We start from the raw sequence: 230,686 nt of genomic DNA, 5'->3' as shown, positions 1-230,686 counted from the left end.
TGCAAATTCAAAAGCTGTTCCTTGTTTTGCACTATGTTGTAAGTAGTCAATCCACTTATTTACAAGTGCTTTTGGGTACGGATGTGGAATGGTAATCATTGTGTCCGCAATTTCCGCCTGTGACACTACTGAATAGATAGCATCTGCAAATTCATGTTCATATGGTTTTAAGAGTAATCGCTTTGTTTCTAATATCATTTGCCTACCTCCGTTTTAGCTAATTGAACATTAATTTATTTAAAAAACGGCTTCCCCTGCTCTATAACTATTTCTACATTAGTTATTAGACTCCTTCTTGCTATCACCCTTTAGTTATCAATTTGCCTATACTTCTCCGACTATCCACTATAGTTTGATTCTAGGATAATACGTGGATATCACGGTGCATAAGATAATGTGAATAACTTCAAGAAACCATTTAGATGTATGGTAAAATTAATTAAAAATTGAAAATAATACGGAGGAGGCGTTTGAAGATGGAGCATGATGAAATTTATTTACGGGCTAAAAAGCGGGTTGAAAACTTAAAATCGTTTTACATTCATTTAACGGTCTATATTCTAGTTAATCTTATGCTTTTCTTTATAAACATCATCACTGATTCAAGTCATTTATGGTTTTTATATCCGTTAGGAGGTTGGGGTATTGGGGTTGCTATACACGGCATAACAACTTTTTCATCAGGAAGGTTTGGTGCGGAGTGGGAAGAACGTAAAATTAAAGATTATATGGAGAAAGATAAGTAAAATTAATTTATAATAATTGCATCACCTTAAGTCCATAGGTACTTAACATAAGCTATAATTTGAAAAAGCCCTCAAAGAAGAGGGCCTTTTCTATTTAACACCATATAATTAAGCTCTACCTTTTAATTTTTTCACCCTCTGGATGAAAACTAACGATACCACTATCAATTGTCTTAAAGATTCTGGAATAGACATTCTTGATTTCCATTTCTTTATTTGCTCCTTCTGTCATAGCATATCTCCAGGTTTCATCTGAATATTCTTTAGGAGATCCTGTAAATAAATAACCTGTAGCATAGTCATTTGGCCCACCTATTGTACTTGTAGGAGCGCTATCATAAGTGACATCTTTGTTTACAAACGGCACATGGGCTTTTGTAGACTGGATGAAAAAAGTTGGAATCGTTAAACGTTTATAGGATTCTACGTATTGATCATTTGCAGCATCTGATAAAAATTTAGGCATGATAAAAATGGCATCAAATTTTTTTGATAAAGAGTTTGTTCGGTTTTTTAAAGCTTTAAGTGAAATCGTTTCAAACTCTATATTTTTTTCAAAAACTTCTGGTATATCACCGATTACACCTATATGTAACTCTTTCCCACTAAACATGTCAGTTTTACTGTTTTCTATGTTACACCCTCCAAGTAAAACAACCATTAAAGAATAAAATAATATCTTATACATGCATTCATCCCCCTTCCTTTTAAGAACAATTTAAGGAACTCCAGTTACCAATAGTCCTCATCCATATTTCAAATCCTGGAACTATGTTATAGTAACCATACACAAGTTTAAAGGAGAAGAATAGTATGGCAAAAAGCTTAGTATTAGCAGAAAAGCCTTCTGTCGCAAGAGATATTGCGAATGTATTGAAGTGCAATAAAAAAGGAAATGGCTTTTTGGAAGGCGACCGATATATTGTCACATGGGCATTAGGGCATCTTGTGACATTAGCCGATCCAGAAACTTACGATAAAAAATATAAAACGTGGAATTTAGAAGATTTACCAATGCTGCCCGACCGACTAAAATTGACTGTCATCAAACAATCCGGTAAGCAATTCAACACGGTCAAAACACAATTAAACCGCAATGATGTTAATGAAATTATCATCGCAACAGATGCCGGACGCGAAGGCGAATTGGTCGCACGTTGGATTATTGAAAAAGCACATGTGCGTAAACCGATCAAACGATTATGGATTTCTTCTGTTACAGATAAAGCAATCAAAGATGGCTTCCAAAATTTAAAACCGGGTAAAGCCTACGAACATTTATATCATGCGGCAGTTGCCCGATCTGAGGCCGATTGGTATATTGGCCTGAACGCAAGTCGTGCCTTGACGACCCGATTTAATGCGCAGCTTAATTGCGGTCGTGTACAAACACCAGTAGTAGCCATGGTTGCAGCTCGTGAAGATGAAATCAAAAACTTCAAGCCGAAAACGTACTTCGGTATTGAAGCACGCACAGCCAATAACTTAAAGCTGACTTGGCAAGACGAAAAAGGCAATTCACGCAGCTTTAATAAAGAAAAAGTAGATGCCATTGTGAATAAACTGGGCAGCCAAAGTGCAACGGTTGTAGAGGTAGAGAAAAAAGCGAAAAAGACATTCTCCCCTGGGTTATACGATTTAACAGAGCTTCAACGTGATGCCAATAAAATGTTTGGCTATTCCGCAAAAGAAACATTAAATATCATGCAAAAACTATACGAACAGCACAAAGTGTTAACATACCCTCGTACAGATTCACGCTATATTTCAACAGACATTGTTGCTACTTTGCCTGAACGTCTAAAGGCTTGTGGCATTGGTGAGTATCGTACAATTGCCAATAGGATTTTAACCAAACCAATTAAGGCAACGAAAGCATTTGTTGATAATCAAAAAGTGTCGGACCACCATGCAATCATTCCGACTGAAGCTTACGTTAATCGTTCTGCGATGAATGACAAAGAACGCAAAATCTATGATTTGGTCATCAAACGATTCCTAGCAGTTCTATCTCCAGCCCATGAATATGAACAACTAACATTGCGCGCGAAAATTAAGGACGAAAACTTTATTGCCAAAGGGAAAACTATACTTTCAAATGGTTGGAAAGAAGTATACGAAAACCGTTTTGATGAAGATGAGACTCATGAGGATATTAAAGAGCAACTCCTGCCACGCATTGAAAAAGGCGAAATGCTGCAAGTGAAATTGATCTCACAAACGTCTGGCCAAACAAAACCACCCGCACGTTTTACTGAGGCGACATTACTTTCAGCTATGGAAAATCCTACGAAATATCTAAACACACATGACAAAAAGCTCGCAGATACGCTTAAAACAACTGGCGGACTTGGTACAGTAGCTACACGTGCAGATATTATCGATAAATTATTCAATTCTTTCTTAATCGAAAAACGCGGAAAAGATATCCACATCACAGGTAAAGGCCGCCAGCTTCTTGATTTAGTACCCGAAGAATTGAAATCACCTGAAACAACTGCGGAATGGGAGCAAAAACTAGAGCTCATCGCAAAAGGCAAACTGAAAAAAGATGTATTTATCAATGAAATGAAGCAACATACAAAAGAAATCGTTTCAGAAATTAAAAGCAGCAACAAAAAATTCAAGCATGATAATATATCCACAAAGTCTTGTCCAGACTGTGGAAAGCCAATGCTTGAAGTGAACGGTAAAAAAGGTAAAATGCTCGTATGCCAAGACCGCGAATGTGGACATCGTAAAAATGTAGCGCGCGTAACTAACGCACGTTGTCCACAATGTCATAAGAAGTTAGAATTACGTGGTGAAGGTGAAGGGCAGATATTCACATGTAAATGTGGATATCGTGAGAAACTATCCACTTTTAAACAAAGACGTGAAAAAGAATCAAAAGGAAAAGTGGATAAACGGACAGTCCAAAAGTATTTGAAAAACCAAAAAGAGGATGAACCTGTGAATAATGCATTAGCAGAAGCATTAAAAGGGTTAAAACTCGATTAAAATAAAAATCCTTGGCCCTAGTGGCCAAGGATTTTTTTATTAATGCTGGTCAATTGTTTCTTTCGGTAAATCTTTGCTTAGCTCGCAGTATTTGACGAAAACACGCGCCATTTCGCGAAGACGTTCGTGTACATTCTCATCGATAATTTTGTTATCTGAGTCAAAATGATCTCCGTGTGTATAAACGTAATTCGGTGTCACTAACGCACGGAAATAATCAAGAATAGGCTTTAGTTGGTTTTCCACAACTAAGTGATGTTGATAAGTCCCACCGTTTGCCACGATAGAAACTGGTTTATAGCGCAATGCTTTTGGATGTAAGAAATCAAATGTATTCTTTAAAACACCTGGGATAGACCCTTGGAAAATAGGCGTAGCCAGAATATAGCCATCTGCTTCCTCAATGGTTTTTACGAGTTTTTTCATATCATCATTATATTGATCAAATGGACGTCCATCCACAAATTGATGTTCAAAGTCTGCCAGATGTAGCTGAGATACTTCTAACCCTTCATCCAATTCTTTGATATATTGTTCCACTTGCTCTAAAATGGCACCTGTTTTGCGGCCAAGAAGCGTGCCGTCGACAAGCAAAATCTTCATTTGTTGTTACCTCCAATTCGAAATTCCTATAGGTATTGTAACAAATACGACAGCCTAGTATAAGGTAGTATGCCTATAAAGCGAACAATTCAGTCTTTTGGCTGAATAAGTCGCTCTTTGGCATTTTTTATTTAGAAGTGGATATGATCAACATTTAAACAAATAAATTCGTAAGCTAGCACTCTTCAAAAAGTTCATCAATTACTAGAAATCTATACATATTACCTCTCCCTGTCCCATAAGTTGAATAGAGCGCTGAAAGGATGGGGATATAATGAACTACCAAAATAATGAAGAATCAATGAAAAAGACTGTTTTTGTTGGAGCTGTAACTTCGTGTATGAACCTATACCCAATTGAACGAATTGCAACGCTTGCTGCAATGTTTGATAAATCAAATACCAACTTGCTGATCAAACACGATCAACAAACAATCGAATACTTAATCAATAAAGGCTTTAAACCCATTAGCTATCAAACTGAGAAAGAGTTAGTAGCAGAGCTGAAAAAACTCTCTCCTCAATTAGTGATATATGATGGTGGAAATACAGAGGTTCCATTTGTAGAAGAATTGAAAGCATTCATACCAACTATCATTCATTTCGATGATTTTGGAGAGGGTGGTACTGCCGCGGATTGCGTCTTCCAAACACTTTACCAGGAAAAGCGTGAAAAGCTTCTCCCCCATTATTTAGTTGGACCTTCTTCTTATGTAGTGCCGAAGTCGTTGCAGGCCGTTCAGAAAAAAGCAAAAGAACCAGCGGACAAGCCGCATATAGTTGTCTCTATTGAAGGAAAAGATCCAGACAATACAAGCTATCGCGTGCTACGGCATTTGCTCCAACTACAAATCCCGATTAGAATATCGGTCGTTGTCCAATCCAACTACAGCCATGCTGTGGATGAATTAAAACTAATGGCCTTAAGTCGTAAAAACATAAAAGTTATCCACAAGGATCATGCACTATACGAATTATTAGGTGAGGCGGACATTGTGATTTGTGGAGCAAAGTACACGCCATATAAAGTAGCGACAGTGGGCATCCCCTGCATTGTGGTATGCTATGACGAGCTAGAGATGCAGCATATTTTCCCGACAGAAGCCAATGGATTTATTAACTTGGGGCTTGGAAAGAAAATTAAGCAATCCCTCCTGCAAAATGCAGTAATGGAGTTTCTTTTACATGAAGGCAGACGTGAACATGCTATCCGCAAACAATTGAGCCATGATGTAGGTCGCAACAACCAATATATCCAATCCTTTATTAAAAGCTTTGGAAACGATCCATCAAATTCCCCTGGCTTTTTATCAGAAGAACAAGCCAAAAAAACAAGCGATATGATACAATAAAAAGAAGAACTACTTTATGCAAAAGGGGCTTTCATATGGCGACAAAAGAAGAACTATTATATACAATAGCCGAACTGAAAAGCGACTATATCCGCCAACAAGGTGACATTGAAAAGCTTGAAGCTACAGGATATCCACAAATGGTTGAAAAAGCTGAACAACGTCTCGCAGATATGGAGCAGCAGCTTGCAGAACTAAACAAAAAATTGGAATCTTATGAAGCATAAAGCGCCTGCATTGGGCGTTTTTTGCTGTGCTGATTCCACATTTCAATAGATATACAACATAAACGGAGGAAATTATAAACCATGATCTTAACAGTAGATAAACTAGGACATACATTTGGCGACCGCACCCTTTTCAAGGATGTTTCTTTCCGCCTTGTAGAAGGTGAACACGTAGGCCTTGTCGGTGCGAATGGTGTCGGCAAATCCACATTAATGAGCATACTAACAGGTGAGCTTATTCACGATACAGGACGTGTCGAATGGCTGCCAAACACACATTACGGATATTTAGACCAACACGCAGTATTAACACCCGGCAAAACAATGCGTGACACATTGCGCGATGCATTCCTTCCACTATACAAAAAGGAAGAAGAAATGAATGAGATTGCCGCTAAAATGGCTGAAGCAACACCAGAAGAGCTAGAAGAACTTTTAGAACAAATGGCCACTATTCAAGATGCATTGGATGCAGGGGATTTTTATACATTAGATATGAAGATTGAAGAAGTAGCTCGTGGTCTTGGTCTTGATGCAATTGGCTTAGAACGTGACGTTACTGCCCTTTCAGGTGGTCAACGTACTAAATTATTGCTTGCAAAGCTGTTGCTTGAAAAACCAAAGGTATTGCTTCTAGATGAGCCTACCAACTATTTGGATGAAGAACATATTACGTGGCTAAGCAATTACTTGAAAAACTATCCACATGCATTCTTATTAATTTCGCATGATACAGAATTTATGAACGGCATTGTGGATGTTATCTTCCATTTGGAATTCTCTAAACTGACACGCTATACTGCCACTTATGAAAAATTCCTAGAACTTGCGGAAATCAATAAACGCCAACATATTGATGCATATGAAAAACAACAGGAATTCATAAAAAAACAAGAAACTTTTATCGCAAAAAACAAAGCGCGTTTTTCTACAACTGGCCGTGCGAAATCACGCCAAAAGCAATTGGATCGCATGGAGAGAATCGATCGTCCTGAAACTGCATCAAAACCTGAGTTCTTCTTTAAGGAATCACGCAGCTCTAGCCGCTATGTAGTAGAGGCTGAAAACTTATTGATCGGTTATGATAAGGACAAGCCCCTACTTCCACCTCTTACTTTCCAGGTAGAGCGTGGCGAAAAAATTGCGTTAGTAGGTATGAATGGTATCGGTAAATCTACATTATTAAAAACCATGCTAGGAAAAATACCAGCACTTGGGGGTAAAGTGGAACTTGGCGATTTCATCTTCCCTTCTTATTTTGAACAAGAAGTAAAAGCTGGGTCTCTTACACCGATTGATGATGTTTGGAATGCTTTCCCTTCATTAGAACAGGCAACAGTACGTGCATTGCTTGCAAAAACAGGACTAAAAAGCGAGCACATCTCTCGTCCGCTCAACCAACTAAGCGGTGGAGAACAAGCGAAAGTCCGTTTATGTAAACTCATGATGGAAGAAAGTAACTGGATGCTGTTTGACGAACCAACTAACCACTTAGACGTAGTTGCAAAAGAAGAATTGAAACGTGCTATGAAAGAATACAAAGGTACTATCGTGCTTGTCAGCCATGAACCTGAATTCTATGAGGGCTTAGTAACAAAAGTGTGGAACGTAGCCGAATGGTTTGCGCAAGGACATCAATAATAGTATGAGCATACTAATTTGAATAAATAAGAAAAAGACCACCTCTTAATATAGGGGGTCTTTTTGTTTTAGTTCGCTTAGTTTCCATCCTCATTGGTTGTTATTAATTATATAACTGTGCGGTAATATATATGTGTTATACTGTTTTTATCTTGAATATCATTAATGTTATACTAATATCTGTTTAATATTAATATTGTTATACTATTTTAGGTCGAAAAATTTGCAAATGGGGATGATCATATGGAAAGAAGTGAAGTATGGAATAAGGTAGATGAATACTTTGGCAATAAATTACTGCCATTAGATTCAACTCTTGAACAAGTGTTATTAAAAAATAAAGAAGCAGATATTCCAGAAATTGATGTGTCACCTGCACAGGGGAAATTTCTATATTTATTAACTAAAATAAAAGCGGTTAAAAATGTATTAGAGATTGGTACTCTCGGTGGTTATAGCAGTATCTGTTTCGCACGCGCGCTTCCTGAGCACGGTAAAGTGTATACCCTTGAAATTAGTCCTGACTTTGCAAAAGTAGCAAAAGAAAATATTCGCAATGCACAATGTGAACAAAAAGTAGAAGTGATGGTAGGAGAAGCTCTCGATACATTACCAAAATTAAAAGCAGATGGCCTTTCGTTTGATTTATTTTTTATTGATGCCGATAAACAAAACAATCCACAATATTTGAAGTGGGCTTTGGAATTAGCAAATCCAGGGGCGCTTATTATTGCAGATAATGTCGTACGCGATGGCTTAGTTGTTGATGGAGAAAGCTGTGATGAACGGGTTCAAGGAGTACGAGAATTCGTTGATTTGTTGGAAAATAATCCTCGCTTAGAGTCTACTGCTATACAAACGGTTGGTAGTAAAGGTTATGACGGTTTTATTATGAGTGTTGTCAAATAAGTCACTTACAAAATATATACATAACCCCGTTCATTTAGAACGGGGTTTTAGTGTTAATTTTTGTTATAATTACATGATAACAGCAATACAGGAGTCTTCATAAAATGTCTAAAAAAACAAAAAAGGAAAATAAATTACTGACAGGGATAGTAGTCATTATTTGTATGATAATAATAATTGCATTTGCACTTACAATCCCACTTTTAATTCTAGTAAGCTTTTATTATATCTTGTTATATACTCCCGGTGTTACCATTCTGAAAGATAACATATATTCTAATATATTATTGGTAGTGAAATTCATTTTATTAGCCTTAATTGTACTTGGAATAGCTCAAATAATCTCTGAAAAATTTTTAATGAAAGCTAATATATATAACAAAACCACCAAAAATATCGTAGTTTTTGTATTGGATTTATTATACGTGGCAGTTTTCACAACTGTTTCGCATAATATCCAAGTTAACTTATTGGGGATAATATTAATAACAATATTTATAACCTTAAGTGATATTTTATTTACTTATGTACTTTATATTGTCAAAAAGTTAGAGGCTATTCAAAGGAAGAGGAGAAAAGAGAAGAGGAGGCGAGAAATTGACAACAAATAATATATTTAAAGGTGCAATGGAAGGTTTTAATATACGTGAAACCTCATGAAACTTTCGGCGAATAAAAGAAATTTTGAAAAAATTTGCGCTTGAAGGACATTTTAAATTCCTTTGTTTTGCCTTTGATATGATTTTCAATTCCATAGCGGCTATCTGTGTATCCATCGTCATGAATAAACCAATTTCTCACAAATTTCCTGTTACTCTTGCCTTTTTAATTGGTTGAGCCTAATTTAAAGCACCTTCTCAACAAACTAAAGAGGTGCTTTAATAGTTACTTCAATATCTTTCTAAAAACCCTTTTCGAGCCTGTGTGTTGATTTTACCTTCACATTCGTCGCACCAAAATTTTTTATCTCGATCTTTCTTACGTTCTTTATATTTCTTTGTGCCTTCGATTAACTCAAAATCCTGTTTGCAAATAATACATGTGGTTGTATATGAAATCATGATTTTTTGTCTCCTCCAAAGAAATTAGTTAGAATTATCATACATTATTTATTTCAAAAATAATATACAAATATATCCTATTTTGTTTCTGAAAGACCCATTAGTATGTTGAATAAAACAGAAACCATCCAGTACTCATCTTACTTATCCTTCTCTAACTCCCCTTTCATTGGTTACCTATACAATTTATGAACACTTTATGAATTTGCTCATTTTTTCGCAATTTTTCCTATTCTTTCGCCAAATCTCATTGACTTATATATATCTTACTGATAAGATATATATATAATAAAAAATGAGAAAGCGGGAAATGCTATGACTGTGACAATTTATACGCAAACTAGCTGTACATCATCGAAAAAGGCACTCAAATGGTTGAAGGAAAATGAAATTCCTTATACAGAAAAACGTATCACATCTGAGACACTAACACTTCCTGAGTTCAAACGGATTTTAAGCATGACTGAAGATGGAACTGATGAAATCATCTCAAAAAATTCAAAGGATTTTAAAAATCTGCGATGCGATGTAGAACAATTGTCGATTCAAGAGCTATATGATATTGTAAAAGACCATCCCAAAATGTTGCGCAGCCCTATACTGATAGATGAAAAAAGGCTTCAAGTCGGCTATAACGAAATGGACATCCGTCGCTTTATCCCACGTAAAGTGCGTGCATACGAGCTATATGAAATGCAACGCTTATCATATGAAATTTAATGCTATATGTCGGAGATGAAAATAATGAATGAAAAAAGAAGAGAGAGCATTACTTCCCTTTTTGAAATTGTATCTTCTTTAGAAAGAAAATGGGCGAATGAATGGAATAGCCAAAATTCAATAGGCTTGTCTAAGAGCCATATTTTTATATTAGACTTGCTGGACGCAGAGGGTCCTCTGCGTCCATCTACCCTTGCTGAAAAACTTCACGTTACTTCAGGCGGTGTGACTGTCCTCACTACAAAGCTGATCAAAGCAGGCTATATTATTAAAACGCAAAATACTACAGACCGCCGTGCGTCTCAGCTTGAGATTACTGAAACAGGACACCAGCTTTTAGAAACAGCCCATAATCATATTACTGCGATTGTTGATCGCATGTTTGGTATGCTCACAGAAGAAGAAATTCATTCTTTACGCAAAATCTTCGCCAAATGCTTATTAGGATAATAAAACACCCGATCAACTTTTGTTTGATCGGGTGTTTTTTAAGCTTTATGCTGGCAAGATGGCTTCAGCTGATGATTCATCTGACATTAAGATTTCTTTTAGACGTTGTTTAGCACGGAAAAGACGTGATTTCACTGTACCAATGGATACTTTCATTAATCCTGCGATTTCAACCAATGAGTACTGGTTAACATAAAAATATAAAAGTGTGTTGCGGTAAATCGTATCCAATTGATCAATCTTTTCTTGGACAATTTGAGAGATAACACCTTGCTCCACAACTTTTTCAGTAGAAGGCTCATTATTGGGAACCAAATCTAAAACAGGTACGTCTAATGTTTCAGGTTGACTCATCATATATTTGCTACGACGTACATTCTTGCGATAGCGGTCGCGGAATGTATTCATGGCGATGGTTGTAAGCCAAGCTTTTACATGTTCCACTTCAGCCATATATGATTCATAACGTACTACTTTCACCCAAACTTCTTGCATCAAGTCTTCTGCTTCTGCTTTATTGCGAGTTAGTTTTAAACATAAATGATATATATAACGATTATATTCTTCATAGACATTTTCTAAAGTGTTCATTTTTATTTCCTCCGTTGGTGTTGCTTTGTTATTTATATTTTCTCAAATACAAAGCTTTCACTCTATCGGATTAACTTTCACTTACATTACAAACGTGTAAGGTTTGGGCAAATTTTTTGTAATACAGGATCTAGTGTGCAATTGAGACCCGTTTTTACTATTCCTCCTGCTTTTTCGTAATCGTGAGTTTTGTAATCCGATTATCTTCCACTTCATTGACCACAATATGCAGGTCCTGATAGTTAAAGGCTTCGCCTGGTCCTGGAATATGCAAGCTTAATTCCAAAACAAACCCACCTACTGTCTCATGGTCTTGCGGGATATCCACATCAAAAAGTAGATTAGCTTCTTCAATTTCCAACCGGCCATTACATATGAGCACATCTTCGGTCATTTTATAAACGAGAGATTCTTCTTCCTGGTCAGATTCATCCTCTATTTCTAATCCAATCATTTCTTCTATTAAATCCTCATTCGTAATAATTCCTAATGTGCCTCCATATTCATCCAATACTATTGCCATATGTTTCTTTTTAGTAAGCATGAGCGTAAAAACCTTCTCAATACTTACAGTTGACACTACATATAATGGATCGGAGTCGATAAAATCCATGAGTTTTCGCTTAGGGTCTAAAGACCACTCCACAAATTTCTGAGCATAAAACAATCCGACAATCTGATCCATGCTATCTTCATACACGGGATAGCGCGTAAAGGAATACTCTAATAAGATGTCCCTTACTTCTTCAAACTTCGCTTCAACTGGCAAGCCGATAACATCAGTCCGGTGTGTACCTAATACATCTGATACCGCTTTATCTGGAAAATCCAGTACTTCTTTTAAACGCACTGATTCAATCTCGTCAAATGCGCCTTCAGTAGAGGCAAAATCGACCATTCCACGGAATTCTTCCTTCGTCAATGTAGCCTCTGTTACAGCACCATTAGAGAGAATACGTATGAACATATTGGTAAAGCCTTGCACAATCCAAGTGATCGGTCTAAGGATTTTCACACACAGCGCAATAAAAGGCGCTACCACATATGCTAGACGATCCGCAAAAGTGACTGCAATCGTTTTCGGCAAGACCTCGCCGAAAATGATAATGATGATAGTTAGGACAGTCGTCGCAACAGATATTTGCCATCCATGCCTTAGAGCAATGATTGTCAGCAATGTCGGCATTAAAATATTTACTGTATTATTAATAATTAAAATGGTCGTAATCATTCGATCAGGTTGTGAAATTAAAAGGTTTAATTTTTGTGACATGCGATCCCCTTGATTCGCACGCAACTGGACTTTTATTTTATTGATCGCTGTTAAAGCCGTTTCACTTCCTGAAAAGAAAAAGGAAATAAGCAAACAAATAATTAAGCCTAAAAAATCCAATACAATTCCTCCCATTATATATCCTCGTACATTTATATTACCCAATATACCATTATTTAGTTGCAATCATTTTCTGATTCATTAGATAAAAGCAGTTATATGCTATAATTGCCATGGTATTGAATATTCAGAAAAGGGTGATCCATGTGAAAAAAGAAAATGTGCTAGATAGTTATTTTGCAGAGCATCGTGAACAACACCTTGAGGAGTTAAAGCAATTTTTGTCAATCCCTAGCATTAGTTCTCTATCAGAACACAAAAAGGATATGAAAGATTGTGCTAGTTATCTAGGAAACTTAATGAAAGAAGCTGGGCTAGAGCATATTACTATTAATGAAACAGCCGGCCACCCTGCTGTAACTGGTGATTGGCTACATGCGGAAGGAAAACCAACGATTCTTGTTTATGGCCATTACGATGTACAGCCAGTTGATCCTTTAGAATTATGGGAAAGCGATCCATTCAAAGCTGAAGTCCGCGAGAATAAACTATATGCCCGCGGTTCAAGCGATGACAAAGGCCAAGTATTCATGCATGTAAAAGTGATCGAAGCCTTTATCAAGGAACAAGGCGAGCTTCCTGTAAATGTGAAATTCCTGATAGAAGGAGAAGAAGAAATCGGAAGCGTTCATCTCCCAGACTTTGTAGAATCGAATAAAGAGAAGCTGGCCGCTGATTTAGTCTTAATCTCAGATACTGCCCTTTATGCGCCTGGCCGTCCAGCGGTTTGTTATGCACTTCGTGGATTGACAGGTGTCCAAATTGATGTGCGCTCAGCAAGTGGTGACCTGCATTCCGGCATCTACGGTGGTGGCATACAAAATTCCATTCATGCATTGGTGGAACTTCTTGCATCATTCCATGACAAACATGGGACTATTCAAGTCGATGGATTTTATGATAAGGTGCGTCCGATTACAGATGATGAAAAAGCCGCTTACGCTGCGTTAGACTTTGATGCAGAAGGCGCGAAGAAGGAAGCTGGCGTGAAAGAATTGTTTGGTGAAACGGACTTCACTTACCTAGAACGGACATGGGCACGCCCAACATTAGAAATAAACGGTGTATATGGTGGATTCTCTGGCGAAGGTATTAAAACAGTCATCCCTGCAACAGCAGGTGCGAAGATTACATGCCGTTTAGTACCAGACCAAGATCCATATGAAATAGTTAAACAGCTACGTGCACATATTGAAAAACACAAGCCTGCTGGTGTTGACATTACTATTACAGAATTTGATAAAGGTAAACCATTTATTACACCGCTCGAACATCCATATATTCAAGCAGCTGGTCGTTCATATGAAACACAGTATGATGCCAAAACTGCGTATATACGTGCAGGTGGTTCGATTCCGATTGTTGCGGCATTCGACGAAATATTAAATACACCCGTCATTATGATGGGATTCGGCTTGTCTACGGAAAACTTCCATGCACCAAATGAACATTTCCATTTGGATAACTTTGATAAAGGTCTTCGTGTAGTAAGTGACTATTTTGAAGAGATAGCGAATATAGAAAAGTAATTCAAAATAAAAACCAACATCTCTGTAGGGAGACGTTGGTTTTTTCTATTTAAAAAATGTGACAATTTCTTCAGCCGATTTGCGCGGCTTTTCTTTTGGAATATCATCAAAATAACCAAATTGGAGCATGCTGATGATCCGTTCTTCCGGTTTAACACCTAATGCTTCTCGGAATTTTGGATTGTCTAACCAATTAGGCGTCTTCCAACAAGCGCCGATACCTAAATCCCAAGCAAGCAATTGCATATTTTGAATAAAGCCGCTTGCTGCTGCAAAATCTTCATAGCGTTCTTTTTGGCGTACATCTTGTGGAACAATCACAAAAGCATATGCGCCTGGAGTTGTAAACTTAAGCATCTTCTTATTGATTTCTTCTTCCGTCAGTTCCTTCCAATTCGGCACTGCAAAGTCACGAATCACACTCATCAATGAATCCATAGCTGTACCAATTGAAACTACCAAACGCCATGGTTGGCGATTGCCATGGTTAGGGGCCCAAACAGCTGTATCAATAATATTCATTAAATCTTCTTGATCTACCGGCTGGCCATTGAATAGTTTTATGGAACGACGATTGCGGATTGCTTCCTTAACCGATAAAGACTGTTCTGTCATCATAATCACTCCTCTATTGCAATTAAGTATATTGTTCTAATTTAATATACTTGTATGTATATTATTCCTTTTTAACTTACCACAAACTAGCATATATTGAAACGGCACAACTACTAGATTATTCGACTGAAATTTGATAAAAATAATATTTAATGTTTGGTGTGTATGCGCTGGAATCCTCATAAGTCCAGAGACGATGATAGCTGTCTGATGAATGAGCATTTACATAAGGGACGCCATTAACAATACTTGTTACAATCAATGAGTGGTTGATAACACCATCGCCTTCAAAATCGATGAAAATGAGATCCCCTAGCTTCAAATCACTGGCACTATCTACCCTTTTGCCTCGAAGTCCTTTTTTTGAGGAAGCCACATAAGAACGAAGCGCATTGGCTGTACTCCAGCTATAGCTCCAATTGCCTTTCTTTACCCACCAGCCCTTTGCTCGATTAGGAGCACCTGTCATAGGGGCACCTCCTGCAAACAAACATTGAGAAATAAAATTGGAACAATCATCATTAAATTGTGGGAATGCAGGATTCCGACGATTCCACCAAGTATTTGCATAATCAACAGCTGCTTGCCTGTTATACATATAATATACCTCCTATTTAACTTTATGAATCAAAACTCTCTATGATTTCTTGAGAGGCGACGATACTCACACTTTTTTGGTATACTGGAAACAACTTGTTTTTATTGTCCTTTACTACTTGAGAACTCTCGTAAGCTTTCTATTACTCTTGATTTTACGTTTGAAAGGATGTTTGAATTGACTCAGCATGCAGAAAAAGAAATTGTGGATGCAACACTCCTATGCGATCAAAAAGGCAACCTCAACCCTGCGGCGATTGGTTATGCCAAAAAACCTATTATTCTAGGCAATCTGAAGGGTCATTTTATGCGTAAGAAGAAGTGGAATAATTGGTACATATTTGGTGATGACATCTTATTCGCTACCTCCATTATTCACTTGGATTACGCTGTGATTTGTTCTGTTCGTTTTTTAGAATATGAAACACAGCGTTTTTGCGAAAAGATTGTGACCATTCCGCTTGGAAAAAAACTGAAAATGCCTGAGCGCGTGCTAGAAACAGTACATTTGAATAATGAAGAATTAAAACTTCAATTATTGTTTTCGAATGGCGAAACGCATATGACGGTAACGATTCCCAATTTTGAAGGTGACCTTTTGCATGCAGATTTAGTTATAAAACATCAGGTAGAGGATGAATCATTAAACGTCGTAGTGCCATGGAATCGCCAAACATTCCATCTAACAGCTAAACACCTCTCACTTCCTGTCAATGGCTATGTAAAGTTAGACAGCAAGAGTTATACGTTTAATGAAGAAGATTGTTTCGCTGTCTTAGATTTTGGGCGTGGGGTATGGCCTCGAAATACAGCATGGAACCGTGCAATGGCCTCCCAAAAATGCAGAGGACATCGTATCGGATTAAATCTCGGCGGCTTGTGGACAGATGGCACAGGTATGACGGAAAACGCATTTTTCCTTGATGGCAAATTGCATAAAATACATGAGGATGTCATCTTCCATTACAATAAATCGGATTACATGGAGCCATGGCAAATTCATACGCGTTTTACTGATGATGTACAGCTTTCATTTACACCTTTTTTTGAAAGAGAAGATAGCAAGGACTTGAAGTTAGTGACATCTTCACTCCACCACATGGTCGGTTATTATAACGGTCAAATTCGGCTTGAAAATGGTCGTTGCATGAAGATCCAGCAGATGCTTGGAACAGTAGAAGAACATATTGCCAAATGGTAATCGGAAAGAGTGGGCTCTTACTCGTAAGAACTCTCTTTTTTCGTTTGGTATTTTTTTTCGTAGGCATGGCGATACATTTTCTCAGGCTCATCAGTAAAAATAGCATCAACACCTAGATCCTCTAATAAATCATAATCAGCTGTTCGGTTGACTGTATAAACTCTAACGCGATTGCCTAGTTCAATCGCCTTTTTCACTGCATTGCGTTTGGCTGCTATCAAAGAAACATGTAGAGTACTACTCCCTGCCATCTGTCCATATTCACTTAAGTTGATTAAAACCTTTGAAAATAGAAGGCCTACCTCATTAGGTATTGCTTTTTCAAGCAATCTTTCAAGAATTTCATGATCAAATGATGAATAAATGATTCTCTCCGCCATGTCGTGTTCTAACACGGTTTGAAGGACATCTTCTTCTAAAACGGGGTAGCTATAAACATCTGTTTTCAACTCAATATTTATCATATGATGAGTTACACGAAAAATGTCTAATACTTCATGGAGAGTGGGTATTTGTTGGCCTGCGAACTGTTCCCCTTTCCATGAACCAAAGTCATAGCTACGAAGCTCTGCAAAATCCATTTCATGAATAAATCCCTTCCCATTGGAAGTTCGATTAATCTTTTCATCGTGATGTACGACTAGCACGCCATCTTTTGTCCGATGAACATCTAATTCAACACCATATATTGGGATCTTCGCTGCTTCTTTAAAAGCTAGAAGGGTATTTTCCGGGAAATAGCGCGAAGCGCCACGATGCGCAAAAATATCCAATTGTTTTACCTCCGTATATCATTATTTTTCTCGCAAAGTTATTTTCTTATATAATAATCAGTACCTATTTAAGCAAAAGGGGGTCCTTATTTTGGCAAAACATCCGGATTTCAACGAAGAAGAACAACATCTTTCTTATACGAAATATTATATGCAGAAGCTACTAAATGAATCAGAAAGTGAGCTTGAAGCTGCCCAAGCAAATCTTCGCTCTGCAATGTCCGATTTGGAATATCTCGATTCCAGTCTTAGCTACCAAAATATATTAACCAACACGAGGTTCTTTGATATGGCAAAGAACCAAAAAGAAGGACTCGAAGCGATAAAACAAAAACCCTATTTTGCGCGAATTCATTTTCAAAAGGAAAATGAGCCGGCAGAGAAGCTATATATAGGTAAGACCTCTCTCTTTGACCGAGATTCACAAGAACCGATTATTGTAGATTGGAGATCACCTGTTGCCAATGTTTATTATGATGGACGTTTAGGTGACCTTACCTATATGGTAAATGATGAAGAATTGAAGGGCCATCTCTTTTCAAAGCGCCAGTACAAAATTGAAAATGGCAAGCTGCTGGATGTCCGCGATATTGATCTGACAACAAACGATGAACTGTTACAGGATGCGCTTGCTGGAAAAGCAGATGTACGCTTAACAGAAATCGTGTCGACCATCCAAGCGGAGCAGAATGAAATCATTCGGGCACATTTAAAGCAGCCTATTCTTGTCCAAGGCGCAGCGGGTAGTGGAAAAACTACGATAGCCCTTCACCGTATTTCTTATTTCTTATATACAATGGGCGAACATTTTAAACCACAGAATTTAATGATTTTGGCGCCAAACCGTCTATTTATAGACTATATAGCGGATGTACTGCCAGAGCTTGGTGTAGGACAAATTTGTCAAACGACCTTTGCAGAGTATGTTCAAAAGGCCACAAACATCAAGGTTAAAATTCAAAACGCTAATGAACAGTTGGAGAATGCCATCCATAGTGTAGAGGAATACAGCTGGATTACAAGAATGAAAGGCACGATGCAATATCTTGAAATAATGGATCGTTATATTAAGAAACTTGAATGGCAAATAGCAGACCAATTTGAGGACATTTATATTGAAAAATTCCGCATGATGAAAGCATCACACCTACGCAGACTTTTTTTAGAAGACTATCAATATATGCCCATAGAAAAAAGACTCGCAAAAATTCGTTCTGTTTTACAAAACCATATTCGACAAAAGAAAAAACAGCTGATTTACACATTAAAAAAACGCTACGATGATATATTAGATCGCTCCATCTTTGGCATCCGGGATGATGCGAAACGAAAAGAAGTTGTCACCAAATGGATCGATGAGCGTGATGAGCGACTACCGCAAGTCGAGAAAGAAGCAAAGACTGTTGTTTCCCGTTATATGAAACGCTTTGATAAATACAAGATTAAAGTGCTTTACCGTACATTTTTAACAGACCCAGTACTTCTGCAGGAATTAGCTCCAAGCTTTACGAAGGAAATGCAGGAGCAGTTCTTAAAAGCGCATGAAAAGGAAACTTGGACATTGGAAGACCTTGCTGCGCTGTACTATTTACACGCCCGTATTAAAGGCGTTAAAGATGAATGGAAAATGAAAGTTGTCTTCATTGACGAAGTACAGGATTATAGCTTGTTCCAGCTAGCTGCTTTAAAAGAAGGCTTAGAGACTGACATGTTTACAATGGTCGGTGATCTTGCACAAGGAATTCACAGTTACCGATCTCTCACTGAATGGGACCCTGTACGTGAACTTTTTCCTCGCGCAAGCTATAAGACATTGCAAAAGAGTTATCGAACAACTATTGAAATTATGAATGTTGCCAACGAAGTGCTTCAGCAAATGGACGAGGACCTTCCCCTCGTTGAACCTGTTGTGCGGCATGGAGAAGAGCCCGCTTTCCATCCAATGGAGAAATGGGAGCCTAAACAACTAGCGGAATTGTATGAAGAAATCAGAGGTAATGGTCATCGCTCCATTGCATTGATTTGCAAAACGGCGGAGGATGCCAAGAAAGCAGCGAAGGTACTTTCAAAAGAAGGCCTACATATTCAGACACTAGAGGAGTCATCAGCCATCGACCCAGATGCGCTACTTATTGTCCCAAGTTATTTATCAAAGGGACTAGAGTTCGATGCCGTTATCATTGCTGCGATTGACGAAGCCTTTTATGATACAGCACTTGATCGTAAGCTTTTATATGTGGCACTTACACGCGCCATGCATGAGTTACATTTGGTTGCTCCTAAAAAGAAAGATCTACTATTAGAAGACTAATCTATAGATTACTTTTAATAAGTTGCCTAATTTAGTTAAATGAGCGTTCCTTAAGTTAAAAATAAGGCTACATCTGAGTATACAGATGTAGCCTTAATTCATTCACAAGCTTTCTTTTTGCAGGTTTACTTTCGATTAGGAATAGGATAATAGCTCTTTTTTAAGCGAGTTTTAACTGGTCTAAAATGCAATACTTTGCCAAGTACATGGCTTAATAAATTTTTGTGTCCGCCTTCCGCTTTACGCAATGCAGGTAGCCTCATACCAAAAACCCCCTAAAAGCATGTGATAGTCCATCTTATGAAGACTGTTACCCAAAGTATATCCCATTTAACCCTTTTTAGTGTTAATTTTAACCTAAAATTTACAGAACATTTATAATATATTTTATCTTACTTATTGTTTTTCACAAAATAATCAATCTGTTGGATGATAGTAAAATCATTGTTCTGATAAATGCGTAGTGCGTTTTGATTTTCTACTTCTACATCTAAAAGGACAGATTCCATCCCTTTTTCAGAAGCTTTATGTCTTACCCATTGCAAGACTTCAGAGCCTATCCCTCTTTTTTGATGTTCTTCTCCGACTACAAATGCAGTAATCCAAAGACTTTCTCTTTCTTCTGCCAGCGTCACAGTCGCAACGCTCTCATCCAACTCAACTACCATGTATAGCATTCGGCCTTCTGTATTTGTATTATAGTAGATCAGCTCTTCCGTCTCTTCAGGTAAATCTGAAAAGCCCTCTTGCATAAGTGCTATGACCTTATTCTTGTCATCTTCTTTATATGGTCGGATGGTTCTATTCCAATTTTCTGGATGATGTTGGGGCAATGCCTGTAGCGTTGCTTCTGCCGAACTAAAGTCATAACCCAGTTTTTCTAAAAATAAAGCACTCGCTTCTTCATGATAAGCAACTGCCATATCGCCCATCGCACCTCTTTCAAGAAGGGCATTAGCGAATGCTTGGAAAATGGCTGTTCCAATTCCGATTCGCCGGAATTGCGGATGAACTGCTATTGACCATTCATATGTGTTGAAGCCAAACATATCGCTTGCGCATAAGACGCCGAGCAATTGGTCCTGTTCATTATATGCCAGTATCATAAACCCTTTGCATTCAGCATTCTTCCAAAGATCCTCTTTCATTAATAATGATAGATCTTTATTTAATTCCTGAGATGCTTCTAGTAAATCTTTGACCTCTTGAATTGTCTCATCATCTACGGGATAAGTTGCCCTCATTACGTATATATCCATAAGTTTCCTTGTCCCCTATTCATTGTTGTTTTGCAGCATCTGATAAAATATGCCTTTTTTCTGAATTAATTCTTGCCTGCTGCCTGACTCTACTAATTGTCCTTGCTCCATTACAAATATAACATCGGCTTTCTTCACCGTATTTAATCGATGGGCAATGACGAAACTTGTGCGTCCTTCCATCAACCGTTCAAGCGCTTCTTGTATTTCTAATTCTGTAACCGTATCAATGCTGCTTGTTGCCTCATCTAGCAATAGTATAGACGGTCCTGCTACAAGGGCTCTAGCAATTGAAAGCAATTGTTTTTGACCTTGGCTGATTTCACCGCCATCCATTGCTAATTCCGTGTTATATCCATCTGGTAAAGACATGATAAAATGATGGGCATTTGCTCTTTTGGCCGCTTCTATTACCTCTTCATCTGTTGCATCCAAATTTCCATACCGAATGTTTTCCATAATGGTTGCTTGGAATAAGAATGGCTCCTGCAGGACAAATGCCATCTGGCTTCGTATCGTTTCTCTTGCATAGGAAGAGATAGGGGCTCCATCTATCAGAATGCTGCCTTCTTGAGTTTCATAAAAGCGGGCAAGAAGCTGCATAATCGTTGTCTTCCCTGCCCCGGTAGCACCAACAAGCGCCGCTGTCTGACCCTCTTTCACATGAAAATTGATATGCGATAATGTGTACGCTGCTTCTTCTGCATTATATTTAAAAGAGACATCTTTAAAACGAACATCTCCCTGAATCTTTTTATACGGCTGATGTTTTGCTTCATCTTGCTCATCTTCTTCATCCAAAATGACGAAAACTCGCTCTGCTCCGGCAATCGCAGATAAAATATTGTTAAATTGGTTGGCTAAATCATTTAACGGCCTTGTAAATTGGCGTGCATATTCCGCAAAAACGACAATGGTACCAATCGAAACATATCCATTATAAGCAAGAATACCACCGGCGCCAGCCACGATCGCAAAGCTTGCGTTATTCAGGAAATTCATCACTTTTGGAATCGCTCCAGAATACACATTTGCCCAGTAGCCAATGCGCCGCAATTCACTGGATTTTTCTGCAAAATCTTCAATCACACGCTCCTCCTGAGAGAAGGCTTTTACGATACGTTGACCTGAAATCGTTTCTTCAATCATTCCATTCAGCATACCGAGCGCCTCTTGCTGCCTTTTAAAGAGTCTTCCCGTCCGCCGTGTAATGAAGCGGGTGGAAACAAACATGATGGGAATAATCACCATCGTAAGGAGCGTTAGGAGGGGGCTCATCGAAACCATGACAACCACAGTACCTATCAATATCAATGTACTCGAGAATACTTGAATAAAGGTGCTGTTAAGCGTTGAACTAATATTATCTATGTCATTGGTCATCCGGCTCATTAAATCTCCATGCTGCCGTTGGTCGAAAAACGAAATGGGCAGTCTTTGGAGTTTTGAAAAAAGACCTGTACGCATGCGATACACTGTTTGTTGAGCGATGCCAATCATCCAATAATTTTGTAAAAACAGAGACAGAGACAAGCCAACGTATACAGCGACAAGAATGCCAATGATAGATTTGAGTCCGCCGTATCTCTTTTCTACAAGATAATCATCTATGATTTTTCCAATCAAGTAGGGGCCGAGCAAGGATAGAATCGAGCTAACGATGACCATGAGTAGCACGAAGATCAGCAACCCGCGCTGTTCATCCACTAGCTTCCAAATGCCGCCTAGTGTCCTACGCCAATTGGCCGCTTTTGAACCTTTTTTCTTTTTGGAGGATTGAATTTCTTCTTTTGTTAAAACAGGCTCATACATATAGGACCGAAACCAATTTTTAATCATTATATTTCTCCCCCTCTGCTTGAGACCTGACGATTTTGCTATAGAGCTTTGAGCTGCCCAGCAATTCTTGATGTGTACCGAAGGCAGCTACCGCCCCATTGTCTAGCAGTAGAATACAATTCGCACCTTTCGCTGTTTGGATTTTTTGAGTAATGACAAGCATCGTAGCAGATATGGTGTCGAGTTCTTCCCATAATGCTGCTTCCGTCTTTACATCGAGAGCACTTGTACTATCATCGAATAAAAGAATAGGAGACTTCCGTAAAATGGCTCTAGCGATGGATAAACGCTGTTTCTGTCCACCCGAAAGATTGACGCCTTTTTGTCCCACTCTTGTTTGATATTTGTTTGGGAAACGTGTGACGGACGTATGGATTTGGGCTTGAACAGCAGCTTTCTCTATATCTTCCTGCGTAGCCGTTGTTGCGCCCCACCTCATATTTTCAGCAATTGTTCCTGTGAACAACAAAGATTGCTGTGGTACGTATCCTAGGTATTGACGTAGCTCTTCTGCCTTCCAATCAGTAATATTACGACCATTCACAAAGATTTCACCTTCTGAACAATCATAGAATTTTAGAAGCAATTGAAAAATAGTCGATTTTCCAGAACCTGTTGCACCCATGATGGCAATTTTTTCGCCCTTTCTGCATGTGAAAGAAATATTTTGTAAGGCATATGTTGTTGTGCCTGGGTAATGGAAAGATACATTTTTGAATTCAATAACGTCGTCCTTATCTTCTTTTAATACATCGTTATATGGTATTTTTTCTTTTGGCATGTCTTCAGCCAAGAGGATTTCTTCCATGCGATCAGCAGATGCCTTTGCTCTTGAAAAGAGCATAATAATGAACGAAAACATCGAAAAGGAACCTGTTAGGCGCATGGTATAATTGACAATTGCCGCCAAGTCACCAATCTTTGCATGTCCAGTACTCACTTTCCCTGCTCCAAACCATAAAACCGCCAGTAATGCGATATTCATAACGATTAATAAAATGGGTTGGATATACTCCATCAAACGCAAAGCCTTTGATGTATCATGTTTTAAAAGGAATGCTGCTTTTTCAAAACGTGACCCTTCATATTTCCCTCTAAAATAGGCTTTAATTAAACGAATCGCCTGAAGGTTTTCTTGAATCATTGTATTAATCCTGTCTACACGCTTTTGTACCGCTGAGAATTGCTTGATGCTTTTTTTCACCATAAGATACATGAATATCAGCAAAAAAGGTACACCTACAACAAGATACAGAGCAAGCGATGGATTGATATAAAAAGCCATAATTAAACTACCAATAACGACCAAAGGAGTCCGCAACATAACACGTAAGCTCATAAAAAATACTTGCTGTACTTGTGTGACATCATTCGTCATCCGAGTGATAAGGCTAGCAGTCGGAAACCGCAAAAACGTTGTCATGCTAAAGGATTGTACTTTACGAAACAAAGCTGTACGCAAATCAAATGCAAGATTCTGTGCAGCATACCCTGAGAAAAAGGAATTAATAATCCCAGCAAAAAAGGCAAGTAACGCAAGCAATAGCATAATGGTGCCCCAAAACCAAATGGTATGTATATCGCTCTCAACAATTCCTTCATCAATAATTTTCCGAATAAGCAGTGGCTGTGCCAACTCAACCATTAATTCAATGAGCATTAATAAAAGCGCGATGCTAGCCGGCACTTTATAAGCTTTAATGAAGCCAATAATAGTTTTCACTATTAATCTCCTCCCTTCTTTTCTAGAGTTTTTATTTATTATCACATAACTGTTCGATTTACGAAATAAAATTGATTTTACATTTTAAAGCGACACAATAAGCAATTTATTAATAATATATGTATAATGAGTAAGTTAAATATACCTATTCATAACTCTTCTTTATACCCCCTTATAACCAACCACTTACCTTTAAGTAAAACCAAATGTCTTACATTTCGGGATATATATTTTAATTCTCCTATGCGAAGGCACAAAAAAAATACTTTTCTCTAAATACCCTGTTACTAATGACTTATACCTTTCAATTTACTATAATAGAAAATATAGAAATTCCAAGGAGAAATATAATTTATGAGAGAAACCCAGCATGTAAACCCTACTGTACATCCACTTACTCGTCAGACGCCCTGCCCTATGATGATCTTAAATTCAAAAGGAAATATCGTCTCTTGGAATCGTGGAGCTGAGATAGCATTTGGCTATACAGAAATAGAGCTGGAAGGCAATCCACCTCCATTTATAGTAAAAGATTATACCAATACATTTAAAGACCGATGGCTAAATATCCTTCAGTCAGAAGTCCCTATACAACTAAATAACATATTATTGCAAAAGAAAAAGGGAGACCCTATCCAAATCTCTCTTATTCTTAATACATTATCAATTAACGACGAAAGCTTTGTGCATTGCCAATTCTTATTAGTCGAAGAAGAAGCTGTTGATTTTGTGCTCAATGAAATATCTAACATACATGAGTATTTAGATTCGACCTTTATGTTGGCTGCACTTGATCAAGAAGGGTTGATTACTTATGCGAACCCTTTATTTTTAAAGCAAAGCAAATGGACACCAAAAAGAATTCTCGGTAAATCATTTTGGCAGCTTTTCCCTTCTGATTCAAAAACAACAGAATTCGCCAATAATATTTGGAAGACACTAGAAACGGGAAATCAGTGGCATGGAGAGGCAGAAAAAATTACAAAGGATGGACAGCATTATTGGGTCGACTTAACCGCAATCCCACTAAAAAATGCAAAAGGCCCATCACATTATATTTTGTTAGAAAATAATATTTCAGACAAAAAACAATTACAGGAACGTTTAGAGAAATTTGCTTATATTGATCAAGAGACTGGATTAATGAACCGCAATCGTCTTGAGCAAGTAGTTGAGTCGATGATAGAAGAAAGAAATCATTTTAGTCTCGTTTATTTTAGCATCGACAAATTCTACTCTTTGAAAGAAATTTATAATGACCAAGCAGACCGTATTGCCCTGCAGGAATTTACTCAACGTTTAAAAAAATATTTTCAAGACAGTGTCATTGCACGTGTCAGTATGGATGAGTTTGTCGTCCTAACACCGCTTGGTGAATGGTTCATTCAAGGGTTCCTGTCTTATTTAGAACAGCATCCGATTTATATCAATCATGGCGCATTCCCTATTTCAATTAGCGGCGGTATTTCAAAGTATCCAAATGACCAAATTTCATTTTCTCATTTGATGAAAGCATCCTATACTGCATTAAAGAAAATACAAGCGGAAGGGGGCGCACAGATTGGCAGCCTTTCAACAGCAGATCATAAGGCTTTATATACGAAGTCCATTATCGAGAAAAGGCTGCTCGTTGCGCTTAACCAACAAGATTTAAAAGTTTCTTATCAACCGCAGCTGGATTTAAATACAGGAGAAATCATAGCCGTGGAAGCTTTTGTGCGCTGGGATGATAAAGAAATAGGCACAGTAGCGCCAGATGTTCTAATCCCTATCGCGGAAGAGACAGGGTTGATTAATAATATTGGCACCTTTATGTTGGAGCAAGTGTGTATGCAAGCTGCACAATGGAAAGAATCTGGTCTAAACATTAAGGCCAGCATTAATTTATCTGTGCGCGAATTTCGAGATAAAAATATGGCCAAACAGATCAGTAGCATATTAGAACGCACAAATTGCCCTGCAGAATTGTTGCAAATAGAGATTACCGAAAAGTTTGCATTGGAAGCGGAAGCAGAAAAATCTATTATTAAACAAATGAAGCAGCTGCATAATGATGGTGTCCGTTTTGTTCTTGATGACTTTGGCACAGGTTATGCCTCGTTCCGCTACATGCAGATGTTGCCGCTCTCTCAATTCAAGATAGACCAAACCTTTATATCATCCATGCCTTATCAGCCAAAAACGCAAAAGCTTGTTAACGGCATGATACAATTCGGCAAATCCATTCATATGGGTGTCTTAGCCGAAGGTGTTGAGACAGAAGAACAAAAAGAGCTTCTTGCAGAATATGGTTGTGATGCGATTCAAGGCTACTTGGTCGGTTATCCAATGGATGCAGATGACATTGAAAAGTTGTTTTAAAAAAATAACAGCAATTGGACCATTTCAAATGGGCTCAATTGCTGTTTTATTATATGTGAAATATGAGTGATAGCTAAAGAACAAACAGATATGCGGAATTAACCTGCTTTGATCATCCTAGCCTTCCTTTTCCGAATGGCTCTGAAAACTAGCTGCATTAATACTTCTGCGAATACGAGCCCCATAACAATAGCGCCAGCAATAATAAACACTTTCGCTCCATATTGCGTGCTCTCGACGTAATCATTTTCAACAATCGAGCGCATTGCATTATAAGCAAGACCCCCTGGCACAAGAGGAATAATTCCCGCAACACTAAATACAATCATAGGTGTTTTAAATCGACGTGACAACAAATGGGCAGCAATCGCGATTAAGAAAGCACCCGCAAAAGAAGCAAACACAGCATCGACACCCTTTTGCATAAATGCAAAATAAATTAACCACCCGCACATGCCGACAAGCCCACAGTGAAACAGCGTTTTCTTAGGCGCATTAAAAATAACGCCAAAGCTAGCTGTCCCTATAAAACTTAGCACTCCTTGATATACCCAATCCATTCAAAACATCTCCTAAAATGACAATGTGAGCGCTATGCCGGCTCCGATTGCAAAGGCGGTCAAAAGAGCTTCCATCCCTTTTGCTACACCAGAAACAAAATGACCTGCCATTAGATCACGCACCGCATTGGTAATTGCTAACCCTGGAACTAGCGGCATGACCGAGCCGATAATAATCTTATCAAGCTGTGCTCCTAACCCTGCTTTTAACACAAGCATGGCTGCTACGCCGATAAACAAGGATGCTGTAAACTCTGCAAAGAACTTCACTCTTGTTAAAGAATGCATAGCCAAATAAATTAAATAGCCAAATGCACCGATTGCCATAGCTGATGGCACATCAACCCACTTACCATTGAATAAAATTAAAAAACATCCGCTAGATGTTGCTGCTGCTATCAGCTGCACCCAAACAGGGAAGAATAAATTCGTCCTCTCTAAACGTAAAAGTTCTTCATACGCGTCCCCAACAGTAATGGCACCGGAGGTCAATCTCCTTGAGATGGCATTGACTACTGCAATTTTCTCTAAGTCCGTTGTACGGCTTGCAATCTGTGCAATTCGAGTGGGTCTTTTGTGACCCGCTGAAAAAATGATACCCGTTGGTGTGACAAAGCTTTGAGCGTCTGTGAATCCTTGGGAACTGGCCATTCTTAGCATCGTATCTTCTGCTCGATACGTTTCAGCCCCGCTTTGGATTAACAAACGTCCAGCTAGCAAAAAACAATCAATAGCTAATTCTTCCTGTGCTATTTCGATCAATACCTTTCACCTCATACTTCAATTATCTTTTTTAAACAAAAATGTTAGATTTAACATTTTTCTGCTCACTTTTCCTGTCGAATAGGGTAGAATAAAACTATCACACCTAAGGAGGAAGTACGGGAGTGACTACTAATGATCACCCAAAAAAGTATTACCTTTCTATACTTATTTTGATGGGTATTGCAATCTTGGCACTTATATTTTTTGTATCTAAAACACTGATTAACCAGAAGCATGGAGCTCCTGCTAGCAATCCTAAAGATAAACTAAACATAGTATCCAACACAACGCAAAAACAAACAAAACATGAAGGCATTTATTTGGTGACTGAAAAAGCAAAAGCAGCCGATAAAGATGTTGCCTACACGATTCAGTTTCCTAAAACGCCTAATAAAGCATTTAATCAAAATGTTACCGACTCTGTTGATAAAATGCGAGACGATTATTTAATAAACCAGATGACAACAGATACTAAAGGGAAAAAGAGCAAATTAACGATATCTACTAAAATGATTATCTATAAAAAGAACTATTATTCATTTGTTTTAACACAAACTCTCAACAAGAAGAGGAAGTGTGTAAAAACATTTATGTATGATTATAAAAACAAAAAAGTCATCTTATTGCAAGATATTATTCAAACAAAGCAAAATCTTGGCGTTTTATCTAGGACTGTTAAAGGCGAAATCATGTCCGATTGCCTGATAAAACCGCATCGCGATGCTGCTTCTGTAACAAATATCACACGGCCAATATGGGGTAATTATCAAGAATTTGCTCTAACAAAAAACGCATTTATTATTTATTATAATCCAGGCGAGCTCTCTAAGAATATAACGGGCATAAAAAAATATGTTATCCCTTTAACATCTACCACCAACGCTATTCTCGCTCCACCTTTTAAGAAGAAACAACCAGCAAAGAAAATTGCTTTGACATTTGATGACGGGCCTAGCAATACGGTAACACCTAAAGTATTGCGCATATTAAGAAAGCATCACGCTAAGGCCACATTCTTTATGCTAGGACAACAAGTCCATAAGTATCCGAATGTAGCCAAAAAAGTGTACGCAGATGGCCACGAAATTGGCAGCCATTCTTATTCTCACCCTGATCTTAGAACATTGCCGATTAAAAAAGTTAAACGACAAATCAATCAAACGAATGCAGAGATAAAAAAAGCTACTGGTTGTATGCCTTTTGCTTTAAGACCGCCTTATGGAGCTTATAATAAACGAATTCAAGCCCAATCATCCCAACCTATTGTTTTATGGACAGTAGACACGCTGGATTGGAAATACCTTAATTCAAAGAAACTTTTATCTCAAGTGAAAAAGGATGTCTACCCTGGTGCCATCGTGTTGATGCACGATATACATCTATCCACTGCACAGGGACTAGATGCTGTCTTAACGTACCTTGAGAAAAGAGGCTATACATTTGTGACGGTACCCGAATTGCATTCTTAGAATGGTAGATAACTAGTTAAATAAGCAGAGCGTAGAAGCTAATAAAAAAACCGAACACTATGTGAAATTTACACTTTTTCACATTTGTTCGGTCTTTATTATTTTACTCATCCGTTCATTTGCATTTCGCTTTAGGCTTCCCTCAGGATTAGACCCATTCGTACTAGCCCTTTACAATACTTGTTGAGCGGTGCTTGATTTCAGTAATCTTTACCCCTCGATGCTCCATTTCTTTAATATACGCTTCACCTGGTACCACTTTTTCTGGCGGGTAGACTCCTCTTTTATCAATTGTGCCATCGCCAACTAGTTGGGCAACTACCGCAATAGTATTCGCGGTTGCTTGAGCCATAGCCGTTTCGTTATTCACCTGGTCTCTGTATGTTACCATTTCATATTCATAGGAAACAGCTTCTTCATTGCTTTCACCGCTAACAATTACACGCAATAGTACAGCATCTTGCTTATCGCCAAGACCAATCTTACTTTCCAGTACCTCGCGTAAAACATCCCTTGCCTTGACCTTCTGCCCATTCACTGTTACTTCTGTTTCTTTGTTTGTAAGGCCTAGATCAACGAGTAACTTGAATTTTTCGGCATGGCCTGTATAACGCACCGTCTTATATTCTAATGTTTGGATATCTGGATATGACTCCGGCAATGTTGATAAGCCGCCAGAAGTATGGAATGCCTCTAAGCCATTGAATCCTTTAAAATAGAAAGGCTCCACTTCGGATAGAGATGGAATCTCTTGTAAAACGCCATTACGCACAACATGAGATGGATCTGTATAGTGATCAAACACGCCTTCTAGTGAAAATACCACATTATACTCTAATGGTGGTTCCTTCTCTACAGGTATGCCGCCAACATAGATTTTTATAGATTTCACGTGATCTAGTTTAGAGGCACCAAAACCGGACAGGATATTAATCATGCCAGGTGCTACACCCAAATCGGGAATTAGCGTAACACCCTTCGCTTGGGCTTCACTGTTTAATTTTAAAATTTGGTCTGTCGCTCCGCCAATATGGCCGCCAAGATCTACACAATGGACCCCTACTTCAATGGCAGTCTTTGCAACACGCTCATTAAACGTGTAGAAAAGTGCATTAATGACTACATTCGCTTTTGACATAACCAACTTCAATTGCTCATCATTCGTTGCATCAAGCTGTAATACTTCTACTTTCTCTGACTGCAATGTATCAGCAAATTGCTTCGCTTGTTCTTTGTTTAAATCCGCTAAAAAGACTTTTTCTATATTTGGATTTCTCACTAAATCACGAGCTACTTCTTTCCCCATTAAACCAGCACCCAAAACGGCAATTTTCATCCTGTTTCCTCCTATCTATTCTGTATCAATTTGTGCACGTTGCAGCTTACCACTGTAATCAATGTAGACACTCTTCCATTCGGTATACACATCTAATGCAGCTACACCAGAATCTCTATGGCCATTGCCCGTTCCCTTCGTGCCACCGAAAGGCAGATGGATTTCAGCCCCTGTCGTCCCTGCATTGACATAGACAATACCAGTATCCAAGTCGCGCTGAGCTTTGAATGCACTGTTGATGTCTTGTGTGAAGATCGAGCTAGACAATCCATACTGAACGCTATTATTTACTTGGATTGCTTCTTCTAAATCAGCTACGGCAATTAGCGAAACAACAGGACCAAAAATTTCTTCCTGTGCAATGCGAGCATCCGGTGCAACATCAGTGAAAAGAGTCGGAGCATAAAAATGACCTTGGCTATAAGGTTGTTCTGTTAAAATATGTCCTCCGGCAAGCAACCTCGCTCCTTCTTTCTGTCCTTCTTCCACATAATAATGAATTTTTTCCAGAGCTTTTTGATTGATGACAGGGCCAACTTTGACCGATTCATCTAATCCATCCCCGATTGACAGCTGTTTCATCGCCTCAAGCAAACGCTGCTCTAATTCTTCCTTTACATCTTTATGCACAATAACACGGCTACATGCGGTGCAACGTTGCCCTGCTGTTCCAAATGCACTCCACAAAATCCCATCTACCGCTAGATCTAAATCAGCATCAGCCATGACAATGACCGCATTTTTCCCACCCATTTCAAGGGATACCTTTTTTAGATGCTGTCCGCCAAGACTAGCGACTTTCCTGCCTGTTTCGGTGGACCCTGTGAACGAGATGACTTTGACATCTGGATGTTCAATCAGCGCCGTTCCTACTTCGCCGCCAGAACCGAAAACAATATTGGCGACACCTTTTGGTAGGCCTACCTCATCAAAGATTTTGGCCATTTCATAGGCCATCATTGGTGTTTCAGTTGCTGGCTTCCATACAAATGTATTGCCTGCCACGATTGCAGGGAAGCTCTTCCACGTCGCAATGGCTACAGGGAAATTCCAAGGTGTGATTAAGCCGACAACACCAATTGGTGCTCGAACGCTCATGGCGAATTTATTCGAAAGTTCAGATGGGGTAGTTTCACCGAATAATCTTCTGCCTTCTCCAGCCATATAGAAAGCCATATCAATGCCTTCTTGTACTTCGCCTCGTCCCTCTTCAATCACTTTTCCCATTTCTTTGGTGAGGACAGTCGCGAGGTGTTCTTTCTTTTCCTGCATTTTCATGCCGATTGCATATAAATATTGCGCTCGTTTCGGTGCAGGCACTAAAGCCCATTCTTGCTGCGCCTGCTTTGCTTGCGCCACTGCTTCATTGACGATTGCTTCTGTGGCGAGTGGTACCTCAGCCAATACTTCTCCATTAGCTGGGTTTAACACACTTGTCCATTTTTCTTCCTCTGTTGCTAGAAATCTTCCTCCGATATAATGCTCTAATTGAATACTCATCATTATTCCCCCTTGTTGTATGATCGATCTGCAACCCTCTTGCTCTACTATTCTACATAAGAAGAGGAAATCCTTTGTATAATATTTTTATTATTCAAAATATTATATTGCGGAACTTTTTTATTCTCTCATACGTAACTTGTTATAGATTATACGATTCGGAGGGTTTGATTATGAATAACCATGAAATTGATTACAAATTATATGGCGATGATATGCAATTTGTTGAAGTGGAATTAGATCCAAATGAAACAGTGGTGGCTGAAGCAGGCGCACTTATGATGATGGAAGACGGCATTCGGATGGAAACTGTTTTTGGTGATGGTTCAAGTAGAGGTGGCGGCGGCTTAATGGGCAAATTGATGGGTGCCGGCAAACGCTTGATTACTGGAGAAAGCTTATTTATCACGACCTTCACAAATGAAGATATGGGAAAACGCCATGTTTCATTTGCTGCTCCTTATCCCGGCAAAATTATACCAATGGATTTAAGCATTTACGATGGCAAAATCATCTGCCAAAAAGATGCATTCTTAGCTGCTGCAAAAGGTGTGTCCATTGGCGTAGAATTTCAACGAAAACTAGGCACAGGCTTCTTTGGGGGCGAGGGTTTTATCATGCAAAAGCTAGAAGGCGACGGAATGGCATTTGTCCATGCCGGCGGAACGATTATCCGCAAAGATCTTCAAGCTGGTGAAAGACTACGAGTAGATACAGGATGCTTGGTTGCGATGACAAGCAACGTTGATTATAGCATTGAAGCTGTAGGCGGCGTTAAAACAGCTCTGTTTGGCGGAGAAGGCTTATTCTTTGCAACACTGCAAGGACCTGGCACTGTTTGGATTCAATCATTACCATTTAGCCGCTTAGCAAGTCGTGTATTTGCTGCTGCTCCTCAAACAGTTGGGGGTTCACAGGTTGGTGAACGCGGCATCGGCGGCGTATTTAACTTGTTTAGTGATGACTAGCTCTGTTTTTCGCCGGTTAAGTTATAAACGAACCATAACTCTTTTTATTCCATCTTTTTTAGAGGGAATAAAAAGAGTTTTTTCTTGTCCTCCCGCTCGATATTTTCTCATCTCTATGAATGCATTAATGCCTAAATGGGCACTCTGACAATAGAGAAAATCGGCCAGAGAGGAAGATCGCAATGAATGATAAAAAAGAGTCAGAAACAAGCCTTATTGGAACTTTCTTTTTTGTATTAGCCGTTGGATCTTTTATTGTGGCAGGATGGACTTTTTGCCTGAACTTTTACTTAGATCAATTTTGATATTTTCTATATATAAAAAGGATAGATGAACAGCATGGTTATAGCTGATTCATCTATCCTTTTTGTTGCCTTAAAAGTTGGACAACTGTAGTTATTTTATTTAATCACTCTCTACAACATAACGTTTCCCATTCTTTCCAGGGCATAATCTCTAATTCAGGTTTTGGCTGATCATCTAGCATAGCAATAAATTCAATTGAGTGACCATCTGGGTCTTCAAAGTAGATAGATACAGCTGGCATAAAAGGAAATACTAATAAATTATCAGCACTCTCTCCAAAAAAGTTTGTTGTCTCAATGTTCAAAGAGGTCAAATAATCTTTCGCTGAAGAAATATCATTTAAATCTACTCTGAAAGCAAAATGCTGTCTTTGAACTAAGGAACTTGGATAGTTCTCTCGTATACCTAGCATAGCCTCTCCAGGTTGTCCCACCCAATAAAACTTTAGTTTTCGTTCCGCATCTTCATATAATGGAATAATATTTAGCAGCTTCTCGTAAAACTCCGCAGATTTTTTATAATCACTGACATTTATATGTGTTTCAAAAATACCTTTTATCATGAATATGCTCCCCTTATTCCCTTGTGTGAAATTTTTGATAATTAATTACAAAGTTAATTTTAGTTTTCACTTTTATACTAATCAACTAATCTGTCCTATTTAGCATTAATTCCCCCATCACTTTTTTCTTACTAGGCTTTCAGCTCATGCAATCCAGCAAGGGTTTACTAAAAAGCAAAGGATATTTATCAATTTTCAGTAAAAACTGCAAACAAAAAGTACATCACTTTTGTAAGTGATGTACTCGTTTGGTATTTATAAAGTTATTTATTAAAGTTCATCAAAGCCATTGTCTTGGACATTAACTTTTGTATATTGACGTGAACGTTGTTCAAAGAAATCTGTCTTGCCAAGATCTACATCCTCATAAGCTTTAATCCATTTCATTGGGTTTTTGCGGTAACCTTCAAATGGACGTTCATAGCCTAATTGGTTGCAGCGGACATTAGTATAGAAGTACACGTAATCTTCCACATCTTCTACCTCTAGCCCTTCGATCTTGTCACCGATAATTTCGTGTGCCCATTCAATTTCTAACTGTGCTGCTTCTTTAAAGATCGCTTGCACATGTTTTTCACGCTCTGGTGTGTTGTACTCAGGGTATTCTTCCAACAATTCTTTATAAATCTTTACAAAGAGATCGACATGAAGCTGTTCATCACGATTAATATAATTAATCATCGTACTTGTTGCTACCATTTTTTGGTTGCGCGCAAGATGATAGAAGAACGAGAATCCTGAATAGAAGAACAGGCCTTCTAAAATCACATCATAAACAACGGAATCAAGCATATTTTCGATAGTTGGCTCCTCAGAAAATTGGCGATAGCCTTTAATCACGAAGTCATTACGTTTCTCTAGGATTGGCTCAGTGCGCCAAAAGTCGAAAATGCGATCTTGTTCATCTTTTGATACAAGGCTAGAAAGAATATAAGAGTATGAATGATTATGGATGACTTCTTGCTGTGCCAGAATAATCATCAAGGCATTAAGGCTTGAATCTGTTAAATAGTCAGCTACTTTGCCGGCATAATCTGTTTGGATACTATCTAGTAATGCTAGCAAACCGATAATTTTTTTGAATGATTCTTGTTCATCTGCTGTTAGTTGAGAAAATTGTTTGATGTCATTGCTCATATTAATTTCAAAAGGCGTCCAGAAATTACCGAGCATTTTTTTGTATTTAGGATAAGCCCAGCTAAAGCGTACATCATCCCAATTCAAAATGTTAGATGAACGGCCGTTGACAATTTTTGTCGAACGATTGGGTGCTTCTTTGTCCATAAGTACTCGTTTATTGACTGTTGTCATATTAAATCCCTCTCCTTTTTAGCTTTCACAAGACTCACATTCTAATAATTCAACTGAAGTAGAACGTACATAATAAGTTGTTTTAATGCCGCTATTCCATGCATTTAAATGAAGAGCCAGCAATTCTTTCGCTTTGACGGTATTTTGTACATATAAATTTAAGGATATACCTTGGTCAATATGACGAGAGCGCGCTGCATTTTGTTTAATCGTCCAATTTTGATCGATAAAGTAAGCAGATTTATAGTACCAAGTTGTTTTTTCATTCAAATCTGGTACTGTAACTGGGATTTTATAATCTTTTTTCTCTTCAGAATAGCTCTTCTGGAACACTGGGTCGATACTTGCTGTACTACCGGCAATAATAGAAGTCGTTGAGTTAGGAGCGACTGCCATTACATAGCCATTCCGCATTCCTTGCTCTGCAACTTGTTGACGCAATAGTTCCCATTTTTCTTTGCCGTCATAGCCATGGTTTGTGAAGTATTCACCTGTGTGCCAATCTGAGCCTTCAAATAGTGGGTATGATCCTTTTTCTTTCGCTAGCTCGGAAGATGCTTTAATAGTTAAGTAAGCGATTTGATCATATAGCTCGTCCGCGTAAGTAACTGCTTCATCTGATTCCCATGTGATGCCTTTTAATGCAAGCAAGTGGTGCCATCCGAATGTACCAAGGCCAATACCGCGATAGCGTGAATTTGTGATTTCAGCTTGTTTAACAGGGATATTATTCAACTCAATTACATTATCAAGCATACGCACTTGAATACCGATTAAACGTTCTAGCACATTCGCCGGTACTGCTCTACCAAGATTGATAGATGATAAATTACACACAACAAAATCACCAGGTTTACGGCGAGTGACAATTAAGTCATCTTCCACTGTAATAGTTTCAAACTCAGTTGCACTCATGTTTTGTGCAATTTCAGTACATAGGTTACTTGAGTAAATCATACCTGCATGTTTGTTTGCATTCATGCGGTTTACTTCATCTCTGTAGAACATGAATGGGACGCCTGTTTCAAGCTGTGAACGCATAATCCGTTTCATGATATCAATAGCAGGTACAACTTCAGAAGATAATTCAGGGTTTTCTACACAAGCTAAATATTTATCTCTGAAAGAACCTTGTCCTCTTGTTTCATCATAGTAGTCCTCTAAGTTGAAGCCCATAACTGTACGTACTTCATGCGGATCAAATAAATGCCATTCTTCACGATTTTCTACTGCTTCCATGAAAATATCTGGGAGACAAACACCTGTAAAGATATCATGTGCGCGCATACGCTCATCACCATTGTTCAATTTCAAATCAAGGAATGGGAAAATATCTTTATGCCAAACATCTAAGTAAACTGCAATTGCCCCTTGGCGTTGACCCAACTGATCAACTGATACAGCTGTGTTGTTTAGTTGTTTAATCCATGGAATCACACCGCTTGATGCGCCTTTAAATCCACGAATAGATGAACCACGGCTACGCACTTTACCCATATAAACGCCGATGCCGCCGCCAAATTTAGATAATGTCGCAACATCTGTGTTGGAATCGTAAATGCCCTGTAAACTGTCATCTACTGTGTCAATAAAGCAGCTAGAAAGCTGACCATGCGTTTTCCCAGCATTCGCAAGGGTCGGAGTAGCTGTTGTCATATAAAGATTGCTCATTGCCCAATAAGCTTCTTTTACTTTATCTAGTCGATTATCACTTTCGTTTTGCATCAATGTCATCGCAATGACCATCCAACGCTCTTGTGGTAATTCGATTGGCGTATTGTCGTGTTCACGAGTCACATAGCGGTCCATCAATGTTTTGAGGCCGATATATGTAAATAACTTATCGCGCTTCGGTTCCATCGCTGCCGCTAGCTGTTGTAATTCTTCAGGTGTATATGCTTCAGCTAGTGCCGGATCATATAACCCTTTTTCTACTAATTCTTGGACCTGTTTTGGAAAAGCTTGATAGACCTCTGTAGGTTGAACATGGCGAAGTGCTGCATATTCTTCGTAAATTTCCGCTAGCAACAATCGTGCTGCGACAAATGTCCAATAAGGTTCTAATTCATCTAACAGGCTTAATGCTTCAAGCGCTAAAGCACGTGTCCATTCAACAAGCGTATATTCCGGATGCTTATCTTCTAAACGTTCATGCTTCCGTCTAAGCAGCTCTAAATCCTCTTTTCCAAACTCTTCTTCTAGTTGCTGCATTACTTTTTCTTTTTCATCCAAACGAATTAGCATATTTTTGTCTCCTTTTTACAAAATCTATCCCAAAAGATAATCGTTTTGGCTCTTTCGTTAAAAAAGCGATTGTTTTAACCCAATGGCTGAACAATCGCAAGGCTTATAAAGGAATAAATTTATTGATTCCGAAGCCTACGAAATGAGACACAAAACGACATAATCTAGGTTGTATAATTAGTGCTGAAAAGCTACATCTTGTGTCTACAGAAAGAAAATTCACCTGTTGTTTATGTGCAATTTCCCCATTGCGGCTAGCTTTAACCGTCTAACTGCAGAAAAGATAAAAATGTGGCTTTCATACTATATATTGTGTTATATCACCAACACAATAAAGATATATTGTGTTTTTACTGTTTTTTATTATAGCACAAGACAAGTTTATTTGGCACTCTTTCACTTAAATAATATATTTCACACAATTAAAAAAAGATGTCGAAAACCGACATCTCTTTTTCTACATATATACGATAATTGCAAGTATAATCGCTAGAATAATACGATAGATGGCAAACGGAACTAATTTCACTTTCGAAATAAGCTTCAAGAAAAACTTAATAGAAATAAGAGCGAACACAAATGCGCTGATAAATCCAACGATATAGAAATTCATGTCGCCGAAATTAATTTCATTCCAATGTTTCAGCAGGGATACAAGACTGGCGCCCGCCATAATAGGAACCGCCATAATAAACGTAAAGTCGGATGCCGTACGATGGTCTAGCCCTAGCATAACACCGCCGGAAATCGTTGCTCCTGACCGAGAAAAACCTGGCCATAGGGATAAACATTGAATAAGCCCCACTTTAAATGCTTGCCCATATGATAAATCATCAAGTGAGTGCACTTTTGGTCTTTTTGGTCCCCATTTATCCGCGGCAATCATAAATAACGCTCCGAAAAACAGACTGAAAATAACAGTTTTAATACCAAATAAGTGCTTGTCAATAAAGTCTTCGAATAGAACACCTAATATACCAGCAGGGATAATACCCACGATGACATGCAACAAATTGAAATGATGATGAGGTCTTTGTCCCTTGATATGATATAAACCAACAAGGCTTAACATCCGCTTCCACATCACCACAACGACTGCTAGGATAGAACCCAGCTGAATCACAATTTTGAATGTATTGGCCGATGACTCGCCAAGAAACTCTTGCGTTTTCAACCACATATCATCGACGATAATCATATGGCCAGTAGAAGATACAGGGGCGAATTCAGTCATGCCTTCCACAAAACCTAAAATGATGGATTTTATTAATTCAATTATTTCCATAATAACTCCTTATCTTTTATTTGATGCTTCATTTGGCTATTGCCAGCAAAATTAATCATAACACATCGGGAATGGTAGCTATTTTATAATTCCATTACATTAATCCGTCAACTTCACGTCTACAATCCACATTTCACTCCGGCTATTAGTTCGAATCGGTGGCCCCCAAAATCCAAAACCAGATGATACGAGATAGTGCGTTGTATTTTTTAATAAATAACCATAGTCCAACTCAAATGTTTTTTTCGTTATCCACTGATTGGGCCACATCTGCCCGAGATGAGTATGGCCTGAGAGATGGATATCGACACCAAGTTCTGTAGGTGTGCTCAAATCTGATGGCGTATGGTCCATGACTATCCACGGATATTGCTGATCAACATGCTCAGCTAATTCTTTTAAAGACTTGCGAGTAGTATTCGTCTTATCTTCCCTTCCTGTTAAATAAAACGCATCGGCTATACATATTGTTTCATCTTGTAAGATGGTTACAGAAGATTTTTTCATTTCTTCTACAAATATAGGAATTTGGCGACCGTAATATTCGTGATTACCTAAAACTCCATATACACCATATGTAGAAGTTAACTTTTTCATGACCTCATCCATGTGATATGCCTTAAACCAATACGGGTGATCGTCTACAATATCACCCACTAATAATACGACGTCAGGCTTTGTCTCATTCGACATATTCACAAATTTTTGTAAAAGCTTTTTGTTAGACAAGATGCCTAGATGAAAATCTGACGCAATGACCATACGAAAATCTTTACCTTCAGGATGATTTTTTTTAACAGCTATCTCTTTTCTCCTAATGACCGGTGAATACGCCATATATGAGCCAATTCCTATGATCAATGCGAATATGCCAATAACAGCTACTCCTACCCATAAGACTGTTAGTGAGGGAATGAGCCATAGGGCTAAATCAGCGAGCGGGAACAAGAGAAGCCCATATTCGACCAACACCATCCAGTAGGCGCTCACCACTTTAGTTAGACGAAACTTTTCATTGAAATTGCTGATGACAATACTATATGCGATATAAAGCCAAACAATGGCAAATATAAGGCTAAAATGAGAGTGAAAAACGGTTGATAAAAAGTGGTACACATTCCATCCAAGGTAATAGACAATCAAATTATAAATGACAAGCAATAAAAGACCTTTGACTATTTTGCTAACTCCCATAGAACGCTCCTTTCCTCACCTTTTTAAACTGTATGTAAATATATTTCCATCAAATAACGAAGTAGAACAAGCCCAATTTCTTACTTTACTAAGGAAATCAGGCTTTTACTTATTTTAATATGGCGCAATCCAAATAAAGTAATGCATAAAAATAATGCAAGAATATACAGTTAGTACAGTAGTTAACAAAGCGCTTCTTTTTAAAATTACTTTATAGAAAATAGGCGCGTATCTCCTAACAACAACCATTAAAATACTAGTCAACAGGATCCCTATAAATAATTCTGGTAAAGCTAAATAAACAGTAATATCTCCTATCGCTAGCAATGCATCTAGCAAGACCGCATAGCCTAGTAATCTAAACTTACCCGCGTGTAATTGCAAGTTGAACAGAAGCCGGCTAATCATAAATTTTATATTATCCAAACTCTCCTCCCCCTTACCAGTAATTATATATATTTTTGGTTAATTACGGCAAATTAGAGGCGATTATCCATAGTATCTTTATAAGCAATTGGGTTACTTAACAGAAACTTAAATCCATTCAGCAAACCAAGCTACATAATATGCCGCAGGGACAAACAGTAGCTGAGCTAAAAGCGTGCCTAAAAATTTTGAACTAATCATGGTTAATGAATAACTTTTCAAATATACATAATCTACTTGTTTTTTTATCACTCGATCGGCTAATACAGACACTTTTGGATCGATGAATAGTGTTAATAGCAATGTCGCAATTCCATTGATAATTCCAGAAGACATCAATGCTGTCTGCGCATAATCGCTCGGTACTAGCATCGAGGCATAAATAGATGAGAGTACCCCTGTTGTAAATACAGCTGTGATGAGGATATTAATCATAAATAGACGCTTAGGGATGGTCTTGAATGTGATATCGTGCAAATAATGCCATTTTGGCAGTCTAAAACAACGCAAAATATTTTTCATACCCTTTAGATTGAACTGCTTCTTAAATAAGGTAAATAAAGAACCCTTTTCATTTGATAAGCCAATAATAGCTCTTGAAAAAATGTTAATAAAAGCAGGAAAAAGAAATATTCCGAGCAAAACCCCTAATGATGTCACAGCAATTAATATTCGATACTGATCCTCTATATAACTTAATTTGTCCATCTTTGGGGCTTCCACAATAAGCTTAGCTGTTAATGGCTGTTGAATCATTGTAGAGAATCTAGAAACAATCACAAGCGTACTAAACAAAGAAATTGCCGTAGCGATTAATTTCACTCTAACCCCCGATATTCTCGTAGAATAAGCCAATGTATCAATCATTGTGACAATCACTAGAAATAGCGAGATGATGATAAGTTTGGACGTAATAATCTGTATAACCTCCCATGATAGAAATCTCTATCATAAATATTCTCTAATCATTATGTAAATTTCATAAAGCATTTTGCTATTTCATCATGAGCAGCCTTCCACCGGACTTGCAAGCATCCGAGACATGAACCATTACAGTATAAGCAAGCAATTTAGTTAGAAACAGTCTTATAAAGGGTAAAGAATAGTTATCTAACTAGCAAGACGCTATTTTTTAAGCAAGGTTCAAAAATAAGCAGCATTTGTTGGATACATTCTAAAGAATGACCAGGGGTGGGTGAGTATAATGCAGATTAAAGATTCAAAAGGCACTATCTTCAAAAAGAAAATTTTAAACAGCAAATTTGTTATCTATACACTTATTGTCTTCATCTTGAGTATAACTCTTCTAGCGCTATCTAAAATCGGATTTGTTTTAATCCCTTTCGCTATCTTTATTAGAACTATCTTTTTGCCGATCATACTGGCAGGAATTTGCTTCTATTTATTCAATCCGTTGATTGATTTCTCCGAGCGAGCTGGGGTAAAGCGGACTATATCCATTTTATTATTATACGTATTGATTATCGGCATACTTACGGTCATTATTTCCTCTGTTCTGCCAATTTTAAAAGAACAGATTCAAAGTCTCATCATGAATATTCCAACTCTCACAAAAGAGGTGCAACATACGGTTTTACAATTGGCACATAATGATTTTGTTGAAAAATGGATGCAACCTCTAAATGCTGATATTGATCGAATATCGCAAAGTGTGTCAGGCTATCTCAGCAATAATGCAGCAGATTTTTCACATGGTATATTTTCAGTTGTAGGAACCATTACAGAAGTGATTTTGGCTGTGGCAGTGCTTCCTTTTATTCTTTTCTATTTATTGAAGGACGGTGATAATCTGCCAACATATATTCTACAGTTTTTGCCAGATCAATCACGTTCAGAAACCAAGCGAATCTTAAGCGAAATGAACCATGCGTTAAGTTCATATATACGTGGTCAAATCTTCGTATCCTTATGTATCGGCACATTGCTTTTAATTGGCTATTTTATTATCGGCTTAGATTACGCCTTAACGCTAGCAATCATTGCGATGGTAACGAATGTAGTGCCGTATCTAGGGCCTATTATTGCTATCACGCCAGCCATTATTCTTGCGCTGATTCATTCGCCATCTATGCTGTTGAAATTAGCCATCGTTTGGGTCATCGTTCAATTGCTTGAAGGAAAACTAATATCTCCACAAATCATGGGCAAATCCCTGCGAGTCCATCCGATAACGGTTATTTTCGTTATTTTGACTGCTGGAAATCTATTTGGTTTGCCAGGTATTATCTTGGCGGTACCAGGCTATGCCGTACTAAAAGTAATCGTCACACATATTTATCAATTTATTCGATTGCAGTCTAACATGTTTGCGGATAAAAAGATTATTACAGAAGAAGAAGAGGTTCCTACCGAGACCTCACCAATTATTGTAGGTCCAGAATCTCAAGATAAATAGTTGAATGTATAAAAGAGCTAGAGTTCAGTGTGTTCTGTACTCTAGCTCTTTCATTTTTTCGTTTAAGATGAGTGCTTCTTGCGAAGATCATTCATATGTTTCTCTTTCACTTGTACTTCTACATTTGTATAAGGCAACAATTTATTGTAGATAAGATTAACTGGTATTGCATCAGGCCTATGAAGAGCGTTAATCTTCTTCACCACATGCAACCTATTACGATTGATAACTTCTATACACTCTGATTCAATATCAATTGATTTCAGAGTGCAACGGTTGCTAAAAACAATCAGAGAATAAAAAAACTTCTCATCTACACTTGAAAGTAAACGCTGCAAATGTTGTATATGTGATCGATTTTGCTTGATAGGATTGTAAAATTTATACTTCTTTTTATTTTGAAAAACCTGAGTCCATTTATAATCGCGTTCTCTACCATAAATCCATCCGCTATAATTTTTAGATTCAATCACATAAATCATACTTTCATGTATGAATATAACGTCGATTTCCGTTGTATCTCCATTTGGCTTAGGAATATAAAGATTGACTAGCGTTTTATGCTTGCCCGGCAACTTTTGCAACTCTTTTACAATTAAATATTCCCCATATAGCCCCTTGTTAAAAAAGGTTTTCCCGAATGATGTGCCTGTCAGTTGTTTATATTCACTTTTTTCATAACCAATATATCGAACATATTGGATAGAAAGCAAAAAACAAATAAAGATGATTCCTATTATAATCAATGTATATCACCCACTTCTACCTTTTTATATTTTTACCAGTAAATAGATTATTATTAATATCATTTTCCTATATTATATTGTTTTTAGCTACTAGTTTATTGATGGAATTAAAAAAAGCCCAGAATTCAATATAGAATTCTGGAACCTATTTATATTTTTTCAATATAAACGCTCTAATGGCACAGAAACAACCACTTTAAATAAATCGCCATCAATTGTGATTTCCATGCTGCCTTGGTGGAGATCGACGATAGATTGAGCAATAGCAAGGCCAAGGCCTGACCCTTCTGTATGGCGAGCGGTATCAGCTCTTTTAAAACGTTCATAGAGCTCCTCAACATTTTGGTCGCCAAACTCATATTTCGTAATATTTTTGATAACAAACTGCGCTTTATCATTCACTCTCTCTAATGTGATATAGACACGTGTTCCTTCCATTGTATACTTTAATGCATTGATCAACAGGTTATCTAACACGCGCCACCACTTTTGCCCATCTACATATGCAAATAATGGCTCCTCTGACAATTGCACACGGAACGACATATTTGCTTTTTCAATTTCTTCCTCATGTTCGCCCACTGCTTGCTTGACTAGTTGATTTAAATCAACTCGCTGTTTGTGCAGTTCGATATTACCGGTCGCCATCTTGGACACCTCGAATAGATCCTCAATCAATGTTTTTAAGCGTTGTGATTTTTTATCTAATATCGCTATATAGCTATTACGCTCATCCTCTGTCAATGCAGGATTTTTCAATAAATCGGTGTACGTAATAATAGATGTTAATGGTGTTCTTAAATCATGGCTGACATTGGTAATTAGTTCCGTTTTTAACCTCTCACTTTTCGCTTGTTCGGTAATAGAAGAACGGACACCTTCACGTAAGGCGTTCAAATTTGCTGCATGCTGGGCAAAAGGTGATTTGCCTCGAACGGGAATATCACCGCTTAATCGCCCCTTAGCCATATCCTCTGTCTGTTTCATCATTCGATTTAAATAACCCATGCGACGCAGAAATACTAATGCTGCTGGAGTTGCTACAAACATAAATAAAAACATGTAAAGTAAAAATGCCCCTCCACTACCATCCGATACAATGACTATGCCTACGCCTGCTAAAAAAACAGTAATTAGCAATGCGATAGATTGTAGACCAATGCTTCTAGATAAAAATAAATGTTGAATATCCTTTATTACATGAAGAAGGATAGATCCTTTAATAGCTTTCGCACGCTTCTCCCCTGTATCCAAGTCTTTCATCAACATCATCGATTGCCTGATGATTAAATGTACTAAAACAAACAATAGAGCAAATTCGAATATAAAAGTGAAAACAAACATCGCTTTATTAAAGAAAGTTCCATATATACGAGTGAATACAAAGTGTTCTGATAATAAAATAACGGCAAAGAGAGTCGCAAATAAATTTAAGGCAATAAATATCCCTCTTATATCAATAGGCCATTTGCGTATCCACTGGTAAAGTGCGCGGCCCTTCTGTATCTCTAATTGAAACGGACGTAATAAAAATAAGGCAATTATAGAAAATATACTAACTAACCAAATAAAATAAAGAAGTCGTTTGTGGAATTGAAAATTTTTATATTCCTCATAGTAGCTTGATTGTGTAAATAATTTTTCTGAAATAGATATACTTCCTGTATATCGATGAGTCTTCTGCTCCAATAAATTTGACACATCATAAGAGATTCCATCACTTCCTTCATAGACAATATCATCAGAAGATAATGATAAATCTAGGGTATCATCGGTACGGTTATACCGCTTTGTATAGGCTGTATCTCCCTGCACATTGCCCTTCACAAATGATTGGCCTGTCTCTAGATCAGTGAGGTTATATGAGTAATAAGAGAAATATTTGAAAAAGTCCTCTTTGTTATTCTCTCTGTCGCTTATATACTGATCAATATCTTTTTCTTTAATTTTTATAATCTTGTCGCGTACATATTGATCGTCTTCAAAGTTCTTTGTGATATCTTTTATTTTTTTCTCTCGCTCTTTGATTAGTGCCTCTTCTACGGTAGTAGCCTTGGCATCTTTTGCTTCTTGGATCCTATCTCTATACTGGTCTTTAATATTGGCTATTTGCTCTCCTAAGCTTCCATAATAATTTCGATAATCCTCTATTTCACTAGAAGAAACCTTGATTTTTTTCTTCGCTTCATCTCCATCGGCTGGATTTAATACAAGCGAGCCTAATTGGTGTGTAAAATCGTCATAATCTGATTGGAAAGTATCAGATTCAAAAAAGTTTTTCAGAAAGTATTGGTGGCCATATTCTAAAAATGAATATAGCCCAACCAATACAATAGATATTAGAGACAACTGGGCAATATATTTATTTCGTTTCATGCGTTTCCTCCAATTGTACGTGTTAGCTGAGCTAGGGCTTTGGCAAAACTAAAATCAATAAAGTGCAAAATAAATGATAAGCAATATAAAAGACTAGCGAATGCAAGCAACAAAGCGATGATTGACCAAATCAATGCGCTATGCTCTTTCCATTTTGTAGCCAATTCCCCACACCACCTTTAAGTACTTTGGATTTTTTGGATCTACTTCTATTTTTTCACGTATTTTTCTTATATGAACTGCAACAATATTATCCGCATTGTAAGCCGCTTCTTTCCAAACACGCTCGTAAATTTCTTCTATTGAAAATACACGACCTGCATTGGTGATTAAGAGTTCTACGATGTTATATTCAATCTTTGTCAGTTTTATAGGCTCGCCGTCCAGCGACAATTCCTTTGCTTCTGCATCTAATGCTAACCCGCCTAATACTACTTTCCCTTGCTGTTCTTGATAGGTCCCTAGTTTCACGTAGCGACGCAATTGAGATTTAACGCGAGCCATTAGTTCTAATGGGTGGAAGGGCTTTGTCACATAATCATCGGCACCAACTGATAATCCGTGAATTTTATCTCCATCCTCCGCTTTTGCGCTCAGCATAATAATCGGGATATTTTGTTCTTCTCGAATTTTAAAAGTTGCTTGTATGCCGTCCATTTCTGGCATCATAATATCCAATATGATTAAATGAACTTCATTTTCCATTAATCTTTCCAATGCCTCTAACCCATTCGCTGCTTTTAATACATGGTAACCTTCGTTTTTCAAGTAGATTTCAATGCCATCACGAATATCTTGGTCATCATCTGTGACTAATATCGTATAGGATGCCACTTCATGCACCTCATTTCACTGTTTTCTATATAGTTCATTTTACAGGTTAAATCTTAAAAAGAAGTGAGCCTAAAAATGAAGAAATTCTTAAGATTTAATCCTATTTTACAGGATTTCACAACCCTATCGAAGAGAACTTTCTAACACCAACAATAATAAACAACAAAAAACAAACTAAGATCACTTCATTCCTAAGTGATAATAGTTTGTTTTTGTAACTTGCCCACTCTACTTGATTCTAAAATGGAGTATGATACAGCTCTGGAAATAGAGTTACTACTTTAAAGGAATGTCAAAGTTCTTTCCTGATCTTATCAATTCGTGCGTAACACCATTACGTACATTGTCTGTAGAGAACTGAATGTCACCCATTTGTTTAGGACGTTGTTTCAGCAATAGGCCTATTCTTCCCTCTCTTTTTTCACCTTTACGATAGTCGACTCTTGAAGCGCTACTTTCGCCAACAAAGGTATCATCACTAAAGATAAAATTTCTTCTTGGAACGAAAAAACTTTCTCCATCAAATTGAACATCTAGGAAGCTAAAGAACTGTACTTCCTCAGGATATTGATTAGTCACTTTATAGATAATTTCTATGTAATATGCATGGTCTTTAATCTTCCATCCGGATTTTTGAACAGCCTCATTTAATTCATTCCAATCTGCATCTTTGTATTTGTTTTTTTCTTTAAGTAAATCCTCTATCGACTTATTATTATAATTATTTAAATACTGTTTCTCTTCATCAACTATATCTGTCATTTTTATCAGTTTAACTTCCTTAACAAAGATATGCATTTCGCCAACATTATACTCTTTCCTTATATTGTAATGTTGAATTAACTCAAGTGTCGCTCTATCTTTTTCCCTCACTTTTTGCCCTTGCGTCTTTAAGAAATCGCCTCCACCACTTTCTACTATTTTCAAAGTCTTTGGTTTTTCATTTCTTAGGGTCGTTTCTTTCGTCTCTTTTTTTGGAGCTAATTCATAAAATGCAATTAATAAAACACCAATCATCGCTAATATCACTAAAGTTGCCCATAGAAGCCTTTTATTATTCTTCAAAAAATAAACCTCATTTTATAAAATATGCTTCATCTTTGCTAGAATACTTCTTAGCAAAAAGTTAGCGAGAAACCAGTGGGTTCTCGCTCTTATATTGTAGCTAACAACCCAGCAGTTGAGCAACCCCACATCTACTAGTATAATGAAGCAAAAAGGGGGTTCTTTTGATGTACAAAAGTGTGGCAGATACAGCACAGGATCTCTCTATGCCCGAACATCAAGTGATGCGCTATGTCTTAGAAGGAAGGATACGCGCTGTACATGATGGCCAGCAATTCCTCGTTAATAGCGACCAATTTGAACGTTATTTTGAACAGTTGGAGAGAATAAAAGAAGAAATTGAAATATGGAAAAACACACCCATTCCAGAGGATATTGATATTAAGGATGAGGATTAAATAGTAAAAGCACCTATCTAAATGATGAGTGCTTTTTTTGATTAAAGTATTTTTATACATAAGATTTTAATTGTGCAGAAAGAACAGGAATGGTATATAAAAAAGACGTTAGATGTCTACGTCTTTTCTCTTTAAACTATATTAAAACTACTTTTAGTCATTATTTACTTGAAGTAAGTCATTTTTGATTTTACTTGTAGAGATTCCGTCAGTTCTTGGGAGGTAAACTACTTCGCAGTACTCCTTAAGGTCATCAAATTTCCCTTCCCAATCATCCCCCATAACGAAAATATCAATATTTTCTCGGATGATATCTTCTTTTTTTTGCTCCCAGGTATTTTCTGGAATAACCTTATCAACATATTTGATTGATTCTAATATCGCCTTGCGATTTTCGAAGCTATGATAGGCCTTTTTGTCTTTAAGGGCGTTGAACTCATCAGTAGAAATTGCTACAACTAGGTAATCTCCAAGCGCTTTAGCTCTTTTTAGTAAATTAATATGTCCCCAATGAAGTAAATCAAAGGTTCCATAAGTAATAATTTTTTTCATTTTTTTGCCTCCTACAAGATATAAGGTACCAAAAATATCAAAAAAAGTATATAATTATTTTGCTGTTAATGATAAAATTAATTACTTAACTTTTGTACACTAGCGCCGAGATAATACTTGCAATACTGGTGTTACAAAACTCAATTTTTTAATCATTTAACTTTTAAAATAATTATACTTGAATCAATTTTCAATTTAAATAAACATTTTTCTATGAATGTTGAATATATCTTTCGAATAAACACTATAATCGTATGAAGTACTTGGTATATGGTAGATTTATAATACTATGGTTAGTAAAATTTATAAAATAAAAAGTTCGATTATCCTATATAGTTGGGTATAAAATAGAAGACTAATAGAAAGTCATTCCCTAAGGAGAAGAAGTGTAAGTGAGCCAGAAAAACAACATACAATCATATGTTTCTACTTTAAAGAAGAAAAGCAAATCCTTATTAACAAGAATCTACAAAAAAATCTTTACTTTTTCCAGCCACTTGCCGGGAGATGAAAAGCTAATCATTTTTGAAAGCTTTTTAGGAAAGCAGTATAGCTGTAATCCAAGGGCTATATATGAATATTTGAGGGATACACAGTCAGATTATAAGATGTACTGGAGTGTAGATAAAAACTATACTGCTTATTTTCAAGAAGAGGGTATTCCTTATTTGCGTCGTTTCTCTGTGAAATGGCTCATAAAGATGGCGAGAGCGGGCTATTGGGTTTCAAACAGCCGTTTGCCTCTTTGGATTCCAAAACCAAAACATACGACTTATTTGCAAACTTGGCATGGAACGCCGTTAAAGAAATTAGCAGCTGATATGAAAGAAGTCCATATGCCTGGAACAACAACGGAAAAATACAAAAAAAATTTTCACAGCGAAACGAGCAAGTGGGATTATCTAATCTCACCTAATACGTATTCGACCGAAATATTTTCAAGAGCCTTCAACGTTCCTAAAGAAAAAATTATTGAAAGCGGTTACCCAAGAAATGATATTCTTTATACCAGCCATAGCCATGAAAACATTCAACGACTGAAGGAAAGTTTAGAATTACCACATGATAAGAAGATTATTTTGTATGCGCCTACTTGGAGAGATGATGAATTTTATTCTGTTGGTAAATACAAATTTAATTTACAACTTGATTTGCATATGCTTCAAGCCGCTCTAGGTGAAGACTATGTCATATTATTAAGGCTGCATTACTTAATAGCTGAGAATTTGGACCTTAAGGATTTTGAAGGGTTTGCCTATAATTTTTCAGATTTCGTCGACATTAGTCAGCTATATTTAGTTTCTGATATCCTAATAACCGACTATTCCTCTGTTTTCTTTGATTACGCAAATTTAAAGCGCCCAATGATTTTCTTTGCATATGACATCGATACTTATCGTGACAAACTCAGGGGTTTTTACTTCGATTTTGAAAACCTAGCACCTGGTCCGCTTGTGAAAACTACAGAGGCGGTAATTGAAGAGGTTAAGAAATTTGAGCAGACGAATGGATTAATGGATTCATCTTTTATGTCATTCTATGAAAAATTCTGTGGGCTTGAAGATGGGCATGCCTCATCCCAAGTAGTAGAAAAAGTATTCCGGAAAAAATGAAAAAAGTCCGAGCCTTAATACGGCTGGGACTTTTTTGTATTTCTGATGCTCAACTCTTTCTTGTATCTTCGTTAAATACTTTATCTACAACACGTTCTGTAGCTTTTCCATCATCAAGGGAACAAAATGTTTCATAAAATTGATTATATCTTGTTTCGTAAATATTTTTAACCCTTTGGATATTTTTAATACTATCGATAACTTCTTCAGAATTATAAAGAAGTGGGCCAGGCAGCTCTTTTTCCATATCAATATAAAATCCTCTTAATACATCTTTATATTTTTTTATATCATATGTGTAAAACAGTATTGGTTTACGTAAATTAGCATAATCAAAAAATACAGACGAATAGTCAGTTATGAGAAGATCACTTATTATATATAAATCATTTACATCATTATACCTGGATACATCATATGCAAAATTCTCAAAGCCCTCTAAATTAAGATTATCAGAGATAAAATAGTGCATTCTTAATATGATGACATATTTATCTCCCAATTCTTCCTTAAGACGATTTAAATCTAATTGGAGGTTAAATTTATAATTCCCAGCTGAATGGTATTCATCATCTCTCCAAGTTGGTGCGTAAAGTATTACTTCTTTGTCTAACGGAATACCTAATTTATTTTTTATCATTGTTTTGTAGTCTGCTGTATAATTATATAAAATATCGTTTCTTGGATATCCATAAGTTAGCATGCGCTCTTTAGGATACATAAATGCACTCGCAAAAATATTTTCGCTATATTTATTCGCTGCTATCAAGTAGTCCCACTTTCTGGATTGATTATAGAAGTCATTTTTATAATTTTTATTCGCAGAAGTCACATTTTCCATATCGAATACCAAACGTTTAAGCGGCGTCCCATGCCAAGTTGATAAAATAATTTGATCTTCTTTTTTAGCAAGCCATTTTGGTTGTCTCATATTTAGCACGAAGTATTTAGAAACTGTCGCGTAATAAAAATATTTCCATCCGAAGCGCTTAATCACTTTTACATTAGGATTTGTAAATTCTGTTTCATCTTTAATTATCTCTTCATTATTTAGTACCCAGATATGCTTCCAGTTATTTGGTTCTTTCTCTAATAAATATTTAAATATCGATTTAGGGCTATCTGAATAATTTCTGCCAAGGAAACTTTCATAAATAATCGTATTACTTTTAATCGGCAACCTTGCAAAAACATTTTCTTGGATTTTTCTCTGTCTAAATCTTTTGTTTTTTGGTTTTAAAAATTGATAAGCTTTATATCCAAAAATCCGTGCCTTGCTAATTTTGTAAGCGGTTTTATAATTGCTTGATTTAATTGGCAGGATTTCTGGTTTATGCCTTTTTCTTAATTTGATAGGGTTAGAAGTTTTATTCAATAAGTGATTTAAAGTTGAATAAACTGGTAACATTTCATCGAACGATTCCCTAAACGATTTATTTGTATCAATTTGATACAAATAATAGTTAATAGCGGCTAATTTAATTTTCCGTGCCATTTCAAGGTCTTTACAATAATCAAGAGCTTCATCGAAAGCTTGACACTTTTTTAATAATCTATCATCTCTAATTTCTTGCGTTAATGATGGATAGTTTATAGAGTCATTATGAATATATTTAAAATACAATTTTGTCGTTGTTTGTTTAATTACATCGACATGGTTGTACAAGTCAACTAAAAATGGGATATCTCCATACAAGTCATTGGATGAATGGAAGTTTAACCCGCTTTCCTCTAGAAATGACTTTTTGAGGATGAAACTATGTGATCTAAAATGATAGTCAAGTTTCTTGAAATACTTTTTAGACTCTACACTAGTATACGTATGTTGGATTAGGTTACTTTCGTACATTCCGTTTATTACTTTAGCTATTTTTTCTTTGTCTGCATCTATATCACTAGCCTTTAAAACGGCTTGAAGGGTACCAAAAGAATCGTTATTGTATAAAGATTGTCCTCTTTCTCTGAAAGTCGTTTTCTTGTCCAACATAGTTTTTGTAATTCCAAACTTTAAAACATTTGTTTGATCAGGATCTTCATCTATTATTTGTTTTGCATAAATTAAAGCATTAGGGTGTAAGTAATCATCCGAATCTAGGAAAATGATATACTTTCCATTTGCATGCTTGATGCCCATATTTTTATATTCTTGTAAGTGGTTATTCCCAGACATGTTAATGTCGTTAACGTCCAATTTTGATTCCTTCAGCTTAGAAATCACTTTAGAATTGTTATGTAAAAAAACTATTTCAAAGTCCTTAAATGTTTGGTTTTCTAAACTTTCTTTATAATTATAGAGAAATGTTTCGCTGCTTTCTTTATAAGATGTAACTATTGAAAAAAACACGGTAAGTCCCCTCTCTCCAACTATTTGAAGTTATAAACAATTATACATTATTTTCCCTAATAATATAGTTAGAAACATCAAATTTTTGACATAGGAAGCCTTTAGTCTCCATATTTACTACTTTTTTGGATTAGGTCGAATTAGATGGTCTGTGGTGATTAAGAACTTTTTGAAAGGCTAACTAACGCGACAAATAGATTAATAAGCATCGATACCCTGATGCTACAATTGGATCATTACTGTCAGGAGCTGATACAATGACTAATTTATATTTTGTTAGGCATGCACATTCTACCTATACACCTGATGAATTAAATAGACCTTTATCAGAAAAGGGATTTTCTGATGTCACTCTGGTTACAAGATTATTAAAAACAGAGGGAATTGATGTTGTTCTTTCAAGTCCTTATAAAAGAGCGGTTCAAACCGTAGAGGGCATAGCAGAATACATACATACAGATGTAGGAATTATAGAAGGTTTTAAAGAACGGACTTTAACTACAGTCCCTTCAAATGATTTTGCTTTTGCAATAGCAAAAGTATGGGAAGACTACAACTTTTCATGGGAAGGTGGAGAGTCTAACGTTGTGGCTCAAAAAAGGGGTATTGAAGCTACATTTAAAATATTAGACAACTATAAAGATAAAAATGTAGTGATAGGAACACATGGAAATATCATGGTGCTAATCATGAATTTCTTTGACAGACAGTATAATTTTTCTTTTTGGCAGAATCTTGATATGCCAGATATATATAAATTGAATTTTGACGGAAAAGTATTAAGAAACGTAGAAAGAATTTGGGATAGATATTAATTCTTTTTTATTTAATTGGCGTTATTGTTATTAACACAATTGCTCCTGAACTCTATATCAATTTATTCTGGAATTTTTTTCATTTCATGAAAGATACGTTATGGATTGCGACAATACCAGTTTATTCATGGAAAGATATGCCGATTAAGTAGACGATAAAAGTATGAAGTGTAAAGCCATGAAAAACTACTCTTCAACCTAAAAGACTAAGAAGAAAAGTTATATAATGCAAAAGGATAGATGTATACAGGCCCACACTCCTGTTCATCTATCCTTTCTTTTTAAACCAATATTATGATAAATATCTTTTAATTGAGTTAAATTGAAATAACAGTTTTAGTTTTTGTCAGCATATCGCCATAATCTTCCACCATCGCGCTCGCAGTCGGAAGCATTCCCGCTCCTGGGCCTACAAGTGTTACGGTGCCTAGCAGATCCGCCTCAATGGCAACAGCGTTGTTTACTTCCTCAATTGAATAGAGAGGGTGACTCTGATCTATGAGCTCAGGTCTAACTGTCGCATGCACCTCGCCTGTTTTATAATTTTTTTGGACTAGTGCAATATGTCGGTAGCGCATGCCTTTTTCAGTTGCTTCTTTTACTTGTTGGGATGTGATTTCATTAATACCTTGTACTTTTACATCCTTCCAATCTGGCTGCTCTTTAAATGCTAGTTCACTGAGGATCATTAGTTTTCGAAAAGCATCTTGGCCTGATATATCGTTATAAGGATCTGCTTCAGCGTAGCCTAATTTCTGTGCATCTTCTAAAGCATCCTCAAATGCCATTCCTCTTGCACGCATTTGGGTCAATATGTAATTGGATGTTCCATTTAATATACCTTGAATGCGCTGTACCTCATTGACACGAAGCAGATTTTGCATCGTTTTTATAACAGGAACGCCGCCTGCAACTGTTGCCTCAAAACCTACCTGCACTCCATGTTTCGCTGCTTTTTCCTGAAGTGATTTGCCATGCTTAGAAAACATCACTTTATTAGCGGTGATAACGTTGCATCCCTTTTCAATAAGGCGGTCAAGGTATTGATATGCAGGTTCCTCTCCTACAATTGCTTCGAAAACAACATCAAGATTCGAAATATCCAGGATTTCCTCTATTTGATTTGTCAGCATCTCTTTAGCAGCATGAGGACGTGGCTTATTCGGATTGCTGACGAGGACTTTTGCTACTTCTAGGTCGACATCTAGCATCTGTTTCAATTGACTGCGCTTTTCTGTTAATATGCGATAGACCCCCTGGCCAACTGTACCAAAACCTAATATAGCAACCTTTACCTTTTTCAAAAAACCGCCTCCATTGTCTTATACTGAATTAATCTACATACTGATGATTTTAGCTTACACAGAGTATGTTTACAAGATAAATCCTCCTACAAAAGACATGTGTGTACCTGGAGTGTTCATTTAAATCAAAATGAAAAGAGTGAAAAGACAATCCATCACTCTTTTCTTTATTTATTTAAAAAATTTTTTAGGAAATGCTGCTACTTCCCTGAGGCGAAGCGAAACTCATTAACAAATTATTTTGCTGCAACTTTTGGGCTTACCTTTGTGAATGCTTCTTCTAGTGCAGAGATGATATCATCGATTGCTTCTAACCCAATAGATAAGCGAATTAATTCCTCTTGCACGCCTGATTTTTTCAACTCTTCACTGTTTAATTGTTGATGAGTTGTTGAGGCCGGATGAATAATCAATGAGCGGGCATCTCCTACATTTGCCACGTGACAGAACAATTCGACATTGTCGATAAATTCGCGTCCAGCATCTCTGCCTCCTTTAATTCCAAATGTAAGAACAGAGCCATAGCCATTCTTTAGATACTTTTTAGCAAGAGGAGCGAATTCACTATCAGAGAAGCCATTGTATCCTACCCATTCCACCTGAGGATGCTGACGTAAGTATTCAGCTACCTTTCTAGCATTTTCATTATGATAAGGCACACGAAGATGCAGTGTTTCAAGACCTTGCAATAGTTGGAAGGCAGCATCTGGGCTAAGCGTTGGCCCAAAGTCGCGCAGCAATTGTACGCGCAGGCGTGTAGCGAAAGCTGCATTACTCACATCAATGCCATAGCGGATGCCATGATAGGATTCATCTCTTTCTGTATAGTCAGGGAATTTGCCTCGTGTCCAATCAAACTTGCCTGCATCCACCACCACGCCAGCGATTGTTGTACCGTGCCCGCCAATCCACTTAGTCGCAGAGTGAATCACAATATCAGCGCCATATTCAATAGGACTACATCCAATCGGTGAGGCAAATGTATTGTCGATGATTAGAGGGATTTCGTGTCGATGGGCAATATCCGCAATACTTTCGATATCTGCTACTGAAAGACTAGGATTACCAATCGTTTCAACATAAATCGCTTTTGTATTTTTTTGGATTGCCCCTTCAAAATCTTCAAGCTTCCGTTCATCTACAAATGTAGTATTGATTCCGTATCGCGGCAAAGTATTAGCAAATAAATTGTACGTTCCTCCATACACACTCGCAGCTGAAACTATATGATCACCAGCACGCGCTATATTTAAAATAGAAAATGAAATGGCCGCCATGCCTGATGATAGAGCAACCGCTGCTGTTCCACCTTCAAGCAAGGCTACTCGTTTTTCAAAGACATCAACAGTTGGATTCATGATTCGAGAATAAATATTGCCTGGCTCTTCCAAGGCGAATAATTTCCGTGCATGCTCTGTATCATTAAATCTATAGGCTGTTGTTCGGTATATTGGCACCCCAATTGCACCAGTTGTAGGATCAGGCGTTTGGCCACCACGTACTGCTAAAGTCTCTTTACGAAATTCTGTCATTCTAATTCCCCCTAATATAGTTTGAGATGGAAAGCTGAGGTGTGGCAAGGATTTTTCCAAAAGAAAAACCCTTCTTCACATAAGAAGAGGGTCATTAGCATTTTCCTCCCCTTATCTGTCAGATTCGCAATAAAGAATCTGTAGGAATTAGCACCATGTAAGATAACTTACTGGTTGCCGGGCATCGCAGGGCCTTTCCCTCCGCCACTCTTGATAAAGGTAATTTATTCTGTTCCATCTTGTTGTTGTAAGTATAGGTATTGCATTTTAAAAAGTCAATACTATTTTTTGATATTTCTAAATATTACATACAAGCGGATTCGTTTCGCTAGTCATTTCCTACAATTTCTCCTATAGTTAATTAGAGAAATCCACAAAATAGGAGTTGTTCTACAGATGGTTAAAGATTTATTGCGTAGCCATTCATCAGTTCGAAAATATACAGGTGAAGAGATACCAAGAGAGGTTGTACGAGATTTAATTGAAACAGCACAAATGGCTGCTACCTCACATTTCATCCAAGCATACAGTGTCATCTGGGTAACTGATGCCGACAAAAAGAAAAAATTAGGCGAGCTCTCTAACAATGAGTTCCAATTCAAAACAGCGGGTGCTTCTTTCTTATTCTGCGTTGACTTCAAGCGTTTGGAGGCTGCCGGCAAAAAGCAAGGTGTAGAAATTGTGGCTGATTCTGCTGAAAACCTTCTTGCAGGCGTAGCCGACGTAGCACTATTTGCACAAAACTTTGTTATTGCTGCTGAATCAGAAGGATACGGCATTTGTTATATTGGCGGTGCACGCAATAACCCAGCTGATATCAGTGAATTATTCAATCTGCCTGAACACGTTTTTCCTATGTTCGCCATGACGATCGGAAAACCGACGAAAAGAAATGAAACAAAACCAAGACTTCCACTGGATGCCGTGCTACATGAAAATAGTTATGATGAAGAAAAATACGATACATTACTTGATGAATATGATGCGACATTAGAAGAATACTACCAACATCGTTCATCGAATCAAAAAATGTCGAATTGGACAAAACAAATGGCTGATTTCTTAGTGGAACAGCGTCGTCCATTTATCAAAGACTTCCTTGCATCCAAAGGATTTACTTGGAAATAGAAAAACGCTCTATAAGGTTTTTGGCTTTTGCCTGCCTTATAGAGCTTTTTTAATTATTTTTCTTCGATTCCCTCTATAACCATTTCTTTTACTGGTAAAAAGACTTCGCTTGAATTCACATATTTCAGCTTCACCGTGTCGCCTTCTTTCAGATAGACTGCGAGAGGAGCCACTTCTGAACTCACAATATAATTTTCTTTATTATCTAGCAAGAAGGAAACAGTTGTGAAATCCCCATTCTTTTCTTTATAAACGCGGACTACTTTTCCTTGAGTTTCTTTTTCTTCTGCTGCAGATGTTCCTTTTAGCGAACTGTTGCCAATTCGGGAGATAATTGTTTTATATTGCCGTAGTGCTTCATTTGGAGTTGCAGCAGATACTGAAAGTTCAGGCCTTGCTGCAGACACAATCGAGTAATTTTGTAGGAAGCCATTGGAATCTAATACTGGCACAAGCCAGCTAGCTTCACCGTAAAAATTGTAGATAATCGGCATAGAAGCACGCCATTTTTTCTCGATGAATTTTTTTTCAATGATTTGAATAGCACCCTGCGAATCCATATAGGATTCTTCTTTATTGCCTGTATAGTACGTTGCATGACCTGTACGCGCGTCTGTTAAAGAGTAGCCAAGCATAGAATCTACGCCTTTTTTCGGACTTCTAAAATCAGTGAAGTAAAACATTGTTCCATTCTCATCAAAGACAGGGCTGACATTCGCTTCTGTCCCTTCATCTGATGGCAATTTCACATCTTTCTTGCCGACTAGACTATTCCAAAAACCATGCACATATTTGCCGAAATATTCATTTTGTCGGCTTACTGCTTCGGGAGAGATCGCTCCGTCAATAAAGGCAGGTATTTTATCTAATGTATACGTTTTAGAAGCGCCTGTTTTTACATCTACCATAACAATGCCCTTTGGATCAAAGCCATTACGCGCAGAAATGAATTTTCCATACGTTCTGATATAATATGGCTTGCCGTCATCGTCTACTTCCAATTGTGGATCGCCATAAAAAATTTCTTTTGGATTAGCAAGTCTCATATGGCGTTCGACATTATTGTTAAAATAGCCAGAAGCTGTATAAACCATTTCTGATTTAACGAACTTTGGATTGTTAGATGAATCGGTTGCACTCATGATGAGATACCCTGGCGAAACTTTCCCCTTCATCCATTTGAAAAAGTCAGAAAACTCAACGGGTGCAATATAAACATATTCGCCCGCTACTTTTTGGATCTGCAAATCTCCTAATTCATAATAGCTAGGATTTGGCACTTGGCTGAAGGCCTTCTTCATCTTATTTCGTGCGAATTTTGGTGGAACACTTGCAGGTGTTTTCGTGTCATCAAACGCTTTCATTTCCACTTTGTGATCCATATCCGCCGACTCAAATTTTTGATTGGCGTTAAAAACGGGAGCAGCTAAAAGATAACCAAAATAAATTAAACTAGCAAAAGCGATTAAACCTTTTATTTTACGTTCCATGCCTGTAGATAATAAAAGACCAATGATAGCAAGAACTAAAATAACAGGCCAAATTATAGACCAATTTTGATCTATTTTAGTTACATAGAAGACAATGCTCGAGATTAATGTTCCTACAATAAAAATAAATAAGCCAAATTTTAATTTAAACGATGTTTTACGATCGCCCTCTGCTGTCTTACTTGCAAGCGGCGTTACCAAAACCATTGCGATCAAACCGATCAACGCTGACATCGTAAGAGTTAGTGTCATGTATTACTCATCCTTTCTTATCCTATAAATACGGTTGGGATGAATGAAAGTTTCAAAGAATTTATATGCTTGAGGATATGGAGTTCCAGCATCATTAAATAGTTCAACTAGATTGGTATAATTATCCTCCAATTCGGGAATTATTTTAAAAAAGGTAATTGGAGGATAAATAATGCCAGAAAAATATGGAAAGCTTCCAGAAAACACTCAATCTTATTGGATAGACTCTGTAAAGTTGCCCACATTTCCGCGTTTAGAAGAAGACATTAATGTTGATGTCGTTATAGTAGGTGGTGGTATCGCCGGGCTTACTTCTGCTTTTCTATTAGTTAACGAAGGTTTAAAGGTTGCTATAATCGAGGCAGACCATGTGCTCAATGGAACCACAGGGAATACAACTGCAAAAATCTCAGCTCAGCATGGTTTAATTTATGATGAATTTATCAGGAATATCGGTGAGAGTAAGGCAAAGCTTTATTATGAAGCAAATGCAGAAGCACTGCATTTCATCGAAAATACAATTAGTGAGCATCGCATTGATTGTGATTTCTCTAAACAGGATGCCTACGTTTATGCGGTCACGGAAGAATATGCAATGAAAGTAAAGAAAGAAGCTGAGGCTTATGAAAAGCTTGGCATCAATGGCGAATTGGTGAATAGCATTCCTTTTAATATCGATATACAGAACGGGATTGTAATGAAAGACCAGGCACAATTTCATCCATTAAAGTACTTGGCACATCTTCTACAACACATTACAGAAAAAGGCGGCCAAATCTTTGAAAATACAACAGCTGTCAACATAGAGACAAAGGAACAGCCAAAGGTTTTAACCCGCGAGAATCATAGCATTACAGCTAAACATGTGCTTATTTGCACCCACTTCCCTTTTTATGAGGGCATGGGACTCTACTCAGCAAGAATGCATGCAAGTAGCTCGTATGTACTTGCTACAAAAGTAAAGAACAAATATCCGGGCGGTATGTATATTAGCGCTGAGATGCCATCACGTTCTCTGCGCTCAGCAACCATTAACGACGAGGAATACGTGCTTGTTCTTGGTGAGGACCATAAAACCGGTCAAGGCGGGGACATACTAGAACGCTACAAAGCATTAGAAGACTTTACGGAACATGCTCTTGGGCTTGAAAGTATCGTCTACCGATGGACTGCTCAGGACTTAATAACACTAGATAAGTTGCCTTATATCGGTAATCTCACAAGCAATGATCCTAATATATTAATTGCCACAGGTTTTAGAAAGTGGGGAATGACGAACGGAACAGCTGCTGCCCTTCTATTCCGTGATGTCATTGTAAATAAAGGAAGTAAGTATCAGGACTTATATTCTCCATCACGATTTTATGCAAATCCAAGCTTAAAAAATCTCTTAGCTCAAAATGTAAATGTTGCTGGGCAGTTTATGAAAGGGAAATTTGGCATAACTACTAAATCGTTAGAAGATATAAAGAAAGATGAAGGCGGCGTTATCACGATCAACGGCCAACGAAAAGGCGCTTATAGGGATACAGAAGGAAAATTGCATATTGTAGATACAACCTGTACTCACTTAGGATGCGAGGTTGAATGGAACAATGGCCAACGATCATGGGATTGCCCTTGCCATGGTTCCAGATTCACTTATACCGGCGAAGTAATTGAAGGGCCAGCTGAAAAACCATTGTCACGTGATGACCATACTTTATTTGATAACTTCACCTCGAAGAATTCAGGTTACTAAAAGAAAAAATCGCAAACTACGAGTTTTATCTCCATACGAAATTTGTTAATTAAAAATCAAGGGATAGCTGTTTGCTATCCCTTTTCTGTTTCATTATCGATATCCCTCAACACATTCTTTTGCCATGTATAAAATGAAATTGAAAAGGTGCTAACAAACAAAATCAAAAAAGTAATTCCTAAAGCTGTGGGAACAAAATTAAAAGCTTTGATAGCATTATTAGAAATTGACCATTCCATCGCACCAGGTGGCCTAGAAAAAAAACTCGCCAACCCTTCTCCATTAGCCCCTATTATGAGAAATAAAAAACCTAATAATAAAAATCCAACTGGTATACCATATAATGCAATAATCTTATCTTTCACTTTACACCCTCTCCTTATGTTCATGAATCTATTTGTTAATTATTGTAACCTTCTATTATGCTTATATAAAGTTAGTATAGCTAACTATTTCAATTATTTTCTCTCTCCTCTTTTCTGAAAATATTTCGCACAACTAAAGAAAGTGTTAGAATTATAGCAATGCTTAAAATTTAAGGAGGATTCACACAATGAAAGAAACAGTTATTGAGCGATTGATTCGCTATGCCAAAATTGATACACAATCAAACGAAGAAAGCCCAACTACACCATCTACTGAAAAACAGTGGGATTTACTTCGTGTATTAGAAAGCGAATTAAAGGAAATCGGTATGGAAGAAGTATCAGTGGATGAGTTTGGCTACTTGTTTGCTACATTGCCTGCCAACACAGAAAAAGAAATTCCCACCATCGGATTTTTAGCACATGTGGACACAGCGACAGATTATACAGGTACGAATGTGAATCCGCAACGTCATGACAACTATGATGGCGGCGATATTCAATTAAATGAAAAGGTTGTCCTTTCACCAAAAAATTCACCTGAGCTATCAAACTATGTTGGCCAAACATTAATTACAACAGACGGCACTACATTACTTGGTGCTGATGACAAAGCTGGTATTGTCGAAATCATGACAGCTATGGAATATCTCATTCAACATCCGGAAATCAAACATGGCAAGATCCGTGTCGGCTTTACACCTGACGAGGAAATTGGCCGTGGCCCGCATAAGTTTGACGTAGAACGCTTCAATGCGACTTACGCTTATACAATGGACGGCGGCCCATTAGGCGAGCTTCAATATGAAAGCTTCAATGCAGCAGGCGTTAAAGTTAAAACACGCGGTACAAGTGTACACCCAGGTTCAGCTAAAGATAAAATGGTCAACGCGATTACTATGGCGATTAAATTCCAAGAATTGATGCCAAAAGAGGCTGTTCCTGAAAAAACAGAGGATCGTGAAGGCTTTATTCATTTAATGCGTTTTGATGGAGATGTAGAAAATACTACTCTTTCATATATTATTCGAGACCATGACCGCGAAGCATTTGAAATGAAGAAAGCTTCTATGAAAGACGCGGAGAAGAAAATCCAAGCAGAATACGGCGAAGAAGCTATTACCGTAGAAATGAATGATCAATACTACAATATGGCAGAAAAAATCTTGCCTGTAAAAGAGATTGTAGATATCGCAGAGAAAGCAATGAAAAACTTGGACATCAAGCCATTAATCTCCCCTGTCCGTGGTGGTACTGATGGTTCTCAGTTATCATACATGGGACTCCCAACACCTAATATCTTTGCAGGTGGAGAAAATATGCACGGTAAATTTGAATATGTATCTGCAGAAACTATGGTCAAAGCAACAAATGTCATTATCGAGATTGTCCAATTATTTGAACAAAAAGCATAATTGAAAAGAGGTGGAGAGATGAAAGAAATAGCACTTGGTATTTTGGCTTCTTTATTTTTTGCCGTGACCTTTATATTAAATCATTCGATGGAATTAGAAGGCGGGAGTTTTCTGTGGAGTTCGTCTTTGCGCTATTTCTTCATGCTCCCTTTTCTCTTGATCATCGTGTCTGCTCGCAAAGGCATGCCCGTTCTTACGAAAGAAATGAAAGCAAAGCCCTTACCATGGTTAGGCTGGAGCTTTGTCGGCTTTGTTCTTTTTTATGCTCCGCTTACATTCGCCGCTGCATATGGGCCAGGGTGGCTTGTGTCCGGTACATGGCAGTTTACAATCATAGCAGGGGTGCTGCTTGCGCCATTCTTAGTGAATTATATTGACGGGCGTCCCATACGTCAAAAGGTCCCCGTCACTTCACTTCTTATCTCAAGCATTATCGTGATAGGCATTATTTTAATTCAAATACCTAGTAGTCAAAATATCTCTACATCACAGTTATTGTTGAGCATACTCCCGGTTATCGTTGCGGCATTTGCCTATCCACTTGGCAACCGTAAGATGATGGATCTTTGCCAGGGAAGACTAGATACGTTCCAACGTGTGCTGGGAATGACGATCGCTTCTATGCCCGCTTGGATTGTAATGGCCGTCTATGCACTATTTACAGTTGGCCTTCCATCTATGAGCCAGTTGATTCAGTCATTGATTGTCGGCATCAGCTCAGGGGTCATTGCGACTGTGCTATTTTTTATTGCGACTGACCGCGTTCATCATGACCAAGGCAAGCTAGCGGCTGTCGAAGCAACTCAATCAACAGAGATTATATTCGTCATCATTGGAGAAATTTTGCTCTTAGGTATTCCGCTCCCCACCCCACTTGCGCTGTTTGGGATAATCGCCATTATCATTGGTATGTCACTGCATAGCTACTATACGATGCTATTAAAGAAAAAAGAAAATATTCTAGTACAGGCGGCAAATGCTAAACATGAGCAAAAACCAAAATTAAGAGCGTAATAGACTCAAGCCCAAAGGAAACAGGATTCCTTTGGGCTTTTTTATTGGTAAACATGACAATGTTTATAATAATCAACAAGTGGCAATTGAATATTGTTTAGTGACCATTCAAAAAAATTCTATGAATCCAGGTAAATGCCTACACAGATTAAATGGAATCTTTCTAAAATAGAAAAGAATCCAGGCTTTACTTTTCATTAAATGTAAGGTACACTTTACACTATAAAATTTGCCTTAGGGAAACTTTATTTCTACAACAACAATTTTAAGTGAAGGGGAAAAATATGAGAAACAGAAAAACAAAAATGGCTTTCCCGACCGCCGATGATGTATTAAATGGCAAATCCCATGGCATCAGAAATATTTTGCCTTTTCTAGGGCCTGCTTTTATAGCGGCTGTCGCCTATATTGACCCAGGCAACTTCGCTACGAATATTACCGCAGGATCTGAATATGGCTATCTTCTTTTATGGGTCATTGCTTTTTCAAATCTAATGGCTGTCTTAATTCAATCTCTCTCAGCTAAATTAGGAATTGCTACAGGGAAAAACTTGCCGGAAATTGCACGGGAAAAATTTAAAAAATCTACTTCTATACTGTTATGGATTCAAGCTGAGCTTGTTATTATGGCTACTGACTTAGCAGAATTTATCGGGGCTGCGCTTGGCTTATATTTATTATTTGATATACCTATGTTGCCAGCTGCACTTATTACAGCAGTAGGTTCATTCGCCATCCTTGAATTACAACGACGCGGCGTAAGAGCTTTTGAAGCAGGTGTTTCAGCGATGGTCATGATGGTTGTATTAGCATTTGCCTTTCAAACATTCCTTGCCCATCCAAGTGGAGGAGCGTTAGCAGCAGGATTCATTCCTAAGTTTGACGGAGTTAATTCGATTCTTCTGGCTACCGGCATACTAGGCGCTACTGTTATGCCACATGCTATTTATTTACATTCGTCTCTAACACAGCATCGCGTGGTTGGAAAAGATGATGAACAAAAACGAAAGATCTTTAAATTTGAATTCATTGATATTGTGATTGCTATGATTATTGCCGGGGCAATTAATATGAGTATGCTTATCATTGCAGCAGCCGTATTCCATACTAAAGGAATGAATGTTGAAGACTTGGATGTAGCCTTCAACTCGCTCCATGACATGCTTGGGCCAACAGCTGCCATTTCATTCGGCTTAGGTTTATTAATCGCAGGGCTCGCTAGCTCCTCCGTCGGTACACTCTCTGGAGACGTGGTAATGCAAGGCTTTATTAAGAAGCATATACCAATTTATCTAAGACGCTTTATTACGATGTTGCCGCCATTATTAATTATTGGGTTCGGCGCAAACGCCACCAAGGCTTTAGTATGGAGCCAGGTTATCTTGTCCTTTGGTATTGCATTCGCACTTATACCACTCATTAAGTTCACAAGTGATAAAAAAATAATGGGTGGCCTTGTAAATCATAAAATCACTACTTTTATCGGTTGGATCGTTGCAGCCATTGTCGTATTATTAAACCTTTATCTACTCTATGAAACATTCATGGGTGCATAATAATATGCAACGCACACACACTAACCTACAAAAGGTAGGTGTGTGCAATGAAAAAGGATTCGTTACCTGAAAACAAAAAAATATTTGTTGATCTTCCCTATAAAGATCGGCCAGACATGCTGGATTCCGAGAACATTAGTATCTATGATTTGCATGAAGATATGCAGACAGTAGATCCTATTCCAGCAGAATCACAAGCACTTGAGTTAAAAGAAGAAGAGCTTGATGACAAATACAATGGATCCTGGACATCCTGAGAATAGAAGAGCAAGCAGAGAATAGTTCTCCGCTTGCTTTTTTTACTTTCTATAGACAACAATCCACTGACCGTCTCTTTGAAGCATATGTGTTCCAATAAATCCTGCCTTAATTAACCGCTGTTGTCCTAAAGTATCTGTCATCGCCGTTTCCTGTTCTTGAGTAAAGCTCGGAACATTTTCTTTTAGGTTTTTTAAAAAAATGTAGCGCAGTTTGCCACCGTACTTTTCCTTCAATCCAGCCACATGGAATCCCTGCGAGAATTTATCTTTTAAGCTAGGGATATTGAGAGGTTTGACTGTTGCACATACATAATCGTAAAGGCTTAAATCAATTTGATCCATAATAATAGACGCCATTTTCTTTTGTAGACCTAATCCACGATAACGAGGTGAGACATTAGAAATTTCCTGATAAAGCACACGTGAAAGCTGTTCTTGTGGAATACCACAGTCTAGTCCTAAATGTTCCTCATCAACCTCCGGCAAAAGCACAGCACGAAAAGCGATTAATTCATCAGCAATAAAAATACCGATCATGAGGCCATTTCCGTTAAAAATGTGGATAATCTCTTCTTCGCTTAGTGGTTGCAGAGAATCACGATCTGTTAACGCTCCAATTACTTCTTCTTGCAAAACCATGATTGCCGGCAAATGGTCAGCAGTTAAAATGCTTGCATGATACACATTCCCGCCAATCGTTCCTTTTGCAATATCATTCATTGCCCTCTTCCTTTCCATCGACACTACATGAAAATTGGCAGAGCTCTTTGATGATGCTTTCATCTACATCTACACCTAAACCGCTTTTTTCATTTAAGGAAATGAATGGCACGTCATAGTGCAGGTTACCGATATCCTTTGAAAACTTAAGCGGACCTGTCAATTCCACGCTTTTAAAGACTTTCTTCGAAAAAGCAACATGGAAGCCAGCCGCAGAACCGACCGAAGATTCAACCATGGAGCCAATTTGGCACTCAATCCCCGCCATTTCTGCCATATGGGCAAGCTTCATAGCTGGATAAATGCCTCCACATTTCATCAACTTGATATTCACTTTGTCTGCTGCGCGTTTAGCTATAATTTCACGCATTTCTTTCATTCCATGCAAACCTTCATCAATCATCAAGGGAACATCGCTTTTTGCTTTTACCTCGACCATGGCATCTATATCATCTGCATCGACCGGTTGTTCAAGCCAATCTAAATTCATCTTGCGAAGCGCTCGTAATCCTTTAAGTGTTGTGGCCGCATTATGCCAGCCTTGGTTGACATCGACACGGATATCAATAGCATCGCCTACTCGCTCGCGAACCGCTTTAATGCGCTCTACATCCTTCATCACTTCCGTACCGACCTTCATTTTGAAGGAATGATAGCCCATTTCTACGCGTTCTGCTGCTTCTTGTGCCATTTTCTCAGGCGAGCCGATACTTAAAACGTGAGTGATAGGAAACTTCTCATGATAGCGCCCACCAATAAGTTGATAAACAGGCACTTGCAGTTTTTTTCCTGCAATATCAAAGCAAGCAATATCAATGGCAGCTTTAGCAGCAGGTGCAAGATATACCGTCTTGTCCATAAGATCATGGATCTTTTCAAAGCAAAGCGGATCTTGGCCAATGACAGCTGGTGCTAATTGATGTTTCAACATCATATAGGCACCTTCCCATGTTTCACCTGTTACATGCTCATCTGGCACTGCTTCTCCGTAACCGACAATCCCTTCATCAGTTGTGATTTTAGTGATAATGGATGGCATTGTATCGTATGTATCATAGCTGATAACAAATGGCTCGATTAACGGTAAATGTATAGCATAAATATCTATTTTCGTGATTTTCATTTTTTTCTCCCTTTCCCTTTACATTTATTTGACTCCTTGATATATTGTCGTTAAACTGTCGCTAAATAGGCAAAAAGAAAGGAACCGGTACAATGCCCATTAAAATTGCTGTGATTTGTTCCTCTGCCTTTCGTGAAAGGTTAGAATCGATTGCTCAAGAAGTATCTAATATCCAATTAGAATTTTACATCTATCAGGCGCCAAATGAAACACCCAATCTAATGAAACAAGTTAAACCTTGTGATGCCTTATTGTTATCAGGCACTCTTCCTTACTTATATGCTAAACCATTGCTGCATGACTGGCCTATTCCCTGGACGTATTTAAAACAGGATGAAGCAGCTATTTCAACATCTCTTCTCTCTGTTCTGTCTAACTATAGAGTACCCATTTCTGAAATTTCTATTGATGTCATGAATGCAAAAGATGTCCGCCATGTGTTAAATGATATTCATTATTCTGGCGAACCGCCTTTTATACAGGAAATTGAGCTGGAATCATCATTTGAACAAATTAAAGAAGCACATCAACAATTATGGCATAAAGGAAAAGCAAAATTCATTATTACAAGTATACATCAAATATATGATGATCTAGTTTCAGCAGGTATACCAGCCATCCGTATGCAGGATCCGAACAGTACAATCATCCAACATTTGAAACAAACCAAGTCACTTTCCAAAATGCTGAAATCTGAATCAGCAAAAGCTGTAGTGGGCATTATAGCATTCAAAGAGCAAGAAAAGGAAAAGCAATTGCTCTTACAGCAAATCACATCTACTATTCATGCTACATACCAAAAGATTGATGACTATCATTTCGAAGTATTTACAACGTATGGACATCTTTACAACGCTCTTCAGTACAGCTTGCTTGAACAGGCATTCCATTCAAGCTCAACTACAGCAAAGCTTACCTTTGGCTATGGAACATCTATTCGAGAAGCAAAGCAAAATGCTAGGCAAGCACTACAATTTGCAGAGCATAATACCATACTAATCATGAATGAGGAAAAGGAACTTATTCAATATCCTCATCCTGAAATGATAAAGCTATCACTCAAGACAAAGGATCCTTATGTGCTCCAAATGGCGAAAGAAACAAAGCTAAGTCCGCAAAACATTTCAAAAATCATGGCCTTCAGTACATCTAGGAAGTCCCTTCAGTTCACAGCACAGGATTTGACGGATTACCTGCAGGTCACACGAAGAACAACGGAAAGGATTTTAAAAAAGCTAGTGGACCATGGCTATGCTGTCGTGGTAGGTGAAGAAATGCTATATCAGCAAGGGAGACCGCGTGCTGTTTATGAACTTAATTTTTCTACGTATTCCTAATAAGATTAGACCGGTTTGGCATAATGTCAAACCGGTCTTTTTTATAAGTTAATGCTCTGAGTTTTTTTCTCTAATACAGTTGCGAGCACCTTCGCCCCGTCGAATAGAGCTTTATGATTAAACGACATGTGTGGATGGTGTAAACCTGGTGCAAGGTCAGCACCAATACCAATCATGGTTGCCTTTAATTCTGGTTTTTTAATCGTATAAAAGTGGAAATCATCACTGCCAGGTGTAATGACATGTGGTGCCAAATGTTCTGTACCCAATGCTTCGACAATTGCTGCTTCCGCCATATCTGCAGCTTCGTTAGACACTTCTGCGCCTGGCGTGAAGTCAATCCATTTCCAATTCAACGAAATGTTGAATTGCTTAGCTAAGCTAGCCAATCCATGCTCTACTTTTTCTTGGATTTCTTCCAGCACCGTATTCTTTTGTGCTCGAATATCCATTGAAAAACTTGCTGAACCAGGAATGATATTTATACTTCCGCCATCTGCTATCATTTTCGTCAGCTTTACAGAATGAGGTTCAAATGGCGATATGTAAATATTTTTTGCCATTTGATGAATCGCCATAATTACATCAATTGCATTATTTCCTTGATGTGGGCGAGCACCATGTGCATCAACCCCTCTTATTTCGCCTTCTAAAAAGATTGCAGAGCCATGGTGAATTGCAGGTGATGCCATACCTAATGCTAATTCTTCGATTGGGCGCAAATGTACGCCGAAGAGATGTGACACATCATCTACTGCGCCATGTTCATAAGCAGCAACCGCTCCGTTTCCCTGTTCTTCAGCAGGCTGGAAGATAAAACGTACTTTGTGCTGTAACGGGGCATCTTTTAAATGCAACAATGCACCGAGCACCATTGAGATATTGGCATCATGGCCGCAAGAGTGGTTTGCTCTCCATTCACCATCTACCTCTTGCCACAGTGCATCAATATCTGCACGTACTGCCACTACTTCGTCTCCTTCGCCTATCTCAGCTACAAGCCCAGGAATATCCTTAAATTCCCGGTAAGGGATATGTAATTCATCTAAAATACTACTAATTTTTCGGGTAGTTCCATGTTCCTTCCAACTCACCTCTGGATGTTCATGAAAGTAATGAAACCATTCTAAAATTTGTTCATCAATTGCCATTTATCCATCACCTCGTTTTTTCATCATACTGCATTAGCCAATGTTTTCAAAGCCATTATCCTTTTCGGATTAGATTACAAATAAAAAAACAGCCATAGATTTGGCTGCGTAGGCATGTTGTATTGATTATAATTCGCTGAAAAAACCTGCAGGAAACTGTGTTAGTTCTTCAAGAGGAATCATTTCTTCGTTTGTAGTACTTTCCATTGTCTCTTCCTTTTCTTCGTCTAATAAATACGTTTCAAATCTAGATGGATTCATCTGTACACTCCTTATTTTAGTTGAATTTTCTGATTTTTTATATCTTACAATAGATACAATTTATAATCAAGTATTTAAAATAAGAAAATAAGAAAAAAGAGAACATAGCGCAAAATGCTATGTTCTCTTTCTTGATTGCTTCACTTCGGTTACTTGCATTCTCATATTTGAAAAATTATTATCACCTATTAACATCATGATTTGCAGAATAGTAAAAGGCAATGATGTCTTTTTGCGATAGGCAACATATTTAGTTTCCCACTCGTTAATATATGTCTCTTTAATACGCTGGATGGCTGGAGAACTATAATAGCCCTCACCTTCAACAACAATGCGCGTTGCGATTTTTTCGCTTATACCGGCAAATCGTGAAATTCCTACATGCGAAAGAGGTGTCATCCCCACATTTATACGCTTAAATTCTTGTTGTTCACTTGCCAGAAAGATATTTAAAAATAAGTAGTCTAAAATATGCTCAGGCAAAAAGTCTTTTTTAAAACGTATTAAGTCGATTGTAACTGTCTGCTCTTGGTCATAAAGCGGAATTAAATTTGCGAAGGCTACAATTTCATGTTGATTTCTTTTTACAACAGCAACCGGCGTATATTGGAGATACGATTCATTGAAATAGCCTAGCGAAAAGCCTTTTTCTTTACGATTATTTAACCATTCATCTGATATTTGGCGAAGCTGCTTCAGTTCATCCTCTGAATGAGGTGGAGGCCATATTTCAAAATGGCACCCCTTCTTCTTAAATGTGTCTTCTATCTTCCGCAACCCATTTGAGTCGGGTAATGGCGTTTTTAAATCAATATACCCTTCATCCCCGAACTTAAAGAAAAGATAGCCAAAACCATGCAAGTAAGGGACGAATGAATCACTTACTTCATAGAAAATGGGCGTATAACCATACCGGTCAGCAAACGTGATAAATTCTTCAATGGCTTCTCTGAAATCTGTTTTCTCTCCAACTAAATCGCCCAGCACAACTAGTTTATTTGCGACTACCTGATAAGGAAAGAGGACCGTCTTTTTCGAATTCCAATAGACATACTTATCATGCAAGAAAATGAGATGCGATAACTCTTTTCCTCCATATTTATTCAGGTGGATAAAGATTTCTTCTTCATATTCGCGCGAAGATATTTTTTTAAACTGCGTTAATTTGCGCAGTGACACTTCGCAGACTACTACAATAAGTACAACAATCAAACCCATAAAAGCACTTTTCCATAAATCGCTAGAATCTGTGATAAAAAATGGTTGTAGCTTTTGCGGCATTGAATATTTTATCGTTGGATATGCGAATAATCCAATAACAATATAAAGCAGTAAAATAGCCAAAATAATGAAAGTATTTAATATGCTTCTACCCCACGTTACAATGTAGCTCTCTCGATAGAAGCGGCCCCGTGACAAAAACAAAAGCCCAGCTACAAACAACATAAATAAGGCCTGCTTATACTGGATACCTTTCACAATAAAAAGTGCTGAAGCGAATAACAATACAAACACTGTCATGCGATATGAATTTTTGTCTTTATACGATATGCCGTTTGATAATGCCAGCAGCACAAAGCCTGTCGCCACCGCCAATTGGTGAGAAATATTGACTATTGGAAAAGACATTAGCTCCTTTGCATAGCGAATGCTTTCTATAGCTCTCGGCGCTACAGAAGATACCAGCAAAATAAGTCCAGCTAGGAATACAAACGCTGTGGCAAGTATATGGCTGGTTTTTTCAAGGAAAAACCTTGGAATGGCATTAAAGCTTACATTGAACTTTCCCCACAACTCTCGTACAAAGAGTAGCAGCCCTGCCAAAAAAGGAATAACATAATAGCCTACTCGATAAAAGAGCAATAAGATTAGAATCGATTCTTCCGGTATTTGAAAAGCTTGGGCTCCCCATATAAAAACCAAATCAAATGAACCTAGCCCTCCAGGAATCATACTGACAATGCCGGCACATGACGCAACAACAAAGATAGGAATAACAGATTCTATACTGATTGGTATTTTTAAAAGATGGATAAGCACGACAATAAAAGTAAAAGCACCGAGCCACTCTAAGGTTGAAACGCAAACCAGTAATACATCAGATAGTACGTGCTTTTTGGTTGTCTTCTTTGAAAGTAACTGTATGATAGCTTTAATAATGAGAAAAGGTAAATATAAACCAATTAAACCTGCTGCAAAAACAACGATTTTATGCTCTTTGAAAAGAGGAAAATCCCAGTAGAATAAAGGCAATATCCAAGTAAACAGGGAAAGGCCCGCCAAATAAAAGAGCGTGACCGAGGCAATCGTTTTAAAGAAAGAGGTGTTGTCAACTTCTTTCTTCTTGAAATAGTGCGTACGCAGCAAAACGCCGACTAACCCACCAAATCCTATTAAATTCGAGAATGAATTAATAATTAGTGACTCTTTCATTAATTTTCGTAATGGTCTATTCAATTTTAGCTTTTTAACAATAAAGTAATCATAAAAGAACATAGGAAAAACGAGCACTAGAGATAACAAGGCAGTAAAAGCAACTGTTCGAATATCTAAATTTTCTATTTGAACAGCTATTTCATGGCGATCTACATTCCCTATAATTTTAGCGATCTCATGAATGGCAAAAACCATTAATAATATTGGCAAAACCACTTTAACCCATTGGAGAAGTTTAGTCTTATTAATTTTGATCTACACCCATCCGTTTTTTGATACCCCTATTGTAAACCATCTAAAAAAAAAACGCTCATAATGCGGGTTGCATTACGAACGTTTTCTTTGATTACCTATTGTTGAATTTGAATACTAATTCAATACTTTTATTGTTACTGTACGTACGCCCCAGCTATTCGCTTGGCTATTGTTTGGCATTAATAGGTCAATTTTGTGTCCCTTAATTGCGCCACCTGTATCGGCTGCAATAGCTGTACCATATCCTTCAACCCACACTTTTGAACCAAGCGGAATGACACTTGGGTCAACTGCGATTAGTTTCATATGTGGATTTGCTTTTACATTAACGCCTGTGGCAGTTACACCAGAACAACCAGCACAATTAGGTGTATATGCTGTTGCTGTCACAGTCATTGTTTTACCTGATGATGGTTGTGTAGCTGGTTGTTGTTGGGCAGCAGGTTTTGCTGGAGCTGCTGCAACAGTGTTAGCTGCTTTTGGTTCTACTTGTTGTGTAGAGGCAGCTTCTACTTTTGCTTTTTCTCCAGTTAATGCAAGAGTTTGTCCCACATAAATAGTATCTCCGGCAAGTCCATTAATTGCTTTTAAATCTCCAACAGAAACACCTTTTTCAGTTGCGATTTTATATAATGTGTCGCCTTTTTTTATTTTATATGACTTTTCTTCATTCTTACCAGTATTTAATTTTTGTTTTGGAACAATAATATCAGAAGATAGATTGTTCAACTTTTTTAGATCCTTTACGGATACGTCTTCATCTTGTGAGATGCTCCAAAGTGTATCTCCTTTTTCCACTTTGTAACTAGCAGCTGACGCTTGAGTAGTTAAAGCTGCAGTTCCTAATGCGAATACACCTGCTAGTGCAATTAAATATTTTTTCATCGTTCAAAAACGACCTCCTTTGTACTAACACGAATAACTTTACCACGCCCATATGTCATAACTATTGCTAAAAGATGTTGGCGCTGTAACAATCGTGTTACATTCTTTCCCAATTATCTGACTATTTATACATGAACAATTTAATTTTTTTAAAATTATACGTCGAATAGTTGGCATGTATAGGATGAAAGATCATGGAAAAAAGAGGGTTAAAATACTGTTAATTCAACTTATAAAAATGAAGGAACAGATAAAAACATAGAAAAAATATAAAATATTATTTGAAATTGGGTTAAAATGAGGCAAAATTGATGAAAAACGAAGCATTTTACGCTGAAATATTACAAAGAAAGTTGAAGAATACATCCTTTTATATTTAAGGTGAAGTATTAATTTCTATAAATATCCAATAAACTACCCTTTTTCTTTTAAAATACAAAAGAAAAAGGAGTGGTAACTGCCACCCCTTCTTTACTCCCGCTCTTTTAAAATACTCGTCAGCTATCTTTCTATAGAGCTATTAATGATGAAATGTCTAATGCTTCACACTCTATCACGATAGCCGTTAATCCTGTTTCGGTTTTGGTTTCGTGCCATTCTCCCTTATTCCAAAAGACAGCATCTCCACTATTAACCCTTATCTCTTCCTCTGAATTCCCCCGAACAACACCTTCACCGTTTACAACTAAAAATAACTGAGGTACAACAGCTTGATGATATCCAATCTTACCATTCTCCTCAAGATACATACACACAATTTGAGATAAGCTCTGGGTTTGTGCAACACGTGACAGAATAAAATCTGAGTCGAATTTTGTGTTTTTTTTACCAACATCTTTTCTGAACTGGTATATTTCCATTCAAGCCCTCCAGAAATAGTTATATAAGAAGAAAGTTCTTTAATAGAAGATTCACAGGGACATAACTTAAACACAGCATTTTTAGAGTAAGATCAAGTTATAGTGTTACTTCTTTTTGCATAGCCTTTAACTCAGCTAGTGTATAGAGTTCCCACAGATCTTTTTTATCTAGCTCATGCAGCAATATATTCAAATCATTTAAAATGACGTTCCTCTTTTTAGGAAATGGCTTATCTGCTTTAGGTGCATGTTCCTCAAGCATATTTAACAACAATTCATCTGCTGATACTTGCAATATATTGCTCAGCTTCACAATCCAGCTTGCGGAAGGTACACTTTCGCCCATCTCCCAGCTTTTAATACGGCTTGCAGATGTGCCGATTGCTTTTCCTAACGACAGCATGGAGTACCCATTATGAATACGCAATTCTTTTAATTTTTCTCCGAAGTCTTGTGGATTAAACATTTTTCTCTTCCCCTCTATTATGAAGTTTTCTTTTTATATTAATCTTTATCTTTTATAAAAGTATCTGGCATTACGACTGCTACTACTTCTCCGTTCGCCACATGTTGGTCGCCTGCGTGAATTTGGGTTTTCACCCTGAATTTTTTCGGATGGATTTCTTCCACTTGTGAAGTTGCCTTTAAGGTAATACCTTGAGGTGTGGGTTTTAAATAATCAACATGCAAAGAAGCTGTGACAAAACGAGGCGCTTCGACACCGTCGCCCGGTTGATGGCCTTTTTTTCGATGCAACGCTAATGATGCCGAACCAGTGCCATGGCAGTCCACAAATGAAGCTAAAAAACCCCCGTACACAAAGCCTGGTAAAGCTGTATACTTTTTATCCGGAAGAACAGAAGAAACCGTTTGGTCACCCTCCCAATATGTCTTTACATGAATTCCTTCATTATTATTACGTCCGCATCCATAGCACCAAGCAAAGTCATCTGGGTAATCATCTTGTATCGCTCTTTGATCTTCTTGATTCATTTCCACCCAACCCCTTTATATTTTTTAATTTTCTCACTATTTACAATTCGACATTAAAACAATATATCCTTTTCTTTTTCATGAATTTTATCTTTAAAAAGAAAATTTTTAATGTTTTTGACTAGTTGAATAAATAAAACTCACATTTCAGTCATATGTATGTTAAATAGCTCAAGTATCTCATGTGATACTTGAGCTATTCTGTTGGCGGCCTAACAATAGGCACAGTGATTTTTATAAATGTACCATCATTATCTTTGACCTCTAACTCGCCATTCACAAACTCCACACGTTCCTTTAAACCGTTTAACCCATTACCTGTATTTCTCTTTACACCTTTTTTAATGCCAATTCCATTATCTTTTACAACCAACTCAATCATATCTGAAGTTTGACTAATAGCGACTGAGCATTCTGTTGCTTGACTATGTCGTACAATATTATTTACTGCTTCCTTCAGACACATGCTTAACGAATTGCTTAACATCGTTGGTATAGCATCAAACTGAGGATTACCTTCCACTTTTAGTCTAATATCCGCAGCTTTTAAGATTTGCTGGACGTGTTGCATTTCCTCCTGCAGTTTTACATTTTTCATGTTGGAGACCATTTCACGAACCTCTTTCAATGCAATAGAGGATGTTTGACGTATATCATTCAATTCCTGAATCGCCGCATTGGGATCCTTTTGCACTAAACGTACAGCCAAATCGCTTTTCAAACCAATCATAGATAGTTTTTGTCCTAATGTATCATGCAGGTCTCTTGCAATCCGCTGCCTCTCTTCATATATACTCAACTCAGAAATCCTAGCATTAGCCGTCTGTAGCGCACCTTGGAGCCTCTTGCTTTTACTTTCGCTATATAAATAGAAGGGACCCATTATTGCACTAAACAAGATAACGACAATAAGAGGAAGTTCTTGAATGAATACATCTGTTTCTATAAAGAAGCCGCCAATAACAGAGCCTACCGTCAACGCAATATGCAAACCATACATGATATAAAATCCTACCGTATGATGAATTTTGCCGATTGAAAACGCCGTGAAGAATGCAAAATAGATATATCCAAATAAAACGGTCATTACCGCATTAATGGCCATGCCAAAAGCTATCCACAAATAAAGAAGTCCATTCGTCGCAGTATAGGCAAACCGAAAACAGATAAGATATAAAAGTAGAATAGCAATTGCAATAGAGCTTTCTAGCTTTTGTGATGTATCAAAAATCATATAGAATGGAATAAAACAAAGGCAGAGCCACGCCAATCCGCTAAGAATTGGATTTTTAGGGAAAACACTATACCACTTTGTCACAGGAACACTCCTTGTCTTAAACTCCTTCTATTATAACATTTACTCATATGGATTATTTCTTGGGCAATTATTTATCTTACAATGCATCTACTAAGCATTTACTTTTTCTGAATACGTTCAAGCAATTTTTGTGTATTAGACGATTGCTCGAATACTTTTTGCTGTTCTGCCCAATAAATAATATATTCTTCATCATTCGCATGGAATACAAAAGAATTCATTTCTTTGCTAACTTTATTATTATCTAAAAGATGAAGGATCTCCACCTTGTATAGTTCTTTGCCTTTTGCTTTATAAATAATAGTATAATCCGGTTTTTCAGCAAATTGATTTCGATCTTCTTTTTTGAGGTTTTCAATATGGCTTAAAGGGTATTGCTCTTTGAATTGGTTTGCTTCAGACTTTGTGGTCCAAATGATTTTACCTTTGTTAGGATCTTTTACTTCTATTTCATTAACATATTGCTGTTTATTAATAATTTCATTGATGCGCTCCTTCTGTCCTTTTTCTTTATATGCTGTCCATCCGAAGAAGATCAGAATAACAGCAAGCAGGATCAGAGCGATTCTCATTAATCTCATATTTTCCACCTATTTTCATTAATCTCACATTATAGAAGTAGGATTATTAGTAATTCTTCTATTGATTCATCGAGCCATCGATGAATCACCATAAAACAGGTTTTGTCACCATGAACCATAGCATTAAGGTTAATAGAATTACGTAGATCCATGTAGCTCTTTTTAGCTTACCAACAAATTGTTGTTGGTCATATTCTGGAGTATTAAACGTGCGCATTGTCGGTTTGAATGCTTTCGCTAGAAAAAAGAGCGATACAACCAAAAGTCCAATTGTAGCGGCTATAAATGGCGTTGCAATCGAATAACCACTACGCCAGAGCAAGTATATTCCTGATATGATTAAAACATGGCCCGCATGCTTCACGACACGAATGGCTATCTGGAACGTTGCTACATAGGCAACCATTTCTTCATGTATTAGAGCAGTCTTCATTTTCTTAAGCATAGGTAAAAGGACAAAGAATGGGCCGATTGATAATATTGCACTTAATACATGGATAAAAACGCCAGTTGAATACAGCATATCTTCTGCTTCCTTTTCTATCTATTTATTACTTTTACCTTAATAGAAATTGACTAGACATGCAATCAACAAAAAGGTGAAACTTCTTTATTGTAATAGTTTTCAAATAGATAAATATGAGTTCATTCATAATGAAATATACGAATAACAGCGAATATGTAAATACAAAATAAAGATCTGTTTACGTTTCCGTAAATAACCGGATAACTTTTATTTTTCCGACTATAATAAGGGTGAAACTACAAAATTTTTCTCTGATGTGCTTTATTGCACTGATTGTAGTAAACCCTAATACGCATTTTTATGTTCACAATTTTTTAGCAAGGCATATACTATTTTCAAGGAAGTGATTAATATAGGCATTCATAGATTTTTTACAAGTTTAACGGATTTAGAAAGAATTATTCGTTGTCCAGGACGTTTTAAGTTTGAAGAGCATAACGTGGCAGCACATTCCTGGAAAGTATCCCAATACGCCATGTTTTTCGGTACCCTAGAGGAAATGGAGGGGGCTACAGTTGATTGGAAGTCACTTTATGAAAAAACGATTAACCATGACTTTGCGGAAGTCTTCATTGGTGATATTAAGACCCCTGTCAAACACGCATCACCAGAATTAAAACAGATGATTTCACATGTAGAAGAAAAAATGATGGAAAAATTCATCCTTCACGAAATCCCTGAGGAATTCCAAGAAATATTCTTTGATCGCATGAAAGAAGGAAAAGATTCAACGCTTGAAGGACTATTGCTAGAATTTGCGGATAAGCTCGATCTCTTCTATGAAGCTTTCTCTGAGTTGAAAAGAGGAAACACCGATAAGGAATTTGTAAGCATGTATGAGGAAGCATTAACAAAGTTATTGAAAATTCCTCTTCCTACATGTGTAAAGTACTTTAAAAATGTCATCTTGGCAGACGTAGTTTCTGAGAAGACGCCAATCGATATTACTACGCTTACCCAACACGTTCTTTCTGAAGCTTAGGCCTGAATCATAGGCATATGCTTTTTTATTTTCTTCTATACAATGAAGAAAAAGTAAGATTTATTTTCCCAATAATTTCATAGGTGTTCTCTCTTGCGGATTGCCTTCAAGGGGAGTATTATATGAATACAAGCTGCGTTGTACGTAATAATATGAAGTTTTAACCTTTAAGCTGTAATAGGGAGTTTTAATTGAGTACGGACTGGTATGCCGCATCCACCTTGATGCGGACGAACATGAAATGCTCTGCGAACACCCACTTTGAGGAGTGGTGGTTTAAAACTTTCGATATTTAAAATTACGGCAAAGGCGGCTTATTAATTACTCAAGCTTTCTTTCTTGAATTCAAATTTAATTAGTAGTAATATATCAATACAAGCTACATTGTACGTAATAATATGAAGTTTTAACCTTTAAGCTGTAATAGGGAGTTTTAATTGAGTACGGACTGGTATGCCGCATCCATCTTGATGCGGACGAACATGAAATGCTCTGCGAACACCCACTTTGAGGAGTGGTGGTTTAAAACTTTCGATATTTAAAATTACGGCAAAAGTGGCTTACCTATTGAATTTCCAGCATCCCTTTTATAAGGGATGCTTTTTCATTGGTTCTTTAATTATTATTACCTTTTTCTACAAAGAAATATATATCAAAGGAATTAGTCTAATGGTATAATTACACTTAATTCTTTTTAAAATAGGAAAAAGGAAATACATATAATGAGAGGAAAAAGAACATTAAAACTAACCTTATAACAGGCAGCTCTCAAATATTAAATGAGGAATTTGTATTGTTGGCGCTTGAAAAAAATTTAGCAATGGTGGAATTTAACCTGAATCGGGAAGTCATCTGGGCAAATGAAAACTTTGCAAACACACTGAATTATACAGCTAATGAAATGTTAAACATGAAACACGAACAATTCTGTACACATGAATTTTCAAGCAGCAAAGAATACATTGCATTATGGGAAAATTTAAAGCAAGGTGTTCGATTTCAAGAGAAAATTGAACGTATTAATAAATATGGAAAAACTGTATGGCTTGAAGCTACCTATATTCCTGTCCTAAACAAGGCAGGTGAAATAGAAGGTATCTTAAAGATTGCAACTGATATTACAGAACGGGAAAATAAAACTATCTCTACCACCCGCCAATTAAAAGAGATTCCTACTAACTTAGTAAAAGCTGTTACGGAAAACACTGAATCCAAGATGGATGCTTTGCAATCACTAACTAAACAGACTCAATTAATAAGTGAAGTATCTCAATTAATGAGAAGCATAGCCACGAAAACAAACATATTAGCATTAAATGCAGCCATTGAAGCTGCACGTGCAGGAGACCAAGGAAAGGGTTTTAGTATTGTGGCAGAAGAGGTACGCAAGCTAGCGAATAATGTAGCAGAATTTATAAATCAAGTTAATATGAATGTGGATCATATTAGAATTGAAACAAAACAGGTAAACAATATCACAAAAGATTTGCAACATATCATTCTAGATGCAGAGCTTCAATTTAAAAAAGTTTTAATAGAATTGGAAGCACTAAACAAGTAAATGAGCACTTCACTATAGAACTACGAGAACACGTATATAAAGTCCGCCTAGGATTAAGGAATACCTTATGCTTAAAAAGTGCAAAATAAAAACTCTTGGAAATTTTCCAAGAGTTTTTTTATTATGACCCCTACGGGATTCGAACCCGTGTTACCGCCGTGAAAGGGCGGTGTCTTAACCGCTTGACCAAGGGGCCTTCTATGGCTCCGAAGGCAGGACTCGAACCTGCGACCCTCTGATTAACAGTCAGATGCTGCTACCAACTGAGCTACTTCGGAATCACATAATGTAATGGTGGGCCTAAATGGACTCGAACCATCGACCTCACGCTTATCAGGCGTGCGCTCTAACCAGCTGAGCTATAGGCCCATATATGGTGGAGGGGGGCAGATTCGAACTGCCGAACCCGAAGGAGCGGATTTACAGTCCGCCGCGTTTAGCCTCTTCGCTACCCCTCCAAAAAATGCCGGCGAAAGGAGTCGAACCCTCGACCTACTGATTACAAGTCAGTTGCTCTACCAACTGAGCTACACCGGCGTATTGTTATGGTGGGTCGGGACAGAATCGAACTGCCGACACTTAGAGCTTCAATCTAATGCTCTACCAACTGAGCTACCGACCCATAACAAATAATTATTCATTTAAAAAGTGGCGGTCCGGACGGGACTCGAACCCGCGACCTCCTGCGTGACAGGCAGGCATTCTAACCAGCTGAACTACCGGACCATATAATTTTTTATTTTCTATGTATCAATGAAAATTTAAATGGAGGAGGAAGAGGGATTCGAACCCCCGCGCGGTTTGACCCGCCTGTCGGTTTTCAAGACCGATCCCTTCAGCCAGACTTGGGTATTCCTCCGTTATTATTGAAAATTGGTGGAGCCTAGCGGGATCGAACCGCTGACCTCCTGCGTGCAAGGCAGGCGCTCTCCCAGCTGAGCTAAGGCCCCAATGTATATATAGTATAAATGGTCGGGAAGACAGGATTCGAACCTGCGACCCCTTGGTCCCAAACCAAGTGCTCTACCAAGCTGAGCTACTTCCCGGAAATGGTGCGCCCAGCAGAAGTCGAATCCACAACCTTCTGATCCGTAGTCAGACGCTCTATCCAGTTGAGCTATGGGCGCAAATCTATAATAAAAAAGTTTCAATAATTTTATAAGTGGAGCGGAAGACGGGGTTCGAACCCGCGACCCCCACCTTGGCAAGGTGATGTTCTACCACTGAACTACTTCCGCGCAAAAAAACTAATGCGGGTGAAGGGAGTCGAACCCCCACGCCTTGCGGCGCTAGATCCTAAGTCTAGTGCGTCTGCCAATTCCGCCACACCCGCGTAATTTAAATGATGAGTCATGTAGGATTCGAACCTACGACCCTCTGATTAAAAGTCAGATGCTCTACCAACTGAGCTAATGACTCATTTAAAAATGGTGGAGGATGACGGGATCGAACCGCCGACCCTCTGCTTGTAAGGCAGATGCTCTCCCAGCTGAGCTAATCCTCCATATTTATGCCTAGCAACGTCCTACTCTCACAGGGGGAAGCCCCCAACTACCATCGGCGCTAAAGAGCTTAACTTCCGTGTTCGGCATGGGAACGGGTGTGACCTCTTTGCCATCATTACTAGACTATTCGGCTTCCAATACACATCGCACTACTGCTCGTGTCTTGAAATCCTTCTTATTGAAAGAAAGTTGTTCTTTCAAAACTGGATAAACGTGAATTGAAGGTTCTTAAGAATTTGGTTAAGTCCTCGATCGATTAGTATTCGTCAGCTCCATGTGTCGCCACACTTCCACCTCGAACCTATCTACCTCATCGTCTTTGAGGGATCTTACTTACTTGCGTAATGGGAAATCTCATCTTGAGGGGGGCTTCATGCTTAGATGCTTTCAGCACTTATCCCGTCCACACATAGCTACCCAGCGATGCTCTTGGCAGAACAACTGGTACACCAGCGGTGTGTCCATCCCGGTCCTCTCGTACTAAGGACAGCTCCTCTCAAATTTCCTACGCCCACGACGGATAGGGACCGAACTGTCTCACGACGTTCTGAACCCAGCTCGCGTACCGCTTTAATGGGCGAACAGCCCAACCCTTGGGACCGACTACAGCCCCAGGATGCGATGAGCCGACATCGAGGTGCCAAACCTCCCCGTCGATGTGGACTCTTGGGGGAGATAAGCCTGTTATCCCCGGGGTAGCTTTTATCCGTTGAGCGATGGCCCTTCCATGCGGAACCACCGGATCACTAAGCCCGTCTTTCGACCCTGCTCGACTTGTAGGTCTCGCAGTCAAGCTCCCTTGTGCCTTTACACTCTACGAATGATTTCCAACCATTCTGAGGGAACCTTTGGGCGCCTCCGTTACTCTTTAGGAGGCGACCGCCCCAGTCAAACTGTCCGCCTGACACTGTCTCCTACCCCGATCAGGGGTACGGGTTAGAATTTCAATACAGCTGGGGTAGTATCCCAAGGACGCCTCCACCGAAGCTGGCGCTCCGGTTTCAATGGCTCCTACCTATCCTGTACAAGCTGTACCAAAATTCAATATCAGGCTACAGTAAAGCTCCACGGGGTCTTTCCGTCCTGTCGCGGGTAACCTGCATCTTCACAGGTACTATAATTTCACCGAGTCTCTCGTTGAGACAGTGCCCAGATCGTTACGCCTTTCGTGCGGGTCGGAACTTACCCGACAAGGAATTTCGCTACCTTAGGACCGTTATAGTTACGGCCGCCGTTTACTGGGGCTTCGGTTCTCACCTTCGCTTGCGCTAAGCAATCCCCTTAACCTTCCAGCACCGGGCAGGCGTCAGCCCCTATACGTCACCTTACGGTTTTGCAGAGACCTGTGTTTTTGCTAAACAGTCGCCTGGGCCTATTCACTGCGGCTCTCTCGGGCTTGCACCCTACTAGAGCACCCCTTCTCCCGAAGTTACGGGGTCATTTTGCCGAGTTCCTTAACGAGAGTTCTCTCGCTCACCTTAGGATTCTCTCCTCGACTACCTGTGTCGGTTTGCGGTACGGGCACCTCCTGCCTCGCTAGAGGCTTTTCTTGGCAGTGTGAAATCAGGAACTTCGCTCTAAAGAGCTCGCCATCACAGCTCAACGTTATAGAGAGCGGATTTGCCTACTCTCACGCCTTACTGCTTGGACGCACATAACCAACAGTGCGCTTACCCTATCCTACTGCGTCCCCCCATTACTCAAATGGCAGGGAGGTGGTACAGGAATATCAACCTGTTATCCATCGCCTACGCCTGTCGGCCTCGGCTTAGGTCCCGACTAACCCTGAGAGGACGAGCCTTCCTCAGGAAACCTTAGTCATTCGGTGGATGGGATTCTCACCCATCTTTCGCTACTCATACCGGCATTCTCACTTCTAAGCGCTCCACCAGTCCTTCCGGTCTGACTTCACAGCACTTAGAACGCTCTCCTACCACAGACATCGTAGATGTCTATCCACAGCTTCGGTGAATTGTTTAGCCCCGATACATTTTCGGCGCAGCGTCACTCGACCAGTGAGCTATTACGCACTCTTTAAATGGTGGCTGCTTCTGAGCCAACATCCTGGTTGTCTAAGCAACGTCACATCCTTTTCCACTTAACAATTACTTTGGGACCTTAGCTGGTGGTCTGGGCTGTTTCCCTTTTGACTACGGATCTTATCACTCGCAGTCTGACTCCCGTGTATAAATCACTGGCATTCGGAGTTTGTCTGAATTCGGTAATCCGGGATGGACCCCTAGTCCAAACAGTGCTCTACCTCCAGGATTCTTCATCACGAGGCTAGCCCTAAAGCTATTTCGGAGAGAACCAGCTATCTCCAGGTTCGATTGGAATTTCTCCGCTACCCACACCTCATCCCCGCACTTTTCAACGTGCGTGGGTTCGGGCCTCCAGTAAGTGTTACCTTACCTTCACCCTGGACATGGGTAGATCACCTGGTTTCGGGTCTACGACCACATACTTATTCGCCCTATTCAGACTCGCTTTCGCTGCGGCTCCGTCTCTTCAACTTAACCTTGCATGTAATCGTAACTCGCCGGTTCATTCTACAAAAGGCACGCTATCACCCATTAACGGGCTCTAACTACTTGTAGGCACATGGTTTCAGGATCTCTTTCACTCCCCTTCCGGGGTGCTTTTCACCTTTCCCTCACGGTACTGGTTCACTATCGGTCACTAGAGAGTATTTAGCCTTAGGAGATGGTCCTCCCAGATTCCGACGGAATTTCACGTGTTCCGCCGTACTCAGGATCCACTCAAGAGAGAATGCACTTTTGACTACAGGACTGTTACCTGCTATGGTGGGTCTTTCCAAACCGCTTCGCCTAACGCATTCCTTTGTAACTCCGTATAGAGTGTCCTACAACCCCAAGAGGCAAGCCTCTTGGTTTGGGCTCTTCCCATTTCGCTCGCCGCTACTAAGGGAATCGAATTTTCTTTCTCTTCCTTCAGGTACTTAGATGTTTCAGTTCCCTGAGTCTGCCATCAAGACGCTATGAATTCACGTCAAGATTCTACCCCATTACGGATAGAGGGTTTCCCCATTCGGAAATCTCCGGATCAAAGCTTACTTACAGCTCCCCGAAGCATATCGGTGTTAGTGCCGTCCTTCATCGGCTTCTAGTGCCAAGGCATCCGCCATGCGCCCTTAATAACTTAACCGTTGGCTTATAAAAGCCTTTAAGTTATTAAGCCTAAAAAATTTAAAACTTAATAAATGTGTTACTTAAGAATTTCTTCAATGTCGTTTTATCCAGTTTTCAAAGAACAATGTTTTGAGAGTATGAACCCTCAAAACTGAACAGCAAGATGTTAATCCTACAGACGAAGTCTGTATTCCGTTAAATTCCTTAGAAAGGAGGTGATCCAGCCGCACCTTCCGATACGGCTACCTTGTTACGACTTCACCCCAATCATCTATCCCACCTTCGGCGGCTGGCCCCAAAAGGTTACCTCACCGACTTCGGGTGTTACAAACTCTCGTGGTGTGACGGGCGGTGTGTACAAGGCCCGGGAACGTATTCACCGCGGCATGCTGATCCGCGATTACTAGCGATTCCGGCTTCATGTAGGCGAGTTGCAGCCTACAATCCGAACTGAGAACGGTTTTATGAGATTAGCTTGCTCTCGCGAGTTTGCGACTCTTTGTACCGTCCATTGTAGCACGTGTGTAGCCCAGGTCATAAGGGGCATGATGATTTGACGTCATCCCCACCTTCCTCCGGTTTGTCACCGGCAGTCACCTTAGAGTGCCCAACTAAATGATGGCAACTAAGATCAAGGGTTGCGCTCGTTGCGGGACTTAACCCAACATCTCACGACACGAGCTGACGACAACCATGCACCACCTGTCACCAATGTCCCCGAAGGGAAAACTCTATCTCTAGAGCGGTCACTGGGATGTCAAGACCTGGTAAGGTTCTTCGCGTTGCTTCGAATTAAACCACATGCTCCACCGCTTGTGCGGGCCCCCGTCAATTCCTTTGAGTTTCAACCTTGCGGTCGTACTCCCCAGGCGGAGTGCTTAATGCGTTAGCTGCAGCACTAAGGGGCGGAAACCCCCTAACACTTAGCACTCATCGTTTACGGCGTGGACTACCAGGGTATCTAATCCTGTTTGCTCCCCACGCTTTCGCGCCTCAGTGTCAGTTACAGACCAGACAGTCGCCTTCGCCACTGGTGTTCCTCCAAATCTCTACGCATTTCACCGCTACACTTGGAATTCCACTATCCTCTTCTGCACTCAAGTTCCCCAGTTTCCAATGACCGCTCGCGGTTGAGCCGCGAGATTTCACATCAGACTTAAGAAACCACCTGCGCGCGCTTTACGCCCAATAAATCCGGACAACGCTTGCCACCTACGTATTACCGCGGCTGCTGGCACGTAGTTAGCCGTGGCTTTCTAATAAGGTACCGTCAAGGTACGTTCATTTCCTAACGTACTTGTTCTTCCCTTACAACAGAGTTTTACGATCCGAAAACCTTCATCACTCACGCGGCGTTGCTCCATCAGACTTTCGTCCATTGTGGAAGATTCCCTACTGCTGCCTCCCGTAGGAGTTTGGGCCGTGTCTCAGTCCCAATGTGGCCGATCACCCTCTCAGGTCGGCTATGCATCGTCGCCTTGGTAGGCCGTTACCCCACCAACTAGCTAATGCACCGCGGGCCCATCCTGCAGTGGCGCGAAAGCGCCTTTCAACATTTCACCATGAAGTAAAATGGATTATCCGGTATTAGCTCCGGTTTCCCGAAGTTATCCCAGTCTGCAGGGCAGGTTGCCCACGTGTTACTCACCCGTCCGCCGCTAAATCAGAGGAGCAAGCTCCTCGTCATTCGCTCGACTTGCATGTATTAGGCACGCCGCCAGCGTTCGTCCTGAGCCAGGATCAAACTCTCCATAAAAGTGTTTGATTGCTCAAAATTTCACTAGCGCATCATCTTTACGATGATGTCTTTAAAACTAACAGTTGTTAGTAAGTTTAAATGATTAACATCTTGCTTGTTCAGTTTTCAAGGTTCATGTCGTTCGTTTGTTTTAGCGAACTTTTATATAATATCATTTCTAAATCGACTTGTCAACAACTTTCAAAAGTTTTTTTATTTGAAGTTCGCTAACTTGGTAAGTCGCTATCAGCAACTTTTATATAATAACAACTTCTAGAAGGTATGTCAACACATAATTCAATTATTGTTTTATACAAAACGGCTTCTATTATAATCGCCTCATCACACGCACTAATTTCTCTTTCAATATCAATGAAGTCGTAATAACAGATGCTACACCTTTGAGTAGTTAATAAGAGTTTCTTCTATAAATAAGAACTAATTAGATCCCCATACACCCTCGTTGCCATCAAAAGCCAACTATTGTAAAATTAAATGTAGGTTTTGTAGCACAGTTCTGCTTAACCTATAAACTATTTCTATATTTATATCAGTCAACCGGTTTCTTTTAGGCTAATGGGAAATCGGTTTTTATATTTCTCACCAAAGGAGTGTTCTAATGATAAAAAGACTCGTCATTACTGGTTACAAGGCACATGAACTTGGCATCTTTGACGATAAGCATGCTGGGATTCCTATAATCAAGCAAGCTATCAAAGAGAGGTTGCTACCTTTAATTGAAGAAGGTCTTGAGTGGATAATAATGACCGGTGCGCTAGGAGTAGAAACATGGGCCGCGGAAATTGTGATGGACCTTCAATTAGAATATCCCGAACTGAAATATGCCATTATGACACCTTTTTTGGATCAAGAGAAGAGATGGAATGAAGCAAAGCAAGAGAAATACGAAATGATACTCTCTCTCGCTGATTACACCACAAGTCTAACGAATCGTCCTTATGAAGCACCTTGGCAGTTTGTTGAGAGCAATAAATTTCTTATTCAGCATTCGGATGGCATTTTAATCGTATACGATGAAGAAAATGAAGGCTCGCCAAAGTATATAAAAAAACTTGCCGCGCAGTATGCCGACAAGTTTGACTATGAAATTCTTTTAATAAATGCGTATGACTTGCAGTTAATCGCTGAGGAAGAACAAATGAAAAAGTGGGAAATGTAAATGCCCCTCCTCAACACTTTCTAGATGTTGAAGAAGGGCACCGTTTTATTCTTTAAATTCCTCCTTCATTAATAGAAGGAAACTGATTTGTACTAATGAACCTGACCATAACTCTTATTTTTCGGAAGCTCTTTGCCTTTAGTTGAAACGGCTTCTCTTTTCATTGAACTATCCAAAGAACTTGATTTCACCTTTTCACTACGGCCCCAAGGAAGCATATTAAAGACTATATTCATTGCAATTGCTGTTACACTTCCTGCCACTATGCCATTACTTGTTAATATACGTACACTTTCAGGTAAGATGTCAAAAATTTGGGGAACTACAGTCACGCCAAGCCCCATTCCTACCGCGCATGCAACGATCATAGGGTTACCTTCTGTTTCACCAATAACAGAGCCTAACATTTTAATACCTTGTGAAACCACCATGCCAAACATAGCAATCATAGCCCCACCAAGCACAGCAGTTGGAATAATTGTCGTTAATGCCGCAATTTTAGGTAAGAATCCTAATGTTACAAGAAAGATACCAGTAATAAAGATTACTGCACGATTTTTAACGCCAGTCAATTGCATAAGGCCTACATTCTGTGAAAAAGCGGTATATGGGAATGAGTTAAAGATTCCACCGATAATAGAAGCTAAGCCCTCTGAACGATATCCTCTTGCAAGTGCTTTATCATCAATTGGCGTATTAGTCATATCACTTAATGCAAAATAAGAACCTGTTGATTCAACCAAAGATACTAGAGCCACCAGCGTCATAGTAATAATAGGTACAACGTGAAACTCTGGTGTTGCGAAGTAAAATGGCGTTACGATTTGGCCCCATGCTGCTTCTTTTACAGGAGTAAAGTCAACTTTACCCATAAAACCTGCCGCAATTGTGCCAAGTACTAGGCCGATCAGTATCGCAATCGAACGAAAGAATCCATTTGTGAATCGGTATAACAAGATAATCGCAAGAAGCGTGCCAAACGCAAGTGTAATGTTAGAAGCAGATCCGAAATCAGCTGCTCCTTGTCCACCGCCCGCATTGTTGATAGCTACTGGAATTAATGTAATTCCGATGATTGTTACAACACTACCTGTCACAACCGGAGGGAAAAATTTAACCAGTTTACCAAAGAAACCTGAAATCAAAACAATAATTAAACCTGAAGTGATGACCGCACCATAAATTGAACCAAGGCCATATTTGTCGCCAATGCCAATAATAGGCGTAACGGCTGTAAACGTACACCCGAGCACTAAAGGAAGGCCAATACCAAATACTTTGCCTCGTGCAACTTGCAATAATGTAGCAATCCCACACATCATGATATCAATCGAAACTAAGTACGTTAGTTGTGTTGTATTAAACTTTAACGCCCCACCAATTATAAGCGGCACTAATATAGCACCTGCATACATCGCCAATAAGTGTTGAATGCCCAGTGTTGCAAGTTTTGCTTTGTTCATTCTTTGCCGCCTCCTAAGAAAATTGGATTTCTTTGTTTTCTAATGATGAAACAATTGCCAGTGAATCCACTCGATATCCTTTGTCGCGTAAAACCTGACCACCTTGTTGGAATCCCTTTTCGATAACAATACCGATACCGCTAATAGTTGCCCCTGCTTGTTCGATAAGATGAATTAAGCCTTTAGCTGCTTCGCCATTAGCTAAAAAATCATCAATGACAAGTACTACATCATCTTCTGTTAAGTAATCTTTTGACACTGTCAGCGTGCTAGTTACTTTCTTAGTGAATGAATATACTTCAGTTGTATATAGGTTATCAATCAACGTCACCGATTTGCTTTTACGTGCAAAGACTACAGGCACTTCTAATAGAAGGCCAGCCATCACAGCTGGTGCTATGCCGGATGATTCGATTGTTAATATTTTTGTAATTCCTTCATTTTTATAAAGCTCCGCGAATTCTTGACCAATTTTTTTCATCAATTGTGGATCAATCTGATGATTTAAGAAAGAATCTACTTTTAAAACTCCCTCTGATATTACTTTACCTTCGTTTACGATTTTATCCTGAAGTGCTTTCAACACGAGGAACTCCCTTCTTTTCATTAGCACTTCGGCTTTTTTACGTACAAAAAAGCCGAAGAACTAATACATCCAATCATCTACGAGTGGAGCAAAGTCCTTCGACTTATTGTCGAAAGTAATAGCAAATAGAATGTAATGAACAAACTACTATTTACTAGATTGCTTCTCATAGTCAGATCATTTACGGTAATCTGGTAGAAACTTGCAGGCCATATCCCTGCTATTATATGAGTGAATGTTATGTAATTTTGATTATCTTTATTATAGCATGTAAAACGTAAAATTCAATATAAATTCTCTTTGTAAGTGTTGGTAAATAACCCAAAACCGAATAAACAGATTAATTATTCTGATAGAAACATTTAAAAAGCGAACATTATGTAAAACGAAACGGCTCAATTCACAACAAAAAAGCTAATCTACCAACGTTGATAGATTAGCCTTCAAGATTTAAATTATTGTACTTGGCGTTTCGTTGTCAGATCTGCCTTTTCTAGACGTACAACCTTTGTTTTGCATTTCAGTTTATGGCCAAACCAGATAACAAGGAAGATTGGCAAGCCAATATAGGATACTAGGATGCCGTACCAATCAATATGGTCGCCTGTAAACGCTGTGTAGTTTTGTCCTAAGATAACAATCGCACAAAGGACAAAGGCAAAAATCGGACCAAACGGGAAAAATTTAGAGCGATAAGGCAACTCTGAGAGATCACGGCCCTGTGCCACAAATGCTTTTCGGAAACGATAATGGCTGGTCGCTATACCAAGCCATGCAATGAAACCGCACATACCAGAAGCGTTTAAAAGCCAGATATACACTGTTCCAGATCCAAAAAATGATGCCAAAAAGGATAAACAAGCCACTGCTACTGTTAAAACAAGTGCTGCAACAGGAACACCTCGGTTGTTTAGCTTTTTGAAAATCTTCGGTGCATTACCTTCCACTGCTAATTCACGTAATGTACGAGATGCTGCATATAACCCTGAGTTGCCGGCTGAAAGAATCGCCGTAAGAATAACTGCGTTCATCACAGAAGCAGCAAAGGCAATGCCTGCATTTTCAAATATTAATGTAAAAGGACTTACTGCCACGTCATCGCTATTTGCTAAACGTGCATCCGTATAAGGAATTAATAAGCCAATCGCTAAGATAGCTAAAACATAAAACAATAGAATTCGCCAAAAGACCGAGCGCACAGCCTGTGGGATTGTTTTTTCAGGATTTTCCGTTTCACCAGCTGTAATCCCAAGCAATTCTGTCCCTTGGAAGGAGAAGCCTGCAGCTAAGAAAATGCCTAATGTAGCAAAAAATCCACCATGGAAAGGCGCGTCGCCTTTAAAGAAATTAGTAAATCCGACCGGAGCATGTCCGCCGAGAATACCAAAAATCATTAAGAAACTAATGATGATAAATATAATAATTGTTGCCACTTTAATAAGCGCAAACCAATATTCGCTTTCGCCAAAACTTTTCACTGACAAAAAGTTTAAAGTAAAGATAATTATAAGAAATGCAGCACTCCAAATAAATGAAGGAGTGTGCGGGAACCAATATTTCATAACAATCGCTACAGCTGAAATTTCAGCTGCAATCGTTACTGCCCAGTTGTACCAATAATTCCAACCAAGCGCGAATCCTAATGAAGGATCAACAAATTTGGAAGCATACGTGCTGAATGATCCTGATACAGGCATATAAGCGGCCATTTCCCCTAAACTTGTCATAAGGAAAAATACCATTACACCAATTAGGCCATAAGCTAACAGTGCTCCTCCGGGCCCTGCTGCTGCAACCGAGTTGCCGCTTGCTAGAAGTAGGCCTGTACCGATTGTACCGCCAAGTGAAATCATGGAAATATGGCGGCTTTTTAAGCTGCGTTTCAGTTTCTGTTGTGTATTTGAATGAGAATCATGTTTAATGTTTGTTCGTATTCCTGCATTTGTATGTGTTTCTACTCTATTCATAACTCTCCTCTTTCCGTTTTTCATTGCAAGAAAAGGTCGAGCTGAAGGTATTCTTCGCAGCTGTCTATAACAGCTAAAATTTAAATAAAAAAGCCATCACATATATAACTGAGATGGCGTCCGAATTCCCCATCAACCTTGATCAAGATAGCTCAACACGCCGACATTGGCGTGACAGTTCTGCACCTTTCGATAGCAGCCCCAGCACTAGCAATAAAAAGCTTGCTTGTACTTCGGCAATATTCCCTTTTTAATCGAGTCCTAAACGCTTTCTCGCCTCGTCGATTATACTCATGAATACCGCGACCTCTACCTCATCTATTGGATGAGGCATGCAATATATAGTTTTAAGTTACCTACATTGTAATATATTAAGCACATGACTACAAGGGTAAATAGAAAATTACTATATTTTAGAAAGAAGGGGACATGTTTTGTAAAACAAATATTGATAAAGCAAAATGATTCCTGTACGTTTTTAATATCTATTAAAAATTCAAAAGGAGGATTTCCTTTGGCTTCAGAACAAGCTACGAACCGAAACAAGAAGCTGTCATGGGACAAAAAAACATGGCTTTTAGTGCTCGGTATTATCTTTATCGCCACAACTTTGCGATCCCCTCTCACTGCTGTTGGCCCTATTATTGCAGATATTAAAGAAGGGCTCACTATATCAAATGTGTGGGCGGGATTGATTACAACTATCCCCTTGCTTGCATTTGCAGTTATTTCACCATTTGTCCCTAAAATTTCACAGCGTGTTGGATTTGAAAGAACATTGTTATCAGCCTTAATACTTTTGGCTATAGGTATCTTAATGCGTTCAGCGGGCAGTATCTTTTTCTTGTTCTTTGGAACGATTATCATCGGAGTTGCTATTTCATTTGGCAATGTCCTCTTGCCTGCTCTTATTAAATTAAAGTTTCCTCTTCAAGTAGGATTATTAACAGCACTTTATTCTGTTTCCATGAACCTATCCGCCAGTATAGCAGCGGGCGTGAGCAATCCAATAGCAGAAACAACAATCGGATGGAAGGGAGCTCTTGCCTGTTGGGGTATTCTGGCCATTCTCGCTATCATAGTATGGTTACCGCAGCTGCAGAATCATGTGAAGGTGACAAACAACAATGAACCTTCTCAACGCACTAAACCTATGTGGAAGTATCCTCTTACTTGGGCTATCACCTTCACGATGGGGCTACAATCCCTGTTGTTTTATACGACGGCTACTTGGATTCCAGGGCTGCTTGAAACCCAAGGCATGAGCCCGAGCAAAGCGGGATGGATGTTTTCTATTCTACAGATAGCACAATTGCCAATGACTTTTTTAACCCCGATTCTTGCAGGTAAAAAAGCTGACCAAAGACCGCTCGTTGCATTATTGTCACTTTTTTACTTTGCAGGCTTCGTAGGTATATTTATGAATTGGACAGAGCTTACATTGTTATGGATGTTAATGATTGGATTCGCTGGAGGGGCATCCTTTAGTCTTTCTATGATGCTTTTCTCTCTTCGTTCACGCAACGCTCAAGAAGCAGCTGAACTTTCAGGCACCGCACAATCCATCGGGTATTTGCTCGCTGCAGTAGGACCTGTACTATACGGTTTTATCCATGATAGCTTTAATAGTTGGCATGCTGCGAACAGCTTATATCTTATTGTCACAGTCCTTTTGTTCGTCTTTGCATTCATTTCTGCTAAAGACCGATTTGTAACGAAAGAATAATAGCAAAAGCGCCATTAGCTTTTAGCTAATGAGCGCTTTTTCATTCTTATTCTTCTCTGCTTTATCTGTCTCCCAACCCTTTGAAAGGTGATGGCCGATACATATAAGATGGAGTGTTTTTTTTATTTTTATACGGTTTATGGAAGATATGCGTTAAAGCCGGCGATAGAGGCGGAATAAGCCAAGTCCAATTGCCTGTCACATCTCTATTTTCCGCTTCTTCGTTCATTTCAAAACGTTTAAATTGCTGTGCTGCAGTGTGATGATCCACAATGCTGACACCATCTTCCCGGAAAGAATACAAAACGGCTTCATTTAATTCAATTAGTGCACGATCTTGCCACAAGTTTGTGTTTGATCGCATATCTAAACCCATCTTCTTCGCAATAAAAGGGAGCTGATTATAACGATTTTCGTCTGCAAGATTTCTTGCACCAATTTCCGTTCCCATATACCAACCGTTAAAAGGAGCAGCAGTATAGACGACTCCCCCTATCTCAAGAGGCATACTTGAAATGATAGGAACTGCATACCACTTTAAATGCAACTCAGAAAACCAGCTATATTCCGGATGCCTGATTTCCACTTCATTTATGTATATAGAAGGAATCTCAAAGAACTTAGGTGGCCGATTATCAACTTGAATAACTAAAGGCAACACGTCAAATTGCCCTCTCTTCCCTTTCCATCCAAGTTTTAAGCACTCATTTGTAAAAGCAACCGAATCCGCATCACCCACAATGGATTGATCTTCACATTCATAACCCGCATAGCGTATCAATTGATGATTCCAAATACGGACACGGCCAGGCTCAAAAATTGTGATAACAGGCTTGATTTTCCCATTATTGAAGGCATATTCAATATGATTGATCAATTTTTGAAAAATAGTTTCTTCTTCTAATACGCCCCGTTCATCCTTCACCTGAAGGGTTTTCCAAAACAATCTGCCTATACACTTATTGCTGTTCCTCCAAGCTACCTGAGCACCGTAGCTTAATTCTTCAGGAGTATGCTTATAACTTCCATTTTCCTCTAATTCTTGACGTACCTCTTTCAAACGATGATCTAATTGCTCGTCCGGCAAATGATTCTCTTTATAATATAAAGTCAAAAAAGCGACTGCTTCATCTATTATGGCCATTATGTCCTCCTCGACCTGTCATTACCCCTATGATAAATCAAAAAAATCAGTGAAAAAATATGTAGATTATATATTCATTTATAAAGAATTGGAGAAATAGCATCCACTTATTCAATGTTGATAAAAGGAATAGATTTGGTTATGTATTCATAGCGTATAATAATAGATATATATTTTCATTTATACCTATCCATAGCCTCCCAATGATAATAGTAATTATTATAAATAAGTTGTTAATACAGTTAATATAATAAAAGAAGTCAAATAAAATATGTTTTCCAAACCATTTAAATTACATCTAAACTGTATTACTGGCAACGTTTAACGTTGAATTAACAACTTTTATTTTTCACAATTTAAGGAAGCAAATTAATTGACAAACACCGTATTATTTATATTCTATTCTTTAAGATAGAAATTCCTTAAAAATAATTATTATAATTTACATTTAGCTATGACTCTGTTATAGTTATTTTCGAAGAGATAATTCTATAGATTTAAGGGGGAATTATGAATGGCAAACGACCAAAATAAAAAATTAACAACTGCGGCTGGTGCACCTGTCGTAAGCAATACAAATTCAATGACAGCAGGCAAACGTGGTCCAGTTCTATTGCAAGATGTTTATTTAATTGAAAAACTAGCAAACTTTAACCGTGAAGTGATTCCTGAACGCCGTATGCACGCAAAAGGATCAGGTGCATTCGGAACATTTACTGTAACGCACGATATTACAAAATATACAAAAGCGGCTATCTTCTCTGAAGTTGGCAAGAAAACAGACATGTTTGCTCGATTCTCAACAGTAGCCGGCGAACGTGGTGCTGCTGATGCAGAACGTGACATCCGTGGTTTTGCATTAAAATTCTACACAGAACAAGGTAACTGGGACTTAGTCGGAAATAATACACCTGTATTCTTCTTCCGTGATGCCATGCATTTCCCTGATTTAAACCATGCTGTTAAACGCGACCCTCGTACAAATATGCGCTCCGCGAATAATAACTGGGACTTCTGGACAAATCTTCCTGAAGCATTGCACCAAATCACATATGTAATGGGCGACCGTGGAATTCCTACTGACTACCGCCATATGCATGGTTTTGGTTCTCATACTTATTCAATGATTAATGCTAATAATGAGCGCGTGTATGTTAAATTCCACTTTGAAACACAACAAGGAATTAAAAACTACACTGACCAAGAAGCAGCAGAAGTAGTTGCAAATGACCGTGAGTCTTCACAACGTGATTTATACGAAGCAATCGAACGCGGTGAATTCCCGAAATGGAAAATGTCTATCCAAGTGATGACAGATGAACAAGCGCGTAATCACCGCGACAATCCATTCGATTTAACAAAAGTATGGTATAAATCTGAATACCCACTAATTCCAGTAGGAGAATTTGAATTAAATCGCAATGCAGAAAACTACTTTGCTGATGTAGAACAAGCTGCATTCCAACCATCAAATGTAGTGCCTGGTATTAGCTTCTCACCAGACCGCATGTTGCAAGCTCGTTTATTCTCCTATGCAGATGCACAACGCTACCGCCTAGGTGTGAATAATTTCCAAATTCCAGTAAACGCACCAAAATGCCCAGTGCATAACTTCCATCGCGATGGCGCTATGCGTGTTGACGGCAACTTAGGTAGCACACTTCACTATGAGCCAAATAGCTATGGTGAATGGAAAGAACAACCTGAATTCAAAAACCCAGCTGAAGAAGCAGGTCCAGCAGATATTTATGATTTCCGCGAAGATGACTCTAATTACTTCGAACAACCAGGAAAATTATTCAATATCATGACTGCTGAAGAACAACAACGCTTATTTGAAAATACAGCTCGCAATATGGAAGGCGTGGAAGACTTCATTAAAGAACGCCACATTATCCACTGCTATAAAGCAGACCCTGCTTATGGTGCAGGCGTTGCAAAAGCAATGGGCATCGATATCAATAACATTGATGTCAACAAAGAAATTCAATATCACTAATCTAAACAACTCGACAACATATCCAAAAAAGCTGTATCACTCTTCTGAGTGATACAGCTTTTTTAACACTTTCATATATGTAGTTATCCCTTTCGAGAAAAAAGTTTTAATCTTTGGCTGCCATTTATTACGATTTGTGAATGTAGGAAAGAAACAGCCAATGGAGAATAAATAAGGTTGACGAAAATAACAAAGGATAACTTGATTAACAAATTAACTCAATAAAATAAATAGCAATATGACAACCATGAGATTCTACTATCTTTAAGGGAACAAATAAAAGAAAGTAAGAACTTCTTATCGCATTGGTTTTAAAATTGAATTTTATTTAATTAGAGTTTCAGCTAGAAAACTCGCTTTTCCAGCTCCAATGATAATTAGAATACCTAATCCTACATTTAATAGGTGTTTTAAATTCATTTTCTTCATTGTTATATCCCCCTTATTCCTTTATATTTTCTTTCTGATAAGAAATGTAAATAGACTTAGATACAATAAGACCTTTTCTCTATTTTTTATCTCATCATAGATATTATATACTTAATTTATCAAAAAACTTAAAATTGTCATATAGTAAAATATAAAGGGGCAAGTGAGAAAAATGAATTACTTAGGATATGTTTTCAGGGATATTAGATTAAGCAAAAACTATTCATTAAAAGAAGTATCTAAAGGAATTATCAGTGTATCTTTTCTATCAAAATTTGAACGTGGAAATTCAGATATCTCTTTATCAAAGTTCTCCTTATTGCTCGATAGATTAAATTTAACTTTAGAAGAATTTATGTTTATTTCGAACGACTATAAACCGACTCACCTGGAAAACATATTGAATAACATTAAACGTGCATATGAAAATAATGATCTAGCGTTATTGCTCAAGATAGAAGAAGAAGAACATGGAAAGTGGTTAAAGTATAATATAACCAGTTACCTATATAATTCAATTATGATCAAAGCATTAGCACATAATTTAGATCCAACCATCATCTTTCAGAAAGATGATTTAATTAATATAAGTGACTACCTGTTTAGTGTAGATAATTGGGGATTTTACGAAATCATGCTGTTTGGCAATACAATGCATATATTAAATAAAGATTTAGTGATAACACTTTCTAAAGAGTTAACCCAAAAAACGGAAGTTTATAAAAATATAAAGAAATTTAACGAAGAAGTTATTAAGGTACTATTAAACACTATAGTCTTTTGCGTAGAAGCAAATAAGTGGAAAGAAACGCATCAGTTCATACAATATGTTGAGAAAATCTCCGAAGGCACAGATTTTTACTTTGAAAAAACAAAGCTAATGTTTTTAAAAGGAATCTATAACATCGCTTCTGGCAATCAAACAATCGGTACCGAAATGGCACAAAATGCTATTCAAACTATGCGTTTTTTAGGTGATATCAATTTAGCTAACAATCATGAATTATACTTAGAGGAAAAACTGGCCGTTATTAAATAAAATCCCTCAGCTATTAATGAATTGGTTTTACCAAACGTATTTATGATCGGACTATTACATATTAAAAAGGCACCCCGCTTTTACTAATGCAAAAGTGAGGTGTCTTATTTATTCGGCTCTAGCCTAAAATTCATGCGTGATGACGACCAATCGGAACGATAAGTGGCGTATTAGATACTGGATCGTTAATAACTTGGCAATCCAACTGAAAGGTTTCTTTAATTAAATCTGCCGTTATAATTTCAGTAGGCGCCCCCTCTGCAATGAGTTGGCCATTTTTTACTGTGAACAAATAATCTGCATAGCGTGCGGACAAGTTAATATCATGCAGCACCATCACAATCGTTGTTCCATACTTTTTATTTAAATCTGTTAATAAATCTAATATCTCTACTTGGTATGTAATATCCAAATATGTCGTTGGCTCATCTAAAAATAAAATGTCCGTTTGCTGTGCCAATGCCATCGCAATCCAAACACGCTGTCTTTGTCCACCTGATAATTCATCGATATTTCGATCAGCAAATTCGGTAATGTTCATCAATTCTAATGCTTCTGCTACAGCTTCATAATCCTTCTTCGACCAGCCCTTCATGACGCTTTGATGAGGAAAGCGACCACGACCAACAAGATCTGCTACTGTAATGCCTTCCGGTACGATTGGTGACTGAGGAAGCAGTCCTAATACTTTCGCTAATTGTTTTGGTGCCATTTTATGAATGGATTTACCATCTAATAGCACATCTCCACCCGTTGGCTTAATTAAACGTGCCATTGTTTTTAGAAGTGTTGATTTCCCACACCCGTTAGCCCCAATAATGATGCTAATTTGATTACTCGGAATCGATAAGTTAACGTCGTTTAAAATGGTTTTATTATCATATCCTGATTGAATATTCTTCGTTTCAAATGTATGAGTTGTCATTAAATATCTCCCTTTCGATTAATACGAATTAGCAAGTAAATTAAATATGGTGCACCAATAATCCCTGTAATAACACCTACCGGAAAACGGGTTTCAAAGGCAAACTGACCAATTAGATCTCCGCCTAAGACTAAAATAACCCCAATTAAACCTGCTGGAAGAATATTTGAAAACCCAACCCCAACAAGACGTTGGGCAATAGGCCCTGCTAAAAAGGCGACGAACGCAATGGGGCCTGTTGTGGCTGTAGCTAAAGCGATAATTAATACCGCACTAATCATTAAGATGACGCGCGTTTTATTTGTATTGACGCCTAAAGAGGTCGCCGCTTGTTCACCTAGTTCTAGCATTTCAAGTTGTTTCGCAAAATAAATAAGCACCGGTGTCACAATTACGACTGCAATGATTAACGGATATGTCATCTCTAACTCTGCCCCGTTTAAACTCCCGCTTAACCAGCGCAAAGCGTTTGATAAGTCATTCGTTTTACCAATTAGCATTAAATACGAAATTACCGCGTTTAACATTGCTTGAATACCGATACCAATCAAAATTAATCGGCCAATAGCAAAAGAGGTTCCTCTCGATAATCCATAAATAATCCCCACTGTGACGAGCCCTCCGATAACGGCAGCAAGTGAAACAACCGTACTACTTGTATGTAGCACGATAATACAAAAAACTGCTGCCGCACTAGAGCCTGTTGTAATCCCTATAACATTGGGATTTGCTAATGGATTACGCAGCATCGTTTGGAAAATGTAGCCTCCAGCACCAAAAGCAAAACCTGCGAATAAACCTGCTACAGTACGTGGCAAACGAATTTCATTAATGGCGAAAGAAGCACCTGGTATTGTCTCACCAAGCAAAACGTGGATGACATCTGTTACAGGATAAATGGTATTTCCGAGCATCATCATCGTACAGCACAAACCAATGGTAATAATCGCTAAGATAATCGTAACACTAACATACCGATTTCGACGTTTTCTTCTTGCTTTTATAATTGTATTCAGAGTCTCATTCATCATATTGTACGCATTTTCGCTTTCATTGTAATTAATATTAAGATTGGCGCACCAATAAAGGCTGTTAATATTCCTACTTCTAATTCGCCTGGACTACCTAGGAAGCGTCCACATACGTCTGAAATCAATAAAATGATTGCTCCAGCTAATGCTGCTAAAGGAATAAGGAAACGTACATCCGGTCCTACTACTAACCGTACTAAATGGGTAGCGAGTAAACCAATAAAGCCTATTGGACCAGCTAAAGCCGTCGCTGCCCCACAAAGTAAAACTCCAGCAAAAGCCGCTAACATACGAATAACACCTGTGCGAACACCTAAGCCTGTCGCTACTTCGTCACCGAGAGCTAATGCATTCAAGCCAGGGGCTACTATAATGGCAATCAACAAACCGACAATGAAGAAGGGAATAAAGATATGCACTGAATCCCAATTGGCAGCGCCTACACTCCCTACTTGCCAAAAGCGAAATTGATCCATGACATTCGTACGTGGGATTAAAATAGCTGTTACGAGTGAAGACAAAATAGCTGTCGTCGCCGCTCCCGCCAATATCAGTTTTAAAGGTGTAGCACCACTTGCGCCCATCGAGCCAATGCCAAAGACAAAAACAGCTGTCAACATTGCACCGATAATAGCTAACCATATGTATCCATTTGGTGATTGAATGCTTAAAAAAGCAATGCCACAAACGACAAATAAGGATGCACCTGTATTAACACCTAAAATACTTGGATCAGCAATAGGATTACGTGTGACAGATTGCATCAGTGCCCCAGATACACCGAGAGCTGCCCCACAAATCAAACCAAAAATCGTCCTTGCGATACGTTGTCGCACAACGCTTGCCTCATGACCTTCTACAGAAGGATGAAATAAGCCATCTATAAGCCCTTCTAGACCGATCGTACGAGAACCAAACGCAAGGGACATTAAAATACTAACAATGAGCAAAATAAGCAAAAGAGCTACTACTTTTGCTAAATGCTTTGGTAGTAACCTTTGCTTATGTCCTTTTTCAATAATGTTTCCCATTACTATTTAATGTTTTTTGCCACTTCTGAGATTTTAGATAGATAGTCATCAATTGTATATTTAATTGATAATGGGCTTGGTGTGCCAGCTGCTGCTAAAGGTGTATTATCTTCAATTACTACAACATTACCTTTTTTAATGGCTGGAACTTTACCTAGAATAGGATCTTTTTGAAGTGTTTTTAATGTTGTACTATTACCGTATATAACTAGTAATTCTGTATCATTCAATACATCCGCATTTTCAGCACTTAATTCAAGATAGAAGCTCTTATTGTCTTTCATTTGTTTTTTCAAGCCTTCAGGATACTCCATCCCTACTTCTTCTAACATCTCACCACGTGGATCTGATGGTGTGTAAATGTAGAATTTTGATAAATCAGTTGTATTGAACATACCAAAAGCGGCTTTTTTACCTTTAATATCCGGATATTTTGCAGCAGTATCAGCAATTAACTTTTCAGTATCTTTAACTAATTGTTCGCCTTCTTTTTTCATTCCCATACCCATTGAATCGTATTTCACTTGATCGCGCCATGAAGTTACCCATGGTTGATCTTTATAAGCGACTACAGGAGCAATTTCGCTTAGTTTATTATACTCTTCTTTTGTAATACCTGAGTATGCAGCTAAAATCACATCTGGTTTAGAATCAGCGATTGCTTCGTAATCTAAACCATCTGTATCTTGATAAACATTCGGGCTCTTAGCACCTAGCTCGTCCAATTTTTCTTTTGTCCAAGGTAAGATTCCTGTTTTGTTATCCTTAATACCGTAATTGGCTGCTGAAAAACCAACAGGTACAACACCTAATGCTAATGCGACATCATGGTTTGCCCATGCAATCGTTGCAACACGTTTAGGCTTTTTATCAATTGTTGTTGTTCCGAATGCATGTTGAATTTTAATCGGATAACCACTACCTGCTGATTCAGTCTTTTTATCACTCGATGTTTTATCTTTAGAAGAATCACCTGAACAAGCGGCTAATGCAAGTACTAAAACGGACATAATTGCGAATAGCATCACTTTTGTTATTTTTTTCATTCGTTACACTCCTATTTATAATTGATAATGAGAATCTTTATCACTACTAAAATATAACTTTCAATTTCTAAATTGTCAATAAAAAATGGGAAGTATCATTTTTAAAAACCCCTTTATAAAAGAAAAATCACCGATAAGCAAATTTATTTTTGCTTTTATAAATGATAAGGATTATCATTATCACTATACAAGTACGGATTAAACGAGTAGGAGTGTACAACATGGATTTATATGATGTAACGATTGTCGGTGGTGGCCCTGCAGGTTTATATAGCGCCTTTTATAGTGGTATGCGTGATTTAAAAACGAAAATCATTGAATTCCATCCTCAGCTTGGCGGGAAAGTGAATATTTTTTTAGAAAAGATGCTTTGGGATGTTGGCGGGCAACAACCAATCCAAGGTGAGGCCTTCTTAAAAAATTTAATTCAACAAGCAATGACTTTCGAGCCAACTGTATGTCTGAATTCCAAAGTGAAATGGATTGAAAAGAAAGGTGACATCTTTACAATCATGACAGACTCAGGAGAAGAACATTATTCAAAAACAGTCATTATTGCGATTGGCGGTGGAATATTCCAACCGATTAAATTAGAGATTGATGGTGCCGAAAAATATGAAATGACTAATCTGCACTATACCATCAATGGCATGGAGCGCTTTCGCAACAAAGAATTATTAATCTCTGGTGGGGGAAATGCTGCTATCGACTGGGCTTGCGAATTACTCCCTATCGCTAAAAAATTGACGGTTATTTATCGGAGTAATGATTTAAAGGCTCATGAATCACAGATAAAAAAATTAAAAGATCATGGCGTTGATATTTTACTTAATACTGAAATTCAAACATTAAATGCGAATGCACAAAAGACTGCCATCGAAACAGTTGATATTATGAAAAATGGGAAAATCCAAACTATTATGATGGACGATATATTAATTTGCCATGGCTATAATCATGAAGTTTCACTTGATTTCGAGAATAAGATTGCTCCAAAACGTAATGATAATCAGCTATTTGAAAGCATCGGTCAATGCAAAACAACGACACCGGGAATTTTTGCTGTGGGCGATATTGTTTCCTACGACGATAAAGTGTATTTGCTCGTTGGTACGTTCAATGATGCGGTACTAGCTGTTAATAGCGTTAAAAAATATATCGAGCCTGAAGCTAACAGCTATGCAATGGTTTCTTCTCACAATGAAAAATTCCATGAAAAAAATCAACAACTACTAGCCGAAATTCATGCCTAAAATTCACAAGGAGTTCCATTCACCATAATGGCAACTCCTTATTCAAATTATCGAATACTCCCACTACGAACAATATCCACATTTACCTTTGCTTCTATTTTAATATCTTTATAAACTTCTTTCCATTTGCCCTCTTTCCATAACTGCGGATGATAGGCTCTAATTTCTTCTCCGATTCCGACTACATCAGAAGATACTTCTTGGCATTTTTTAAACATCCTAGCTATGTCTTTTTCTACTCTGCCTTCAATAAACTTCTCTACTTTTTCTCTTCTCTTTCTTCGATCTAAGTTGTCTGGCGGATATTCCGTCATGATTATTGGCATGTCCACCTTATACTGAACCTTTATTTGATCTCCATTCTGTGTTATTTTCATTTTTTTCTTAAAGTTGATGACATTAAATCCAACCGAAGTTTTTCTTTCATTTTTATCCACTAAGTAAGCTAATTCAACGATTTTTGATTTTCCAAAACCTAATAATGTAGCAAAAGTGGATTCTCTTAATGAAAGATGCACACCAGTGTATTTTTTTTCATTAAACAAGGCCATTCCTTCAGCTTCAGGAAGCTTTTTTTCACCACTGGTTTTTAGATATGGTAAGCCGAGGTCCCTTCCTTCGCTAAACATGCCCGTAGCAGCAAGTTGTAAACTAGTTGTAGGATATATTGTCGCTTGTTCAAAGCTCTCTATAAAGTCTAAATAGTACTCTCCAATCTCTTTCGGAAAACTTTCTTTTAACTCCAAAAAGTCTTTTGTCGAGCCCTCTGTTATCACAACCTTAGCAGTCATGGGATTTTGAGCTGATCGATAATAAACATCTAACAGATCATATAAATCTTTCTTTGCTGATTCTTCACTAACTAATACAGTAGTCAGCTCAGCAGTATCCATCGTTTGCTCGGTTTTTTTATTGGCATTAATTCTTGCTTCTCTCAGTGTTTTACCTACGCCCTCAAGCACTATATATTTAGTAGGGTCACTACTTGAACTAGGGTACGCATAGTATCCTCTTATATCTCCGATGTATCCATCTATACCTACTACAGAAATAACAGAGAGTTCTTTATACAATCGTTGATCCCAACATCCGCTAAGGAATAAAGAGCCGATAAGGAGAAAAAAAATCATTTTATGCATTTAGTTTTCCCTCCTTTGATAATAACTACTGGGACATGGGCAATAATTTCAAAATATATAATTAAATTACAATGGAAAATTTATATCTTCTTTCCTTCAGGATCAAAACTGCTTGGTTGCGCAGTCGACTTCGTATGCTTTCCACGGAATAAAATTTGCCCCATTTTATTAGGTGTAAATGGAACAAGCGGGAAGAAATAAGGGGATTTTAAAGAATTCAAGTTACATAAATGTATATTTAACAGCAGTAGTCCAATCACTATACCGAAAAAGCCAAATAATGAAGCTGCAAACATAAAAGGAAAACGCAATACGCGTATTGACGTATTTAGTTCAACTGATGGTACAACATAGCTCGAAATTGCCGTTAATGCTACTACGATTACCACCATATTGGATACTAAACCTGCACTAACAATGACATCTCCTACAACTAAACCGCCGACAATGCCAATAGTCTGAACTAAAGACTTTGGTAACCGGACACTAGCCTCTCGAATCAGCTCAATAATGATTTCAACTATTAATGCCTCAACTAGCGGATGAAAGGGGATTTCACTAATATCTAATTTAAGTTTCTTGCTTAATTCGATGGGTAGGATCTCATAATGAAAGCTAACTATCGCAATATAAAAGGCAGGCAAATATACAGCTGTAAGGAAGCTAACGACCCGCACCATTCTATAAAATGACCCTACTATGACTCGACTATTAAAATCATCAGGTGATTGGTAAAATGAAAATAATGTAACAGGTGCTACAAAAGCGGTTGGTGAATAATCAGTCATTAGAACAATTTTTCCCTCGGTGAGATTAGCAAATATTCTGTCTGGTCTTTCGGTATTCATAATTTGGGGGAACGGTGAATACGGGGAATCCTCAATGAAATCATTCAATTGCCCTGATGCATATAAACCATTCGCTTTCTCTTTCATTTTTTCAAGCTTTCGCTCTAAATCAGCGAGGTTATTCTGATTTGCAAAACGTGCTAAATAGAAATAATATACCTCTGCTTTGTTTTCCGTTCCAACGGTTATTTTTTTTACAATTAAATCAGGTACTCGCATTCTTTTTCGAATGAGCCCCAAATTCACGTCTATATCTTCTACAAACCCTTCATGGGCACCTCGTAAGATGGCTTCATTTGTCGGTTCATCCGGAGAACGGTGAGGCAAATTTGGCATGGTGAATCTAATCATTTGTTGAGAATTTAATAAAAGTAGTACCGTATATCCTTGGCATACATATTCAACCAATTTTTCAAGGTTATAATTTTCTTTTTGGCTGGCTGTCGTTGCATCCCAATCTTTTTCATTAAAAGTTGTTTGCACTTTCAACACGTTCACTATGTCTTGTACATCTTTTGCATTGACCATCGAGCTATAGTAGCAGAGAATAGCATATTGATCAGTCGGGAACGAGATCTCTCTTGCTACAAAATCAACCGAATTATAAAAAGTGGCTTTCAATTTTTCAACCATTGATTCTAGCTGGAGCATTTCATTCCTCCGTTATTTTTCTTTTCTTTTTATGAGTCTGAAAAAACTTACGATTTCCTTAACATTCCTACTTTAATTAGTATGGAACGTAAAATTATATTTCAAACAAAATAACTCATTGCTAGTTTATAAACGCACTTTCATTTTCACTGTTTTATCCAAGAGCTTCGATTTTAATCTTTTTGTAAAGCTAAGAAAAGCATAAGAAAAAGGCTAACAGATGGAGTATCCTTCTGAGAGCCTTCTTCTATTTGTGTAATATACTTAGATATGGCCAACATAATAATGCCATACTAATTTTTCGATAAAACAGAACTTGACTTTAATCTTGTCGAAGTGCTTGAATAACATCAATTTTAGTTGCCTTTCGAGCTGGGCGCCAGCCACTCAGAATTGCTACCCCAATGCTAATTGCAGATGCAATTAGTACCAATTCCCATGGTATTGTTGAAAAGCGAATACCTAACTCGCCAATACCACTTTCAGGCATCACAGCTTCTAAAATCTTTGGTAAGAGAAGATTGGAGGCAAAACTAATTATATAAGATATCAAAATGGCGAGCACCGTCCCTAAGATCCCTATATAGGCACTTTCCATCACAAACAATCGCTGAACTAGCCTTGGTCCCGCTCCAATAGCTTTCATTACACCGATTTCTCTTATACGTTCGGTTACAGCCATTGTCATCGTATTATATATTCCAATGGAAGCAATCAATACTGCAATTGTTCCTACAAAAATGAGACCTATTTTTAAGGCTAAGAAAAATACGTTGAGTTGATCTAATTGCTCTGTGACAGAGTAAACAGATAAGTGCATAGATTTAAGTTTTTTAAGAATACCTTTTACCGCTTCAAGATCTGTAGCATAGACTGCATGGCTTACGTAATAGAAGTCTTTTTCTTTCAACTTCTGATCAGCCACCTTATTATAATCACGGAGAACGATTGGCTTCATTGCTTCATCCATTTGGATAGTTGAATCTGTTAACCATTCTTTCACTGGCTTTTCGCCAATACCTACTACTTTATAGTTACGTGTTTTGGTTTTTTTGTCATCCTCTGTTTGGAATGCAACTGTAATTTCTTTTCCTAACAGTGATTGTTGTAGCCCTTTCTTATTTTCCTTTTCTTTTGTGGTGTCATCTTCTTTTTCCATCGCTTTTAATTCTTGTTTCGTTAATAAATTTTGCCCTAAGTTGTACCCTACAATAACTTCATTCTTTTTTGAAGGATATGTACCTTGAGACAATTTTAATTTTGCTTTCTTGGCTTGTTCAAAATTACTGAAGCTAATCTCGCTGTTGCCACTCCTTTTTTCAAACTTTACAGTAGGAAATGCAGAGGCTTGGATATTTGATTTATTTACAATTGCTTGTACATTAGGTATGCTCCTAATCGCTTTTTCATCTAACTTTTCTTCATCATTTGAATACACTTCAATTTTTGTAACAGCGCTATCGGATAGAATCTCTTCCTTCATGGTTCCCTGTAAACCAAAAGCAATCGAAGCGAGTACAATCAAAAATGCACAGCCCATTGTAGTTGCTAATACGGTTGTAAAAATGCGCATCCGGTTTTTCTTGACATGCTGCCTAACAAAATCTATTTGGTCTTTAAATAGCAACGGTCTCTACCTCCTTTAATACTCCGTCGTGCATGCGGAATGTTCTATTGGCAATCGTAGCCACTTCTTCGTCATGAGTAATAATGACAAAGGTGATGCCCATTTGTACGTTTAATTGTTTAATTAGCTGTAAAATTTCTTGTTCCGTCTCTGAGTCAAGGCTGCCTGTAGGTTCGTCCGCGAGTATAATCGGTGGATTTGTCACCAGGGCACGCGCTATACAAACTCTTTGCTGTTGACCACCTGAAAGTTCATTTGGGTAGTGGTCTGCTACTTTTTCTAGCTCTACCTTCTGTAAAATTTCTTGTACATGTTGCTTTCTTGATTGCTTAGGAACTCCTTTGATTTTGAGTGGAAGCTCTATATTCTCCTTAGCCGTCAATCCTGGCATCAGCTGAAAGTTTTGAAAGATGAATCCTGTATTCACCATACGGAATTTTGCGTGTTCCGCTTCGGTAAAATTGGTTGTTTCCTTTCCATTCATATGAATGGAGCCTGTTTCTGGTTTTAAAAAACCTGCTATGACATTTAATAATGTGGATTTCCCTGAGCCACTTTTGCCCACAATAGAGATGATCTCTCCATCATTAATATTAAACGAGATATCCTTTAATACAGGAACCCCTCTTTCATTTCCTTTCTTTCCAATTTTAAAAGTGTGACTAATATGCTGTAATTGAATCAAAATCGCGTCCTCCCTATTCTTTCACTCTATTTTCCAGTATATATCCACTTTCTTAATAAAAAGGTAGGAAGAAAATGAAGATTTTCTTAAGATTACTTAGAATGTATGAAAAAAGAAGCCATAAAAATGGCTTCTAATAAGGAGTTATTCTTTATTTTCTTTATCTCTGTCGTCATCTTTATTCCGATATCTGGAAAAGTCTTCTTCTTCCCCAAACTCAGTTGAATAGTCGAAGTTCCTTTGTCCGCTTCCCATTGTCTCTTCCGCTTCATCACCGATAGGCATGAATAAAAGCGTAAGACATGCTAATCCACTTAAGCCAACAAGTGCATAAACTACTCGAGAAATAGGCGCTAATTGCCCGCCAAATAAGGAAGCAACCAAATCGAATCTAAAGAAACCAATAAGTCCCCAGTTGATAGCACCGACAATTGTTAGTACTAAGGCAATACGCAAAATCGTCTTCATCCTGAACACCTCCCCTGCTGTAGAGTGAAAAGCGAGTGGGATGACAAAAAAGCCACCCCACCATTGAATCTTTATCGTCTATGTTCGACTAAGTCTATGGCGCCTAAGACCACATGCGCAAGGCCAAAGCCAATGATCGACCCTCTATAAATCGGCTTTAAAGCTTTATTATTGCGAAGTGACATACCTGTAATCGTAACTGCCGTTCCAAGCACGGTAGGAATTAATCCTTCTCGATCCATCGCCATAAAAACGCCTCCCCAAATGATTAAGATTCCTTGTTATCTTTTGCATTCAGACATATTTAATACTACAACTGAAGAGAAGTATTTTTTTACAAGACAATGTCCAACCTAATAAAAAAACTGCAAATGAACGCCAAATAAATGGAGTTCAAATACAGTTTTTTTAAGTAATATTCTTAGCTTGAAGCAATGACTATCTGATTTCTTCCTTGTTTTTTCGCCTGGTATAAACATTCGTCTGCTTTCCCAATTAACATGGAAGGAGACATGTCTGCATGATTATATTCAGCAATGCCCGCTGAAATGGTAATTGGCTCTCCTGTTGGACTATTGGTTGCTTCTAATTCTCTGCGCAAGTTTTCTGCTATATCAAAGGCTTGTTGATTATTGGTGTATGGCAAAACCATGATAAATTCTTCGCCCCCGTATCTACAACAAATATCTGATGGCCGTGCAACTGATCGGATTTGAGATGCTAAGAATTGTATTACTTCATCACCTACATTGTGTCCATAGGTATCGTTTACAGCTTTAAAATGGTCAATATCCATAATGACGAGAGAAAATGGAATCTTCTCGGTAGTAAATTCCTTTAACTTCACATCAAGCGTCCTGCGATTTGTCAGCCCTGTCAGTGGATCTGTTGTTGATTGATCCATAAAGAACGTCACTTGTTGATGTAAAAAGCTCAGACTTTGAATTAAGGCCGTCTTTAATTGCCTTACCTCGTAATACCATGCTTTCACATCAGACAAGTTCTTAGACTCATCCTTTTGCATACTGTTCTCTGCTAGCTCTGCTAGGCGCTGTAGTGGTTTAGATATTTTGAGTGCTGCCCAAATGATAATAACCAATGTCACAATAAGAAGTGGAAATGCGACGTACAACATTTGTTTAACCATCGTTACTGCTGGCTCCAAGGATATGTCCGTCGGCCTTTGTGCCACGACTCCCCAGCCCGCATTTCCGACAATTGCATAGCCTGCCAGCATATCTTTACCCTTTGAATTGATGACACGTTGCGCTCCATTTGGTTCCCGACTCATAATTTTTTGTATGACTGCATTATTTTTTATAACTTCATTAATACGAGAGTGATCTTGATGATAAATAATCCGACCACCACGGTCTACTACATAGACATATGAACCATCGTTATAAAAATGATTGCCCAGTAATTCATATAGAATATTACTTTCCTCAAGATAGATAGTGCCACCTACTAACCCCAGATATTTTCCGTTATTAGAGAATATAGGGGCTGATATAAATATCAGTTCCTTTTGGGTTAGGCCCTTGAAGGGGTCAGAAACCATTGGCTCTTGTTCTTTTAAAGCCTTTTTTACTGCAGGTAAATCAGCCATTCTGCCCTTCAAGTTGAGAGATTGGGGAGATGTAGCAATAATTTCCCCCTTCTTATCAATAATAGAAACAGAGTTAAATGTATTGGTTTGCATTTTAAGCCGGTCTGCCTCTTCTAATAGACGCTTTTCATCATTTATATAGGTTGCGAGAATATTAGTATTATATGTTAATGTTTGTAATGTTTCATTTAAGTAGTTATTAGCAGTCGTTGCCAACTTCTCTGCATATACTCTATTTGTTTCTAGCGTATTATCCATTAGCGTTTGTTTATTCATTCGATAGCTACTAAAAAGACTGCTGCCGATTGTTAAGGCGAATGCTAATATTGCAACACCTATAATTAAATGCTGCAGCTTCAAATATTTTTTTCTCATATGATTTACTCACTCATTTTTTAAAAATTTGAAAGGTTACACCATTAGCAGATTATACATGAATATTGGATTGCTTTATATGCTTATTAAGAACGAAGAATAGGAAATATCACTGTCAGTAAATAGGTATTTTGGTAATTAAAATGATTTGTTAACCTTTTTTACAAATATCAAATTTGCTCTTCGTCATAGCTGTTGAAATATTTTGAGACAATCCTACTAGGAGAAATAAAGTCTCTTATTTGCATTCGAACCTCTAGTGATATACGCTTTTAAAGAAAAGAAATTTTATCCAAAGGAGCGATGGAACGATGTACGTAGTAACAAACCGTATCAAAGTGAAAAAAGGATTTGCAGAGAAAATGGCGCCGAACTTTACTCGCCCTGGAGCATTACAATCATTTGAAGGCTTTGTAAAAGTGGAAGTAGCTGTTAGCAAAGACTTTGAAGATTATGATGAAATGAGCGTCAACATGTACTGGGAAAACCTTGATGGCTTTAAAAAATGGCGTGAAAGCGATGCATTTAAACAAGCACATAAACGCCCAGCTGCTGATTCAAATGAGGGTCCAAAAGAATCACCAATGCTTGGAAGCCAAATTGTTGTAGCGGAAATCGTTTCTCGCATTGAAGCTTCAACACAAGCCTAATAAAAAAGCTCTTGCGTACAGAAATACTGTTCGCAAGAGCTTTTTTCTATTAAGGTTTAAGAATGCATAATTTCTCCGCCATTTACATGGATGCACTGGCCAGTCATGTAGGAAGCATCATCTGATGCAAGTAACACATATGCACCTACAAGTTCACGTGGTTGACCTGGACGCTTCATCAGTGATTCAGTACCAAATTGCTCTACTGCTTTTTCATCAAAGGATGATGGAATAAGAGGAGTCCAGATTGGTCCTGGTGCAACCATATTTACACGGATCCCTTGGCCAACGACATTTTGTGCAAGGCTTCGTACAAAGCCCACTATTGCACCCTTAGTTGATGTATAGTCGATTAATTGTTTGTTGCCTTTGTAAGGATTAATAGAAGTGGTTGCGATAATAGAGCTTCCTTCTTTTAAATGAGGCACTGCAAATTTGCTTAAATAGAATAATGGATCCATATTGACAGCAAATGTTTTTTTCCATTGTTCTGTTGTGATATCTGTAATGCTGTCCACCGGATATTGAACAGCTGCATTGCTTACGACAATATCAATTTTGTTAAACTCTTTTAATGTGTCATCGATCAGTTTTTTACAGGTTTCCTCTTGTGAAATATCACCTTGGATTAATAGACATTTTACATTTTCGTCTTCTATCATTTTTTTCGTTTCTTCAGCATCACCATCTTCATCTAAATAATTAATGACGATATTGGCACCTTCTTTAGCATAAGCAACTGCTACAGCTCGGCCGATTCCTGAATCTCCACCTGTAATAATTGCCACACGATCTTTCAACTTACCGCTTCCTACATAATCCATTGGTTGAATTGGTAGAGGATTCATTTTTGATTCAACGCCGGGTTGATGTTCTTGTGTTTGACCTGGTTGTCCGCCTTTTTGTTGTTCATTAATGTTCATTTTATATCTCCTCCTTATCGTTTTTACATTCAAACCATAGCCATCTCTGTTTAAAAATAAACATAAGAAAATATACACTCAATAAATATAAAAACGGCCAAACGCTTCTAAACTAGAAGTGTTTGGCCGTATTATTATTATCTTCTTCTTATAAAGATCCGTATCCAATGATGCGTGGAGCCCAATAGCTTCCGCTTGCTACACTTTGATATTGAACTTTATTTCCTGCCGCATGCAATACACGTTTATTGCCTGCATAGATACCAACATGTGTAATCTTTGTACTTCCTGGTGTTGCACCAAAGAAGATTAAATCTCCTACATCTGGGGTACTTACTTTTTTAGTGGCAGCGCGTTGTGAACCTGTGTTATGCGGTAAGCTGCCATATCCTGCTTTTTTATATACATAAGATGTAAAACCTGAGCAATCAAAGCCTGATGGTGTTGAGCCGCCCCATACATACGGAACACCAAGATACTGGCTTCCCACGCTAATAAGTTTATTACCTTTTACAGCATTTGATACCTTTTTAGTTTTTGTATATTTTTTAATATATGTTTCAGCAATCCAGCCTTTTTTGCCTTTGTATGTTACTTTGTACCATTTTTTCTTCTTAACAGTTTTTCTATAAGATGCTTTTACTACTGCGCCTTTTTTCAATGTAATAATTCTTTTTGCTTTTGCAGATGTATCTTTTCTCATATTAAGTTTAGCTTTTGCTTTAAATGTTGTAGAAACTTTAACAGCTTTAGCACTTGAAACAGCTGTAATGCCTGAAGTGTGATTAGTTGCAACAGTCTTGGCTTGTGCCATTTCATCAGAGGATGTTCCGAATAATGCACCAATGCCTAATGATAAAGTTAATGTGCCAGCTGTAATCACTTTAAATACTTTTTTATTCATGTATGTTATTCCTCCATCGTTCTTTTGATTATTATTTGATCTATTTAAACGGTTCATGTTGTTTTCTTGTTAGCTCACGTTCTCCATATTAGGCAATTTCAAACGGATAAACAACTACATTCCAGTTACAAGGTGATTACTTTTTATTACAAATAATACAAAAGGGGAGGTTTTTGATATTTTTTTAATACTTTAAAAGCTGCTGACATAAACGGTACCGAGTTATTTAACATCCAATTTTATAAAGAATTTCGCTTTTAGTGCATAACATGAGATAATGGGTGTAACCTCATACTGTAAAAGCAGCTGCTATTTTCATACTTGTTACTATAGCGCTGGCTTGAGATAAAATAATGTTGAAGGATGACGAAATGACTACAATACAAACATTGCGAGTAGACCCCAAATATGTAAACGATTTAAAAAAGGGCTATCCCCTTATTCTAAAAGACGCAATCCTAAATAAAGATGTACTACAAGATGAAGGTGATTTAATACGCCTAGTTGATCAGCATAACCGCTATGTCGGAACAGGCTATTATGGCAACCAAAATAAAGGGATTGGCTGGGTATTCACAACAAAAGAACACGAAACGATTGACGACGAATTCTTCAAAAAAAGACTGGAAAAAGCTCTTTCGCTACGCGAAAACTTTTATAATGATTCAAATACAACAGCTTTCCGCGTGGTAAATGGTGAAGGAGACGGCATTGGTGGCTTAACGATTGACTATTACGATGGCTACTATATGGCGAGCTGGTATAGCGAAGGAATTTATTCATTTAAAGAATCTATCTATAATGCACTAAAGGAATTAGTGGACTTTAAAGGTGTTTACGAGAAAAAACGATTTGATACAAAAGGCCAGTACATGGAACAAGACGATTTTGTGATGGGGACTGAAGGTGATTTCCCTATTATTATTAAAGAAAATGGCATGAACTTTGCCGTGGACTTGAATGATGGAGCAATGACGGGTATTTTCTTGGATCAACGAGATGTGCGAGAAGCTATACGTGATCATTATGCACAAGATACAAATATGCTCAATACATTCTCTTATACTGGCGCATTTTCAGTGGCGGCTGCTTTAGGTGGTGCAGTGAAAACAACAAGTGTTGACCTTGCTAAACGTAGCCTACCAAAAACGATTGAACAATTTAGCGTAAATGGTATTGATTATGAAGCACAGGACATGAAGGTAATGGATGTTTTCCAATACTTTAAATATGCAGCGCGTCACGAATTAAAGTTTGATTTAGTAGTACTAGATCCTCCAAGCTTCGCGCGTAATAAAAAGATGACCTTCTCAACAGCTAAGGACTATCCCAAATTATTGGCTGACGCCATCCAAATCACAGAAAAAAATGGTATTATTGTGGCATCCACAAATAATGCAAGTTTCGGTATGAAAAAGTTTAAAACATTTATCGACCAAGCATTTAAAGATACAAACGCTAAATACAAGATTGTTGAACAATATGGTTTACCAAAAGACTTCAGAGCAACTCGTGAATTCCCCGAATTCAATTATTTAAAGGTTGTCTTTATAAAAAAATTAAGCAAATAATATAAAGCTGCTGTTTTTTATACAGCAGCTTTTTTCTTATATTAATCAATTTTAATGACTTTGCGTAGTCTTAAAGCAAAGAGGCCTGCAAAAATGGAAAGGATAATATCCTTTGGCAACGGCGGCAGCATCCAAAGCCATGCCATTTTATAAGTAAATCCTTCTGGGGCTTGTGCCCACAATTTGTAGGCATAGTACATCCATGTTGTACCAAATACATAATTGATTACTAGTCCTACTAAAGCAGCTGCCAAATACATTGTCTTTGTCCGGCTATGTTCTACCATCTTTCCTATTATGTAAGCAACCATTATAAATGTTACGATAAATCCAAACGTTGGGCTCAAAATAACCGAAAAGCCACCACTAAACTTTGCAAACACTGGTGCCCCTACTAAACCTAGCAACGTATAAACCAGCATAGAAACAGTACCCAAACGGCTACCTAATACTAAACCTGCTAAAATAGCAAAGAAGGTTTGCATTGTGATGGGTACGCCTCCTATTACGAGGAAGGAAGACACGTTTGCACCAATCATCATTAAAGTTGCAAATAAGCCACAATAAGCGATCTCTCGTGCCGAAAATCTACCTTTTACATTTGTAACATTTGTTGTCATTTTGTTCTTTCTCCCCTTTGTTAACCAAATATATTTATAGGTTAACATAAATCAAGAGAAATAAAACTATTTTTTTAGGAATTCGACAATTTTTTATTCTTCCTCATCAAAACCAAATAACTTCTCTTCTTCACTTTCATATATTCGACCCAAATTATTTGTATCCCTTTCAACCTGAAGAATAATGATACATTGCCTTTTATCCGTTTGGATAATGGGTAACTCTTTTATTTCAAGAACAGTAACCAAATCATTCTCATATTCTTTTTGATAGGCTTTCATCTCAACGACTATATTTTCTAGATCCTCTTGATCGCCTCTGTAAACATCAAGTATTACTTCCACTTCATATTTTTCTATCATGCGTCATAGCTCCTTTTGACAATTATAGCTCCGCTCCAGATGGCGCTTTCCGCGGGCTTGGCTTCAATCTCCTCATCACTTCGTTCTTGCGGGGCTTTCAGCTCAAGCTATTCCCGCAGGAGTCGCCATCTTCCGCTACTCTATAAAATGGCTGTGCTTTGTAACGAAAATACTTTCGGTTATATCTAGATTTCTATCTCTTGAATAAATTTTCCTTTGAAAAATATAAAGTTTCTAAATGTAGTTACTTTCTAAATTATCCAATTTTACTTCCATCTAATGATTACTATCTATTGCTAATATTTATTCTTTCAATTTTTATTCCTTAGACTGTTCATGTGCAATGTAGGTACTACTGTTTTATAATAGAGATAGGTAATAAAAGAAATGATTGAGTTAAAGAAAGGATTTTTATGTTTAGAAATAAGAAAATTAAAATCCATGTCTCTGGTTGGCCTGCGTTATGTCTATTAATTGCCATCATGGCCGTACTGCTACTATTGGCCATTACTCTACCATACTTTGGGTTTTTTGGTTTATTTAATATATTGGCTAAGTTTAACTTGGCAAGCATGGAGTTATTCGAAAAAGGTTATCAAAATTTCTTTTACTTTGAATGGTTACTAATTTTGATTATTGCGATGGTTATTATTCTAGATTTAATAAGTCTAATGATCATTGCCGGTAGCAACCTGAAGCTGGCATTTCCTATTAGTACTATGAGCACAATCATTCAATTCTTGTTGAGTTTAACTATTTTTAAAAAGGTAATCATACCTAGCTTTCAACATGTACAGATTACATGGAAGGGTTCGTTAATTCTCTTTCTTCTCATCTACCTTGTGACGAGTGTATTTAATCATGAGACGCCTAAAGAAAAAAAGGTAAATAGCTAGCAACTTCACCCTCAAATAAACCTTGATATATATATAATAGTATGATAAAATCCTTTAAGTTCAGTTCTTTTTTGAAGAGTTGAACTTTCGTGTGAGTATAAACCTAATTTTGGGTCTTGGTGAAAACCTTGACCCTTTTTTTATTTCTCAAAAAAGAAGCCCTTTTCAAAAGAAAAGGGCTTGTTTTATTAATTGTTAATATACATTTCAAAGACTTCGCTATAATCCTTCTTGACGAATTGTTTCTTGCTTTTAAGCATCCAGTCATTCGCGAATTGTGTGATTTGTTCAAAGGCCTGTGCAGGCGTACCTTCTTGCGTGTTCATCTTACCGATTGCCTGTGCTGCCAGTGATAAGCTACTTTCTGCTATTTCATATTTTTTTTGATTATGAATCATTTCTTGGGAAATAGCATGTAATGCCTTATAAAGATCTTTAATCTCTGTATCGAACTTTTTGTGAATATCAATCGAAAATGGCTCGTTGTTCATAGTAAATTTAATCTCTATATCTAAATCTATTGTTCCTGCTGTTTCTAACATTACATTTGAGATATGTGAGTGTTCATAATCATATCTCTTTAAGAGCCGCTTTTTGCTGATTGCTGAATCGCCATCTACATGGACCAAACTATAATTAGTGAAGCAGTACTCATCTGCTTTCGTTTTGATTAAATAATAGATAACTTCTCCAGCTTCATGCAAGACAAAATCATCGGATTCCGTTTTATCAAAATCTTCTTTTGCTATCACCATGCCAATATCTGATAATCCTAATGCATCTGATGCTAATTTTTTGAACATCTTGAACCCCTCCTATTCTCTATTCCGTTAGATAGACTACTCTGAAATGCGTGTGAAAAATTCAAGCAATTTAGCGTGATCCGATATATTGTGATTGCACTGCTCCCCATTTATACAAATATAATTGCTATATTTAGTGAACGTCTCAGCTGTCTGTCCCTTCGTTTTGGTAGTAAACAGACTCACCTCACCATGATGGTTGCAGATAGAACAAACCCCTTTTGTTACTTTGGTGCTCATCGTCCCTTTTAAAGCTTTCAGATTACCTTCATCTTCTATAACAATATATTTGCGATGCGTTTGGGTATCATCCCAATTCAAATAGCAAATATGCTGAAAGTCCAAATCTTCTAGGTTTGGTAGCTTTAGTTTCTTCTCTTTTCTAAAAAGTTTTTTTAGCTCTGCTGTTGAGATTTGGTAAAAAGGAATGACATAAGGCTTTAGGCTTTGCAAAAACGAATCGCCTTGTTGGCGTTCTGTAATTGTGTATAACGGTTCAATTAGCTTTGTTTGTTCTTCAGATGGATCAATTGCATTGAAAATTTCATTTTCCACGAGTCCTTTTACAGCTTGAAGTACATTTTTATCTTTTGTTGTTGTATAGGCGTTTAATAGTTTATTCAGTTGCTGCTCAATTAGATGAAAATTTGCTACTGATAAGAAAGATTTTATTGTTTTTTCCATTCGAAATCACTCCATTAAATAGGTTTTTAAATGAGCTACCTAAAGAAATGATTCATTGCATTAACAGTGCTCCATTTCTTTAGCAAAAGAATAGTATAGAGCATGCATTACAGTTGAATGCAGACATTTTGGATGCCTCCTAAAAATCAAGTTATCTCTATACTAACATCTACATTTTGGAAAAACAATTTGCTATCAAACGCAAACAAAAAAAGCACTCAGAATTCCTTGAGTGCTAATCTGGTGTAATGAAGAGTGAATGTAATCCCTTATTCTCCTAAAAGAATACGCTCTTTACAAAATGCTAAAATCATCGCTTCTTCATCTTCTTCTAAAGCAAAGTCTAATACTGAAGCATCTGCTTTTGCAATTAAGAAGTAATTGGCAATGGCAATCTCATCATTTTTTTTGGAGATAATTACTCGTATCTCAAGCCCGCCCTCTCTATAGAGTTCGTCTTCTTCATCTATCTCTATATCCAGCAAAAACTCGTATCGTTCACCTTCAATAATGTGTGTAGGGTCCACGATTTCTTCCATTGTGTATGCTAATATGTCCAATCATATCGCTCCTTTTAAAGCTTTCATTATTTTATAATATAGGAAATCGAAAATATGTAAAGCAAAGGGGCGCGTACATCATGAAAGAGCTAATTTATTATCAAGATGTGATGATGAAGGAATTTGAAGCAAGTATACTTAAACAAGCAATAGCCGAAGACGGGAGAAAATATATTGTCTTAGACAATACTGCTTTCTACCCTACAGGTGGCGGCCAGCCGCATGATACAGGTTATTTAAATGATGTAGAAGTGGTGGATGTAGAAAAAGTAGATGGAAATATTCGGCATTATGTTCTTTCTTTCTTGCCGGAAGATACAAAAACAGTGCACGGCAAGTTAGATTGGGAACGCCGATTTGATCATATGCAGCAACATGCGGGTCAACACATTCTCACGGCATCCTTTGTAGAGTTATTTAATTATCAAACAGTCAGCTTCCATCTTGGACAGGAGACTGTAACGATTGACCTTGATACCTCAGAACTAACGGAAGAAGAGCTCCAAGCCGTTGAAAAAAGGGCAAATGACATAATCCTTGATAATCGCCAAATTGAGACAAAGTGGATCACAGAAGAAGAGCTTTCTAAATATCCTTTACGTAAAGCAATTCAGGTAACGGGTGAAATCCGACTCGTCATCATACCGGAGTTTGATTATAATGGCTGCGGTGGTACTCACCCTATCACAACTGGCGGTGTACAAGCGATCAAAATTCTATCAATTGAGAAACAAAAAAATAAGACCCGTGTCCATTTTGTTTGCGGTATGCGCGTTGTACACGAACTAGGTTGGAGAAAAAAGGAGTTATCGAAGGCAGCGAAATTGGCCAATGCTCCCGAAAAGGAAACAGCTGGTGCTGTACAAAAGTTGCTTGATACTCAAAAATCTTTAGAGAAAAAGTGTACCCAGGCGGAGAAACAGCTTCTTTCATATGAAGCAAAAGAATTGGCTATGGAAAACCCTACAGATTCCATAATCAAAAAAGCATTCGTTAACCGTTCCATACAGGAATTACAGCAACTAGCGCGTTCCATTGTAAAACTGACTCCAGCAACCACTATACTATTTGTTTCAAAGGATAGAGAGCAGGTCCAATTTGTTGCAGCAAAGGGAAAAGATACTGACCAAGTCAGCATGAAGGATGTATCCAATGCCGTTTTCTCTGTAATCGATGGCAATGGCGGAGGCAATGATACATTTGTGCAAGGCGGGGGCAAAACAGGTCTTTCTCCTAATGAGTTACTAAGTAAAATGGTAGAGGCTTTAAATAAATAAGACAAAAAAGACTGTAGAACAATCTTCTACAGTCTTTTGTCATTCATCACCATAAAGGATGGCTGATTGGCGATTTTTTCAATAAATATATTCCAATCTATCATCATAGTATTGTAATGGAAGTCATCCGGCTTACCTGCTGGATAAGTGATATGCTCTGCATCAGAAAAGAAATCATCCCAATCATTTGGCTGCTGGTACCGTTCAAGCTCACTTTTTTCCACTGTTTTCTTTTGGAATTCCTCATATGCAAGCGGTATAATTTCTAGAAAAATCTTTTCCACGTTCCCCTGTTGAATAGAGGAGCGCATTTGCCTTAGCCAATAATGAATAATCTCTGCATCTAATTTGCTATAGCTATGTGATTGTATAGAATAAGGGCCGTGTTTTGCCTCTTCTTGCCGCTTATTGAGATCTTCAATTTTATAATCTACAAATGAATCATACACCCCTTTTAATTTCTCCTTTAAGGATGCAGATATCTCTTCTGTTTGAAGCAATACCACTAGCTTCATTGCTAAGAAACCTAGCTCTACCCCTAATTGCTCTTCACTGACAGCAGTCGATTTTTGATTAATCAGCCATTTCTTTGCAGATTGATAAAAGGCTCCTGCCGCAGCTAAGTCGATTACTTGGTAACCATTAGCTGAAATAGCCAATTGCGCTTGCATTTTAACCCCCGTGAAAAGAAGACGCAGCAAATCCCCCATAAAATAGGAATCTCTTTCAAGCCATGCATCCTGCGAGCCTTTCAGCTGAGCATAATCAGGATTTTGTTCTAGAAACTCCTTATACTGATCCACTTTCTGCTGGTAGATAACCATGATGGAATGGCGCATATATTCTTTTTCGCCCACAGCTCCATTTCGTTCGAAGAAATCTCCCACTGTTTCTGTATAAGCATTAATTAGCCGCTCTAATCCCCTGCTCCAAATATCTTCAAGCTTCTCTAACTGCTTTATTTCTTCCTCACCCGAAAAATCTCTTGCAATACGTTCTCTATATGTACAATATTCGGATGCCAAAAAGTCTATACGCTCGCCAATAGCTGCAATTCTCTCAAAGCTTAAGCCACCTTTAGCACTGACATTGAACTCTACCATTTTCCAAAAGATCTCTTTTGGTAATCCAACTGATTCAATTTCTTCCTTTGTAAGTGCTTGCAAGCGCATGCGCTTATTTGCTGAGAAATGGTTCGGCCAACGCTTGTATCCATCATCTATATACTGTTTTCTTAAATTCTTGATCCTCTCAGTTGTGATCTCTTCTTGAGAGATGTTGAGCGGTAAAGGCCTATCATCTAGTTCTCTCATTGCCGATCAAACTCCTTTAAGCCATATAATAGCCAATAATGTTACACCTATTCTATCATAGGCTTTCGGAAAATGTACTTTTACAATTGGCAGTCATTTTTGAACAATTAATTTATTGAAATCTTTTACTTTTACTCCTCTAGGTACCTTTAAATCTATTATTGTATACCCTGGAAGAATCAAACTATAACTCTTGTTGTAACCTTTGAAATAAGGTGGATTAAATGGGAAGAGTGGCATAGTATCTGTTGCAACTCTAAATCTCTTATCTATTTCTCTCGCCCCGTGAATCGTAATTGTGCTTGGTGTTTTTCCATCCACTTTTACAAATGGCTGACTTTCATTTAATTGTAATGATAAATAATACGCATTTGTATGATAGACTGTGCCTTCTACTACACGTTTTTCTGTATTAACTTTATTCATATAAATAATGATTTGACCTATATCACTAACTGTATTAGATGTGATAAACAGTTTATTATTGGGCACATCAGTTGTGAATGTCTTTACAAAAAAAGGTTCTTCTTTACCTTTCAATTGTCCATTCTCTGCACGCTCTAGAAAATCAGTATTCTCTTTCACAATTGTATTTTTTTCTTGTTTAGTCATTGGCACTACATCTGGCTTAAACACACCAACATAAATTGTAGCAACCAGCAATAAAATAGCATATATAGCTATAATCAGTTTAATCTTCCGAATGCTTTCAATATTAATTAGCCTACGCATCAAAGTAATAAGCAGAATTCCCATTAGTATAAAGATACACGCGACAATTAGCCCCATTATCCTTTCACCTCCTGCTTATTTCTCATCAAATAAACAAGCCCTATACAAAGAAGTGATAAGCCTAAAAAGGGTAGATTAAATAAGAATGCTTCCTGTGAAAAAATGCCGTTTCTAAGAAATCCATAAAGTGAATCTATATAATAATTGATTGGTAAAAGAACTATAGCCACCAAAAGAATGAATAACGGGAGAGATGCATGATAGAGTGCATGTAGAGCGTAACCCAAGCACCCTACGGAAAAGGTTACAATTGACATAGTAAGAAAATTAGCAAGAAATACTGACGGCGCGTTCCAAATGGTATAGCCCATAACAATAGAATCTTGTTTAAGTAAATCTACTAGCATGATCTCTAGATAATTGGACAACAGCATGGTAAGACCGATTGTCAGGCTGATCACCAACAGCAATAAAAAGTCAGCCAATAAATGAGCACGAACACTAAAACCTTTCGCTGATGTATTTATTCCTTCTTTACTAGGCATCTTTAAAGAAATAGCAAAAATCCAAAACAGGCTGAAGACATAAGCAATAACTGGCATAGAAAAAATAAATGTGATATTTAGATTGCCTACTGAATCGCTATCCGCAATCGTTCCATTACCTATTGTTAAACATATAAATACCAACTCAATTAAAATAAGGTGAAAGAAAGCACGGATATGCGATTCTACTTTTATAGTAAATAGTTCTTTTACTTCCCCTCGATGTGCTATATCATCAGTTAACATCCAATCCCCCCGTTTCTATACATTTAATAAGCAAGTCCTACCCGAGCTTGAATAAAATGTTCGTTCAAACATTCTTCATATGCAAATTGGGCTGTATCCCCCACAGATATCTTCATACCATCTATCGGTAATACATTTTTTTCTACTCGGTAATGCCCTTCTGCAATGCCGTCTGGTAAATACGTGGGGCAAGCGATTGTCCAAGCAAGAGAGGTCTCTTTTAACATTTGGTATACCTTTAGATGTTCTTCTGCTGCAAAAGTGGCTTTTTGTCTTGACTCGCCTGATTGAAAGCGATACTGTCCAGGCACTACCCGGCTATCTAAAATGCCCGCTGTCCCGATGGTAACAATCCTTTTTACAGCCGCCTTTTCCATCGCCAATATGATATTGGCTATTCCTGCTGTAAGGGTAGTCGTACGGTCTGTCCCAAGAGCACTGATAACTCCATCAATTTTATGTGTAAAAACTTTTTCTATATCTTCTTTTTCAAATACATTTCCTTTTATAACAGTTAGACCCTTTGTTTCTTTTATATTCTCCGGTTCGCGAACAAGAGCAATGACTTCATGTCCATCTTTTATTGCAAGACTTATTACTTCACTGCCCACTCGGCCGGTAGCTCCAAAAACAGCTAATTTCATATTGGGTAATTCTCCTTCCTCTATTCTCCCACTATTCTAACATGATTATTTTATAAATTCTTCCAAAAATAAGCTGCAAACGAGCATGAAGCTTTTGCTCAATTTGCAGCTTATTCAATGGATTATTTATTATTTCCTTCATTTGAATTTTGGCTTTTGTCGTATACAGTATAAATTCGTTCAAGCATAGGCGGATGCGTATAACGGAACCACTTGATTAAACGAGGCGGATTTACTTCACTTAAGCCTGCTTTCGTCAGTTTCTGGAATGATGATACAGCTGCTTCATGGTCACCCGTTAAGGCAATCGCATATTGGTCTGCTCTTTCTTCTTGATACCTCGATACAATATTCGATACTGGACTCGAAACAAATAACAAGAAGGATGTAATCAATAAAAACAGAGGCATAGAGCTGATATTGCTAACTTTTTTCACTCGTAAAACAGAGCCGTAATGTCTAACTGACCAGTTCATTATTTTGGCAGTTAAAAAGAGCCCAATCAGCATCAAAAGAATATAGCCTGCTACACCATAGTAGATATGCTTCTCCACATAATGTCCCATTTCATGCGCCATAATGAAGAGAATCTCACGGTCCGTTAAATTATTTAATGTCGTATCCCATAAAACAATTCGAGAGTTATTGCCTATACCTGTCACATACGCATTCATCGCATTTGTTTTTTCTGCCATATTCACTTCATACACATGGTCTGCTGGAATATTTGCTTTTTCGGCTAATGTTAATATTTTGGTTTCTAACTCTTTATTTTGTAGCGGGTAAAAATCATTGTATAGCGGATCAATGACAACCGGCTGAACGAACATAACGAAAATGGTGAAAGGAATAGAGAGCAGCCATGTATACAGCCACCAGTTTTTTAAGCTTTTTTGCATGAGCCAATAAATGGTTGCCATCACAATCGCAGACATAATATAGTTGACCCCAAAATCAATCCAACCTTCTTTAAGCCATGAAAACAATTTTTGATTGCTAATGCCGTATTCCATGCTTAGATGATAGCTATAATATCGGATAGGCAGAAGGAGCACATACGAAATGAAATTTAGCCAGAATACATAAATAGCTGTTCGAAAAACAGTTGATTTTGCCTTGGAAATAGCCCACTTTTCGAATAGACGAGATAACCCTGCAATCAAAATAAATAAATAGATAATCCACTCAAATGGTGTTACGACAAAGAAGAGGTAATTTCGAATCTTTGAGTACTCTTCGCTTAGTAAAAGTTCATGCTTCGACATAAATACTGCGGGATCCGCTACTGAACCCTTTAAACTTGCGGGAATTTGGCCAGTGCCCATGTGAAAAATATAAACATACATACAAGCTGCATATATGCCATAAAACAAAAGGGTGAAAAACAAAAATTTCTTCCTCATTTAATCGCCGCCAATCTCACCTTGGTTAATTTCCCCGCGCTAGGCGGGAGATGATCATATAAAATCTTGTATATAATTGGAGTAATTCATCTAGAATTGGCCTCCACTGATATTAATAATGAAATGTGACTTTCAAAGCTGCACTAACAGAAATAAGGCCTGCTTCTATCGGTGTGTTTGTCTCATTAGCTAAGGTTGCTCTACTATATAGAGGCTGCTCAAACGCTTGTATTTCTTCTATTTCTATAGGTTCAGAAGATATATGTACATTCATCGTCGCCGCAATGGCTTTTGCCTTTCGCCGAGCATTCAGAAGAGCCAGTTGTAGGGCTTGATGATTGTATTTCTCTGCATCATCTAGTTTAAACACAATGCCAGAAACACTATTTGCTCCATTTTTTACTGCAGTATCAATGACAAGCGCTACTTTTTCCATCTCTCTTACATTTACAGATAACGCATTGGATACCTCAAAGCCTCTAAATAGCTGATTTCCATCAATAAAATCATAATTGGGAGAGATACGATAAGAAGCTGTTTGCATATCTTCTTGCTGGATACCTAAAGACAGCAATGATTGAATCACTTGATTCATCAGCACCGCATTTTCTCTTTGGGCTTTTCTTGCTTCCTGCGCTTTTGTAATCACTTCCACCTGCAGTTTCACATAATTAGGCGCTGCTGCTACCTCGCCAAACCCAGTTACTGTAATCAAGCGTGGTGAAGTAGGCATATGATACATATTTTGATAATACAAGGGATTCCACCTTTCATCATGTTTATCCGATTATAATTCATCTTATGCTTTTTTCTTCGCTAACTTGTCACTGCATGTCTAGATATTTCAATTAAATTTGAAAGGCCAAAAAGGCAACTTATCCTTCGATGTATCGATAAGTTACCTTTATAGTTATATAATCCTTCTCCGTACTATTCAGCCATTTTGTGGTCTGATGGCAACCAGAAAGCCACAAGTGCTAAAACAGGCAATATAGAGATAAATATCATCGTATCAAAGACGCCATAATGGTCCATCATTATACCAATAACAACTGAGCCGATTGCTCCCATACCAAATGCAAGCCCGACTGTTAAGCCTGACATCGTCCCCACTTTGGTTGGCACTAATTCTTGTGCATACAAGACGGTCACTGAAAAGCTCAGCATAATGAAGAAGCCGATCAATGAAAGAAAAACCACGACTAGCCATAAAGGTATATATGGAAGTAAAAGCGCAAGTGGTATTGGAACAAGGAAGGACAGTAGAATGACTTTTTTTCGACCCATCTTGTCTGCCATTGGTCCTCCGAAAAATGTGCCGATTGCCCCTACTGCTAAGAAAATGAAAATAAATAACTGGCCTTTTTGAATGGTAAGATGATAACGGTCCATCAAATAAAAGACATAAAAGTTAGTCATGTTTGTAACATAAAAAGAGCGAACAAAAATGACTGCCATCAGCAAACCTAGTGCAATACCAATTTGCTTTTTAGTCAATACAGGCAGATTTGATATGATTGTTTTTTTCTTCTTTTGGCTTTGTTCTTTCTCAAGCTGCTCTTTATACCATATAGAAATACGGGAAAGAAGAAAAATGCCGATAGCAGCAATGATTAGAAACCAAGCAGCCCCTATTTGTCCAAAAGGTACAAGCACAAAAGCGCTAATTAATGGTGCAAGCGCTTGTCCAGTATTGCCGCCCACCTGATAAATCGATTGAGAAAGGCCTCTTTTAAAACCAGCAGCCATGAAGCTAACGCGTGATCCTTCTGGATGGAAGACGGCGGAGCCTAAACCTAAGAAAATAACAGAGAGCAGAATCATCCAATAATTCGGTGAAAACGCAATTCCTGCTAAACCAAGCATTGTGCATCCCATACCTAAAGGCAATGCATACGGCTTCGGTTTTTTATCACTGAAAAAGCCTACTACAGGCTGTAAAACAGAGGAAACCATATTCAATACAAAAGTAATGAACCCTAATTGTGTAAAGGTCAGTCCAATCTCCTTTTCTAATACAGGGAACATAGCAGGAATGACTGCCTGCAATGTATCATTAAACAAATGGCAAATCCCAATCACAACCATAATAGGATAGATAGGATTCCCTAAAGCGGATTTCGCCATTGTTGTAGCCATATACTTATTCACTTCTTTCTATCTTCATTTTATTTATCACTTTTAATTTCACTTAAAAGAACAGTATTGCCCTTTTCAACAATTGAGTACGAGTGAAGTTACACCTTATTATAGCAATTATTTAATTCCATTTTTCTTTCTATTAAGAGAATAACCTATTTTTTTACGTTCATACTAAGCGCGAATGAATAGAGGAGTGACTATATATGGAGAATTTCTGGGATTCTAATTTCTTGGAATCAAAATTTTGGGAAACAAATTTATGGGAAATGCTATTTCGAACGACTATTTCTTTTGTCGTTTTGCTCATATTAGCAAGATTGCTTGGGAAAAAACAGCTTAGCCAACTGACGTTTTTCCATTATATAACCGGTATTACCATCGGCTCTACTGCAGCAGAAATAGCGGCTCAGAAAGAAACATCCTTTCCAGATGGTCTAGTCTCGCTTGTGTGGTGGTCAGTACTTACATTACTCGCTAGTTACATTGCCATGAAATCTCCAAAGTGGCGAAATATAATAGACGGCAGTCCAACCGTAATTATTAAGAACGGCGAAATCTCAGTGCAAGCCTTAAAGTCCGTGAAGCTTCATATGAGTGATTTAATGATGATGCTCAGGGAACAATCGGTTTATTCTATCCAAGATGTTCATTATGCAATCCTAGAAACCAATGGGCAGCTGAGTATCCTTAAAAAACCAGCAGAACAATCCGCTACAAAACAAGATGTAAATGCAGACGTCTCTATTCCTGAACATATACCAACTGAGGTTGTAGTAGATGGAAAAATAGTATGGACTACAATGGAAGAGCTGAATTTAACCGAAGAAAGTCTAAGGAAGAAACTAAAGAAAAAGAATATAACTGATTTAAATGAAGTATTTTACGCACAGCTACAGCCAAATGGCTCGTTATATATTTGTACACGAACACCCGACAAAGCCCAAAAAAACGACAAGACTGGGTAGAATAATGGCGAATGTATAAGAAATAAAGAAATTTCCCAGGAAATATAAAAGAGTAGCACAATGTGCTACTCTTTTGACTCATTAAACATTTCTTGCAAGGCTTTTTGACGTGATGGCTGGATGACGACCTGATGACGGATTTCTTTCGTCTTTTGCATTGCTTCGTCGATCGTCTTCACTTTATTTAATTCAAGTAGGACAGCTGATGCAACTGTTCCAGCTTTTCCACTGCCGCTTCCACAATGAAAATAAACCTTTTTACCATCATGATAAGCGTTCAATACTTCATCTACTGCATTCCTAATAGATAGCTTTAATTCATTTGGTTCATCTGAGATCGGTGTATGGATTCGTGTATAACCCTCTTCTTTGGTTTCCTCTTGCCGCAAATCTACTACTAGATCAATGCCTTCATTAGTAATAGCATCCTCTACATCCCTTGCTCCACCAAAAAAGAGTTGATTTTCGATTAATTCGTTATATTCTTTTTTCATTTAGAATCCTCATCAAGTAATTCTTTGATTTCTTCATAATGAGGTAATGCAGTAATAGCGCCTGGCTTTGTAGCTGCGTATGCGCCTAACTGGTTCGCAAAGTATACAAACTGGTAAGCTTCTTCTATACTTTTAGGCATTCCATATACATGGACTTGTCTGAGAATTCCCGCCATAAAGGCATCACCTGCACCAGTCGTATCTACACATTCAACAGAAATCGATGGGACGTGTTTTATTTCACCTTCAAATACTACATAAGCGCCATTTTCTCCTGCGGTAACCATCACTAATGGAATTTCATATTCTTTAAGCGCCTCAACACCCTCATGAAGTGTTTTTGTTTGAGTTAAAAAGAACAGTTCTTCTTCTGCTAGCTTTAATAAATCAGCTTCCTGTAAAAAGGCGGAGATCGTTTCTTGACAAACTTGTGGACTTTCCCAGCGAAGTGGACGTATATTCGCGTCCATTGCAACAAGTGCACGATGTTTCTTTGCTAATGCCACAGCAGCCTTCGTAGTTTCAAGGGCTATAGGGTGGAACATTGTATTCGAGCAAAGATTGAATATAGAGGCACGTTCAAATGCTTCCTCACGTAAATGCTGTACCTCGACTTGTAGATCCGGTGTATCATCTATATAATTTGTAAAAATGCGTTCATGTTCTTCTGTTAAATGAACATGCACACCACTTACTCGTTTTTCTGGAATAACTTTTGCATAATTCATAATTACGCCTTCTAGATCTAGTTCTTGGCGTACAAACTGAGATGTCTCATCATCGCCTGTAACGGTAATTAATGCTGCTGGTGCTCCAATTCGGCTTATGCCTGCCGCTACATTGACAGTTGCACCGCCTAAATACTTTGTAAAAGATGTATTTGTCGTATCGTTTGCTATAAAATCAACGAATGCATCCCCATAGACGAGGATTAATTCTTTTTTTGAATCAATCATTTCGAAACCCCTTCACACATATCTTCCTTCTATCCTACCATGAAGACTTATACTACAAAAGCATTTGACGAAAAAAATTAGGTAAAATCTCATTCTTTTTTCAACATAATTGTATCCTAAAGGTACAGAATTATTAAAATTAAGTTTAGTCATTTTTGGTATACTAAATAGAGGAGGGATAGAATGAATATACGACATGCACAAATTGCAGACGCACCTTATATTGCACCACTTATTGTAGATGCTATAGGTGATATTGCCAATAGGCTAACCGGAGAAACAGAACCTCAAACTGTTTTAAATGAATTGCAGGCTTTATTTAAACGTAAAGACAACCGCCATTCCTATCTAAATACATATGTTGCAGAGATTGATGGGAATGTTGCGGGGATGATGGTGGTCTATGGAGGTGATCAAGCACAGGAGCTAGATCATAACCTCGAAAAGTGGCTAGCTGATAAGGGAGCTGAAATCCAGACTATTGAGGTAGAGGCAAGGCCTGATGAGTTTTACATTGACACCATTTGTACTTCGCCAAAATTTAGAGGAAAAGGCATTGGTACAGCACTTTTAGAATACGTGGATACCCTAGCCAAAGAAAAAGGCTACAGTAAACTTTCTCTAAGTGTTGAAAAAGAAAAAGAACGCGCACGAAAACTGTATGAAAAAATGGGCTATGTATATGCAGAACCTTGGATAATCATTGGAGAAGAATTTGATCACATGGTTAAAAAAGTTTAATGCATACGACCGGCGAAACCTACGCTTCGCCGGTTTTTCTATATTTCAACATTACTTATTCATAACGTATGCCTTGCGATAAATCCTCTAGCGCATCATGCGATAATATTCGAAAGAATTTATTTCCTCTCTCGATGATCCCCTGCTCGCTTAACTTATGGATAACTCTATCCAAATGGCGTCTGGTCGTACCTAATAAATCGGCAATTTCACCTATATTTTGGGTTTGTAGTTCCACGCCAAATTCATTATCAGGTGTAGTAATGCTTAATAAATAGCTTGCAAAACGATTCTCTACAGAAGCCAGCAAATTGACTCGTGCCGCAGTCGTGCAGGTTTGAAGCTTATAGCTAAGATGTTTGATGAGATGCTGTAAAAATAAAGGATTATTTTTTTCATGCTGGTTAATATAATCAAAAGGCAGGGCGATACATAAACACTCGGTGACAGATGTGATTTGGGATTGTACGGGTACATGACGTACCAATTCTAAATCTCCAATAATCGACAGTGGCTGGCTAAAGCGCAAAAGCAATGACTTTCCTGTACCTACGCTCGATGTGGTTTTAATCTTTCCCTCTACTAAATAAAGAAGCATTGTCATTTCTTCTCCCTCATGAAGCAATACTTCGCCAGCAGCATAATGGTAAAGGGCAAAGGGCTTGCTAGAAAAAGTAGGAAAGATTTCTTGAAGCTTATATTGATGTATCTTTTCATGAAGCTTACAGGAATCATGTATTACTTTCATAAAAGCCTCCTTTATAGACATATGTCCTATTTCATTATAAGCTGTTTTGATAAGATATTATAAGCAAAAACAGTTAATGTCTTATACTATATAGGTTTGAATATATACAGGAGTGTCGAAAATGAACAAAAATTTAATATTTCCATTAATGATTGTTGTTGGCTCCAGCTGCTACGGCATTTTATCAACCATGATTAAAGTTGCGATGCAACACGGTTTTGAGACGTCTGAAGCTGTAACTAGCCAATATGTTGTCGGCTTTTTGCTTGCCCTCATTCTTTTTGTCGCTACTCAGCGTACATTGCCAAAGATTACAGGCAAGGGTTTCTTAATTATAATGATTTCTGGCTTACTGACAGGCACTACAGGTATAGTTTACGGAAAAGCCGTTCATTATTTACCTGCTTCTTTAGCGGTCGTTATGTTGTTCCAATTCACGTGGATTGGTTTATTTTTAGATTGTATTATCCATCGAAGACGCCCATCACGTATTGAATTATTCTCACTCGTATTTTTAGTGATCGGTACCATTTTGGCAGCTGGCATTTTAGATGTAGACTTAAGCGGCCTTGATTGGCGTGGTTGGGCGTTTGGCTTTGCAGCTGCATTTAGCTTTGCTTGCTTTATGCAGTTCAACTCTCGCCCAGTTGAAGGAATTTCCACTATTGGCCGTATGACTATCATGTCATTGTTTGCTATGATTATTGTTCTTCTTTTCCAAGCACCAGAAGTTCTCGTAAATGGCAAACTTTTCGGTAGTGAATTATTTATCTTTGGTTTATTGCTAGGTTTCTTTGGTATTATTCTGCCAATCTTACTCTTCACTATAGCAGTGCCAAAAGTTGGTGGTGGTTTAGCTTCTATTTTGAGTGCGATGGAATTGCCCGTAGCAATTCTTGCCTCTGTAATAGTCATCCATGAAAAGCTTTCTATCTTACAAGTCGGCGGCATTTTATTAGTACTCGCAGGCATGATGATTCCAACCCTTTTACAAAAAAAGGCGCGACTACAAACTAAATAGCTATGCATACTTTGAAACTCCCTTAGTCGATTTGCTACAATGCAAATGGAAGGGAGTTTTTTATATGAAAAGATTTGGACTACTTATTATTGCTTTGGTTTCCATAGCCGTTCTAGCTGCCTGCAATAATAGCAAAGAAGGGGAAAGAACGGAAACAAAAAAGAAAACTACCGATTTAAGCGCTGCCCTCACTGTTCCTAAACAAGCAAAAGTTGGCGATGAGGTAGAATTGAAAGTTACTGTCACTAGAGACGGCAAAAATTATACAAAGGCAAAAGATGTAGCATTTGAAGCGGAAAATGAAGAAGCCAATACGGACCAAATGATGATTGCCACTTTAAAAGACGATGCCTATGTGGCAAAGCTAAAAATAAGGGATGAAGGTAACTATGTGATCAAAGCACATGTAACTGCCGAAGACGGAAGCCATGTGATGCCGAGCAGAGAGATAGCTGTAACAGGTAATAACTCTCAAAAAGCGACTGATAACACAGCTACCAAATCAGCTAAACAGGTAACAAAACACGATGAGCGTACACACGGTAACGTAACAATTATATATAACAACCCTAATTCGTTTAAAAAAGATGATAAGGTGAATTTAAGCGTTTCTTTAAAATATAAAGGTGAAGCACTGTCAAATGCCTCTGTCCGTTATCAGGTAATTACCCAGTTTAATGGCAGTAAACCGATTTGGATAAATTTACAGGAAACATCATCAGGGACATATGAAGCGAAGCATACATTTACACAAGCTGGTCCCTATTTATTAAAGCTTCATGCTGAAAATGGAAATGGTGAAGACCTTCATATTAATGATGCAAAAAGATTTATTGTAAAATAAAACAAAAAACCTGTATGGCGATGACCATACAGGTTTTCTTTATACATGTACTTAAAAGAAACCAATTAATTATGTTTCAGCTTTTTAGGCCAGAAGCTGTATTTGCCTAAAATAACAATAAGCGCTGGAATGACAATTGGCCTTACTATAAATGTATCAACCAATACACCAATAGCTACAGCAAAACCAAAGACACGCAATTCCATAACTGGCTGTGTAATAAGTACGGCAAATGTAGCTGCTAGTATTAATCCAGCTGAAGAAATAACACCACCTGTTTTTGCTACTCCCTCGAGGACAGCCTCTTTTATTGGCATATGCTCTTTCTCTTCCCTAATGCGGGAAATCAACATAATGGAATAATCAATACCCAATGCTACGAGAAAAACAAAAGTGTACAGTGGTATACGGTAACTGATTCCCTTGTAGTCTAATACATCTTGGAAGAAGAACACCGTAAATCCTAATGCTGCTCCGAATGATAGCAAAATAGTCGCCATCATATAGACTGGAGCAAGTAATGAACGCGTTTGTATGCCTAGCATAATCATGATGAGAATCGTCATAATCGAAATAATCCGGATTTCATCACCCTTGCTGGCACTTCGAATATCTGCATTTTTTGCCGACTCGCCTGCAATTAGTAGCTTTCCTTTTATTTGGCTTTTTTCTAAAAGCTTAGAAGAATTATCACGTAGCTTTTCAATATCATCAAAAGCTTTTTCAGAATAAGGATTTTCTTTTAATACTAGATTAATTTTAGCGACATTTTGATGCCCTTCCGGGAAAGGGTTCCCTTGGATTTCTGCTTGGTCAATGCTACTTTTTTGATTCAATTCCTGTGTCAGATCTGTTAATTGCTTATAGGTAAGTGGATCCTTTGATTTGACCATCACTGTGCTCGGTGCAATTTCCCCAGCAGAAAAAGATTTATTAAGCACATTATAGCCTTGGATAGATGACATCTCTTTAGGAAAAGAATCCAGCAAATTAAACGTATAATGCACTCTTTGTACCATAGATGCAAAGAATACAAGCACTAGGACAATAGGTGCCAACGCAATCCATGGCTTCTCTGTAACAAATCGCCCTAGTCTATGCCAAAAGCCTTTTTTGCCCACCCTTTTTTCAGCTCGTTTTCTCGGATTAGAAGGCCAAAAAGATTTTTTTCCAGCAATGGCAAATAAGGCGGGCATTAAGGTTAGCCCTGCTATTAACATCACTGCTACAGCCACTGCAAAGACAGGTGCAAACGCACGATATGTCTCAAATACCGCCGCAAATAATGTAAGCATACTTAATAGCACCGTACCACCACTGAATATTATAGGTTCCCGTACATAGCGTAAAGCATTCCTCATCGCCTCATTTATGTCCAGTCCCTTCTCAAGCTCTTCGCGGAAACGAGAGAAAAGAAGTAAAGAATAATCTGTAATAACAGCAAACAGTAAAATCATCATAATTGATAATGATTGGCTGTCAATTGCAAACCACTTGGCATCGCCCATTAATCCAAGCAAACCATCCACCACCGTGTAGGCAATACCTGCTCCAATAAGAGGTATAAAAGCTAGTAAGGGTGATCTGTAAATAATGATGAGTAGCACAAAGATTAAACTAACCGTACCTAAAATTAATACTATATCTGCTCGCGAGAACATTTCATAGGTATCTGCTTCAATACCAGCAGGGCCGGTGAAATGTATTTTCAAGTTACTTGGCTGTTCTTTCAATATTTCTTTCTTTAATTTATCCATTGCCATCTTAACTTCTTTAATTTCCATTCCATTCGGTAAAAGAACAGGCATAAAGAATGTCTTTTCATCTTCAGAGAAGAAAGAAGCTCTCGCTTGTTTTGGCATTTTAGATAAAGCAACGACGGTAAACTCTTTATCGACATTTGGGACGCCATGCTCGATACTCTTCATGGCTTTGTTAACATCCTTTTCCTTCAAACCGCTTTTATCGTGAACAACGACAAAAAGTGGAACCCCTTTTGAGGAGGGAAAGTACTTTTTCAGCGCCTTTTCTGCTTGGATCGATGCGTCCGTCTCCGGCAGCCCTGAGTTTTTGCCAGGTGACGTCACTTCTTTTGCATGAGGTGCGAATGAAGTAAAAAGAGCGGCCACAATCACCCACGCCAACAGAATAGTAAACCATCTTTTTTTATCTTTTAAAACATGCATATTTTTATTCTCTCTCCTTTTTGGTTTCTACCATAAAGGTAGAGAGAATAAATAACCCGAAGCTAATTAAAAGGACAGTACCACCGATTATATATATAAGCAAAGCAACCGTACTGTTTATATTAAAAGGTTTTAATGTATTCAACCACATTCCAATTGTCAGTCCAATTGAACCAATCATTGCTGTCCACCCGTGAATTGCGACTAGCGCTTTCTTTTTCAGCGTAAATACACTATAAAATATTCCCCACGCAAACACAGACAACCAGCCTACAACAAGTATATGAGCGTGGATTGGTTTAAATTGATAGCTCATAGAGCCAGCCATATGTGAACCTAGGATAGCACCGATTAAACCGAATATAGCGGCAACCCGTATAAGCCGCATGCCCCATTTTCTTTCCATTCCAATAACCTCCAACTTTTTTGTTTCCTTTACTATAAAGGAGGTAAATGAACGTGATATGAACTCCATATTACAAATGGGGAAGAAATATCTTAAAGGCTGTCCCTTTAGCTAATTTGCTCTCTATTTCAATCTGACCGCTATGAAGATGTACTATCTTTTCAACAATTGATAACCCTAACCCTGTTCCATCCTTTCCGCGAGATTCATTCCCGCGATAAAAACGGTCAAATGCTTTCTTTATTGTTTGAGTATCCATTCCAATACCTGTATCTTTTATCATAATGGTGATTCCTTTTTCAGAAGAAACCAATGAAATATCAATTTCTCCACTGGGCTGATTGTATTTAATCGCATTTGTCAGCAAGTTTTCCCATACATTTTCAAGCAGACTTTCATCTCCTCTATAAGAAACCGGTTCTAACGCCATAGACAAGTTAATCTGTCTTTCATCAAGCAACCATCTGTATTTCTGAATCACTCGCTTCAATTGCTGATCGAGTAAATAATTTTCGCGCTTAGCCCTTTGGCTTGTTTGATCTAAAGAAGTAAGTAATAGTAACTGCTTTGTTAAATTCGATAAACGATGTGTTTCTGATTGAATTATTTCAAGATATTTCTGCTGGTCTTCGGGAGATAGGCTCTTATTCTCTAATAATCCCGCATAACCTTGAATATTCAGCAATGGTGATTGAAAATCATGTGAAACATTGCTGATAAACTCTCTCCTCATCTGATTATTTTCTTCTAAGCGCTGCATCATAGTATTGAAACTTGCCGCAAGCTGACCAATTTCGTCTCGCCGTTCAATTGATAAAGGAGTATCAAATCGTTCGTCCGCAATACGGCCTGTAGCAAAAGTCAATTCAGTAATAGGCTTAATGAGTAACTTCGCAAAAAATAGCATAGCGATTAAGCTGATGATAACCATAAACAAAAACCAGCCCCCCATAATCGTATGTACTTCACTAAATAGCAATTTAATGTCTGGCCGTAAAAACAGCGCATACGCTTTGCCTTGATAATGGAACGGAACACCTACCGTATTTGATAATTCGTTCGCAAAGAAGCCAGTGACAAAGGTTTCTTGCGGAAGATTCCGCATGCCGTGATACACTTCTCCATTTAAGACTTGATCGACTTGTTTGTGCGATAAATTTTTCAATCGATATTTACCACCAAAAAAATACTCCTTATAGTCTTCATCCACTAAATAGATTTGATAGCCTACGTTCCCCATTGTTTGAAGGTATTGCTTTAACTTAAAGGAAGTAGATTCGCTAATAGGTTTCACAATAGACTTCGCAATCGTAACATTCTTAGCATCATTTTTAGGCTTAGTGACTTGGTGATAATATGTGTTCGTAAGTAAAAAGGCAATTAATGAACTGGCAATCATAGTAAGTATAGTGACGAGCAAGAATTTGCTGTATAAAGACTTCATTCTTTAATCACCTCTAGCTTATAGCCAATCCCCCGCACCGTCTTAATATGCACATCTGGTGCAATATTGGCCAATCGTTCCCGTATGCGCTTAATATGCGTATTTAACGTTTGTTCATCTCCTTCATAATCAAACCCCCATACTTTCTCCATAATCTCTGAGCGCTGAAAGACTTGATTTTGCCGAGAACCTAGTAACGCAAGTACTTCAAATTCCTTTAATGGCAATAGGAGCGTGGTATGGTTTGCTGTTACCTCATAACTCTTTCGGTTAATCGTTAACGAACCTACTTGATTGATGGAATTATTAGGCTTATCATAACGGCGCAATATAGCCGCAATCCGAAATAATAATTCTCTTGGTTCGAAAGGCTTTACCAAGTAATCATCAGAGCCCGCATTAAAGCCATGTTCTTTATCATTCAATTCTCCCCTTGCTGTAAGCAAAAGAACAGGGATATCCCATTGTTCTCTTATGATTCTGGTCAGTTCGTAACCGTCCATTTGAGGCATCATGACATCAGCTACAACTAGATCTGGCGTCTCTTTTTCTAATATAGCAAGCGCTTGTACACCATCGCTCGCTTTTAAAGTTGTATAGTGGGCCTGTGCTAAATGAATGCTTACAAGATCTAAAATAAATGGATCATCATCTACAACTAATATTTTTACCAACTTCGCGTGCTCCATTTCATCATTTTTCTTTCATTATAGCTAATTATCGAGAGATGTACCCCGTTGATTCATTTATTGTCCTAAGTATGGGTATTTCTCTATTTTATTCAAATACAAAAAAACACAACTGATTAATCAGCTGTGTTTAGATTGCCTAGCAACGTCCTACTCTCACAGGGGGAAGCCCCCAACTACCATCGGCGCTAAAGAGCTTAACTTCCGTGTTCGGCATGGGAACGGGTGTGGCCTCTTTGCCATCATTACTAGACTATTTGAAAGAAAATTGTTCTTTCAAAACTGGATAAACATGAATTGAAGGTTCTTAAGAAATTTGGTTAAGTCCTCGATCGATTAGTATTCGTCAGCTCCATGTGTCGCCACACTTCCACCTCGAACCTATCTACCTCATCGTCTTTGAGGGATCTTACTTACTTGCGTAATGGGAAATCTCATCTTGAGGGGGGCTTCATGCTTAGATGCTTTCAGCACTTATCCCGTCCACACATAGCTACCCAGCGATGCTCTTGGCAGAACAACTGGTACACCAGCGGTGTGTCCATCCCGGTCCTCTCGTACTAAGGACAGCTCCTCTCAAATTTCCTACGCCCACGACGGATAGGGACCGAACTGTCTCACGACGTTCTGAACCCAGCTCGCGTACCGCTTTAATGGGCGAACAGCCCAACCCTTGGGACCGACTACAGCCCCAGGATGCGATGAGCCGACATCGAGGTGCCAAACCTCCCCGTCGATGTGGACTCTTGGGGGAGATAAGCCTGTTATCCCCGGGGTAGCTTTTATCCGTTGAGCGATGGCCCTTCCATGCGGAACCACCGGATCACTAAGCCCGTCTTTCGACCCTGCTCGACTTGTAGGTCTCGCAGTCAAGCTCCCTTGTGCCTTTACACTCTACGAATGATTTCCAACCATTCTGAGGGAACCTTTGGGCGCCTCCGTTACTCTTTAGGAGGCGACCGCCCCAGTCAAACTGTCCGCCTGACACTGTCTCCTACCCCGATCAGGGGTACGGGTTAGAATTTCAATACAGCTGGGGTAGTATCCCAAGGACGCCTCCACCGAAGCTGGCGCTCCGGTTTCAATGGCTCCTACCTATCCTGTACAAGCTGTACCAAAATTCAATATCAGGCTACAGTAAAGCTCCACGGGGTCTTTCCGTCCTGTCGCGGGTAACCTGCATCTTCACAGGTACTATAATTTCACCGAGTCTCTCGTTGAGACAGTGCCCAGATCGTTACGCCTTTCGTGCGGGTCGGAACTTACCCGACAAGGAATTTCGCTACCTTAGGACCGTTATAGTTACGGCCGCCGTTTACTGGGGCTTCGGTTCTCACCTTCGCTTGCGCTAAGCAATCCCCTTAACCTTCCAGCACCGGGCAGGCGTCAGCCCCTATACGTCACCTTACGGTTTTGCAGAGACCTGTGTTTTTGCTAAACAGTCGCCTGGGCCTATTCACTGCGGCTCTCTCGGGCTTGCACCCTACTAGAGCACCCCTTCTCCCGAAGTTACGGGGTCATTTTGCCGAGTTCCTTAACGAGAGTTCTCTCGCTCACCTTAGGATTCTCTCCTCGACTACCTGTGTCGGTTTGCGGTACGGGCACCTCCTGCCTCGCTAGAGGCTTTTCTTGGCAGTGTGAAATCAGGAACTTCGCTCTAAAGAGCTCGCCATCACAGCTCAACGTTATAGAGAGCGGATTTGCCTACTCTCACGCCTTACTGCTTGGACGCACATAACCAACAGTGCGCTTACCCTATCCTACTGCGTCCCCCCATTACTCAAATGGCAGGGAGGTGGTACAGGAATATCAACCTGTTATCCATCGCCTACGCCTGTCGGCCTCGGCTTAGGTCCCGACTAACCCTGAGAGGACGAGCCTTCCTCAGGAAACCTTAGTCATTCGGTGGATGGGATTCTCACCCATCTTTCGCTACTCATACCGGCATTCTCACTTCTAAGCGCTCCACCAGTCCTTCCGGTCTGACTTCACAGCACTTGGAACGCTCTCCTACCACAGACATCGTAGATGTCTATCCACAGCTTCGGTGAATTGTTTAGCCCCGATACATTTTCGGCGCAGCGTCACTCGACCAGTGAGCTATTACGCACTCTTTAAATGGTGGCTGCTTCTGAGCCAACATCCTGGTTGTCTAAGCAACGTCACATCCTTTTCCACTTAACAATTACTTTGGGACCTTAGCTGGTGGTCTGGGCTGTTTCCCTTTTGACTACGGATCTTATCACTCGCAGTCTGACTCCCGTGTATAAATCACTGGCATTCGGAGTTTGTCTGAATTCGGTAATCCGGGATGGACCCCTAGTCCAAACAGTGCTCTACCTCCAGGATTCTTCATCACGAGGCTAGCCCTAAAGCTATTTCGGAGAGAACCAGCTATCTCCAGGTTCGATTGGAATTTCTCCGCTACCCACACCTCATCCCCGCACTTTTCAACGTGCGTGGGTTCGGGCCTCCAGTAAGTGTTACCTTACCTTCACCCTGGACATGGGTAGATCACCTGGTTTCGGGTCTACGACCACATACTTATTCGCCCTATTCAGACTCGCTTTCGCTGCGGCTCCGTCTCTTCAACTTAACCTTGCATGTAATCGTAACTCGCCGGTTCATTCTACAAAAGGCACGCTATCACCCATTAACGGGCTCTAACTACTTGTAGGCACATGGTTTCAGGATCTCTTTCACTCCCCTTCCGGGGTGCTTTTCACCTTTCCCTCACGGTACTGGTTCACTATCGGTCACTAGAGAGTATTTAGCCTTGGGAGATGGTCCTCCCAGATTCCGACGGAATTTCACGTGTTCCGCCGTACTCAGGATCCACTCAAGAGAGAATGCACTTTTGACTACAGGACTGTTACCTGCTATGGTGGGTCTTTCCAAACCGCTTCGCCTAACGCATTCCTTTGTAACTCCGTATAGAGTGTCCTACAACCCCAAGAGGCAAGCCTCTTGGTTTGGGCTCTTCCCATTTCGCTCGCCGCTACTAAGGGAATCGAATTTTCTTTCTCTTCCTTCAGGTACTTAGATGTTTCAGTTCCCTGAGTCTGCCATCAAGACGCTATGAATTCACGTCAAGATTCTACCCCATTACGGATAGAGGGTTTCCCCATTCGGAAATCTCCGGATCAAAGCTTACTTACAGCTCCCCGAAGCATATCGGTGTTAGTGCCGTCCTTCATCGGCTTCTAGTGCCAAGGCATCCGCCATGCGCCCTTAATAACTTAACCGTTGGCTTATAAAAGCCTTTAAGTTATTAAGCCTAAAAAATTTAAAACTTAATAAATGTGTTACTTAAGAATTTCTTCAATGTCGTTTTATCCAGTTTTCAAAGAACAAGATTTTGAGAGTATGAACCCTCAAAACTGAACAGCAAGATGTTAATCCTACAGACGAAGTCTGTATTCCGTTAAATTCCTTAGAAAGGAGGTGATCCAGCCGCACCTTCCGATACGGCTACCTTGTTACGACTTCACCCCAATCATCTATCCCACCTTCGGCGGCTGGCCCCAAAAGGTTACCTCACCGACTTCGGGTGTTACAAACTCTCGTGGTGTGACGGGCGGTGTGTACAAGGCCCGGGAACGTATTCACCGCGGCATGCTGATCCGCGATTACTAGCGATTCCGGCTTCATGTAGGCGAGTTGCAGCCTACAATCCGAACTGAGAACGGTTTTATGAGATTAGCTTGCTCTCGCGAGTTTGCGACTCTTTGTACCGTCCATTGTAGCACGTGTGTAGCCCAGGTCATAAGGGGCATGATGATTTGACGTCATCCCCACCTTCCTCCGGTTTGTCACCGGCAGTCACCTTAGAGTGCCCAACTAAATGATGGCAACTAAGATCAAGGGTTGCGCTCGTTGCGGGACTTAACCCAACATCTCACGACACGAGCTGACGACAACCATGCACCACCTGTCACCAATGTCCCCGAAGGGAAAACTCTATCTCTAGAGCGGTCACTGGGATGTCAAGACCTGGTAAGGTTCTTCGCGTTGCTTCGAATTAAACCACATGCTCCACCGCTTGTGCGGGCCCCCGTCAATTCCTTTGAGTTTCAACCTTGCGGTCGTACTCCCCAGGCGGAGTGCTTAATGCGTTAGCTGCAGCACTAAGGGGCGGAAACCCCCTAACACTTAGCACTCATCGTTTACGGCGTGGACTACCAGGGTATCTAATCCTGTTTGCTCCCCACGCTTTCGCGCCTCAGTGTCAGTTACAGACCAGACAGTCGCCTTCGCCACTGGTGTTCCTCCAAATCTCTACGCATTTCACCGCTACACTTGGAATTCCACTATCCTCTTCTGCACTCAAGTTCCCCAGTTTCCAATGACCGCTCGCGGTTGAGCCGCGAGATTTCACATCAGACTTAAGAAACCACCTGCGCGCGCTTTACGCCCAATAAATCCGGACAACGCTTGCCACCTACGTATTACCGCGGCTGCTGGCACGTAGTTAGCCGTGGCTTTCTAATAAGGTACCGTCAAGGTACGTTCATTTCCTAACGTACTTGTTCTTCCCTTACAACAGAGTTTTACGATCCGAAAACCTTCATCACTCACGCGGCGTTGCTCCATCAGACTTTCGTCCATTGTGGAAGATTCCCTACTGCTGCCTCCCGTAGGAGTTTGGGCCGTGTCTCAGTCCCAATGTGGCCGATCACCCTCTCAGGTCGGCTATGCATCGTCGCCTTGGTAGGCCGTTACCCCACCAACTAGCTAATGCACCGCGGGCCCATCCTGCAGTGGCGCGAAAGCGCCTTTCAACATTTCACCATGAAGTAAAATGGATTATCCGGTATTAGCTCCGGTTTCCCGAAGTTATCCCAGTCTGCAGGGCAGGTTGCCCACGTGTTACTCACCCGTCCGCCGCTAAATCAGAGGAGCAAGCTCCTCGTCATTCGCTCGACTTGCATGTATTAGGCACGCCGCCAGCGTTCGTCCTGAGCCAGGATCAAACTCTCCATAAAAGTGTTTGATTGCTCAAAATTTCACTAGCGCATCATCTTTACGATGATGTCTTTAAAACTAACAGTTGTTAGTAAGTTTAAATGATTAACATCTTGCTTGTTCAGTTTTCAAGGTTCATGTTGGTGGAGCCTAGCGGGATCGAACCGCTGACCTCCTGCGTGCAAGGCAGGCGCTCTCCCAGCTGAGCTAAGGCCCCAATGTATATATAGTATAAATGGTCGGGAAGACAGGATTCGAACCTGCGACCCCTTGGTCCCAAACCAAGTGCTCTACCAAGCTGAGCTACTTCCCGAAATGGTGCGCCCAGCAGAAGTCGAATCCACAACCTTCTGATCCGTAGTCAGACGCTCTATCCAATTGAGCTATGGGCGCATTTATAGTAAATAATATGTTGTTGTATAAGAATGGTGCCGAGGACCGGAATCGAACCGGTACGGTAGTCACCTACCGCAGGATTTTAAGTCCTGTGCGTCTGCCAGTTCCGCCACCCCGGCATATTTGGAGCGGAAGACGGGGTTCGAACCCGCGACCCCCACCTTGGCAAGGTGATGTTCTACCACTGAACTACTTCCGCATATGCTGTGTTAATCTGGCAATATTTAATTTAAAATGGTGCGGGTGAAGGGAGTCGAACCCCCACGCCTTGCGGCGCTAGATCCTAAGTCTAGTGCGTCTGCCAATTCCGCCACACCCGCGTGATTAAAATGGTGAGTCATGTAGGATTCGAACCTACGACCCTCTGATTAAAAGTCAGATGCTCTACCAACTGAGCTAATGACTCATTTTAAGTGGTGCCGGCGAAAGGAGTCGAACCCTCGACCTACTGATTACAAGTCAGTTGCTCTACCAACTGAGCTACACCGGCGAATAAATATGGTGGAGGATGACGGGATCGAACCGCCGACCCTCTGCTTGTAAGGCAGATGCTCTCCCAGCTGAGCTAATCCTCCATATTACAGCCTAGCAACGTCCTACTCTCACAGGGGGAAGCCCCCAACTACCATCGGCGCTAAAGAGCTTAACTTCCGTGTTCGGCATGGGAACGGGTGTGACCTCTTTGCCATCATTACTAGACCTATTATTTATTTAAGGACAAGAATTATTATACCATGTTTTCTAGAAAAGTCAACAACTTTTTTAAAAAACTATTTCTTGTTCTTTCAAAACTGGATAAACGTGAATTGAAGGTTCTTAAGAAATTTGGTTAAGTCCTCGATCGATTAGTATTCGTCAGCTCCATGTGTCGCCACACTTCCACCTCGAACCTATCTACCTCATCGTCTTTGAGGGATCTTACTTACTTGCGTAATGGGAAATCTCATCTTGAGGGGGGCTTCATGCTTAGATGCTTTCAGCACTTATCCCGTCCACACATAGCTACCCAGCGATGCTCTTGGCAGAACAACTGGTACACCAGCGGTGTGTCCATCCCGGTCCTCTCGTACTAAGGACAGCTCCTCTCAAATTTCCTACGCCCACGACGGATAGGGACCGAACTGTCTCACGACGTTCTGAACCCAGCTCGCGTACCGCTTTAATGGGCGAACAGCCCAACCCTTGGGACCGACTACAGCCCCAGGATGCGATGAGCCGACATCGAGGTGCCAAACCTCCCCGTCGATGTGGACTCTTGGGGGAGATAAGCCTGTTATCCCCGGGGTAGCTTTTATCCGTTGAGCGATGGCCCTTCCATGCGGAACCACCGGATCACTAAGCCCGTCTTTCGACCCTGCTCGACTTGTAGGTCTCGCAGTCAAGCTCCCTTGTGCCTTTACACTCTACGAATGATTTCCAACCATTCTGAGGGAACCTTTGGGCGCCTCCGTTACTCTTTAGGAGGCGACCGCCCCAGTCAAACTGTCCGCCTGACACTGTCTCCTACCCCGATCAGGGGTACGGGTTAGAATTTCAATACAGCTGGGGTAGTATCCCAAGGACGCCTCCACCGAAGCTGGCGCTCCGGTTTCAATGGCTCCTACCTATCCTGTACAAGCTGTACCAAAATTCAATATCAGGCTACAGTAAAGCTCCACGGGGTCTTTCCGTCCTGTCGCGGGTAACCTGCATCTTCACAGGTACTATAATTTCACCGAGTCTCTCGTTGAGACAGTGCCCAGATCGTTACGCCTTTCGTGCGGGTCGGAACTTACCCGACAAGGAATTTCGCTACCTTAGGACCGTTATAGTTACGGCCGCCGTTTACTGGGGCTTCGGTTCTCACCTTCGCTTGCGCTAAGCAATCCCCTTAACCTTCCAGCACCGGGCAGGCGTCAGCCCCTATACGTCACCTTACGGTTTTGCAGAGACCTGTGTTTTTGCTAAACAGTCGCCTGGGCCTATTCACTGCGGCTCTCTCGGGCTTGCACCCTACTAGAGCACCCCTTCTCCCGAAGTTACGGGGTCATTTTGCCGAGTTCCTTAACGAGAGTTCTCTCGCTCACCTTAGGATTCTCTCCTCGACTACCTGTGTCGGTTTGCGGTACGGGCACCTCCTGCCTCGCTAGAGGCTTTTCTTGGCAGTGTGAAATCAGGAACTTCGCTCTAAAGAGCTCGCCATCACAGCTCAACGTTATAGAGAGCGGATTTGCCTACTCTCACGCCTTACTGCTTGGACGCACATAACCAACAGTGCGCTTACCCTATCCTACTGCGTCCCCCCATTACTCAAATGGCAGGGAGGTGGTACAGGAATATCAACCTGTTATCCATCGCCTACGCCTGTCGGCCTCGGCTTAGGTCCCGACTAACCCTGAGAGGACGAGCCTTCCTCAGGAAACCTTAGTCATTCGGTGGATGGGATTCTCACCCATCTTTCGCTACTCATACCGGCATTCTCACTTCTAAGCGCTCCACCAGTCCTTCCGGTCTGACTTCACAGCACTTAGAACGCTCTCCTACCACAGACATCGTAGATGTCTATCCACAGCTTCGGTGAATTGTTTAGCCCCGATACATTTTCGGCGCAGCGTCACTCGACCAGTGAGCTATTACGCACTCTTTAAATGGTGGCTGCTTCTGAGCCAACATCCTGGTTGTCTAAGCAACGTCACATCCTTTTCCACTTAACAATTACTTTGGGACCTTAGCTGGTGGTCTGGGCTGTTTCCCTTTTGACTACGGATCTTATCACTCGCAGTCTGACTCCCGTGTATAAATCACTGGCATTCGGAGTTTGTCTGAATTCGGTAATCCGGGATGGACCCCTAGTCCAAACAGTGCTCTACCTCCAGGATTCTTCATCACGAGGCTAGCCCTAAAGCTATTTCGGAGAGAACCAGCTATCTCCAGGTTCGATTGGAATTTCTCCGCTACCCACACCTCATCCCCGCACTTTTCAACGTGCGTGGGTTCGGGCCTCCAGTAAGTGTTACCTTACCTTCACCCTGGACATGGGTAGATCACCTGGTTTCGGGTCTACGACCACATACTTATTCGCCCTATTCAGACTCGCTTTCGCTGCGGCTCCGTCTCTTCAACTTAACCTTGCATGTAATCGTAACTCGCCGGTTCATTCTACAAAAGGCACGCTATCACCCATTAACGGGCTCTAACTACTTGTAGGCACATGGTTTCAGGATCTCTTTCACTCCCCTTCCGGGGTGCTTTTCACCTTTCCCTCACGGTACTGGTTCACTATCGGTCACTAGAGAGTATTTAGCCTTGGGAGATGGTCCTCCCAGATTCCGACGGAATTTCACGTGTTCCGCCGTACTCAGGATCCACTCAAGAGAGAATGCACTTTTGACTACAGGACTGTTACCTGCTATGGTGGGTCTTTCCAAACCGCTTCGCCTAACGCATTCCTTTGTAACTCCGTATAGAGTGTCCTACAACCCCAAGAGGCAAGCCTCTTGGTTTGGGCTCTTCCCATTTCGCTCGCCGCTACTAAGGGAATCGAATTTTCTTTCTCTTCCTTCAGGTACTTAGATGTTTCAGTTCCCTGAGTCTGCCATCAAGACGCTATGAATTCACGTCAAGATTCTACCCCATTACGGATAGAGGGTTTCCCCATTCGGAAATCTCCGGATCAAAGCTTACTTACAGCTCCCCGAAGCATATCGGTGTTAGTGCCGTCCTTCATCGGCTTCTAGTGCCAAGGCATCCGCCATGCGCCCTTAATAACTTAACCGTTGGCTTATAAAAGCCTTTAAGTTATTAAGCCTAAAAAATTTAAAACTTAATAAATGTGTTACTTAAGAATTTCTTCAATGTCGTTTTATCCAGTTTTCAAAGAACAATTTGGTGGAGCCTAGCGGGATCGAACCGCTGACCTCCTGCGTGCAAGGCAGGCGCTCTCCCAGCTGAGCTAAGGCCCCAAAATTAAAAATGGTGGGCCTAAATGGACTCGAACCATCGACCTCACGCTTATCAGGCGTGCGCTCTAACCAGCTGAGCTATAGGCCCCTTTTGGGTAACAATATAGTTTTTTATATGAACCCTCAAAACTGAACAGCAAGATGTTAATCGTACAGACGAAGTCTGTATTCCGTTAAATTCCTTAGAAAGGAGGTGATCCAGCCGCACCTTCCGATACGGCTACCTTGTTACGACTTCACCCCAATCATCTATCCCACCTTCGGCGGCTGGCCCCAAAAGGTTACCTCACCGACTTCGGGTGTTACAAACTCTCGTGGTGTGACGGGCGGTGTGTACAAGGCCCGGGAACGTATTCACCGCGGCATGCTGATCCGCGATTACTAGCGATTCCGGCTTCATGTAGGCGAGTTGCAGCCTACAATCCGAACTGAGAACGGTTTTATGAGATTAGCTTGCTCTCGCGAGTTTGCGACTCTTTGTACCGTCCATTGTAGCACGTGTGTAGCCCAGGTCATAAGGGGCATGATGATTTGACGTCATCCCCACCTTCCTCCGGTTTGTCACCGGCAGTCACCTTAGAGTGCCCAACTAAATGATGGCAACTAAGATCAAGGGTTGCGCTCGTTGCGGGACTTAACCCAACATCTCACGACACGAGCTGACGACAACCATGCACCACCTGTCACCAATGTCCCCGAAGGGAAAACTCTATCTCTAGAGTGGTCACTGGGATGTCAAGACCTGGTAAGGTTCTTCGCGTTGCTTCGAATTAAACCACATGCTCCACCGCTTGTGCGGGCCCCCGTCAATTCCTTTGAGTTTCAACCTTGCGGTCGTACTCCCCAGGCGGAGTGCTTAATGCGTTAGCTGCAGCACTAAGGGGCGGAAACCCCCTAACACTTAGCACTCATCGTTTACGGCGTGGACTACCAGGGTATCTAATCCTGTTTGCTCCCCACGCTTTCGCGCCTCAGTGTCAGTTACAGACCAGACAGTCGCCTTCGCCACTGGTGTTCCTCCAAATCTCTACGCATTTCACCGCTACACTTGGAATTCCACTATCCTCTTCTGCACTCAAGTTCCCCAGTTTCCAATGACCGCTCGCGGTTGAGCCGCGAGATTTCACATCAGACTTAAGAAACCACCTGCGCGCGCTTTACGCCCAATAAATCCGGACAACGCTTGCCACCTACGTATTACCGCGGCTGCTGGCACGTAGTTAGCCGTGGCTTTCTAATAAGGTACCGTCAAGGTACGTTCATTTCCTAACGTACTTGTTCTTCCCTTACAACAGAGTTTTACGATCCGAAAACCTTCATCACTCACGCGGCGTTGCTCCATCAGACTTTCGTCCATTGTGGAAGATTCCCTACTGCTGCCTCCCGTAGGAGTTTGGGCCGTGTCTCAGTCCCAATGTGGCCGATCACCCTCTCAGGTCGGCTATGCATCGTCGCCTTGGTAGGCCGTTACCCCACCAACTAGCTAATGCACCGCGGGCCCATCCTGCAGTGGCGCGAAAGCGCCTTTCAACATTTCACCATGAAGTAAAATGGATTATCCGGTATTAGCTCCGGTTTCCCGAAGTTATCCCAGTCTGCAGGGCAGGTTGCCCACGTGTTACTCACCCGTCCGCCGCTAAATCAGAGGAGCAAGCTCCTCATCATTCGCTCGACTTGCATGTATTAGGCACGCCGCCAGCGTTCGTCCTGAGCCAGGATCAAACTCTCCATAAAAGTGTTTGATTGCTCAAAATTTCACTAGCGCATCATCTTTACGATGATGTCTTTAAAACTAACAGTTGTTAGTAAGTTTAAATGATTAACATCTTGCTTGTTCAGTTTTCAAGGTTCATGTTTATCGCTTGTTTTGGCGACTTATTAAGTATACCATAACTTCCTTTTGAAGTCAACAACTTTTTATTCTTTTGTTGTTCTTCATTTGTTCGTCATAAGCGACTTAAATATAATACCAAGTTCACTTAACTAAGTCAACACTTTTAACAAACTTTATCAAAAGAATTTTTAATCTCAGTTAATCTAAATTCGGCAACCAAATAAGTATATCAACAAAACACTTTCTCTGCAAGGGAAAATAGACAAAAGATAAAAAGCAAATTCCGACTTTCTAATAATTCGCCAGTTGGTTTTCGCCCACCAAACTATATGTTTCTATTTTTATCAATTATCATGTTCTACTTACTATCATTAGTAATAACATTTCACAAGACAAGTCGGCTTTAGTTATTAAACCCTTCACCATTAAATTAGAAACGTAATATTCATATATAAAGAAAAAACTGTAGGCAAATCCAAAGTAATGGATTTGCCTACAGTTAGATAAGCATTGTTTCTATTAATCACGATTGCGCATTAATGGGAATAACAATACATCGCGAATAGATTGTGAATTAGTCAAAAGCATAATTAAACGGTCAATTCCAATACCTAAACCACCTGTAGGAGCCATTCCATATTCTAATGCTTCTAAGAAATCTTCATCCATCTCATGCGCTTCATCATTTCCTTGCTCTTTTTCGCGCATTTGACCTTCGAAACGTTCACGTTGATCAATTGGATCATTTAATTCCGTAAACGCATTGGCATGTTCACGACGGACAATGAACAATTCAAAGCGATCCGTGAAGCGGGGATCTTCAGGGTTTTTCTTAGCTAGTGGAGAAATTTCCACTGGATGTCCATAGACAAATGTTGGTTGTACTAGTGATTCTTCTACTTTTTGTTCAAAGAATTCATTAATAATATGGCCAACTTCCATTGTTTCTTTGACATCGATATGGTGCTCACGTGCTACTGCTAGAGCTTCTTCTTTCGTCATCTCTTTCCAGAAATCAACGCCTGTTGCTTCTTTAACAGCATCTACCATGTGCAGACGTTTCCAGCCTTTAGACAAATCAATTGTGTCTTCACCGTATTGAATTTGTGTTGTACCCATTACTTCATTTGCCACATGGACAAATAAATCTTCTGTAAGGTCCATAATGTCATGGAAATCTGCATATGCTTCATATAATTCAAGTAGTGTAAACTCTGGGTTATGGCGAGTTGACACACCTTCATTACGGAATACTCGTCCAATTTCGTAGACTTTTTCCAAACCGCCGACAATTAGGCGTTTTAGGTACAATTCAATCGCAATACGCATATACATTGTTGCATCCAACGCGTTATGGTGCGTAACAAACGGACGAGCTGCTGCTCCACCTGCGATTGAGTTCAACATAGGTGTTTCTACTTCTAAGTAGCCTTTATTATCTAAGAAATTACGGATTGAGCGTATAATCTGACTGCGAGCGATAAATGTCTTTTTGCTATCCTCGTTTGAAATTAAGTCCAAATAGCGTTGACGGTAGCGTTGCTCTACATCTTGCAAGCCGTGATACTTCTCAGGTAATGGACGCAAAGATTTAGATAGGAATGTGAATTCTAATGCTTTAATTGTTAATTCGCCAACATGGGTAATGAATACAGTCCCTTTAATACCGACAATATCACCAAGGTCCGCATGTTTGAAAATATCATAAGCTTCTTCACCGATTGCATCTTTACGTACATAGATTTGAATTTGCCCGCCAAGATCTTGGATGTTTGCAAATCCAACTTTCCCCTTGCTGCGTTTGGTCATGATACGGCCAGCAATTACCACTTCATGTTCTTTCTCTTCTAATTCTTCTTTTGAGAAATTCGCAAATTGTTCTTTTATTTCATTTGTTAAATGTGTACGTTCAAAACGTCCACCGAAAGGATCTAAGCCTTGTTCTTTTATTACATCCATCTTTTGGCGTCTCACCAATAGCTGGTCATTTAATTCTTCTGCCACAATTTTCACTCCTTATAGTTGTGCCGCTAAATAGCCCATACTAGTTATTGTACACAATTTTTACAACCGATTCACGTCTTTCTGCTCAATTTTCATTTTACGTCTATTGCTAAGGTAAGGAAAAAGCCGCCACAATCTTAGTGGCAGCTCTTCTCGTAATTAACCAATTTGAATAGAAGACGCATCATTTTCGCTTTCTTCTGTTTCTAAGACTAGTTCATTTAAAATAGCGCGCAGCTCTTCAGCTGTCTCAGCTTGATTGATTTGATTGCGTGTTTTTCCGTTGCCTCGCAATCCTTTTAAATACCATGAAGCATGTTTACGCATCTCGCGGACTGCAATATTTTCGCCTTTCAGCATGAGCAAACGCTCAAAATGTAATAAACATACTTCTATTTTTTCGCGTATTGGCGGTTCCGGCATGAGCCTTCCCGTTTTCAAATATTCTACTGTCCGATAGATCATCCATGGGTTCCCAAGTGCTGCTCGGCCAATCATCACGCCATCAGCGCCTGTATGATCTAATAGGCGTTTAGCATCTTCAGGTGTTTCAACATCACCGTTTCCGATAAACGGAATAGAGATATTTTCTTTCACCTCTTTTAAAATGTCCCAATTTGCATGCCCTTCATACATTTGCAAACGTGTACGACCATGCATTGCAATTGCCGATGCACCCGCACGTTCTGCTGCCTGTGCATTTTTCACTGCATACACGTGGTCTTCATCCCAACCGATACGCATTTTACAGCTGACTGGTTTATCGACTGCATCCACAACAGCGGAAACCATTTCGTAAATTTTATTCGGATCAAGGAGCCATTTAGCCCCTGCCTCACATTTAATAATTTTATTGACGGGGCACCCCATATTGATATCTATAATATCCGCATTCGTATATTTGTCCACATACTGAGCTGCTTCTACTAACGTTTCTTTATCGCCCCCAAAGATTTGGAGGGAAAGCGGATTTTCCCGTTCATCTATATAAAGCATGTCTAAGGTTTTTCTGTTCCTTTGGACAATCCCTTTATCTGAAATCATCTCAGCGTATACTAAACCTGCACCAAACTCTTTTACGGTTAGACGGAATGCAGAATTGCAGACGCCAGCCATTGGTGCAAGTACAACACGATTATCCATGACAATATCGCCTATTTGAAAAGGTTTTTCTTGTGTAGCCAATGTTTTTCCTCCCTTTTAGGATTTAGTAATTATCGCTTCATCATCCCAATGCGGAAGATATGCTTATATTCATAACACTTTGTATTAAAAATCAAGAGAACTCCGATTCTTCCATTGTCTTACGCCACCTCGCCCTATCTTTTGGAGCATTTTCTGATACGACTCTTGCGTACGAGGAGAGTAAAGATTTGGTGTCACTTCAAGCAATGGCACAAGAACAAACGCTCTTTCGTGCATTCTTTCATGGGGCACAATCAGTTTCTCTGTTTCAATATTGTCATGATTATAGAGCAAAATGTCAAGGTCTATTGTACGCGGTCCCCATCTAATCAAACGTTCTCTCTTTAATTCTTGTTCAATTCCCTGGCAAACCTCAAGCATTTGTAAAGCTGACAGTGTTGTACGTACATGCACCACCATATTCAAAAATAGATCTTGGTCTGTATAACCTACCGGGTCTGTTTCGTAAATAGAAGAAGTATTCGCTACATCTACCTCAGGATTACTTTGAAGCATTTGTACCGCTTGTTTGAGCGTTTCTGCTTTATCTCCCATATTTGAACCTAAAGAAATATATACATCATTCATTGAAAGCACCTCTTGTAATCTCAACTGCTACTTCCTTATAGTGGCCTTTAATTGGAGGGTCAGGTTTAATCACTTCCACACGAATGCCTTTGACTTCCTCTTTATAAGTCTTAAGAATAACATTAGCAATTTCTTCAGCTACTGCTTCAATCAGTTTGTAAGGTTTACCCTCTACGATTTTTTCACATAGCGTATATACATCCGCATAACTAACGGTATTATCTAACTTGTCAGTTTGGCCAGCGTTCTTCAAATCAGTAGCCAGGGCTACAGTAACGCGAAATCTTTGACCTAACACTGTTTCTTCCTTCAAAACCCCATGATAACCGTAAAACTCCATATCTCTTATATGAATATAATCCATCTCATTCACTCCTTATCCTCTATATCGACTTAATGCACAGGTAGACTTTAAAACTTAACACTGGCCGTTGAGCTCCATTAAATTAATTCACATATAGTGAAGCTGTAGTAACTCTTATTAAATACAGCTTTATTTAAGCGCATCCATCATTTTCATCATGCGAGCAATTGGCAACACATCATGAACCCGTACCATATGACATCCTTTATCGACACCGTAACAACAAGTAGCAGCTGTACCTTCCATACGCTCATCCACCGGTAAATCGAGTACATTGCCGATCATTCTTTTCCGTGAAGTTGCTAGTAATACAGGGTAGCCCATATCCACAAGGTTTGACAGATTCTTCATCATTTCAATATTTTGTTCATGCGTCTTCGCAAAGCCAATGCCTGGATCTAGCCAAATAAAACGATCATCCACACCAGCTTGACGAGCGATTTCAATACTTCTTTCTAAATCACTCTTCACACTGCCCCAAAAATCTTCACCATAATTTTCATCCTGCCGATTATGCATTAAAATAATGGGCACTTTGTAATCAGCAGCTACCTTAGCAATCTCTGGATCATATGTAGCTCCCCATATATCATTAATAATATGTGCGCCCGCTTCTACCGCAGCTCTTGCTACCTCTGATTTGAATGTATCGACAGAAATTAATACATCTAATTCCTTACGAATGGCACGTATGACAGGTAGGATACGCGCCATTTCTTCTTTTGCTGTAACAGCAGTATGGCCCGGTCTTGTAGATTCTCCACCTATATCTATAATCTTCGCTCCATCCGCTACCATTCTTTTAGCATGTTCCAATGCGCTATCTACTGCATCAAATCTTCCTCCATCAGAGAAAGAATCTGGTGTTACATTTAAAATGCCCATAACAATCGTTTCTTTTCCAAAATCAAGTGTATGGCCATGAATGACTAACGGTTGGTTATTCATTAACTTCATGTGCTTGCGCTCCTTTGTCTATTCCTACAATCAGTATAGCAATACCTTGTACATCAGGAAAAGGGGGTGAACCAGCTGCATGGCAGAAAAAAAGAATGCACTATCCATAAAGGACAGGCATTCTTAAATATGAATTAATCATCATAGTGATATAAAGGTGTACTTAAATAACGTTCACCGTTATCAGGAAGTAATGCAAGAACATTCTTTCCTTTGCCTAGGCGTTTAGCTGTTTCAATCGCTGCATACATCGCTGCACCTGCAGAAATACCACCTAAGACTCCTTCTTCTTTCGCTACTTTACGCGCTGTTTCAAAGGCATCTTCATTTTCAACTGGTAATATAGAGGTATAGATTTCTGTATCTAAGACTTCAGGTACGAATCCTGCCCCAATTCCTTGAATTTTGTGAGGACCCGGTTTATTGCCTGATAGAACTGCAGAGTCTTTTGGTTCCACTGCAATCAATTCAATATTAGGGTATTTTTCTTTCAGCACTTCGCCAGTTCCAGTAATCGTACCACCAGTTCCTACACCAGAGATAAACGCATCTAAGTTAAGTCCTTCAAATGCTTCTATAATCTCTGGTCCCGTTGTCCGGCGATGTATTTCAGCATTAGCAGGGTTTTCAAATTGCTGTGGTACAAACCAGCCGTTCTCTTTAGCTAATTCATCCACTTTAGCAATAGCGCCTTTCATTCCATCAGCACCTGGTGTTAAAACAAGCTCTGCACCGTAGGCACGCAATAAATTGCGTCTTTCCATACTCATCGTATCCGGCATGACAAGAATTGCTTTGTATCCTTTTGCAGCGGCAACCATTGCAAGACCGATACCTGTATTCCCACTTGTCGGTTCAATAATCGTACTACCAGGCTTTAATTTGCCCTCTTTCTCAGCTGCCTCAATCATTGCAACAGCAATACGGTCTTTTACACTGCTACCCGGGTTGAAGTATTCGAGTTTTACATAAACATTCCCGTCGTTTGGACCAGTTATATTATCTAACTTGACGATCGGTGTATTGCCTACTAAATCCACTACTGAATTTACAATTTTACTCATTATCTCCACTCCTAAACCCTAGTATTTTTGTTGGTTTTATTATCTTTATTTTATGCTTTTGCAATTAGGTTTGTCAATCATTTCCGTTCCTAGTTATATGCATCTACATTTATCGCATTAAGATTTTTGAGCGCGAATTTCGTCAATAAAACCTTCTAAATCTTCTTTAGAGTAGTGATATTTTTCTTCACAGAAATGGCATTGAGCTTCTGCCATACCATCTTCATCGATCATATCTTGAATTTCTTTTTCGCCAAGGCTCAATATAGCCGCGCCGAAACGTTCTTTTGAGCAAGTACATTTAAATTGAACAGGCATTGTATCTAAGAATTCAACGTTATCTTTTCCAAGCACTTCTTCTAACACTTGTTCAGGAGAGTAACCTTTTTGAATCATTTTTGAAACAGGTTCAATTTTTGATAGTTGGTTTTCAATGTCAGTAATTGTTTCATCATCTGTACCAGGCATTACTTGAATAATAAATCCACCAGCAGCCAAGATGCTATCATCCGTATTAACAAGTACACCAAGACCTACAGAAGAAGGAACTTGCTCTGATTTTACAAAGTAATAGGTAAAGTCTTCAGCAATTTCACCTGAAACGATTGGCACCTGACCAGTAAAGTGTTCACGTAATCCAAGATCTTTTACAACTGTAAGCGTTCCTTCTGTACCAACTGCTCGTCGTACATCCAATTTGCCTACTTCATTTAAATCAAATTCAACATGAGCGTGTGTAGGATAGCCGCGCACTTCACCTTTAGCATTGGCTACCACAACCATTGGACCAATCGGCCCGTTACCTTCCACCTTAACCGTGATTGTATCCTCACCTTTTAGCATAGCACCCATCATGACAGCAGCTGTCATTGTACGCCCTAATGCAGCAGAAGTAGTTGGCCATGTATCATGGCGTCGTTGCGCTTCTCCTACTGTTTCTGTTGTACTTACAGCAAACGCACGTACACTCCCATTAAATCCAAGCCCTCTTACTAAATAATCAGCCATTTTTATTCCTCTTTTCTTCTTGATTTCTTTTATAAATTAAATGTAATCCTTTTAATGTTAAAAGGGGATCTACAACATCAATAACCCGCGATTCTTTTGCAATCAGTTCTGCTAGGCCGCCTGTTGCAACGGCTAAAGCTCCTTCGCTACCTTCTTGCCTCATACGATTTACTATTCCCTCAACTTGTCCTATATAACCGTAGACAATCCCTGCTTGCATGGAGGAAACCGTGTTTTTTCCGATAACACTTTGAGGGCGGGCCAATTCAACGCGAGGGAGTTTCGAGGCCTTGGTAAATAAGGCTTCCATTGCGATTGAAATACCAGGCGCAATAGCCCCGCCTAGATAACGACCTTTTTCATCAATATAACAATACGTAGTGGCAGTACCAAAATCTACAACAATAAGCGGAGCTCCATATTCATGGATGGCAGCTACTGCATTAACAATGCGGTCAGCACCGATCTCCCTAGGATTTTCACTATGGATATTCAACCCTGTTTTAACGCCAGGACCCACAACGAGGGGTTCTACAGCAAAATATCTTTTACACATTAATTCTAAGGTAAACATAATCGGTGGCACTACTGAGGAAATTATAATACCACGTATGTCGGAAAGAGATAAAGATTTGTGCATAAACAGCATTTTTATTTGCATGGCATACTCATCTTCCGTTTTGTGCACATCTGTTTTTAAACGCCAATGATGTTGCAGTTTGTCTTCTTTATACACACCTATCGAAATATTGGTATTTCCCACATCCATCACTAATATCAAAAGTATTTCCCTCATTTCTATCCCATCACTAAAAGCAAGCATATCTCCTTAGTATAAGAAAAAGCTGACCACCTTCTAGCAAGGGATCAGCTTTTTACTTTACAGTATGGCTTACTGTCTAGATATTATCGTTGCGGCTTGTATGATTATCGTTTTTTGGAAGATCAGAAACAGTAGGGTCTCCACTGCCTGAAGGATTCACTTTTGTTTCTGTTACGATATCAGCATCCGTTGATTCTTTGCTTTCCACAACAGCTTCGTGATGTGTTTTTCTTTCATATGAACGTTCAGGAAGCTTACCGTATTTTTCTAAGTGCTCAATTTGTTCAGCGTCCAACGTTTCTACTTCAAGTAAAGTAGTAGCAATCAGATTTAGAAGGTCACGGCGTTCTGTTAAGATTTGTTTTGTTCGTTCATATTGTTCTTTAACCATAAATTGCATCTCTTGGTCAATTTCATATGCAATCTTATCTGAGTAGTTTTGTTCAGAATTAATATCACGACCTAAGAAGACGTTGCCTCCCTGGCTTGAACCAAATTGCAATTGGCCAAGTTTATCGCTCATACCATATTCAGTAACCATAGACCGTACAATGCTTGTTACACGTTGGAAGTCATTATGTGCGCCGGTAGATACTTCGCCAAAGACGATATCCTCTGCTACACGTCCACCAAGTAAACCGGCAACTTTATCAAGTAACTCTGGTTTTGTCATGAAATAACGGTCTTCTTTTGGTAGCATTACTGCATATCCGCCTGCTTGACCGCGTGGCACGATTGTAACTTTGTGGACTTTTTCTGCTTCATCCAATGTTAAACCAACAACAACGTGGCCGGCCTCATGGAATGCAACAATATTGCGCTCTTTCTCAGAAATGACACGGCTTGTTTTCGCAACACCAGCAATAACGCGGTCTGTTGCTTCATCAATATCGCCCATATCAATTTTTTTCTTATTTTCACGTGCAGCCACTAATGCAGCTTCGTTCAATAAGTTTTCTAAATCAGCGCCCGAGAAACCTGGTGTACGCTGTGCGATAGCTTTCAAGTCAACTGACTCATCTAAAGGTTTTTTACGAGCGTGTACTTTAAGTACAGCTTCACGGCCTTTGACGTCTGGACGACCGACAGTGATCTGTCTGTCAAAACGACCCGGACGTAAGAGGGCAGGGTCTAAAATGTCTGGGCGGTTTGTAGCGGCGATAATGATAATACCTTCATTTGCGCCAAAGCCATCCATTTCAACAAGCAATTGGTTAAGCGTTTGTTCGCGTTCATCATGACCGCCGCCTAATCCAGCACCACGTTGACGACCAACTGCGTCGATTTCATCAATAAAGATAATACATGGAGCATTTTTCTTAGCGTTTTCAAATAAATCACGTACTCGAGAAGCACCAACACCGACGAACATTTCGACGAAATCAGAACCACTGATTGAGAAGAATGGTACGCCTGCTTCCCCTGCTACAGCTCGAGCTAATAATGTTTTACCGGTACCAGGAGGGCCCACTAATAAGATCCCTTTAGGTATACGTGCGCCAATTTCAGCAAATTTAGTATGGTCTTTAAGGAAATCTACAACCTCTACTAATTCTTGTTTTTCTTCGTCCGCACCCGCTACATCGGTAAAGCGAACTTTTTTCTTCTGGTCATCATAAAGTTTTGCTTTACTTTTACCAAAGCTCATCATGCGATTGCCGCCGCCTTGAGCTTGGTTCAACAAAAAGAAGAACAGAATAAAGATGACTACAAATGGAATGATTCCGGTAAAGAACTGTATCCATCCATTTGATTCTGGTGCGCCTAAGAAGTTAATTTTAGAACTCGTTTTAGCTTCTTTACGAATTTCATTCATTAACTCTTGGTCATCACGCGGGATATTTGTTACGAATGATTCGCCTTTTTTATACCCCTCGATTTTCCCTTTGACGACATAAACTAACTGATCCGGTTGTATAGTAGCCTCAGTTACCTTGCCGTTCTCTAATGCTGTAATGAACTCGTGATACTGTATTTCCTTTGTAGGTTGGTTCGCATTATTAAACGTACCAAAAATCCCAATGATCACGAGGAAAATTAATAAATAAAATATGGTGTATCGAAATATTCGATTCATCCCCAGCCTCCTCACAAGATAAACAGAAAAACTATAGTAAATCTTAACATATGAACTTTTGGTTAGTACAATGAAAAGCCTTTTATCTAGCACGTTTCCCGGAAAATTTGTTTACAGCGAGAAAACGTCTTAGTTTGAATATACAGCAGGCTTCAATACACCAATATATGGAAGATTACGATACTTTTCTGCATAGTCTAAACCATAGCCGACTACAAATGCATCCGGCACTTCAAAACCAACATAATCCGCTTTTAAATCTACCTTGCGTCCAGATGGTTTATCCAATAATGTTACGATTTTTATTGATTTTGCTTTGCGGTACTTAAACAAATCAACCAAATAACTTAAAGTTAATCCACTATCAATAATATCTTCTACTATGATGATGTCGCGGCCTTCCACACTTGTATTTAAGTCTTTCACAATCTTTACTTCACCAGAAGAAACAGTTGCGTTTCCGTAGCTTGTAACATCCATGAAATCTAGTTCAACATAAGAATCCATTCGTTTGATTAAATCTGCCATAAACGGCATAGCACCCTTTAATACGCAGATCATTAATGGAAAATCATCTTGGTACTCAGCAGCTAACGATTCGCCAAGTTCTTTAATTTTGTGCTGTAGCTCTTCCTCTGAAATTAATACGTTTTCAATGTCTTTCTCAAGCATCTTGTGTTTCCTCCTTGGTAGTAAATCAACATGGTAAAGCGAAAATTTCAACCGGCGAGAGTATTCTTCATTTCCCTTTAGGTTCTATGAAAGAACTCTCTTGTCGATGATGAATAGGGCATCATCTTCTGCCCGCTTGCTAGTAGAAAGATAGTTGCTCATGCGGAGACCAGGAACTGCAAGCACCAAATTATCGTCAGATGTGATAATTGGCCAATTCTCCCTTAACGCCGCAGGAATCTTTTCATCTATAAAAAGGCGAGATACTCGTTTTTTTATATTTGTTCCTAGCAAATCGATACGGTCGCCATCCATTCTGCCACGAATATGTAATGGTAGTGCAAAATCTGAAGTATTTACAAAGTAGCATTTTGCGAAGGATGTGGTGTTCGTAGGAACAGCATGGTCTGCTTTCCCTATATACATACGCAAATCATTCGGCAAATCAATCCATTGGCCAAATGGCAATGTTCTAGCAATTAATGCAGGTGTCTCCTTATGTGCTTTTACAAGCGACAGCTGGTCGTACTCCCGTATTGCTAGGGCTCCTTTTGGTAAATTAATTGTTGCATTTCCATCTGTTGATTGTGTCAGTTTTAAAATAGCATTGCTAAGTGTGTAGCTTTGTTCAATGTTTGGATTTTCGTAAAGATATTTTAATAGTAGTAGAATGATTCTTCTTTGTAAAGCAAGGGGTTGATTATGGAATGCTTTGATATTAATTTTCCACAAATCACGCTGTTTTTCAACTAATAGCTCTTGTAATGCTTGTTCTGCATAGCTTTGTAACAATTGTTCATCCTCTTGCACTTTTTCTGTGTAATGCATAATAGCTTCTGCAATGTTTTCATTTTCGGCTCTTAGGAGTGGTACAACATGGTGCCTGATGCGATTGCGTGTATAAGAATCCTTCTTGTTGCTTGAATCCTCCCTGTAGCCTTGATGATTTCTTTGTAGATAATCTACTATTTCTTCTCTTGTCACAGAAAGAAACGGACGAATCAATTCGCCGTTTGCAAAAGGGCGACACCGTTTAATTCCTTGCATGCCGCCTTCTAATAAACCTCTGGTTAGTGCCATAATGACACTTTCTATTTGATCATCTGCATGATGGGCTACAACAAGCTTTGTGCTTTCTGTTTCCTGCATGACTTCTTTAAAGTAGGCATAGCGTTCTCTTCTGCACACCGCTTGCATATTGCCACTTTCTTTTTCTAGTATAGCGGGAATTGGGATATCGGCAGCATAGACCGGTATCCCTTTATCCTGGCAGAAGCTTTCTACAAATCGGCGGTCTTCTTCCGATTCGCTTCCTCTCAACATATGGTTGACATGGACAGCTGCAACGGAAACACCCAGTCTCTCTTTTTCTTGATAGAGAAAATGCAGTAAAGCCATTGAATCTGCCCCAGCAGAACAAGCTACAAGCAATCGATCTTCCTTATGACATAACCCATATTGCTGAATATACTCTTTTACTTTCGTTTCGAACGGCGCCATTTTCTCACCTCACTGTTAGTTTACCACTCTTTTGTGTGAAGTTTCTTGGAAAGTTGGCTTAAATAATGACCAATCAACTGTTTTATGCTGAATCTCAACGCAAACAATTGTACAATCATCGACTGGTTTGTCATTATTGCGGAATGATCTCATAATTTCTGGACATATTTCATTAATTGGCAAGCTTCTATGTTGCAGAAGACAATTGCGAAGCATTTTTTCTTGTTTTTCCCATGGCATATCTTCAAAGAAAAGTCCGTCTGTACACATAAAGATAATATCCCCTGCTTTAAGTGTCCTTTGCTCTGCTTCTACTGAGTAGGATGTATAGATGCCAAATGGTTCGCTGGCACTTTCAAGTCGTGTTACCTCTCTCCCCCTTACCAAGTAAGTTGCCATGCTGCCTGCTTTCCAAGACCACAACTTGCCATGCTGCAAGTCAATTAAAGCAAAGTCCATTGTGGCATACATTTCTTCCTGTTTAAGTGACATTACATAGTGAAGTGTATGCATAGCCGTTTCAGGAGACATTTGATGATGCAAGCATTCCCGCATTAAGCGAATGAGCTTCCTGCTTTCTTTATGGGATTGCTTGTTATGCCCCATTCCATCTGACAGCATAATCGCTGTAAGACCCGGATTTAGCGAGAATACTGCGTGTGAGTCACCAGAGTACATCGTATTGTCTCTAGATGTAGATAAGACATCATACGAAAGATCAAAACGAATAGCTGATTGAAAAGTGATTTGCAAATGCGCATAGGGTTTGGTCTTTTTAATCGTTTGGTTAATTTCAAATGGCTCCTTAAAAACATCCTGTAAGGCAGGTAAAATAAGTCTTTCAGCTACCATTTGGTCTGTTTCCCATTGAGCCTTTTTGAAAGGGATACAGCAAACTACTTTCCTATTACCCGGTTCATTTGCCAAGATATCAATTTGGAAGAAATCAATTCCTATTTCTTTAAAGCGAGACACTAGCAAATCTTCATGCTGTTGGAAAGAGACAGCGTCATTCGTCATATCTTTCATTACATGGTCAATATGCAGCGACATATCTCTTAATTGTAAGGCAATCATCTTCTTTCCATGATGAAATTGTCCGCTTAACTGCTGCTTTGATACGTATTCTGCTAAAGCATTCAATAGGGATGGGGAGCGTACACATTTGTAGCGCAATTTATCTTCTGATTGCTTCTTTGCTCCGTGATCATTAATGGTATCTGCCTTGAGCCACTGCTCCATTATCGAGCGCATTTCCTCTTTTTTCCCCCAGCACCGTTCAAATTGATAGCATGTTTCACATGGGGACAGCGGTCTTGCCTCTATTTCTTCTTCTTGTTGCTCCACTATGCTAAAACGATCATTCACAAGTTCTTTCATAAATGTCACAAAGTCATTAAAATTGGTCAGTTTCATAGTTACCTTTTCTGTAAGCCAACGCTGTCTTTCTAACAGGGTATCCTCATGATTCGGATATAATTGTTGCTGCCAATATAAGAGCCAGCTTTTTGGTATAGTTAAAAACAATAATGCAGCGATACCCAGCGCAATCCAATATGTTTGGTCAATCGGCAATGTTGCATCGTAGAGCATAAAAAATGCCGTCGCAATACCACTGCCTATGATGATGCCGAATTTCCCCACCTTCTTACATATTCCTGCACAAAGCCCAGTCAATGCATACACTGCAATCATTCCACTAAAGGATAAATGAGACAAGCTGATAATCGTACCCATTAATACAGCGATTGCGGTTGATAATGTCACACCCCCTACATAGGCAGCTCCTAGTATGACTAGTTGCAGGGCAATGTAAGTAGGTGACAGGATATTCAACACAATATTATTTGTAGATGTCAGCATTATAGCGAGGGCTACCAGCGCAGCACCAATCCGCTCCAATGTCCAGGAAGCATTCCATAGTGCAGGCATCGGTAATAAACACTGCATTAAAAATAAAGTCATAAAGATTGATAATATACTCTCATATCCCACATATAATAAAATCATGGAAGGTGGCTCACCGTGATAAGAAATCATTTGCCAAGTCACTTGCATAAGCAAGACGGAAATCCCTACAACGAAAGCAATTGGCACTTTGCGTATGAACGTCTTTAGTAATAGTACAAAGATGGTTAGTTCACCTATGTGAATCAATGACTCGCCAATGCCCAATGTCACACTACCAAGCATTCCTCCGAAAAGGGCCCACATAAAGTAATCTCGATGATTGGCATATACAACAGCCATAATAGGCAAGAAAAAGGGAACAATCGCCTCAAATAGGACTGCTTTGGATAAGAAAAAAGCAGAAAAGCAAAGCGCTAACCCAAAAAGCACCGGATAAGCCTGCTTCAGGCCGATCGAAACTTTAGGTATGGATAGTTTATTTGATTGGATAAATTCTTTTCTCATCGTGACATACCTCCAATATTCTTATATATATTTCTGCCAGTATACATGGATATGACTGTAAATTTTGTCTGTTTGTGTTCAATATTTAAAAAATCGTTCGACGGCAAATCACATAGTTTATAAAAATAAAACAAAAAGCGCTTGACATAGTGAAAACAATTCTTGTATTATGTATTATGTTGCTAACACGGCGGCCTAGCTCAGCTGGCTAGAGCGTACGGTTCATACCCGTAAGGTCGGGGGTTCGATCCCCTCGGCCGCCATCATAAAAAAAGAAGCCTTCCAATTGGAAGGCTTCTTTTTTGTATTTCGAAAGAATTATAGATAAAAAGCGGCCGCCTCTGGATGAATATCTCAGGGCGGCCGTAAGAACGGACAGTAAGACACCAACATCAGTAGAAGGTCTCCCTACTGAGTGAAGCTACACATTCGTTTATTAGTAAATTGATTAATACACTTTTTCTACGATTAAAATAGCCAGCAAGTTACCCTCTTCTTGCACCTCGGCCACCACGTTTTGAATCTTGTGCACGCTTCAAAGTTGAAAGACGATCTTCACTGTCTTTAAGGAAGCGAGCCATTTTTTGCTCAAAGTTTTCCTTAGGTTGGCGATGTTCACCACGGTCATTTGAACGGTGGTTGTTGTTACGTGGGCGATGAGGACGTTCTGGTCGTTCTGGTCGCTCAGGTTGAGGTTTTGCCTTGCGAATGGATAGACCAATCTTACCGTCTGCTTCTACATTCATTACTTTTACTTCGACCATTTCTCCAACTTTCAAATGGTCATTAATGTCTTTAACATAGTTGTCAGCAACCTCACTAATATGAACAAGACCTGTTGAGCCATTTGGCAGCTCTACGAATGCTCCGAAATTTGTGATTCCTGTTACTTTACCTTGTACCTTGCTGCCTACTTCAATTGACATAAAAAAAATGCTCCTCCTTAAAATGTAAGCGACTTATTAGTCTTATATTCAAATATGTGTTCTTTGATTCTTATCTTTATTATAGCCAACAAAAAAAGAGTGTCAATAAGACTACTCTTTTGAATCTGTTTTTTTCTTATCCTTTTCAGACGATTTAGGTGTTGAAAAAATAATTTCTCCGTCTTCCGATAAGAATAAATCCTTCCTTGCAAGTTTTGCGATGTAATCATCATCATTCAATTTAGCAATTTGAATTTTTAGATCTTCCTGCTTCTCTTTTTGCTTTGCAAGCGTCTTCTGTAGCTCTGTTTTGTGTTGTTCTTTCACTGCGAGAGTGTGCTTTTGTTTTGCCAACATAAAGAAAAGGGAACCAGCCATAAGAACAAATAGAAGTGTCATAACCCCAAGACGACGATATAAACCAATCTTGCGTTTTTGATGTTTACTGTTTTTTTGCATCTCTGCTCTTGCATAGTCTGTTGGCATTTGTGTAGTTTTTTTGTACATTTGCTTCGATGGTTTTTGCATATAAGCGGGTGGTAACCCTAACCTCCTTTACTTGGTGATTTCTAACTTCCCCATAAGAGGGTATAATTCCTTCAAGCAAGGAACTATACCCTTTCATTTAGCATTAATGCCATTATATCTAATTTTACCCTATTTTTTAAGAGTAAAATTTTTAATTTTTTCGACAACAAATCGTAACGGAAATAGAATAATCATAACAATTTTAACAATTATCCTAATGATTTGTCGGACTATGCCTATAATGAGGCGAATAATAAACCAAATCGGATGGATGACAAGTCTGACAAACAGTCTTCCACAGAATCGAACTAAGCTTTGCAGAAATAATTGGTACAGGCAAAAGCCCAGCAATTGTGAAAGAAAATCTACAAAATGCCACTCTCCATCTCGAACAACCATTAATAGTAGGAATGTTCCAATCCCTAAAAGAATCCATGCTGTTAATTCAAATAGGATATAGCCTTTTCGCAAGAGCGATTTGGGCGCGGCATAAAAGCTGAAAGATCGTACCAAATCAATAATTGCGGCCCCTATAACGCCACTAGCTATGAGTGCTGCTATACTAAGGAACTGTTGTGAAACGGTCATCCAAATAATTTATGCAAAATGCCTTTTGATATGCCGCTATCCTCTTCATCATATTGCAGTGTCTTCACAGACCCTTCTAAAGTCAGAAGTCCTTTATCTACATCCAAATGGACAATTCTTAAATCTTCTCCTCGAATTTGCAAATGTCCTTGAGAGGTGAGTACTAAAAACTCCTCTTGGTCAAAGCGTTCAATTGATTTTACAGATGTCACATCCATTCGCTTGCGATTTCGAACCGTTAGCAAGTGGTCTCCTGTTGGAATAGTATAAGTCGCGTTTTCTTGTTGGAATGTCATCATTTTTCCCCTCCTTAGCCTGTCTACTAATCTATATGTTAGGAGAAAGTGGAATATGAGGAGAAAGTGAAAATTCTCTACGGTTAAAGTAAATACCTATTGTCGGTAGAAAAGGAATATGGGGCAAAGAAAATGAGAGAGTTATAAAATGGGGAGTTGTTTACTGATTTATTTTTGAAAAGAAGTGGAAACATTAAACTTTCTAAGGACAAGCATCGTGCTATTCCTCAGCAGTCCACGTTATTTCCACTTCGACTCTATTTTGATTTTTTGTTAGTTGCTACTCTTCGTCATCAATAAATTCTGGCTCAATTTTCTCTACTTTTTCTTCTTTCAAAATGGTAAACATATTTGCAGCCTCTTCTTTGCGGACGATATCTTTTAGTTCCTCCACGCGAACAGTCACGATTTTTTGGCCGAAACGAATCGCTAATTCATCGCCCACTTTTACGGGGCTGCTTGCTTTTACCACTTTTCCATTGATAGTAATACGTCCTTGATCTGCTACTTCTTTTGCTAATGTACGGCGTTTGATCAGCCGAGAGTTTTTCAAAAATTTATCTAATCTCATATCTATGACTCCTTACTTTGTAATTGTTTTGCTTCTTCCCAAAATTCATCTAATTCCTCAAGTGTGTACTTTTTAAAATCCTTTCGTCCAGCCATTACCTTTTGCTCTACATAACCAAACCTTTTTGCAAATTTTGCGTTTGCATGGATCATCGCTTCTTCTGCTGGGATCTTATAGACGCGTGCTAAATTGACAAGCGTAGAAAGCACATCGCCGAACTCATCGAGCCTTGTTTCATCTGTACCGTCTTTGATTTCCTCTTGGAATTCTTCCCACTCTTCTTTTGCCTTTGCCCATGCTCCCTCAACGTCTGGCCATTCAAAGCCTACCTTAGCGGCAATTTTTTGATAGTTATATGCAGTTTGCAGTGAAGAGGTTGCACGATACCCTTCTTTTAAAAGTGGTTCTGTTTTCGTAGGCTGATGCTCTTCCTTTTTGATTTCTTCCCAGTTCTTCACTACGTCTTCCGCATTATCTACTTTCACTTCGCCAAAAACATGCGGATGGCGGCGAATCATTTTAGAAGCAACCCCCTGAAGAACGTCCTCTAGATTCCAGAAACCTTCATCCTCTGCGATTTGTGCTTGCAAGAAAACCTGTAACAATACATCGCCAAGCTCCTCAATCATATGGTCTTCGTCTTGTTCATCGACTGCTTGAAGGAACTCATGCACTTCCTCCAGCATATACTTTTTAAGGCTCTCGTGTGTTTGTGCACGGTCCCATGGACATCCTTCAGGACTTCTAAGCACCCCAATAATATCGCGGAATGTAGACCACTCTCTTAAACCGTCTTCTCTCCGTTTAATAGGTGGCACATAAACAGTTGTTAAGTTATTTACTTCAACACCATGATCGAGTTCAAATAATGGAACAGTGCGCAATTGTTCATCCTTCGATCCAGCAGCTGTCACAATGGTTACTAGATATTCAGCCGGATATTTCTCCATTAAAGTTAACTTTACCTCTGATGCACTGAATTGGTCATACACTTGTGCAATCAGTAGGTGCTTGTACATATTGGTCTCATGTATTGAAAATGTACTGCCATCAACTAATTCAAAGCCATCAATCGGATCGATTCGCAATGCGCCAAACACAGCATCCAAGAAGCTCTGACCACCTTCTATTTTGAGACTTACTTTTCCTTCTTTCTCTGCTTCGATCAGCAACTGCACTGTCATTTCTGCAACTAGTGGATGGCCAGGCACGGCATATATAACCTCGTCCTTCTCTGCTGCTTGAAGCAGTGAATCAGCAATCTCTTGATAGACAGGCAAAAAGTCATCATGTTTTTCATACACAGCATCAAAGCTTTCGAATGTTAGTCCCTCTTTAGCCAATTCTGTTAGTACAGGGTGATCATTTGTTCGAACATACACCTTTTTAGCTGCTTTGAGTGCTTTATAGACACCCATTGGCAATTGTTCAAAGTCTCCCGCTCCTAAGCCTATTATAGTCAGTTGATGCATACACATTCTCTCCTTTAATCTTGCGCTTCTATCTTATTTGTAAATACTGCATGTTATGTGAATTCATTTTTCATTATATCGAGTTGGTAGCAGGCTAACAAATCATTGTCGAACCTTTTCTTCTGTATCTTTCCCCATTCTTCCCAACCGGAGTTGGTAGGCGGCCATGTATTTTCCTAGAGGCAATAGGAACCATTCTCGCACTGCTAGTGTACGCATTTTTGCTAACGAAGTCAGAAAGATAAAAGCACCAATCGATGATTTTATGATCGTTAGACATAAAGCCATCGTTCTTCCATCAGAGAAATTTCTAGCATAAGGTTCTAAAAAGACAGAGAATAACACAAGGACAAACGCCATAAGAAGGGTGGCCACCGTCAAGCCTTTGTAGAAACGCCATGGAGCCAGTTTTATAGTTTGTAACTTTTTTAAATAAGCAACTAGCACTATAGCTGACATCATTAAGGCCATATTTCCTGCAATAGCCGCCCCTCCTATACCGAATGTTTGTACAAATAAAGAGTTACATAAACATTTCACCAAAATACCCATCAATAAAATAAACGAGGGTATTTTTAATTTACCTAACCCTTGTAGTATCCCTGTAATGGTCAATATGAGTGAAAGCCATATAATTTGAATGATAAAAATCGATAATACATTCGATAAATCGGCTGTTTCAAATAATGTTTTATTTATATTTGGCATCACTAGAATTAATCCGACAGCAGCCGCTACACCAAATAAAAGAGAGGCACGATAGGTGATTTTGATATATCGTTTAGCATGCTCCCTGTTTTTTTGGTTATGGGCAATCAACGGCACAATAGCGAGTGAAAGTGAGGAAGCAATCACCAATCCTACTTGTACGAGCGGTTGACTTCGATCATAAATCCCCTTAGTTTCCATCGCCCGTAAAGAAGGTAAGCCCATTTTTTGTAACGCACTGAAAATAGTAAATGAATCAACTAGTTGAAACAGCAGCAGCATCAAACTGCTCAAGCTGACACTGAAGCTGAAAAGCAAAAGCTTTTTGGTCATTGCCCATTTATTCAATGATTGGATAGTAGTACTCTTTAAGCCTTCATGAGAAAAAAAGTATTTCCTTCCAAACCAAACTAACAGAAAAACACCTGCCAGTTCACCGGCTACCGTCCCCCCCATTGCCACTTCGCCAGCTGCATATAGCGAATGTGTCATAGCAACAACTTGCCAAGTACCTACAATAATGATTGCTACTCTTACAGCCTGCTCTACCATTTGCGCATAGGCAACCGGCTGCATGTTCCCCATTGATTGAAAGAATCCTTTGTATATTGAAAGAAATGGAATACAAAATACAACAAATGAAGCTACTTTTATTAATCCGGCTAGCTCTTGATCTCCCATCATCTTTGCAAAAAAAGGAGCGCCAAAAAATAGTACTATAAATAAAAGAGCAGATATCACAGCTAAAACACTAAATAAAAATCGCAATATTGCATTGCGCTCACTCGTATGTTTATTGGCATCTTCATCTGCCAGTATTTTTGAAATAGCTACAGCTAGTCCGCTTGAAGTCCAAGTGACAAATATAGCAGCAAAAGGATAGACCTGCTGGTAAATATAAAATCCTCGGTCTCCTACTAGGTTTTGAAAAGGAATACGGTACACCATACTCAGTACTTTCACAAAAAGAGAGGCCACCGTTAGCATTGCCACGCCCTTTAAATATACCTTCATACCCCACTTTTCAGGCATATATTTCTCACTCATTTCTAAAACAAACTCTTTTTACTACCAAAGTATAGCATATGTGTAAATTGAGTAAGGGGATACACCTGGATTGCCTTACAAAAAAACAGACTGCTTATATAAGCAGTCTGTTACCGTTCTCTATCCTTCCATTTGCTTCGCTAGGAAGTGTGCCGCTGTTTCTGCGACCTTTTGTTCCGTATCACCAATAAAGTGCATTTTAGATAAAATATAAACTGCGCCAATGGCATCTCCTGCTACAACAATCGGTGCAATACAATATGATTTGATCTGTTCTATTTGTCCAGGGACAATTTCAATCGAACTTTCATGCTTCTCTACAATCAAATTCCTTTGTAGAATACGTTCTTCTGCAAAAGGAGAAATGGCACGATGCAAATAATCCTTTTTTGAAACACCTGCAGCAGCAATTACCTGATCTCTATCGCTAACCAAAGCACTCGTACCTAATGTTTCAAATAATGTATCTACATAAGAAAGTGCAAAATCACCTAGTTCATTAATAGGTGAATATTTTTTAAGTATAATTTCGCCTTCACGATCAGTAAAAATTTCTAAAGGATCTCCCTCCCGGATACGCAAAGTCCTTCTTATTTCTTTTGGAATGACTACGCGCCCTAAATCATCGATCCGTCGTACAATGCCTGTTGCCTTCATTCGAATGCCTCACTTTCGACAAGATTTCATAAATAGTCTTGTCGGTAGTTTGGCCTTATAAAGGGAAATTTATACATAACAATTATTAGTTCTATGCCTCCGTCTTTTCACGGAGTGCTGTTGGCAATAATTTCAGCAAAGCTTCTAATATGTCAAACGTTGATTTTGCTTCTGCTTTCTTTTCATCTATCGTTAAAAGTAATTTTTGTCCTTCCAATTGGAAGCCTACTGCCCGACCAAATACCATTGATTCGGCTACAACTTTGCCTCCATCTAGCTTGGCAGTGCCTTCTTCCGAGATTTCAATCGTGATGATTTTATTTTTCGTTTTGATTGATTCTACTCCTGCTTGTTTCGCCCATACCTTCATACGGCCAATACGCAGCAAGCGTTCCGTTTCAACTGGGAAATCTCCGAATCGGTCTTGCAGCTCATCAATAATCTCAGAGTAGTCTTCTTCTTCATCCATACTCTTTATGCGTTTATACATTTGGATTTTTTGATAGCCATCAGGTATATAAGTATCTGGAATATATGCATCAAATGGAATAATGATTTCGATATCCTTTTCTTCTTCCTTTTTCACGCCTGTTTGCCGCTCAGTAATCGCTTCTTCTAACATTTGTGAATACAAATCAAATCCAACTGAATCAATAAAGCCATGCTGTTGTGCACCAAGCAAGTTACCTGCTCCGCGGATAGATAAATCGCGCATCGCAATTTTAAAACCGGAGCCAAGCTCTGTAAATTCTTTTACTGCCTGTAGCCGTTGTTCTGCCACTTCTGTTAAGACTTTATCGCGTTGATACATGAAATAGGCATACGCCACACGGCTAGACCTACCGACACGCCCTCTTAATTGATACAGCTGCGACAGCCCCATACGGTCAGCGTCATTAATAATCAGTGTGTTAACATTTGGAATATCAATACCTGTCTCAATGATGGTGGTCGTGACTAATACATCGTACTCACCTTCAAGGAATTTTAAAATGACGTTTTCTAGATCTCTTTCAGTCATTCTGCCATGGGCAGAGCCGACCCTTGCATCAGGCACAAGCATTTGAATCTCTTCAACCTTTTTCGCAATATCTTCTACACGGTTGTGCAGATAGAATACTTGCCCATCACGTGCTAATTCACGTTCAATCGCTTCTCTCACAAGTGCACCGTTATGTTCCATTACATACGTTTGAACAGGGAAGCGGTCAGCTGGTGGTGTCTCAATTACAGATAAATCGCGTACTCCGACCATCGACATGTGCAGTGTGCGCGGAATTGGTGTTGCTGTTAATGTTAATACATCTACTTTTGTTTGTAATTTTTTAATTTTCTCTTTATGTGTTACACCGAATCGTTGTTCTTCATCGACAACTAATAAACCTAAATCCTTATACACGACATCTTTTGATAAAAGGCGGTGTGTGCCTACTACGATATCTACCGTACCAGCTTGCAGTCCGCTGATAGTTTCATTTTGTTGCTTACGAGAACGAAAACGGTTGAGTACGCCGATTGTAACAGGATAGTCTTGGAATCTCTCTAGCAACGTTTCATAATGCTGCTGAGCCAAAATAGTAGTTGGGACCAAAAAGGCTACTTGCTTGCCGTCTAGTACAGCTTTAAATGCAGCCCGTATGGCTACTTCTGTTTTGCCATAACCCACATCTCCGCATACTAAGCGGTCCATTGGCCTTTCTTTTTCCATATCTATTTTCACTTCTTGAATCGTCCGTAGTTGATCCTCTGTTTCCTCGTACTGGAATGCTTCTTCAAATGCTCGTTGCTCATCTCCATCTGGAGAGAAGGCAAATCCTTTTTCTGCTTCACGCTTAGCATAAAGCTTGATCAGATCATCAGCGATATCTTGGACAGCTCTCGATACTTTTGTTTTCGTTTTGCCCCACTCTGTACCTCCAAGCTTATGGAGTTTCACTTCTTTATCTTCTGAACCAATATACTTTTGAATTAAATCAATTTGATCGACAGGCACATACAATTTATCGTCTGCACGATAACGGATATGGAGATAATCCTTATGTTTGCCCCCCACATCTAGCGTTTCAATTCCTACATATTTGCCGATCCCATGATGCACATGGACCACATAATCGCCAGACTTGATTTCTGTATAACTTTTAATCCGCTCTGCATTGGACATTTTTTGAGCACGGTTTCTTTTCTTTTTAGGCTTTTGTTTAAACAGCTCTTCTTCTGTCACTACTGCCACACGTTGCATGGGTAGTTCAAAACCTGCGGAAAGATTACCCGTAATTGCAAAAATGCCTTCTGCCTCAGGCGTTCCAATTTGTATATGAATATCGTAATCTTCTAAAGTGGTCTGGATAGTTGGTAGACGACTTCCATCTTCCGCCATAAACAGTACTGTAAATTTTTCACGCTGCCAACGCTCAATTTCTCCTTTTAACAGCGGCATTTGTCCATGAAAATGCTGCATCGGCTTGCAAGAAAGGCTAGTGATATCTCGGAAACGTACGCCAGAAAAATTTCTGGCAAACAATGAAAAGTAAAGTATTGGCAATTGAATCATAGCCGAGACCTCTTTCATTGAATAAGATGGCTTTACCGCATGCACCATTTTTCCTTCTTCTATAAGGGAAATGAACCACTCTTTCTCTTCTTTTTCCCATGCTTCCATTACTTCTTGGATTCTTCCGTACTCGTCATATACAACAAGCCCATCTTTCGCAAAATAGTCGCCCAAGAATGCAGGTTTTTCATATAACAGAGATCCGTAACGATTAGCAAACTCCGGCAACTCACCTTGCTGAAGCAATTCTATATCCATTTGAACATTTTGATATAATTGTTCTTGTATCTCTTTTTTCTTTACTTTTTTTAAGCTCTCACTTAATGCACTTTCCAGCCTTTGTGCGAATTGCTGTCTTTGATTCTTTGTCACAACAAATTCTGTCGCAGGTAAGAGATGTATATCCTTTAGTTTATTAATAGAACGTTGGTCATCTGCTGAGAATGTGCGAATCGAATCAACTTCTGTATCAAATAACTCGATGCGAACAGGATTTTCAGAATAAGGAGGATAAATATCTAAAATACCACCTCTCAGTGCAAATTCACCAGGAGAGGTGACCATTTGGCTTCTTGAATACCCCATTGTCACTAATTGGTTCAACCATTCTTCTACGTCAATTTCTTCACCAAGCTTGGCAGTTAAATTTAAATTCGTCCATACTTCTTTCGGAGCCATTATTTTACGCATACCAGCTATAGGAATGACATATACTCCTTTTTGTTGATGAATCATATGATCCAACGTTTCAATACGTGCTGCTCTGAGCTCTGGACTGGATGTGGCCATATCCGCGGCAATAAATTCGTCAGCTGGATAGTAATGGACCATATCCTCTCCTATCAGTTTAGCCAAATCATCATACATTTTTTGCGCTTGCAACAAGTTTGGCGAAATTATGTAAAGCGGCTTTTGCAGAGTATAAAATATTGTATCTAAAAATGCGGGACGCGCGCTGCCCGACAGACCCGTTACCAGCTCTGCTCCCTGTCCCTTCTTTATTTCATCTAATAATTTTTGTACTTGCGGATCGCTAGTCAATAGATGACGCAAAATTTCCATACAAATCTCCCTTCTCTCTCGGACTTATTTATAGTACATACAGAAAAAGGCCTTGGACGCAAAAAGCGCCAAAGCGTTTCACTGTAACCAATTTTTTAATGCATGATAATTCGGGAATTTCTTTAGCGAATCTTCACAGTGTTCACATATACTATCTACGGTCGTATCGCCATTTTGCTCATGACGGATAAATTCTTGGGCATCTTTTTCATTGAGTTGATGCAGTTTGCGAATACTATCATCAGAATCAAATGGCAATACACCAATCTCCGTACTGCAATGACGACATTTGTAACGAATAGCCATAAGCATGCCTCCCTTTAGTAAAAGTATAGACAGCTTTCAGTTTTTTATGCTTGAAGAATTAGTTGAACTTATTCATGACTTCAACAAAAGGCTTCGTCAACCAATAATCACAAGCTTCTGCGGCATTTTTAAATGCATCTTCCATAGTCGGCAAATCTTCTTTTTGATAGTGGCTTAGAACATAATTGACTACCTTCATTCCTACAGGTGGACGATCAATTCCTATACGAATACGATTAAAATTTTGTGTGCCTAGGTGTTGGATTAACGACTTTATGCCGTTATGGCCACCTGCGCTACCCTTTTGACGCAAACGCAATTTTCCCTTTTCTAAATCTAAATCATCATAGATGACCACAATGTCTTCCAGCTCAATATCAAAATAATCCATTAAAGGACGCACCGCTTCACCAGAAAGGTTCATGTAAGTAAGTGGCTTCATCACCATTACTTTTCCTTCTGGAAGATGTGCAGTTCCATAAATTGCATTAAATTTTTGTTGATTTAATGATATACCCCATTTTTCCGCTAATAAATCAATCGTATCAAAACCAACGTTATGGAGCGTATGTTCATATTCTTTGCCTGGGTTACCTAGGCCAATCACAAGTTTCATTTTTGCATCTTCCTTTACTACTAATCCCAGTTATTTTATCACATAAACATTATTTGATGCGGTTCATTCACTTTAATCCAATATAACAGAAACAGGTTATATTAGCATATATAAATACCTTACCAAGTTTAAAAGTACAATAAGCAAGAATCTAGAAAGCAGTTTTTTTGTTGCATACTATGAATAGCAAAAATAAATCATTACTATTTCATATATGGCAACGAAAATATATTAAATATTCTCTGATCCCTAAATTCAAAAAACCTTGCGCCTTCAATTAAGAAAGCACAAGGTTAATAGTATATATTATTCATCTGCTCCATTATCTGCAACAGGTTCTTCTGTTTCTGTGTCTGTTTCTAGCTCAGCCGCTGAAACTGGTGCTGAAATTGTCACAAGTGTTAATTCATCATCATCGACAATCTCAAATTCGACTTGATCCCGAATATCATTAATGGTAATTGTATCGCCAATGGCTAACCCTGAAATATCTACTTCGATGCTCTCAGGTATATCAGAAGGCTTCACATTTAATGTCAGCTCACGATTTGGCTGTTGCAAGACACCGCCTTCTTTAACGCCTGTGGATTCTCCAACGACCGTAATCGGAACAGCTACTTCTAATGCATCAGACATGTTGACAGCTAAAAAGTCGATATGGAGATAATCGCCCTTTAAATTATCCTTTTGGATATCATTTAGAACGGCTTGAACATTTTTGTCTTCTACTTCTAATGTAATGACGGCGTTGCGTCCGTCTTCTCTTAATGTTTTTTCGAGTTCTCTTGCACTAACGGCAATGGGTGTTGATTCTACTTGGAAGCCATAAACTACGCCTGGGACATACCCTTCTTTTCTAAGATTTGTAAGATTGGAGTGATGTCCGGTTTCACGTGAATTCGCTTGAATGACAGTGCTCATAGATTTTCGTCCCCTTCCTCAAAATAACTAATGCTTTATGTATATACCCTTACAAAAAATAAACGAAACCCATTAAATACAAAAATCCACATCCTAAGCTATAGGATGTGGATGGAAAGACTACGAAACATTAATCAAATAATTTACTTACAGATTTATTCTCATAAATGCGTACGATTGCATCTGCCAACAATGTCGCAACAGATAATTCTTTGATTTTTGGAATTTTCTTTTCTTCTGGCAACTGAATTGAATTGGTTACAACTAATTCTTTGATTACTGAATTTTCGATGCGGTCAATTGCAGGACCTGAAAGAACAGGATGCGTACAACATGCATACACTTCTTTAGCGCCGCTTTTGACAAGTGCTTCCGCACCAATTGTAATTGTGCCTGCTGTATCAATAATGTCGTCGATTAAAATGCAGATTTTTCCTTCTACATTCCCTACAATGTTCATCACTTCTGCTACATTTGGCTTTGGACGGCGTTTATCGATAATGGCAATTGGCGTTTTTAAACGCTCTGCCATTTTACGAGCTCGTGTTACTCCACCGTGATCTGGTGAAACAACAACTACGTCTTCAGGATTAAAGCCTTTTTTCTTGAAGTAATCCGCTAATAGAGGAACACCCATTAAGTGGTCAATTAAAATATCAAAGAAGCCTTGGATTTGTGGTGCGTGCAAATCAAGAACAAGTACGCGTGTTGCGCCTGCTGTTTCTAATAGATTAGCCACTAATTTTGCCGTAATAGGTTCACGTGAACGCGCTTTACGGTCTTGGCGTGCATATCCGTAATAAGGCATTACGACGTTAACTGTGCGAGCAGAAGCACGTTTCAACGCATCAATCATAATCAACAATTCCATTAAGTTTTCGTTTACTGGCGCTGAAGTAGATTGAACGATAAACACATCGTTCCCACGAATGCTTTCCTCAATATTGATTTGGATTTCTCCATCGCTAAAGTGTTTGACTGAACATTTCCCTAACTCTACACCTACTTCTTTTGCGATTGCAGCAGCAAGTGGTTCATTTGAATTTAATGAAAAGATTTTTAAATTTGAGTTAGCATATTGATACGGCATGTTGGCCTCCTGTTAATGTTTTAATTATTTTAATTTGTTAACATAGTTTTCTTTGTTCTCTTGTCTTGTACGTCCTATAGCAAGGGCGTTTTCTGGTACATTTTTCGTAATGGTTGAACCTGCAGCAACAAATGCATTCTTGCCGATAGTAACCGGTGCGATTAAATTGGCGTTGCAGCCAACAAATGCGTTATCTTCAATAATAGTCTCGTATTTATTTTTGCCATCATAGTTGACTGTAATAGTACCGCATCCAATATTTACATCTGCGCCGATTGTGGAATCGCCTAGATATGTAAGATGCGATGCCTTGCTTCCTTCGCCAAGCGTTGTCTTTTTCAATTCGACAAAGTTGCCGACTTTAGCGCGATCCATAATGTGCGTTGCAGGACGAATGTGTGCATAAGGGCCAACTGCTACATCATCATCAATCCGACTGTCTTCTATGACAGAATGATCAATCTTTGTACGGTTGCCTATTTGGCTATTTCGGATTTGGCTATTCAACCCAATAAGACAATTTTCGCCAATAGTAGAAGGGCCTTCAATCATCGTTCCTGGTTGAATCACCGTATCACGGCCTATTACAGCTTCAGCACTAATATAAGTATTGTCTGGATTAATGATTGTTACACCATTTTGCATATGTTTCTTATTAATGCGAGATTGCATAATTCTTTCAGCTTGTGCTAATGCTACTCGATCATTAACACCTAGTGTTTCCGAAAATTCTTTAGTCACGTAAGCTTCTACAATTTCTCCGCGACTTTGTAAGATTTCAATGACATCTGGCAAATAATATTCGCCTTGTGCATTGTCATTTTTTACTTCTTTCAAAGCTTCAAAAAGCGCTTTATTATCAAAACAGTATGTGCCTGTATTGATTTCCGTCACTTCTTGTTGTTCTTTTGTTGCGTCTTTTTGCTCAACAATCTGTGCAACCTTGCCATCGCTGCTACGTAAAATACGTCCATAACCTGTAGGGTCTTCAGCTATAGCTGTCAAAATTGTCGCTTTTGCTTTATTTGCTTCATGATGTTCATAGAGAGCTTTCATTGTTTCTGGACGTATAAGTGGTGTATCACCACAAATCACCAGCGTTGTGCCATCTAAATCTTGAAGCAAAGATTCTGTTTGTTGAACAGCATGCGCAGTGCCAAGCTGCTCTTTTTGCAGAACATATTCACTACGATCATTTAATTGTTCTTGCACTTTTTCTGCACCGTGTCCTACCACTGTAACGATACGGCTGGCATCCAATTGTTGAATGTTATCTACCACATGCTCTACCATTGGTTTTCCGCAAACAGGATGAAGAACTTTATATAAATTGGACTTCATACGTGTGCCTTGGCCAGCAGCCAAGATTACGGCATAAATATTGGTCATACTTACAAGTCCTCCAGTCAAACAGATTTTTTCTCTTTTGACTATAAAGCAAACTTAACATATTTTCAAGACATTACGACTTGACAAATCATTAAGAAACCATTTATTATATAATTCTTTTTCTAAAAAGTTCTTCCTCTTTATCATAACTCTTTTAATTCTATTATGGGAGGTTTTATTAAGAGAAATATGTGGTAATAGACTATATATGCAGGTTAGATTAATAATCCTTACATAAAAGGAAATTTCAACATAAAAAAGAGCCTATTCAATAAGAATTGGCCCTTGGCTTCTTTCGCTATTAAACTTTCTCTTCCTCTAGCACCAAAAGTTCATCTTCGTGGCTATTGGCATAAGCATGCAATACAGATTCTTGAATCTTAGATCGTGTGCCAGAATTGATTGGATGGGCAATATCTCGGAATTCTCCGTCTGGCGTTCTTTTGCTAGGCATCGCTACAAATAATCCAGCATTCCCATCAATCACACGTATATCATGCACAACGAATTCGTTGTCCAGTGTGATGGAAGCAATGGCGCGCATGCGGCCATCAGTCTCTACACGGCGAAGTCTTACATCAGTTACTTCCATTTTCTCACCACCTCTCATCTTAGTTGTTAGATAGAATCTATTAACATCCTAATTCTATAAGCAGAGAGCTAATCCCTTCTTTATTATAAAAAATTTTTATAAAATTTAAAATATTATTTTAAACAAAATAAAAAGGCCACAAAATCATGGCCTTTTGTTTTATACTAAAGCAATTACTTCGATTTCAACTTTTGCATCTTTTGGCAGTTTTGATACTTCCACTGTTGTGCGAGCTGGTTTATGTGCGCCAAAATATTCGGCATAGATTTCATTCATTACTGCAAAGTCTTCCATATCAGTTAAAAAGACTGTCGTTTTAATCACTTGGTTTAGTGAAGAACCTGCTTCAGCCAAAACGGCTTTGACGTTTTCGAATACTTGATTTGTTTGCTCCGTAATATCTCCGCCAACAAATTCCCCTTCCGCTGTTAACGGAATTTGGCCTGAACTGTAAAAAGTATTGTTGACTACCATTCCTTGGACATATGGTCCAATTGCTGCTGGAGCATTTTTTGTTGAGATTACTTTCATCTGTCATATCCGCCTTTCGAAAAATAGTTGCCTTCTTCTAATTTGATCGTACGGTCTTTTTCATTTACTTCTTTTAACTTTACTAAAGAGTAATAATTGTCGACTAAACGTTCATCTGTATGTGCGGCCTCTACTAGTACAGCCATTCCTGCTAGTGTGCAATCAAACTCTTCAATCAGGTTTTTCATGCCATTCATCGTGCCGCCGACTTTCATGAAGTCGTCTGTAACAAGCACTCTTTGACCGCTTTTCATACTACGTTTTGATAAAACCATCGTTTCAATGCGGCGTGATGAGCCTGAAACATAGTTAATGCTGACAGTTGAGCCTTCGGTTACTTTGTTATCTCTGCGCACGACTACGACCGGTACGTTTAAGTGTCTTGCAATGGCATGAGCTATCGAAATTCCCTTAGTCGCAACTGTCATAATGACATCTATTTCCTGGCTACAAAAAGCTGATGCAAATACTTTCCCTACTCTATTCATTAATTCGGGATTGCCAAGTAAATCCGTCATAAATAAATAGCCGCCTGGTAATAGACGGTCGGAATGGCCTAACTCACTTATTAATTCGTCAATTACCTCTTTGACTACTTTCTCAGACACCTTGGGTATATATTTGACCCCGCCTGCTGCTCCGGGAACTGTCACTAAAACCCCAATTCCTCTTTCTTCAAATGTATCTTTTACAATCGTCAAATCCTCACTAATGGAGGATTTAGCAGATTGATATAACTCTGAAAAAAAAGTAAGGGGGATTAGCTTTTGTGGATGCTCCAATAAATAATGTGTCATATCAACAAGACGCTCACTGCGCTTCCATTTCATAGCACCCTCTCCTTTTACCCGAATGTTTTAATCAAAAAATACCACAATTATGCGTCTTTAAGCAAGTGCATCTCTTTCACCAATTAAACGCACTGCATATACTTCATCGCAAAAGCCTCTCAGGCCATTAACGATGCGACTCACCCGTGCTTTATTTTGAACTAAGCCAAAAACTGTTGGCCCACTGCCACTCATTAATACGGCATCTGCCCCAAATCTATTCATTTGCTCTTTAATAATGGATACCTCGGGATAAAGTTCTAATGTTACGCTCTCCAAAACATTACCAACGCTGTTGCATAATCGAGAATAATCTTTGTCTTCAATAGCTTGTACCATTTGTTGTGTGTCTGGATGTTCGACCTTATTCATATCTAGACCGCCATACACTGCTGCTGTTGAAACGCCAATCGCAGGCTTTGCCAGTATTACCCAACATGCAGGTGGAGTTGCGATATGCTTGATTTTTTCGCCTCTGCCTGTGGCTATAGCGGTTCCACCGTATACACAGAAAGAAACATCTGATCCAATTTCTGCTCCTAATTCTGCCAATTGATCAATGGTTAACCCTAAATTCCAAAGAGTATTCAACCCTTTTAATGTTGCAGCAGCATCACTGCTTCCTCCTGCTAGACCAGCAGCTACTGGAATCTGCTTATCAATAGAAATGGAGACACCATCTTTGACTCCGTATGTATCTTGTAATAGCTTGGCCGCTTGATATGCCAAATTTCGTTGGTCATCCGGCACAAAGGTGCTACTTGAATGTATATGGATTTGCCCATCACTCCGTTTTGATAAACCGACGCGATCTGCTAAGTCCACAGTCGTCATAATCATTTCAACCTCATGGTAGCCGTCTTTCCTTTTGTATAGTACATCCAGCGTTAAATTTATTTTGGCAGGTGCTTTTACATAAAGCATACCTCCGCCTCCTTTCAAATATAAAAGAAGAAGCAATCTCCGTTCTTTGTCTACTTCACACTATTTTACCACAGGTTATGTTTGATGAGCCATTCGCTTGATACGTGGGATAAAACAAAAAGCAGCCTTCCTATCATTTAGGAAGAACTGCCTTTTCCAGTGCGTCTATTTGTTAATATACGTGAAAATATTTACTGCTTTTGGCCGTCTGCTAAAGACTCTTTCGCCATTTCAATAGCCCTCTTCACCATATTTCCGGCATCTCGCGCTTTGATTCCGCCCCATCCTTCACGTTGAACCGTATCGTAAAAGCCTAATTCTTTTGCGATTTCTATTTTCAACTGTTCGGACATAATTGACTTTCTCGCCATACGAAATTCCTCCCTTTAACGCCTGGGCTTTTAGTATAACCAACAATATAAAAAACACTCTAAAAACATTCTCTGTATGCCAGAGTGTTTCTAGAGTGCTGTACAAAATGCTTTGGTTTATAGTTCTGTTTGCTTATTTAGCTGCAGCAACACCTGTTGCAACCTCATCATCAAATGTTATTTCTACTGCTTCTGTTAAAATATCTGTGTAGCTGTAAGACACACGCTCAATCGCGTTATCGTCTTGATCAAGATCAACTACAAATACTGCGCGATATGTTTCACGTAATATTCCAGCGCGCTCAATCGTTTTCTTGCGACCACCGTTTGCTTTTAATTGCAAACGTCTACCCAAATGACAATCTAACGACTTTTTAATGTCGGCTAAAGTTTTTGGCATTTTCGCTTACACCTCACTAATAACCATTATACAAAATGCCTGAAATATTGTCAACATAAAATTTATATTTTATCAATCTGTTAAAACGTTGTCAATAAATTTTTTATAAAAAAATATTTTTTATCATTATATCAATATAGTGGTTATTTTTGGAAGTGAGGTAATAAAGCATCAGCTAATCTTCCAAACTCAACAATAGAAAGGGTTTCACCGCGACGAGTTGGATCTATATTCACCTCTGCAAGCGCAGATAAAATTTGGTCCTTCTTCGCTTTTCCATTCTCCAACTGTGATTGCAGATTGTTTAGTATTGTTTTGCGACGCTGAGCAAACGAACTCCGCGTTACTTCAAAAAAGAACGCTTCATTAATGACCTCTACCGGCGGTTTTTCACGACGGAGAAGGCGTAAAACAGCCGAATCGACATTTGGCTGAGGCATAAATACTGTTTTCGGAACAGTCATCACCACTTCAGCTTGCATATAATACTGCACCGCAATAGACAGAGAGCCATATGCTTTAGTCCCTGGAACCGCTGATATCCTATCAGCCACTTCTTTTTGCATCATAACCACCATACCGCGAATCGGCAATTTATCCATTAATAATTTTAATAGGATTGGGGTTGTAACGTAATAAGGAAGGTTTGCAACCACCATTATATCATTATAATTTTCACATTCCTCTGCTAGTATGTTGGATACATCCGCTTTTAAAATATCGGAATGAATAATTTTCACATTATCATAAGGACTCAACGTATCAGCAAGTACGGGCAGTAAACGTTGGTCTATTTCAAAAGAAATAACTTTACCCGCAGAGCGCGCCAAATGCTCTGTGAGTGCTCCGATTCCCGGTCCTATCTCAATGGCAGCACTTTCTTTTGTCAACTCTGCATGGCTTACAATATTACGTAAGATATTAGGGTCAATTAAGAAATTTTGTCCTAGGCTCTTCTTAAATGAAAAGCCATATTTTTTTAGTATTTCTTGAGTGCGCAGTGGTGTAGCTATATCTTTATTCATTTTTTTCCTCCTGATTCAGTTGTCGAATGGCTTCACCGAATTGTTGTTCTGTAATTTGGAACATTGTCAGCCTTTTGATCAATTGTTTGCTGTTTGTTGAACCTACGTTTAACAACTCTCCTAATCGTTCACGCCGTTTTTTAGCATCAGGATGAGAGATCAAGTGAGCTGCTAGTAAATCGTCTATTGTAATCGTACTTATAAATTTTTCAGATTGCTGTGGCGAATAAACCTTGGATAGTGCCATGCGTATATCTTCGTCCTTTGCGTGCTCAATCCCCAAGCTTTTTCCGTTTTTAGCTTTTGTTTTTTCCTTAGGCAAGAATGCATGTTTTACACCAGGAACTCGTTCCTCAATAATGGCACGGATACGCCTGCCAGGATAGTCTGGGTCAGTGAACACGATGACACCTCTTACATGTTGGGCGTGTTGTATATTGCGCAGTGTCTCATCTGAGATAGCTGATCCATTTGTTTCAATTGTATCGGCATTTACTGCTCTTTTAATCGCTGTTGTATCATCTTTTCCTTCAACTACAATAATTTCCTTAATGTCCACGGATTATAAGTCCTCTTTTCTTCGAAGTTCCTTTGTTTATTTTATTGGTTATTGTATAGTTTGTACAGTTTCTACGGGATCTTTGGTTATAAGCATATACAAAACTATCCATGAAGATTCAATTAGACACAAAAAAGCTCCCTTATCATCAATCGATAAGGAAGCTCCCACTTAGGAAATCTTAGCTTTACTTTTGAATAGTGACTTTAACAGTACGTCGTCCCCAGCTATATGCTTTTTTCTTCGATGGCATAAAGACGTCAATTTTGCGGCCTTTAATGGCCCCCCCGGTATCGCCAGCAACTGCTAGACCATATCCGTTCACATACACCATAGAACGCAATGGAATCACTTTAGGATCGACTGCAATTACCTTTTTATATGGATTTTTGCGCAGATTGATCCCTGTAGCTGTTTTACCTGAGCATCCTTTGCAATAAGCTGTATAGGCTGTAGAAGAAACATACATTGATTTGTTAGACACAGGTTTTGATACTTTCTTAATACCAATACGTAAATATTGTTTTGCTACATAGCCTGTGTGGTTCTTGTAGCTAACTTTATACCAGTTTCCTTTGCGACCTTTGTATGTTACATTATGGCCTTTAGGTATCAATGTTTTTACTTTGTATTTTGTACCTGGTCCCTTACGCAAGTTCAAACGGTCTGTCGTATGATATTTGCGGGCTGAGCTGACCATTGTAATTTTTTTATGGGAGTTTTCCACTACATCGATGGCCTTTTCTACTCGAACTTCCGATTGTGCTGCATCATTTGCGGGTTGCTTTAAAAAGCCAGCGACAGTAGTCGAAGTGTCTCCTCTATCCATTGCATTTTCATTGCTTTGTACCTGTTGGTTCTGCTGTATATTAAAGCTATTTTCTGCAAAAATAGAGCTCGTCAATACAGGTGATGCCATAATAGCTAAGACTGTCACGCCAAATATTCTTTTTAAGTTCTTTGTTATAGACAACTTTTCTTTCATCATGAAAAAACGCCTCCTTTTTTGCTTTTTGAAAATACTAATTGCTAATTTAACTTCCAGTAACTAGTATTATTCCTAACTAATGAAAACTATTCATATTTTTTGTGTGGGAGACGTTTGTTCAGTCTTTTAATTTGAAATGTTATAGAAACGAAGTGCATTTTGCGTTGTAGCTTCGGCTACTTCTTCCACTGCTATGTTTTTTAGTCTTGCAATTTCTTCCGCAACTAAAGGTACATAAGAAGGTTCATTTCTTTTACCGCGATGAGGATGCGGAGCAAGAAATGGCGCATCTGTCTCTACCATCAAATAGTCTAGGGGAATAGCTTCAGCAACTTCTTTTGGTTTTTTGGCATTTTTAAATGTCACTGGTCCGCCCAAACCGATCATAAAATTCATCCCAATACAGATTTTAGCTGTTTCTACACTACCGCTGAAACAATGCATAACACCGCCTACTTCTGAAGCATCTTCCTCTTGTAAAATGCGGATACAGTCATTTGTTGCTTCACGATTGTGAATGACAATCGGCAGTTTTACCCGTTTCGCAAGTTGAATTTGTTTTCTAAGTAAGTCTTGCTGTATTTCTTTTGGCGATTTATCCCAGTGATAATCTAATCCTGTTTCGCCAATAGCTACAACTTTTGGGTGGGCAGCTAAACGCTCAATCCAATTTAAATCTTCTTCTGTGCAATCAATTGCATCTACTGGATGCCAGCCGATTACTGCATAAAGAAAGTCGTATGTTTCCACCAGTTCCATTGCACGTTTGATTGTCGGCTGGTCAAAACCTACTACTACCATTTTCTTTACATTATTGGCTAACGCACGGTCAATAACTTGTTGAAGATCTTCTTCGTATTGTTCAGAATTTAAATGGACGTGTGTATCGATAAACATTTTCATTCTCCTCACATGAATTTCATTGTAACGAATTAAATTATTTCACGCTTCACAGTCAAATTACATTTATATTACAAACATTTCATCTGTTTCTATACTTTTTACTCATAAAGATAACTGTCGAAACATAAAATATATTCGCTTAATAGGTCTAAAAAACTAAAAAAAACCGTTTTACAAGTTTCTCTAATATGACGCTTATTTGAAAAGAAAAGCCTGCTTTATAGGCAGGCTTTTTCCTTTTCTATTTTACTTGGGCGCCGTTTTCAAGCTTTTCATCAACTGTTGCCAGTGTTAAAATACCATCTTTGCTGCCGGCTAAAATCATCCCTTGAGATAATTCGCCACGAAGTTTTACAGGTTTTAAATTGGCTACCACAATTACTTTGCGTCCAATTAATTCCTCTGAGTTGTAATATTGCGCAATACCTGACACAACTTGACGCTTTTCATAGCCTAAATCCAGTTGAAGTTTTAATAATTTATCTGCTTTAGGCACCTTGTCGCAAGCTGTAACCGTAGCCACGCGCAAATCGACTTTCATGAAATCATCAATCGTTATTTCAGGAAATTCATCTTTTGGTTCTTCCTCTTTTTTCGGCTCTTCTGTTTTAACAGAAACGCGCATTTGATCGCGGATATACGTAATTTCTTCTTCTGGATCTAGACGTGGGAAAATTGGAACACCTTTGTCGATCACTTTCGTTTTCGCTGGAATGCCATTTTCGTCATCTAATGTTTCCCAAGCAAGTAAATCCTCGCTTAAACCAAGCTGGTGCATGATTTCTTTTGGAGCTTGGGTCATGAATGGCTGAACCATAATAGCGATCTTGCGTAGGTTTTCAGCTAAATTATACATAACTGTTCCAAGCTTGCCTTGAAGCTCTTCATTTTTGGCAAGTACCCATGGCTGTGTTTCATCAATATATTTATTCGTACGAGAAACAAGTGCCCAAATGTCACTTAACACTTGGCTAAATTGCATTTTTTCAATATTTTCTTCGTAACGTGCTTTTGTTTCTTTTGCCTGGTTCTTTAATGCTTCATCGAACTCTGTTGGAATAAGTCCTTCAGTTGGGATGACGCCATCGAAATATTTATTCATCATCGAAATCGTACGGTTTAAGAGGTTTCCTAAGTCATTTGCAAGGTCGAAGTTTACTCTTTCGACAAATGCTTCAGGCGAGAATACACCATCTTGTCCAAATGGCAGCTCACGGAGTAAGAAGTAGCGAGTAGCATCTAATCCATAGCGCTCTATTAGCATCTCGGGGTATACGACATTGCCTTTAGACTTGGACATCTTACCATCCTTCATCATAATAAAGCCATGAGCGAATACTTTTTTAGGAAGTGGCAAATCTAATGCCATTAGGAAGATCGGCCAATAAATTGTATGGAAGCGCACAATATCCTTTCCTACTACATGTACATCTGCAGGCCAATATTTTTTAAATTCGGCATCATTGTCTGTATCGTACCCTAATGTTGTAATATAGTTCGTTAATGCATCTACCCATACATAGATGACATGTTTTGGATCGCCAGGAACCCGTATTCCCCAATCAAATGAAGTACGAGATACAGAAAGATCCTCAAGACCTGGCTTGATAAAGTTGTTAATCATTTCATTCTTTCGTGATTCAGGCTCAATGAAAGTTGGATTCTCTTCGTAGTATGCCAAAAGACGATCAGCATATTTTTTCATGTTAAAGAAGTAGGATTCTTCTTTTACCTTATGGACTGGTCTACCGCAATCCGGGCATTTGCCATTATCCAGCTGTGTTTCTGTAAAAAACGATTCACAAGGCGTACAATACCAACCTTCATATTCTCCTTTATAAATGTCGCCATTATCCAAAAACTTTTTAAAGATTTTTTCTACGACCTTTGTATGACGATCTTCGGTTGTTTGGATGAAGTCATCATATGAAATATCCATTAGCTTCCAAAGTTTTTTAGCTGCTTGAGCGATTTCATCTACATATACTTGCGGATTTTTATTCGCCTCTTCTGCTTTTTCTTGAATCTTCTGGCCATGTTCATCCATACCAGTTTGAAACTTAACATCAAAACCGCGCAAACGTTTATAACGAGCCATTGTATCAGCAGCTACCGTTGTATAGGCAGTACCAATATGAAACTTGCCGCTTGGATAATAAATCGGGGTTGTGATATAGAATGTTTTCTTTTCATTTGTCACGAAAACTTCCTCCAGTGCTTTACAGTATACTTCCTATTCTATAGGAGACGGAAAAACCTTTCAATTAAAGATTACTTCTTCAGTTTTTGTCAAATCGTGTCGAATAACATCGTATTACAGTGTTTCTTGAAAAAATAAGATAAATAGCGTATATAAATACAAATATTGTTCAAAATAAAAACATCCAATAAGATAAATCTCCTTAAAGAACGGTAATTTCTTGAAAATTGTTGAAAAAATAACTTGAAAAATAATTGACGTATATGGTATTAGTTGGTATACTAATGCTTAGTCAAGGAATATTATGTCGAATTTTGACGAAAAACAATAATATATAGCTTATATAGGAGGAACACTAATTATGAAATCTACAGGTATTGTACGTAAAGTTGATGAACTTGGACGCGTGGTTATTCCCATCGAGCTTCGCCGTACTCTTGGTATCGCTGAAAAAGATGCACTAGAAATTTACGTGGATGACGATAAAATCATCTTAAAAAAATATATGCCTAATATGACTTGTGCTGTAACTGGCGAAGTATCAGATGATAACTTCCGCTTAGCTGGAGGCAATCTAATCCTTAGCCCTGAAGGCGCACAAATTCTTATTAAAGAAATCCAATCTAAATTAAATAAATAAGGCTTAGCATATCATCGAGAGGTGCTTTAGCTACCGTTTGTTATTTTTAAAACAATTTTTGAGAGCCGTCATGAATCTTGTTTAATATATTAGTGAAAAGGCCCACGTGGAATGCTACTCATCCACATGGGCCTTTTCATTTTTTTATTGTTTCATTCTACATGGTATGCTTGATAAACTTCTCGTTTACTTAGTTTCCGTATTTTTGCTACTTCTTTAATTGCTTCTTTTGACGACATACCTTGTTCTTCGATTAAAAGGTTGACATGTTCTTCTATTGTCAGTTGCGTCCACCAGTTATCTTCTTCATCTTCCTCTGCTTCTTTGCTTCCTTCTACTACTAAGCAAAATTCTCCTCGGATTTCATTAGCCATTGCCCATTCAACCGCTTCTTCTAAAGTACCACGCAAAAATTCTTCAAATTTCTTTGTCAATTCACGTGCCATGACGATTTTTCGATCGCCTAATATGGCTTGCATGTCTTTAAGAGTATCTTTTAAGCGGTGTGGTGCTTCATAAAAAAGAATGGTTTCCTGACGTTTTTTTAAGTTCTCTAAAGATTCTTTTCGTTCCTTTTTATTTCGACTTAAAAAGCCGTAAAAGAAGAATGGTTGAGGAGTAAGACCAGATGCAATTAAAGCTGTGAGTGCAGCATTTGCTCCTGGTATAGGGATGACTGCAAATCCTTCATCAATTGCCTTAGCTGCAATATCTGCTCCAGGGTCAGAAATACAAGGCAGACCTGCATCGCTAACTAATGCAACCTTTTTTCCCTCTCGTAAATAGTGTAAGATTTTTTCTCCTCCCTGCTCCAGATTATGCTCATGATAGCTGGTTAAGGGTGTGTCGATTTCAAAATAGTTGCAAATTTTTCTAGAATTCCGTGTATCCTCCGCTGCAATAATATCTGCTTCTTTTAAAATACGGATGGCACGCATTGTTATGTCTTCTAAATTTCCTATAGGTGTCGCTACTAAGTATAAGCAACTCTGCTGTTCATGCATTGAACTCTTTTGTGATTTCACTTTTTTCACTCCATGCTGCAATATAGTCGATCTTTTGCTTTTTAGATAATTGTTTGAAATGGTATTCTGCACTCATGGCCTCTTGCTTTGTATGGAATGCTTCAGCGTAAATACAGTGTACAGGCAATCTCGGTTTCGTATATTTTGCACCTTTACCAGCATTGTGTGCAGCCAAACGCTTCTCTAAATTATTAGTATAGCCTGTATAATAACTGCCATCGCTGCATTCTACCACATACATCATATGTTTATTCGTTGTCGCCATATAGCATCTCTCTTACTTCTGGTGTATAAGCACCATCGTCTCCATACACATAAAGAGGGGGCAATATTTTTAGATCAGCCTTGCCATCTTTTATGCCTTCAATTAGGAGTGTATTAGCTTCCTTACCTTCTTTCGGATAGACAAAGCGTATCCGTTTTGGCTCTAATCGATTGTTTCGCATTGCGGTCACAATATCTAAAAGGCGACCAGGCCTATGTACAAACGCTGCCTTCCCGCCCTGCTTTAAGAGTTTGCTTGCTGAATAAATCATTTCATCCAACTTCAAGTGAATTTCATGTCGGGCAATTGCAACATGTTCTTTAAGGTTCTTTTCACTTGCCTCATGTGCAGGAAAGTAAGGAGGATTACATGTAACCACATCATATTTTTCTACTCCTAGTTGGGGTGAAATGGTACGTACATCTCCTTGTATGATGGTTATTTGATCTTCTAATTTGTTATAGCGTACACTTCTTTCAGCCATATCATACAACCGACTTTGTAATTCTACACCGGTGATATGCCCTTTTGTACGCGCACTTAAAAAGAGAGGAATTACACCATTGCCTGTACATAAATCCACCAGCTTTCCTTTTTGAAAAGGAACGTTAACAAATTTCGATAACAACACAGCATCCAGTGAAAATGAAAATACAGATGGACTTTGGATTATGCGCAAATCCTCTGCCAGTAAATAGTCCATTCTTTCATCTTCCTTTAACCAGTCTTCCATTAAAAATCCTCCACATAGCAAAAGACTGACCACCACGATCTTTTATGTGGAATCAGCCTTTTTATTATTATTGTTTATTTAAGAATGACAAACAGAATAAACAGTCTTCACCTTTTCGTGAACTGCCAAAATGAACATGGCAAACATGAAATCCTTCATGGTAGAGACGGGCTAAATTATCGTAGCCCTCCCCTATATCCATCGCATTTTGTTTCTCTTGAATGGCTTCTTTTTCGTTCTCTTTCTGATGGACAGAAAGGACTTCTTCTAAGCGAGAACGCAGATGGCTGTTCTCCATCTGTAATGTTTGATGCTCTTCCATCATGAGTGCAACAAATTTCTTCAATGCCTCAAATTGTTTTTGCATCGATTCAAGCTGTTGTTCGAACTCCATAACAGTATCTAAAAAATTACGGTCCTTCACTCAAGCCACCTCGTTATTATCTATTGAACTGAACTTTCGTATTGAAGAATTTCGTCCAATGTGTATTCTAATATTCGCTGCTCCTCATATAACTCCACTTGAAGTATTCTTTCTAAAATATTTAGGCCGCTGACTTTTCCTCTGCCATCCGGCGTTCTAATTGTTTCCCCAATGTCTGGCATATGTGCCCGCGCCTCTTCATACTCGTCGTTTTCATATTTTAAACAGCACATTAAGCGACCGCATAGACCTGAAATCTTAGAAGGATTGAGCGAGAGATTTTGATCTTTTGCCATTTTTATGGACACAGGTTCAAAATCTCCTAAGAAGGTAGAACAGCAAAGCATTCTGCCGCATGGTCCTATTCCACCTAACATTTTCGCTTCATCCCGTACACCTATCTGTCTGAGCTCGATACGTGTACGGAAAATAGCTGCAAGATCTTTAACCAATTCTCGGAAGTCGACTCTGCCTTCAGCTGTAAAATAAAAAATAATTTTATTGCGGTCAAACGTATATTCAACATCTACTAATTTCATTTCTAAACTATGTTCTACTATTTTATCCGTGGCTATTCCAAATGCACGTGTCGATTCAGTTTCATTTTCATCGACTTGAATGCGGTCACGTTCATCAGCAGGACGAACTACTTGTTTAAGAGGCAATACGACATCATTTTCTCCAACTTCCTTCATTGCTACAACAATTTTTCCGTATTCTACGCCTCTTGCTGTTTCAACTATGACGTATTGGCCTTTTTCTAACAGATAGTCGCCAGGGTCGAAATAATATATTTTACCCGTTTTTTTAAAACGGACACCAACTACTTTATACAAAGGATTTTACCTCCTGCAAATTTAAAATCAACTGTTCCATCATTAGCGTTTTATTCATATTGCTTTTCAATTGCCTGCGAGCTGTTAATATTGCTTGCAATTGAGTTGATAGTGTATTGAAGCTTGTTCGAAGTGCAGCATCCTTGAATACGGATAACGTATCTGGGTATGTGCACATTACTTCTGAATTAGCTTTAATGGAGACAATGTCACGAAAGGCAAACAGCATTAAATCTAAAGCAATTTCTACTTGCTCTTTTTCTTTAAATTGAGGCAACCAGTCTTCATGTATGATAAGCATTGCTTCATGTACATTTTTAAAGGTTGCTTCTACCAATTTTAACACTGTTTTTCTTGCCTGTGCAAACGACTCATCCTTTGCAAGAGCAAAAGCTTCCTCAACATTATGGGTCAACATGCTGACTGTTGCTGCCATAGATTGGGTAATTCCACTCTCCGTTAATTTTTCAATCAATATATTTCGTGGTATATCTCTAAATTTAATATGTTGACAACGAGAGCGAATCGTTGGAATAATAGCATTTATATTTTCTGTTAAAAATATGGCTGTCACGTTTCCTTCAGGTTCTTCTAAGAACTTCAACAATTTATTGGCTGACTTTACGTTTAAACGTTCAGCACTATGTATCACATAAACCTTGCGTCCTACTTCTAAGCCTGTCTTGCTCATCTCACTAAGCAATGTGTCTATCGCATCTACTTTTATAAATTGTCCATCCGGGTATAGTTGGTGAAGGTTAGGATGATTGCCAGATAGGATACGCTTACAGTTTCTGCATGTTTCACATGGAACATTCAAGCGGGGATTTTCACATAAAATTAATCGAACAAAAAAAAGCATTAATTCTTCAGTGCCAGTTCCTTTAGAGCCTTCAAAAATGTAGGCATGTCCAACACGATTTTTTTCGAATATGGTTTGAAGCTGTTTCGTTACAATAGGCTGCAGTTGAAGTAAGTCTTCTATATTCTCCACGGTTCCATCACACCCTCTTGTTTTGAAAAAATCCCGTGCTTCGGCGTACCGAATAACACGGGCTCTACGTATACAGATTGATTAACAGTCCTTTAATCTCACCTATTTTAGCTAATAAATCAACGGAAGATTTTTCTTCATTTAAAAGGTCCTCCGTCAGTTCAATTAGTTTGTCATCAATGGTTTGCACTATTTTCAACCGACGCCCTTCCCCAAAACGGTTCCAGGTATGCGATTGCTTTAATTCCATCCCCGAAGAGATGACTTCTTTTAAAAATCGCTTCACAAGCATTTTAAATTTAGCTAAATCACGAAGGTTTTTGGATTTTGCAATACGATCACCAGCGGTCGAAATATCACCTAACAGTCTTGTTAATTGCTCTGTTTGCATTCGTTGTCCTGACTGAACAACAAAATCTCCAAAACGTGCAGTTGGCTGGTGATTAGGCAATTTTTGTCTAGTTGTGTCTACACCGATCCGTAAATCTTGATTAATCTTCAAAAAAATGTTCCCTCCACCGTTTAGAAATGATGGAACTGTTCGATAGGTAATACAAAGACAGTTGCGCCGCCTACTTCTACTTCTACTGGGTAAGGGATATATGCATCTGCATTTCCACCCATCGGTGAGATAGGAGCTACCATTTGTTCACGGGAGCGGCAATTATCTCGAATGACGCCTAATAATTTTTGAACTAGTGAATCCTCAGTACCAATTAAGAAGGTTGTATTACCTGAACGAAGGAAACCTCCAGTACTGGCCAATTTTGTTGCGCGAAAATCATGTTTCGTTAAAGCGTTAGAAAGACGGTTACTATCCTGATCTTGAACTACTGCCACAACTAATTTCATCGGCATTCACTCCTCTATTTCTTTTTTCTATTATACCACACTTTAAAACACAGTAATAATTCATTAGTTCAATAATTCGATCATAATTTTCCATACAGATTGAAAAACTTCTTCTCGGGGCTTATTGGCATCTACTTTATAAATGCGAGTTGGATATTTATCTGCTAATTGTAAGTATGCTTGATGTACCTTTTGATGGAAAGCTAAACTTTCTGCATCTAATCGATTGACCTCGCGTTCACTATGCGCGGCTATTCGATCTAGTCCTACTTGAGGGTCTATATCAAACAAAATCGTTGCGTCAGGCAAGCGATTTCCTATAGCAAATTCATTGATGCTCTTTACCGCATCAATACCTAGGCCTCTGCCTATACCTTGATAAGCTAATGAAGAATCCAAGAAACGGTCACACAAAACAATACTTCCTTCATCTAATGAAGGCTTTATCTTTTCAACAAAATGCTGGCTTCTAGCCGCCGCGTATAATAACGCTTCTGTTTTGGGATCCATCTCTAAATGAGAAGGATCTAATATAATTTGGCGTATTTTTTCAGCAATTACACTTCCGCCTGGTTCTCGTGTCGCTACTACTTTCTTTCCCTCTTCTTGCAGTTTACTAACAACCATTTTTAAAATTGTTGTTTTACCTGCTCCTTCTGGGCCTTCAAATGTGAAAAATAATTTACTCATCTCTATATCCTTTCATGACTACTGGTATGTTTATTATACATGTTGCTAGAGACGTTTACTAATCTTATTGAGGCCACTATAGCTATGTGCTAAACAAGTGTATTTAATCATATGCTACGCATTCGTCTAGCATTATTGATAATTTATATATTTTTAAAATAATTTATCCTATACTTAATTGAGTTACTAAAATCTACTTCCTGGAACATACAATTAATAATTATAAAAATATCACCAAGTTTAAAGTGCATAATGGTGAGAAAAATTAGATAAATGGATAGCACATTCAATAATGATTAAATCGTAAAAAGTGAAAATAAGGGGTGCAACCATTAAATATTAGAATAGAAATCTACCCTAATAACATTTAAACAAAATAAAAAGGTATTAAGCATAATCTGCTTAATACCTTAACTATTGCCTAGCAACGTCCTACTCTCACAGGGGGAAGCCCCCAACTACCATCGGCGCTAAAGAGCTTAACTTCCGTGTTCGGCATGGGAACGGGTGTGACCTCTTTGCCATCATTACTAGACTATTTGAAAGAAAATTGTTCTTTCAAAACTGGATAAACGTGAATTGAAGGTTCTTAAGAATTTGGTTAAGTCCTCGATCGATTAGTATTCGTCAGCTCCATGTGTCGCCACACTTCCACCTCGAACCTATCTACCTCATCGTCTTTGAGGGATCTTACTTACTTGCGTAATGGGAAATCTCATCTTGAGGGGGGCTTCATGCTTAGATGCTTTCAGCACTTATCCCGTCCACACATAGCTACCCAGCGATGCTCTTGGCAGAACAACTGGTACACCAGCGGTGTGTCCATCCCGGTCCTCTCGTACTAAGGACAGCTCCTCTCAAATTTCCTACGCCCACGACGGATAGGGACCGAACTGTCTCACGACGTTCTGAACCCAGCTCGCGTACCGCTTTAATGGGCGAACAGCCCAACCCTTGGGACCGACTACAGCCCCAGGATGCGATGAGCCGACATCGAGGTGCCAAACCTCCCCGTCGATGTGGACTCTTGGGGGAGATAAGCCTGTTATCCCCGGGGTAGCTTTTATCCGTTGAGCGATGGCCCTTCCATGCGGAACCACCGGATCACTAAGCCCGTCTTTCGACCCTGCTCGACTTGTAGGTCTCGCAGTCAAGCTCCCTTGTGCCTTTACACTCTACGAATGATTTCCAACCATTCTGAGGGAACCTTTGGGCGCCTCCGTTACTCTTTAGGAGGCGACCGCCCCAGTCAAACTGTCCGCCTGACACTGTCTCCTACCCCGATCAGGGGTACGGGTTAGAATTTCAATACAGCTGGGGTAGTATCCCAAGGACGCCTCCACCGAAGCTGGCGCTCCGGTTTCAATGGCTCCTACCTATCCTGTACAAGCTGTACCAAAATTCAATATCAGGCTACAGTAAAGCTCCACGGGGTCTTTCCGTCCTGTCGCGGGTAACCTGCATCTTCACAGGTACTATAATTTCACCGAGTCTCTCGTTGAGACAGTGCCCAGATCGTTACGCCTTTCGTGCGGGTCGGAACTTACCCGACAAGGAATTTCGCTACCTTAGGACCGTTATAGTTACGGCCGCCGTTTACTGGGGCTTCGGTTCTCACCTTCGCTTGCGCTAAGCAATCCCCTTAACCTTCCAGCACCGGGCAGGCGTCAGCCCCTATACGTCACCTTACGGTTTTGCAGAGACCTGTGTTTTTGCTAAACAGTCGCCTGGGCCTATTCACTGCGGCTCTCTCGGGCTTGCACCCTACTAGAGCACCCCTTCTCCCGAAGTTACGGGGTCATTTTGCCGAGTTCCTTAACGAGAGTTCTCTCGCTCACCTTAGGATTCTCTCCTCGACTACCTGTGTCGGTTTGCGGTACGGGCACCTCCTGCCTCGCTAGAGGCTTTTCTTGGCAGTGTGAAATCAGGAACTTCGCTCTAAAGAGCTCGCCATCACAGCTCAACGTTATAGAGAGCGGATTTGCCTACTCTCACGCCTTACTGCTTGGACGCACATAACCAACAGTGCGCTTACCCTATCCTACTGCGTCCCCCCATTACTCAAATGGCAGGGAGGTGGTACAGGAATATCAACCTGTTATCCATCGCCTACGCCTGTCGGCCTCGGCTTAGGTCCCGACTAACCCTGAGAGGACGAGCCTTCCTCAGGAAACCTTAGTCATTCGGTGGATGGGATTCTCACCCATCTTTCGCTACTCATACCGGCATTCTCACTTCTAAGCGCTCCACCAGTCCTTCCGGTCTGACTTCACAGCACTTAGAACGCTCTCCTACCACAGACATCGTAGATGTCTATCCACAGCTTCGGTGAATTGTTTAGCCCCGATACATTTTCGGCGCAGCGTCACTCGACCAGTGAGCTATTACGCACTCTTTAAATGGTGGCTGCTTCTGAGCCAACATCCTGGTTGTCTAAGCAACGTCACATCCTTTTCCACTTAACAATTACTTTGGGACCTTAGCTGGTGGTCTGGGCTGTTTCCCTTTTGACTACGGATCTTATCACTCGCAGTCTGACTCCCGTGTATAAATCACTGGCATTCGGAGTTTGTCTGAATTCGGTAATCCGGGATGGACCCCTAGTCCAAACAGTGCTCTACCTCCAGGATTCTTCATCACGAGGCTAGCCCTAAAGCTATTTCGGAGAGAACCAGCTATCTCCAGGTTCGATTGGAATTTCTCCGCTACCCACACCTCATCCCCGCACTTTTCAACGTGCGTGGGTTCGGGCCTCCAGTAAGTGTTACCTTACCTTCACCCTGGACATGGGTAGATCACCTGGTTTCGGGTCTACGACCACATACTTATTCGCCCTATTCAGACTCGCTTTCGCTGCGGCTCCGTCTCTTCAACTTAACCTTGCATGTAATCGTAACTCGCCGGTTCATTCTACAAAAGGCACGCTATCACCCATTAACGGGCTCTAACTACTTGTAGGCACATGGTTTCAGGATCTCTTTCACTCCCCTTCCGGGGTGCTTTTCACCTTTCCCTCACGGTACTGGTTCACTATCGGTCACTAGAGAGTATTTAGCCTTGGGAGATGGTCCTCCCAGATTCCGACGGAATTTCACGTGTTCCGCCGTACTCAGGATCCACTCAAGAGAGAATGTACTTTTGACTACAGGACTGTTACCTGCTATGGTGGGTCTTTCCAAACCGCTTCGCCTAACGCATTCCTTTGTAACTCCGTATAGAGTGTCCTACAACCCCAAGAGGCAAGCCTCTTGGTTTGGGCTCTTCCCATTTCGCTCGCCGCTACTAAGGGAATCGAATTTTCTTTCTCTTCCTTCAGGTACTTAGATGTTTCAGTTCCCTGAGTCTGCCATCAAGACGCTATGAATTCACGTCAAGATTCTACCCCATTACGGATAGAGGGTTTCCCCATTCGGAAATCTCCGGATCAAAGCTTACTTACAGCTCCCCGAAGCATATCGGTGTTAGTGCCGTCCTTCATCGGCTTCTAGTGCCAAGGCATCCGCCATGCGCCCTTAATAACTTAACCGTTGGCTTATAAAGCCTTTAAGTTATTAAGCCTAAAAAATTTAAAACTTAATAAATGTGTTACTTAAGAATTTCTTCAATGTCGTTTTATCCAGTTTTCAAAGAACAAAGTGTTGAGAGTATGAACCCTCAAAACTGAACAGCAAGATGTTAATCCTACAGACGAAGTCTGTATTCCGTTAAATTCCTTAGAAAGGAGGTGATCCAGCCGCACCTTCCGATACGGCTACCTTGTTACGACTTCACCCCAATCATCTATCCCACCTTCGGCGGCTGGCCCCAAAAGGTTACCTCACCGACTTCGGGTGTTACAAACTCTCGTGGTGTGACGGGCGGTGTGTACAAGGCCCGGGAACGTATTCACCGCGGCATGCTGATCCGCGATTACTAGCGATTCCGGCTTCATGTAGGCGAGTTGCAGCCTACAATCCGAACTGAGAACGGTTTTATGAGATTAGCTTGCTCTCGCGAGTTTGCGACTCTTTGTACCGTCCATTGTAGCACGTGTGTAGCCCAGGTCATAAGGGGCATGATGATTTGACGTCATCCCCACCTTCCTCCGGTTTGTCACCGGCAGTCACCTTAGAGTGCCCAACTAAATGGTGGCAACTAAGATCAAGGGTTGCGCTCGTTGCGGGACTTAACCCAACATCTCACGACACGAGCTGACGACAACCATGCACCACCTGTCACCAATGTCCCCGAAGGGAAAACTCTATCTCTAGAGCGGTCACTGGGATGTCAAGACCTGGTAAGGTTCTTCGCGTTGCTTCGAATTAAACCACATGCTCCACCGCTTGTGCGGGCCCCCGTCAATTCCTTTGAGTTTCAACCTTGCGGTCGTACTCCCCAGGCGGAGTGCTTAATGCGTTAGCTGCAGCACTAAGGGGCGGAAACCCCCTAACACTTAGCACTCATCGTTTACGGCGTGGACTACCAGGGTATCTAATCCTGTTTGCTCCCCACGCTTTCGCGCCTCAGTGTCAGTTACAGACCAGACAGTCGCCTTCGCCACTGGTGTTCCTCCAAATCTCTACGCATTTCACCGCTACACTTGGAATTCCACTATCCTCTTCTGCACTCAAGTTCCCCAGTTTCCAATGACCGCTCGCGGTTGAGCCGCGAGATTTCACATCAGACTTAAGAAACCACCTGCGCGCGCTTTACGCCCAATAAATCCGGACAACGCTTGCCACCTACGTATTACCGCGGCTGCTGGCACGTAGTTAGCCGTGGCTTTCTAATAAGGTACCGTCAAGGTACGTTCATTTCCTAACGTACTTGTTCTTCCCTTACAACAGAGTTTTACGATCCGAAAACCTTCATCACTCACGCGGCGTTGCTCCATCAGACTTTCGTCCATTGTGGAAGATTCCCTACTGCTGCCTCCCGTAGGAGTTTGGGCCGTGTCTCAGTCCCAATGTGGCCGATCACCCTCTCAGGTCGGCTATGCATCGTCGCCTTGGTAGGCCGTTACCCCACCAACTAGCTAATGCACCGCGGGCCCATCCTGCAGTGGCGCGAAAGCGCCTTTCAACATTTCACCATGAAGTAAAATGGATTATCCGGTATTAGCTCCGGTTTCCCGAAGTTATCCCAGTCTGCAGGGCAGGTTGCCCACGTGTTACTCACCCGTCCGCCGCTAAATCAGAGGAGCAAGCTCCTCGTCATTCGCTCGACTTGCATGTATTAGGCACGCCGCCAGCGTTCGTCCTGAGCCAGGATCAAACTCTCCATAAAAGTGTTTGATTGCTCAAAATTTCACTAGCGCATCATCTTTAATGATGATGACTTCAAAACTAACAATTGTTAGTAAGTTTAAATGATTAACATCTTGCTTGTTCAGTTTTCAAGGTTCATGTTGCGCCGTCCTTTTGACGACTTCATAAGTATATCGCAAAAACTTTTATATGTCAACAACTTATCAAAAATAAATTTTCAAAAGTTATTGATGCTTATAATTAAGTTTTTTGTAGTTGCTTGTAACAACTTTTATATTATAGCAATATACTTTCAATAATGTCAACCCTTTTACTAACCTTAGACTAACTTATTATGCACCTTGCTCTGTGTCTATACTTTACAACTAACATCATAAGAGAAAATGATTTAATAACGTAAGTGCAATCACAAGGATTGCGCCAGGCATACCTAATATAGCCACAATAAGTATAGAAGCAAAATTCAATGGAACCCAAATTCCGATATATCCCGCTCCGTAGGAAAGTATATACAAGAGGCAGAACGATAATGTAATGCGAAATACTACATTCGATAGTAACTCGAGAACTTTTCGTATTCCCTTTGGTTTCTTAACTAGCAAATAAAAAACAAACAGCACTCCTATTAAACTAATAATTAGTTTAGCCATATACACCACACCTCATTTAAATGTTAGTAGGTATATATGATAGGAACACTGTTATTCATTCATCTTTTTATATATTTTGCAGGTTTACTATTCATTTTCTTCTGTAATGAAGCAAATAATCTATTCAATTACTAGTTTGTTAAGAGTTATAGGATAGAATTTGCTTACTTAATTAAAACTTTACGGATACGAGCTTCTTTAAATAGATAAAAATGCTTGCTTTCAGCTATTTTCCTTTGAGCTATAATATCCAAGCTATAATCAGCCATTAAGTTTTCCATGCTTTGGGCATGCTGCCATTCTTCTTTTGTTTGGCGGATTAAGCTAACTAGTTTTTCATCGTATTCTTTTCGAAGCTTAAATTTTTTAAAAAGCATTTTATTCGCACCTCAAATCATAATTCCCGTCTGCCCTCTAATGCTTTGGATAAAGTTACTTCATCCGCATATTCAAGGTCTCCTCCAACTGGAAGGCCATGTGCAATGCGGGTCGTACGAATTCCTGAAGGCTTAATTAGACGTGAGATATACATAGCTGTCGCTTCCCCTTCAATCGTAGGGTTTGTCGCCAAGATTAATTCTTCTACCTCTTCGCTTTGCAGGCGCTTTAAGAGTGAAGGAACGTTTATATCTTCTGGACCAATACCATCCATTGGTGATATTGCGCCATGCAATACATGATATAACCCATGGTAATCTTTCATTTTTTCCATGGCAATTACATCTTTCGGATCTTGGACCACACAGATAGTAGAACGGTCCCTTTGTACGTCCTGGCAAATATGGCAAGGGTCTACATCTGTAATATTCCCGCAGACAGAACAATAACTTAGGTTACGCTTTGCATCTACAAGTGCTTTAGCAAAATTCAAGACAGTATCCTCTTGCATCGTTAATACAAAAAACGCCAGGCGGGAGGCAGTCTTTGGCCCGATGCCTGGCAATTTCATAAAGCTATCTATTAATTTGGATATAGGTTCAGGATAATGCAATGTCATTCCCCCTAGAATCCAGGAAGGTTAATTCCCTTAGTAAATTGGCCCATCGTTTCATTCGTTGTTTCTTCAATTTTTGCTAACGCTGCATTTGTTGCAATCACAATCATATCTTGCAATAGTTCTACATCTTCTGGATCTACGATTTCTGGATCAATTACCACTTCTTGTACTTGCTTTTGACCATTCATAACGACTTTGACCAATCCGTTACTAGCAGTTCCTTCAAACGTTTGTACAGCAAGCTCTTCTTGTGCCTCCATCATTTTCTTTTGCATCTTTTGCATTTGTTTCATCATGTTATTCATATTACCCATTCCACGCATAATTAAATTCCTCCTATAATTGCTTTTTATTCTTCAATAGTAATGAAATCTTTGCCGAACAGCTTTTCCGCTTCCACTACTAAAGGGTCTTCGGATAACGGCTGTTCATCTTCTAATATTGATTGTACAACCTCAGCTTTTTGTTCGCCAGTTGAAGTTTCTTTATCGGTTTCTTTATCTGCCACTTTATCCGTATTATGGTGCTGGATAAAATCAGCACGTATTCTTTGCCAATTCTCCTCTGGGACACAGATAACTTGATAATAGTTCCCAGTCATCTCTGCTAAGTGCTGGCTGAAATGTGAAATTAGCTCTTGATTTTCGACTGCCATTTGGCAGTGAATATCATATTTGAATTTTAACACAAAAGCACTGGCTGATGCTGCTACAGGTTCCGCGTCTTCCAATAATGCCGATTGTGATTTAGGCAATCGATTAAGGGATTCTGCCCAGGCACTTTTAATCGATTGGATATCTTGTTTTGTCGCCACTTTTAATACTTCTTGAATTCTCCCTACTGGAACATTAAAACCAGTATTTGCTTTTGCACGTGGGCGCTTCGGCTGCCCACTTCCTTGTGGTTGAGGCTGAACGGTGTTTCCTCCAACCTGCAGTTGCTGAACCAAAGATTCTAAGGCAGCAATTTTTGATTGCATTTTAACAAGCTGTGGCATCTCTACATCCATATTCTCTGAACTTGATGTCACATAGGCTTGTTTTGGCCTTTTATGATTGATCTGCGACATTTTTAATAATGCTGTTTCAAGGTATACCTTTGCATGCAATGAAAGACGCATTTCTTGTTGAGTTTTTGACAGGACATCAATATAACTGTATAGCGTGTCCATTGTAAATTCATTTGCTAGGGTGAGGAATTTCTCATCTGTTGTAGCTAATTCTAGCAAATCTGAAAGGTCGGGAGCAGACTGAATCAATAATAAGTCTCTAAAGAAGGTGATTAAGTCTTCAGAAAGACGGACTGCATCTTTACCTTCATCCATCAGTTGCTCAAGCACATCCAATACGTTTGCTACGTCACCCTTAGCTAGATTTTCTGCAAGTGTATAAAAAATATCCTGGCTAATAGATCCCGTAACAAAAAGGGAGTCTTCCAATGTGAGTTTTTCAGCACTAAAACTAACAACTTGATCTAGCATACTAAGTGCATCTCGCATTCCACCGGCAGCCGATTTGGCAATTACCTTTAATGCTTGTTCATCATAAGGAAGGTCTATTTCTTCTAATACTAATTTCATACGCTCTAATATATCTGTCGTAGATAGACGCTTGAAGTCAAATCGTTGGCACCTCGAAATTATAGTAGCAGGTATCTTATGGGGTTCAGTCGTAGCTAATATAAATACAACATGTGGCGGTGGCTCTTCCAATGTTTTTAATAACGCATTAAAGGCACTGGTTGAAAGCATATGCACTTCATCGATTATATAGACTTTATAACGAGCGCTGGCTGGTGCAAAACGAACTTTTTCGATTATATCTCTTATTTCATCTACGCTTGAATTAGAAGCGGCATCAAACTCAATAACATCTGGGTGCGAACCATTTGTAATGCTTTTGCATGTCGCGCATTCATTGCAGGGCTCGGCAGTTGGTGCATGCTCACAATTGATTGTCTTAGCGAATATTTTAGCTGTACTCGTTTTCCCGGTACCACGAGGTCCTGAGAAAAGATAAGCATGCGTTGTTTTGCCAGCTAGGAGGGCATTTTGCAATGTACGCTTTATATGTGACTGTCCTGACATTTCCTTAAAAGACTGCGGACGATAGACACGATAAAAGGCTTGGTAGGACATCAATTTCCTCCCCTTTCTGCCATCATTCATAATAGATTTATTATAGCATAGAACCTCGTTGAAACCTTTATAAGTGTTAGGGAATAAAGAAAAAACTCACTTATCAAAAGATGATAAGTGAGTTTGAAGTTTACATATTTAATACCGTGCACCTTTCTTCGACAGCCGTATATAAGCGTTACTCTTGTCGTTAGCTCAGATTAGGCTACCCCGCGGCACATGAATAAGACCACTTAATGCTGCTTCCTTCCGGACCTGACATGGTTCATGGGGATTCATTGCGCAGGACCCAATCGTCAACGCTACGTGCAAGAGGCAGGCCAAACATACGGACAACCTCAAAAAGGAATTCAGTCTCGCTAAAGCGGATTGCGAGCTACAGGACACCGCTACCTTCCCACCTAGCACGGCAATTACTAGTATACAAATGTTATGGATGAAAATCAACTATAAAGTAAAGTACACTTCGTGATGGTCTTTCTTCATCTTTTTTTAAAGGTTGAACGCTCAAGCACTACCTATACTTTTTAGCAAACTCAATCATGTGTAGGTCGGTTATTCCTGTATTCACCTCTATAATAATGAGTAAGTTACTTAAGAAAGAATTTTGATAACGTGCCTTCCCACCTATACAAGTATTAGCACTCCCTTTACAAAAACTAGTTTTCCTTTTGAAAAAGCACAATAAATTGTTGACATTTGCATAATACCGTGTTAAAGTATTCATTGTCAGCAAGATATATTACATTTGGAGGAATACCCAAGTCTGGCTGAAGGGATCGGTCTTGAAAACCGACAGGCGGGTCAAACCGCGCGGGGGTTCGAATCCCTCTTCCTCCTCCATTTTATTTTTAAATTAAACGCGCATAATAATGAGATTGTATCGTTGCTTTTGATTGTAACGATTTTTTCTTTGCCATCTAGCTTAGGCTAGATGGCTTTCATTTTTATATTCAAATAAAGGCAACAAGTACTGCTATAGATAAAACAGCCAGGGAGAAGTTCACTTCTATCCCTGGCTGTTTTTTTATTATCGGCGTAAATGAGAGGTTTGCTCCATAAAGTGGCCGATTCTCTCTAAAATTGTTTCAATTGTTTGCGGATTTTTCATCAAATCATAATCATTAATATCTAGACGCAATACAGGACAAGCATTGAAATTATCAATCCAATTTTCATAGCGACGATGCATTTCATACCAATATTCTTTATCTGTTTGTTGTTCCATTGGGCGTCCACGCGATTCTATTCTTTCGATAATATCATCAATTGGTCCCTCAAGGTAAATTAGCAAATCAGGATGTGGAAAATATGGCGTCATCACCATTGCATCAAATAAATTGGTGTATGTCTCAAAATCAACGGGATCCATCGTCCCCTGATCATAGTGCATTTTAGCAAATATCCCTGTATCCTCATAGATAGAACGATCTTGTATAAATCCACCGCCGTATTCAAAAATACGCTTTTGCTCTTTAAAGCGTTCAGCAAGGAAGTATATTTGCAAATGGAAACTCCATTTATTAAAGTCATCGTAAAATTTATCAAGATAAGGGTTTGTATCAACTTTCTCAAAAGAAGTGCGGAAATTTAGAGCATTGGCCAGCGCCTTTGTCATAGTAGACTTCCCAACTCCTACAGTTCCTGCAATAGTAATCACAGCATTCGATGGGATGCCGTATTTTTCTCTTAAATTCATCCTTTCAAGCTCCTTTTTGTTAGCTTTTCTTCAATGGTATAAAGAATTTCCTTTAAATCATTGTCGTATTTCACAAAATCTAGTTGGTCTCCATTGAAACGTATGACAGGAATATCTGGATGCTCTTCTTCAAAAGTGTTGATAAAGGTATGATAATCTTCTACCAGCTGCTCCATGTATTCTCTTGAAATCATTTTTTCAAAATCTCGTCCTCTCATCGCGATCCGTTTCATCAATGTGTCGACGCTCGCATATAAATAAACCACAATGTTAGGTTGAGTCAAATCTTTCGTTAAAATTTTATATATCTCTTTATACTTGTTAAACTCACCAGGTGGTAAAGTTCTTTGAGCAAATATAAGGTTTTTAAAAATATGATAATCAGCTACTACAGGGCTATTACTTTCTGCCATATACTTTTTGATATCATTTAATTGTTTATAGCGATTGCATAAGAAGAACATTTCCGTTTGAAAGCTCCACTCATCAATATCCTCATAAAATTTATTTAAAAAGGGATTTTCGTCCACTATCTCTTTCAATAAATGAATATTAAAAGCATCAGAAATATTTTTGGATAGTGAAGTTTTCCCTACACCAATAGGCCCCTCAACCGTAATAAACGGTACTGGCATCAGAAGACCTCCTCGCTTATCTCTTTAGTCAATGACTATAATTTTAACACAAGAGATATAGCATGGACAGTCCAAGTCTTCTTTTGTTTTAAACTATGTATTTTTAGAAAATAAAAAAACCTTGGCATTCACCAAGGCTGTTTTCCCTTTAATGTCCATCAGAATGAAAGAGATTAGAAAAGATGTTTCACGTGAAACTTTTGTTGTAATAGCGCCCAATTTTGAGGAAACGAAAAGCCTAGATGCCAATAAGCAATTCCCCTTAATCCCAATTCCTCTAAAAGTTCAAATTTTGCTTCGATGGATCTTGCATCTTCAAACCATACAACATGTTCGACTCCATTTTTCCAGTAGTGAAAATATGGAGCTTGTGCCACTGTATCATATGATATGGCTGCATTATTTTGTTTTGCTACTTCTATGGCATACTGTGAGCTTACTGCAACAGCATTTGGGTTACCTACCTTATATGGTAATTTCCAGTCATATCCATATAAGTTTTGCCCCATCATAATTTTTGAGGCCGGCATTTCGCTAATTGCATATTCTAATACTTGTCTTACTGGATGGATCGGCGATACTGCCATTGGTGGGCCACCGCTATACCCCCACTCATATGTCATGATCACAACAAAGTCCACAGTTTCTCCAATTCCCTTATAATCGTGCCCACCATACCACTTACTGCTTTGGCTTGCACTTGTTTTGGGTGCTAATGCAGCAGAAACAGTTAAACCTGCCGGATGAGCTCTAGCTACAAGCCTTTTTAGCATAGCTACATATAAATCTTTATCTTCAGGCGGCAAATATTCAAAGTCTACATGTATATCTCTTGCATTGTGAAGTTTTGCCTCACTCAGTGCAGCATCCATCATCACATCTTGTAATGCTTCACTCGTTAAAATGTCATGAGCTAATGTATCACTGAATGCCCCATTCTCAATATTTGTTAAAACTACTGCACTGGCTGTCCGATTAGCTGTAGCGATTTCCCCTAAATTTCCCCACTCAAGGCCTGTTAAAGTCCCGTCTCTTTTTACTTCATAAGCGAATGGCATCATATAAGTAAGCAACGGACCTCTCTTTCTTACCTCTTGTGATAATCGAGCAGGCACTTGCTGTGTATACCATTCTGCATAGCCATTCGTTTCAATGGACTTACGATTTACATTCAATTTTTCCGGCAATACAAGAGTTTGTCCAACGACTAAAACATCTGGGTTTGGTAATTCATTTAATGCAGCTATGGCAGCAGCGGTTGTATTATGTTCTCTTGCAATTTTATATAAGCTGTCACCTTGCTTTACAACATAGATCAAAGAAAGCCTCCTCTATTTCTTCATGTGGAATAATATATGCATCCTGTCAGCTAAACATGCTAAACTATTTGACAAGGAGCGTGTTTCATGAATACTGATCACTATTTTATGGAGATGGCAATAGAAGAAGGAAAGAAGGCAGAGACCCTAGGAGAAGTGCCTATTGGTGCAGTCATCGTACAGCATGGCACTGTTATTGCAAAAGCACATAATCTGCGCGAAACAACACAAAATGCTGTTACTCATGCCGAACTCATGGCCATTCAAGATGCATGCAAATCCCTTGGAAGTTTTCGATTAGAGGAGACAACATTATACGTCACACTAGAACCTTGCCCTATGTGTGCAGGTGCGATTTTACAATCACGAATTCCTCGTGTTGTCTATGGTGCACGGGATCCTAAAGCTGGCTGCGTAGATTCTCTTTACCACCTTTTAAATGACAGCCGCTTTAATCATGAATGCGAAGTAACGGAAGGCGTTATGGGTACAGAATGCGGTCAATTATTATCCAGCTTTTTTAAAGAGTTGCGTGCAAAGAAAAAAGCAAAACGTTTAGCTGATAAGAAATAGAAAAAAGCGATCCGCTATGGCAGATCGCTTTTTTATATCAATTTTACTTAGGAGCGATTTCTGTCAAACCACCCATATACGGTACTAACACTTCTGGTATTTTCACACTGCCATCTGCTTGTTGGTAATTTTCCAAAATAGCAGCTACAGTACGACCGATTGCTAAGCCAGAACCATTTAATGTATGCACATATTCAGGTTTTGCACCTGGTTCGCGGCGGAAGCGAATGTTCGCGCGGCGAGCTTGGAAATCTTCAAAGTTTGAACAAGAAGAAATTTCACGATACATGTTTTGCGTAGGAATCCATACTTCTAAATCATACTTTTTAGCAGCAGTGAATCCTAAGTCAGCTGTACACATTTTTAATTTGCGGTACGGCAGTTCTAGTAATTGAAGTACTTCCTCCGCATGACCAGTTAGTTTTTCCAATTCATTATAAGATTCTTCTGGCTTTGTGAAGCGTACTAATTCAACCTTGTTGAATTGATGTTGGCGAATCAGACCTCTTGTATCACGTCCAGCAGAACCTGCTTCTGAACGGAAACATGCACTAAATGCTGTAAAGGCTTGAGGTAACTTAGATCCATCAATAATTTCATCCCGATAAAAATTAGTTACTGGCACCTCAGCTGTAGGAATTAAGAAGTAATCTTCTTTCTCTATAAGGAAAGCATCTTCTTCAAATTTTGGAAGTTGACCTGTACCTGTCAAGCTTGCACGATTAGCCATATAAGGAGGAAGTAGTTCCTCATAATCATGTTTGTCTGCATGAAGATCCATCATAAAGTTCCAAAGTGCGCGTTCAAGGCGTGCGCCAAGACCACGATAAAAGACGAATCGACTACCAGTAACCTTACCAGCACGTTCAAAATCGATAATGCCAAGGTCTGTACCTAGATCCCAGTGTGGCTTTGCTTCAAAATCAAATGTTGGAATTTCGCCCCATTTTAAAATCTCTTCATTGTCGTCTTCAGTATCGCCAACAGGAACACTTTCATGTGGAATATTAGGAAGACGCATCATCATATCGTTAAACTTTTCTTCAACTTCATTGAGCTCTGCATCTAACTTTTTGATTTCATCGCCCACTTCTCTCATACGAGCAATTTCTTCATCTGCATTTTCTTTATTACGTTTTTTTAATGCGATGGCTTCAGAAGCTTTATTACGGTCAGCCTTTAATACTTCCGTTTTAGCAATTAAATCACGACGTTGTTGATCCCATTCCTCAAAGTGATCAATTGTGCCAAGATCTTCATTACGGTGTGAAAGCTTTTCTTTAATTTCCGCATAATTTTCGCGGACGCGTTTAATATCTAGCATGTGTAATTCCTCCTAATTGTATTAATCGATGACCGGAAGCAGTGAATTAATGGACGCAAAAAAGCCCTCATCCCCATGAAGGGACGAGAGCATACCCGCGTTGCCACCCTAATTGACTAGACCAATGCCTAATCCACTCATTTTGTAACGGCTATTAACCGGCTGCAGCCTACTAACGTTCAGCTGAGCAACTCAAGGACGGATTCACAAGTGTTTTTATCGATTCGCACCTACCATCGACTCTCTTTAAAAAAACGTGCCTGCTACTGCTTCCTATCATCGTGTTAAATTATAATTAACCATACTTTACAATACATCTAAAGGTTATGCAAGCATTGCAAGCTTGATTACTTTAAAAAAATTAACAACATATGTATTTTCAGTACAGTGCAAGCCTTCTCCATTAATATAGCATGCTTGATATGGTATTGTCCCACTGTCCTATATCTCTTTAATCCTGTTACATCATCCTTTCAACCCACAAACAAAACAAGTATGATGTAAGTAAGAAAATTGACGCCGCGAAAGTTCATAGAAATCCAATTTCTATACGGTCAGTTAGGAGTGATAAAGTATGGACATGTTGATGATTCAATTAGAAAAAGATACATCAATTCCCCTTTATGAACAGCTTTACGAAAAAATAAAAAAAGGAATTATCGATGGCTCAATCTCTGTACGTACAAAGCTACCATCCAAAAGAAAGCTCTCTGAATTTTTATCTATTAGCCAAACAACAGTTGAACTGGCTTATGCGCAGTTATTAGCGGAAGGCTATATCATATCCAAGCCTCGCGTCGGTTTCTTTGTAGAAGCACTAGAAGAATTGGCCTATGTAGAGAAAGCTGTCGCACATCCTACTCTAAAGACTTCCGCGAATCCGGAAGTTTATATTGATTTTAATCCAGGCTCTATAGACACTAAAGCTTTTCCTTTTGCAGCATGGAGAAAGTATGCAAAGGACGCAATTGATCTGCATCAAAAAGAGCTCCTGTTGCTAGGCTCGCCTCAAGGGGAATTAGAATTGCGGGAACAAATTGCAAGCTATTTATACCAGTCTAGAGGCGTTCTATGCTCACCTGAACAAATAGTCATTGGTTCTGGGACTGAGCAGCTCTTGCCTATGATAATGAAGCTTTTAGGGGAGAAAAATCATTATGCGATTGAAAATCCAGGCTATACATTAACCCACTATATTTTTGACCAGTCTTATCAGCAAATAATCCCTATTAATGTAGATCAGGATGGGATGAAAATACAACAACTTGAACAAACAGACGCCAATGTTGCCTATATTACTCCTTCTCATCAATTCCCTACTGGTGCTGTGCTATCTGCTTCACGACGTTTCCAATTATTGAATTGGGCAGCCCAAGATAAAAAGCGTTTTATTATTGAAGATGATTATGATAGTGAATTCCGTTATATTGGCAAACCTATTGCTTCACTACAAGGGATGGATCGTCTGAATAAGGTGATTTATCTTAGCACCTTTTCAAAATCATTAATGCCATCTTTGCGGATAGCCTATTTTGTTCTACCTAGAGAACTATTGCCTATATATTACAAGATGTTCAGCTATTATACATCGACTGTTCCACGCTTCGAGCAATATATATTGGCTCAATTTATGAAGGAAGGGCATTTCTCAAAACATTTGAATCGCATGCGGAAAATTTACCGGAAAAAGCTAGAGAAGCTCACTCTTTCCCTGACACCCTATGGACCCAGTGTCTCCATCTCTGGTGAACAGGCGGGAATGCATGTAGTGTTAACTGTTAACCATAAATTAAACGCTCAGACCCTTAGCGAAAGGGCTTTGCAAAAAGGCATAAGAATTATACCCATTACTAATTATATGATCACACCAACTATAGAAGAGCGGGATAACCAATTTCTTTTAGGCTTTGGCGGTTTAGATGAAGACCAAATACCTTATGCAATCGAACAGCTAATGGATTGCTGGGAAATTCAAAAACAAGTAAAAAGGGATTGACTGAATAGTCAATCCCTCATAATTAAAATAGTCCTTTGAAAAAACTTCCGATCTTTTTAAATGTTAACGATATAAAGCCGGCTTTTTCCACAGTCTCTGTAGTTACTACTTTGGCATTTGCTGAAGTGCCATCAATAAAGCCATAATCTTTGCCTGACTTTTTATTGATTTTAACATGCCCAACAACAGTTCCCTTTTTAACAGGGGCATTTAAGGATTTTTTATCTACTACTAGCTTAGCAGTATAATCATCTGCTTCACTTGTTTTAACCATCATTGAAATGGCATCTTTCGTAGCAACTTTTACACTCTTCTCTTTACCCTCTTTTATAGCTACTGATTTTTGATTTTTAAATACATGACCTGCAGGTAAGATTTCTTCCGTTGTGAATTGTCCAAAACCATAATCAAATAATGTTTTAGCTGCATCAAAACGTGCTTTATGACGATCTCCATTGTTACCTTCTGCATGCATGACCACAGCAATCAAGCGAGTGCCATTGCGTTTGGCTGTACCTGTGAAACATTGGCCAGCATAATCAGTAGTACCGGTTTTTAGTCCGTCCACACCTTCATAATGATAAACTAAACCAGGTAACATAAAGTTCCAGTTATCCATTTTAATTGCATCGTCTGTTCCTGCACGGAAAGTCTTGCGGGGAATGCTTGATGTTTCTAGAACTTCCGGATGGTCTTTTAATAGATGATAGGCTAGACGGGCAACAGATGTTGCAGGCATTTTGTTTTCATCACTCTCAGAAGTGCCTGTTGGCTGCATACCTTGTAATTGTTCATTATTTAAACCTGTAGAGTTAACAAAGTGGTAATTCTTCAGGCCCAATTCTTTTGCCTTTTTCTTCATTAAAGATAAAAATTCAGTTTCAGAACCTGCAATTGTTTCAGCAATCGCAATGGTAGCTGCATTTGCAGAATAGATAGCCATTGCTTCATATAATTCTTTGATTGTATATTCTCCATCTGCTCGTAATGGAACATTACTCAAAGCACGGTCTTGTGAGATTTTATAAGCATAATCAGACACTTTATACTTTTGATCCCATTTTACTTTTCCATCATTAATCGCATCAAGTAAGATGTATTCTGTCATCATTTTTGTCATGCTGGCAATCCCAAGAGCTTGCTTAGCATTTTTTTCATACAATATTTTTCCTGAATCCGCATCAACTAAAATCGCCGCTTTTACATTCAACCCTAGGTTGTCCGCTGCACTAGCCTTCGTTCCTACTAGGGTAAAACTGCTAAGTACCATGACTACTGCTAGCATGATACTTAAAATTTTACTGATCTTACCTTTTTTCACCATTCTACCTCCGTTAATATATACTTATCTCGCTAATTTTAACATAGAATAGTGGAATACAATAGACAGTTATCAAAAACACCCATTCTGCATTAATTGTTCATGCAAAATGGGTGAAAAGGCTGATACTTATAGTAGATACTTATAGTAATGAATAGTTTGGTGCTTCTTTTGTAATTTGAACATCATGTGGGTGGCTTTCTTTCAATCCAGCTCCCGTCATGCGGACAAATTGTGCATTTTCTCTTAGGTCTTGTAAATCCTTTGTACCGCAGTACCCCATACCTGAACGGACACCGCCAAGCAATTGGTGAATCGTATCAGCTAGAGGCCCTTTATATGGCAAACGGCCTTCAATGCCTTCTGGCACTAATTTTTTTGCATTTTCTTGGAAGTAACGATCTTTTGAACCATTCTCCATTGCAGCAACTGAACCCATACCACGATATACTTTAAAGCGACGGCCTTGGAAAATTTCTGTTTCGCCTGGAGATTCTGTAGTACCTGCTAGCAAGCTTCCTAACATAACTGTATGTCCGCCAGCAGCTAACGCTTTAATAATATCTCCAGAATACTTGATACCGCCGTCTGCTATTATCGTTTTCCCTTGGCGTCTTGCTTCTGTTGCGCAATCGTAGACAGCGGTAATTTGAGGTACACCTACACCAGCTACAACACGAGTTGTACAAATTGAACCAGGTCCGATTCCTACTTTGACAACATCTGCGCCTGCTTCGTACAAGGCTTTCGTCCCTTCCTGTGTAGCAACGTTACCTGCAACGATAACTAAATCAGGGTAAGCTTCACGAATGGCTTTTACTTGTCTTAATACGCCTTCAGAATGGCCGTGAGCTGTATCAATTACAATGACGTCTACTTGTGCCTCCACAAGCTTCTTAATCCGCATCATCACATCTGATGTTACACCAACCGCAGCTCCTACAAGTAAACGGCCATGTTCATCTTTTGCAGCATTCGGATATTCCGTTACCTTTTCAATATCCTTGATTGTAATTAATCCAGTTAATAAACCTTCTTCATCGACAATTGGAAGCTTTTCGATTTTGTATTTTTGTAGCATCTTTTCAGCTTCTTCTAAAGTAGTGCCGACAGGAGTTGTAATAAGATTTTCTTTAGTCATGACTTCATCAATTTTTATTGAGTAATCTTGTACAAAGCGCAAATCACGGTTTGTAATAATTCCGACTAATTTTCGGTCTTCCATCGTATTCACAATTGGTACACCAGAAATACGGTATTTACCCATTAAGTGTTCCGCATCAAATACTTGGTGAGAAGGCGTTAAGAAAAATGGATTGGTGATAACACCATTTTCAGATCGTTTAACTTTTTCTACTTGTTCTGCTTGTTCTTCAATACTCATATTTTTATGGATAATTCCAAGGCCGCCTTGACGAGCCATCGCAATTGCCATAGGTGATTCTGTTACCGTATCCATCCCTGCACTGATAATCGGGATATTTAATTTAATCTTGGATGTTAGATTTACTGATAAATCAACTTCCTTTGGCAATACTTCGGAATGTGCTGGTACAAGCAATACATCATCAAATGTTAAACCTTCTTTGGCAAATTTAGTTTCCCACATTTCTTAAACTCCTCCTACAAAAAAGATATTAATTGTAAGATTAACAACGTAGGCAATTAGTTGTCAAGGAGTCAGCCATAAGAAAGACTATTATGATTTTTCATTATAATAAGTTTTTTAAGTCATCCTCTATTTTTGTAGGGGAAGTTTGAGGTGCATATCTTGCAATGACTTCTCCTTCAGAGTCAATTAAAAACTTAGTAAAGTTCCACTTTATATTATCTGTGAAGAGACCTTTCTTTTCAGAAGTCAGATATTGAAACAGCGGTGAAGCGTTTTCACCCTTAACATCTACTTTTGCAAACATGGGAAATTGTACATTGTAATTCATTTGGCAATAAGCAATTGTTTTATCAATATTGTTGAATTCTTGATGATTGAATTGACTACAGGGAAAACCTAGAACAGTAAAACCTTGATCCTTATATTTATCATATAACTCCTGCAGTTCTTTAAATTGTGGGGTAAAACCACATTTGCTTGCTGTATTTACAATCAACATAGGTGAGCCTTTAAATTCACTTAAAGATTGATCTTCCCCATCTGCTTTTTTGACTACAAAATCATATATACTCGTCATTTCGCTTCCCCTCTCTATTTTACCGCCCCATTAAAACGTTCTACTCATCATAGAGCCTATCCTTTATCTCTCTTCATACAAGCTCAAATTATTTATTTTATATTTATTTTTAATGTTATCACTAATGTATTCTTTATTCTCTCTATATACAACAAAAATAGCTTAATAGATATATTCCTGTATCAAGAAAAAGTAAACATAGAGATAAAGAGAAGTATAATTTTATAGCGCTAATTTCCAGCTTAGTTGCAATAGATGCAACTAATTCTATAAATCATTGAAACAGATAACTATTAAAAGTGGAGTTGAACAAGCCTTAACAGGCTTTAATATTACCTTTAAGCGTGTAAATGGTTATGAATAATGCACAGTCAACACTTACAGAGATATATAGCTGAGGAATATAAATATGAGGTACTTTATTTGTATTGTATATGGGTGAGTTATAATTTTTTTATAAACAAAAAAAGTGCAACTGATAAATCAGCTGCACTTTCTTTGCCTAGCAACGTCCTACTCTCACAGGGGGAAGCCCCCAACTACCATCGGCGCTAAAGAGCTTAACTTCCGTGTTCGGCATGGGAACGGGTGTGACCTCTTTGCCATCATTACTAGACTATTCGGCTTCCAATACACATCGCACTACTGCTCGTGTCTTGAAATCCTTCTTATTGAAAGAAAGTTGTTCTTTCAAAACTGGATAAACGTGAATTGAAGGTTCTTAAGAAATTTGGTTAAGTCCTCGATCGATTAGTATTCGTCAGCTCCATGTGTCGCCACACTTCCACCTCGAACCTATCTACCTCATCGTCTTTGAGGGATCTTACTTACTTGCGTAATGGGAAATCTCATCTTGAGGGGGGCTTCATGCTTAGATGCTTTCAGCACTTATCCCGTCCACACATAGCTACCCAGCGATGCTCTTGGCAGAACAACTGGTACACCAGCGGTGTGTCCATCCCGGTCCTCTCGTACTAAGGACAGCTCCTCTCAAATTTCCTACGCCCACGACGGATAGGGACCGAACTGTCTCACGACGTTCTGAACCCAGCTCGCGTACCGCTTTAATGGGCGAACAGCCCAACCCTTGGGACCGACTACAGCCCCAGGATGCGATGAGCCGACATCGAGGTGCCAAACCCCCCCGTCGATGTGGACTCTTGGGGGAGATAAGCCTGTTATCCCCGGGGTAGCTTTTATCCGTTGAGCGATGGCCCTTCCATGCGGAACCACCGGATCACTAAGCCCGTCTTTCGACCCTGCTCGACTTGTAGGTCTCGCAGTCAAGCTCCCTTGTGCCTTTACACTCTACGAATGATTTCCAACCATTCTGAGGGAACCTTTGGGCGCCTCCGTTACTCTTTAGGAGGCGACCGCCCCAGTCAAACTGTCCGCCTGACACTGTCTCCTACCCCGATCAGGGGTACGGGTTAGAATTTCAATACAGCTGGGGTAGTATCCCAAGGACGCCTCCACCGAAGCTGGCGCTCCGGTTTCAATGGCTCCTACCTATCCTGTACAAGCTGTACCAAAATTCAATATCAGGCTACAGTAAAGCTCCACGGGGTCTTTCCGTCCTGTCGCGGGTAACCTGCATCTTCACAGGTACTATAATTTCACCGAGTCTCTCGTTGAGACAGTGCCCAGATCGTTACGCCTTTCGTGCGGGTCGGAACTTACCCGACAAGGAATTTCGCTACCTTAGGACCGTTATAGTTACGGCCGCCGTTTACTGGGGCTTCGGTTCTCACCTTCGCTTGCGCTAAGCAATCCCCTTAACCTTCCAGCACCGGGCAGGCGTCAGCCCCTATACGTCACCTTACGGTTTTGCAGAGACCTGTGTTTTTGCTAAACAGTCGCCTGGGCCTATTCACTGCGGCTCTCTCGGGCTTGCACCCTACTAGAGCACCCCTTCTCCCGAAGTTACGGGGTCATTTTGCCGAGTTCCTTAACGAGAGTTCTCTCGCTCACCTTAGGATTCTCTCCTCGACTACCTGTGTCGGTTTGCGGTACGGGCACCTCCTGCCTCGCTAGAGGCTTTTCTTGGCAGTGTGAAATCAGGAACTTCGCTCTAAAGAGCTCGCCATCACAGCTCAACGTTATAGAGAGCGGATTTGCCTACTCTCACGTCTTACTGCTTGGACGCACATAACCAACAGTGCGCTTGCCCTATCCTACTGCGTCCCCCCATTACTCAAATGGCAGGGAGGTGGTACAGGAATATCAACCTGTTGTCCATCGCCTACGCCTGTCGGCCTCGGCTTAGGTCCCGACTAACCCTGAGAGGACGAGCCTTCCTCAGGAAACCTTAGTCATTCGGTGGATGGGATTCTCACCCATCTTTCGCTACTCATACCGGCATTCTCACTTCTAAGCGCTCCACCAGTCCTTCCGGTCTGACTTCACAGCACTTAGAACGCTCTCCTACCACAGACATCGTAGATGTCTATCCACAGCTTCGGTGAATTGTTTAGCCCCGATACATTTTCGGCGCAGCGTCACTCGACCAGTGAGCTATTACGCACTCTTTAAATGGTGGCTGCTTCTGAGCCAACATCCTGGTTGTCTAAGCAACGTCACATCCTTTTCCACTTAACAATTACTTTGGGACCTTAGCTGGTGGTCTGGGCTGTTTCCCTTTTGACTACGGATCTTATCACTCGCAGTCTGACTCCCGTGTATAAATCACTGGCATTCGGAGTTTGTCTGAATTCGGTAATCCGGGATGGACCCCTAGTCCAAACAGTGCTCTACCTCCAGGATTCTTCATCACGAGGCTAGCCCTAAAGCTATTTCGGAGAGAACCAGCTATCTCCAGGTTCGATTGGAATTTCTCCGCTACCCACACCTCATCCCCGCACTTTTCAACGTGCGTGGGTTCGGGCCTCCAGTAAGTGTTACCTTACCTTCACCCTGGACATGGGTAGATCACCTGGTTTCGGGTCTACGACCACATACTTATTCGCCCTATTCAGACTCGCTTTCGCTGCGGCTCCGTCTCTTCAACTTAACCTTGCATGTAATCGTAACTCGCCGGTTCATTCTACAAAAGGCACGCTATCACCCATTAACGGGCTCTAACTACTTGTAGGCACATGGTTTCAGGATCTCTTTCACTCCCCTTCCGGGGTGCTTTTCACCTTTCCCTCACGGTACTGGTTCACTATCGGTCACTAGAGAGTATTTAGCCTTGGGAGATGGTCCTCCCAGATTCCGACGGAATTTCACGTGTTCCGCCGTACTCAGGATCCACTCAAGAGAGAATGCACTTTTGACTACAGGACTGTTACCTGCTATGGTGGGTCTTTCCAAACCGCTTCGCCTAACGCATTCCTTTGTAACTCCGTATAGAGTGTCCTACAACCCCAAGAGGCAAGCCTCTTGGTTTGGGCTCTTCCCATTTCGCTCGCCGCTACTAAGGGAATCGATTTTTCTTTCTCTTCCTTCAGGTACTTAGATGTTTCAGTTCCCTGAGTCTGCCATCAAGACGCTATGAATTCACGTCAAGATTCTACCCCATTACGGATAGAGGGTTTCCCCATTCGGAAATCTCCGGATCAAAGCTTACTTACAGCTCCCCGAAGCATATCGGTGTTAGTGCCGTCCTTCATCGGCTTCTAGTGCCAAGGCATCCGCCATGCGCCCTTAATAACTTAACCGTTGGCTTATAAAGCCTTTAAGTTATTAAGCCTAAAAAATTTAAAACTTAATAAATGTGTTACTTAAGAATTTCTTCAATGTCGTTTTATCCAGTTTTCAAAGAACAAAGTATTGAGAGTATGAACCCTCAAAACTGAACAGCAAGATGTTAATCGTACAGACGAAGTCTGTATTCCGTTAAATTCCTTAGAAAGGAGGTGATCCAGCCGCACCTTCCGATACGGCTACCTTGTTACGACTTCACCCCAATCATCTATCCCACCTTCGGCGGCTGGCCCCAAAAGGTTACCTCACCGACTTCGGGTGTTACAAACTCTCGTGGTGTGACGGGCGGTGTGTACAAGGCCCGGGAACGTATTCACCGCGGCATGCTGATCCGCGATTACTAGCGATTCCGGCTTCATGTAGGCGAGTTGCAGCCTACAATCCGAACTGAGAACGGTTTTATGAGATTAGCTTGCTCTCGCGAGTTTGCGACTCTTTGTACCGTCCATTGTAGCACGTGTGTAGCCCAGGTCATAAGGGGCATGATGATTTGACGTCATCCCCACCTTCCTCCGGTTTGTCACCGGCAGTCACCTTAGAGTGCCCAACTAAATGATGGCAACTAAGATCAAGGGTTGCGCTCGTTGCGGGACTTAACCCAACATCTCACGACACGAGCTGACGACAACCATGCACCACCTGTCACCAATGTCCCCGAAGGGAAAACTCTATCTCTAGAGTGGTCACTGGGATGTCAAGACCTGGTAAGGTTCTTCGCGTTGCTTCGAATTAAACCACATGCTCCACCGCTTGTGCGGGCCCCCGTCAATTCCTTTGAGTTTCAACCTTGCGGTCGTACTCCCCAGGCGGAGTGCTTAATGCGTTAGCTGCAGCACTAAGGGGCGGAAACCCCCTAACACTTAGCACTCATCGTTTACGGCGTGGACTACCAGGGTATCTAATCCTGTTTGCTCCCCACGCTTTCGCGCCTCAGTGTCAGTTACAGACCAGACAGTCGCCTTCGCCACTGGTGTTCCTCCAAATCTCTACGCATTTCACCGCTACACTTGGAATTCCACTATCCTCTTCTGCACTCAAGTTCCCCAGTTTCCAATGACCGCTCGCGGTTGAGCCGCGAGATTTCACATCAGACTTAAGAAACCACCTGCGCGCGCTTTACGCCCAATAAATCCGGACAACGCTTGCCACCTACGTATTACCGCGGCTGCTGGCACGTAGTTAGCCGTGGCTTTCTAATAAGGTACCGTCAAGGTACGTTCATTTCCTAACGTACTTGTTCTTCCCTTACAACAGAGTTTTACGATCCGAAAACCTTCATCACTCACGCGGCGTTGCTCCATCAGACTTTCGTCCATTGTGGAAGATTCCCTACTGCTGCCTCCCGTAGGAGTTTGGGCCGTGTCTCAGTCCCAATGTGGCCGATCACCCTCTCAGGTCGGCTATGCATCGTCGCCTTGGTAGGCCGTTACCCCACCAACTAGCTAATGCACCGCGGGCCCATCCTGCAGTGGCGCGAAAGCGCCTTTCAACATTTCACCATGAAGTAAAATGGATTATCCGGTATTAGCTCCGGTTTCCCGAAGTTATCCCAGTCTGCAGGGCAGGTTGCCCACGTGTTACTCACCCGTCCGCCGCTAAATCAGAGGAGCAAGCTCCTCGTCATTCGCTCGACTTGCATGTATTAGGCACGCCGCCAGCGTTCGTCCTGAGCCAGGATCAAACTCTCCATAAAAGTGTTTGATTGCTCAAAATTTCACTAGCGCATCATCTTTACGATGATGTCTTTAAAACTAACAGTTGTTAGTAAGTTTAAATGATTAACATCTTGCTTGTTCAGTTTTCAAGGTTCATGTTACGTCGTCATCTTAACGACTTAATTAGTATATAATACTATTAAAAGATTGTCAACGCTTTTTTAGAATTATTTTTTCAATATAATTCATTGCTTTTTAGAGGCAACTTAAATAGAATACGCCAAATAGATATCAAAGTCAACTCTTTTTTAAAAAAGGTAATTAATATCTCTGTTCACTGAGTAAGAATGTGTAACTCGATCTAAAGAATTGGATTTAGACAAGTGTTTTATAGACATGGCCATACAAAAAGAACTGCAATCAAACTTAGTATAGTTTAACTGCAGTTCTATGTTTTTCAATAGCTATGTTTATTTAATTAGATTCATTAATTATTTAAAATTAAACGTTCAATATATATATTTCTATTTTTAGATAGATCAATAATTTGTTCTGTTTCATGCAACTTAATGACAGGCCTTACTGGTGACGTTTTATTAGCAAAGATAATGGTCCCTTCTTCACCATTTGATAATTCTACACTTGTGCCAAGAGAAAGGTTTGCTACACAAGTATTAAGAGCCTGTACAACTTCTATATTAAACTTTCCAAAGTCATTTTCTCGGATCATTTCTAACACTTTGAATGGAGATTCTTTGGAACGGTAAATTCTTTCACATGTCATTGCATGGAAAACATCTGCAACCGCAATGATATGGGAGTGAATTAACACCTTACTACCTTTTTCTCCTTTTGGATAGCCGCTGCCATCTAACCTCTCATGATGTTGGTAGATCGCTAGTTTCATTTCTTTCTTTAAGGTAGATATATGATTTACCATCTGAAGACTGTAATATGGGTGCTCTTGAATTTCCTTAAACTCATATTCTGACAGTGGACCATTCTTTTCACGAATTTTTTTATTAATTTTTGCCATACCAGCATCCGCTACTGCCGCTGCAATTGCTATTTGTGTGATATCTCCTTTAGAGTAATTCATTTTTTGAGCAATAACCGCACTAATTAAACTGATTGCAATTGAATGATGGTAAAAATAGTCCTTTGTTGTCGAATATTCATTTAGGATAAATATCTTTTCTTTATTCAACAATACTTCATCAATTAATGGCAATATGCTTTCACGAACTTTTGAAATATTTACATTGCTACCAGCATCCCAATTTAAAAATTCCTGTTTAAATTTTGCTACTGATTCATTGTATTTTCTTTCAAAGGAATTTTTAAACGTTTCTTTTATGGTTTCAATGGATGATGACACACTTTGAACTTGCTGTGCTTTATCTGCTTCTTTTATATCAACGATAGGTATCTTTTCAATCTGAAAAGCCTTTAATACTGGAAAGTGTTCTCCTGTAATCTTTGTATTTTTGTACAGAATAGGATATTGTGTGTTAGCCATAATATCTTTAGCAACCATAGCGCCTAACTGTAGATCAGACAACTTAACTAATTGGTAATCCACTTGTAAACCCCCTTGCATTCAAATGAGTTTCTCTCCCGTTTCTTATGAAGAAATTGAATCTATAGTTATTTTATCTCAATTTTTTTGTCCAAGGTAAACTTTTTTATAATTTTCCATAAAAAAAGCCCCAGATTATTTCTGGGACCTTTTTCTCTTATTCTATTGTGTCATCAGCAGGAGATTCAGTTGAATCAGTATTTTCTTCCTCTTCGCTGATTACCTCTGCTTCAATTGCTTCTTCTTTCTTAACTTTCGCCACTGTTGCTACATGTTCATCTTCCGCTAGGCGGATTAAACGAACACCTTGTGTGCTACGACCAGTAACCGAGATATCCTCAATATCCATCCGTATCAGCATACCATTTACTGTGATAAGCATAACATCTTCTGATCCATCAACTGCCTTAACAGCAACAAGAGGACCGTTCTTATCAGTGATTTGGCATGTTTTGATACCAATGCCTCCTCGGTTTTGTAAGCGATACTCTACTTCAGGTGTACGTTTTCCATAACCTTTTTCAGTAACAACGAGGATTTCTTGATTTGGTTCAATAATCTCCATACCTACTACATAGTCATCGTCTCTTAAACGAATGCCACGTACGCCCGTAGCGGTACGGCCCATTGACCGAATATCATTTTCATTAAAGCGAACGAGCATACCTGTATGAGTACCAATAATGATTTCTTGTTGTCCATTTGTAAGTCGGACTGATATCAGTTCATCGTCTTCTTTTAAGGAAATTGCAATTAAACCGTTTGTTCTTATATTCGCAAAGTTGGATAGCGGTGTACGTTTCGCCACTCCAGTACGTGTGGTAAAGATAAAGTAAGCATCTTCTTCGTATGAAGCTACACGAATGACAGCCGTTACCTTTTCACCCTTATCTACATTCAGTAAGTTAACAATAGGAAGCCCTTTTGCTGTACGACCAAACTCAGGGATTTCATAACCTTTTGCTTTAAATACCTTCCCTTTTGAAGTAAAGAAAAGAATGGTGTCATGTGTTGATGTGTATAGAAGATGTTCTACAAAGTCATCTTCATGCGTTCCCATACCTTGTACGCCTCTGCCGCCTCGGCGTTGACTTCTATATGTGTTAGCTGGTAGGCGTTTAATATACCCATTATGTGTAAGGGTAATAACTGAGTTTTCACGAGGAATTAAATCTTCGTCCTCAATCATTTCCATGCCACCCGCTGTAATATCTGTACGACGAGCATCATTGAAGCGTTCTTTAATCTCAAGAAGCTCATCATGAATAATTTTTCTTATTTTTGATTCATCTGCCAAAATATCTTTGAGCTCTTGAATTAATTGAAGCAATTCTTGGTACTCTGCTTCAATCTTATCACGCTCCAAACCTGTCAAACGTTGCAAGCGCATATCTAAAATAGCTTGAGATTGGCGTTCACTCAAATTAAAGCGTTCCATTAAGCCATTTTTCGCATCTTCAGCTGTTTGAGAAGCTCTAATCAAACTAATAATCTCATCGATATGATCAAGAGCAATACGCAAACCTTCTAAAATGTGAGCACGTTTTTCAGCTTTGCTTAATTCAAATTTAGTTCGTCTCGTAATAACGATCTTTTGATGTTCCAAGTAATGGAATAAAGCTTCTTTTAAGCTTAAAACTTTTGGCTGCCCACCAACAAGAGCCAACATGTTAATACCGAAGCTAGTTTGCATAGCAGTTTGTTTATATAAATTGTTTAGGACTACATTTGCATTGGCATCTTTTCGTACATCAATGGTAACCCTCATACCATTTCGATCTGATTCATCGCGAATGTTGGTAATGCCATCAATCCGTTTATCTCGTACTAATTCTGCAATTTTTTCAATTAAGCGGGCTTTATTGACTTGGTAAGGAAGTTCATTAATTACGATAACTTCTTTTCCGCTAGACTTTGTTTCAATTTCCACGCGTGAACGAATGACAATTGAACCGCGCCCTGTTTCATATGCACGGCGAATGCCGCTTCTACCCAAAATCAAACCACCAGTAGGGAAATCAGGACCTGGAATAATCTCCATCAACTCTTCCGTTGTAATGGCTGGATTATCAGAAATAGCCAAAACGCCGTCAATTACTTCACCCAATTGGTGTGGGGGAATATTTGTAGCCATACCAACAGCGATCCCTGAAGCCCCATTCACTAGCAGGTTTGGATAGCGAGCAGGCAATACAACCGGCTCTTTTTCATTGCCGTCATAGTTGTTTGTATAATCAATTGTATCTTTATTGATATCTCTAAGCATTTCCATGGCGATTTTAGACATGCGGGATTCCGTATATCGCATCGCCGCAGCCCCATCTCCATCGACAGAACCAAAGTTACCGTGGCCGTCAACAAGCATATACCGGTAGCTAAAATCCTGTGCCATGCGGACCATTGCTTCGTAAATAGATGAGTCACCATGTGGATGGTATTTCCCCATTACATCCCCTACTATTCGAGCTGACTTCTTATATGGCTTATCCGAAGTACTTCCCAATTCCTGCATTCCATATAGAATACGCCGTTGAACTGGTTTTAGGCCATCTCGAACATCAGGCAATGCCCGGGAAACAATTACACTCATCGCATAATCTAAAAATGAGGTTTTGATTGTTTTTGTTATATTAACTCCTTTAACGCCAGAGTTATTTGTTTCAGCCAAAGTGTGGAACCCCCTTCAAAAGGAACTAAATATCTAAGTTTTCTACATAAACAGCATTTTCATGAATAAATTGGCGTCTTGGTTCTACATTATCGCCCATTAATTGCTCAAAAGTACGATCTGCTTCAATCGCATCGTCCAATTCGACTTGCAATAAAACACGATTATCCGGGTCCATTGTAGTATCCCACAATTGCTCCGCATCCATTTCACCAAGACCTTTATAACGTTGGATACCAGGCTTTGGTTGGCTTGGTAAACGCTCTAAAATTTCCTGTAATTCTTTATCGCTATAGCAATATTCGACATGCTTACCTTGCTGTATTTTGAATAGTGGCGGCTGTGCAATGTACACATAGCCTGCTTCGATTAACGGCCGCATAAAACGGAAGAAGAATGTCAATAATAACGTTCGTATATGAGCGCCATCGACATCGGCATCCGTCATGATAACGATTTTATGATAACGTGCCTTCTCTAAATTGAACTCTTCACCGATACCTGTACCGACAGCTGTGATCATGGCACGGATCTCTTCATTCGACAAAATGCGATCTAGACGTGCTTTTTCGACATTTAAGATTTTACCGCGAAGTGGAAGGATAGCTTGGAAGTGACGGTCACGTCCAGACTTCGCCGAACCGCCGGCAGAGTCACCTTCAACGATGTATACTTCACACTCTTCAGGATGGCGAGAAGAACAATCAGCCAACTTCCCTGGCAAACTTGAAATCTCTAACGCAGATTTACGACGTGTCATCTCTCTAGCTTTCTTCGCTGCAACACGTGCACGTGATGCAATTAAACCTTTATCGACTATTGTTCTAGCAACTGTTGGGTTTTCTAATAAAAAGCGTTCAAAACGTTCGGAGAACAGAGAATTCGTAATAGAACTAACCTCTGAATTACCAAGCTTTGTTTTTGTTTGACCTTCAAATTGTGGGTCTGGATGCTTTATAGAGACAATTGCTACAAGACCTTCACGTACGTCTTCTCCGGATAAATTGGCATCAGAATCCTTAAGCAGGTTATTCTTTCGGGCATAGTCATTGATCACACGTGTCAACGCTGTTTTAAATCCCGATTCATGAGTCCCACCCTCATACGTATTGATATTATTTGCGAATGACAAAATAGTAGAGGCAAAACCTGAATTATACTGCATGGCAATTTCAATGGAAATTCCATCTTTTTCGCCTTTTAAATCAATCGCTTCATGCAATGGCTCTTTATTTTCATTAAGCTGTTCTACATAAGATTTAATACCACCTTCATAGTGATAGACATCTTTACGAATTTCTTCATTTCGCTCATCCATAATTATAATCGTAATACCGCGGTTTAAATAAGCTAATTCGCGGATACGGTGTGCTAGAATGTCATATTCATAAACAGTGGTTTCTTTAAAAATGGTTGGATCTGCTTTAAAACGGGTAGTAGTACCATTATGGTCCGTATCACCAATGATGGTAAGCGGCTGGATTGTTCTGCCACGTTCAAATTTAATTTCATGGATGTGTCCGTCACGGTGTACTTGCACGTCTGTTTCAATCGAAAGCGCATTTACAACAGATGCACCTACTCCGTGCAAACCTCCTGATACTTTATATCCGCCGCCGCCGAATTTACCACCAGCATGCAAAACAGTCATGATAACTTCTACTGCCGGCTTGCCGACCTTCTCTTGAGTATCAACAGGGATGCCTCGTCCGTTATCTTCTACTCTGATCCAGTTGTCCTTTTCAATCGCAACAGTGATTTCAGTACAATAACCAGCTAATGCTTCGTCAATACTGTTGTCGACGATTTCCCATACAAGATGGTGCAGCCCCTTGGAACTTGTCGAACCAATATACATACCCGGACGTTTACGTACTGCTTCTAGTCCCTCTAATACTTGTATCTGGTCTGCATCATAAGCTGCAGGGCTTTTATCTTCAATCGCCATTATTGTTCCACCTACTCTTTCATGGCATTAGTATGCATTATTTGTAAATTTCTTAAACCTTGAAATTTGCGTCTTAAAGCGCAGAATACCTGGCTTTCAATGCAATTAATTAGCAAGGTCAGAATTCCCATATTAATAAAATCCGCAAATACTAAGATCACTCAGTATCCACGGAGCCTTGTTTCACATGAAACATTTCTGACTCGCGAATGGTTTCATGTTCTATGCCTTCCACACTTGTCGTTGTGACAAATGTTTGGACTTCACCTTTTATCGTGTTAAGCAAATGAGATTGCCGATAATCATCTAATTCTGAAAGAACGTCATCAAGCAAAAGAATAGGCGTATCATTCACTTCTTGTTTGATCAACTCTATTTCTGCTAGCTTTAATGACAGTGCAGTCGTTCTTTGTTGTCCTTGAGAACCATATGTTTGGACATCATAGCCATTCACAATGAATTGCAAATCGTCACGATGTGGACCAACCAATGTTACGCCTCTTTCCAACTCTCTTTGAGACTGTTCCTTTATTTTTGCAGCCAAGTGATCTGCCATTTGTTCAGCAGACCAATCTACATCCATACCGCTGACAGGGCGATAACGAATCTCCATATTTTCAAGTTCTCGTGAAATTGAATAATGAATTGGCCCTGCCCAGGCTTGAAGTAATTCCATAAAGTGGAATCTTTTTTGGATTACTTTGACTGCTGCTTCAATATACTGCTCTGTATAAACATCAAACATTACATCATTGAATGTTTTTTTTCCTTGATTTTGTTTAAGTAAATGATTCCGCTGTTTTAATAGCTTCTGAAAGGTTAACAGATCATGCAAGTAGACTGGGGAAATCTGGCCAATCTCCATATCTAAAAAACGCCTTCTCGCCTGAGGACTACCTTTTACTACGTTTAAATCTTCCGGAGCAAACATAACAACATTCATTTGCCCTATATAATCGCTTAATCGGCTCTGCTCCAAATGATTTACTTTAGCTTTTTTACCTTTCTTGGAAATAGTTAATTCCATTGGCAAGCGACCATATCTATTTTGGATGTCCCCTTCTATTTTAGCATATTCTTGCCCCCACCGTATCAATTCTTTCTCACTTGATGTACGATGCGATTTTGCCATAGCTAGGACATAGATTGATTCCATTACATTTGTCTTCCCTTGTGCATTTTCGCCAATAAACACATTGATTTTTGGAGAAAAGGACAAATCAAGAGATTCGTAATTACGATAGTCTTTAAGCTTTAGTTGCTCAATATGCATGCTACTCCTCGCTTTGTGGCTCTACAAGGTTAAATCTCCCGCAACCAGGTATATTAATCAGGTCGCCAGCATAGAGTTTACGGCCACGTCTGCGATCTACTTCACCGTTCACATATACATCATTTTCTTGTAAAAACCATTTAGCCATTCCGCCTGAGCTAATAGCATCGGCTATTTTCAAAAACTGTCCAAGTGTAACAAATTCACTTTCTAAAATGATATTCTTCACTTCACTTCATCCTATCTGCTCTTATCTTATTCTATTTTACCGAACTTTTGTTCATAAGTAAAAAGGATAGTCGTGCATTTGACTATCCTTTTCGTACAAAAAGACATTTTTAGTACCTGGTACTAATATATTTGGGAAATAATTTTTACCGGAAGTTATAGTAAAAAAATATTAATATGTGCGAACAGGTAAAATTAGTTGCAATATCGCATCATCATGGATTGAACGGATAGTGAAAGGTCGCATAGCACCCGTAAATTGAATTACAACTTCTTGACCGTCAATGGCTTTTAAAGCATCCATCATATACTTCGCACTAAAAGAAATTTTAAGTTCTTCCCCTTCAAAAGAGTCGATTTGAATTTCTTCTTCCACCTTACCAATTTCAGGTGAATTGGATGATATCTCTACTGTGCCACTATCAATTGTTGAGAAACGTACAACGTTATTCCGATCTTCTCTTGCAAGGAGTGAAGCACGATCAATACCTTGCAATAAAGCTTTCCCATTAATTGTAACGATAGTAGATGATTCTTCCGGAATAAGGCGTGATGTATCCGGATAGTTACCTTCCAACAATCGAGAGAAAAATAAAACATCAGGTGTTTTGAATAAAACTTGCTGATTTGTCATAAAGATATCTACAGGGTGTGGTGAATCACTAAGGATTTTACTTAATTCAGTTAAGCTTTTCCCTGGAATGACAACATTCATTTCTTCAGATGGCAATTGTTCAAGCGTTACTTTCCTTTGAGCTAGACGGTGACTATCTGTTGCAATACAGACTAAACTGTTATCTTTAATTTCCCACTTTACACCTGTCAACACGGGACGACTTTCAGTGGTTGATACAGCGAATACAGTTTCGCGAATAATCGTTTTCAATAAATCAGCAGGTAGTGTAATCTGACGGTCCGCAGAAATATCAGGCAACAAAGGATATTCAGATGCATCCGAGCCAATAAGGTGGAAATCCGATTTACCAGATTGGATACGTGTTTGTAATTGTTCACTAACCTCTACTACTACTTCGTTTGTTGGTAGTTTACGAATAATTTCGTTAAACATCCGTGCTTGTAGAACAATTGAACCTGGTTCTTTTACTTGGACGATTTCTTTTCCATCTTCTTCAACAGGAATAAAGGTTTGGATTGTGATATCTGCATCACTACCTGTTAAAGTCACTCCTTCAGAAGAAATATCAATTTTGATTCCAGTTAAAATTGGAATGGTTGTTTTTGAACTTACAGCTTTCATTACATCATTCAATCCATCTAACAAACGGTCCCTCATGATACTAAATTTCATTGTTACAAACCTCGCTTTTATATTATTTATTATTTATTAAATATTAATAGATATAGTAATAGGGCCTGTGGATTTGTGGATAAGCCCTCTCTAGCCAAATAAAATCAGTCTATCCACATGTAGATAGACTGTGTATAAGCTTGTTGTTAACATTTCGTGTTATCCACAAATAGATTACTTGCCTAGCATACTTTTTATTTGTTTAATATCTTGCTGTAAACCCTGATCACTTTTCAAAAGAGTAGAGATTTTTTCATGCGCATGGATAACAGTCGTATGATCTCGGCCGCCAAACTCATCGCCAATCTTAGGAAGTGAACAATCTGTCATTTCACGCGATAAGTACATAGCGACTTGTCTTGGAAATGCAATCGACTTTGTTCGCTTTTTTGCAGAAAAATCTTCGAGTTTAATGTGAAAATGCTCACCAACAGCTTTTTGAATGTCGAGAATAGTCAATGTGCGTGGAGAGGCATTCGGTATGATATTTTTTAATGCTTGTGCAGCCAATTCTGCAGTGATGTCCTCATTAACGAGTGAGGAATAAGCGACAACACGAATAAGCGCGCCCTCTAGCTCGCGTATGTTGGAATCTATTTGGTTAGCAATATAAAGCATCACTTCGTTTGGTATATCAAGATTATCTGCTTTAGCCTTTTTACGTAATATAGCGATCCGCGTTTCAAGATCTGGAGGAGCAATATCAGTAATTAAACCCCACTCAAAGCGTGAACGTAAGCGGTCTTCCAGCGTTGGAATTTCTTTAGGCGGACGGTCGCTGGAAATAACAATTTGTTTAAATTCTTCATGTAACGTGTTGAATGTATGGAAAAATTCCTCTTGTGTTGATTCTTTTCCAGCCAAAAATTGAATATCGTCAATCAATAGGACATCAACGCTCCGGTATTTATTGCGAAATTCCTCTGCTCGGTTATCACGAATTGAATTAATAAATTCATTTGTAAATTTTTCAGATGACAAGTATACAACTTTCGCTTTTGGATTATGCTCTAATACATAATGGCCAATCGCATGCATCAGGTGAGTTTTTCCTAGACCCACTCCTCCATAGATAAATAATGGATTATAAGCTTTGGCCGGCGCTTCTGCTACGGCCAAGGATGCAGCGTGTGCAAAGCGGTTGCCCGAACCAATTACAAATGTATCAAATGTGTTTTTTAAATTCAGCATTCCAGAAGGTGTTTCGGATTGCTCTTTTGAATTCCCTGAAATGGGAGGTGTCGGGATATCAAAGTTCTCTGAGTTCGAATCTTGCTGAACAACAAAGCGAATATGCAAATCTTTCCCTGTCAGTTCAGCTAAAATAGCCGCTATTAGGTGTACGTAGTGATTTTCAAGCCACTCGCGGCCGAATGAATTGGGCGCTGAGATTGTCACAGTATCACCGTTATAAGCCAATAGTTTCGTTGACTTCAACCAAGTTTCAAAGCTTGGTTTGGATATTTTTTGTTTCGCTTCAGAGAGTACTTTGTCCCATAATTCTTCAATATGTTCCAA

191 protein-coding genes, 28 tRNA genes, 15 rRNA genes, 3 other RNA genes, 4 pseudogenes, 3 riboswitches and 1 other annotated feature (1 of these 245 cut by a window edge) are annotated in these 230,686 nt (G+C 39.2%); of the genes and pseudogenes, 50 read left to right on the top strand and 191 right to left on the bottom strand.

Translation table 11 applies throughout. From position 1 onward, the window contains the following. Positions 1–198 carry the 5' portion of a GNAT family N-acetyltransferase gene (locus M2M59_RS01190; protein WP_249775215.1) on the bottom strand. Its footprint begins 366 nt before the window's first position, so only the first 198 of its 564 coding nucleotides appear in the window; the start codon lies at positions 196–198; its stop codon lies beyond the left edge, outside the window. A 278-nt stretch (positions 199–476) separates the two neighbouring features. Between M2M59_RS01190 and M2M59_RS01185 the strand changes: the two genes are divergently transcribed. Next, a complete protein-coding gene (locus M2M59_RS01185; protein WP_147195573.1) occupies positions 477–746 on the top strand; it encodes a 2TM domain-containing protein in 270 nt (89 codons plus the stop codon). A gap of 115 nt (positions 747–861) precedes the next feature. On the opposite strand, the gene M2M59_RS01180 is transcribed toward M2M59_RS01185, so the two are convergent. After that, a complete protein-coding gene (locus M2M59_RS01180) occupies positions 862–1,434 on the bottom strand; it encodes a metallophosphoesterase family protein (protein ID WP_249775214.1) in 573 nt (190 codons plus the stop codon). 125 nt (positions 1,435–1,559) lie between these two features. On the opposite strand from M2M59_RS01180, the gene M2M59_RS01175 reads away from it, so the two are divergent. Beyond that, positions 1,560–3,746, top strand: a complete 2,187-nt coding sequence (locus M2M59_RS01175) for a DNA topoisomerase III (protein WP_249775213.1) — start codon at positions 1,560–1,562, stop codon at positions 3,744–3,746. Positions 3,747–3,785: 39 nt separating this feature from the next. On the opposite strand, the gene M2M59_RS01170 is transcribed toward M2M59_RS01175, so the two are convergent. Next, positions 3,786–4,349: an NADPH-dependent FMN reductase gene (locus M2M59_RS01170; protein ID WP_147195579.1), complete on the bottom strand. Its 564-nt coding sequence runs from the start codon at positions 4,347–4,349 to the stop codon at positions 3,786–3,788. Between the two features lie 274 nt (positions 4,350–4,623). Between M2M59_RS01170 and M2M59_RS01165 the strand changes: the two genes are divergently transcribed. From M2M59_RS01165 to M2M59_RS01145, 5 genes are all read left to right on the top strand, one after another. Further along, a complete protein-coding gene (locus M2M59_RS01165; RefSeq protein WP_249775212.1) occupies positions 4,624–5,700 on the top strand; it encodes a PseG/SpsG family protein in 1,077 nt (358 codons plus the stop codon). A gap of 35 nt (positions 5,701–5,735) precedes the next feature. Continuing rightward, positions 5,736–5,927, top strand: a complete 192-nt coding sequence (locus M2M59_RS01160; RefSeq protein ID WP_066791567.1) for an SE1832 family protein — start codon at positions 5,736–5,738, stop codon at positions 5,925–5,927. Between the two features lie 81 nt (positions 5,928–6,008). Further along, positions 6,009–7,568 (top strand): ribosomal protection-like ABC-F family protein, encoded by a 1,560-nt coding sequence (gene abc-f, locus M2M59_RS01155; protein WP_249775211.1) that lies wholly within the window; start codon positions 6,009–6,011, stop codon positions 7,566–7,568. Positions 7,569–7,811: 243 nt separating this feature from the next. Next, the gene (locus tag M2M59_RS01150) at positions 7,812–8,477 is read left to right on the top strand and encodes an O-methyltransferase (RefSeq protein WP_249775210.1); all 666 of its coding nucleotides are present in this window, start codon (positions 7,812–7,814) and stop codon (positions 8,475–8,477) included. Positions 8,478–8,581: 104 nt separating this feature from the next. Continuing rightward, positions 8,582–9,088: a hypothetical protein gene (locus M2M59_RS01145; RefSeq protein ID WP_249775209.1), complete on the top strand. Its 507-nt coding sequence runs from the start codon at positions 8,582–8,584 to the stop codon at positions 9,086–9,088. Between the two features lie 279 nt (positions 9,089–9,367). On the opposite strand, the gene M2M59_RS01140 is transcribed toward M2M59_RS01145, so the two are convergent. Continuing rightward, positions 9,368–9,538, bottom strand: a complete 171-nt coding sequence (locus tag M2M59_RS01140) for a hypothetical protein (RefSeq protein ID WP_184117534.1) — start codon at positions 9,536–9,538, stop codon at positions 9,368–9,370. A gap of 315 nt (positions 9,539–9,853) precedes the next feature. Between M2M59_RS01140 and spx the strand changes: the two genes are divergently transcribed. Continuing rightward, a complete protein-coding gene (gene spx, locus M2M59_RS01135) occupies positions 9,854–10,258 on the top strand; it encodes a transcriptional regulator Spx (protein ID WP_066791561.1) in 405 nt (134 codons plus the stop codon). Positions 10,259–10,282: 24 nt separating this feature from the next. Then, positions 10,283–10,708: a MarR family winged helix-turn-helix transcriptional regulator gene (locus M2M59_RS01130; RefSeq protein ID WP_066791559.1), complete on the top strand. Its 426-nt coding sequence runs from the start codon at positions 10,283–10,285 to the stop codon at positions 10,706–10,708. 45 nt (positions 10,709–10,753) lie between these two features. Here M2M59_RS01130 and M2M59_RS01125 read toward each other — a convergent pair whose 3' ends face one another. After that, the gene (locus tag M2M59_RS01125; protein ID WP_066791557.1) at positions 10,754–11,299 is read right to left on the bottom strand and encodes an RNA polymerase sigma factor; all 546 of its coding nucleotides are present in this window, start codon (positions 11,297–11,299) and stop codon (positions 10,754–10,756) included. A gap of 157 nt (positions 11,300–11,456) precedes the next feature. Next, positions 11,457–12,692, bottom strand: a complete 1,236-nt coding sequence (locus M2M59_RS01120) for a hemolysin family protein (RefSeq protein WP_147195589.1) — start codon at positions 12,690–12,692, stop codon at positions 11,457–11,459. Between the two features lie 146 nt (positions 12,693–12,838). Between M2M59_RS01120 and M2M59_RS01115 the strand changes: the two genes are divergently transcribed. After that, positions 12,839–14,221 carry a dipeptidase gene (locus M2M59_RS01115; protein ID WP_371923797.1) on the top strand — a complete coding sequence of 461 codons (1,383 nt, stop codon included), beginning with the start codon at positions 12,839–12,841 and terminating at the stop codon, positions 14,219–14,221. Between the two features lie 45 nt (positions 14,222–14,266). Here the strand turns inward: M2M59_RS01115 and M2M59_RS01110 are convergent, their stop codons facing one another. After that, positions 14,267–14,836 carry a nitroreductase family protein gene (locus tag M2M59_RS01110; protein ID WP_066791550.1) on the bottom strand — a complete coding sequence of 190 codons (570 nt, stop codon included), beginning with the start codon at positions 14,834–14,836 and terminating at the stop codon, positions 14,267–14,269. Positions 14,837–14,954: 118 nt separating this feature from the next. Continuing rightward, the gene (locus M2M59_RS01105) at positions 14,955–15,434 is read right to left on the bottom strand and encodes an amidase domain-containing protein (RefSeq protein ID WP_066791548.1); all 480 of its coding nucleotides are present in this window, start codon (positions 15,432–15,434) and stop codon (positions 14,955–14,957) included. Between the two features lie 177 nt (positions 15,435–15,611). On the opposite strand from M2M59_RS01105, the gene M2M59_RS01100 reads away from it, so the two are divergent. Next, positions 15,612–16,634 (top strand): DUF2804 domain-containing protein, encoded by a 1,023-nt coding sequence (locus M2M59_RS01100; protein ID WP_066791546.1) that lies wholly within the window; start codon positions 15,612–15,614, stop codon positions 16,632–16,634. Positions 16,635–16,651: 17 nt separating this feature from the next. Here the strand turns inward: M2M59_RS01100 and M2M59_RS01095 are convergent, their stop codons facing one another. Next, on the bottom strand, positions 16,652–17,407 hold the full coding sequence (locus M2M59_RS01095) for a glycerophosphodiester phosphodiesterase family protein (protein WP_249775207.1): 756 nt from the start codon (positions 17,405–17,407) through the stop codon (positions 16,652–16,654). An 88-nt stretch (positions 17,408–17,495) separates the two neighbouring features. Here M2M59_RS01095 and helD point away from each other — a divergent pair, with 88 nt between their 5' ends. Continuing rightward, entirely contained in the window at positions 17,496–19,718 is a 2,223-nt protein-coding gene (helD, locus tag M2M59_RS01090; RefSeq protein WP_249775962.1) for an RNA polymerase recycling motor HelD, read from the top strand. Between the two features lie 125 nt (positions 19,719–19,843). Here helD and M2M59_RS01085 read toward each other — a convergent pair whose 3' ends face one another. The 4 genes from M2M59_RS01085 to M2M59_RS01070 all read right to left on the bottom strand — a co-directional run bounded on the left by M2M59_RS01085 (position 19,844) and on the right by M2M59_RS01070 (position 24,539). Next, positions 19,844–19,981 (bottom strand): hypothetical protein, encoded by a 138-nt coding sequence (locus M2M59_RS01085; protein WP_158512613.1) that lies wholly within the window; start codon positions 19,979–19,981, stop codon positions 19,844–19,846. 129 nt (positions 19,982–20,110) lie between these two features. Beyond that, entirely contained in the window at positions 20,111–20,977 is an 867-nt protein-coding gene (locus M2M59_RS01080) for a GNAT family N-acetyltransferase (protein ID WP_249775206.1), read from the bottom strand. A gap of 15 nt (positions 20,978–20,992) precedes the next feature. Continuing rightward, positions 20,993–22,816 (bottom strand): ABC transporter ATP-binding protein, encoded by a 1,824-nt coding sequence (locus tag M2M59_RS01075; protein ID WP_249775205.1) that lies wholly within the window; start codon positions 22,814–22,816, stop codon positions 20,993–20,995. Beyond that, positions 22,809–24,539, bottom strand: coding sequence for an ABC transporter ATP-binding protein (locus M2M59_RS01070; RefSeq protein WP_249775204.1), 1,731 nt, complete (start codon positions 24,537–24,539; stop codon positions 22,809–22,811). Before M2M59_RS01070 ends, M2M59_RS01075 begins: the two co-directional genes overlap by 8 nt. 354 nt (positions 24,540–24,893) lie before the next feature. On the opposite strand from M2M59_RS01070, the gene M2M59_RS01065 reads away from it, so the two are divergent. After that, on the top strand, positions 24,894–26,900 hold the full coding sequence (locus M2M59_RS01065) for a sensor domain-containing protein (RefSeq protein ID WP_147195603.1): 2,007 nt from the start codon (positions 24,894–24,896) through the stop codon (positions 26,898–26,900). 98 nt (positions 26,901–26,998) lie between these two features. Here M2M59_RS01065 and M2M59_RS01060 read toward each other — a convergent pair whose 3' ends face one another. Both M2M59_RS01060 and M2M59_RS01055 read right to left on the bottom strand, forming a co-directional pair. Continuing rightward, on the bottom strand, positions 26,999–27,460 hold the full coding sequence (locus M2M59_RS01060; RefSeq protein ID WP_147195605.1) for a threonine/serine exporter family protein: 462 nt from the start codon (positions 27,458–27,460) through the stop codon (positions 26,999–27,001). Between the two features lie 12 nt (positions 27,461–27,472). After that, the gene (locus M2M59_RS01055) at positions 27,473–28,213 is read right to left on the bottom strand and encodes a threonine/serine exporter family protein (RefSeq protein WP_066792061.1); all 741 of its coding nucleotides are present in this window, start codon (positions 28,211–28,213) and stop codon (positions 27,473–27,475) included. A 134-nt stretch (positions 28,214–28,347) separates the two neighbouring features. On the opposite strand from M2M59_RS01055, the gene M2M59_RS01050 reads away from it, so the two are divergent. Continuing rightward, positions 28,348–29,694, top strand: coding sequence for a polysaccharide deacetylase family protein (locus M2M59_RS01050; protein WP_147195608.1), 1,347 nt, complete (start codon positions 28,348–28,350; stop codon positions 29,692–29,694). 163 nt (positions 29,695–29,857) lie between these two features. On the opposite strand, the gene M2M59_RS01045 is transcribed toward M2M59_RS01050, so the two are convergent. Together M2M59_RS01045 and M2M59_RS01040 are read right to left on the bottom strand one after the other, a co-directional pair. After that, complete coding sequence (locus M2M59_RS01045) at positions 29,858–31,030, bottom strand: saccharopine dehydrogenase family protein (protein ID WP_249775203.1); 1,173 nt, start codon at positions 31,028–31,030, stop codon at positions 29,858–29,860. 15 nt (positions 31,031–31,045) lie between these two features. Further along, on the bottom strand, positions 31,046–32,524 hold the full coding sequence (locus tag M2M59_RS01040) for an aldehyde dehydrogenase family protein (protein ID WP_249775961.1): 1,479 nt from the start codon (positions 32,522–32,524) through the stop codon (positions 31,046–31,048). 179 nt (positions 32,525–32,703) lie between these two features. Between M2M59_RS01040 and M2M59_RS01035 the strand changes: the two genes are divergently transcribed. Together M2M59_RS01035 and M2M59_RS16430 are read left to right on the top strand one after the other, a co-directional pair. After that, positions 32,704–33,498, top strand: a complete 795-nt coding sequence (locus M2M59_RS01035) for a TIGR00266 family protein (RefSeq protein WP_066791523.1) — start codon at positions 32,704–32,706, stop codon at positions 33,496–33,498. A 182-nt stretch (positions 33,499–33,680) separates the two neighbouring features. Continuing rightward, positions 33,681–33,803 carry a hypothetical protein gene (locus M2M59_RS16430; RefSeq protein ID WP_256366249.1) on the top strand — a complete coding sequence of 41 codons (123 nt, stop codon included), beginning with the start codon at positions 33,681–33,683 and terminating at the stop codon, positions 33,801–33,803. Between the two features lie 104 nt (positions 33,804–33,907). Here the strand turns inward: M2M59_RS16430 and M2M59_RS01030 are convergent, their stop codons facing one another. The 7 genes from M2M59_RS01030 to M2M59_RS01000 form a co-directional block, all read right to left on the bottom strand. After that, positions 33,908–34,366: a VOC family protein gene (locus M2M59_RS01030; protein WP_249775202.1), complete on the bottom strand. Its 459-nt coding sequence runs from the start codon at positions 34,364–34,366 to the stop codon at positions 33,908–33,910. 270 nt (positions 34,367–34,636) lie between these two features. Beyond that, positions 34,637–35,677 (bottom strand): ribonucleotide-diphosphate reductase subunit beta, encoded by a 1,041-nt coding sequence (locus tag M2M59_RS01025; protein WP_066791519.1) that lies wholly within the window; start codon positions 35,675–35,677, stop codon positions 34,637–34,639. An 18-nt stretch (positions 35,678–35,695) separates the two neighbouring features. Next, entirely contained in the window at positions 35,696–37,921 is a 2,226-nt protein-coding gene (locus M2M59_RS01020; protein WP_249775201.1) for a ribonucleoside-diphosphate reductase subunit alpha, read from the bottom strand. Positions 37,922–38,378: 457 nt separating this feature from the next. Beyond that, positions 38,379–39,206 (bottom strand): undecaprenyl-diphosphate phosphatase, encoded by an 828-nt coding sequence (locus M2M59_RS01015; RefSeq protein ID WP_249775200.1) that lies wholly within the window; start codon positions 39,204–39,206, stop codon positions 38,379–38,381. A 99-nt stretch (positions 39,207–39,305) separates the two neighbouring features. Then, positions 39,306–40,400 (bottom strand): metallophosphoesterase, encoded by a 1,095-nt coding sequence (locus M2M59_RS01010; protein ID WP_249775199.1) that lies wholly within the window; start codon positions 40,398–40,400, stop codon positions 39,306–39,308. Positions 40,401–40,514: 114 nt separating this feature from the next. Next, positions 40,515–40,826, bottom strand: coding sequence for a hypothetical protein (locus tag M2M59_RS01005; RefSeq protein WP_249775198.1), 312 nt, complete (start codon positions 40,824–40,826; stop codon positions 40,515–40,517). Positions 40,827–40,934: 108 nt separating this feature from the next. Beyond that, positions 40,935–41,750 carry a lipid II flippase Amj family protein gene (locus M2M59_RS01000; RefSeq protein ID WP_249775960.1) on the bottom strand — a complete coding sequence of 272 codons (816 nt, stop codon included), beginning with the start codon at positions 41,748–41,750 and terminating at the stop codon, positions 40,935–40,937. A 280-nt stretch (positions 41,751–42,030) separates the two neighbouring features. Here M2M59_RS01000 and M2M59_RS00995 point away from each other — a divergent pair, with 280 nt between their 5' ends. Further along, entirely contained in the window at positions 42,031–43,242 is a 1,212-nt protein-coding gene (locus M2M59_RS00995; RefSeq protein WP_249775197.1) for an AI-2E family transporter, read from the top strand. Between the two features lie 62 nt (positions 43,243–43,304). Here the strand turns inward: M2M59_RS00995 and M2M59_RS00990 are convergent, their stop codons facing one another. The 5 genes from M2M59_RS00990 to M2M59_RS00970 form a co-directional block, all read right to left on the bottom strand. Continuing rightward, positions 43,305–43,988 carry a nuclease-related domain-containing protein gene (locus M2M59_RS00990; RefSeq protein WP_221297951.1) on the bottom strand — a complete coding sequence of 228 codons (684 nt, stop codon included), beginning with the start codon at positions 43,986–43,988 and terminating at the stop codon, positions 43,305–43,307. 159 nt (positions 43,989–44,147) lie between these two features. Then, positions 44,148–46,364 carry a sensor histidine kinase gene (locus tag M2M59_RS00985; protein ID WP_249775196.1) on the bottom strand — a complete coding sequence of 739 codons (2,217 nt, stop codon included), beginning with the start codon at positions 46,362–46,364 and terminating at the stop codon, positions 44,148–44,150. Beyond that, on the bottom strand, positions 46,361–46,528 hold the full coding sequence (locus tag M2M59_RS00980; RefSeq protein WP_249775195.1) for a hypothetical protein: 168 nt from the start codon (positions 46,526–46,528) through the stop codon (positions 46,361–46,363). Before M2M59_RS00980 ends, M2M59_RS00985 begins: the two co-directional genes overlap by 4 nt. Further along, on the bottom strand, positions 46,503–47,198 hold the full coding sequence (locus M2M59_RS00975; protein ID WP_249775194.1) for a response regulator transcription factor: 696 nt from the start codon (positions 47,196–47,198) through the stop codon (positions 46,503–46,505). The genes M2M59_RS00980 and M2M59_RS00975 overlap by 26 nt, the downstream gene beginning before the upstream one ends. A gap of 276 nt (positions 47,199–47,474) precedes the next feature. Further along, positions 47,475–48,263: a hypothetical protein gene (locus tag M2M59_RS00970; RefSeq protein WP_249775193.1), complete on the bottom strand. Its 789-nt coding sequence runs from the start codon at positions 48,261–48,263 to the stop codon at positions 47,475–47,477. 167 nt (positions 48,264–48,430) lie between these two features. On the opposite strand from M2M59_RS00970, the gene M2M59_RS00965 reads away from it, so the two are divergent. Next, positions 48,431–48,661, top strand: a complete 231-nt coding sequence (locus tag M2M59_RS00965; RefSeq protein ID WP_147195628.1) for a MerR family transcriptional regulator — start codon at positions 48,431–48,433, stop codon at positions 48,659–48,661. A gap of 153 nt (positions 48,662–48,814) precedes the next feature. Here M2M59_RS00965 and tagD read toward each other — a convergent pair whose 3' ends face one another. Continuing rightward, the gene (tagD, locus tag M2M59_RS00960) at positions 48,815–49,213 is read right to left on the bottom strand and encodes a glycerol-3-phosphate cytidylyltransferase (RefSeq protein ID WP_249775192.1); all 399 of its coding nucleotides are present in this window, start codon (positions 49,211–49,213) and stop codon (positions 48,815–48,817) included. 398 nt (positions 49,214–49,611) lie between these two features. Between tagD and M2M59_RS00955 the strand changes: the two are divergent. Beyond that, positions 49,612–50,826: pseudogene (locus tag M2M59_RS00955) on the top strand (CDP-glycerol glycerophosphotransferase family protein); the annotation flags it as partial. Between the two features lie 49 nt (positions 50,827–50,875). Here M2M59_RS00955 and M2M59_RS00950 read toward each other — a convergent pair. After that, positions 50,876–53,170: a bifunctional glycosyltransferase family 2 protein/CDP-glycerol:glycerophosphate glycerophosphotransferase gene (locus M2M59_RS00950; protein ID WP_249775191.1), complete on the bottom strand. Its 2,295-nt coding sequence runs from the start codon at positions 53,168–53,170 to the stop codon at positions 50,876–50,878. Between the two features lie 257 nt (positions 53,171–53,427). Between M2M59_RS00950 and M2M59_RS00945 the strand changes: the two genes are divergently transcribed. Beyond that, entirely contained in the window at positions 53,428–53,985 is a 558-nt protein-coding gene (locus tag M2M59_RS00945) for a histidine phosphatase family protein (protein ID WP_249775190.1), read from the top strand. A 317-nt stretch (positions 53,986–54,302) separates the two neighbouring features. Here M2M59_RS00945 and M2M59_RS00940 read toward each other — a convergent pair whose 3' ends face one another. Then, the gene (locus M2M59_RS00940) at positions 54,303–55,289 is read right to left on the bottom strand and encodes a homoserine dehydrogenase (RefSeq protein WP_249775189.1); all 987 of its coding nucleotides are present in this window, start codon (positions 55,287–55,289) and stop codon (positions 54,303–54,305) included. A 236-nt stretch (positions 55,290–55,525) separates the two neighbouring features. Next, complete coding sequence (locus M2M59_RS00935) at positions 55,526–56,821, bottom strand: O-acetylhomoserine aminocarboxypropyltransferase/cysteine synthase family protein (protein ID WP_249775188.1); 1,296 nt, start codon at positions 56,819–56,821, stop codon at positions 55,526–55,528. Between the two features lie 108 nt (positions 56,822–56,929). Further along, a riboswitch (SAM riboswitch) is annotated at positions 56,930–57,041 on the bottom strand. Between the two features lie 176 nt (positions 57,042–57,217). Between M2M59_RS00935 and nfsA the strand changes: the two genes are divergently transcribed. Continuing rightward, positions 57,218–57,949 carry an oxygen-insensitive NADPH nitroreductase gene (gene nfsA / locus M2M59_RS00930; RefSeq protein WP_249775187.1) on the top strand — a complete coding sequence of 244 codons (732 nt, stop codon included), beginning with the start codon at positions 57,218–57,220 and terminating at the stop codon, positions 57,947–57,949. A 53-nt stretch (positions 57,950–58,002) separates the two neighbouring features. Here nfsA and M2M59_RS00925 read toward each other — a convergent pair whose 3' ends face one another. Then, the gene (locus M2M59_RS00925; protein WP_249775186.1) at positions 58,003–59,691 is read right to left on the bottom strand and encodes a hypothetical protein; all 1,689 of its coding nucleotides are present in this window, start codon (positions 59,689–59,691) and stop codon (positions 58,003–58,005) included. A gap of 172 nt (positions 59,692–59,863) precedes the next feature. Here M2M59_RS00925 and M2M59_RS00920 point away from each other — a divergent pair, with 172 nt between their 5' ends. Then, positions 59,864–61,432 (top strand): FAD-dependent oxidoreductase, encoded by a 1,569-nt coding sequence (locus M2M59_RS00920; protein ID WP_249775185.1) that lies wholly within the window; start codon positions 59,864–59,866, stop codon positions 61,430–61,432. 74 nt (positions 61,433–61,506) lie between these two features. Here M2M59_RS00920 and M2M59_RS00915 read toward each other — a convergent pair whose 3' ends face one another. Then, positions 61,507–61,797 (bottom strand): hypothetical protein, encoded by a 291-nt coding sequence (locus tag M2M59_RS00915; RefSeq protein WP_249775184.1) that lies wholly within the window; start codon positions 61,795–61,797, stop codon positions 61,507–61,509. A 188-nt stretch (positions 61,798–61,985) separates the two neighbouring features. Here M2M59_RS00915 and pepT point away from each other — a divergent pair, with 188 nt between their 5' ends. From pepT to M2M59_RS00895, 4 genes are all read left to right on the top strand, one after another. Beyond that, positions 61,986–63,212 carry a peptidase T gene (pepT, locus tag M2M59_RS00910; protein WP_249775183.1) on the top strand — a complete coding sequence of 409 codons (1,227 nt, stop codon included), beginning with the start codon at positions 61,986–61,988 and terminating at the stop codon, positions 63,210–63,212. Between the two features lie 18 nt (positions 63,213–63,230). Next, a complete protein-coding gene (locus M2M59_RS00905) occupies positions 63,231–64,226 on the top strand; it encodes a DMT family transporter (protein ID WP_249775182.1) in 996 nt (331 codons plus the stop codon). A gap of 305 nt (positions 64,227–64,531) precedes the next feature. Further along, positions 64,532–65,782 carry an Nramp family divalent metal transporter gene (locus M2M59_RS00900; protein ID WP_249775959.1) on the top strand — a complete coding sequence of 417 codons (1,251 nt, stop codon included), beginning with the start codon at positions 64,532–64,534 and terminating at the stop codon, positions 65,780–65,782. Between the two features lie 47 nt (positions 65,783–65,829). Continuing rightward, positions 65,830–66,039 (top strand): hypothetical protein, encoded by a 210-nt coding sequence (locus M2M59_RS00895; protein ID WP_066791465.1) that lies wholly within the window; start codon positions 65,830–65,832, stop codon positions 66,037–66,039. A gap of 42 nt (positions 66,040–66,081) precedes the next feature. Here the strand turns inward: M2M59_RS00895 and M2M59_RS00890 are convergent, their stop codons facing one another. Beyond that, positions 66,082–66,762 carry a GNAT family N-acetyltransferase gene (locus M2M59_RS00890; protein ID WP_249775181.1) on the bottom strand — a complete coding sequence of 227 codons (681 nt, stop codon included), beginning with the start codon at positions 66,760–66,762 and terminating at the stop codon, positions 66,082–66,084. After that, the gene (locus M2M59_RS00885) at positions 66,755–67,885 is read right to left on the bottom strand and encodes a mandelate racemase/muconate lactonizing enzyme family protein (protein WP_147195657.1); all 1,131 of its coding nucleotides are present in this window, start codon (positions 67,883–67,885) and stop codon (positions 66,755–66,757) included. The genes M2M59_RS00890 and M2M59_RS00885 overlap by 8 nt, the downstream gene beginning before the upstream one ends. A 92-nt stretch (positions 67,886–67,977) precedes the next feature. On the opposite strand from M2M59_RS00885, the gene M2M59_RS00880 reads away from it, so the two are divergent. Continuing rightward, on the top strand, positions 67,978–69,222 hold the full coding sequence (locus M2M59_RS00880) for a hypothetical protein (protein WP_249775180.1): 1,245 nt from the start codon (positions 67,978–67,980) through the stop codon (positions 69,220–69,222). 41 nt (positions 69,223–69,263) lie between these two features. Here the strand turns inward: M2M59_RS00880 and M2M59_RS00875 are convergent, their stop codons facing one another. The 10 genes from M2M59_RS00875 to M2M59_RS00835 form a co-directional block, all read right to left on the bottom strand. Then, positions 69,264–70,373 (bottom strand): amidohydrolase, encoded by a 1,110-nt coding sequence (locus tag M2M59_RS00875; RefSeq protein ID WP_147195661.1) that lies wholly within the window; start codon positions 70,371–70,373, stop codon positions 69,264–69,266. A gap of 126 nt (positions 70,374–70,499) precedes the next feature. Next, positions 70,500–70,634: a hypothetical protein gene (locus tag M2M59_RS16425; protein ID WP_255475973.1), complete on the bottom strand. Its 135-nt coding sequence runs from the start codon at positions 70,632–70,634 to the stop codon at positions 70,500–70,502. Between the two features lie 117 nt (positions 70,635–70,751). Then, positions 70,752–73,286, bottom strand: a complete 2,535-nt coding sequence (mprF, locus tag M2M59_RS00870) for a bifunctional lysylphosphatidylglycerol flippase/synthetase MprF (protein WP_256467895.1) — start codon at positions 73,284–73,286, stop codon at positions 70,752–70,754. 153 nt (positions 73,287–73,439) lie between these two features. Then, on the bottom strand, positions 73,440–74,210 hold the full coding sequence (locus M2M59_RS00865; protein WP_249775178.1) for a 3D domain-containing protein: 771 nt from the start codon (positions 74,208–74,210) through the stop codon (positions 73,440–73,442). A 509-nt stretch (positions 74,211–74,719) separates the two neighbouring features. After that, on the bottom strand, positions 74,720–75,070 hold the full coding sequence (locus tag M2M59_RS00860; RefSeq protein WP_147195667.1) for a cupin domain-containing protein: 351 nt from the start codon (positions 75,068–75,070) through the stop codon (positions 74,720–74,722). A gap of 97 nt (positions 75,071–75,167) precedes the next feature. Beyond that, the gene (locus M2M59_RS00855; protein ID WP_066791447.1) at positions 75,168–75,536 is read right to left on the bottom strand and encodes a helix-turn-helix domain-containing protein; all 369 of its coding nucleotides are present in this window, start codon (positions 75,534–75,536) and stop codon (positions 75,168–75,170) included. 38 nt (positions 75,537–75,574) lie between these two features. Continuing rightward, on the bottom strand, positions 75,575–76,063 hold the full coding sequence (locus M2M59_RS00850) for a PaaI family thioesterase (RefSeq protein ID WP_249775177.1): 489 nt from the start codon (positions 76,061–76,063) through the stop codon (positions 75,575–75,577). Positions 76,064–76,259: 196 nt separating this feature from the next. Further along, positions 76,260–77,381: a sensor histidine kinase gene (locus M2M59_RS00845; RefSeq protein ID WP_244946669.1), complete on the bottom strand. Its 1,122-nt coding sequence runs from the start codon at positions 77,379–77,381 to the stop codon at positions 76,260–76,262. Between the two features lie 98 nt (positions 77,382–77,479). Beyond that, positions 77,480–77,962: a hypothetical protein gene (locus tag M2M59_RS00840; RefSeq protein ID WP_147195671.1), complete on the bottom strand. Its 483-nt coding sequence runs from the start codon at positions 77,960–77,962 to the stop codon at positions 77,480–77,482. An 85-nt stretch (positions 77,963–78,047) separates the two neighbouring features. Next, positions 78,048–78,485, bottom strand: a complete 438-nt coding sequence (locus M2M59_RS00835) for a hypothetical protein (RefSeq protein ID WP_147195674.1) — start codon at positions 78,483–78,485, stop codon at positions 78,048–78,050. Between the two features lie 355 nt (positions 78,486–78,840). Between M2M59_RS00835 and M2M59_RS00830 the strand changes: the two genes are divergently transcribed. The 5 genes and pseudogenes from M2M59_RS00830 to M2M59_RS16495 all read left to right on the top strand — a co-directional run bounded on the left by M2M59_RS00830 (position 78,841) and on the right by M2M59_RS16495 (position 81,031). Then, on the top strand, positions 78,841–79,470 hold the full coding sequence (locus tag M2M59_RS00830; protein WP_147195729.1) for a YfbR-like 5'-deoxynucleotidase: 630 nt from the start codon (positions 78,841–78,843) through the stop codon (positions 79,468–79,470). Between the two features lie 127 nt (positions 79,471–79,597). Further along, a non-coding RNA gene (ssrS, locus tag M2M59_RS00825) (6S RNA) lies at positions 79,598–79,790 on the top strand. A gap of 53 nt (positions 79,791–79,843) precedes the next feature. Further along, positions 79,844–80,036: non-coding RNA, 6S RNA (gene ssrS / locus M2M59_RS00820), on the top strand. A 227-nt stretch (positions 80,037–80,263) separates the two neighbouring features. Beyond that, positions 80,264–80,593: pseudogene (locus tag M2M59_RS16500) on the top strand (PAS domain-containing protein); the annotation flags it as partial. Between the two features lie 93 nt (positions 80,594–80,686). Continuing rightward, positions 80,687–81,031, top strand: coding sequence for a methyl-accepting chemotaxis protein (locus M2M59_RS16495; protein WP_371859440.1), 345 nt, complete (start codon positions 80,687–80,689; stop codon positions 81,029–81,031). A gap of 124 nt (positions 81,032–81,155) precedes the next feature. On the opposite strand, the gene M2M59_RS00810 is transcribed toward M2M59_RS16495, so the two are convergent. The 18 genes from M2M59_RS00810 to M2M59_RS00725 form a co-directional block, all read right to left on the bottom strand. Then, a tRNA-Glu gene (locus tag M2M59_RS00810) sits at positions 81,156–81,227 on the bottom strand. Positions 81,228–81,232: 5 nt separating this feature from the next. Further along, a tRNA-Asn gene (locus M2M59_RS00805) sits at positions 81,233–81,309 on the bottom strand. A 14-nt stretch (positions 81,310–81,323) separates the two neighbouring features. Then, positions 81,324–81,400 (bottom strand) — tRNA-Ile (locus tag M2M59_RS00800). A gap of 5 nt (positions 81,401–81,405) precedes the next feature. Continuing rightward, positions 81,406–81,489: transfer RNA gene (locus tag M2M59_RS00795), tRNA-Tyr, on the bottom strand. A gap of 6 nt (positions 81,490–81,495) precedes the next feature. Continuing rightward, positions 81,496–81,568: transfer RNA gene (locus tag M2M59_RS00790), tRNA-Thr, on the bottom strand. Positions 81,569–81,577: 9 nt separating this feature from the next. Then, a tRNA-Phe gene (locus M2M59_RS00785) sits at positions 81,578–81,653 on the bottom strand. Between the two features lie 27 nt (positions 81,654–81,680). Further along, a tRNA-Asp gene (locus M2M59_RS00780) sits at positions 81,681–81,757 on the bottom strand. 40 nt (positions 81,758–81,797) lie between these two features. Beyond that, a tRNA-Ser gene (locus M2M59_RS00775) sits at positions 81,798–81,890 on the bottom strand. Positions 81,891–81,905: 15 nt separating this feature from the next. After that, positions 81,906–81,981 (bottom strand) — tRNA-Ala (locus tag M2M59_RS00770). Positions 81,982–82,000: 19 nt separating this feature from the next. Continuing rightward, positions 82,001–82,077 (bottom strand) — tRNA-Pro (locus tag M2M59_RS00765). Between the two features lie 4 nt (positions 82,078–82,081). Then, positions 82,082–82,158 (bottom strand) — tRNA-Arg (locus M2M59_RS00760). A 36-nt stretch (positions 82,159–82,194) separates the two neighbouring features. Beyond that, positions 82,195–82,269 (bottom strand) — tRNA-Gly (locus M2M59_RS00755). A gap of 13 nt (positions 82,270–82,282) precedes the next feature. Next, a tRNA-Leu gene (locus tag M2M59_RS00750) sits at positions 82,283–82,364 on the bottom strand. Positions 82,365–82,377: 13 nt separating this feature from the next. Further along, positions 82,378–82,450, bottom strand: a tRNA-Lys gene (locus M2M59_RS00745). Between the two features lie 9 nt (positions 82,451–82,459). After that, positions 82,460–82,535, bottom strand: a tRNA-Val gene (locus tag M2M59_RS00740). 8 nt (positions 82,536–82,543) lie between these two features. Further along, positions 82,544–82,659, bottom strand: a 5S ribosomal RNA gene (gene rrf / locus M2M59_RS00735). 113 nt (positions 82,660–82,772) lie between these two features. Continuing rightward, a 23S ribosomal RNA gene (locus tag M2M59_RS00730) occupies positions 82,773–85,701 on the bottom strand. A 192-nt stretch (positions 85,702–85,893) separates the two neighbouring features. Further along, positions 85,894–87,441 (bottom strand): 16S ribosomal RNA (locus M2M59_RS00725). Together the 16S, 23S and 5S rRNA genes with 15 tRNA genes alongside form the textbook arrangement of a ribosomal RNA operon. A 601-nt stretch (positions 87,442–88,042) precedes the next feature. Here M2M59_RS00725 and M2M59_RS00720 point away from each other — a divergent pair. Continuing rightward, positions 88,043–88,603, top strand: a complete 561-nt coding sequence (locus tag M2M59_RS00720; protein ID WP_249775176.1) for an SLOG family protein — start codon at positions 88,043–88,045, stop codon at positions 88,601–88,603. Positions 88,604–88,695: 92 nt separating this feature from the next. Here M2M59_RS00720 and M2M59_RS00715 read toward each other — a convergent pair whose 3' ends face one another. The 3 genes from M2M59_RS00715 to M2M59_RS00705 form a co-directional block, all read right to left on the bottom strand. Beyond that, a complete protein-coding gene (locus M2M59_RS00715; protein ID WP_249775175.1) occupies positions 88,696–90,066 on the bottom strand; it encodes a nucleobase:cation symporter-2 family protein in 1,371 nt (456 codons plus the stop codon). 13 nt (positions 90,067–90,079) lie between these two features. Beyond that, entirely contained in the window at positions 90,080–90,673 is a 594-nt protein-coding gene (locus M2M59_RS00710; protein ID WP_370454704.1) for a xanthine phosphoribosyltransferase, read from the bottom strand. A gap of 128 nt (positions 90,674–90,801) precedes the next feature. Then, positions 90,802–90,903, bottom strand: a riboswitch (purine riboswitch). Positions 90,904–91,107: 204 nt separating this feature from the next. Then, positions 91,108–92,619 carry an amino acid permease gene (locus M2M59_RS00705; RefSeq protein WP_249775174.1) on the bottom strand — a complete coding sequence of 504 codons (1,512 nt, stop codon included), beginning with the start codon at positions 92,617–92,619 and terminating at the stop codon, positions 91,108–91,110. A 140-nt stretch (positions 92,620–92,759) separates the two neighbouring features. Beyond that, a riboswitch (Lysine riboswitch) is annotated at positions 92,760–92,939 on the bottom strand. Positions 92,940–93,133: 194 nt separating this feature from the next. Between M2M59_RS00705 and M2M59_RS00700 the strand changes: the two genes are divergently transcribed. Next, positions 93,134–94,345 carry a CynX/NimT family MFS transporter gene (locus M2M59_RS00700; RefSeq protein WP_249775173.1) on the top strand — a complete coding sequence of 404 codons (1,212 nt, stop codon included), beginning with the start codon at positions 93,134–93,136 and terminating at the stop codon, positions 94,343–94,345. A gap of 61 nt (positions 94,346–94,406) precedes the next feature. On the opposite strand, the gene M2M59_RS00695 is transcribed toward M2M59_RS00700, so the two are convergent. Continuing rightward, the gene (locus M2M59_RS00695) at positions 94,407–95,489 is read right to left on the bottom strand and encodes a nitric oxide synthase oxygenase (protein WP_249775172.1); all 1,083 of its coding nucleotides are present in this window, start codon (positions 95,487–95,489) and stop codon (positions 94,407–94,409) included. 514 nt (positions 95,490–96,003) lie between these two features. On the opposite strand from M2M59_RS00695, the gene M2M59_RS00690 reads away from it, so the two are divergent. Together M2M59_RS00690 and M2M59_RS00685 are read left to right on the top strand one after the other, a co-directional pair. Further along, positions 96,004–97,488: a catalase gene (locus M2M59_RS00690; protein ID WP_150285620.1), complete on the top strand. Its 1,485-nt coding sequence runs from the start codon at positions 96,004–96,006 to the stop codon at positions 97,486–97,488. A 601-nt stretch (positions 97,489–98,089) separates the two neighbouring features. Beyond that, a complete protein-coding gene (locus M2M59_RS00685) occupies positions 98,090–98,956 on the top strand; it encodes a helix-turn-helix domain-containing protein (RefSeq protein ID WP_249775171.1) in 867 nt (288 codons plus the stop codon). A 130-nt stretch (positions 98,957–99,086) separates the two neighbouring features. On the opposite strand, the gene M2M59_RS00680 is transcribed toward M2M59_RS00685, so the two are convergent. The 4 genes from M2M59_RS00680 to M2M59_RS00665 are packed head-to-tail and all read right to left on the bottom strand — an operon-like array spanning position 99,087 to position 102,989. After that, a complete protein-coding gene (locus M2M59_RS00680) occupies positions 99,087–99,881 on the bottom strand; it encodes an ABC transporter ATP-binding protein (protein WP_249775170.1) in 795 nt (264 codons plus the stop codon). Continuing rightward, a complete protein-coding gene (locus M2M59_RS00675; RefSeq protein ID WP_147198214.1) occupies positions 99,881–100,912 on the bottom strand; it encodes a FecCD family ABC transporter permease in 1,032 nt (343 codons plus the stop codon). The genes M2M59_RS00680 and M2M59_RS00675 overlap by 1 nt, the downstream gene beginning before the upstream one ends. Next, positions 100,909–101,943, bottom strand: a complete 1,035-nt coding sequence (locus M2M59_RS00670; protein ID WP_249775169.1) for a FecCD family ABC transporter permease — start codon at positions 101,941–101,943, stop codon at positions 100,909–100,911. Before M2M59_RS00670 ends, M2M59_RS00675 begins: the two co-directional genes overlap by 4 nt. A gap of 2 nt (positions 101,944–101,945) precedes the next feature. Then, positions 101,946–102,989 (bottom strand): iron-siderophore ABC transporter substrate-binding protein, encoded by a 1,044-nt coding sequence (locus tag M2M59_RS00665; RefSeq protein ID WP_147198210.1) that lies wholly within the window; start codon positions 102,987–102,989, stop codon positions 101,946–101,948. Positions 102,990–103,210: 221 nt separating this feature from the next. On the opposite strand from M2M59_RS00665, the gene M2M59_RS00660 reads away from it, so the two are divergent. Beyond that, positions 103,211–104,242: an NAD(P)/FAD-dependent oxidoreductase gene (locus tag M2M59_RS00660; protein WP_249775168.1), complete on the top strand. Its 1,032-nt coding sequence runs from the start codon at positions 103,211–103,213 to the stop codon at positions 104,240–104,242. A 47-nt stretch (positions 104,243–104,289) separates the two neighbouring features. Here M2M59_RS00660 and M2M59_RS00655 read toward each other — a convergent pair whose 3' ends face one another. The 7 genes from M2M59_RS00655 to M2M59_RS00625 all read right to left on the bottom strand — a co-directional run bounded on the left by M2M59_RS00655 (position 104,290) and on the right by M2M59_RS00625 (position 111,644). Then, on the bottom strand, positions 104,290–105,381 hold the full coding sequence (locus M2M59_RS00655) for a Ger(x)C family spore germination protein (protein WP_147198207.1): 1,092 nt from the start codon (positions 105,379–105,381) through the stop codon (positions 104,290–104,292). Positions 105,382–105,461: 80 nt separating this feature from the next. Then, positions 105,462–106,880, bottom strand: coding sequence for a spore germination protein (locus M2M59_RS00650; protein WP_249775167.1), 1,419 nt, complete (start codon positions 106,878–106,880; stop codon positions 105,462–105,464). A 322-nt stretch (positions 106,881–107,202) separates the two neighbouring features. Beyond that, positions 107,203–108,507: an ABC transporter permease gene (locus M2M59_RS00645; protein WP_249775166.1), complete on the bottom strand. Its 1,305-nt coding sequence runs from the start codon at positions 108,505–108,507 to the stop codon at positions 107,203–107,205. Then, entirely contained in the window at positions 108,497–109,192 is a 696-nt protein-coding gene (locus tag M2M59_RS00640) for an ABC transporter ATP-binding protein (RefSeq protein WP_147198202.1), read from the bottom strand. The genes M2M59_RS00645 and M2M59_RS00640 overlap by 11 nt, the downstream gene beginning before the upstream one ends. Before the next feature lie 144 nt (positions 109,193–109,336). Beyond that, positions 109,337–109,660: a DUF378 domain-containing protein gene (locus M2M59_RS00635; protein ID WP_066791389.1), complete on the bottom strand. Its 324-nt coding sequence runs from the start codon at positions 109,658–109,660 to the stop codon at positions 109,337–109,339. Positions 109,661–109,731: 71 nt separating this feature from the next. After that, positions 109,732–109,902, bottom strand: a complete 171-nt coding sequence (locus M2M59_RS00630) for an asparagine synthase (protein WP_066792051.1) — start codon at positions 109,900–109,902, stop codon at positions 109,732–109,734. 179 nt (positions 109,903–110,081) lie between these two features. After that, the gene (locus M2M59_RS00625; protein WP_249775165.1) at positions 110,082–111,644 is read right to left on the bottom strand and encodes a sensor domain-containing diguanylate cyclase; all 1,563 of its coding nucleotides are present in this window, start codon (positions 111,642–111,644) and stop codon (positions 110,082–110,084) included. 311 nt (positions 111,645–111,955) lie between these two features. Between M2M59_RS00625 and M2M59_RS00620 the strand changes: the two genes are divergently transcribed. After that, positions 111,956–112,294, top strand: a complete 339-nt coding sequence (locus tag M2M59_RS00620; protein ID WP_066791385.1) for a heme oxygenase — start codon at positions 111,956–111,958, stop codon at positions 112,292–112,294. Between the two features lie 56 nt (positions 112,295–112,350). Here the strand turns inward: M2M59_RS00620 and M2M59_RS00615 are convergent, their stop codons facing one another. Both M2M59_RS00615 and M2M59_RS00610 read right to left on the bottom strand, forming a co-directional pair. After that, on the bottom strand, positions 112,351–113,217 hold the full coding sequence (locus M2M59_RS00615; protein WP_066791383.1) for an SDR family oxidoreductase: 867 nt from the start codon (positions 113,215–113,217) through the stop codon (positions 112,351–112,353). A 148-nt stretch (positions 113,218–113,365) separates the two neighbouring features. After that, positions 113,366–114,121 (bottom strand): C40 family peptidase, encoded by a 756-nt coding sequence (locus M2M59_RS00610; RefSeq protein ID WP_184117618.1) that lies wholly within the window; start codon positions 114,119–114,121, stop codon positions 113,366–113,368. Between the two features lie 371 nt (positions 114,122–114,492). Between M2M59_RS00610 and M2M59_RS00605 the strand changes: the two genes are divergently transcribed. Beyond that, on the top strand, positions 114,493–115,692 hold the full coding sequence (locus M2M59_RS00605) for a class I SAM-dependent rRNA methyltransferase (protein ID WP_249775164.1): 1,200 nt from the start codon (positions 114,493–114,495) through the stop codon (positions 115,690–115,692). Between the two features lie 41 nt (positions 115,693–115,733). On the opposite strand, the gene M2M59_RS00600 is transcribed toward M2M59_RS00605, so the two are convergent. Together M2M59_RS00600 and M2M59_RS00595 are read right to left on the bottom strand one after the other, a co-directional pair. Next, positions 115,734–116,312 carry a biotin transporter BioY gene (locus M2M59_RS00600; RefSeq protein ID WP_147198190.1) on the bottom strand — a complete coding sequence of 193 codons (579 nt, stop codon included), beginning with the start codon at positions 116,310–116,312 and terminating at the stop codon, positions 115,734–115,736. Between the two features lie 93 nt (positions 116,313–116,405). Then, the gene (locus tag M2M59_RS00595) at positions 116,406–116,675 is read right to left on the bottom strand and encodes a hypothetical protein (RefSeq protein ID WP_249775163.1); all 270 of its coding nucleotides are present in this window, start codon (positions 116,673–116,675) and stop codon (positions 116,406–116,408) included. Positions 116,676–117,088: 413 nt separating this feature from the next. Here M2M59_RS00595 and M2M59_RS00590 point away from each other — a divergent pair, with 413 nt between their 5' ends. Beyond that, entirely contained in the window at positions 117,089–117,571 is a 483-nt protein-coding gene (locus M2M59_RS00590) for a SepA family multidrug efflux transporter (RefSeq protein WP_066791376.1), read from the top strand. A 188-nt stretch (positions 117,572–117,759) separates the two neighbouring features. Here the strand turns inward: M2M59_RS00590 and M2M59_RS00585 are convergent, their stop codons facing one another. The 3 genes from M2M59_RS00585 to M2M59_RS00575 all read right to left on the bottom strand — a co-directional run bounded on the left by M2M59_RS00585 (position 117,760) and on the right by M2M59_RS00575 (position 119,618). Next, the gene (locus M2M59_RS00585) at positions 117,760–118,374 is read right to left on the bottom strand and encodes a PH domain-containing protein (RefSeq protein WP_249775162.1); all 615 of its coding nucleotides are present in this window, start codon (positions 118,372–118,374) and stop codon (positions 117,760–117,762) included. Between the two features lie 36 nt (positions 118,375–118,410). Continuing rightward, complete coding sequence (locus M2M59_RS00580) at positions 118,411–119,058, bottom strand: FusB/FusC family EF-G-binding protein (RefSeq protein WP_147198184.1); 648 nt, start codon at positions 119,056–119,058, stop codon at positions 118,411–118,413. A 269-nt stretch (positions 119,059–119,327) separates the two neighbouring features. Further along, positions 119,328–119,618: a DUF6509 family protein gene (locus tag M2M59_RS00575; protein ID WP_184117619.1), complete on the bottom strand. Its 291-nt coding sequence runs from the start codon at positions 119,616–119,618 to the stop codon at positions 119,328–119,330. 80 nt (positions 119,619–119,698) lie between these two features. Between M2M59_RS00575 and M2M59_RS00570 the strand changes: the two genes are divergently transcribed. Continuing rightward, the gene (locus M2M59_RS00570) at positions 119,699–120,895 is read left to right on the top strand and encodes an alanyl-tRNA editing protein (protein WP_249775161.1); all 1,197 of its coding nucleotides are present in this window, start codon (positions 119,699–119,701) and stop codon (positions 120,893–120,895) included. A 26-nt stretch (positions 120,896–120,921) separates the two neighbouring features. Here the strand turns inward: M2M59_RS00570 and M2M59_RS00565 are convergent, their stop codons facing one another. The 7 genes from M2M59_RS00565 to M2M59_RS00535 form a co-directional block, all read right to left on the bottom strand. Continuing rightward, the gene (locus M2M59_RS00565; RefSeq protein ID WP_249775160.1) at positions 120,922–122,208 is read right to left on the bottom strand and encodes a hypothetical protein; all 1,287 of its coding nucleotides are present in this window, start codon (positions 122,206–122,208) and stop codon (positions 120,922–120,924) included. Positions 122,209–122,301: 93 nt separating this feature from the next. Continuing rightward, positions 122,302–122,997, bottom strand: coding sequence for a hypothetical protein (locus tag M2M59_RS00560; RefSeq protein WP_249775159.1), 696 nt, complete (start codon positions 122,995–122,997; stop codon positions 122,302–122,304). Next, positions 122,997–123,731, bottom strand: coding sequence for a hypothetical protein (locus M2M59_RS00555; protein WP_249775158.1), 735 nt, complete (start codon positions 123,729–123,731; stop codon positions 122,997–122,999). The genes M2M59_RS00560 and M2M59_RS00555 overlap by 1 nt, the downstream gene beginning before the upstream one ends. A 23-nt stretch (positions 123,732–123,754) precedes the next feature. Beyond that, positions 123,755–124,375, bottom strand: a complete 621-nt coding sequence (locus tag M2M59_RS00550) for an NAD(P)-dependent oxidoreductase (protein ID WP_249775157.1) — start codon at positions 124,373–124,375, stop codon at positions 123,755–123,757. 122 nt (positions 124,376–124,497) lie between these two features. Continuing rightward, positions 124,498–125,778, bottom strand: coding sequence for a M48 family metallopeptidase (locus M2M59_RS00545; RefSeq protein WP_150285644.1), 1,281 nt, complete (start codon positions 125,776–125,778; stop codon positions 124,498–124,500). 112 nt (positions 125,779–125,890) lie between these two features. Further along, positions 125,891–126,535: an SIMPL domain-containing protein gene (locus tag M2M59_RS00540; protein ID WP_249775156.1), complete on the bottom strand. Its 645-nt coding sequence runs from the start codon at positions 126,533–126,535 to the stop codon at positions 125,891–125,893. 173 nt (positions 126,536–126,708) lie between these two features. Then, positions 126,709–127,917 carry an MFS transporter gene (locus tag M2M59_RS00535; RefSeq protein ID WP_249775155.1) on the bottom strand — a complete coding sequence of 403 codons (1,209 nt, stop codon included), beginning with the start codon at positions 127,915–127,917 and terminating at the stop codon, positions 126,709–126,711. 206 nt (positions 127,918–128,123) lie between these two features. Between M2M59_RS00535 and M2M59_RS00530 the strand changes: the two genes are divergently transcribed. Next, complete coding sequence (locus M2M59_RS00530; RefSeq protein ID WP_249775154.1) at positions 128,124–128,885, top strand: DUF421 domain-containing protein; 762 nt, start codon at positions 128,124–128,126, stop codon at positions 128,883–128,885. Positions 128,886–128,950: 65 nt separating this feature from the next. Here M2M59_RS00530 and M2M59_RS00525 read toward each other — a convergent pair whose 3' ends face one another. Together M2M59_RS00525 and M2M59_RS00520 are read right to left on the bottom strand one after the other, a co-directional pair. Next, a complete protein-coding gene (locus M2M59_RS00525; protein WP_249775153.1) occupies positions 128,951–129,379 on the bottom strand; it encodes a protein-tyrosine phosphatase family protein in 429 nt (142 codons plus the stop codon). Then, a complete protein-coding gene (locus tag M2M59_RS00520) occupies positions 129,376–130,335 on the bottom strand; it encodes a carbohydrate kinase family protein (protein WP_249775152.1) in 960 nt (319 codons plus the stop codon). Before M2M59_RS00520 ends, M2M59_RS00525 begins: the two co-directional genes overlap by 4 nt. A gap of 183 nt (positions 130,336–130,518) precedes the next feature. Between M2M59_RS00520 and M2M59_RS00515 the strand changes: the two genes are divergently transcribed. Then, positions 130,519–131,076: a GNAT family N-acetyltransferase gene (locus M2M59_RS00515; protein ID WP_147198162.1), complete on the top strand. Its 558-nt coding sequence runs from the start codon at positions 130,519–130,521 to the stop codon at positions 131,074–131,076. A 55-nt stretch (positions 131,077–131,131) separates the two neighbouring features. On the opposite strand, the gene M2M59_RS00510 is transcribed toward M2M59_RS00515, so the two are convergent. Beyond that, complete coding sequence (locus M2M59_RS00510; protein ID WP_147198160.1) at positions 131,132–131,824, bottom strand: Crp/Fnr family transcriptional regulator; 693 nt, start codon at positions 131,822–131,824, stop codon at positions 131,132–131,134. Positions 131,825–131,945: 121 nt separating this feature from the next. Here M2M59_RS00510 and M2M59_RS00505 point away from each other — a divergent pair, with 121 nt between their 5' ends. Further along, positions 131,946–132,845 carry an EamA family transporter gene (locus tag M2M59_RS00505; RefSeq protein WP_249775151.1) on the top strand — a complete coding sequence of 300 codons (900 nt, stop codon included), beginning with the start codon at positions 131,946–131,948 and terminating at the stop codon, positions 132,843–132,845. A 64-nt stretch (positions 132,846–132,909) separates the two neighbouring features. Next, positions 132,910–133,689, top strand: a complete 780-nt coding sequence (locus M2M59_RS00500) for a FixH family protein (protein ID WP_249775150.1) — start codon at positions 132,910–132,912, stop codon at positions 133,687–133,689. A 65-nt stretch (positions 133,690–133,754) separates the two neighbouring features. On the opposite strand, the gene M2M59_RS00495 is transcribed toward M2M59_RS00500, so the two are convergent. The 33 genes from M2M59_RS00495 to M2M59_RS00335 form a co-directional block, all read right to left on the bottom strand. Then, the gene (locus M2M59_RS00495; RefSeq protein ID WP_249775149.1) at positions 133,755–135,875 is read right to left on the bottom strand and encodes an MMPL family transporter; all 2,121 of its coding nucleotides are present in this window, start codon (positions 135,873–135,875) and stop codon (positions 133,755–133,757) included. Between the two features lie 4 nt (positions 135,876–135,879). Beyond that, on the bottom strand, positions 135,880–136,281 hold the full coding sequence (locus M2M59_RS00490) for a hypothetical protein (RefSeq protein ID WP_249775148.1): 402 nt from the start codon (positions 136,279–136,281) through the stop codon (positions 135,880–135,882). 70 nt (positions 136,282–136,351) lie between these two features. Further along, entirely contained in the window at positions 136,352–137,725 is a 1,374-nt protein-coding gene (locus tag M2M59_RS00485; RefSeq protein WP_249775147.1) for a sensor histidine kinase, read from the bottom strand. Then, complete coding sequence (locus M2M59_RS00480; RefSeq protein WP_147198147.1) at positions 137,722–138,399, bottom strand: response regulator transcription factor; 678 nt, start codon at positions 138,397–138,399, stop codon at positions 137,722–137,724. The genes M2M59_RS00485 and M2M59_RS00480 overlap by 4 nt, the downstream gene beginning before the upstream one ends. A gap of 152 nt (positions 138,400–138,551) precedes the next feature. Further along, positions 138,552–138,667: ribosomal RNA gene (rrf, locus tag M2M59_RS00475) — 5S ribosomal RNA — on the bottom strand. A gap of 63 nt (positions 138,668–138,730) precedes the next feature. After that, a 23S ribosomal RNA gene (locus M2M59_RS00470) occupies positions 138,731–141,659 on the bottom strand. A 192-nt stretch (positions 141,660–141,851) separates the two neighbouring features. Further along, positions 141,852–143,399 (bottom strand): 16S ribosomal RNA (locus tag M2M59_RS00465). Positions 143,400–143,520: 121 nt separating this feature from the next. After that, positions 143,521–143,596: transfer RNA gene (locus M2M59_RS00460), tRNA-Ala, on the bottom strand. 19 nt (positions 143,597–143,615) lie between these two features. Beyond that, a tRNA-Pro gene (locus tag M2M59_RS00455) sits at positions 143,616–143,692 on the bottom strand. A gap of 3 nt (positions 143,693–143,695) precedes the next feature. Further along, positions 143,696–143,772, bottom strand: a tRNA-Arg gene (locus tag M2M59_RS00450). 33 nt (positions 143,773–143,805) lie between these two features. After that, positions 143,806–143,894, bottom strand: a tRNA-Leu gene (locus M2M59_RS00445). 5 nt (positions 143,895–143,899) lie between these two features. Then, positions 143,900–143,974: transfer RNA gene (locus M2M59_RS00440), tRNA-Gly, on the bottom strand. A gap of 36 nt (positions 143,975–144,010) precedes the next feature. Continuing rightward, positions 144,011–144,095: transfer RNA gene (locus tag M2M59_RS00435), tRNA-Leu, on the bottom strand. A 10-nt stretch (positions 144,096–144,105) separates the two neighbouring features. Then, positions 144,106–144,181 (bottom strand) — tRNA-Lys (locus M2M59_RS00430). Positions 144,182–144,189: 8 nt separating this feature from the next. Beyond that, positions 144,190–144,265: transfer RNA gene (locus M2M59_RS00425), tRNA-Thr, on the bottom strand. Between the two features lie 9 nt (positions 144,266–144,274). Next, a tRNA-Val gene (locus M2M59_RS00420) sits at positions 144,275–144,350 on the bottom strand. A gap of 8 nt (positions 144,351–144,358) precedes the next feature. Beyond that, a 5S ribosomal RNA gene (gene rrf, locus M2M59_RS00415) occupies positions 144,359–144,474 on the bottom strand. 126 nt (positions 144,475–144,600) lie between these two features. Next, positions 144,601–147,529: ribosomal RNA gene (locus tag M2M59_RS00410) — 23S ribosomal RNA — on the bottom strand. Between the two features lie 111 nt (positions 147,530–147,640). Beyond that, a tRNA-Ala gene (locus tag M2M59_RS00405) sits at positions 147,641–147,716 on the bottom strand. An 11-nt stretch (positions 147,717–147,727) separates the two neighbouring features. Continuing rightward, positions 147,728–147,804: transfer RNA gene (locus M2M59_RS00400), tRNA-Ile, on the bottom strand. Between the two features lie 98 nt (positions 147,805–147,902). Beyond that, a 16S ribosomal RNA gene (locus tag M2M59_RS00395) occupies positions 147,903–149,450 on the bottom strand. 619 nt (positions 149,451–150,069) lie between these two features. Continuing rightward, complete coding sequence (lysS, locus tag M2M59_RS00390; protein ID WP_371923795.1) at positions 150,070–151,554, bottom strand: lysine--tRNA ligase; 1,485 nt, start codon at positions 151,552–151,554, stop codon at positions 150,070–150,072. A 159-nt stretch (positions 151,555–151,713) separates the two neighbouring features. Continuing rightward, a complete protein-coding gene (gene dusB, locus M2M59_RS00385) occupies positions 151,714–152,739 on the bottom strand; it encodes a tRNA dihydrouridine synthase DusB (RefSeq protein WP_256467894.1) in 1,026 nt (341 codons plus the stop codon). Positions 152,740–152,823: 84 nt separating this feature from the next. Next, positions 152,824–153,327 carry a 2-amino-4-hydroxy-6-hydroxymethyldihydropteridine diphosphokinase gene (gene folK, locus M2M59_RS00380; protein WP_249775145.1) on the bottom strand — a complete coding sequence of 168 codons (504 nt, stop codon included), beginning with the start codon at positions 153,325–153,327 and terminating at the stop codon, positions 152,824–152,826. Then, positions 153,320–153,691 (bottom strand): dihydroneopterin aldolase, encoded by a 372-nt coding sequence (gene folB, locus M2M59_RS00375; protein ID WP_249775144.1) that lies wholly within the window; start codon positions 153,689–153,691, stop codon positions 153,320–153,322. The genes folK and folB overlap by 8 nt, the downstream gene beginning before the upstream one ends. Before the next feature lie 129 nt (positions 153,692–153,820). After that, entirely contained in the window at positions 153,821–154,648 is an 828-nt protein-coding gene (gene folP / locus M2M59_RS00370) for a dihydropteroate synthase (RefSeq protein ID WP_249775143.1), read from the bottom strand. Positions 154,649–154,782: 134 nt separating this feature from the next. Then, a complete protein-coding gene (cysK, locus tag M2M59_RS00365) occupies positions 154,783–155,712 on the bottom strand; it encodes a cysteine synthase A (RefSeq protein WP_066791325.1) in 930 nt (309 codons plus the stop codon). A 117-nt stretch (positions 155,713–155,829) separates the two neighbouring features. After that, positions 155,830–156,720, bottom strand: coding sequence for an Hsp33 family molecular chaperone HslO (gene hslO / locus M2M59_RS00360; RefSeq protein ID WP_150285674.1), 891 nt, complete (start codon positions 156,718–156,720; stop codon positions 155,830–155,832). Next, complete coding sequence (locus tag M2M59_RS00355; RefSeq protein ID WP_184117621.1) at positions 156,713–157,501, bottom strand: type III pantothenate kinase; 789 nt, start codon at positions 157,499–157,501, stop codon at positions 156,713–156,715. The genes hslO and M2M59_RS00355 overlap by 8 nt, the downstream gene beginning before the upstream one ends. A 118-nt stretch (positions 157,502–157,619) precedes the next feature. Then, positions 157,620–159,620, bottom strand: a complete 2,001-nt coding sequence (ftsH, locus tag M2M59_RS00350; RefSeq protein WP_147198278.1) for an ATP-dependent zinc metalloprotease FtsH — start codon at positions 159,618–159,620, stop codon at positions 157,620–157,622. Positions 159,621–159,749: 129 nt separating this feature from the next. Then, positions 159,750–160,292, bottom strand: coding sequence for a hypoxanthine phosphoribosyltransferase (gene hpt, locus M2M59_RS00345; protein WP_066791321.1), 543 nt, complete (start codon positions 160,290–160,292; stop codon positions 159,750–159,752). An 84-nt stretch (positions 160,293–160,376) separates the two neighbouring features. Beyond that, positions 160,377–161,792, bottom strand: a complete 1,416-nt coding sequence (tilS, locus tag M2M59_RS00340) for a tRNA lysidine(34) synthetase TilS (protein WP_249775142.1) — start codon at positions 161,790–161,792, stop codon at positions 160,377–160,379. A gap of 15 nt (positions 161,793–161,807) precedes the next feature. Then, complete coding sequence (locus M2M59_RS00335) at positions 161,808–164,207, bottom strand: SpoIIE family protein phosphatase (RefSeq protein WP_249775141.1); 2,400 nt, start codon at positions 164,205–164,207, stop codon at positions 161,808–161,810. A 189-nt stretch (positions 164,208–164,396) separates the two neighbouring features. On the opposite strand from M2M59_RS00335, the gene M2M59_RS00330 reads away from it, so the two are divergent. Beyond that, positions 164,397–164,470, top strand: a tRNA-Met gene (locus tag M2M59_RS00330). Positions 164,471–164,692: 222 nt separating this feature from the next. On the opposite strand, the gene M2M59_RS00325 is transcribed toward M2M59_RS00330, so the two are convergent. The 26 genes and pseudogenes from M2M59_RS00325 to metG form a co-directional block, all read right to left on the bottom strand. Then, the gene (locus M2M59_RS00325) at positions 164,693–165,133 is read right to left on the bottom strand and encodes a S1 domain-containing RNA-binding protein (RefSeq protein ID WP_066791315.1); all 441 of its coding nucleotides are present in this window, start codon (positions 165,131–165,133) and stop codon (positions 164,693–164,695) included. 111 nt (positions 165,134–165,244) lie between these two features. Next, entirely contained in the window at positions 165,245–165,661 is a 417-nt protein-coding gene (locus M2M59_RS00320) for an FtsB family cell division protein (protein ID WP_249775140.1), read from the bottom strand. 129 nt (positions 165,662–165,790) lie between these two features. Continuing rightward, on the bottom strand, positions 165,791–166,249 hold the full coding sequence (yabQ, locus tag M2M59_RS00315) for a spore cortex biosynthesis protein YabQ (protein ID WP_066791313.1): 459 nt from the start codon (positions 166,247–166,249) through the stop codon (positions 165,791–165,793). Next, on the bottom strand, positions 166,246–166,545 hold the full coding sequence (locus tag M2M59_RS00310) for a YabP/YqfC family sporulation protein (protein ID WP_066792039.1): 300 nt from the start codon (positions 166,543–166,545) through the stop codon (positions 166,246–166,248). Before M2M59_RS00310 ends, yabQ begins: the two co-directional genes overlap by 4 nt. A 280-nt stretch (positions 166,546–166,825) precedes the next feature. Further along, on the bottom strand, positions 166,826–167,116 hold the full coding sequence (locus M2M59_RS00305; protein WP_066791312.1) for an RNA-binding S4 domain-containing protein: 291 nt from the start codon (positions 167,114–167,116) through the stop codon (positions 166,826–166,828). 2 nt (positions 167,117–167,118) lie between these two features. Continuing rightward, positions 167,119–168,588, bottom strand: a complete 1,470-nt coding sequence (gene mazG, locus M2M59_RS00300) for a bifunctional methyltransferase/pyrophosphohydrolase YabN (protein WP_249775139.1) — start codon at positions 168,586–168,588, stop codon at positions 167,119–167,121. Positions 168,589–168,690: 102 nt separating this feature from the next. Beyond that, positions 168,691–170,343, bottom strand: coding sequence for a putative polysaccharide biosynthesis protein (locus M2M59_RS00295; RefSeq protein WP_249775138.1), 1,653 nt, complete (start codon positions 170,341–170,343; stop codon positions 168,691–168,693). A gap of 120 nt (positions 170,344–170,463) precedes the next feature. Then, on the bottom strand, positions 170,464–171,000 hold the full coding sequence (spoVT, locus tag M2M59_RS00290; protein ID WP_066791307.1) for a stage V sporulation protein T: 537 nt from the start codon (positions 170,998–171,000) through the stop codon (positions 170,464–170,466). Positions 171,001–171,091: 91 nt separating this feature from the next. After that, positions 171,092–174,613: a transcription-repair coupling factor gene (mfd, locus tag M2M59_RS00285; RefSeq protein WP_249775137.1), complete on the bottom strand. Its 3,522-nt coding sequence runs from the start codon at positions 174,611–174,613 to the stop codon at positions 171,092–171,094. A gap of 78 nt (positions 174,614–174,691) precedes the next feature. Further along, complete coding sequence (locus M2M59_RS00280) at positions 174,692–174,919, bottom strand: anti-sigma-F factor Fin family protein (RefSeq protein ID WP_066791303.1); 228 nt, start codon at positions 174,917–174,919, stop codon at positions 174,692–174,694. Positions 174,920–174,977: 58 nt separating this feature from the next. Beyond that, positions 174,978–175,535, bottom strand: coding sequence for an aminoacyl-tRNA hydrolase (pth, locus tag M2M59_RS00275; RefSeq protein ID WP_150285669.1), 558 nt, complete (start codon positions 175,533–175,535; stop codon positions 174,978–174,980). A gap of 306 nt (positions 175,536–175,841) precedes the next feature. Beyond that, a complete protein-coding gene (locus tag M2M59_RS00270; protein ID WP_147198264.1) occupies positions 175,842–176,456 on the bottom strand; it encodes a 50S ribosomal protein L25/general stress protein Ctc in 615 nt (204 codons plus the stop codon). A gap of 130 nt (positions 176,457–176,586) precedes the next feature. Further along, positions 176,587–177,546, bottom strand: a complete 960-nt coding sequence (locus tag M2M59_RS00265; RefSeq protein ID WP_066791297.1) for a ribose-phosphate diphosphokinase — start codon at positions 177,544–177,546, stop codon at positions 176,587–176,589. Positions 177,547–177,570: 24 nt separating this feature from the next. Then, a complete protein-coding gene (gene glmU, locus M2M59_RS00260; protein WP_249775136.1) occupies positions 177,571–178,935 on the bottom strand; it encodes a bifunctional UDP-N-acetylglucosamine diphosphorylase/glucosamine-1-phosphate N-acetyltransferase GlmU in 1,365 nt (454 codons plus the stop codon). A 301-nt stretch (positions 178,936–179,236) separates the two neighbouring features. Then, positions 179,237–179,527 carry a septation regulator SpoVG gene (gene spoVG / locus M2M59_RS00255; RefSeq protein ID WP_249775135.1) on the bottom strand — a complete coding sequence of 97 codons (291 nt, stop codon included), beginning with the start codon at positions 179,525–179,527 and terminating at the stop codon, positions 179,237–179,239. 159 nt (positions 179,528–179,686) lie between these two features. Continuing rightward, a complete protein-coding gene (locus tag M2M59_RS00250; protein ID WP_147198258.1) occupies positions 179,687–180,058 on the bottom strand; it encodes a RidA family protein in 372 nt (123 codons plus the stop codon). Next, entirely contained in the window at positions 180,055–180,888 is an 834-nt protein-coding gene (gene purR / locus M2M59_RS00245) for a pur operon repressor (protein ID WP_066791290.1), read from the bottom strand. Before purR ends, M2M59_RS00250 begins: the two co-directional genes overlap by 4 nt. A gap of 57 nt (positions 180,889–180,945) precedes the next feature. Further along, positions 180,946–181,812 (bottom strand): 4-(cytidine 5'-diphospho)-2-C-methyl-D-erythritol kinase, encoded by an 867-nt coding sequence (ispE, locus tag M2M59_RS00240; protein WP_147198253.1) that lies wholly within the window; start codon positions 181,810–181,812, stop codon positions 180,946–180,948. A gap of 191 nt (positions 181,813–182,003) precedes the next feature. Beyond that, positions 182,004–182,183: a small, acid-soluble spore protein, alpha/beta type gene (locus tag M2M59_RS00235; protein WP_066791287.1), complete on the bottom strand. Its 180-nt coding sequence runs from the start codon at positions 182,181–182,183 to the stop codon at positions 182,004–182,006. 133 nt (positions 182,184–182,316) lie between these two features. Further along, entirely contained in the window at positions 182,317–182,583 is a 267-nt protein-coding gene (veg, locus tag M2M59_RS00230; RefSeq protein WP_066791286.1) for a biofilm formation stimulator Veg, read from the bottom strand. 143 nt (positions 182,584–182,726) lie between these two features. Further along, positions 182,727–183,608 carry a 16S rRNA (adenine(1518)-N(6)/adenine(1519)-N(6))-dimethyltransferase RsmA gene (gene rsmA, locus M2M59_RS00225; protein WP_249775134.1) on the bottom strand — a complete coding sequence of 294 codons (882 nt, stop codon included), beginning with the start codon at positions 183,606–183,608 and terminating at the stop codon, positions 182,727–182,729. Further along, positions 183,601–184,167 (bottom strand): ribonuclease M5, encoded by a 567-nt coding sequence (rnmV, locus tag M2M59_RS00220; RefSeq protein WP_147198249.1) that lies wholly within the window; start codon positions 184,165–184,167, stop codon positions 183,601–183,603. The genes rsmA and rnmV overlap by 8 nt, the downstream gene beginning before the upstream one ends. 187 nt (positions 184,168–184,354) lie before the next feature. Then, a pseudogene (locus M2M59_RS00215) lies at positions 184,355–184,642 on the bottom strand (3D domain-containing protein); the annotation flags it as partial. A gap of 51 nt (positions 184,643–184,693) precedes the next feature. Then, a pseudogene (locus M2M59_RS00210) lies at positions 184,694–184,867 on the bottom strand (SH3 domain-containing protein); the annotation flags it as partial. A 414-nt stretch (positions 184,868–185,281) separates the two neighbouring features. Then, the gene (locus tag M2M59_RS00205; RefSeq protein WP_249775133.1) at positions 185,282–186,052 is read right to left on the bottom strand and encodes a TatD family hydrolase; all 771 of its coding nucleotides are present in this window, start codon (positions 186,050–186,052) and stop codon (positions 185,282–185,284) included. Positions 186,053–186,299: 247 nt separating this feature from the next. Beyond that, positions 186,300–188,258 carry a methionine--tRNA ligase gene (gene metG, locus M2M59_RS00200; RefSeq protein WP_147198243.1) on the bottom strand — a complete coding sequence of 653 codons (1,959 nt, stop codon included), beginning with the start codon at positions 188,256–188,258 and terminating at the stop codon, positions 186,300–186,302. 361 nt (positions 188,259–188,619) lie between these two features. On the opposite strand from metG, the gene M2M59_RS00195 reads away from it, so the two are divergent. After that, positions 188,620–188,898 carry a transition state genes transcriptional regulator AbrB gene (locus M2M59_RS00195; RefSeq protein WP_066791272.1) on the top strand — a complete coding sequence of 93 codons (279 nt, stop codon included), beginning with the start codon at positions 188,620–188,622 and terminating at the stop codon, positions 188,896–188,898. A 152-nt stretch (positions 188,899–189,050) separates the two neighbouring features. On the opposite strand, the gene rsmI is transcribed toward M2M59_RS00195, so the two are convergent. The 18 genes from rsmI to ffs form a co-directional block, all read right to left on the bottom strand. Beyond that, entirely contained in the window at positions 189,051–189,923 is an 873-nt protein-coding gene (gene rsmI, locus M2M59_RS00190; RefSeq protein ID WP_147198241.1) for a 16S rRNA (cytidine(1402)-2'-O)-methyltransferase, read from the bottom strand. Beyond that, on the bottom strand, positions 189,895–190,188 hold the full coding sequence (locus M2M59_RS00185; RefSeq protein WP_147198239.1) for a GIY-YIG nuclease family protein: 294 nt from the start codon (positions 190,186–190,188) through the stop codon (positions 189,895–189,897). Before M2M59_RS00185 ends, rsmI begins: the two co-directional genes overlap by 29 nt. Continuing rightward, complete coding sequence (locus M2M59_RS00180; RefSeq protein WP_147198237.1) at positions 190,172–190,921, bottom strand: tRNA1(Val) (adenine(37)-N6)-methyltransferase; 750 nt, start codon at positions 190,919–190,921, stop codon at positions 190,172–190,174. Before M2M59_RS00180 ends, M2M59_RS00185 begins: the two co-directional genes overlap by 17 nt. Before the next feature lie 67 nt (positions 190,922–190,988). Then, positions 190,989–191,345: a DNA replication initiation control protein YabA gene (gene yabA / locus M2M59_RS00175; protein ID WP_066791264.1), complete on the bottom strand. Its 357-nt coding sequence runs from the start codon at positions 191,343–191,345 to the stop codon at positions 190,989–190,991. A gap of 20 nt (positions 191,346–191,365) precedes the next feature. Beyond that, on the bottom strand, positions 191,366–192,181 hold the full coding sequence (locus M2M59_RS00170) for a PSP1 domain-containing protein (RefSeq protein ID WP_066791262.1): 816 nt from the start codon (positions 192,179–192,181) through the stop codon (positions 191,366–191,368). Continuing rightward, complete coding sequence (gene holB, locus M2M59_RS00165; RefSeq protein ID WP_249775132.1) at positions 192,174–193,175, bottom strand: DNA polymerase III subunit delta'; 1,002 nt, start codon at positions 193,173–193,175, stop codon at positions 192,174–192,176. Before holB ends, M2M59_RS00170 begins: the two co-directional genes overlap by 8 nt. Positions 193,176–193,239: 64 nt before the next feature. Next, the gene (locus M2M59_RS00160) at positions 193,240–193,677 is read right to left on the bottom strand and encodes a YaaR family protein (protein ID WP_066791258.1); all 438 of its coding nucleotides are present in this window, start codon (positions 193,675–193,677) and stop codon (positions 193,240–193,242) included. A 20-nt stretch (positions 193,678–193,697) separates the two neighbouring features. Beyond that, positions 193,698–194,027 carry a cyclic di-AMP receptor DarA gene (locus M2M59_RS00155; RefSeq protein WP_066791257.1) on the bottom strand — a complete coding sequence of 110 codons (330 nt, stop codon included), beginning with the start codon at positions 194,025–194,027 and terminating at the stop codon, positions 193,698–193,700. A 63-nt stretch (positions 194,028–194,090) separates the two neighbouring features. After that, complete coding sequence (gene tmk, locus M2M59_RS00150) at positions 194,091–194,717, bottom strand: dTMP kinase (RefSeq protein WP_147198233.1); 627 nt, start codon at positions 194,715–194,717, stop codon at positions 194,091–194,093. A 419-nt stretch (positions 194,718–195,136) separates the two neighbouring features. After that, positions 195,137–195,252 (bottom strand): 5S ribosomal RNA (gene rrf / locus M2M59_RS00145). A gap of 62 nt (positions 195,253–195,314) precedes the next feature. Further along, positions 195,315–198,243: ribosomal RNA gene (locus M2M59_RS00140) — 23S ribosomal RNA — on the bottom strand. 191 nt (positions 198,244–198,434) lie between these two features. Next, a 16S ribosomal RNA gene (locus M2M59_RS00135) occupies positions 198,435–199,982 on the bottom strand. Between the two features lie 352 nt (positions 199,983–200,334). Further along, complete coding sequence (locus M2M59_RS00130; protein WP_147198336.1) at positions 200,335–200,613, bottom strand: pro-sigmaK processing inhibitor BofA family protein; 279 nt, start codon at positions 200,611–200,613, stop codon at positions 200,335–200,337. Positions 200,614–200,777: 164 nt separating this feature from the next. Beyond that, positions 200,778–200,990 carry a YaaL family protein gene (locus M2M59_RS00125; RefSeq protein WP_066791250.1) on the bottom strand — a complete coding sequence of 71 codons (213 nt, stop codon included), beginning with the start codon at positions 200,988–200,990 and terminating at the stop codon, positions 200,778–200,780. Between the two features lie 17 nt (positions 200,991–201,007). Next, the gene (gene recR, locus M2M59_RS00120; protein WP_066791248.1) at positions 201,008–201,604 is read right to left on the bottom strand and encodes a recombination mediator RecR; all 597 of its coding nucleotides are present in this window, start codon (positions 201,602–201,604) and stop codon (positions 201,008–201,010) included. A gap of 11 nt (positions 201,605–201,615) precedes the next feature. After that, on the bottom strand, positions 201,616–201,933 hold the full coding sequence (locus M2M59_RS00115; RefSeq protein WP_147198331.1) for a YbaB/EbfC family nucleoid-associated protein: 318 nt from the start codon (positions 201,931–201,933) through the stop codon (positions 201,616–201,618). A 26-nt stretch (positions 201,934–201,959) separates the two neighbouring features. Further along, positions 201,960–203,747 (bottom strand): DNA polymerase III subunit gamma/tau, encoded by a 1,788-nt coding sequence (dnaX, locus tag M2M59_RS00110; protein ID WP_249775131.1) that lies wholly within the window; start codon positions 203,745–203,747, stop codon positions 201,960–201,962. Positions 203,748–203,891: 144 nt separating this feature from the next. Further along, positions 203,892–204,157, bottom strand: an RNA gene (gene ffs / locus M2M59_RS00105) — signal recognition particle sRNA large type. Between the two features lie 340 nt (positions 204,158–204,497). Between ffs and M2M59_RS00100 the strand changes: the two genes are divergently transcribed. Continuing rightward, positions 204,498–204,590, top strand: a tRNA-Ser gene (locus tag M2M59_RS00100). A 187-nt stretch (positions 204,591–204,777) separates the two neighbouring features. Here the strand turns inward: M2M59_RS00100 and M2M59_RS00095 are convergent. The 3 genes from M2M59_RS00095 to M2M59_RS00085 all read right to left on the bottom strand — a co-directional run bounded on the left by M2M59_RS00095 (position 204,778) and on the right by M2M59_RS00085 (position 207,400). Beyond that, the gene (locus tag M2M59_RS00095; protein WP_147198313.1) at positions 204,778–205,446 is read right to left on the bottom strand and encodes a deoxynucleoside kinase; all 669 of its coding nucleotides are present in this window, start codon (positions 205,444–205,446) and stop codon (positions 204,778–204,780) included. Next, positions 205,443–206,081: a deoxynucleoside kinase gene (locus tag M2M59_RS00090; RefSeq protein WP_147198311.1), complete on the bottom strand. Its 639-nt coding sequence runs from the start codon at positions 206,079–206,081 to the stop codon at positions 205,443–205,445. The genes M2M59_RS00095 and M2M59_RS00090 overlap by 4 nt, the downstream gene beginning before the upstream one ends. Positions 206,082–206,254: 173 nt before the next feature. Next, positions 206,255–207,400, bottom strand: a complete 1,146-nt coding sequence (locus M2M59_RS00085) for a glycosyl hydrolase family 18 protein (RefSeq protein ID WP_249775130.1) — start codon at positions 207,398–207,400, stop codon at positions 206,255–206,257. 87 nt (positions 207,401–207,487) lie between these two features. Between M2M59_RS00085 and tadA the strand changes: the two genes are divergently transcribed. Further along, positions 207,488–207,973: a tRNA adenosine(34) deaminase TadA gene (tadA, locus tag M2M59_RS00080; protein ID WP_147198307.1), complete on the top strand. Its 486-nt coding sequence runs from the start codon at positions 207,488–207,490 to the stop codon at positions 207,971–207,973. Positions 207,974–208,016: 43 nt separating this feature from the next. Here tadA and serS read toward each other — a convergent pair whose 3' ends face one another. After that, positions 208,017–209,297: a serine--tRNA ligase gene (serS, locus tag M2M59_RS00075; protein ID WP_249775129.1), complete on the bottom strand. Its 1,281-nt coding sequence runs from the start codon at positions 209,295–209,297 to the stop codon at positions 208,017–208,019. A gap of 76 nt (positions 209,298–209,373) precedes the next feature. Next, positions 209,374–209,586: a binding site (T-box leader), on the bottom strand. Between the two features lie 285 nt (positions 209,587–209,871). Here serS and M2M59_RS00070 point away from each other — a divergent pair. Continuing rightward, the gene (locus M2M59_RS00070) at positions 209,872–211,293 is read left to right on the top strand and encodes a MocR-like pyridoxine biosynthesis transcription factor PdxR (RefSeq protein ID WP_249775128.1); all 1,422 of its coding nucleotides are present in this window, start codon (positions 209,872–209,874) and stop codon (positions 211,291–211,293) included. A gap of 22 nt (positions 211,294–211,315) precedes the next feature. On the opposite strand, the gene M2M59_RS00065 is transcribed toward M2M59_RS00070, so the two are convergent. The 13 genes from M2M59_RS00065 to dnaA all read right to left on the bottom strand — a co-directional run bounded on the left by M2M59_RS00065 (position 211,316) and on the right by dnaA (position 230,686). After that, positions 211,316–212,578, bottom strand: coding sequence for a serine hydrolase (locus M2M59_RS00065; RefSeq protein WP_249775958.1), 1,263 nt, complete (start codon positions 212,576–212,578; stop codon positions 211,316–211,318). Between the two features lie 178 nt (positions 212,579–212,756). Further along, positions 212,757–214,223 (bottom strand): IMP dehydrogenase, encoded by a 1,467-nt coding sequence (guaB, locus tag M2M59_RS00060; protein WP_066791218.1) that lies wholly within the window; start codon positions 214,221–214,223, stop codon positions 212,757–212,759. A gap of 103 nt (positions 214,224–214,326) precedes the next feature. Next, positions 214,327–214,803, bottom strand: a complete 477-nt coding sequence (locus M2M59_RS00055; protein WP_147198297.1) for a glutathione peroxidase — start codon at positions 214,801–214,803, stop codon at positions 214,327–214,329. A 500-nt stretch (positions 214,804–215,303) separates the two neighbouring features. Next, positions 215,304–215,419 (bottom strand): 5S ribosomal RNA (rrf, locus tag M2M59_RS00050). Between the two features lie 114 nt (positions 215,420–215,533). Beyond that, a 23S ribosomal RNA gene (locus M2M59_RS00045) occupies positions 215,534–218,462 on the bottom strand. 191 nt (positions 218,463–218,653) lie between these two features. Continuing rightward, positions 218,654–220,201: ribosomal RNA gene (locus M2M59_RS00040) — 16S ribosomal RNA — on the bottom strand. 449 nt (positions 220,202–220,650) lie between these two features. Continuing rightward, complete coding sequence (locus M2M59_RS00035; protein WP_147197640.1) at positions 220,651–221,745, bottom strand: HD-GYP domain-containing protein; 1,095 nt, start codon at positions 221,743–221,745, stop codon at positions 220,651–220,653. A 154-nt stretch (positions 221,746–221,899) separates the two neighbouring features. Then, complete coding sequence (gyrA, locus tag M2M59_RS00030) at positions 221,900–224,410, bottom strand: DNA gyrase subunit A (protein WP_249775127.1); 2,511 nt, start codon at positions 224,408–224,410, stop codon at positions 221,900–221,902. Between the two features lie 25 nt (positions 224,411–224,435). Next, positions 224,436–226,358 (bottom strand): DNA topoisomerase (ATP-hydrolyzing) subunit B, encoded by a 1,923-nt coding sequence (gene gyrB / locus M2M59_RS00025; protein ID WP_147197635.1) that lies wholly within the window; start codon positions 226,356–226,358, stop codon positions 224,436–224,438. A 157-nt stretch (positions 226,359–226,515) separates the two neighbouring features. Then, positions 226,516–227,631 carry a DNA replication/repair protein RecF gene (recF, locus tag M2M59_RS00020; protein WP_249775126.1) on the bottom strand — a complete coding sequence of 372 codons (1,116 nt, stop codon included), beginning with the start codon at positions 227,629–227,631 and terminating at the stop codon, positions 226,516–226,518. A 1-nt stretch (position 227,632) separates the two neighbouring features. Then, on the bottom strand, positions 227,633–227,860 hold the full coding sequence (gene yaaA, locus M2M59_RS00015) for a S4 domain-containing protein YaaA (protein ID WP_066791207.1): 228 nt from the start codon (positions 227,858–227,860) through the stop codon (positions 227,633–227,635). A gap of 171 nt (positions 227,861–228,031) precedes the next feature. Then, positions 228,032–229,168: a DNA polymerase III subunit beta gene (dnaN, locus tag M2M59_RS00010; RefSeq protein WP_147197631.1), complete on the bottom strand. Its 1,137-nt coding sequence runs from the start codon at positions 229,166–229,168 to the stop codon at positions 228,032–228,034. Positions 229,169–229,342: 174 nt separating this feature from the next. Beyond that, on the bottom strand, positions 229,343–230,686 hold the full coding sequence (dnaA, locus tag M2M59_RS00005; protein ID WP_066791203.1) for a chromosomal replication initiator protein DnaA: 1,344 nt from the start codon (positions 230,684–230,686) through the stop codon (positions 229,343–229,345).

The sequence above is a fragment of the Rummeliibacillus sp. G93 genome (assembly GCF_023515935.1).
GTDB lineage: Bacteria > Bacillota > Bacilli > Bacillales_A > Planococcaceae > Rummeliibacillus > Rummeliibacillus stabekisii.
Note: the sequence above shows the minus strand (reverse complement) of the source record. Positions and strands in the feature narration are given on the sequence as shown.

Bases quoted from the DNA above. Each gene is read 5' to 3' on its own strand.
- M2M59_RS01185 (WP_147195573.1), top strand. From the start codon at position 477: ATGGAGCATGATGAAATTTATTTACGGGCTAAAAAGCGGGTTGAAAAC.
- M2M59_RS01180 (WP_249775214.1), bottom strand. From the start codon at position 1,434: ATGTATAAGATATTATTTTATTCTTTAATGGTTGTTTTACTTGGAGGG.
- M2M59_RS01175 (WP_249775213.1), top strand. From the start codon at position 1,560: ATGGCAAAAAGCTTAGTATTAGCAGAAAAGCCTTCTGTCGCAAGAGAT.
- M2M59_RS01170 (WP_147195579.1), bottom strand. From the start codon at position 4,349: ATGAAGATTTTGCTTGTCGACGGCACGCTTCTTGGCCGCAAAACAGGT.
- M2M59_RS01165 (WP_249775212.1), top strand. From the start codon at position 4,624: ATGAACTACCAAAATAATGAAGAATCAATGAAAAAGACTGTTTTTGTT.
- M2M59_RS01160 (WP_066791567.1), top strand. From the start codon at position 5,736: ATGGCGACAAAAGAAGAACTATTATATACAATAGCCGAACTGAAAAGC.
- abc-f (WP_249775211.1), top strand. From the start codon at position 6,009: ATGATCTTAACAGTAGATAAACTAGGACATACATTTGGCGACCGCACC.
- M2M59_RS01150 (WP_249775210.1), top strand. From the start codon at position 7,812: ATGGAAAGAAGTGAAGTATGGAATAAGGTAGATGAATACTTTGGCAAT.
- M2M59_RS01145 (WP_249775209.1), top strand. From the start codon at position 8,582: ATGTCTAAAAAAACAAAAAAGGAAAATAAATTACTGACAGGGATAGTA.
- M2M59_RS01140 (WP_184117534.1), bottom strand. From the start codon at position 9,538: ATGATTTCATATACAACCACATGTATTATTTGCAAACAGGATTTTGAG.
- spx (WP_066791561.1), top strand. From the start codon at position 9,854: ATGACTGTGACAATTTATACGCAAACTAGCTGTACATCATCGAAAAAG.
- M2M59_RS01130 (WP_066791559.1), top strand. From the start codon at position 10,283: ATGAATGAAAAAAGAAGAGAGAGCATTACTTCCCTTTTTGAAATTGTA.
- M2M59_RS01125 (WP_066791557.1), bottom strand. From the start codon at position 11,299: ATGAACACTTTAGAAAATGTCTATGAAGAATATAATCGTTATATATAT.
- M2M59_RS01110 (WP_066791550.1), bottom strand. From the start codon at position 14,836: ATGACAGAACAGTCTTTATCGGTTAAGGAAGCAATCCGCAATCGTCGT.
- M2M59_RS01105 (WP_066791548.1), bottom strand. From the start codon at position 15,434: ATGTATAACAGGCAAGCAGCTGTTGATTATGCAAATACTTGGTGGAAT.
- M2M59_RS01085 (WP_158512613.1), bottom strand. From the start codon at position 19,981: ATGAGGCTACCTGCATTGCGTAAAGCGGAAGGCGGACACAAAAATTTA.
- M2M59_RS01080 (WP_249775206.1), bottom strand. From the start codon at position 20,977: ATGGATATATACGTAATGAGGGCAACTTATCCCGTAGATGATGAGACA.
- M2M59_RS01075 (WP_249775205.1), bottom strand. From the start codon at position 22,816: ATGATTAAAAATTGGTTTCGGTCCTATATGTATGAGCCTGTTTTAACA.
- M2M59_RS01065 (WP_147195603.1), top strand. From the start codon at position 24,894: ATGAGAGAAACCCAGCATGTAAACCCTACTGTACATCCACTTACTCGT.
- M2M59_RS01060 (WP_147195605.1), bottom strand. From the start codon at position 27,460: ATGGATTGGGTATATCAAGGAGTGCTAAGTTTTATAGGGACAGCTAGC.
- M2M59_RS01045 (WP_249775203.1), bottom strand. From the start codon at position 31,030: ATGAAAATTGCCGTTTTGGGTGCTGGTTTAATGGGGAAAGAAGTAGCT.
- M2M59_RS01035 (WP_066791523.1), top strand. From the start codon at position 32,704: ATGAATAACCATGAAATTGATTACAAATTATATGGCGATGATATGCAA.
- M2M59_RS16430 (WP_256366249.1), top strand. From the start codon at position 33,681: ATGAATGATAAAAAAGAGTCAGAAACAAGCCTTATTGGAACTTTCTTT.
- M2M59_RS01030 (WP_249775202.1), bottom strand. From the start codon at position 34,366: ATGATAAAAGGTATTTTTGAAACACATATAAATGTCAGTGATTATAAA.
- M2M59_RS01025 (WP_066791519.1), bottom strand. From the start codon at position 35,677: ATGACAACAGTCAATAAACGAGTACTTATGGACAAAGAAGCACCCAAT.
- M2M59_RS01020 (WP_249775201.1), bottom strand. From the start codon at position 37,921: ATGCTAATTCGTTTGGATGAAAAAGAAAAAGTAATGCAGCAACTAGAA.
- M2M59_RS01015 (WP_249775200.1), bottom strand. From the start codon at position 39,206: ATGGAAATAATTGAATTAATAAAATCCATCATTTTAGGTTTTGTGGAA.
- M2M59_RS01010 (WP_249775199.1), bottom strand. From the start codon at position 40,400: ATGGGAGTTAGCAAAATAGTCAAAGGTCTTTTATTGCTTGTCATTTAT.
- M2M59_RS00995 (WP_249775197.1), top strand. From the start codon at position 42,031: ATGCAGATTAAAGATTCAAAAGGCACTATCTTCAAAAAGAAAATTTTA.
- M2M59_RS00985 (WP_249775196.1), bottom strand. From the start codon at position 46,364: ATGAAACGAAATAAATATATTGCCCAGTTGTCTCTAATATCTATTGTA.
- M2M59_RS00965 (WP_147195628.1), top strand. From the start codon at position 48,431: ATGTACAAAAGTGTGGCAGATACAGCACAGGATCTCTCTATGCCCGAA.
- tagD (WP_249775192.1), bottom strand. From the start codon at position 49,213: ATGAAAAAAATTATTACTTATGGAACCTTTGATTTACTTCATTGGGGA.
- M2M59_RS00945 (WP_249775190.1), top strand. From the start codon at position 53,428: ATGACTAATTTATATTTTGTTAGGCATGCACATTCTACCTATACACCT.
- M2M59_RS00935 (WP_249775188.1), bottom strand. From the start codon at position 56,821: ATGACAGAATTTCGTAAAGAGACTTTAGCAGTACGTGGTGGCCAAACG.
- nfsA (WP_249775187.1), top strand. From the start codon at position 57,218: ATGGTTAAAGATTTATTGCGTAGCCATTCATCAGTTCGAAAATATACA.
- M2M59_RS00925 (WP_249775186.1), bottom strand. From the start codon at position 59,691: ATGACACTAACTCTTACGATGTCAGCGTTGATCGGTTTGATCGCAATG.
- M2M59_RS00920 (WP_249775185.1), top strand. From the start codon at position 59,864: ATGCCAGAAAAATATGGAAAGCTTCCAGAAAACACTCAATCTTATTGG.
- pepT (WP_249775183.1), top strand. From the start codon at position 61,986: ATGAAAGAAACAGTTATTGAGCGATTGATTCGCTATGCCAAAATTGAT.
- M2M59_RS00905 (WP_249775182.1), top strand. From the start codon at position 63,231: ATGAAAGAAATAGCACTTGGTATTTTGGCTTCTTTATTTTTTGCCGTG.
- M2M59_RS00900 (WP_249775959.1), top strand. From the start codon at position 64,532: ATGGCTTTCCCGACCGCCGATGATGTATTAAATGGCAAATCCCATGGC.
- M2M59_RS00895 (WP_066791465.1), top strand. From the start codon at position 65,830: ATGAAAAAGGATTCGTTACCTGAAAACAAAAAAATATTTGTTGATCTT.
- M2M59_RS00890 (WP_249775181.1), bottom strand. From the start codon at position 66,762: ATGAATGATATTGCAAAAGGAACGATTGGCGGGAATGTGTATCATGCA.
- M2M59_RS00885 (WP_147195657.1), bottom strand. From the start codon at position 67,885: ATGAAAATCACGAAAATAGATATTTATGCTATACATTTACCGTTAATC.
- M2M59_RS00880 (WP_249775180.1), top strand. From the start codon at position 67,978: ATGCCCATTAAAATTGCTGTGATTTGTTCCTCTGCCTTTCGTGAAAGG.
- M2M59_RS00875 (WP_147195661.1), bottom strand. From the start codon at position 70,373: ATGGCAATTGATGAACAAATTTTAGAATGGTTTCATTACTTTCATGAA.
- M2M59_RS16425 (WP_255475973.1), bottom strand. From the start codon at position 70,634: ATGAATCCATCTAGATTTGAAACGTATTTATTAGACGAAGAAAAGGAA.
- M2M59_RS00865 (WP_249775178.1), bottom strand. From the start codon at position 74,210: ATGAAAAAATATTTAATTGCACTAGCAGGTGTATTCGCATTAGGAACT.
- M2M59_RS00860 (WP_147195667.1), bottom strand. From the start codon at position 75,070: ATGGAAATATACCAGTTCAGAAAAGATGTTGGTAAAAAAAACACAAAA.
- M2M59_RS00855 (WP_066791447.1), bottom strand. From the start codon at position 75,536: ATGTTTAATCCACAAGACTTCGGAGAAAAATTAAAAGAATTGCGTATT.
- M2M59_RS00850 (WP_249775177.1), bottom strand. From the start codon at position 76,063: ATGAATCAAGAAGATCAAAGAGCGATACAAGATGATTACCCAGATGAC.
- M2M59_RS00840 (WP_147195671.1), bottom strand. From the start codon at position 77,962: ATGAGATTAATGAGAATCGCTCTGATCCTGCTTGCTGTTATTCTGATC.
- M2M59_RS00835 (WP_147195674.1), bottom strand. From the start codon at position 78,485: ATGCTGTATTCAACTGGCGTTTTTATCCATGTATTAAGTGCAATATTA.
- M2M59_RS16495 (WP_371859440.1), top strand. From the start codon at position 80,687: ATGGATGCTTTGCAATCACTAACTAAACAGACTCAATTAATAAGTGAA.
- M2M59_RS00720 (WP_249775176.1), top strand. From the start codon at position 88,043: ATGATAAAAAGACTCGTCATTACTGGTTACAAGGCACATGAACTTGGC.
- M2M59_RS00715 (WP_249775175.1), bottom strand. From the start codon at position 90,066: ATGAACAAAGCAAAACTTGCAACACTGGGCATTCAACACTTATTGGCG.
- M2M59_RS00710 (WP_370454704.1), bottom strand. From the start codon at position 90,673: ATGAAAAGAAGGGAGTTCCTCGTGTTGAAAGCACTTCAGGATAAAATC.
- M2M59_RS00705 (WP_249775174.1), bottom strand. From the start codon at position 92,619: ATGAATAGAGTAGAAACACATACAAATGCAGGAATACGAACAAACATT.
- M2M59_RS00695 (WP_249775172.1), bottom strand. From the start codon at position 95,489: ATGGCCATAATAGATGAAGCAGTCGCTTTTTTGACTTTATATTATAAA.
- M2M59_RS00690 (WP_150285620.1), top strand. From the start codon at position 96,004: ATGGCAAACGACCAAAATAAAAAATTAACAACTGCGGCTGGTGCACCT.
- M2M59_RS00685 (WP_249775171.1), top strand. From the start codon at position 98,090: ATGAATTACTTAGGATATGTTTTCAGGGATATTAGATTAAGCAAAAAC.
- M2M59_RS00680 (WP_249775170.1), bottom strand. From the start codon at position 99,881: ATGACAACTCATACATTTGAAACGAAGAATATTCAATCAGGATATGAT.
- M2M59_RS00675 (WP_147198214.1), bottom strand. From the start codon at position 100,912: ATGATGAATGAGACTCTGAATACAATTATAAAAGCAAGAAGAAAACGT.
- M2M59_RS00670 (WP_249775169.1), bottom strand. From the start codon at position 101,943: ATGGGAAACATTATTGAAAAAGGACATAAGCAAAGGTTACTACCAAAG.
- M2M59_RS00665 (WP_147198210.1), bottom strand. From the start codon at position 102,989: ATGAAAAAAATAACAAAAGTGATGCTATTCGCAATTATGTCCGTTTTA.
- M2M59_RS00660 (WP_249775168.1), top strand. From the start codon at position 103,211: ATGGATTTATATGATGTAACGATTGTCGGTGGTGGCCCTGCAGGTTTA.
- M2M59_RS00655 (WP_147198207.1), bottom strand. From the start codon at position 105,381: ATGCATAAAATGATTTTTTTTCTCCTTATCGGCTCTTTATTCCTTAGC.
- M2M59_RS00650 (WP_249775167.1), bottom strand. From the start codon at position 106,880: ATGCTCCAGCTAGAATCAATGGTTGAAAAATTGAAAGCCACTTTTTAT.
- M2M59_RS00635 (WP_066791389.1), bottom strand. From the start codon at position 109,660: ATGAAGACGATTTTGCGTATTGCCTTAGTACTAACAATTGTCGGTGCT.
- M2M59_RS00630 (WP_066792051.1), bottom strand. From the start codon at position 109,902: ATGGATCGAGAAGGATTAATTCCTACCGTGCTTGGAACGGCAGTTACG.
- M2M59_RS00625 (WP_249775165.1), bottom strand. From the start codon at position 111,644: ATGAGAAAAAAATATTTGAAGCTGCAGCATTTAATTATAGGTGTTGCA.
- M2M59_RS00620 (WP_066791385.1), top strand. From the start codon at position 111,956: ATGTACGTAGTAACAAACCGTATCAAAGTGAAAAAAGGATTTGCAGAG.
- M2M59_RS00615 (WP_066791383.1), bottom strand. From the start codon at position 113,217: ATGAACATTAATGAACAACAAAAAGGCGGACAACCAGGTCAAACACAA.
- M2M59_RS00610 (WP_184117618.1), bottom strand. From the start codon at position 114,121: ATGAATAAAAAAGTATTTAAAGTGATTACAGCTGGCACATTAACTTTA.
- M2M59_RS00605 (WP_249775164.1), top strand. From the start codon at position 114,493: ATGACTACAATACAAACATTGCGAGTAGACCCCAAATATGTAAACGAT.
- M2M59_RS00600 (WP_147198190.1), bottom strand. From the start codon at position 116,312: ATGACAACAAATGTTACAAATGTAAAAGGTAGATTTTCGGCACGAGAG.
- M2M59_RS00595 (WP_249775163.1), bottom strand. From the start codon at position 116,675: ATGATAGAAAAATATGAAGTGGAAGTAATACTTGATGTTTACAGAGGC.
- M2M59_RS00590 (WP_066791376.1), top strand. From the start codon at position 117,089: ATGTTTAGAAATAAGAAAATTAAAATCCATGTCTCTGGTTGGCCTGCG.
- M2M59_RS00585 (WP_249775162.1), bottom strand. From the start codon at position 118,374: ATGTTCAAAAAATTAGCATCAGATGCATTAGGATTATCAGATATTGGC.
- M2M59_RS00580 (WP_147198184.1), bottom strand. From the start codon at position 119,058: ATGGAAAAAACAATAAAATCTTTCTTATCAGTAGCAAATTTTCATCTA.
- M2M59_RS00570 (WP_249775161.1), top strand. From the start codon at position 119,699: ATGAAAGAGCTAATTTATTATCAAGATGTGATGATGAAGGAATTTGAA.
- M2M59_RS00565 (WP_249775160.1), bottom strand. From the start codon at position 122,208: ATGAGAGAACTAGATGATAGGCCTTTACCGCTCAACATCTCTCAAGAA.
- M2M59_RS00560 (WP_249775159.1), bottom strand. From the start codon at position 122,997: ATGGGGCTAATTGTCGCGTGTATCTTTATACTAATGGGAATTCTGCTT.
- M2M59_RS00555 (WP_249775158.1), bottom strand. From the start codon at position 123,731: ATGTTAACTGATGATATAGCACATCGAGGGGAAGTAAAAGAACTATTT.
- M2M59_RS00550 (WP_249775157.1), bottom strand. From the start codon at position 124,375: ATGAAATTAGCTGTTTTTGGAGCTACCGGCCGAGTGGGCAGTGAAGTA.
- M2M59_RS00545 (WP_150285644.1), bottom strand. From the start codon at position 125,778: ATGAGGAAGAAATTTTTGTTTTTCACCCTTTTGTTTTATGGCATATAT.
- M2M59_RS00535 (WP_249775155.1), bottom strand. From the start codon at position 127,917: ATGGCTACAACAATGGCGAAATCCGCTTTAGGGAATCCTATCTATCCT.
- M2M59_RS00530 (WP_249775154.1), top strand. From the start codon at position 128,124: ATGGAGAATTTCTGGGATTCTAATTTCTTGGAATCAAAATTTTGGGAA.
- M2M59_RS00525 (WP_249775153.1), bottom strand. From the start codon at position 129,379: ATGAAAAAAGAATATAACGAATTAATCGAAAATCAACTCTTTTTTGGT.
- M2M59_RS00520 (WP_249775152.1), bottom strand. From the start codon at position 130,335: ATGATTGATTCAAAAAAAGAATTAATCCTCGTCTATGGGGATGCATTC.
- M2M59_RS00515 (WP_147198162.1), top strand. From the start codon at position 130,519: ATGAATATACGACATGCACAAATTGCAGACGCACCTTATATTGCACCA.
- M2M59_RS00510 (WP_147198160.1), bottom strand. From the start codon at position 131,824: ATGAAAGTAATACATGATTCCTGTAAGCTTCATGAAAAGATACATCAA.
- M2M59_RS00505 (WP_249775151.1), top strand. From the start codon at position 131,946: ATGAACAAAAATTTAATATTTCCATTAATGATTGTTGTTGGCTCCAGC.
- M2M59_RS00500 (WP_249775150.1), top strand. From the start codon at position 132,910: ATGAAAAGATTTGGACTACTTATTATTGCTTTGGTTTCCATAGCCGTT.
- M2M59_RS00495 (WP_249775149.1), bottom strand. From the start codon at position 135,875: ATGCATGTTTTAAAAGATAAAAAAAGATGGTTTACTATTCTGTTGGCG.
- M2M59_RS00490 (WP_249775148.1), bottom strand. From the start codon at position 136,281: ATGGAAAGAAAATGGGGCATGCGGCTTATACGGGTTGCCGCTATATTC.
- M2M59_RS00485 (WP_249775147.1), bottom strand. From the start codon at position 137,725: ATGAAGTCTTTATACAGCAAATTCTTGCTCGTCACTATACTTACTATG.
- folK (WP_249775145.1), bottom strand. From the start codon at position 153,327: ATGAATGATGTATATATTTCTTTAGGTTCAAATATGGGAGATAAAGCA.
- folB (WP_249775144.1), bottom strand. From the start codon at position 153,691: ATGGATTATATTCATATAAGAGATATGGAGTTTTACGGTTATCATGGG.
- folP (WP_249775143.1), bottom strand. From the start codon at position 154,648: ATGAAGTTAATGAATAACCAACCGTTAGTCATTCATGGCCATACACTT.
- cysK (WP_066791325.1), bottom strand. From the start codon at position 155,712: ATGAGTAAAATTGTAAATTCAGTAGTGGATTTAGTAGGCAATACACCG.
- hslO (WP_150285674.1), bottom strand. From the start codon at position 156,720: ATGGCTGATTATTTAGTAAGAGGGCTTGGATTTAATGGGAGTGTACGT.
- ftsH (WP_147198278.1), bottom strand. From the start codon at position 159,620: ATGAATCGAATATTTCGATACACCATATTTTATTTATTAATTTTCCTC.
- hpt (WP_066791321.1), bottom strand. From the start codon at position 160,292: ATGCTTGAGAAAGACATTGAAAACGTATTAATTTCAGAGGAAGAGCTA.
- tilS (WP_249775142.1), bottom strand. From the start codon at position 161,792: ATGGCGCCGTTCGAAACGAAAGTAAAAGAGTATATTCAGCAATATGGG.
- M2M59_RS00335 (WP_249775141.1), bottom strand. From the start codon at position 164,207: ATGAGAAAAGAATTTATCCAATCAAATAAACTATCCATACCTAAAGTT.
- M2M59_RS00325 (WP_066791315.1), bottom strand. From the start codon at position 165,133: ATGTCAATTGAAGTAGGCAGCAAGGTACAAGGTAAAGTAACAGGAATC.
- M2M59_RS00320 (WP_249775140.1), bottom strand. From the start codon at position 165,661: ATGCAAAAACCATCGAAGCAAATGTACAAAAAAACTACACAAATGCCA.
- yabQ (WP_066791313.1), bottom strand. From the start codon at position 166,249: ATGACCGTTTCACAACAGTTCCTTAGTATAGCAGCACTCATAGCTAGT.
- M2M59_RS00310 (WP_066792039.1), bottom strand. From the start codon at position 166,545: ATGACATTCCAACAAGAAAACGCGACTTATACTATTCCAACAGGAGAC.
- M2M59_RS00305 (WP_066791312.1), bottom strand. From the start codon at position 167,116: ATGAGATTAGATAAATTTTTGAAAAACTCTCGGCTGATCAAACGCCGT.
- mazG (WP_249775139.1), bottom strand. From the start codon at position 168,588: ATGCATCAACTGACTATAATAGGCTTAGGAGCGGGAGACTTTGAACAA.
- M2M59_RS00295 (WP_249775138.1), bottom strand. From the start codon at position 170,343: ATGAGTGAGAAATATATGCCTGAAAAGTGGGGTATGAAGGTATATTTA.
- spoVT (WP_066791307.1), bottom strand. From the start codon at position 171,000: ATGAAGGCAACAGGCATTGTACGACGGATCGATGATTTAGGGCGCGTA.
- mfd (WP_249775137.1), bottom strand. From the start codon at position 174,613: ATGGAAATTTTGCGTCATCTATTGACTAGCGATCCGCAAGTACAAAAA.
- M2M59_RS00280 (WP_066791303.1), bottom strand. From the start codon at position 174,919: ATGGCTATTCGTTACAAATGTCGTCATTGCAGTACGGAGATTGGTGTA.
- pth (WP_150285669.1), bottom strand. From the start codon at position 175,535: ATGAAACTTGTGATTGGCCTAGGTAACCCAGGCAAAGAATATGAACAT.
- M2M59_RS00270 (WP_147198264.1), bottom strand. From the start codon at position 176,456: ATGAGCACTGTCATTCAAGCGAATTCACGTGAAACCGGACATCACTCC.
- M2M59_RS00265 (WP_066791297.1), bottom strand. From the start codon at position 177,546: ATGCCGTATCAATATGCTAACTCAAATTTAAAAATCTTTTCATTAAAT.
- glmU (WP_249775136.1), bottom strand. From the start codon at position 178,935: ATGACCAATATTTATGCCGTAATCTTGGCTGCTGGCCAAGGCACACGT.
- spoVG (WP_249775135.1), bottom strand. From the start codon at position 179,527: ATGGAAGTAACTGATGTAAGACTTCGCCGTGTAGAGACTGATGGCCGC.
- M2M59_RS00250 (WP_147198258.1), bottom strand. From the start codon at position 180,058: ATGAAAGTAATCTCAACAAAAAATGCTCCAGCAGCAATTGGACCATAT.
- purR (WP_066791290.1), bottom strand. From the start codon at position 180,888: ATGAAATGGAAGCGCAGTGAGCGTCTTGTTGATATGACACATTATTTA.
- ispE (WP_147198253.1), bottom strand. From the start codon at position 181,812: ATGCTTTATGTAAAAGCACCTGCCAAAATAAATTTAACGCTGGATGTA.
- M2M59_RS00235 (WP_066791287.1), bottom strand. From the start codon at position 182,183: ATGGCGAGAAAGTCAATTATGTCCGAACAGTTGAAAATAGAAATCGCA.
- veg (WP_066791286.1), bottom strand. From the start codon at position 182,583: ATGCCAAAAACTTTAGCCGACATTAAAAAGTCGTTAGATTGTCATTTG.
- rsmA (WP_249775134.1), bottom strand. From the start codon at position 183,608: ATGAATAAAGATATAGCTACACCACTGCGCACTCAAGAAATACTAAAA.
- M2M59_RS00205 (WP_249775133.1), bottom strand. From the start codon at position 186,052: ATGTTTATCGATACACACGTCCATTTAAATTCTGAACAATACGAAGAA.
- M2M59_RS00195 (WP_066791272.1), top strand. From the start codon at position 188,620: ATGAAATCTACAGGTATTGTACGTAAAGTTGATGAACTTGGACGCGTG.
- M2M59_RS00185 (WP_147198239.1), bottom strand. From the start codon at position 190,188: ATGGCGACAACGAATAAACATATGATGTATGTGGTAGAATGCAGCGAT.
- M2M59_RS00180 (WP_147198237.1), bottom strand. From the start codon at position 190,921: ATGGAAGACTGGTTAAAGGAAGATGAAAGAATGGACTATTTACTGGCA.
- M2M59_RS00155 (WP_066791257.1), bottom strand. From the start codon at position 194,027: ATGAAATTAGTTGTGGCAGTAGTTCAAGATCAGGATAGTAACCGTCTT.
- tmk (WP_147198233.1), bottom strand. From the start codon at position 194,717: ATGAGTAAATTATTTTTCACATTTGAAGGCCCAGAAGGAGCAGGTAAA.
- M2M59_RS00130 (WP_147198336.1), bottom strand. From the start codon at position 200,613: ATGGCTAAACTAATTATTAGTTTAATAGGAGTGCTGTTTGTTTTTTAT.
- M2M59_RS00125 (WP_066791250.1), bottom strand. From the start codon at position 200,990: ATGCTTTTTAAAAAATTTAAGCTTCGAAAAGAATACGATGAAAAACTA.
- M2M59_RS00115 (WP_147198331.1), bottom strand. From the start codon at position 201,933: ATGCGTGGAATGGGTAATATGAATAACATGATGAAACAAATGCAAAAG.
- dnaX (WP_249775131.1), bottom strand. From the start codon at position 203,747: ATGTCCTACCAAGCCTTTTATCGTGTCTATCGTCCGCAGTCTTTTAAG.
- M2M59_RS00095 (WP_147198313.1), bottom strand. From the start codon at position 205,446: ATGAATTTAAGAGAAAAATACGGCATCCCATCGAATGCTGTGATTACT.
- M2M59_RS00090 (WP_147198311.1), bottom strand. From the start codon at position 206,081: ATGCCAGTACCGTTTATTACGGTTGAGGGGCCTATTGGTGTAGGGAAA.
- tadA (WP_147198307.1), top strand. From the start codon at position 207,488: ATGAATACTGATCACTATTTTATGGAGATGGCAATAGAAGAAGGAAAG.
- serS (WP_249775129.1), bottom strand. From the start codon at position 209,297: ATGCTAGATATTAAACGCGTCCGCGAAAATTATGCGGAAATTAAAGAA.
- M2M59_RS00070 (WP_249775128.1), top strand. From the start codon at position 209,872: ATGGACATGTTGATGATTCAATTAGAAAAAGATACATCAATTCCCCTT.
- M2M59_RS00065 (WP_249775958.1), bottom strand. From the start codon at position 212,578: ATGCTAGCAGTAGTCATGGTACTTAGCAGTTTTACCCTAGTAGGAACG.
- guaB (WP_066791218.1), bottom strand. From the start codon at position 214,223: ATGTGGGAAACTAAATTTGCCAAAGAAGGTTTAACATTTGATGATGTA.
- M2M59_RS00055 (WP_147198297.1), bottom strand. From the start codon at position 214,803: ATGACGAGTATATATGATTTTGTAGTCAAAAAAGCAGATGGGGAAGAT.
- gyrB (WP_147197635.1), bottom strand. From the start codon at position 226,358: ATGGCGATTGAAGATAAAAGCCCTGCAGCTTATGATGCAGACCAGATA.
- recF (WP_249775126.1), bottom strand. From the start codon at position 227,631: ATGCATATTGAGCAACTAAAGCTTAAAGACTATCGTAATTACGAATCT.
- dnaN (WP_147197631.1), bottom strand. From the start codon at position 229,168: ATGAAATTTAGTATCATGAGGGACCGTTTGTTAGATGGATTGAATGAT.